The organism is Ornithinibacillus salinisoli, from assembly GCF_042684965.1.
GTDB lineage: Bacteria > Bacillota > Bacilli > Bacillales > Amphibacillaceae > Ornithinibacillus > Ornithinibacillus salinisoli.
Window position 1 is genome coordinate 1 of record NZ_JBHUMI010000021.1, and the last position, 165900, is coordinate 165900.

The 165900-nt window shown below is 35.4% G+C and carries 165 protein-coding genes, 3 tRNA genes, 1 other RNA gene and 1 other annotated feature; of the genes, 69 read left to right on the plus strand and 100 right to left on the minus strand.

What is annotated here, in order from left to right; genetic code table 11:
- Window positions 1-585: 585 nt before the first annotated feature.
- The 16 genes from lysS to spoIIE all read right to left on the minus strand — a co-directional run bounded on the left by lysS (window position 586) and on the right by spoIIE (window position 17991).
- Window positions 586-2067, minus strand: a complete 1482-nt coding sequence (gene lysS / locus ACFSTA_RS17825) for a lysine--tRNA ligase (protein WP_377558190.1) — start codon at window positions 2065-2067, stop codon at window positions 586-588.
- Between the two features lie 485 nt (window positions 2068-2552).
- Window positions 2553-3542 carry a tRNA dihydrouridine synthase DusB gene (gene dusB / locus ACFSTA_RS17830; protein ID WP_377558191.1) on the minus strand — a complete coding sequence of 330 codons (990 nt, stop codon included), beginning with the start codon at window positions 3540-3542 and terminating at the stop codon, window positions 2553-2555.
- A gap of 2 nt (window positions 3543-3544) precedes the next feature.
- On the minus strand, window positions 3545-3757 hold the full coding sequence (locus ACFSTA_RS17835) for a helix-turn-helix domain-containing protein (RefSeq protein ID WP_377558192.1): 213 nt from the start codon (window positions 3755-3757) through the stop codon (window positions 3545-3547).
- The gene (gene folK / locus ACFSTA_RS17840; RefSeq protein WP_377558193.1) at window positions 3727-4242 is read right to left on the minus strand and encodes a 2-amino-4-hydroxy-6-hydroxymethyldihydropteridine diphosphokinase; all 516 of its coding nucleotides are present in this window, start codon (window positions 4240-4242) and stop codon (window positions 3727-3729) included. The genes ACFSTA_RS17835 and folK overlap by 31 nt, the downstream gene beginning before the upstream one ends.
- Window positions 4232-4603, minus strand: coding sequence for a dihydroneopterin aldolase (gene folB / locus ACFSTA_RS17845; RefSeq protein ID WP_377558194.1), 372 nt, complete (start codon window positions 4601-4603; stop codon window positions 4232-4234). The genes folK and folB overlap by 11 nt, the downstream gene beginning before the upstream one ends.
- A gap of 1 nt (window position 4604) precedes the next feature.
- A complete protein-coding gene (gene folP / locus ACFSTA_RS17850; RefSeq protein WP_377558195.1) occupies window positions 4605-5426 on the minus strand; it encodes a dihydropteroate synthase in 822 nt (273 codons plus the stop codon).
- A gap of 285 nt (window positions 5427-5711) precedes the next feature.
- Window positions 5712-6641 (minus strand): cysteine synthase A, encoded by a 930-nt coding sequence (cysK, locus tag ACFSTA_RS17855; protein ID WP_377558196.1) that lies wholly within the window; start codon window positions 6639-6641, stop codon window positions 5712-5714.
- Between the two features lie 168 nt (window positions 6642-6809).
- Window positions 6810-7718, minus strand: a complete 909-nt coding sequence (locus tag ACFSTA_RS17860; protein ID WP_377558197.1) for a peptidylprolyl isomerase — start codon at window positions 7716-7718, stop codon at window positions 6810-6812.
- Window positions 7719-7755: 37 nt separating this feature from the next.
- Window positions 7756-8625 (minus strand): Hsp33 family molecular chaperone HslO, encoded by an 870-nt coding sequence (hslO, locus tag ACFSTA_RS17865; protein ID WP_377558198.1) that lies wholly within the window; start codon window positions 8623-8625, stop codon window positions 7756-7758.
- A gap of 16 nt (window positions 8626-8641) precedes the next feature.
- Window positions 8642-9418, minus strand: a complete 777-nt coding sequence (locus ACFSTA_RS17870; RefSeq protein WP_377558199.1) for a type III pantothenate kinase — start codon at window positions 9416-9418, stop codon at window positions 8642-8644.
- 138 nt (window positions 9419-9556) lie between these two features.
- A complete protein-coding gene (ftsH, locus tag ACFSTA_RS17875) occupies window positions 9557-11548 on the minus strand; it encodes an ATP-dependent zinc metalloprotease FtsH (protein ID WP_377558201.1) in 1992 nt (663 codons plus the stop codon).
- A 129-nt stretch (window positions 11549-11677) separates the two neighbouring features.
- Window positions 11678-12226, minus strand: a complete 549-nt coding sequence (gene hpt / locus ACFSTA_RS17880; protein ID WP_377558202.1) for a hypoxanthine phosphoribosyltransferase — start codon at window positions 12224-12226, stop codon at window positions 11678-11680.
- 18 nt (window positions 12227-12244) lie between these two features.
- On the minus strand, window positions 12245-13636 hold the full coding sequence (tilS, locus tag ACFSTA_RS17885; protein WP_377558203.1) for a tRNA lysidine(34) synthetase TilS: 1392 nt from the start codon (window positions 13634-13636) through the stop codon (window positions 12245-12247).
- Window positions 13637-13766: 130 nt separating this feature from the next.
- The gene (locus ACFSTA_RS17890; protein WP_377558204.1) at window positions 13767-14696 is read right to left on the minus strand and encodes a protein kinase domain-containing protein; all 930 of its coding nucleotides are present in this window, start codon (window positions 14694-14696) and stop codon (window positions 13767-13769) included.
- On the minus strand, window positions 14668-15402 hold the full coding sequence (locus ACFSTA_RS17895; RefSeq protein WP_377558205.1) for a VWA domain-containing protein: 735 nt from the start codon (window positions 15400-15402) through the stop codon (window positions 14668-14670). Before ACFSTA_RS17895 ends, ACFSTA_RS17890 begins: the two co-directional genes overlap by 29 nt.
- A 138-nt stretch (window positions 15403-15540) precedes the next feature.
- Window positions 15541-17991: a stage II sporulation protein E gene (spoIIE, locus tag ACFSTA_RS17900; protein ID WP_377558206.1), complete on the minus strand. Its 2451-nt coding sequence runs from the start codon at window positions 17989-17991 to the stop codon at window positions 15541-15543.
- Between the two features lie 309 nt (window positions 17992-18300).
- On the opposite strand from spoIIE, the gene ACFSTA_RS17905 reads away from it, so the two are divergent.
- A tRNA-Met gene (locus tag ACFSTA_RS17905) sits at window positions 18301-18374 on the plus strand.
- Between the two features lie 313 nt (window positions 18375-18687).
- On the opposite strand, the gene ACFSTA_RS17910 is transcribed toward ACFSTA_RS17905, so the two are convergent.
- The 26 genes from ACFSTA_RS17910 to metG form a co-directional block, all read right to left on the minus strand.
- A complete protein-coding gene (locus tag ACFSTA_RS17910) occupies window positions 18688-19071 on the minus strand; it encodes a S1 domain-containing RNA-binding protein (RefSeq protein WP_377558207.1) in 384 nt (127 codons plus the stop codon).
- Window positions 19072-19143: 72 nt separating this feature from the next.
- Window positions 19144-19524: an FtsB family cell division protein gene (locus ACFSTA_RS17915; protein ID WP_377558208.1), complete on the minus strand. Its 381-nt coding sequence runs from the start codon at window positions 19522-19524 to the stop codon at window positions 19144-19146.
- Between the two features lie 4 nt (window positions 19525-19528).
- Window positions 19529-20128, minus strand: coding sequence for a spore cortex biosynthesis protein YabQ (yabQ, locus tag ACFSTA_RS17920; protein ID WP_377558209.1), 600 nt, complete (start codon window positions 20126-20128; stop codon window positions 19529-19531).
- Window positions 20125-20433: a sporulation protein YabP gene (gene yabP, locus ACFSTA_RS17925; protein WP_377558210.1), complete on the minus strand. Its 309-nt coding sequence runs from the start codon at window positions 20431-20433 to the stop codon at window positions 20125-20127. The genes yabQ and yabP overlap by 4 nt, the downstream gene beginning before the upstream one ends.
- 56 nt (window positions 20434-20489) lie before the next feature.
- On the minus strand, window positions 20490-20750 hold the full coding sequence (locus ACFSTA_RS17930) for an RNA-binding S4 domain-containing protein (protein WP_377558211.1): 261 nt from the start codon (window positions 20748-20750) through the stop codon (window positions 20490-20492).
- A 4-nt stretch (window positions 20751-20754) separates the two neighbouring features.
- A complete protein-coding gene (locus tag ACFSTA_RS17935) occupies window positions 20755-22200 on the minus strand; it encodes a bifunctional methyltransferase/pyrophosphohydrolase YabN (protein WP_377558212.1) in 1446 nt (481 codons plus the stop codon).
- Between the two features lies 1 nt (window position 22201).
- Window positions 22202-23773, minus strand: coding sequence for a putative polysaccharide biosynthesis protein (locus ACFSTA_RS17940; RefSeq protein WP_377558213.1), 1572 nt, complete (start codon window positions 23771-23773; stop codon window positions 22202-22204).
- A gap of 176 nt (window positions 23774-23949) precedes the next feature.
- Window positions 23950-24483, minus strand: a complete 534-nt coding sequence (spoVT, locus tag ACFSTA_RS17945) for a stage V sporulation protein T (protein ID WP_377558214.1) — start codon at window positions 24481-24483, stop codon at window positions 23950-23952.
- A 234-nt stretch (window positions 24484-24717) separates the two neighbouring features.
- Window positions 24718-28236: a transcription-repair coupling factor gene (gene mfd, locus ACFSTA_RS17950; protein WP_377558215.1), complete on the minus strand. Its 3519-nt coding sequence runs from the start codon at window positions 28234-28236 to the stop codon at window positions 24718-24720.
- 123 nt (window positions 28237-28359) lie between these two features.
- Window positions 28360-28590 carry an anti-sigma-F factor Fin gene (locus tag ACFSTA_RS17955; RefSeq protein WP_377558216.1) on the minus strand — a complete coding sequence of 77 codons (231 nt, stop codon included), beginning with the start codon at window positions 28588-28590 and terminating at the stop codon, window positions 28360-28362.
- A gap of 110 nt (window positions 28591-28700) precedes the next feature.
- Complete coding sequence (pth, locus tag ACFSTA_RS17960) at window positions 28701-29264, minus strand: aminoacyl-tRNA hydrolase (protein WP_377558217.1); 564 nt, start codon at window positions 29262-29264, stop codon at window positions 28701-28703.
- 155 nt (window positions 29265-29419) lie between these two features.
- The gene (locus tag ACFSTA_RS17965) at window positions 29420-30055 is read right to left on the minus strand and encodes a 50S ribosomal protein L25/general stress protein Ctc (RefSeq protein ID WP_377558218.1); all 636 of its coding nucleotides are present in this window, start codon (window positions 30053-30055) and stop codon (window positions 29420-29422) included.
- Between the two features lie 134 nt (window positions 30056-30189).
- A complete protein-coding gene (locus tag ACFSTA_RS17970) occupies window positions 30190-31143 on the minus strand; it encodes a ribose-phosphate diphosphokinase (protein ID WP_377558219.1) in 954 nt (317 codons plus the stop codon).
- Window positions 31144-31157: 14 nt separating this feature from the next.
- Window positions 31158-32537 carry a bifunctional UDP-N-acetylglucosamine diphosphorylase/glucosamine-1-phosphate N-acetyltransferase GlmU gene (glmU, locus tag ACFSTA_RS17975; RefSeq protein WP_377558220.1) on the minus strand — a complete coding sequence of 460 codons (1380 nt, stop codon included), beginning with the start codon at window positions 32535-32537 and terminating at the stop codon, window positions 31158-31160.
- 170 nt (window positions 32538-32707) lie between these two features.
- A complete protein-coding gene (spoVG, locus tag ACFSTA_RS17980) occupies window positions 32708-32995 on the minus strand; it encodes a septation regulator SpoVG (protein ID WP_047980716.1) in 288 nt (95 codons plus the stop codon).
- Window positions 32996-33379: 384 nt separating this feature from the next.
- Window positions 33380-34201, minus strand: coding sequence for a pur operon repressor (gene purR / locus ACFSTA_RS17985; RefSeq protein ID WP_377558221.1), 822 nt, complete (start codon window positions 34199-34201; stop codon window positions 33380-33382).
- A gap of 65 nt (window positions 34202-34266) precedes the next feature.
- A complete protein-coding gene (ispE, locus tag ACFSTA_RS17990) occupies window positions 34267-35118 on the minus strand; it encodes a 4-(cytidine 5'-diphospho)-2-C-methyl-D-erythritol kinase (protein ID WP_377558347.1) in 852 nt (283 codons plus the stop codon).
- Window positions 35119-35516: 398 nt separating this feature from the next.
- A complete protein-coding gene (locus ACFSTA_RS17995) occupies window positions 35517-35696 on the minus strand; it encodes a small, acid-soluble spore protein, alpha/beta type (RefSeq protein WP_377558222.1) in 180 nt (59 codons plus the stop codon).
- A 113-nt stretch (window positions 35697-35809) separates the two neighbouring features.
- Window positions 35810-36166 (minus strand): SCP2 sterol-binding domain-containing protein, encoded by a 357-nt coding sequence (locus ACFSTA_RS18000; RefSeq protein WP_377558223.1) that lies wholly within the window; start codon window positions 36164-36166, stop codon window positions 35810-35812.
- Between the two features lie 69 nt (window positions 36167-36235).
- Window positions 36236-36502 carry a biofilm formation stimulator Veg gene (veg, locus tag ACFSTA_RS18005; RefSeq protein ID WP_377558224.1) on the minus strand — a complete coding sequence of 89 codons (267 nt, stop codon included), beginning with the start codon at window positions 36500-36502 and terminating at the stop codon, window positions 36236-36238.
- A 214-nt stretch (window positions 36503-36716) separates the two neighbouring features.
- Window positions 36717-37619, minus strand: coding sequence for a sporulation peptidase YabG (gene yabG, locus ACFSTA_RS18010; protein WP_377558225.1), 903 nt, complete (start codon window positions 37617-37619; stop codon window positions 36717-36719).
- Between the two features lie 322 nt (window positions 37620-37941).
- Window positions 37942-38823, minus strand: a complete 882-nt coding sequence (gene rsmA, locus ACFSTA_RS18015; RefSeq protein WP_377558226.1) for a 16S rRNA (adenine(1518)-N(6)/adenine(1519)-N(6))-dimethyltransferase RsmA — start codon at window positions 38821-38823, stop codon at window positions 37942-37944.
- On the minus strand, window positions 38810-39385 hold the full coding sequence (gene rnmV, locus ACFSTA_RS18020; protein ID WP_377558227.1) for a ribonuclease M5: 576 nt from the start codon (window positions 39383-39385) through the stop codon (window positions 38810-38812). The genes rsmA and rnmV overlap by 14 nt, the downstream gene beginning before the upstream one ends.
- Window positions 39386-39510: 125 nt before the next feature.
- Entirely contained in the window at window positions 39511-40707 is a 1197-nt protein-coding gene (locus tag ACFSTA_RS18025) for a ubiquitin-like domain-containing protein (RefSeq protein WP_377558228.1), read from the minus strand.
- A gap of 239 nt (window positions 40708-40946) precedes the next feature.
- A complete protein-coding gene (locus ACFSTA_RS18030; protein ID WP_377558229.1) occupies window positions 40947-41714 on the minus strand; it encodes a TatD family hydrolase in 768 nt (255 codons plus the stop codon).
- A gap of 62 nt (window positions 41715-41776) precedes the next feature.
- Entirely contained in the window at window positions 41777-43732 is a 1956-nt protein-coding gene (metG, locus tag ACFSTA_RS18035; RefSeq protein ID WP_377558230.1) for a methionine--tRNA ligase, read from the minus strand.
- A gap of 404 nt (window positions 43733-44136) precedes the next feature.
- Here metG and ACFSTA_RS18040 point away from each other — a divergent pair, with 404 nt between their 5' ends.
- A complete protein-coding gene (locus tag ACFSTA_RS18040; protein ID WP_377558231.1) occupies window positions 44137-44415 on the plus strand; it encodes an AbrB/MazE/SpoVT family DNA-binding domain-containing protein in 279 nt (92 codons plus the stop codon).
- A gap of 32 nt (window positions 44416-44447) precedes the next feature.
- Here ACFSTA_RS18040 and rsmI read toward each other — a convergent pair whose 3' ends face one another.
- From rsmI to dnaX, 16 genes are all read right to left on the minus strand, one after another.
- Window positions 44448-45332 carry a 16S rRNA (cytidine(1402)-2'-O)-methyltransferase gene (gene rsmI, locus ACFSTA_RS18045; protein ID WP_377558232.1) on the minus strand — a complete coding sequence of 295 codons (885 nt, stop codon included), beginning with the start codon at window positions 45330-45332 and terminating at the stop codon, window positions 44448-44450.
- The gene (locus ACFSTA_RS18050; RefSeq protein WP_377558234.1) at window positions 45310-45603 is read right to left on the minus strand and encodes a GIY-YIG nuclease family protein; all 294 of its coding nucleotides are present in this window, start codon (window positions 45601-45603) and stop codon (window positions 45310-45312) included. The genes rsmI and ACFSTA_RS18050 overlap by 23 nt, the downstream gene beginning before the upstream one ends.
- Window positions 45596-46336, minus strand: a complete 741-nt coding sequence (locus tag ACFSTA_RS18055) for a tRNA1(Val) (adenine(37)-N6)-methyltransferase (protein ID WP_377558235.1) — start codon at window positions 46334-46336, stop codon at window positions 45596-45598. The genes ACFSTA_RS18050 and ACFSTA_RS18055 overlap by 8 nt, the downstream gene beginning before the upstream one ends.
- A gap of 71 nt (window positions 46337-46407) precedes the next feature.
- Window positions 46408-46776: a DNA replication initiation control protein YabA gene (gene yabA / locus ACFSTA_RS18060; RefSeq protein WP_377558236.1), complete on the minus strand. Its 369-nt coding sequence runs from the start codon at window positions 46774-46776 to the stop codon at window positions 46408-46410.
- Window positions 46777-46788: 12 nt separating this feature from the next.
- Window positions 46789-47616, minus strand: coding sequence for a PSP1 domain-containing protein (locus tag ACFSTA_RS18065; protein WP_377558238.1), 828 nt, complete (start codon window positions 47614-47616; stop codon window positions 46789-46791).
- A gap of 7 nt (window positions 47617-47623) precedes the next feature.
- Window positions 47624-48613 (minus strand): DNA polymerase III subunit delta', encoded by a 990-nt coding sequence (gene holB / locus ACFSTA_RS18070; RefSeq protein WP_377558239.1) that lies wholly within the window; start codon window positions 48611-48613, stop codon window positions 47624-47626.
- A 68-nt stretch (window positions 48614-48681) separates the two neighbouring features.
- Window positions 48682-49116, minus strand: a complete 435-nt coding sequence (locus ACFSTA_RS18075) for a YaaR family protein (RefSeq protein WP_377558240.1) — start codon at window positions 49114-49116, stop codon at window positions 48682-48684.
- A gap of 26 nt (window positions 49117-49142) precedes the next feature.
- Window positions 49143-49472, minus strand: coding sequence for a cyclic-di-AMP receptor (locus ACFSTA_RS18080; protein WP_377558241.1), 330 nt, complete (start codon window positions 49470-49472; stop codon window positions 49143-49145).
- Between the two features lie 14 nt (window positions 49473-49486).
- The gene (gene tmk / locus ACFSTA_RS18085; RefSeq protein ID WP_377558243.1) at window positions 49487-50125 is read right to left on the minus strand and encodes a dTMP kinase; all 639 of its coding nucleotides are present in this window, start codon (window positions 50123-50125) and stop codon (window positions 49487-49489) included.
- A gap of 114 nt (window positions 50126-50239) precedes the next feature.
- Window positions 50240-51661 (minus strand): aminotransferase class I/II-fold pyridoxal phosphate-dependent enzyme, encoded by a 1422-nt coding sequence (locus tag ACFSTA_RS18090; protein ID WP_377558244.1) that lies wholly within the window; start codon window positions 51659-51661, stop codon window positions 50240-50242.
- A gap of 86 nt (window positions 51662-51747) precedes the next feature.
- On the minus strand, window positions 51748-51942 hold the full coding sequence (locus ACFSTA_RS18095; RefSeq protein WP_377558245.1) for a sigma factor G inhibitor Gin: 195 nt from the start codon (window positions 51940-51942) through the stop codon (window positions 51748-51750).
- 99 nt (window positions 51943-52041) lie between these two features.
- Window positions 52042-52308 (minus strand): pro-sigmaK processing inhibitor BofA family protein, encoded by a 267-nt coding sequence (locus tag ACFSTA_RS18100; protein WP_377558246.1) that lies wholly within the window; start codon window positions 52306-52308, stop codon window positions 52042-52044.
- Window positions 52309-52791: 483 nt separating this feature from the next.
- A complete protein-coding gene (locus ACFSTA_RS18105; protein ID WP_377558247.1) occupies window positions 52792-53016 on the minus strand; it encodes a YaaL family protein in 225 nt (74 codons plus the stop codon).
- A 17-nt stretch (window positions 53017-53033) separates the two neighbouring features.
- Window positions 53034-53630 carry a recombination mediator RecR gene (recR, locus tag ACFSTA_RS18110; protein WP_377558248.1) on the minus strand — a complete coding sequence of 199 codons (597 nt, stop codon included), beginning with the start codon at window positions 53628-53630 and terminating at the stop codon, window positions 53034-53036.
- Between the two features lie 17 nt (window positions 53631-53647).
- A complete protein-coding gene (locus ACFSTA_RS18115) occupies window positions 53648-53968 on the minus strand; it encodes a YbaB/EbfC family nucleoid-associated protein (RefSeq protein WP_377558249.1) in 321 nt (106 codons plus the stop codon).
- A 43-nt stretch (window positions 53969-54011) separates the two neighbouring features.
- Window positions 54012-55703 (minus strand): DNA polymerase III subunit gamma/tau, encoded by a 1692-nt coding sequence (gene dnaX / locus ACFSTA_RS18120; RefSeq protein WP_377558250.1) that lies wholly within the window; start codon window positions 55701-55703, stop codon window positions 54012-54014.
- 215 nt (window positions 55704-55918) lie between these two features.
- Here dnaX and ACFSTA_RS18125 point away from each other — a divergent pair, with 215 nt between their 5' ends.
- Both ACFSTA_RS18125 and ACFSTA_RS18130 read left to right on the plus strand, forming a co-directional pair.
- Window positions 55919-56143, plus strand: coding sequence for a helix-turn-helix transcriptional regulator (locus ACFSTA_RS18125; protein WP_377558348.1), 225 nt, complete (start codon window positions 55919-55921; stop codon window positions 56141-56143).
- Complete coding sequence (locus ACFSTA_RS18130) at window positions 56140-56421, plus strand: hypothetical protein (protein ID WP_377558251.1); 282 nt, start codon at window positions 56140-56142, stop codon at window positions 56419-56421. Before ACFSTA_RS18125 ends, ACFSTA_RS18130 begins: the two co-directional genes overlap by 4 nt.
- Before the next feature lie 56 nt (window positions 56422-56477).
- Here the strand turns inward: ACFSTA_RS18130 and ffs are convergent.
- Window positions 56478-56742: signal recognition particle sRNA large type (gene ffs, locus ACFSTA_RS18135), an RNA gene on the minus strand.
- A 96-nt stretch (window positions 56743-56838) separates the two neighbouring features.
- The gene (tadA, locus tag ACFSTA_RS18140; protein ID WP_377558252.1) at window positions 56839-57303 is read right to left on the minus strand and encodes a tRNA adenosine(34) deaminase TadA; all 465 of its coding nucleotides are present in this window, start codon (window positions 57301-57303) and stop codon (window positions 56839-56841) included.
- Between the two features lie 489 nt (window positions 57304-57792).
- On the opposite strand from tadA, the gene ACFSTA_RS18145 reads away from it, so the two are divergent.
- Entirely contained in the window at window positions 57793-59085 is a 1293-nt protein-coding gene (locus tag ACFSTA_RS18145) for a LysM peptidoglycan-binding domain-containing protein (protein ID WP_377558253.1), read from the plus strand.
- Between the two features lie 175 nt (window positions 59086-59260).
- On the opposite strand, the gene acsA is transcribed toward ACFSTA_RS18145, so the two are convergent.
- The 4 genes from acsA to ACFSTA_RS18165 form a co-directional block, all read right to left on the minus strand.
- On the minus strand, window positions 59261-60976 hold the full coding sequence (gene acsA, locus ACFSTA_RS18150) for an acetate--CoA ligase (RefSeq protein WP_377558254.1): 1716 nt from the start codon (window positions 60974-60976) through the stop codon (window positions 59261-59263).
- Between the two features lie 150 nt (window positions 60977-61126).
- On the minus strand, window positions 61127-61882 hold the full coding sequence (locus ACFSTA_RS18155) for a YqcI/YcgG family protein (protein WP_377558255.1): 756 nt from the start codon (window positions 61880-61882) through the stop codon (window positions 61127-61129).
- A 130-nt stretch (window positions 61883-62012) separates the two neighbouring features.
- Entirely contained in the window at window positions 62013-63239 is a 1227-nt protein-coding gene (locus ACFSTA_RS18160) for a dicarboxylate/amino acid:cation symporter (RefSeq protein WP_377558256.1), read from the minus strand.
- Between the two features lie 93 nt (window positions 63240-63332).
- Window positions 63333-63408: transfer RNA gene (locus ACFSTA_RS18165), tRNA-Arg, on the minus strand.
- 206 nt (window positions 63409-63614) lie between these two features.
- Here ACFSTA_RS18165 and ACFSTA_RS18170 point away from each other — a divergent pair.
- Window positions 63615-64259 (plus strand): deoxynucleoside kinase, encoded by a 645-nt coding sequence (locus tag ACFSTA_RS18170; protein WP_377558257.1) that lies wholly within the window; start codon window positions 63615-63617, stop codon window positions 64257-64259.
- Between the two features lie 16 nt (window positions 64260-64275).
- The gene (locus ACFSTA_RS18175) at window positions 64276-64959 is read left to right on the plus strand and encodes a deoxynucleoside kinase (RefSeq protein ID WP_377558258.1); all 684 of its coding nucleotides are present in this window, start codon (window positions 64276-64278) and stop codon (window positions 64957-64959) included.
- A gap of 225 nt (window positions 64960-65184) precedes the next feature.
- Here the strand turns inward: ACFSTA_RS18175 and ACFSTA_RS18180 are convergent.
- The 6 genes from ACFSTA_RS18180 to guaB all read right to left on the minus strand — a co-directional run bounded on the left by ACFSTA_RS18180 (window position 65185) and on the right by guaB (window position 71705).
- Window positions 65185-65277: transfer RNA gene (locus ACFSTA_RS18180), tRNA-Ser, on the minus strand.
- A gap of 219 nt (window positions 65278-65496) precedes the next feature.
- Window positions 65497-66771, minus strand: coding sequence for a serine--tRNA ligase (serS, locus tag ACFSTA_RS18185; RefSeq protein WP_377558259.1), 1275 nt, complete (start codon window positions 66769-66771; stop codon window positions 65497-65499).
- A 55-nt stretch (window positions 66772-66826) separates the two neighbouring features.
- Window positions 66827-67051: a binding site (T-box leader), on the minus strand.
- Window positions 67052-67107: 56 nt separating this feature from the next.
- Window positions 67108-67698, minus strand: coding sequence for a pyridoxal 5'-phosphate synthase glutaminase subunit PdxT (gene pdxT / locus ACFSTA_RS18190; protein WP_377558260.1), 591 nt, complete (start codon window positions 67696-67698; stop codon window positions 67108-67110).
- A 15-nt stretch (window positions 67699-67713) separates the two neighbouring features.
- Entirely contained in the window at window positions 67714-68598 is an 885-nt protein-coding gene (gene pdxS, locus ACFSTA_RS18195) for a pyridoxal 5'-phosphate synthase lyase subunit PdxS (protein WP_377558261.1), read from the minus strand.
- A 156-nt stretch (window positions 68599-68754) separates the two neighbouring features.
- Window positions 68755-70086: a serine hydrolase gene (locus ACFSTA_RS18200; protein ID WP_377558262.1), complete on the minus strand. Its 1332-nt coding sequence runs from the start codon at window positions 70084-70086 to the stop codon at window positions 68755-68757.
- Between the two features lie 149 nt (window positions 70087-70235).
- The gene (guaB, locus tag ACFSTA_RS18205; RefSeq protein WP_377558263.1) at window positions 70236-71705 is read right to left on the minus strand and encodes an IMP dehydrogenase; all 1470 of its coding nucleotides are present in this window, start codon (window positions 71703-71705) and stop codon (window positions 70236-70238) included.
- Window positions 71706-71878: 173 nt separating this feature from the next.
- On the opposite strand from guaB, the gene ACFSTA_RS18210 reads away from it, so the two are divergent.
- Complete coding sequence (locus ACFSTA_RS18210) at window positions 71879-72826, plus strand: YaaC family protein (protein WP_377558264.1); 948 nt, start codon at window positions 71879-71881, stop codon at window positions 72824-72826.
- Between the two features lie 657 nt (window positions 72827-73483).
- Here ACFSTA_RS18210 and ACFSTA_RS18215 read toward each other — a convergent pair.
- The 8 genes from ACFSTA_RS18215 to dnaA all read right to left on the minus strand — a co-directional run bounded on the left by ACFSTA_RS18215 (window position 73484) and on the right by dnaA (window position 83781).
- Complete coding sequence (locus ACFSTA_RS18215) at window positions 73484-74590, minus strand: HD-GYP domain-containing protein (RefSeq protein ID WP_377558265.1); 1107 nt, start codon at window positions 74588-74590, stop codon at window positions 73484-73486.
- Between the two features lie 102 nt (window positions 74591-74692).
- A complete protein-coding gene (gyrA, locus tag ACFSTA_RS18220) occupies window positions 74693-77203 on the minus strand; it encodes a DNA gyrase subunit A (RefSeq protein ID WP_377558266.1) in 2511 nt (836 codons plus the stop codon).
- A gap of 106 nt (window positions 77204-77309) precedes the next feature.
- Complete coding sequence (gene gyrB, locus ACFSTA_RS18225; RefSeq protein WP_377558267.1) at window positions 77310-79235, minus strand: DNA topoisomerase (ATP-hydrolyzing) subunit B; 1926 nt, start codon at window positions 79233-79235, stop codon at window positions 77310-77312.
- Between the two features lie 27 nt (window positions 79236-79262).
- Complete coding sequence (remB, locus tag ACFSTA_RS18230; protein ID WP_377558268.1) at window positions 79263-79541, minus strand: extracellular matrix regulator RemB; 279 nt, start codon at window positions 79539-79541, stop codon at window positions 79263-79265.
- 2 nt (window positions 79542-79543) lie between these two features.
- Complete coding sequence (recF, locus tag ACFSTA_RS18235; RefSeq protein WP_377558269.1) at window positions 79544-80665, minus strand: DNA replication/repair protein RecF; 1122 nt, start codon at window positions 80663-80665, stop codon at window positions 79544-79546.
- 35 nt (window positions 80666-80700) lie between these two features.
- Complete coding sequence (gene yaaA, locus ACFSTA_RS18240) at window positions 80701-80925, minus strand: S4 domain-containing protein YaaA (protein WP_377558270.1); 225 nt, start codon at window positions 80923-80925, stop codon at window positions 80701-80703.
- Window positions 80926-81112: 187 nt separating this feature from the next.
- A complete protein-coding gene (gene dnaN / locus ACFSTA_RS18245) occupies window positions 81113-82249 on the minus strand; it encodes a DNA polymerase III subunit beta (RefSeq protein ID WP_377558271.1) in 1137 nt (378 codons plus the stop codon).
- A gap of 185 nt (window positions 82250-82434) precedes the next feature.
- Window positions 82435-83781 carry a chromosomal replication initiator protein DnaA gene (gene dnaA, locus ACFSTA_RS18250; protein ID WP_377558272.1) on the minus strand — a complete coding sequence of 449 codons (1347 nt, stop codon included), beginning with the start codon at window positions 83779-83781 and terminating at the stop codon, window positions 82435-82437.
- Window positions 83782-84428: 647 nt separating this feature from the next.
- Between dnaA and rpmH the strand changes: the two genes are divergently transcribed.
- From rpmH to ACFSTA_RS18315, 13 genes are all read left to right on the plus strand, one after another.
- Complete coding sequence (gene rpmH / locus ACFSTA_RS18255; RefSeq protein ID WP_019377820.1) at window positions 84429-84563, plus strand: 50S ribosomal protein L34; 135 nt, start codon at window positions 84429-84431, stop codon at window positions 84561-84563.
- Window positions 84564-84696: 133 nt separating this feature from the next.
- Window positions 84697-85038 carry a ribonuclease P protein component gene (rnpA, locus tag ACFSTA_RS18260; RefSeq protein WP_377558273.1) on the plus strand — a complete coding sequence of 114 codons (342 nt, stop codon included), beginning with the start codon at window positions 84697-84699 and terminating at the stop codon, window positions 85036-85038.
- Window positions 85039-85180: 142 nt separating this feature from the next.
- Entirely contained in the window at window positions 85181-85954 is a 774-nt protein-coding gene (gene spoIIIJ / locus ACFSTA_RS18265; protein WP_377558274.1) for a YidC family membrane integrase SpoIIIJ, read from the plus strand.
- A complete protein-coding gene (jag, locus tag ACFSTA_RS18270) occupies window positions 85951-86565 on the plus strand; it encodes an RNA-binding cell elongation regulator Jag/EloR (protein WP_377558275.1) in 615 nt (204 codons plus the stop codon). The genes spoIIIJ and jag overlap by 4 nt, the downstream gene beginning before the upstream one ends.
- 110 nt (window positions 86566-86675) lie before the next feature.
- The gene (locus ACFSTA_RS18275) at window positions 86676-86945 is read left to right on the plus strand and encodes a hypothetical protein (protein ID WP_377558276.1); all 270 of its coding nucleotides are present in this window, start codon (window positions 86676-86678) and stop codon (window positions 86943-86945) included.
- A gap of 43 nt (window positions 86946-86988) precedes the next feature.
- The gene (locus ACFSTA_RS18280) at window positions 86989-87228 is read left to right on the plus strand and encodes a YozQ family protein (protein WP_377558277.1); all 240 of its coding nucleotides are present in this window, start codon (window positions 86989-86991) and stop codon (window positions 87226-87228) included.
- Between the two features lie 213 nt (window positions 87229-87441).
- Window positions 87442-88818, plus strand: a complete 1377-nt coding sequence (gene mnmE / locus ACFSTA_RS18285) for a tRNA uridine-5-carboxymethylaminomethyl(34) synthesis GTPase MnmE (RefSeq protein ID WP_377558349.1) — start codon at window positions 87442-87444, stop codon at window positions 88816-88818.
- Window positions 88819-88872: 54 nt separating this feature from the next.
- Window positions 88873-90762, plus strand: a complete 1890-nt coding sequence (gene mnmG, locus ACFSTA_RS18290; protein ID WP_377558278.1) for a tRNA uridine-5-carboxymethylaminomethyl(34) synthesis enzyme MnmG — start codon at window positions 88873-88875, stop codon at window positions 90760-90762.
- A 79-nt stretch (window positions 90763-90841) separates the two neighbouring features.
- A complete protein-coding gene (gene rsmG / locus ACFSTA_RS18295) occupies window positions 90842-91558 on the plus strand; it encodes a 16S rRNA (guanine(527)-N(7))-methyltransferase RsmG (protein WP_377558279.1) in 717 nt (238 codons plus the stop codon).
- Window positions 91559-92264: 706 nt separating this feature from the next.
- Window positions 92265-93125: a nucleoid occlusion protein gene (noc, locus tag ACFSTA_RS18300; protein ID WP_377558280.1), complete on the plus strand. Its 861-nt coding sequence runs from the start codon at window positions 92265-92267 to the stop codon at window positions 93123-93125.
- A 224-nt stretch (window positions 93126-93349) separates the two neighbouring features.
- Complete coding sequence (locus ACFSTA_RS18305) at window positions 93350-94123, plus strand: ParA family protein (protein ID WP_377558281.1); 774 nt, start codon at window positions 93350-93352, stop codon at window positions 94121-94123.
- Window positions 94104-94940 carry a ParB/RepB/Spo0J family partition protein gene (locus tag ACFSTA_RS18310; protein ID WP_377558282.1) on the plus strand — a complete coding sequence of 279 codons (837 nt, stop codon included), beginning with the start codon at window positions 94104-94106 and terminating at the stop codon, window positions 94938-94940. The genes ACFSTA_RS18305 and ACFSTA_RS18310 overlap by 20 nt, the downstream gene beginning before the upstream one ends.
- Before the next feature lie 122 nt (window positions 94941-95062).
- Window positions 95063-95770, plus strand: a complete 708-nt coding sequence (locus ACFSTA_RS18315) for a DUF554 domain-containing protein (RefSeq protein WP_377558283.1) — start codon at window positions 95063-95065, stop codon at window positions 95768-95770.
- Between the two features lie 79 nt (window positions 95771-95849).
- Here ACFSTA_RS18315 and yyaC read toward each other — a convergent pair whose 3' ends face one another.
- On the minus strand, window positions 95850-96467 hold the full coding sequence (yyaC, locus tag ACFSTA_RS18320) for a spore protease YyaC (RefSeq protein WP_377558284.1): 618 nt from the start codon (window positions 96465-96467) through the stop codon (window positions 95850-95852).
- 89 nt (window positions 96468-96556) lie between these two features.
- Here yyaC and ACFSTA_RS18325 point away from each other — a divergent pair, with 89 nt between their 5' ends.
- From ACFSTA_RS18325 to rpsR, 6 genes are all read left to right on the plus strand, one after another.
- Entirely contained in the window at window positions 96557-97582 is a 1026-nt protein-coding gene (locus ACFSTA_RS18325; RefSeq protein WP_377558285.1) for a YkvI family membrane protein, read from the plus strand.
- 127 nt (window positions 97583-97709) lie between these two features.
- On the plus strand, window positions 97710-97907 hold the full coding sequence (locus tag ACFSTA_RS18330) for a DUF951 domain-containing protein (protein WP_377558286.1): 198 nt from the start codon (window positions 97710-97712) through the stop codon (window positions 97905-97907).
- A gap of 202 nt (window positions 97908-98109) precedes the next feature.
- Window positions 98110-99210: a redox-regulated ATPase YchF gene (ychF, locus tag ACFSTA_RS18335; RefSeq protein WP_377558287.1), complete on the plus strand. Its 1101-nt coding sequence runs from the start codon at window positions 98110-98112 to the stop codon at window positions 99208-99210.
- Between the two features lie 175 nt (window positions 99211-99385).
- Complete coding sequence (rpsF, locus tag ACFSTA_RS18340; protein WP_377558288.1) at window positions 99386-99673, plus strand: 30S ribosomal protein S6; 288 nt, start codon at window positions 99386-99388, stop codon at window positions 99671-99673.
- Window positions 99674-99845: 172 nt separating this feature from the next.
- The gene (gene ssb / locus ACFSTA_RS18345; RefSeq protein ID WP_377558289.1) at window positions 99846-100340 is read left to right on the plus strand and encodes a single-stranded DNA-binding protein; all 495 of its coding nucleotides are present in this window, start codon (window positions 99846-99848) and stop codon (window positions 100338-100340) included.
- A 36-nt stretch (window positions 100341-100376) separates the two neighbouring features.
- The gene (rpsR, locus tag ACFSTA_RS18350) at window positions 100377-100607 is read left to right on the plus strand and encodes a 30S ribosomal protein S18 (protein ID WP_377558290.1); all 231 of its coding nucleotides are present in this window, start codon (window positions 100377-100379) and stop codon (window positions 100605-100607) included.
- A gap of 342 nt (window positions 100608-100949) precedes the next feature.
- On the opposite strand, the gene ACFSTA_RS18355 is transcribed toward rpsR, so the two are convergent.
- From ACFSTA_RS18355 to ACFSTA_RS18385, 7 genes are all read right to left on the minus strand, one after another.
- Window positions 100950-103511, minus strand: a complete 2562-nt coding sequence (locus ACFSTA_RS18355; protein WP_377558291.1) for an ABC transporter permease — start codon at window positions 103509-103511, stop codon at window positions 100950-100952.
- Window positions 103508-104203 carry an ABC transporter ATP-binding protein gene (locus ACFSTA_RS18360; RefSeq protein WP_377558292.1) on the minus strand — a complete coding sequence of 232 codons (696 nt, stop codon included), beginning with the start codon at window positions 104201-104203 and terminating at the stop codon, window positions 103508-103510. Before ACFSTA_RS18360 ends, ACFSTA_RS18355 begins: the two co-directional genes overlap by 4 nt.
- 380 nt (window positions 104204-104583) lie before the next feature.
- Window positions 104584-105429, minus strand: a complete 846-nt coding sequence (locus tag ACFSTA_RS18365; protein ID WP_377558293.1) for a hypothetical protein — start codon at window positions 105427-105429, stop codon at window positions 104584-104586.
- A gap of 363 nt (window positions 105430-105792) precedes the next feature.
- Complete coding sequence (locus ACFSTA_RS18370) at window positions 105793-106413, minus strand: ATP-binding cassette domain-containing protein (RefSeq protein ID WP_377558294.1); 621 nt, start codon at window positions 106411-106413, stop codon at window positions 105793-105795.
- A 14-nt stretch (window positions 106414-106427) separates the two neighbouring features.
- Window positions 106428-107105, minus strand: a complete 678-nt coding sequence (gene modB / locus ACFSTA_RS18375) for a molybdate ABC transporter permease subunit (RefSeq protein ID WP_377558295.1) — start codon at window positions 107103-107105, stop codon at window positions 106428-106430.
- A 17-nt stretch (window positions 107106-107122) separates the two neighbouring features.
- Window positions 107123-107902: a molybdate ABC transporter substrate-binding protein gene (gene modA / locus ACFSTA_RS18380; RefSeq protein WP_377558296.1), complete on the minus strand. Its 780-nt coding sequence runs from the start codon at window positions 107900-107902 to the stop codon at window positions 107123-107125.
- Window positions 107903-107913: 11 nt separating this feature from the next.
- Window positions 107914-108405, minus strand: coding sequence for a DUF1189 family protein (locus ACFSTA_RS18385; RefSeq protein WP_377558297.1), 492 nt, complete (start codon window positions 108403-108405; stop codon window positions 107914-107916).
- A 282-nt stretch (window positions 108406-108687) separates the two neighbouring features.
- Between ACFSTA_RS18385 and ACFSTA_RS18390 the strand changes: the two genes are divergently transcribed.
- The 12 genes from ACFSTA_RS18390 (at window position 108688) to ACFSTA_RS18445 (ending at window position 124833) form a co-directional block, all read left to right on the plus strand.
- Window positions 108688-109641 (plus strand): YybS family protein, encoded by a 954-nt coding sequence (locus ACFSTA_RS18390; protein ID WP_377558298.1) that lies wholly within the window; start codon window positions 108688-108690, stop codon window positions 109639-109641.
- 94 nt (window positions 109642-109735) lie between these two features.
- A complete protein-coding gene (locus ACFSTA_RS18395; protein ID WP_377558299.1) occupies window positions 109736-111709 on the plus strand; it encodes a DHH family phosphoesterase in 1974 nt (657 codons plus the stop codon).
- The gene (rplI, locus tag ACFSTA_RS18400; protein ID WP_377558300.1) at window positions 111706-112152 is read left to right on the plus strand and encodes a 50S ribosomal protein L9; all 447 of its coding nucleotides are present in this window, start codon (window positions 111706-111708) and stop codon (window positions 112150-112152) included. Before ACFSTA_RS18395 ends, rplI begins: the two co-directional genes overlap by 4 nt.
- 44 nt (window positions 112153-112196) lie before the next feature.
- A complete protein-coding gene (gene dnaB, locus ACFSTA_RS18405) occupies window positions 112197-113567 on the plus strand; it encodes a replicative DNA helicase (RefSeq protein WP_377558301.1) in 1371 nt (456 codons plus the stop codon).
- Between the two features lie 582 nt (window positions 113568-114149).
- Entirely contained in the window at window positions 114150-115439 is a 1290-nt protein-coding gene (locus ACFSTA_RS18410) for an adenylosuccinate synthase (protein WP_377558302.1), read from the plus strand.
- A gap of 717 nt (window positions 115440-116156) precedes the next feature.
- Window positions 116157-117629: a peptidoglycan DD-metalloendopeptidase family protein gene (locus ACFSTA_RS18415; protein WP_377558303.1), complete on the plus strand. Its 1473-nt coding sequence runs from the start codon at window positions 116157-116159 to the stop codon at window positions 117627-117629.
- Window positions 117630-117912: 283 nt separating this feature from the next.
- Complete coding sequence (gene yycF, locus ACFSTA_RS18420; protein ID WP_377558304.1) at window positions 117913-118617, plus strand: response regulator YycF; 705 nt, start codon at window positions 117913-117915, stop codon at window positions 118615-118617.
- A gap of 5 nt (window positions 118618-118622) precedes the next feature.
- Window positions 118623-120455, plus strand: coding sequence for a cell wall metabolism sensor histidine kinase WalK (gene walK / locus ACFSTA_RS18425; protein WP_377558305.1), 1833 nt, complete (start codon window positions 118623-118625; stop codon window positions 120453-120455).
- Window positions 120452-121759, plus strand: a complete 1308-nt coding sequence (locus ACFSTA_RS18430) for a YycH family regulatory protein (RefSeq protein WP_377558306.1) — start codon at window positions 120452-120454, stop codon at window positions 121757-121759. The genes walK and ACFSTA_RS18430 overlap by 4 nt, the downstream gene beginning before the upstream one ends.
- A gap of 2 nt (window positions 121760-121761) precedes the next feature.
- Window positions 121762-122688, plus strand: coding sequence for a two-component system regulatory protein YycI (locus tag ACFSTA_RS18435; protein ID WP_377558307.1), 927 nt, complete (start codon window positions 121762-121764; stop codon window positions 122686-122688).
- Window positions 122685-123470, plus strand: a complete 786-nt coding sequence (locus ACFSTA_RS18440) for an MBL fold metallo-hydrolase (RefSeq protein ID WP_377558308.1) — start codon at window positions 122685-122687, stop codon at window positions 123468-123470. The genes ACFSTA_RS18435 and ACFSTA_RS18440 overlap by 4 nt, the downstream gene beginning before the upstream one ends.
- A 157-nt stretch (window positions 123471-123627) precedes the next feature.
- The gene (locus ACFSTA_RS18445; RefSeq protein WP_377558350.1) at window positions 123628-124833 is read left to right on the plus strand and encodes a S1C family serine protease; all 1206 of its coding nucleotides are present in this window, start codon (window positions 123628-123630) and stop codon (window positions 124831-124833) included.
- Window positions 124834-125087: 254 nt separating this feature from the next.
- Here the strand turns inward: ACFSTA_RS18445 and ACFSTA_RS18450 are convergent, their stop codons facing one another.
- Window positions 125088-125450 carry a DoxX family protein gene (locus ACFSTA_RS18450; RefSeq protein WP_377558309.1) on the minus strand — a complete coding sequence of 121 codons (363 nt, stop codon included), beginning with the start codon at window positions 125448-125450 and terminating at the stop codon, window positions 125088-125090.
- A gap of 392 nt (window positions 125451-125842) precedes the next feature.
- On the opposite strand from ACFSTA_RS18450, the gene ACFSTA_RS18455 reads away from it, so the two are divergent.
- The 7 genes from ACFSTA_RS18455 to ACFSTA_RS18485 all read left to right on the plus strand — a co-directional run bounded on the left by ACFSTA_RS18455 (window position 125843) and on the right by ACFSTA_RS18485 (window position 134203).
- Window positions 125843-127120, plus strand: a complete 1278-nt coding sequence (locus tag ACFSTA_RS18455; protein ID WP_377558310.1) for an ABC transporter substrate-binding protein — start codon at window positions 125843-125845, stop codon at window positions 127118-127120.
- 93 nt (window positions 127121-127213) lie between these two features.
- Window positions 127214-128143: a carbohydrate ABC transporter permease gene (locus tag ACFSTA_RS18460; protein WP_377558311.1), complete on the plus strand. Its 930-nt coding sequence runs from the start codon at window positions 127214-127216 to the stop codon at window positions 128141-128143.
- Window positions 128140-128973, plus strand: coding sequence for a carbohydrate ABC transporter permease (locus ACFSTA_RS18465; RefSeq protein WP_377558312.1), 834 nt, complete (start codon window positions 128140-128142; stop codon window positions 128971-128973). Before ACFSTA_RS18460 ends, ACFSTA_RS18465 begins: the two co-directional genes overlap by 4 nt.
- A 27-nt stretch (window positions 128974-129000) precedes the next feature.
- Window positions 129001-130020, plus strand: coding sequence for a LacI family DNA-binding transcriptional regulator (locus ACFSTA_RS18470; RefSeq protein ID WP_377558313.1), 1020 nt, complete (start codon window positions 129001-129003; stop codon window positions 130018-130020).
- Between the two features lie 18 nt (window positions 130021-130038).
- Window positions 130039-131382, plus strand: a complete 1344-nt coding sequence (locus ACFSTA_RS18475; RefSeq protein ID WP_377558314.1) for a GH1 family beta-glucosidase — start codon at window positions 130039-130041, stop codon at window positions 131380-131382.
- Window positions 131383-131767: 385 nt separating this feature from the next.
- Complete coding sequence (locus ACFSTA_RS18480) at window positions 131768-133483, plus strand: ABC transporter ATP-binding protein (protein ID WP_377558315.1); 1716 nt, start codon at window positions 131768-131770, stop codon at window positions 133481-133483.
- Between the two features lie 339 nt (window positions 133484-133822).
- Window positions 133823-134203 (plus strand): hypothetical protein, encoded by a 381-nt coding sequence (locus ACFSTA_RS18485; RefSeq protein ID WP_377558316.1) that lies wholly within the window; start codon window positions 133823-133825, stop codon window positions 134201-134203.
- Window positions 134204-134370: 167 nt separating this feature from the next.
- Here ACFSTA_RS18485 and ACFSTA_RS18490 read toward each other — a convergent pair whose 3' ends face one another.
- Both ACFSTA_RS18490 and ACFSTA_RS18495 read right to left on the minus strand, forming a co-directional pair.
- Complete coding sequence (locus tag ACFSTA_RS18490) at window positions 134371-134973, minus strand: hypothetical protein (RefSeq protein ID WP_377558317.1); 603 nt, start codon at window positions 134971-134973, stop codon at window positions 134371-134373.
- Between the two features lie 483 nt (window positions 134974-135456).
- Entirely contained in the window at window positions 135457-135918 is a 462-nt protein-coding gene (locus ACFSTA_RS18495) for a DinB family protein (RefSeq protein WP_377558318.1), read from the minus strand.
- 336 nt (window positions 135919-136254) lie between these two features.
- On the opposite strand from ACFSTA_RS18495, the gene ACFSTA_RS18500 reads away from it, so the two are divergent.
- On the plus strand, window positions 136255-136779 hold the full coding sequence (locus ACFSTA_RS18500) for a hypothetical protein (RefSeq protein ID WP_377558319.1): 525 nt from the start codon (window positions 136255-136257) through the stop codon (window positions 136777-136779).
- Between the two features lie 220 nt (window positions 136780-136999).
- On the opposite strand, the gene ACFSTA_RS18505 is transcribed toward ACFSTA_RS18500, so the two are convergent.
- The 4 genes from ACFSTA_RS18505 to ACFSTA_RS18520 are packed head-to-tail and all read right to left on the minus strand — an operon-like array spanning window position 137000 to window position 139537.
- Complete coding sequence (locus ACFSTA_RS18505) at window positions 137000-137989, minus strand: phosphotransferase (RefSeq protein ID WP_377558320.1); 990 nt, start codon at window positions 137987-137989, stop codon at window positions 137000-137002.
- Between the two features lie 12 nt (window positions 137990-138001).
- Window positions 138002-138580 (minus strand): histidine phosphatase family protein, encoded by a 579-nt coding sequence (locus tag ACFSTA_RS18510; RefSeq protein WP_377558321.1) that lies wholly within the window; start codon window positions 138578-138580, stop codon window positions 138002-138004.
- On the minus strand, window positions 138577-138981 hold the full coding sequence (locus ACFSTA_RS18515; protein ID WP_377558322.1) for a nucleoside 2-deoxyribosyltransferase: 405 nt from the start codon (window positions 138979-138981) through the stop codon (window positions 138577-138579). Before ACFSTA_RS18515 ends, ACFSTA_RS18510 begins: the two co-directional genes overlap by 4 nt.
- A 4-nt stretch (window positions 138982-138985) precedes the next feature.
- Window positions 138986-139537: a GNAT family N-acetyltransferase gene (locus tag ACFSTA_RS18520; RefSeq protein ID WP_377558323.1), complete on the minus strand. Its 552-nt coding sequence runs from the start codon at window positions 139535-139537 to the stop codon at window positions 138986-138988.
- Between the two features lie 238 nt (window positions 139538-139775).
- Between ACFSTA_RS18520 and ACFSTA_RS18525 the strand changes: the two genes are divergently transcribed.
- Complete coding sequence (locus ACFSTA_RS18525) at window positions 139776-140423, plus strand: HD-GYP domain-containing protein (protein WP_377558324.1); 648 nt, start codon at window positions 139776-139778, stop codon at window positions 140421-140423.
- 220 nt (window positions 140424-140643) lie between these two features.
- Window positions 140644-140994 carry a DUF4181 domain-containing protein gene (locus tag ACFSTA_RS18530; RefSeq protein WP_377558325.1) on the plus strand — a complete coding sequence of 117 codons (351 nt, stop codon included), beginning with the start codon at window positions 140644-140646 and terminating at the stop codon, window positions 140992-140994.
- Window positions 140995-141315: 321 nt separating this feature from the next.
- Here ACFSTA_RS18530 and ACFSTA_RS18535 read toward each other — a convergent pair whose 3' ends face one another.
- A complete protein-coding gene (locus tag ACFSTA_RS18535) occupies window positions 141316-141489 on the minus strand; it encodes a hypothetical protein (RefSeq protein ID WP_377558326.1) in 174 nt (57 codons plus the stop codon).
- A 469-nt stretch (window positions 141490-141958) separates the two neighbouring features.
- Here ACFSTA_RS18535 and ACFSTA_RS18540 point away from each other — a divergent pair, with 469 nt between their 5' ends.
- The 3 genes from ACFSTA_RS18540 (at window position 141959) to ACFSTA_RS18550 (ending at window position 144403) form a co-directional block, all read left to right on the plus strand.
- Window positions 141959-142654 carry a DUF4386 domain-containing protein gene (locus ACFSTA_RS18540; protein ID WP_377558327.1) on the plus strand — a complete coding sequence of 232 codons (696 nt, stop codon included), beginning with the start codon at window positions 141959-141961 and terminating at the stop codon, window positions 142652-142654.
- A 358-nt stretch (window positions 142655-143012) separates the two neighbouring features.
- On the plus strand, window positions 143013-143672 hold the full coding sequence (locus ACFSTA_RS18545) for a DUF4386 domain-containing protein (RefSeq protein ID WP_377558351.1): 660 nt from the start codon (window positions 143013-143015) through the stop codon (window positions 143670-143672).
- Window positions 143669-144403, plus strand: a complete 735-nt coding sequence (locus ACFSTA_RS18550; RefSeq protein ID WP_377558328.1) for an NAD(P)H-binding protein — start codon at window positions 143669-143671, stop codon at window positions 144401-144403. Before ACFSTA_RS18545 ends, ACFSTA_RS18550 begins: the two co-directional genes overlap by 4 nt.
- Before the next feature lie 323 nt (window positions 144404-144726).
- On the opposite strand, the gene ACFSTA_RS18555 is transcribed toward ACFSTA_RS18550, so the two are convergent.
- The 5 genes from ACFSTA_RS18555 to ACFSTA_RS18575 all read right to left on the minus strand — a co-directional run bounded on the left by ACFSTA_RS18555 (window position 144727) and on the right by ACFSTA_RS18575 (window position 149151).
- Entirely contained in the window at window positions 144727-145134 is a 408-nt protein-coding gene (locus ACFSTA_RS18555; RefSeq protein WP_377558329.1) for a bactofilin family protein, read from the minus strand.
- A gap of 26 nt (window positions 145135-145160) precedes the next feature.
- Entirely contained in the window at window positions 145161-146075 is a 915-nt protein-coding gene (locus ACFSTA_RS18560; RefSeq protein ID WP_377558330.1) for a peptidoglycan DD-metalloendopeptidase family protein, read from the minus strand.
- A 34-nt stretch (window positions 146076-146109) separates the two neighbouring features.
- Window positions 146110-147351 carry a polysaccharide deacetylase family protein gene (locus ACFSTA_RS18565; RefSeq protein ID WP_377558331.1) on the minus strand — a complete coding sequence of 414 codons (1242 nt, stop codon included), beginning with the start codon at window positions 147349-147351 and terminating at the stop codon, window positions 146110-146112.
- 42 nt (window positions 147352-147393) lie between these two features.
- Entirely contained in the window at window positions 147394-148140 is a 747-nt protein-coding gene (locus tag ACFSTA_RS18570; RefSeq protein WP_377558332.1) for a hypothetical protein, read from the minus strand.
- A gap of 207 nt (window positions 148141-148347) precedes the next feature.
- Window positions 148348-149151 (minus strand): DUF2935 domain-containing protein, encoded by an 804-nt coding sequence (locus ACFSTA_RS18575; protein ID WP_377558333.1) that lies wholly within the window; start codon window positions 149149-149151, stop codon window positions 148348-148350.
- Between the two features lie 153 nt (window positions 149152-149304).
- Between ACFSTA_RS18575 and rlmH the strand changes: the two genes are divergently transcribed.
- The 17 genes from rlmH to ACFSTA_RS18660 all read left to right on the plus strand — a co-directional run bounded on the left by rlmH (window position 149305) and on the right by ACFSTA_RS18660 (window position 165198).
- On the plus strand, window positions 149305-149784 hold the full coding sequence (gene rlmH, locus ACFSTA_RS18580) for a 23S rRNA (pseudouridine(1915)-N(3))-methyltransferase RlmH (protein WP_377558334.1): 480 nt from the start codon (window positions 149305-149307) through the stop codon (window positions 149782-149784).
- A 195-nt stretch (window positions 149785-149979) separates the two neighbouring features.
- Window positions 149980-150096: a hypothetical protein gene (locus ACFSTA_RS18585; RefSeq protein WP_377558352.1), complete on the plus strand. Its 117-nt coding sequence runs from the start codon at window positions 149980-149982 to the stop codon at window positions 150094-150096.
- A gap of 78 nt (window positions 150097-150174) precedes the next feature.
- Window positions 150175-151104: a recombinase family protein gene (locus tag ACFSTA_RS18590; protein ID WP_377558335.1), complete on the plus strand. Its 930-nt coding sequence runs from the start codon at window positions 150175-150177 to the stop codon at window positions 151102-151104.
- A gap of 534 nt (window positions 151105-151638) precedes the next feature.
- On the plus strand, window positions 151639-151863 hold the full coding sequence (locus ACFSTA_RS18595; RefSeq protein WP_377558336.1) for a hypothetical protein: 225 nt from the start codon (window positions 151639-151641) through the stop codon (window positions 151861-151863).
- A gap of 153 nt (window positions 151864-152016) precedes the next feature.
- On the plus strand, window positions 152017-152583 hold the full coding sequence (locus tag ACFSTA_RS18600; RefSeq protein WP_377558337.1) for a hypothetical protein: 567 nt from the start codon (window positions 152017-152019) through the stop codon (window positions 152581-152583).
- Between the two features lie 190 nt (window positions 152584-152773).
- Window positions 152774-153577 carry a hypothetical protein gene (locus tag ACFSTA_RS18605; protein ID WP_377558338.1) on the plus strand — a complete coding sequence of 268 codons (804 nt, stop codon included), beginning with the start codon at window positions 152774-152776 and terminating at the stop codon, window positions 153575-153577.
- Between the two features lie 130 nt (window positions 153578-153707).
- On the plus strand, window positions 153708-155174 hold the full coding sequence (locus tag ACFSTA_RS18610) for a type I restriction-modification system subunit M (RefSeq protein WP_377558339.1): 1467 nt from the start codon (window positions 153708-153710) through the stop codon (window positions 155172-155174).
- 4 nt (window positions 155175-155178) lie between these two features.
- Window positions 155179-156333 carry a restriction endonuclease subunit S gene (locus ACFSTA_RS18615; RefSeq protein ID WP_377558340.1) on the plus strand — a complete coding sequence of 385 codons (1155 nt, stop codon included), beginning with the start codon at window positions 155179-155181 and terminating at the stop codon, window positions 156331-156333.
- Between the two features lie 18 nt (window positions 156334-156351).
- The gene (locus tag ACFSTA_RS18620) at window positions 156352-159690 is read left to right on the plus strand and encodes a DEAD/DEAH box helicase family protein (protein WP_377558341.1); all 3339 of its coding nucleotides are present in this window, start codon (window positions 156352-156354) and stop codon (window positions 159688-159690) included.
- 126 nt (window positions 159691-159816) lie between these two features.
- The gene (locus tag ACFSTA_RS18625; protein ID WP_377558353.1) at window positions 159817-159933 is read left to right on the plus strand and encodes a GIY-YIG nuclease family protein; all 117 of its coding nucleotides are present in this window, start codon (window positions 159817-159819) and stop codon (window positions 159931-159933) included.
- A 268-nt stretch (window positions 159934-160201) separates the two neighbouring features.
- Entirely contained in the window at window positions 160202-161368 is a 1167-nt protein-coding gene (locus ACFSTA_RS18630; protein WP_377558342.1) for a hypothetical protein, read from the plus strand.
- An 87-nt stretch (window positions 161369-161455) separates the two neighbouring features.
- Window positions 161456-161716 carry an AAA family ATPase gene (locus ACFSTA_RS18635; RefSeq protein WP_377558354.1) on the plus strand — a complete coding sequence of 87 codons (261 nt, stop codon included), beginning with the start codon at window positions 161456-161458 and terminating at the stop codon, window positions 161714-161716.
- Window positions 161717-162046: 330 nt separating this feature from the next.
- A complete protein-coding gene (locus tag ACFSTA_RS18640) occupies window positions 162047-162481 on the plus strand; it encodes a hypothetical protein (RefSeq protein WP_377558343.1) in 435 nt (144 codons plus the stop codon).
- On the plus strand, window positions 162441-162974 hold the full coding sequence (locus ACFSTA_RS18645; RefSeq protein WP_377558356.1) for a hypothetical protein: 534 nt from the start codon (window positions 162441-162443) through the stop codon (window positions 162972-162974). Before ACFSTA_RS18640 ends, ACFSTA_RS18645 begins: the two co-directional genes overlap by 41 nt.
- Complete coding sequence (locus ACFSTA_RS18650; RefSeq protein WP_377558355.1) at window positions 162944-163087, plus strand: hypothetical protein; 144 nt, start codon at window positions 162944-162946, stop codon at window positions 163085-163087. Before ACFSTA_RS18645 ends, ACFSTA_RS18650 begins: the two co-directional genes overlap by 31 nt.
- A 92-nt stretch (window positions 163088-163179) precedes the next feature.
- The gene (locus tag ACFSTA_RS18655) at window positions 163180-163818 is read left to right on the plus strand and encodes a DUF1643 domain-containing protein (RefSeq protein ID WP_377558344.1); all 639 of its coding nucleotides are present in this window, start codon (window positions 163180-163182) and stop codon (window positions 163816-163818) included.
- A gap of 135 nt (window positions 163819-163953) precedes the next feature.
- Complete coding sequence (locus tag ACFSTA_RS18660; protein WP_377558345.1) at window positions 163954-165198, plus strand: hypothetical protein; 1245 nt, start codon at window positions 163954-163956, stop codon at window positions 165196-165198.
- A 281-nt stretch (window positions 165199-165479) separates the two neighbouring features.
- Here ACFSTA_RS18660 and ACFSTA_RS18665 read toward each other — a convergent pair whose 3' ends face one another.
- Complete coding sequence (locus tag ACFSTA_RS18665) at window positions 165480-165824, minus strand: phage integrase SAM-like domain-containing protein (protein WP_377558346.1); 345 nt, start codon at window positions 165822-165824, stop codon at window positions 165480-165482.
- Between the last annotated feature and the right edge of the window lie 76 nt (window positions 165825-165900).

The window sequence follows — 165900 nt, forward strand, 5'->3', positions numbered from 1 at the left end:
ATCAATCATATGAAAGTTCTTAGCTACTAGAAACACTAGCTTCTAGATTTGTTGCTTTTTAGAAAAACAGGGTTGTTTTTCTGTCTTAACATACTGGTTGTTTTGTTCAGTTTTCAAAGAGCAATTTAAAACGTTGTTTTTTTAATGACAACTTTTATATTGTATCATTTTCACTCAATGATGTCAACAACTTTTTTCGTTAGTATCTGTTGAATAATTAAGTGGTTCGCAAATTAGCGACTTGATTAATATACCACGCTGGCAATTGGATGTCAACATGTTTTTAAAAATCAATATTGGTAGTTGCCTTCAAAAGCAACGAAATCTAATTTACCATGATTCTTCCCTGAAATCAATATAATATTACTTGGAAATTTTTTCATATCAATTGTCCTTATATTATATCCCTTCCCCATTCTTTCATATTAATAACGTCTTTTTTGTTTTTAACCTATCGTTTGAGAGTCTCTACTAATACTTCTATTATCTACTACTACTTACATAGGTATCTATTCTCATTAAAAAACCAAGTTAATCGCAAAATACTTTCACGAATAACTTGGTTTGAATCCACTCTATAATAAATTATCTGTTACGCATTTGAGGGAACAATAGAACATCACGAATCGATGCTGCATTCGTTAATAACATTACAAGTCGATCAATTCCAATTCCTAAACCACCAGTTGGAGGCATGCCGTATTCTAGCGACTCAAGAAAATCGTCATCCATTAAATGGGCTTCGTCATTTCCTGCTGCTCTTTCTTTTACTTGCGCTTCAAAACGTTCGCGTTGATCAATTGGGTCATTTAACTCACTAAATGCATTAGCATGCTCACGAGCAACAATGAATAATTCGAAACGATCTGTAAATCGCTCATCCTCTTTATTTTTCTTTGCCAACGGAGAAATTTCTACCGGATGACCATAGACAAAAGTAGGCTGTATTAATTTCTCTTCTACTTTCTGTTCAAAGAATTCATTTACAACGTGCCCAAATGTCATTGTATCCTTAATTTCAACACCATGTTCCTTTGCTAATGTTCTAGCATCTTCATCACTCATTTGGTTCCAGAAATCTACACCTGTATATTCTTTTACTGCATCTACCATATGGAGTCTTTCCCATTTTGGTTTTAGGTCAATCTCATAATCACCATACGTTACTGTAGTTGTTCCCAGCACTTCCTCAGCAATATGAGCAACCAAATTTTCCGTTAACTTCATAATATCATGATAATCTGCATAAGCTTCATACAACTCAATCATCGTGAATTCTGGATTATGGCGTGTTGAAACTCCCTCGTTACGGAATACTCGTCCAATTTCATATACTTTTTCCATACCACCAACAATTAGTCGTTTCAAATGTAATTCAATAGCAATACGCATATATAATGGAATATCTAACGCATTATGATGTGTTACAAACGGACGAGCTGATGCTCCACCAGGAATTCCATGCATCATAGGTGTTTCTACTTCTAAAAATCCTTGGTCATCTAAATACCTACGCATGGATTGAATAATCTTACTACGTAGGACAAACGTTTCTCTACTTTCCAAATTTGTAATTAAATCTAAGTAGCGCTGACGATAACGTTGCTCAACATCTTTTAGACCATGATATTTCTCTGGTAATGGGCGAAGCGACTTGGAAAGCAGTTGAAATTGTGTCGCTTTTACGGATAATTCGCCTACATTCGTTTTAAACATTACCCCAGTAATACCAACTATATCCCCAAGGTCCGTCGTTTTAAATATTTCATAAGCTTCTTCTCCAATTGCATCTTTGCGTACATATAGCTGAATTTGACCACTCACGTCCTGAATATGAGCAAATCCTGCTTTTCCTTTACCACGTTTCGTCATCATTCTACCAGCAATAGTAACTTCTATTTGTTTCTCTTCTAGATCTTCCTTAGATATGTCACTATACTGCTGATGTAATTCTTCTGCTACATTTGTACGAGTAAATTTACCTCCAAAGGGATCCAAACCTTGTTCACGATATGCATCCAATTTCTCTCTTCTCACTCGCATATGCTCGTTTAATTCTTCTGACACTACTATCACTCCGTTATATACAATTTATTTGAGACCAACTCATCGAGGTGGTAATTAAAAACATTCTTTATGTAAAAATAGCTTTCTATTCTAATACATTAAAACAAACTTTCATCATTATCTCAAGATACCGTATATTTTACACTTTAAACGCTTGAAATATCAACTATTCCTTTTTAAAGAATTAGAAAGAACAAAGGCGCAAGCGCCCGTTTAGCGAAGTACGAACTGGACTGAGCCGTAGGAGATAAAGGAAACACGGCGACCGTAGGAAGCCGATGTTGACTTATCGTACGGAGGTGAGGGAAGTTGCGCTAGTCGCTGGGCGCTGGTCGATGAAAACGCCACGTCCTGTGGCGTCATCGACACTAGGACGTCCTGTCCGTCGGAGCTGGACGTGGCTGTTCCTGCCAAGAAGTATCCACAGGTATAAAAATTTATATTTCCTAGACCTTAAAAAATCTGCTAGAATTCCAGCAGATTTTTTACGAAGCTTTCAATGCCGCTTCAAGCTCTTCTACATACGTACACAATATATCAACCAATTGTTCACGAGTCTCAGCATGATTGATTTGACTTCTTATTTTACCATTACCCTCTAATTCCTTGAGGTACCAAGCAGCATGTTTACGCATTTCCATGATAGCTACTTTTTCACCCTTAATTTTAATTAAACGTTCCATATGAAGCAAACAAACATCAATTTTCTCTCTAGGTGTTGGATCATTAATTAATTCACCAGTTTCCAAATACTTAACGGTTTGATAGATAATCCATGGATTCCCAAGCGCTGCACGACCAATCATGACTGCATCAACACCTGTTTCTTCTAGACGCTTCTTAGCGATTTGTGGACTATCTACATCACCATTTCCAATTACCGGTATAGAAACAGCTTGCTTTACTTGTTTAATAATGTCCCAATCCGCATAACCTTCATACATTTGCTTTCTTGTTCTTCCATGAAGGGCCAATGCGCTTGCACCTGCTGATTCAATTGCTTTTGCATTATTCACAGCATAAATTGTGTCTTCATCCCAACCCGTACGCATTTTTACCGTTACAGGTTTATCGACATTCCTAACAACAGCCGAAACCATTTGATAAATTTTCTCTGAGTCTAGCAACCAACGAGCTCCAGCATCTACTTTCGTTACCTTTGGCGCCGGGCATCCCATATTAATATCAATAATAGATGCATTGGTGTACTGATCTACATATTGTGCAGCCTCTACCAATGATTCTTTTTCGCCTCCAAAAATTTGTAAGCTCATTGGCATTTCTTCTTCATCTATATAAAGCATTTTCATTGTTTTTTCATTTTTATTTACGATCCCTTTTCCATTAACCATCTCTGCCGTAATTAAGCCTGCACCAAATTCTTTAACAGTTAATCGAAATGCATAGTTACTTATTCCCGCCATAGGAGCTAAGGCAACACGATTTGGAATAGTAATATTACCAATGTTAAACATATCTAATCCTCCTCTTTTGGAATAATTTCTTCTGTATCTATATTTAATGTCTCTGATACTTTTTGGATCAACACTTCTGAAGGCTCCCGTGTACCTCTTTCGACTCCACCAAGCACAGATATAGGTATTTCTAGTTCCTTCGCAAGCTCCAATTGTGTAAATCCTTTTAGCTTGCGAAAAGCTTTTATTCTTCTCCCAACCCTTGTTTTGTCCATATCATTACATCCTTCGTGTCATTCTTTGGTAGTTTATTTAATAGTTCTTTTATTGATTCATTCCTTGAAGGAAGTAATAAATGCGGGGCGATTTCCACGAAAGGGATTAACACAAATGCACGTTCATGCATTCTTGGGTGCGGAATTGTTAATCGCTCCGTTTTACTATTTTCTTCATTATAGACCAGAATGTCAAGATCAATTGTTCTCGGACCGAAACGAATCTCTCTTTTTCGCCCTAATTGTCTCTCTATTCCTTGGCATATATCCAATAATTGATTAGCTGTATAAGAGGTTTCAACTTCTAATACCATGTTCAAAAAATCTGCTTGATCTGCATATCCTACTGGAGCAGTTTGATAGATGGAAGATTGTTGGCGAACATTAATATCATCATTTGCTTCAAGCATTTCTATCGCTTGCTTTAAATAGCTATATCTTGGTTCAATATTTGTTCCTAATGCAAGGTACGCTTTATTTTCCATTTTCTTTCTCCCTAAATATTTTTACCGAAACAGATTGGATATGACCCGGAATTGGTGCATCAGGCTTGGTCACCTTGATGGAACAAGCATGTAAAAGTTCAAAGGATGAAAGTAAGTCTTCTGCAACATCTTCTGCTACTGCCTCAATAAGATTTCTTACTTCACCTTCCATAATACGTTTCACATGATCATATACTTGTGCATAGTTGATCGAGTGATCCATGTTATCACTTTTTCCCGCCTTTTTTAAATCGAGGAAAAGCTCTATATCTACAAAAAATCGTTGTCCTAATCGATTTTCTTCCGGTAATAATCCATGATACCCATAGAATTGCATCTGGTTTAATTCGATATTATCCATGTCATTCAACTCCTGCTCGCAGCATTGCATCCATCATTTTAGCTAATTCCACGTTCACCTTTACATTATGTACTCGCACCATCTGAACACCTTTGGTTATTCCCAAACATGTAGTTGCGCCGGTACCAAGATCTCTTTCTTTTGCCTGGGCATCCAAAACGTGACCAATAAACCTTTTACGAGAAGTACCAAGTAAAACCGGATAGCCCATTTCTACAATTTTTTCTAGATTATTCATGACAACAAGATTATCTTCCGCATTTTTTGCAAAGCCGACTCCTGGATCAAGCATTATGTTTTCCATTGGGACTCCTGCTTTTACAGCAATTTCGATACTTTCTTCTAAATCTCTTTTCATATCATCCATTAAAGAAGTATAATTTTGATTTGTTCGATTATGCATTAAGATAATCGGGACATTCATCTCTTTTGCAACGACAGCTATCTCAGGATCTTTTTTTGCACCCCAAACATCATTAATAATACTTGCCCCTGCTTCAACGGCATGCCTTGCAGTTTCCGCTTTATATGTATCAATAGATATTGGAACATGGACCTTGTTTGTTACTGCTTTAATCATGGGAACAACCCGAGAAATTTCTTCCTTAACTGATACTGGATCGTGATCAGGTCGTGTGGATTCTCCACCAATATCAATGATATCAGCCCCTTGTTGTTGCATTGCTAACGCTTGCTGTATCGCCTTATCTTCTGTTGTATAACTTCCACCATCAGAAAAAGAGTCCGGTGTAACATTTAATATTCCCATGATATGTGTTCTAGCTGATAAATCATATGTTTGTGTTGATGTATTGAGCTTCATTCTTAAACCCTCTTTCCATTTATCCCGTATGTAATAATCAGCGGAGATAGGGAACACAGACTAAAATCGCCATCCTGTGACAACATATGCTTGACCTACATCCTTGAAAAAGAAGACCACTTTTTCTGCGTCAGATGCCTATGCTGTCGCAGTACTCCCTATCCTGTAAGCATATCCCCTAACTGATAGAAGATTTACTTTATTGCTCCGAAATGGATTCTATCATTATACTAACATATAAAAAGAGCTAGCATCACATGTAGATGCCAGCTCTTGAAAATTTTACTATTTTTCTTCATCAAACTGATATAATGGTGTGGATAGATATCTTTCACCATTATCAGGGAATACAGCAAGTACTTTCTTGCCTTTACCTAACTCTTTAGCTACTTTTAATGCCGCTGCAACAGCTGCACCTGCAGAAATTCCACCTAATATTCCATTTGTTGTCGCTACCTTACGCGAAGTTTCAAATGCTTCTTCATTGGAAATTTGAATTACTTCATCGTACACCTTTGTATCAAGCACATCTGGAACAAACCCAGCACCAATACCTTGAATTTTATGTGGTCCTGGAGAGCCGCCAGACAATACTGGAGAGTCCGTTGGTTCAACAGCATATAATTTAACTCCGTCGAAATTCTCTTTTAGAACTTTACCAGCTCCTGTAATGGTTCCACCTGTTCCGATACCAGATACAAATGCATCTAGTCCATCCTTCATCTGTTCTACAATTTCTTTCCCTGTAGTACGTGCGTGAACCTCCGGATTTGCTTCATTACTAAATTGTTGTGGCATAAAATAACCTTTAGCAGCTTTTAATTCTTCCGCTTTTTTTATTGCACCTTTCATACCATCTGCACCTGGTGTTAACACCAGTTCAGCACCATAAGCACGTAATAAGTTACGTCGTTCTTGGCTCATTGTATCAGGCATAACCAGTACCGCTTTATATCCTTTAGCAGCGGCCACCATGGAAAGACCAATTCCTGTATTTCCACTCGTCGGCTCAATTATGGTATCGCCCTCTTTTAATGTGCCATCTTTCTCTGCTGCTTCAACCATCGCTAAAGCGATACGATCTTTAACTGAACTTCCCGGATTCATGAATTCTAGTTTCACATAAACATCGGCGCTATCTTCATCTGCTATACGGTTTAATTTTACAATAGGTGTTTCACCAATTAATCCAGTAATATTATCTGCAACTCTCATTGACCATACCTCCCGAATAATTCCTAGTAAATGCATAGGATTTATATATAATGTAAATGTCACTGTCGAAAAAGTCAAACAGTTTGCACCTGAAGATTAGGTAATTAAAAGCAGTGACAGTATCTCTTACTATTTTATACCGGATAACCCCTGACATATTCCTAGTTTTTATTCATTATATAACCAATCAATCTCAAATGTGTCCCATAGTGGATCTGCTTGTAAAGTCAATTCCGCTGATTCAAGAGCTAACTCATTCCTTATGTAGGGCTTTAATTCCTCATATGAAAAAGTTATTTCCGGCATACTTCTATGCAAATATAAAATGGCGTATCCTTGGTCTGTTAGAAATGGATCACTGTATGAGTATTCTTCCATCTCTGCTGCTTTTTCATCGTATCCATTAGGTAAGAATTGACTATTCGTCGTGTAGTAACCACCGAAATATCCACCTGCATTTTTAGTATCCTCATCAATCGAATACTCTTTAGCTAATAATGAAAAAGATGCACCATTATCCAATTCTTCCTTTACCTTTTCCGCAGTTTCCATATCATTTACTAGAATATGTGAAAACTGTAAGGACTCTGTGAAATCATATTGTTGGCCATAGGTATCATAATAAGCACGTATTTCATTTTCTGGTACTGAAATATCCTCTGCTAAAAGAGCCTCAAGTTGGTAACGATATTTGATCTCATTTCGCCACTTTTTCTCCATTTTTTCAGTCTCTTCTTGTGTCATAACCCCTTGCGCAGATGTTAATAACGCAATTTCTCTTTCAATGATTTTCTCATCTACAGTTATGTTTTTTTCCTCTGCAAGCTTTTCTACAATTGTCCGATCTATCATTGTTTTCAATTGCTTTTTACCATAATTTTCTCTAAGTTTACCCATCCACGCTTTATAAGTAATTTCCGTATTATTTATAGTCGCCACTGGTTTTTTTGTATCGATTTGAACATCTGTCTCATCATCTTCTACTAATTTTGATTTACTTGTAGACCAAAACAACAATGTAGCAATATTAGTAATTAGCAAAACTGCTATGATCGATAATAAAAATTTCCTAGACATGAATTACTTCCTCTCCCACTAGTTGTCAATTATTCCATTATCGTTTTAGGGCTTCCAATTCATTCTCTGTGAAATAATACTTTTCATTACAAAAATGACAACTTGCCTCTGCGCCATGATCCTCTTCAATCATTTTTTGTATTTCTTCATTTCCTAGACCCATAATTGCTTGCTCAAGCCTTTCTCTAGAACATTTACAACGAAATTCTATCGGCATTTGCTCATGAATTGTCAGCTTTTCATCACCAAATAATCGCTCTAATATCTCTTCTGGAGTTTTACCTTCCTTTACGAGTGACGATATAGGTGGAAATGCATGAATTCGTTCTTCTAATTTAGAAATTACTTCTTCATCTGCTCCCGGCATAACTTGGACAATAAAACCACCTGAAGCTAAAACGGAAAGGTCTGGATTTACCAAAACACCAGCACCAACAGCAGAAGGAACTTGTTCTGAATTAGCAAAGTAGTACGTGAAATCCTCACTAATCTCTCCTGATACAATGGGAACCTGCCCTGTAAAATAATCTTTCAATCCCAAATCTTTTACGACACTCAAACTCCCCGCAGCACCAACCGCACGTGCGACATCTAACTTCCCTTTCGCATTCAACTCAAAATCAACATGAGGATTTGTTACATACCCTCTAACCTCACCTTTCGCATTTGCATCGGCAACAATCGCACCAATCGGTCCGCCACCTTCGACTTTCGTTGTAAGAGAATCATCCCCTTTCAACAATGCGCCCATCATAACAGTTATTGTGATGGTACGACCTAATGCAGCTGTTGCTGTTGCCCATGTATCTTGACGCCTTCTTGCCTCTTCCACAGTATTCGTCGATCTTACTGCATAGGCACGGACCATACCGTTATATGTGGTTGCCTTAATTAAATAATCATTCATGATGTTCGTACTCCTTTTATTTTTTTAGCATATTATTTCGATAAATGACATTTAAGCCCTTCAATGTTAAATACGGATCAACGATATCAATGGTATCACTTGATTCTGCTATTAAAGGTGCAAGTCCTCCGGTTGCAATTACTATTGGATTTTGGTCGACAGATTGTTTTATTCTTTCGACAATCCCATCTACTTGACCAACATATCCATAGAAAACACCTGATTGCATCGCTTCTACAGTTGATTTACCCACGATATTAGTTGGTGCCTCAATTTCTATTTTAGGTAGTTTTGATGCTTTTTGGTACAATGCTTCCATCGAAATATTTATGCCCGGGGAAATAATTCCTCCACAATATTCTGCGTTTTCATTAATGTAACAGTAAGTTGTTGCCGTTCCAAAATCAATAATAACAAGTGGTGATCCATGTTCTCTTATTGCACCTACAGCATTTACTATTCGATCCGCCCCTATTTCTTTCGGATTAGGATAACACATTTTCAATGTAGACTGAACCGTTTCTTTCCCTACAATAAGCGCTTCTATATTGAAATAATCTTTACACATTTTTTCTAAAGCAAACATAATCGGTGGAACTACAGAAGAAATAATTATGCCATGGATATCCGTTAATTGTACTTGTTTATGTTCAAATAATGATTTAATTAATATCCCAAATTCATCTTCCGTTTTATATCGGTCTGTTTTGATTCGCCAATGATGTATTAATGTATCTTCTTTAAATACTCCTAAAACCGTATTCGTATTCCCAACATCCAGTACCAAAAGCATCTTGTACCAAACCTTCCTACTAATTATTAATTGTACACCTCTTAAATATACCAAAATCAAAAACGTTATGGAAATAACTAAAGCTACCAATGATAAAAAGCAGCCTCTTCTTATAGAGGCTGCTCAATCACATAAGCTTTATTCTTTTTTCGAATCATCTTCGGAAGCATCTTCATTGAACTTATTCTCTGCTTTTTCTTTTGCTTCTTCAAAAGATGGTCCTAATTTCTCATCTTCATCATGCTTCGAAATATTTACTTTTACATCTTTGTTTTCTGAGTCTTCCTTTTCTTCATCATCAACTACTGGTTCTGGAAGAACACCGTCTTCAAACAATGACTTAATTTGTTTTGCATCTAATGTTTCAACCTCTAGTAAGGTTTTTGCGATTAATTCAAGTTTATCTTTATTCTCTGTAAGGATCGTTTTGGCACGATCGTAACAGTGATTGATAAAGTTTTGCATTTCTTGGTCAATATCATGAGCTATCGCATCACTATAGTTTTGTTCGTTTTGGATATCTCTACCTAGGAAGACTTCTCCGCCACCACTCGTGAATTGCAATGGCCCAATTTTATCGCTCATTCCATATTCGGTAATCATTTTACGAGCAATGCCAGTAGCACGTTGGAAGTCATTTGAAGCTCCAGTACTTACTTCACCAAAGATAATTTCCTCTGCGACACGTCCACCTAATAATCCAGTAATCTTATCAAATAGCTCCGGTTTTGTCATAAAGTAACGATCTTCTTTTGGAAGCATTACCGCATATCCACCTGCTTGACCACGAGGCACGATCGTAACTTTATGAACGACATCCGCTTCATCTAAAACCATACCAATTACCGTATGCCCACTCTCGTGGTATGCAACGATATTTCTTTCTTTTTCAGAAATAACTCTCGTTTTCTTAGCAGGTCCTGCAATGACACGGTCGATCGCTTCATCTACATCAGTCATATCAACTGCTTTTTTATCATTCCGCGCTGCTACGAGTGCTGCTTCATTTAATAAGTTTTCTAAATCAGCACCAGAAAATCCTGGTGTACGCATTGCGATAGTTTTCAAATCAACTGAATCATCGAATGGTTTATTTTTCGCATGTACTTTCAATACTGCTTGACGACCTTTTACATCTGGGCGATCAACAGTAATTTGACGATCAAAACGTCCCGGACGTAATAATGCTGGGTCCAGTATATCTGGGCGGTTTGTTGCAGCAATGATAATGATACCTTCATTTGCTCCAAATCCGTCCATTTCAACTAACAATTGGTTTAATGTCTGTTCACGTTCATCATGGCCTCCACCAAGACCAGCACCACGTTGACGACCAACCGCATCTATCTCATCAATAAAAATAATACATGGTGCATTTTTCTTCGCATTTTCAAATAAATCACGAACACGGGAAGCACCGACACCGACAAACATCTCAACAAAGTCAGAACCACTTATAGAGAAGAATGGCGTACCTGCTTCACCTGCAACCGCACGTGCAAGCAATGTTTTACCCGTACCAGGAGGTCCCACTAAGAGAACACCTTTAGGTATACGTGCTCCAATTGCCGCGAATTTGCGCGGGTCTTTTAAGAATTCAACAACTTCTACAAGCTCTTGTTTCTCTTCATCCGCACCGGCTACATCTGTAAATCGTACTTTTTTCTTTTCCTCACTATACATCTTCGCCTTACTCTTACCAAAGTTCATAACGCGACCACCGCCGCCACCTTGAGCTTGGCTAAGTAGGAAGAAGAATAATAATCCAATAATTAAAAATGGAATCAACGTTGTAAAAAGCGTTACCCAAATACTTGGGGTTTCTTCCTCTTCGACAAATAATACACTCTGTTCAGCTGCTTGCTGGGTTATGTTTGCTATAATATCAGTGTTATCTGGAACTTGTGCAATAAAAGATTGATCATCTGCTAGTGTTCCAGTAAAGCGCATTATTCCATTAACTGGCTGCATCGTTAATTCTTCGATTTGGCCATTACTTAATGCATCTGTAAACTCTTTCACGTTAAATTCTTCTGCTTGATCATTTTGTCCATTAAGTACTCCTAAAACTCCGATAATAACTAGGAATAAGAGTAAATAAAAGAACGCATTCCGAAATATTCGGTTCATTGCCTACCTCCTCCCAAGCGGGAAAAACTATAAACAATAGTACCATAGGAAAAAGTTATTTTACAACTAATTGCTCCCTGCTTAGCACTATTATTTTTCATAGTTTTTTATTCATAACTAAAATTTGTATTATGCTTCTTCTCCACCATATATTTTCGGTTTTAATACCCCTATATAAGGAAGATTACGATATTTTTCCTCATAATCTAATCCATAACCTACTACGAATTCATTTGGTACTTCAAACCCAGCAATATCCGCTTTAATTTTGGCTGTTCTTCCAGATGGTTTGTCCAATAACGTGACAATTTTAATTGACTTGGCTTTACGATATTTAAACAAATCCACTAAATAGCTTAATGTTAAGCCACTGTCAATAATATCTTCAATAATTAATAGATCGCGTCCTTCTACTTGTGTGTTAAGATCTTTAACAATTTTAACTTCCCCCGATGAACGCATTTGTCCACCATAGCTAGATACATCCATGAAATCCATTTCAATATATGTCTCTACATGTCGCAAAATATCTGACATAAAAGGCATTGCACCCTTTAGGACCCCAATTGCTAACGGAAACTTACCATCATACTCTTCTGTTAGCTGTCTACCTAGTTCTTTACACTTTGCAGTAATTTCTTCTTCCGTAATAAGTATTTTTTCAATATCGTTATGCACGGTGACCCTCCTATTGTTTTACCTTTGATAGTGTAGTTGAATGAATGAAGTATTTTCTTTGCATATTTTAGGGTGTCCTTTTTTTAAACCAACAAGCCATAATATTTCCCCGTTATTATCGGTTATAATTGGCCAATTATCCCGATTCTTCAAAGGGATTTTAGCATCGATAAAAATATCCTTGATTTTTTTACTCCCCATTAACCCTTTCCATTTCATTCGATCGCCATTCTTTCGCGTTCTAATATGTAATGGTAAAACAACTTTTTCTGCAGAACAAACATATGTATTCACGTCTATACTAGTAACCTCTAAATTTTCAATATATGTAGCAGAAATACGTGAACCATTCGGTAAAATAACTTCCCCTGGAATATCCAGTAAGTGATGAAACGAAAGATCTTGGGGATTGGATTTTTCGAAGCTAAAACGTAATGTGTGATACGACTTTTCTACATATAATTGTCGTGGAAAATCAATTTGGACATTGCCTTGATCTTTTTTTATTAATGCAAAAAATTGTTCCTCATGGACGTATGATAAATTATCTGGCAATTCATCATATAGATAATTTAATATTAGATGATAGATTCGCCTTTGTAAAGCAGTTGGTTGCGATTTAAATGCTTCTATTTCAAGAGTAGCCCCTTTATTGCCTTCTAAAAAATGAACAACCCTTTCAAACACTTTTTTTGCTTGGTTTGTTAAATAATTTTCATCTTCATCTAATGTTTCACTTAAATGCTGTATTGTTGTATGTATATTATTATTTTTTTCTTTTAGTATTGGAAGTACAAATTTTCTATAATAATTTCTTGTATAATCTGTTTCCTCATTGGAAGGATCTAGTCTCGGAATAATGTGGTTCTCCTTACAATAACGTTGGATAGCATCTTTAGTCGTACCTAATAATGGTCGAATTAGCTCTCCTGAACCAAATTCTCGTTTCAATGGGATCCCTTTGAAACTGCTTGAGTTAGCAGAACGTGCAAAACGCATTAACATTGTTTCTACTTGATCATCCCCATGGTGACCAAGAGCCAAGTAATCAGCATGATGTTGTTCCATTTGTTCTTCAAAAAAAGCATATCGTCGTATACGTGCAGCCAATTGTGTACCAATTTGTTTCTCTTTTTTATATGTTGGTACATCAACAGAGGTACTAACATGTTCAATATTCCATTGTTGACATACCTCTGCAACATATTGTACGTCTTCTTTGCTTTCTTCTCCTCGAAGCTGGTGATCCACGGAAAGTGCTATAAGATGTAAGTCCCATTCCGATTGAATGGAATACAAATAATGTAGCAGCGCCATCGAGTCAGGACCACCTGATACACCTACTAATACAGTTGTATGCTTTTTAAGTAAAGCATGTCGCTTTATAAAAGCCGATACTTCATCCTTCATGTCAAACCTTCTCTCCATCACCATTAGATTACTCTTATAGATGTTGTTCAAAAAGCCCGGTAAAAATGACATATCGAATTTATAGGTCCTTTTCATCCTTCAATTGAACACGTACTTATATAGTATCATATTATGGAATAATCATAGAAGAAAGGTAATACCCAATTGCGATGATTATAATTCCTACTGACTCTACTACAAATGGTAGTTTATCGGTAGTTTTTTGTTGCTTTGCTCGCGATCGTTTCTGAACATGAAATAAAATTGTTGTAATTTCCTGTTTCATTTCAGCACTACTACGATATTTACCTAATATTGCTTTTTTCAATGAAGAACTATATACCTTCAGTTCTTTCACATCATTAATCTTTTTAAAAATAGTTGCTTGTGGATTGGATCCTTTTGGAAATCGTTTTGGATAATAAACACTTAAAAATACCATCACAAAAGCAAATAAATCATAGCTTGGTTCCGCACGCCTTGATCCTAATTCCCAATAGCCCCGATCATAAAACTCCGTATATTCTTTAATTGCTCGACCAATTTGAGTGGTACCACCTACATCAATCCAGCGCACTTTTGGTGGGGAAGATGCAACTAAAAGGTTCTCGGTTTTTAGATCCCCAAATACCCAGCCTGATTGATGTAAACGTTCAAGGTCTTCTAGTAGCTGCAGCATAAATGCACCAATCCATTCACTACCATAGCTCTTAATAAATTCAGCCATGGGAACACCTCGAACATATTCCATGACATAGAATGAATACTTACTACCTTGCGCTGTCACCCAATCATCCACATCCAATAAATAAGGCCCAAGACGATTTCCTTGGGCCTTTTCAAGCGACTTTAGAACATTAACTTCCATCGTCATTGATGAACTTTTATCACTGATTTTTAGTGCAGCTTGTTTGCCATTTACTTCACATAAATATACGGATCCGATCGCTCCATTACCAAGTTTTCGTTTAATCAAATAGGTTTTTTTATGCCATTTACCGGTCACTTTCATACCAGGCCTTAATTCAAAATCAAGCGTTTTCGATGTCTTGTTCATCATTCTTTCTAAAGCTCCTTAGTAAGCTTTTCTTACCAAACTGGTACATTGCTTCGCGTATTGCAGGTCCTGTTGGTGTTATCCCACCACTTGTTAGCTTAGGAAATACTGTAGATACAGCATCCAGCTTCGGTGACCAATCAAATACTTTTTCAATATCCTTTCGTTTGCCTGGGAAACTAAAAATACAGAAACGATTACGACCGATTCTAGCATTTAAGCTAATCGAAAGATCAATTAATGCTTCCTTTACAGTAGGAAGCTTGTCATGCATGCTTGCACTTGTATCAATTAATACGAGTACTTCTAAGTCACATGTTTCTCCTAAATCTTCTACAACTTCCATTATCTCTCCACGTTTTTCCGGTTCTAAATCTTCCATTGATTGCTCGGAACCGAGTATTTGCTTTAGTTCCGTATTTACAAACCCCTGTAACGTTTGTGTCATCGCCTGCTTGGTTACCATTTGTACGGTTTGAGATAAAGCTTGTTTATAAACGAGCTGGCTGACACCTCCACCAGATAAAGCAATTTCCTCTACTTCCTGCAAACCTTCAGGATCTTCTGTTTGGTCATCTTCTAAAATCCCGATGACATTAACGGTAATTCCTTGCTGATGGGCAAGGGCTGCTGTTGCTGCTGGATCTTCTCCTTTATTGGAGCAGCCATCTGTGATTAATAGAATTTGTTTCAAAGTCCCCTTTTTCAACGCTAACACCTCCAACTTTTTCCACTACCATCATCGCCAAAAGATAGAGGAATTATACATGGAAAAGCAGAACACTAAAGCCAGATATAAAAACTACCTCTCCAAGATTTTCTTACTCATAGAGAGGTAGTTTCAAAGTTACTGGGCTTTATCTTTGTATAATGGAACAGATGCCCATTCCGGTGTATTCTTTTTCACTTTTGCCACAAGTACTGTCATATCATCTTCTATCGCACCCGATCTAGTACGAACAACCTCTTCTAGTAACAAATCAGCAATTTCTTGTGGGTCATCTGTTTCCATGTCTCGAATTTTTCGCTTTACCCAAATATCCGTGTTTTCCACATGTTTTGGACCATCAAATATACCATCGCTCATCATGATTAATAGGTCCTCTGACAATAATTGTTCGCTGACAATATCTACATCAAATTCTTGAATAATTCCCATTGGTAAATTACTAGCTTCGATTTTCAGCATTTGGTCACCTCGTTTTACAAAGCTTGGTGTCGACCCTATTTTTAAGAAGCGCACAAATGCATTGTGTAAATTAATGACCGCGAGATCTAAGGTAGCAAACATTTCATCCGTCGTTCGAAGTGCTAAAATAGAATTAATAGATTTTATAGCTACTTTTTCAGGTATGCCCGTTTGTAAAATCTGCTGGAGTAATCGTAATGTTTCTCCACTCTCCTCATTTGCTCTAGCACCATTTCCCATTCCATCACTTATCGCCATAGCGTATTTACCTGCTCCGAGCTCTATCATTGTATAACTATCACCGGAAACAATGCCGCCTCCTTTGGCTGCATGTGCAACCCCTGTTTCAACTGCATATTCTTTCGCCGAACCAAATTGCAGGAATGAATAACCATTAGGAAAAGGTGATATTTCCTCATGTTTTAAAATAATATTCTCATTTAAAATATCTGATAAAACTGGGGCGATTAATTTTTCCCCTTCACCACGATAGTCGTAAAAGGATACCGCCATTTCTATATCAACATTTCCTTTTTCTAGTTGATAGACATCAAGTTTTTCTAATTCCATTCCCATTGACTTTAATGCATGAATAATTTGCATCTCCTGTTTTTCATGATGTTCCCGTTCTTTTAATATTTCTTTTGCGAAATCTTCCATGACATCAGATACACCTTGCAATTGTTCTGCAACAAGGCGTTTGCTCTCTAGTACTTGTTTTTTTAGTTTTCTGTTTGCATCAAAATATGACATTTCCTCTTTCATCGTATCCATTACTCTTTTCGATTTGATACAGTGATTTTCAAAATCTCGAATTAATTTCCTAGCAGGCTCTTTTCCTTCCATATAATCATCTTTCATTTCTTCCATTAAAGAATAGGTCGTATCAAATTGCTGTTGCCAACACCTTTCTTTCATAAAACAAGTTTGGCACGTCTTCTCCGTTACCTGACTCAAGAAATAGTCTGTCTCTCGCTGAGATTCTTCTTCATCTTGAGAATAGTTTTCCGCATTTATAAAGCTCTTCGATAAAGCAGCAAATACATCAGAAAACTGTTCCACGCGTTTAGCAGTTACATTTCTAACTTTTTGTAAATATTGCTCTTGTTCGTTCGTATGCTCTTCGGTTCCAGGAATATATCTAGAAATTTTATTAAACCAGCTTGCAGGTGTAATGAAAAAAAGAAAAATAGCTGTCAATGATTCAATAAATGAAGGAACTATAGCTCCCGAATCTCCATAAATCCCAACTAAAAAGGTTCCAACTAACAGCCCTGTTGCTACTCCTAATTTTTTTCCTTCTTTTAGTAAGCCTCCAAGTAACCCAGAGAATGCCAATAGGCTCATCTGATATAAATTCGCTACACTTGCTAGGGATAATATTAACCCTGCAACAACACCGACTGTAGAACCGATTGCCGCACCACCAACATACGCTAGGATTAATACAAAATACCGGGAAAATACTTGCTCCATGGATGCGCCATACATTTCCCAGCCTACCATTCCAGTTAAAATAGAGGCTATTAAGATAATCATACAAACAATCTCTTCGTTTTTTAACGATGGTTTGTATCTTTTTGGTGATAATAAGGGGACACTTTGCATAAAGATTAATACTAAGATCGTCCCTAACACTCCTTCAACAAGTAACATCATCCAATCATAGGATGATAGTTGTCCAGAAAGTGAAAATAAAAATAATCTTGGTGAAACAGTTGCAGCAAATACAAATAGTGGTACTTTTATTTGCTGATGATTGGTATTTTTAAAGATCCCTGCCAATAATATAAATAAAAACATGGCAATTCCAATAAAAATACTATGCTGCATAGAAAATGTAAGAGCTCCTATAAGCATGGCTAGCATTGCTTTGGGCGCATGACTTTTTTGCACAAACCAAAGGGTTGCTAAAAAGGCAACTGCAAACGGGGATACTACGGATAAAATAACAGCTCGTCCAAGCAAAAACCCAACAATTACAAATAGCCATCCGCGTTCAAGTAATAGGCTTTTAAAGCGTGTATAAATACCTCTCCGAAATTTCTCCAGGCTGGTTTGTTCTACATCTAAGGCTTTCGTTTCCATACTTGGAATTGATTCCATCATATTTAAACCACTCCCTCTTAGAAGCATATTAAACCATAAAAAGCTTTCTGAATTTGTCAAAACAAGAGAGCAAATCAAAAAAATCGTTCGACTTGATTCTAGGAGTACTTACAAAATAAAAGCTAAAATTATGCCCAAATGCCCAATTGAACAGTGGTTTATATTTATTAAATTATGGAATAAATTGTATCCCTGCTGTCTAAACCCCTTATCTTCCCTTCTATTAGCTCTTTTAAATGATGTCGAAACAAAAAAATCTATTGACACAATTCGAATCCTCATGTAATATATTTTTTGTTGGCTTTATACGGCGGTGTAGCTCAGCTGGCGAGAGCGTACGGTTCATACCCGTGAGGTCGGGGGTTCGATCCCCTCCGCCGCTATTCATATAAAAAAACCTGTACTGATTACAGTACAGGTTTTTTTGAATAGTCTCTATATTATATTGCACACGCAAAAACGCATGGATAAAATAAAATCCATGCGTTTGTTGAAGTTTACGGACATTAAATCTGTTTCTACCACATTGATAACGGGAACCAATGTCCGATCACAGGGCTGCTTCGTTCATTTGTTTCCTCAAGATATCGAAACGCTGCGCTTATTTTTTTCTACATCGGACAGCAACCGATGTTCCGTCATTGACAATATTATTATGATTAAAAGTTATAGAGCATTCTCTATAGACAGCAACTGCTATCCTCTTTTAGCACCTCGACCCCCGCGTCTGGATTCCGTGTGCTTCTTTAAAGAGGCCAAACGGTCTTCAGAATCTTTAAGAAAACGATTCATTTTCGCTTCAAATGATTCTGTACGTTCTCTTGTGTTCCTTTGGCGTACTGGTTTATCTTTTGCTTTCTTAATAGATAAACCAATCTTTCCATCCTTTTCAACATTAATAACCTTTACCTTCACTTCATCTCCAACAGATAAATGTTCATTAATGTCTTTGACATAGTTGTCGGCAACCTCACTAATATGGACAAGGCCAGTAGTTCCTTCTCCAAGTTCAACAAAAGCACCAAAATTAGTGATACCTGTTACCTTTCCCTGCAGCTTGCTGCCTACTTCGATTGACATAAAAAAAATGCTCCTCCTTAAGATTTAAAAATATACTTACTTATATATTATAGCTAAGCTTGTAAAAGTGTGTCAATATGACGGGTCTTCTTCAGGAATTTTAAAAATTAGTTCTCCCTTTTTGGATAAGAAGTAGTTTGTACGTGCAATATCCAATATATATTCTTCATCATTTAATAACTGAATTTCTTCTTTATATTCTTCTTCATTTTCTTTTAATTTGGCAAGCTGCTCTTCTAACGCTTTATATTCTTCTAATTTTTCTGCATGTAACGAACGTTGTTTGTAATGGTATGTTACCATCGTACCAATAGCAAGTGCTACTATGACTGAAAAAAGAACAAGACGACGAACTAGGCGTTGTTTCTTTCGTTTTTGTCTCTCTATGTATGCATCGTACTTCTGCATATAATTCGAATCTAATCTTGCTACTGATTTTTTCTTCTCAGGCATAGCATTACCTCCTCTTAAACGTGATATACTTTATCCACTTCCTACATATATTCTTTATTTTACTATAAAATCCTGCTAGATTGTGAAAAAATAAATGGATTTTTTTAGGAAGAAGACGGTATATCACGTTTAAGACCCATTTAAATGGGGTGATGAGGATAATCAAAATGTATTTACAAATAACCCATAAAGTGTTTAACAGAAAAATTATACATACAATGAGGCCTTGGATGAGAAGTCGGATTGGTTTAATAATCAAAACAGTAACTACTTTTACCATAAATCGATAGATGTCTGTAATAATGGCAATTAACCGTTCAAGTATTCGCTTATACATGTTTGCAGCCACTACTTGGTAAATAGCAAAACCAAGTAAGCAAGCTACAAACACATATACCCTTAACTCACCGGCGTTTACTCGAAACAAAATAAAATACAAAATAAATGTTTGTGATAGCCAAAAACTAATTTCCATAAAATAGACTAAGATTATATGATCTTTCCAATGTCTCGCAAATCGGCGAAAAGTTTCCTGTGCTATTCCTAAATAAAATCCACCAGACACCATCGCGATCATCGTCAAGAATTGTACGCTTAATGTCATTTAAATAGCTTGCTAAAGAACCCTTTAGCTTTCTCCTGATGGTTTTCATCTACATAGGAAAGCTCATATATTTTACCTTTAATCGATACAACACCTTCACTTACGTCTAAATTTTTTAATTGTAAATTTTGGCCACGAACAATTAAATAGCCCATCACTGTCTCTAATAGAAATTCTTCATTATCAAAACTATCAACTTCTTTGACACCAGTGATTTCTAACAATTTACGATTATTAATCTTTAATTGATGGTCTTGCTGCTGAACATTTCTAGTGCTATTTTCTTTATCATAATAATAGTTCATATACGATTCCTCCCTTATCATTAATACCTTATGATAGGAGGGACAAGTATAGAACTTTAAGCATTAATTTTTTCTTCTTTTATTATGTTATACAACATTTCTGCCTCATCTTTTCTCACCGTTTCTTTCAACGTGACTACTTCAATAGTTACTAGTTTCTGACCAAACTTAATGATTAGCTCGTCACCAACGGCTACATTAGTTGAAGCTTTAGCTTGATTACCATTAATCGTTATTCTTCCCTGATCTGCTACCTCTTTTGCTAAGGTACGACGTTTAATCAAACGGGAAATTTTTAAAAATTTATCTAAACGCATTTTCTCACTCTCTCTTCTTCGCTTGATTCCAATAATAATCCATTTCTTCTAAGTCTGTTTTTTGCATATCTTTTCCCTGTTCTTGTATTTGTCTCTCAATATAGGAAAAGCGAGAAATGAATTTTTGATTGGTAAGATTTAAAGCAACTTCAGGATTTATTTTATAATAGCGTGAAATATTTGCTAAGACAAATAGAACATCCCCTAGTTCCTTCTCTATTTCTTTTTCATTTCCTTCTTCTATAGCAACTTTTACTTCTTCTATTTCTTCCTCTAGCTTTTTCCAAATATCATTTACATCATCCCAATCAAATCCTACTTTTGCTGCTTTCTTTTGTAATTTAAATGCTTTAACTAAGGAAGGTAACTGCTTTGGTACTCCATCTAATATGGATGGACGCTGTTCTCCCTTTTCCTCTTTTTTCAAAGCATCCCAGTTTTTATATACATCATCCACAGAGTCTACTTTTGTCGTACTAAAAACATGGGGGTGACGATAGATCATCTTATCGGTAATCGAACGAATGACATCATCTATTGTAAAATAACCGTCATCCTCTCCAATCTGGCTATGGAGCATCACTTGTAGTAAATTATCACCTAATTCTTCTACAATTCCTTCGTCGTCTTGATCGTCGATAGCCTCAATCAATTCATAAACCTCTTCAATGGCATATTCCCGAAGTGATTCATGGGTTTGCTTCTGATCCCATGGACAACCATTTGGTCCTCTAAGTACGGCGATCACTTCCCTTAGGCGATTAAAGGTATGATTTAACAAATGTTCAGGAACAGGTGGAACATACACACTGGTCAAATTACTTACTTCCATGGAATGATCCAATTCCTCTAACGGTACCTTTTTCATTACTTGCTTAGTACTACCTGCCGCTTCAATAATTGTAACATCATAATCTGCTGGCAGATCCTCTAGTAGCGCTAATTTGACTTCAGAAGCAATAAATCGATCATATACTTGACAGAATACGATATGCTGTCTGTAAGTTAGTTCACTCCGTCTAAAAGATGTACCGTCCACAAATTGAAATCCTTCTATTGGATCAATTTGTAATGCAATGAACAGGTCATCTAAATAGCTCTGTCCTCCAAGGACAGTCGTCTTCACCTCCGATTGCTCTATTAAAAGCTGAACAGTCTTTTCTGCTAGCATAGGATGTCCAGGAACTGCATAAATGATATCTGTATTTCTTTTTGCATGCTGAATTAATAATTCGACAATTTGTTGATAGACTGATTCAAATTGGTCTTGTTGTTCATAAATTGTGTCGAAGGATTCAAATTTCATACCCTCTCGCTGTAGTGATTGTATGACAGGATGATCCAGTGTTCGTACAAAAATAGGATTTTCTGTATTGATTAATTTTTTATATACACCTAAAGGCAATTGATCGATATCGCCTGCTCCTAGGCCGATAATATCTATGTTCACGCTAGTTCCTCCTATGTAAACGAATTAATTTATCTGCAAATGGTAACATGGATAATTCTTCTTCTGTAAACGCTCTGCCACGTAGCAGGATGATTATATATAACGCCGCTCCAATACAAATGATAGTAAGGACATAGATAAGTAATGCGGTTCTAGAATGAAATTCACTATGTACCACTACCATATCCATTACTACTAAAAACAAAACCATCACACAGCTAGCCGTTAAGAATGTTCCCCATCGAATTTTTGTGAATAACAATAGACCCGGCAGCTTTCGTTTTAACTCAAATAACGAAATCACACATAATGCCCCTAAGCTTAATACCGTCGCAAGTGCACTTCCATTAATCCCAAAAAATGGTACAAGAATTTGATTCAAGACCCATTTCATAAAAAATGCTCCGAATATAAATCCTGCTGTCCTCTTCATATAACCGATACCTTGTAAAATAGATAATGCGGTAATCGCTAAAGAACTTAATAATATAGCTACCACTAATATTCTTAATGCATTGGTTCCTTTATCATTTTGGAATAACAGCATGTTCGCTTCTGGGAATATAACGATCAATCCAATCGTTGCCCCAGCTGCAATATAAAAGCTAAAAGTTAACGAGCTCTCTATATGTTTATAGAATGTCTTGGTATCCGATTCTATATTTCGCTTTGATATAGCAGGAATTAGTGCTAAAGCAAAAGAAGATCCAAGAACAGCACCAAGTTGAATTAACGGTAGACCACGGTCATATACCCCCTTCGCTTCCATTGCCTCTAGTTGGAATAGCCCGTACTCCATTAGACTAGGAACCAAAGTAAATGTATCCGCAAATTGGATAACGAGTAAAATCATGTGATTAAGCGAAGCAACAATACCAAAGATTAAGATCGTTCGTAAGTAATAGTTCCATGGAATAGCATAGGTATCTTTTTGCATCGGTTTATATTTTATAAAAAATAATCCTAAAATAATGATTGCTGTAATCATACCGATGATAGAAGCTATCCCACCTGCTAGTCCAATATCGTATAATTCTCCTCCATGGTAAGCAACAAAATATGCCACCAATATGATGAAGGCCACCCGAAATAATTGTTCCCCTATTTGAGAATATGCTGTCGGCTTCATGTGAAATCCAGATTGAAAAGCTCCACGAAGTAATGCGGATAGTGGTATGAATAGAAATACGAAAGCGGCAAGGTTATATGTATGGTTTAAATTTTCATCCCCTACCCACCGTGCTAATGCATCTGCATTTAAACTGATAAATAAAAATAATGCCATATTTATTCCGAGAAGAATTAAATATACTGGTACATAAAACCGAGTAAAGGAAAGTAATTTACCTTCTGATTTTAACTCTACAGCTATTTTGGATACGGCAGAGGGAAAACCATATAATGCTAACACAAATGCAATCCCTAAAATTGGATATACCTGTTGGTAAACATAAAATCCTATATCTCCGGTTAAATTTTGTAACGGAATCCGATAACCGGCACTAAGAATTTTACTAATTAATCCTGCTAGAGTAAGTAGTAGTGCCCCTTTTACTATTTTGTTTGATGCCATAATAGTTACGCCCTTTTGCAGCCCATCTACATGATGTGTTCATGGACTTATAATGTCATATTATAGCATAGTTAAGCTTGATGCCTAAACAACCTAAGAGATTTGCATCCTTAAATTACATACTAAAAAAGGGTAAAAATCAGTAGATAGTACTAATTTTCACCCATCAGTTCTCTTTATTCCATTTGTTTTGCAAGAAAACTTGCTGCAGTTTCTATTGATTTTTGCTCTACTTCACTAAGCTTTCCTTCTCTAGAAAATAACATCACACAACCAATTGGATCACCATTTGCTATTATAGGGCTAAGACAGTATGCGTTTAGTTCTTCTTCTTTTCCTTGAAGTACTTCTACAGTTTTTGGTTCAGTTTCTGTTATTACAGAACGGTTTTCAATCGCTTTTTCTAAATGTTGTCCTATGTTTTGGTTTAAATAATCTTTTTTCGATTCACCCGCTACAGCAATTATTTCGTCTCGATCACAGATTAATACGGGATGGTGTAGCGAATCAAAAAGCGCTTGAGCATATTCTGTTGCAAAATTTCCTAGTTCATTAATTGGGGAGTATTTTTTTAGAATAACCTCACCTTCACGATCAATAAAAATCTCTAATGGATCTCCTTCACGTATACGTAACGTTCTTCTAATTTCTTTCGGGATGACTACTCTACCTAAATCATCAATCCGTCTTACAATTCCAGTTGCCTTCATTAGGTTATGAAGCCTCGCTTTCTATGATGATTTTTTTAGGCGCACCTTAACTTAAGCCTATTATTGCACTAATGGTGAGAGCGTATGTTTTTGATGTTTATATCAAAAACTAAGAACTAAATGGATACAACAAGTCTTTCCTATTCCTCTCTGAATGGGAAAATAACACCAGTTGTGTTTGCTTAGTATGGATCATCTTTGAAAGAAGTATACATGAAATGCCAATTTCTGTTTTTATCGATTAACTTTTGCCAGTTTATCTATAAAATTTCCAAGAATGTCATATTGTTGATGCACGGTATCTCTAGATGGCTTATAAATAACCTTTAGTTTTTTATTCTCTGTTCCTAGCTGAATGCCTCTTCCGAACTCATTTGCAAGTTCAAATAGTTTCGCACCATCAATAAGCTGACTACGATTTTCGGTCAATAGCAATTCGATTTTTCGGTTACTTTCGGAAATTGTTTCTACTTCTTCTTTTTTTGCTAAGCGCTTTAAATTAGAAACAATAAATAAATTTTCTACTTCTACAGGGTAATCACCAAATCGATCCATTAACTCGTCTTTTAAATCGTTTATATCTTCCTCTGATGAAATGGTTTGAAATTGCTTATACATGTCAATTTTTTGCTTTTCGTCGTTAATATACGTATCTGGAATATACGCATCAATAGCGAGTGCTAGCTCTGGTTCAAATGGTTTAATCTCTTCCATATCTTTACCAGCTTTTCTAGCATCAATAGCATCTTTTAGCATTTGATTATACATATCAAATCCAACCGAATCAATAAACCCATGTTGTTGAGCACCTAAAAGATTTCCTGCCCCACGTATGGACAGATCTCGCATGGCTATTTTAAAACCAGACCCCAATTCGGTAAACTCCTTGATAGCTTGCAAACGTTTTTCTGCGACTTCTGTTAATACTTTGTCTTTTTGATACGTAAAGTAGGCATAGGCAACACGATTAGAACGTCCAACCCTACCTCTTAATTGATAAAGCTGACTAAGACCCATTCGGTCTGCATCATACACAATTAACGTATTTACATTGGGAATGTCTACACCCGTCTCAATTATGGTTGTACTAACTAAGACATCAAACTCTCCTTCAAGAAACCCAAACATAACATTTTCCAATTCTGTTTCATTCATTTGTCCATGTGCTACAGCAATTCTTGCATCTTCTACAAGCATACCAATGTCCCGAGCCATTTTATCAATACTTTCAACCCGGTTGTATAAGAAGAATACTTGCCCTCCACGAGCCATTTCCCTCTCGATGGACTCCCGAATTAAAATCGGATTGTACTCTGCTACATATGTTTGAATAGGAAATCGATTTTCGGGCGGTGTTTCTATTACCGATAAATCTCGAACTCCTAACATAGACATATGTAATGTACGAGGGATTGGTGTTGCAGTTAATGTTAGTACATCAATATTTGTTTTCAATTGTTTAATTTTCTCTTTATGTTTTACACCAAATCGTTGTTCCTCATCTACTATTAATAATCCCAAATCATGATACTCAATATCTTTGGACAATAAACGATGTGTACCAACGACCACATCAATAAGACCTCTTCTTAATCCTTGTATGGTTTCCTTTTGCTGTTTTGCTGTACGAAATCTACTTAAAATACCAATATTTATCGCATGATCTTGAAAACGTTCACGAATCGTTTCATAATGTTGCTGCGCTAGTATTGTAGTCGGTACGAGAATGGCAACCTGTTTTCCATCAGCAACAGCTTTAAACGCTGCACGAATGGCAACTTCTGTTTTTCCGTATCCTACATCACCACATAATAAACGATCCATCGGCCGTTCCTTTTCCATATCTTCTTTAATTTCCGCAATACATCGCAATTGATCTTCGGTTTCCTGGTATGGAAAGGATGTATCAAATTCTCGTTGTAAGTCTGTATCTTCCGAAAAAGCAAATCCTTTCCTAGCTTCTCTTTCTGCATATAACTTAATAAGATCATCTGCAATGTCTTCCACGGAGGATTGTACTTTTCGTTTAACCTTCGCCCACTCACTACCACCTAATTTATAAAGCTTTGGTTCTTTTCCTTCTGAACCAACAAACTTTTGAACAAGGTCAATTTGTTCAATCGGGACGAATAATTTGTCATCTCCCGAGTACTTTAACAGCAAGTAATCTTTATGTTTATCATTTACCTCTAATGTTTCAATACCTACATACCGACCAATACCATGGTTAGCATGGACAACATAATCACCAATTTTCAATTCCTGGTAGTTTTTTATACGTTCTGCATTTGAAATCTTTTGTTTTTTACGTGTCCGTTTACTTCTCTTTTTGAATAGTTCGTTTTCCGTAATTAAAACAAGACGATGCATAGGCATTTCTATCCCGCTACTAACATTACCCACCGCGATTGTCGGGCGCTCCACAGGAAGCTCTAGTTTATTCGTGACATTAGCCTCAATCTCATAATCAGCAAAAATAGAATGAATTTTTTCTGCTCTTTTTTCGCTCGGAGCTAATACAACGACAGAAAATCCTCCCTTTTCCCAACGAATCAACTCATTTTTAAATAAATGCATTTGTCCATGAAACTCCTGCATTGATCTAGATGAAAGATTAATAATATTTTGTGGTTGAGTATTTGGTATATGTCGCAAAAACACAGACATGTATAATCGTTGTGCATGCATATTCCCCCAGATCGTATACCAATCAAAGGAAAATTTGCTTCCTTTTACTGTCTTATTCGTTTCTAATAGGCTACTATACCATTCCGCTTCTTCCATATCTAAATTGGTAGCAGTTTCCTGAATTCTGCTCATTTCATCTAGTACAATTAATCCGTTGGATGGTAAATAATCTAACAAACTAGCAGGATTTTCATATAGAAAACCAATATATTTGTACATCTCCGGAAAATGCTCTAAATTTCGTAATCGTGATATGTCATGTTCAATCTCTTCTACTAATGCCTCTTTTGCTTCCGAAGATTTCATTTTTTTCAGTGTTTCAGCAAGTGCTATTTCTAATCGTTGCGCTCCGGATAGTATATCTTCTTGCTGTAATAACAATTCGGTAGCTGGTCCAATAATTATTTTCTCTTTTTTATTTAATGAACGTTGTGTTTCTGCATCAAAATAACGAATAGAATCTATTTCTTCATCAAATAATTCAATTCGAATTGGATTCGCTTCGGTTACAGGATATATATCTATTATTCCACCACGACGACTAAATTCACCAGGTGTTGTTACCATTGATGCCCGTTCATAACCCATATCAATTAAGGAAGACAAATAACTTTCCATTTCAATTTCTTCACCAATAGTAAAGTTTAATTGATATTTGTCCAGATAGTTTGTAGGGGGTAGGATTCTTTTTAGCGCTGCTACGGGTGCAATTAAAATACCCGACTTCTGTGTTGTCCATTCTGTTAAGGATTCAATACGTTGACTTCTCAACTCAGGGCTAGAGGTTGCTATTTCTGAAGCAATCAGTTCATTTACAGGATATAAATGAACCTTTTCCTCTCCCATAAATGCTACCAAATCATCATATAATGCTTGTGCCTGAACTAACTGAAATGTAATAAGAAGGACAGGCTTATTTGTCGATTCTTCAATCATGGATACTAAAAGGCTTCTAGCAGAACCTGATAATCCTGCAACTAGCTGTTCTTTCATGCCATTAGATATACCTGTTAGAATCGATTGGATGTCTTCTTTCGATTGTAAAAACTTATTAATACCTTTCACACAATAACCCCCATTAAACGGACTCCTGCCCGTAAACCTAGTACGATGTTTATCATGAAATGAACTGGGTAATGAAACGCAAAAATGCCTTGGTTGCCTGAACCAAAGCCTGTCCTATACGATCTACTGTATAAAATAGTCTAATTCATGATATTCTGGATGATGTCCCAAAGACTCTTCACAATTCTCACAGATTGATTGGATTTGAACATCTCCATTTGCTTGATATTCAATCATTTCTTTTTTTTCCTCATTCGATAATTTATCCCATCCTAGAATGGATGTATCTATTACTTGTTGTTCTAGCTGTCCAATTACATCTCCACAATGCCTACATTTATAGACAATAGACATGGAAATAACCTCCTCGAATAAACCATTCAATATTTTAAAGTTTGTCCGAAAAGGATTATTTTATACGATATGAAAAACAAATTTATACTTATTACATGCTTATGCATAGGTTAAGCATTAAATTCATTCATTACCTCAAGAAAAGGTTTTTCCAACCATTTTTCACAAGCATCAGCTGCCTTGTGAATACTATCAGATACTATTTCTTGCTCTGACTTTGGAAATGACCCTAGAACATAATCTACAACAGGAATAGGTGAAGTTGGTCTTCCAACTCCAATTCGTATTCGGTTAAATTCTTTTGTACCTAAATGGTCGATAATAGATCGAATACCGTTATGGCCACCATGACCACCTTTTTGTCGCAAACGAATTTTACCGGTTGGTAGATCTAATTCATCATAAATAACCAATACATCTTCTGGGGCAATTTCATAGAAGTCAATTAATGGGCGAATAGATTGACCAGAAAGATTCATATATGTTTGTGGTTGGAGAAGTACTACTTTTTCCCCTTGAAGATGCTCTATCGTATGTTTGCCATGAAATTTATCTTTTTTTAGCGGCCCCCAGCGATGACGATGAAGCAACTCATCAATAACCATAAAACCAATATTGTGACGTGTCTTTTTGTATTTTCTCCCTGGATTCCCTAATCCTACAATACATTTCATGCTTGTTTCCCTCGTTTTTTAGAAAAATTGATAGAATACAACAATCCCTCCTCATAAGAATGTATCTAATCATATCCTTTAAGGAGGGGAAGTTGTATCTAATAGATATTATCCTGCAGATGTCCGTTTCTTGGCTACAGGACGCAATTTATTTATTAATCTTCATTCCGTTCTGTTTGGGCTTCTCCAACTAATTCTGGTTCACCTTGCTCATTATCAATTCCTTCCACATCATCATTTGTAGTAGGTGTTAGGATAGTAACTACTGTTGATTCAGTATCATCTAGAATTTCATAATTTGCTGCTTTTGGTAAATCAGCAACTGTTAGAATATCACCAGTATCTAATGCCGATATATCTACGGTAATCTCTTCTGGAATTTGATTTGGTTTCGCACGAACTTGCACTTCATATAATGCTTGTTGCAAGACGCCACCATCTTTTACTCCAGTCGGCTCACCTTCTAATCGAACAGCTACAGCTACATCCATTTCTTCTGCCATATTAACAATATAGAAGTCTGCATGAACTAACTCATCTTTAACAGCGTCCAATTGATAGTCGTGAAGCATAACATCAACTGGCGTATCATTTGCAATATCTAAGGAAATAATTGCATTTCGCCCTTCATCACGTACTGTTTTAATAAGTTCAATACTATCTACAGCAATTGATTTCGATTCTTTTTCTTTTCCATATACAACAGCGGGAACTTGTCCGCCTTCTCTGAGTTTTCTAGTTGTCGATCTTGCATGATCTTCTCTTTTTACTGCTTTCAATGTAACTGACATGATTTCATCATCCTCCATTATTTGAAAACTAGATATTATCCATGCTGTTAGACAAAACTTTCTCAACCTATGAAATATTTACAATCAAAATGCTCCATATAGTAAAATTCCCCTATTTAACTTAAAATAAACCTTTAATCGAATAAAATACTTACAGACTGTTCTTCATGCACGCGTATGATTGCTTCACCAATTAAAGGAGCAACAGATAATTGGGTAACCTTTTCCGTCCTTTTTTCTGGAGGAAGTGGAATTGAATTTGTAATAACTAATTCTTTAATTTGTGAACTCTCAATTCGCTCCATTGCTGGTCCTGATAACACAGGATGTGTACAACAAGCATAAACCTCTTTTGCACCATTCTCAATTAATGCATTTGCTGCAAGCGTAATCGTTCCAGCAGTATCAATAATATCGTCGATAAGGATTGCTGTTTTTCCTTCAATATTTCCTACAATATTCATAACTTCGGCAACATTTGGTCGTGGACGTCTCTTGTCTATAATACCGATAGGTGCTTTTAATCGATCTGCCATTTTTCGAGCTCTTGTTACCCCACCATGATCTGGTGAAACAATAATAAGATCTTCAATGTTTTTTGCTTCAAAATAATCCGATAAAATTGGAACACCTTGTAAATGATCAATTGGAACATCAAAGAATCCTTGAATTTGTGGAGCGTGTAGGTCAAGTGTAATCACACGATTAGCTCCAGCAGTTTCTAATAAGTTTGCAACTAATTTAGCTGTAATAGGCTCTCTTGCACGTGATTTACGATCTTGTCTAGCGTATCCATAATATGGCATAACAATATTTATAGACCTTGCTGAAGCTCGTTTTAAAGCATCAATCATAATGAGCAGTTCCATAATATGTCGGTTTACTGGAGTACTTGTAGATTGAACTACATATACATCACACCCACGTACACTTTCTTCAATATTAATTTGAATTTCTCCATCACTAAAAGCAGATACCGTACACTTACCTAGAGTTGTACCAATATGTTCTGCAATCTCTCCTGCTAAAGCACGATTTGAGTTCAACGTAAATACTTTCAAAGATCTGTCTTTGTAAGTAGATGTCATGGAATTACCCTCCGTTAATCTTTTTTTCTGTTTTTTATTCTAGTTGCATAGCCTTCTTTGTTACTTTGTTTTGAACGCGCGATTGACAATGAGCCTTCTGGGACATCTTTTGTAATCGTGGATCCTGCTGCAATATAGGATCCTTTGCCTACAGTTACTGGAGCTACTAGGTTTGAATTACAGCCAATAAATGCATCATCTTCAATCGTCGTTAGATATTTATTTTTTCCATCATAGTTCACTGTTATTGTACCACATCCGACATTAACATTGCTTCCAACTTGCGCATCGCCAATATAACTTAAGTGGGAAACCTTGCTACCTTCTCCAAGAGTTGATTTTTTTATTTCAACAAAGTTACCAACCTTCGCTCCATTACCGATGGTTGCATCTGGTCGAATGTGAGCAAATGGACCAACGTTTACTCTGTCACCTATTTTACTATCAGTAGCAACACTTTGTTTAATAATCGTTGATTCACCAATTTCACAATTAGCGATCTCTGAGTGAGGTCCAATTTCAGCATTTTCTTTGATAACCGAACTTCCAGTAATGATCGAACCAGGATGTAGAACAACATCTTGTTCAATAATTACATCTGGATGAATATACGTATTCTCAGGGTCAATGATTGTTACGCCGTTTCGCATATGTTGCTCATTTATACGTTTTTTCATCGTTTTTTCAGCTTGTGCTAATGCAACTCGATCATTCACACCTAATGTTTCTTCAAATTCAGGAGTTACATAGGCACTAACTTTTTCGGATTTATTTTTCATAATCTCTATGACATCTGTTAAATAGTATTCACCTTGCACATTATCATTTGATACTTCTTTTAATGCTTCAAATAAAGCTTTATTATCAAAACAATATGTACCAGTATTTATTTCTTCTACTCGGAGTTCATTCTCATTGGCATCTTTATGTTCCACAATTCGTTCGACTTCATTCTTTTCATTCCGAATGACTCTACCATATCCTGATGGATTAGGAGCAATTGCAGTTAGAATGGTTGCCTTTGAACTTTCCTTTTCATGGTGCTCAAAAAGATCCAGATAAGTTTTGTTCGTAATTAATGGTGTATCCCCACACACTACAATGGTTGTCCCTTCTTTATCCTTTAATAGCTTCTCTGCTTGGATAACAGCGTGACCTGTGCCCAATTGCTCTGCTTGAAGTACGAACTTACTTTCTTCTCCTAAATGTTCTTTCACCAATTCCGCTCCGTGACCAACTATTGTTACTACTTCATCTAGGCTTACTGCTTTCACTTGATCTAGAACATGTTGCACCATCGGTCTTCCTAAAACCGGATGAAGTACTTTATATAACTTTGACTTCATTCTTGTACCTTGCCCGGCAGCAAGAATGACTGCATAACGATTCGCCATGAGGAAACCTCCAATTTAACTTTATCCATTTGAATATATCTTAAATAGAGGCTCATTTCAACAGTTACATTAGATATGGAAAAATTCACATGAAGGAAAGTATTATATACAAAAAAAGAAGGCCAATCCTGTGAAGATTAGACCTCTTGATGTTTAGTTTTTCTCATTTTTTAGGAAGCTCCAGCTTCCTCATATTCTACTTCTTCACCTGCACGGCGATATTCTTCTAATACTGCGTCTTGGATCTTCGAACGTGTATTTGAATTAATCGGATGCGCAATATCTCTGAACTCACCGTCAGGAGTGCGTTTAGATGGCATTGCAACAAACAATCCATTATTTCCGTCTATAACCCGGATATCATGGACAACAAATTCCTGATCCAACGTAATTGATGCTATTGCTCGCATTCTTCCCTCTGTATTAACGCGGCGTAATCTTACGTCAGTTACTTCCATGCTGTTTCACCACCTTTGCAAAATTAACTTAATAAAGATAATTCTACAAAGATTAAATAAATCCTGCTTAAAATTGAAAAAAGTTTAATTATTTACACAAAAAGGCAAAAATTTAATAAATTGCACGTTTAAAGAACAAAAGCGCAAGCGCTCTTACAGGCTAAAAACGCCATATCCTTGAAAAAGGAATGCACTTTTTCTGCGTGCGATGTTTTTCTCGGAAGCTTTTTCCTACTCCTATGGCATCATCGATACTAGGACGTCCTCCTGTCCGTCGGAGCTGGCGTGGTTGTTCCTGCCAAGAAGTATCCAAAAGCATTCCATTTTATAATTCCCAAGACCAAGAAAAAACCTTATTCGTTAGAAAAAGGTTTTTTACAAAAATTATTTTTTATTTGCTGCGAAATTTCCTGGTAGTACTTGTATTTTCTTCGTATTCAAATCTACATCTGAAATCTTTACTAACGATGTATACTTTTCTACCGTACGCTCTTCCTCTTCGTCGTCCGCCTCTGCTAAGACTCCAATTGCTGCCACATTTGCATTAAATTCTTCAAGTAAGCTTACCATTCCTGTTATCGTACCACCGGCCATCATAAAGTCATCTATAATACAAACATTAGCACCTTCTTGTAAACTGCGCTTAGGCAATACCATTGTTTGAATTTTTCTAGATGATCCGGAGACATAATTAATACTTACAGATGATCCTTCGGTAACTTTTGGATCTCTTCTTACGATTACAACAGGTACACTCAAAAATGATGCAACCGCATATGCTAGTGGTATTCCCTTTGTTGCAACGGTCATAACAACATCAATATCCATATCGGAAAATTTCGACGCAAAAACCCGTCCAATTTCTCGAACCATTTTTGGATCCCCTAGGATATCACTCATATAGAGATAACCACCTGGTAAAATACGAATTGGATCTTCTAACTCTTTGCATAATTCCTCAATAAACTCAAGCCCATTATCATGCGTTGATTCTGGTATAAACATAACCCCACCTGCTGATCCAGAAGTCCTTTTAAGATATCCTAATCCTTCTTCACGAAACATTTGATCAACAATATCTAAGTCTTCACTCATAGATGCTTTAGCAGCGTTATATTTCTGAGAAAAATACGGTAGGTTTCGATGTTGTCTCGGATTTTCCAGGAAAAAATTTGTTAGTGATACTAACCGACTACTTCTTTTCATATCTACACCTCAAAAACCGAATATATTCCTCTTAATATACCACTAATATACGTTTTTAAGCAAGTTTATCCTGTAATTCGTACAATATGCACGTCATGACAAAAGCCTTTCATGCTATTATAAATGCGCTGTGCCTTATTATGATGTTGTACAAGCCCATAGACAGTTGGGCCACTTCCACTCATAAGAACTCCATCTGCACCTGCTACAGCCATCTTTTGCTTAATCCGCTTTACATCTGGATATATGGACATCGTAACTGCTTCTAAAGAATTTCCAATATGATTGCAAATATTATGGAAATCCTTTTCATGTAATGCTTGTATGATTGCGTTTGTATGAGGGTGTGGTATAACATCCGTATTAACTCGATGAAAAATTGATTTTGTAGAAACTCCAATATCTGGCTTTGCTAATATAACCCAGCAGGATGGTGGAGAAGGCAGCCTTGTAATGATCTCACCTTGCCCCTTCGCGATTGCTGTTGAACCATACACACAGAATGGCACATCGGAATCAATTTTCAATCCTAGTAAAGCAAGTTCCTCTAAAGAAACCCCTACGTCCCAAAGCTTGTTCAAACCACGTAATACAGCCGCTGCATCTGTACTGCCACCACCTAAACCAGCTGATACAGGTATATTTTTTTCAATTTTTATATGGACACCCTGCTTAATCCCATATTGCACTTTAAATAATTTAGCTGCCTTATAAGCTAAATTTCTCTCATCGTTTGGAACATACCTACTCCAGAGTGATACTTCAATCCGGTCTTCCTGCAATTTATCTAATTCAATTCGATCTGCTAAATCGATAGTAGTCATAATCATTTCTACATCATGATGACCATCATTTCGCTTTCCTAAAACATCTAATGATAAATTTATTTTAGCCGGAGCCTTCTCAAAAAGAGTCATATCCGTCACCTACTTTTTTTCCTTCGCCCATTCGCAAAAACAGTTTTGAACAGTTTTCACTTTACGTAAGCAAATTGTATCATAATAAAAAAATCCAGGCGACTGGTAACTGAAAAACAACTGTTATCTCATAGGAAACCTAGCATATAGCAAGAACAAAAGCGCAAGCGCCCGTTTAGCGACGTACGAACTGGACTGAGCCGCAGGAGATAAAGGAAACACGGCAACCGAAGGAATTTAGGATGTTCGACTATGTCGAACTGTTATCGTACGGAGGTGAGGGAAGTTGCGCTAGTCGCTGGGCGCTGGAGCTGGACGTGGCTGTTCTTGCCAAGAAGTATCCACAGGTATTAAACTTTATAATTTCCTAGACAATAAGAAAAAACGGCAAATCCTTATTAGGATCTGCCGTTTTGCATATTTTGCTCGGCTATTTCAATTGCTCGTTTAACCATGTTCCCGGCATCCCTTGCCTTAATGCCGCCCCAACCTTCTCGTTGTACCGTGTCGTAAAAGCCTAACTCTTTTGCAATTTCTTCTTTCAATTGGTCGGACATCATTCCACCGCGTCGCGCCATGAAAGAACAACCCCTTTCCTGTTAAAACTTCCTACGACATCAATAGTATATGTAAATATATATATCCAAGCCATGTTATATGTATACAGAAAAGGAAATTTTTTCGTTCAACTTCAATTTGAAAAATCGTATTGCTTCAATAAGCCTTCTAATTTTAGTGCTAAACCAATATTACCGTCTACTTTTAATTTACCTGTCATGAAAGCAGTTGTACTGTTTAGTTCACCAAGCAAAAATTTCCTAAAATACTTTTCTTTCATTTTTAAAATACAACTAGGGTCTTTCTCCACGTAATCAAAAATAGCTGCGGAGCCATCTTCAAACACTAACTGATATTTCTTATCTTCTACATCAATTAATTGAAATTCATAGGTTGTGTTTAAATCGGCATAAGGACTCTTTTTTTCAAGTAGCTTCTCCTCAATTTGCTTCCATATTTCTTCCACCGTTCCAGTTTGTACCAAACTCATTCTCTATTTCCCCTTTTTTAAAATTTTCCAAAAAATATATATAAAAATATAGAACAGCAAACTCGTTGTTTACTGTTCCATCAAAAGTGCTTTTGTACGTTCATCTAGGAAGCTTAATTCTACTGTTTCAGTTAATACGTCTGCATAGCTGTATGAAACACGTTCGAATGCATTTTCTTCTTGGTCCAATTCAACAATGAAAACAGAAGGATAGGTTTCTGCTAAAATACCGGATCGCTCAATTGTTTTCCTTCTACCACCATTGGCTTTCAGTGTTAGACGTTTTCCGACTTGACCTTCAAGACCTTGCTTAATTTCGATTAATGTTTTAGCCAATACACTCCACCTCACTGTAGTTACATCATAACACAAGCTTGTTTTATAGTCAAATAAAATATTATATTATAACAAGATATGTTTTTTCCTGTCAACAACTAATTTAGCTATTACGTATATTATTTCAAAATGTTAACAAATTATGTATGAATTTTAATGTATATTTGAATAAAATTAAAACACGTACAGCTAGATTATTGGAAATTCCAATAATCTAGCTGTACGTAGTATGTTCTTCATCATCTTGACCCTGATCTTGATCTTCTTCTAAATAAGGCATACCTGTACGAAGTAGCCCTCTCGTTTCGATGCCGCCCATGCCTTTCTCACCAGTTAATGTATTGCGTAATGCATCCCATACACTTACTTTTTCCATAAAAGGTGTATATGCTATTTTGGCAGCAATATATACGGGGTCAAGTGCATGTATATTAATTCGCAAAGGTGAACTCGCAAAATTCGCTCCCGCTCGAATGAGTGATTCAAAATGTGATTGACAAGCTCCAGCAAATATTACGAGTTCATCTAAATTGGGAACAACTTTCCTTGCTTCGCGAACAGTTTCGGCAAAGAATTTTGAATGTCTATAAGCACGAAGGTCATTTTTTCTACCTTTATTCTTGGAAAAAGAATCATGACCCGTTATAACGATAATATTTGGCTGTATCTTCCGAATTAGATCTCCAATCTCAAACTGCATTTCCTTTTCGTTAATATGAACACCATGAACCTGTAATCCCAATCGTTGATAAAGTGTTATGCATTTTCGCAAATACATTTGATCTCCGTCCAAATGTAGAACACTTGCCGGTAATTGAAAATACTCTGTATATTGGTATCCATCTGTAGATTGGTACTCCCTTTTTTCCTTCATTAAATGAAAATCTTGTCGAAACAATCGATAAGAAAATTCCTCTTGTTCTTTTACTTTTAGTCTTCTTTTCTGTAAATCACGATCTTCCACTCGGATTAAGTCATCTATCGGAGCATCTGCCTCTAAGCGAATATCTTCTCCATGTAAAATAGCTCTTTTCTCTTTGAGTGAAACAATACGAAATAACAGATCGTTCTTATATGATAATCTTGTAACTAAATCACCAATTGATAAAGATACCATAAATCCACCTCACAGCCTTCACAGAAATTGAAAGCACATTGCTCCTATAGACTATGTAGATGAATCCAAACCTGTGCCTAGTACCTTTATAACGAAAATAGGGACAACGCACGATGACGTACGATATCCCTATTTTATGTCTACATGCGATGTATTGCTTCCGAAGCTTCCTTTGTCCAGCCGGAGAAAGCAAATTGCCAAGAAATAAGACCCTATCAATAGATGCATCTCCGTCCTCTTGTTTCGCTTCGTAGGCGCAAAGGAATAAAGAAGCATATTCAGAAGTACCTGACTCATCACAAGCCTGTGAAAAGCGCCTTATTTAAAGACTACGTTTATAAAAAGAATTTGCTAAAATAGCGAACTCTTCCATCGTCAATGATTCGCCACGTCTTGTTCCATCAATTCCAATCTCGTTTAGAATAGTTGTAATTTCCCCTTTATCATATACATCTTTAAAATGGCTAGTTAAATTATTCCGTAATGTTTTTCTACGCTGAGCAAAACACGCTTGTACGATTGGAAAGAAATAATCCTCATTATCGACATGAACAGGTGGTTTCTCTCTGGTTGTTAGCTTTAATATACTCGAATCAACGTTCGGTTGAGGCATAAATACACTTTTGGGCACATTCATTACAACTTCAGCATGTGTGTAATATTGTATGGCAATTGTTAAAGAGCCATAACTTTTACTATTTGGTTTCGCTGCCATACGATCTGCTACTTCTTTCTGTATCATCACAGTAAGACTAGAGACAGGTAGTTTTTCCCGCAATAATTTCATTAATATCGGCGTTGTGATGTAGTAAGGTAAGTTTGCTACAATATGTACCGGTTGTTCCGGTTCAAACTGTTCCTTTATCATCTCATGGACATTCGCTTTTAATATATCCTCATGGATGACTCGAACGTTTGAATACCCTTGAAGCGTATCATCCAAAATAGGTAATAATCGTTGATCTATTTCATAAGCCACTACGTTATCAGCATGTACTGCCAATTGCTCCGTAAGCGCACCAATACCTGGTCCAATTTCTATTGCACCTGTTTCTTTGTTTATTCCAGCATGTTTAATAATATTTTTTAATATATTTACATCAATTAAGAAATTTTGACCTAAGCTTTTTTTAAACGTAAATTTATATTTATTTAGGATCTCTTTTGTTCGGATTGGAGTCGCAATATATCTATTTGTATTCATGGCTACTATCCTCCTGTTGCAAAGTTTCCATCGCTTGGTCGAACTGACTTTTCGTTATTTGAAACATTGATAATCGCTTTAGCAATTGTTTTCCGTTAGTATGTCCAATTTGCAATAACTCACCAAGCCGTTCTCTCCTATCACTTGCTCCTGGTCCACCAATGAGTCGATTTACAATTAAGTCCTCTTTTGTAATCTCATTCTCTTCCCATTCTACTAATTCATATACATCAGCTAAAGCTTGTTGGATAGATTCAATCGATGCATGCTCTATTCCTAAGCTTTTATTATCTGGATGCTTCGCTCGTGCTTTATCCTGTGTTAAAAAGGCGTGTTTGCAACCTGGGACAGCTTGATTAATGATATGACGAATCCTCTCCCCAGGATAGTCTGGATCGGTAAAAATAATAACGCCACGTTTATCCTTTGCGTGTTGGATTTGTTTTAGTATTTTTTGATTGATAGCAGAGCCATTCGTTTCAATTGTGTCTGCATCAACAGCTAGTTTAATTTTCGTTGTATCGTCTCTTCCTTCAACTACAATTACTTCTTTTATTTTCAAAATCGTTTCCTCACTTTTATTTAAAAACTTCATAAACTCTTGTAGAGAGATAAGTCTTACTCCTTCTCTCTAGCAAAAAATAATGCTCTTACCATTATACATGGCAAGAGCATTCATTTCATAATTTAATCGATTATTTTCACTTTAACTGTTCTTACTCCCCAACTATACGCAGCTGATTTAGTTGGTACATGAACATCAATACGATTCCCCTGAATATGTCCACCAGTGTCACCAGCTATCGCTTCTCCATAGCCTTCAACCCATACTTTTGATCCTAATGGAATAACAGATGGATCGACAGCAATAACTTTCATATTAGGGTTATCATTTAAATTAATACCCGTAGTAGTATAGCCAGAACATCCGCTACAACTGGCGGTATACGCACTTGCAGTCATAGTAAACTCTTTTCCACCAGATGGTTTATTTCCTGATGATAATGTAGTCAGATTTTGGGCAGGTTTTTTCGTGCCCACTGCAACTACACGATTCTCACTATCTTGAGATACTTCTTCATCAATTAATTCACGGCTAACTTCTTTACCGTTTTCAAAGGTCACCTCGTATATTTTAACGATCTTACCATCTTGACCTTTAGCTAGAACTTTTTTCTTCCCTTTTTCAAGTGTATTGTCTTCTCGTGTTTCTGTTCTAAAAGCAATTGCTTCTTCAACTTCTTCTGTTTTTGTTTCAACACGAACAATATTAACCTTGATGTCATTTTTGACATCTTCTTTGACAGCAGGTTCGACTTTATCTTGGTCGGATAGTGAAATATTATTTGAATCTAATAATTCCTGAATCGTTCCACCTGTAGTCCAAACCTTTTCTTCATCCCCGCCATCATTAATGGTAACTTGAAATGCTTGATTAACAGCTAAATGTAAACCATCGGTAATTGCTTCATCTTTGTTATGTGAAATATCATCACGATCGGAAAATGAAAGATTATTTTCTGCTAAGAAAGCGCCGACGGTATCAGATACCGTATAATATTCTTTTTCTTCGCCATCAATCGTAACAATAATCTGTTTGGCAGTTTTGTATTCTATTTCCATACCGTTTTCGATTTCTGCATCTAGTGAATGGGATAATGCATCATGTTCGCCAACAGTAATAGCTACTTCTTCAAGCAGTTCTTTTACGGTATCAGCGTGTGTTTTAATGGTTTGAACTTCACCATTATCTGAAAGTGTCACATCTGCCTTTGTTGCTTCATAAAGTATCAAAGAAGAGAAAGCGACAAGAATCAGCACACCGATACTTGAAATAACCAGCTTCATTTTTGAGGCCGGCAATAGCTTTGAAAAATTTCGCATGCTACATGCCTCCTTAATCGTGTTTGATTATATAAACACTAGTATGCAAAGTCAAAGCATAAACGATTACGTTTGTTTTACAATTTCATTACAATCGGACATGTATATGCTGTAATCCGTTGGTATTACTGCGTTTAAGATTGTTGCTTTTGGCATAAAAAAAAGACTAGATTTTGCACTAGTCTTTACTTATTGTATAAATTACCCATGTAAATATACCCATTTATTCCAAATTATTTTCATTTTATCCCAAATAAAGTAAATGCATTATCAGTCGTATTTTTACTTATTTCATCGAATGACAAACCCCTTAATTCGGCAATTTTTTCAGCAACTAATTTTACATATGCGGGTTCATTTCGTTTTCCGCGATTTGGGTGTGGTGCGAGAAATGGTGCATCTGTCTCAACTAACAAGCGGTTTAATGGTACACTTGCTGCTACTTCTTTTGGTAAGGGGGCATTTTTAAATGTTACTGGCCCACCGAGAGAAATGTAGAAGTTCATTTCTAGACATGCTTGCACATAACTTATAGAGTCATTGTAGCAATGCATGATACCTCCAACTTCTTTCGCATCTTCCTCCTGTAAAATTTCAATAATGTCTTCTGTTGCTTCTCGATTGTGTATGATGATTGGCATATTTACTTTCTTCGCTAAACGAATTTGTTTGCGAAATACTTCCTTTTGTATTTCCTTTGGTGATTTATCCCAATGATAATCTAGACCCATTTCACCAATTGCTACTACTTTCGGATGTGACGATAGCTCCTCAATCCAGGCTAGGTCCTCATCTTTCATATCAATCGCATCCACTGGATGCCAGCCAACAGCAGCATAAATCGTATCATACTGTTCGGCAATCTCTATTGCTAGTGGAATCGTTTCTCGATCAAAACCTACCACAACCATATATTTAACACCTGTATCAAATGCACGTTGAATCACTTCATCTCGATCTTCGATAAATTGTCTTGCATTAACGTGTACATGCGTATCAAATAACATCCTATCAACCTCCAAAAGAAAAGGTCAGCTTCCACTATTGTAGAAGAAGACCTTGAATTCACTTATTTTACTACAGAACCATTTGGTAAATCACTTTCCACTGTTGCAAGGGATAACTTACCCTCTTCATCTTCACCAGAAAGGATCATACCTTCTGACATTTCTCCTCGCAATTTAACTGGCTTAAGATTTGTAACACAAATAACCTTTCTACCAATCAAATCGTCCGTTTGATAATGTTCCGCAATACCGGAGATAACTTGTCGTTTTTCTGCACCTAAATCTATTTGAAGCTTCAATAATTTATTTGCTTTTTTCATTTTTTCAGCTTTAACTATTTCAGCAACTCTTAGATCAAGCTTCATAAAATCATCATAGACAATTTGCTCTTTTGTCTCCGGTAGTTTTGTTTCCTCTTTCTTTTCTTCTACTGGCTTTTTCATCATCGCCTTAATCGCAGCTACTTCCTCATCGACATCTAAACGAGGAAAAATAGGATGCCCTTTTTCCACCTTGGTTCCCGCTTTTATTAATCCATGATTATATACAGTATCCCATTCTTTTAAGGAATCATCCGTTATACCCAGCTGTTTGAATATTTCAGTTGGGGATTTTGTTAAGAACGGCTGAAGCATAACAGCAACAATACGTAATGAATCTGCTAAGTGAGCCATAACATTTCCTAGTCGATCCTTCTTACTATCATCTTTAGCTAAAACCCATGGTTCTGTTTCATCAATATATTTATTTGTTCTACTAATTAATTGCCATAAGGAAGAAAGTGCTACCGAAAATTGCATATCTTCCAATGCCTTTTCCACTTTCTCAATCGTTTCTTTCGTAAACGCTTCTAAGGATTGATCAACCTCTGTTTCTGAGGCAACATATGCTGGGATCTCCCCATTAAAATATTTTTCAATCATTGCAACCGTACGATTTAATAAGTTTCCAAGGTCGTTTGCTAAATCAAAGTTTGTCCGTTCTACAAATCCTTCTGGCGTAAAGACACCATCTGAACCAAATGGTACTTCACGTAATAAATAATATCGTAAGGCATCTAATCCATAACGATCTATTAGACTCACAGGGTCAACGACATTACCTTTTGATTTCGACATCTTGCCATCTTTCATCAAAATCCAACCATGTGCAAATACTTTCTTTGGTAATGGTAAATCAAGCGCCATTAGCATGATTGGCCAATAAATAGTATGGAAACGAACAATTTCTTTACTCATTAAATGCACATCAGCTGGCCAATATTTTTGATATTTTTCATCATTATCTGTACCATATCCAAGGGCTGTAATATAATTACTTAATGCATCAACCCAAACATAAATAACATGCTTCGGATCACCAGGAACTTTAACTCCCCAGTCAAACGTTGTTCGAGAGACTGCCAAATCCTCTAATCCCGGATTAATAAAATTACTTAGCATTTCATTTTTACGACTTACTGGTTGAATGAATTCTGGATGCTCATCATAATATTGTACAAGTCGATCTACATACTTGCTCATTTTAAAGAAATAAGACTCTTCTTTTACCTTTTCAACTGAACCCCCACAATCTGGACAATGGCCATCTTCAAGTTGGCGCTCCGTAAAAAATGACTCATCAGAGGTACAATACCAGCCTTCGTACTCATCCAGATAAATATCACCTTGTTTTACTAGCTGGTCAAATATTTTTTCTACTACTTTTTTATGGCGTTCTTGTGTTGTTCGAATAAAATCATCATTCGTGATTTCAAGTTTTTTCCACAACTCTTGAATACTACTTACAATGTCATCAACATATTCCTGAGGTGATACACCTTTTTCTTCCGCTTTTCGTTGGATTTTTTGTCCATGCTCATCCGTTCCAGTTAAGTACATTACATCAAATCCGCGCATTCTTTTATATCGTGATATTGCATCTCCTGCAACAGTGGAGTATGCATGACCTATATGTAATTTCCCACTTGGGTAATAAATAGGAGTCGTTATATAAAAAGTTTTCTTTTCCGTAGACATTACCTTTCCTCCTCATTCACCTTTCAAATTATTCATGCTTCTATTGTAGCGATTTTAACACAAGTTTTCCATTATATTATCATGTTAATCGTAAAAGATGGCTTCCTATTCCGTTATTTACCAGTCATTAATTTGAAATCTGCTACAAATGTCGAATATTGTCGAATGGATTTTTTTCAATAAACTTCCTACCATTATGCACAAAAAAATTCAAATTTATATTAAAAAATAGGTTTAACAATAAAAAATTTCGGGTATATGAATATCAATATATCAAATTTTCCCATTATTTTTTGTTTTATATAAAAATTTATTGACACTATTGGGAATCGTTGGTATTATATTAAATAAGCAGATGTCGAAAAATGACGAAATATGATTTTTTATATTAAGGGGGACGTATAATGAAGTCTACTGGTATTGTAAGAAAGGTTGATGAACTTGGACGAGTTGTAATTCCAATTGAATTACGCCGCACACTTGATATTAATATCAAAGATCCTTTAGAAATCTATGTTGATAATGACAAAGTGGTTCTAAAGAAATATCAACCAAATATGTCATGCCACATAACAGGTGAAACATCTGATGATAACGTATCACTAGCAGATGGAAAACTAGTACTTAGTCCAGAAGGTGCAAAAGCATTAATAGATGAAATTCAATCAAGATTTAATGTGTAATAGAATTATACGTAAAAGAGCTGACTTTTTTGTCAGCTCTTTTCATTTTCTATATGATATGCTTGATATACGTCGCGTTTTGGTAATTGTCTTTCTTTTGCAACCCGTTTTATGGCCTCTTTATTCGACAAGCTTGCTTCACGTATATAATGTTCAACATGGTCAATGACAGATAAATGACTCCACCATATATCAATTATATCCGCTTCTTTTTCATCACTACCTTCGACTACTAAACAAAATTCACCTTTTAACTCTGTAGATTCCGCCCAGTTTAACAATTCTTCGGCATTCCCACGTACATATTCTTCGAAGCGTTTAGTTAATTCTCTTGCGATCGTTACTTGTCGATTACCTAGTTGTTCTTTTATAGCTTTTAAAGTTTCTTTGATTCGATATGGTGACTCATAAAATAATAGGGTTGCTTTTAAAGCTTTTAAACGTATAAGTTCCGCTTCTTTTTCTTTTTTCTTCCTCGGTAGAAATCCATAAAAATAAAATTCTGTTGAAGGTAACCCAGATCCTACTAGAGCACATAATGCTGCATTTGCACCAGGTAAAACAATAACAGGTAAATCATTCTCTAACACAGCTTGTACCAACTCATATCCAGGATCAGATATGGCAGGCATACCAGCATCGCTTACTATAGCAACTTGTTCTCCATTTTGTATCCTTGAAACCAGTTGGTTTTCTCGCTCCATTTTATTATGTTCATGATAACTAATAAGTGAAGTCGGAATGTCAAAGTGATTCAATAATTTAATAGTGTTCCGTGTATCCTCTGCCGCTATTACAGATACTTGTTGCAAAATTGTTAGTGCCCGGTATGTAATATCTTCGAGGTTACCAATTGGCGTTGGAACGACATATAACACACCTTCTGTAGTTTGATCAAAGCTCTTTTGTATCTGCATGTTGCATAACCTCTTTCAATTGATCACGAATTAGCTGGAACTTCCCTTTACGAGTAAGTTGTTTTATTTCATACTCCCGTTGCATTGCTTTTTCCTTAGAAGGATATTTTTCCACAAACAGGACTTGAAATGGTCCACGCCCACGGGTATATTTCGCTCCTTTACCACTTTCATGCATTTTTAATCGTTGCTCCAAGTCATTGGTATAACCTGTATATAACGTATTATCATTACATTTTAAAATATATACCGTATATGCGATCTCATCCATATATAATCTCCTTTGCTTCCGCTGTATATGTACCATCTTCTTGATATATATAAAGAGGGGGTAAAATAGTTAAGTCTGCCTTCCCATCACGAATTCCTTCTACAAGTAACATATTCGCTTCCTTACCTTTCTTCGGATAGACAAGCTGTATTCGTTTTGGTTCTAATTTATATGCCCTAAAGGTCGTTATAATATCAACAAGCCTACCAGGTCGATGCACCATGGCTACTTTTCCTCCTGGTCGAACATGTAACTTACACGCTTTTACAACATCTTCTAACGTACAATACACTTCATGTCTCGCAATCGTTAAATAATCATTTTGATTATATTCTGTCCGTGATGGTGTTTTAAAATAAGGAGGGTTACACGTAACAACATCAAAATTACTTTGCCCTAAGTATGGCTGCATTTCCTTTAAATCTCCGTGAATCATGTTTATTTGATTTGTTAAATCATTGCATTCCACACTACGTTTAGCCATGTCGATAATTCTGTCCTGGATTTCAACACCCGTAATCTTTGCTTGTGTTCGCCTAGATAATAAAAGGGGGATAGCTCCATTACCAGAACATAAGTCAAGTATTGATCCCTTTTTAATTGGTACATAGGCAAAATGTGAAAGTAAAACCGCATCAAGAGAAAAAGAAAAAGCAGTTGGGCTTTGAATGATTTGTAAACTCTCATCCGCTACTAAAAAATCCAAGCGTTCATCGTCAAATAATTGTACCATGGTATATTCCTTTCATCTCATCACAATATTAAAATGCTGCCTCGTATCTTATGATACGTAGACAGCATACATTATACTTTATTTTTTTTACTTAGAAAATCAAGACAAAACATACAATCATCATTTTGTCTCGGACTACCAAATTCTAAATTACAAATATGGAAGCCCTCTTCATAAATTCTAGCTAAATTATCATGACCCTCACTCGGAATGTCCTTAGCAGGTTGCCTTTGTTGATTCGTTGCTTCATTATTTGCTACACTATCTTGATCTTTATCCAAGCGATTTCGCAAATGATGATTCTCCATTTCCAGGCGATGGTTTTCTTCTAAAAGTTCGCCAAGCTTTCCTTTTAAATCACCAAGTTGTTCATATAACTCGCCTATTTGTTTTTCCATATCCGATACTTGGTCAAATATTTGTCTCTTATTCTTTTTCATGCTACCACTCCATTATTTTTGGCCCTGAGCTGTAACAATTCCTTCTTCGATGAGTTCATCTAACGTATATTCTATAACACGTTCTTTTTCTGGGATTTCAATTTGTATTAAACGCTCTAAAATATTTAATCCGACTACTTTTCCTCGACCATATGGCGTTTTAACATTCTGCCCTATATCTGGTAATTCTCGTTTTGCTTCTTCATAATCATCATTCTCATATTTCAAGCAACACATTAAACGACCACATAATCCAGATATTTTCGCAGGATTCAACGATAGATTCTGATCTTTTGCCATTTTAATAGATACCGGCTCAAAATCTCCTAAGAAAGTTGAACAGCAAAGCATCCTACCGCATGGACCGATTCCACCGAGCATTTTTGCTTCATCACGCACACCAATCTGACGAAGCTCAATTCTTGTCTTAAACATTGCTGCCAAGTCTTTTACTAAATTGCGAAAATCCACACGACCATCAGCGGTAAAGTAAAATATGATCTTATTGCGATCAAAGGTATATTCTACATCAACTAGATTCATATCCAGCTTATGCTCAATGATCTTTTCTGTACATGTATTAAAAGCTTTCTCTGCATATTCCTTATTTTCAACTATGGTAATCTTGTCCGTATCAGTCGCTGTACGAATGACTTTTTTCAATGGGAGTACAACATCCTCCTCATCTACATTTTTGTTCGTAATGACAACCTTACCAAACTCAATCCCTCGAACCGTCTCGACGATAACATAGCTATCTACCTCGATTTGATGGTCGTCCGGATCGAAATAATATATTTTACCCGCTTTTTTAAAGCGAACACCTATTACTTCTATCACGTTTTTATCACCTCTGAATTTGAAGTGTCAATTGCTCCATTACCAACGTTGGATGGACATTTTGCTTCAATTTTTGTTTAGCTTGTAATAGGTGATGTAAGATCGACACAAGCTTTTCTTGTGAGAAATACATCCCTAATCGCTCAAGCCGCTCTTCCCCAGGAGTGAAAACTACTAGCCTGTCTTCATTCCCAATATGAAAATATAATATATCCTTAAAAGCGAGCAATAATAGATCCAGTCCTTGCTCCTGCTCTTTACGTTCTTTAAAATTGGTTACCCAATGATTATGAATAAATAAGTATGCATCATCAGGCGCATCAGTAAATGCTTCTACTAATTGTACCATTAACTTTCTTGCAGTTGCAAACCACTCATCTTCGTTCAAAGCCATTGCTTCTTCCAAATTATTCGTTAACGCACTAATTAATTTTGCACTTCTATCTTGGACTTCAGCATCTATTAATTGTTGTTGAAAATTGGTTGGGTTCAGAGGCTGTAGATCAATCACCTGACACCTTGACCGAATTGTAGGGATAATAGATTGACTATTTTCCGTAAGCATGATTGCTGTCGTTTTTTTACTTGGTTCTTCTAAAAATTTTAGAATGCGATTTGCTGCATTTACTGTTAACGTGTCAGCACCGATAATAATGTATACTTTCTGATTTGATTCTACTCCAGAATACGTAAATTCTTTTTGTAAATTTCTTATCTGATCCATTTTAATAGATTGACCATCTGGTTCCACCCAGTGTACATCTGGGTGGTTTCTAGATTCAATTCGCTTACAGGCTGTACACGTATGACACGGTTCAACACCTTGCTTATGCTCACAAAACAGACCTTTGGCAAGTAACCGTGCAATAGCTTCTTTACCGGTTCCACGTTCTCCCTGTAGTAAGTATGCATGTGAAACGCGGTCTTTTTTTATACTATTGGTTATTATTTTACTTACTAGTGGTTGTACTTCAGCTACATCTGACCACGTTTTCATATTAACCCATCCTAGTCTATAAACTAACGTCCAGCTTTAGCACCAGCGACGGGCGCTTTCGCTTCTGCTCATGTATATAAATTAATCAGTAAACCTTTTATTTCTCCAATAAGTCCTAACAGGTCTACTGTCTTTTTTTCTTGGTTCATAATTTCCTCAGTTAATTCTATTAATTTCTCGTCTATTTCTTTAACAATTGTTAAATTACGGCTATTACCCGTAAAACTAAAGCTATGAGATTTTTGTAAATCTAGTCCACTTGAAACGGTTTCTTTCAAAAAGCCTTTTACTAATCGTTTAAATTTTACTAAATCCTTAAAAGAACGATAACGTGCTAACTTATTTCCTTGTAACGTTATATCTTGCATTAACTTTTGTAACCCAGACTGTTGCAATTTTTGAGTTTGGGACTGAACAATGGTTTGAAAGGATTGTTTCCCCTCTGTATTTGATTGGATATTCTTATTAGTGACTTGTGATCGCATTTCCTGACTGATTTTCATTGGTTCAGCCCCCCTTCATTTTATAATTAAAATTGTACAAATGATTCGATTGGAAGAATAAATACTGTAGCGCCACCAACTTCTACTTTTACTGGTTTTGGAATATAGGAATCAGCATTCCCTCCCATTGGTGAGATAGGTGCTACCATTTGCTCTCGTTTGGAACAATTATCACGAATAATATCTAATGCATCGTCCACATATTGGTCTTCACAACCAATCATTAACGTTGTATTTCCTTCTTTTAAAAATCCACCAGTTGTAGCAAGCTTTGTTGTCTTAAAATTATCTTTACCTAGTGCATCGGTTAATCGATTAGAATCCTTATCTTGAACAACAGCAATAATTAATTTCATGGATTATCCCTCCTTTACGAATTTGTTTTATTCAAAAATTGAAGAACCATTTCCAAGGTTTCTTGCTCTACTTCCTCTATCGTTTGATCAGCATCAATAACCCGAAAACGATCTGGGAATCGTTCAATTAACTGTTGATATGCTTCATACACATCTTCATGGAATTTCATTTTCTCCAAATCTAAACGATTTCTTTCTCTATCTTTATTCACCATAATGCGGTCTAATCCCTTTTTTGGTTCGATATTAAAAAATAAAGTTAAATTCGGCATGGAATCTTGAATCGCAAATTGATTAATAGCAAATACCTCATCCATCCCTAATCCTCTTGCGTACCCTTGATAAGCAAGGCTACTATCGATGAAACGGTCACATAATATAATTTTTCCTTCGTTTAAAGCTGGAAGAACCTTCTCAACTAAATGCTGTCTTCTTGCTGCAGCATATAATAAAGCTTCTGTTCTTCCATCCATTTCTTTATGTTCGGGATTTAAAATGATTTCTCTTATTTTTTCGGCAATATCAATACCACCTGGTTCTCTAGTAGATAAAACATCATACCCTAGTTCTTGAAGTTTTTTTTCTGTTGAACGAAGTACAGAAGTCTTTCCTGCTCCTTCGCCACCTTCGAATGTTATAAAATAGCCACTCACGTATTCCTACTCCTTTAGAGGATGTTCAAAAAGTCCAATGAAAATGACATATCGAATTTCTTTGCGAATTAAGCCGACGAGGTCTTCTTCATCCTCCGTTTGAACAAAATTTATTTACACCTGAAAAACTCGGATGCCTTGATCTATGTGTAAATGCTGAATCGTAGCACCTTGCTCGATTAGTTGGTTAATCTGACTTATATGTGTTTCTTGTATTTTTTCACCTTTTACAATCAGAGGAATCCCTGGTGGATAAGGGATAATGGATTCTGCAGCAATACATCCGACAGCTTCCGATAACGTTACCTTGTTTGTTTTCTGTTTGTTCATTTCTTGATAAGACAAAGCTAACTCTTGTAAAGGCTCTGAAAAAAGTATACTTACATCTATTGTAGCATGGTTTTGGTTATATTTTAATTGTTCATTCATGGTTTTTACTGCTTTTTCAAGTTTAATAATTGTTTTGAGTCGTTCTAAACCGTGAATGATTAGAACTTGATTTGATGTCGCGAGCTCGGTATAAATACCTTCACGTTCGAAGTAACTTGCTACCTCAAAACCAGTAAGGCCCTCATTTACGTGTAATATTAGCTTCAGAGGATCATCGCTAGTTAAGACCTTCCAATGAATTCCTTTCGTTAATGTTTCTCTAACCTGCTGTACACTATGTAGGATTTCACCGATATTTTTTTCGGATAAGGTAGCCAAGAAAGAACGAGTTACGTCTAACGATGCCATCAAAGGGTAAGAAGGACTGCTAGATTGCAACATTTGCAAATAGTGTGCAATTTGTCCTTTAGACATATACCGAGACCTGATATGTAAATAGGAAGTCATTGTCATAGCAGGAGCCATTTTATGAGCTGATTGAACCACAACATCGGCACCAAGTGTTAATGCAGGTGATGGGAATGGTTCTCCTAAAGAAAAATGGACACCATGTGCTTCATCGACAAGGACTGGAATATTCGCTTGATGTGCAATTTCGATCATATCTCTTATCGCATATGTTTCTCCAAAATAATCTGGGTATGTAAGAACAATTGCCTTTGCATCCGGATGTTTCCGAATCGCTTCATTAACTGTTTGGAGGCTTGGTGCTGTATAGCGATCAACTTCATGATCATATTCTGGACGAATAAAGATTGGTGTAGCGCCACTTAATTCTAATCCGTTCATAATTGATTTATGGCTATTTCGCTGAACGATAACCTTATCCCCGACTGAACATGCTGCTAGGATCATCGCTAAATTACCTACCGTACTCCCACCAACTAAGAAAAAAGAATGATCTGCTTGAAAATAATCTGCTGCTAATTGTTCCGCCTCTGCAATGATTCCTTGTGGAGCATGCAAATCATCTAAACCCTTTAATTCCGTTAAATCAATTGGCAGGATGGAATCAAAATATTTTTTCGCTTCTTGCGGAAACACAGTTCCGTTTTTATGCCCCGGAACATGAAAGGATTGTGGATTACGACTAGCGAAATTAGTTAATTCTCTAAATAATGGTGTGTTGTTATGGTTCATTTTCATCGTAGCTTCCCTTTCAAATGATGTTAATATAATCTTAACAACAAAAAAGACCTTTGCAAGTATTGTACAAAGGCCATACATATAATCTATGAAAACATTGTTGGTTGATTAATATTTTTTAATTTTTGTAAGTAATATTGATATTTTTCCTCTCGAGGTTCGGTGTGAATCATATTGTACTCACATTCCGTACAAATAAACATGTTATACAAATGTATGCCTTGGCGTTTCTTTTCCTCGCAAATTCCACAATGATGATTTTCAGCAATTCTTTCTTCCATCATTCCCACCTCCGTTAAACTAGTAAATAGTTTCTCCTAATCTAACGGAATTTATACGGAAATCTTTGAAATTTTTTTCATAGGATCATTAGATAATAGCTATGGAATAATAAATATATGAATTGCTACCAGTGAAGCTATTCCAAAAATCCCTAAGAATCCAGAAATAACAGCTGTAAATAAATTAATTGGAATATGCAATCCAATTGAACCACCAAGCACGTTCAAGAAAAATAAAAATAATACACCAATCCCTAATTTTACGGTTCCTTGTGCAATAAAACGCATCGGTTTCACAGGAGCACCAACAAATAACAAGATTACAATTAATGCAACCATGGTCGTAATAACTAATGTAGAGCTCATAGCGATAATCAACTCCTTTTTCCTTGTCCCATTACTAGTATTTATGATAGGAAACAGAAAAAAAGAACCGAGAAATAAGCAATATGATTATTTATATATGTTTGATATAGCTTAATTGAATACAGTATTTTTTTAAGAAATAATCCTACTTCTTTCTCTTAACTAAAATATGCCTTTTAAAAGGTTGTTACTCTTTTTTAGTATGAACATTAATGGATAGTTGATGTGAGGTGCGAAGTAACTGCAACGTGACCATCGGTTATTTTCTTTTCACCATTCGGGCTTTCATCACTGCTATGAACGACCGTTTAGCTCTTTTTTATTCTGAAGTGCGCCATCTTTTTAAGTTATTTCGCAGTCTATGTAAAAAGAGCAACAGACATGTGATAATAGCCTGAATACATAATATCCTGCAAAAATTTTAGGATCAACATCATCCAATTTTAAGAAAAAGGCAAGGGATAAATTCCCTTGCCTCTTCCTTTATTTACTATACCTTACTGCACTTATTTTACGTTCTCGAGCTTCTCTTAGTAAAAACATATATTTAGACTGTGCTAGTAACTCACTATTTTTACCATCCATTGTAGGCTCAATGCTTTTATTTACTAAAGATTTAATTTGTTTCCATTCACGCTCAATCGTAAAAAGTGCATCTAATAAGGTTTCGTCGACTTCTCGCTTGCGTTTCTTTCTCTTCCTTCCCACTTTTCGTCACCTTATTTCTACAAGTCTCTCCTACCCTCTAACGCTTTCGATAATGTGACTTCATCTGCATACTCCAAGTCGCCTCCAACTGGCAATCCATGTGCAATCCTTGTTGTGCGAATACCAGATGGCTTAACTAGGCGCGAAATATACATTGCGGTTGCTTCCCCCTCAATGTTAGGATTTGTAGCTAAGATTAATTCATTCACTTCTTCATCTTTTAATCGATTGATCAAATCCGGAACATTGATATCCTCTGGTCCAATACCATCCATTGGTGAAATAGCACCGTGTAACACATGGTATTTGCCACTATATTCCTTCATTTTTTCCATTGCGATCACATCTTTTGGATCTTGTACTACACAAATAATGGAACCATCTCTTGATGAATCTTGGCAAATAGAGCATGGATCCTGATCCGTAATATGACCACAAATGGAGCAATGGGATAGTTCCCGCTTCGCATTGACGAGTGAATTTGCAAATTCCAACACATCATCATCTTTCATATTTAACACAAAAAATGCCAGACGGACTGCTGTTTTTGGCCCAATTCCTGGCAATTTTGTAAAGCTATCGATTAGCTTTGAAATCGGTTCTGGATAATACATCCGATGTTCCTCCTAATTTAGAACATTCCAGGCATATTCATTCCTTTCGTGAATTGTCCCATTGTATCATTTGTTTTTTCATCAATTTGACTTAACACATCGTTCGTTGCCGCAAGAATAAGATCTTGTAGCATATCGACATCATCTGGATCTACCACTTCTTCTTTTATTTGAATATCTGTAATTTCTTTTTTTCCGTTAGCTACTACGGTAACCATGCCACCACCAGCAGATGCCTCAAATGACATTTCATGTAATTCATCTTGTGCTTTCATCATTTTCTTTTGCATTTTTTGCATTTGCTTCATCATGTTACCCATATTTCCCATACCTTTCATGGAAAACGCCTCCTTCAAATTTGTGTTTTAGTGTATCCTATTTTCAATCATGTATTTCAATCAAATCATCCCCAACTAATTTTCTAGCTTCCTCAATTAAAGGATCATCCTGATTCTCTTCTTTCGGGGTTGAGTTTTCTTGTTTCTTTACATATTCATTGCGTAATTCTTGCCAGTCATTGACTGGGATTGGAATGATCGTCAACTGCTTTTGAATGATACTAGCTAGTATCGATTCAACTAATTCTCTATTATCTAAGAATAACGCACAATGAATTTCATATTTAAAAGCTACGACAAGTGCCTTGTCCGATGCAGCAGCAGGTTTACTATCCTGTATTGTTGCATGTGCAGGAGCATTCGTTGTCTTTAGTTTATTTAAAAATGCCGCCCATTGTGACTGTACATCTTTCAATGAAGTTTTTTCTGCTTCTTGTAAAACCGTTCGAATCTTCTCGTATGGAATTTTATAACTGTTTTTAGATGCCCTTGCTTGTGGCTTTCTTTTGGGCTCTGATGGTGGTGCAGATCCTTGTGCTGCAACATTAGATTGCTTCAAATTCTCTATCTGCTTTTCTAATTGAGCCAACTTATTTGTTAGCTGCATAACCGCTTCAGAATCAACCGCTTGCCCTTGTTCCGTTTGTTCTTGGTATCTATTCGTAATCGTCAGTACTGCTATTTCTATAAATACTTTCGGATTATTCGTCCATTTCATTTCTTGCTGACATTGATTAAGTTGCATAATTGCATCTTGAATCCATGCTTCAGAAACAACGGTAGACAATTGTTTGAAATGTTCATCAATCAAGGCACGTTCTAAAATGCCGTCTAAACTGGGTGCGCTTTTATACAATAAGAGGTCACGCAAGAAGTAAATCAAATCATAAACAAATCTCCCGGGATCTTTCCCACGTTGAATGATATCATCTAGTAACTTCAACGCTTGTTGTACATCTTTATCGAGCATCGATTGTACGATGTCCGTTAATATTTGTTGGGAAACCGCTCCAGTTACTGCCAGAACATCTTCAAGCTCAACCGTATCTTCACTATATGAAATAGCTTGATCTAAAATACTTAACGCATCACGCATTCCACCTTCTGCAGCTAAAGCAACCGCATCTAGCGCTTCCTTGGATACCGTAATCCCTTCTGCATCGAGAATTGTCTGCATGCGTTCCACAATTGATTGATTAGTAATCGGCTTAAAGTCAAACCGTTGGCACCGAGAAATAATCGTTAAAGGTATTTTATGTGGTTCTGTTGTAGCTAAAATAAAGACAACATGTTTTGGTGGTTCTTCCAATGTCTTTAATAATGCATTAAACGCATTCACTGAAATCATATGTACCTCATCAATAATGTACACTTTATATGGGACAACGCTTGATGCATATTTTACTTTGTCTCTTATCTCCCGAATGTCATCTACACTTGTATTAGATGCAGCGTCAATCTCGATAACATCGGAAATGGAACCATCTTGAATCCCGCGGCATGCCGCACATTCATTACATGGCTCACTTACAGGTGCACGTTCACAGTTAATGGTTTTTGCAAAAATTTTCGCTGCACTCGTTTTCCCTGTTCCACGTGGACCCGAGAAAATATAGGCATGTGAAAACTTTTCTTGCATAATTGCATTTTGCAGTGTACGTGTGATATGGGTCTGACCGACAACGTCCCCGAAATTCCGTGGACGCCATACGCGATACAATGCTTGATAACTCATAATACACGTTCCCCTCTATGATTTCATTCTAATTATACCGATTTTAGTCTTGAATGTGAACCATTATAATGCATTTGACTTAGTAAGAGTTCTTTACAAAATAAACGTATACCATTTCAGTTACTGAAAGGGCTTGCATTTGCTACTTTTGTGATGTAATATATTTTATACAAAGTGTAAAAAATATATTACATCAATAAGATACCAGGTGATAAATAGTGAAAAAAGGAAAATTAGATAACCAGGTTTATTTACTAAGAACACAAGCAAGACTATCTCAACAAAAATTAGCAGAGAAAGTAGGCGTTACACGTCAAACAATTAACGCCCTTGAACATAATCGTTATAATCCATCGTTGATCCTTGCATTTGAAATTGCTAAAGTTTTCGAAAAGTCGCTTGAAGAAGTATTTTCTTATTCTAAGGAGGAGAGTTTATGATTTTCATCGTAAATATTTTATTTTTTACAGCCTTTATTTATTGGGTACATTTTAATTATACAGCTGGAAGAGATGAGCGGGGAAAAAAGATAGGTTACTATACAGCTGTTTTTGCTGCAACAGGCTTAGTTTTAGGAATTATAATATTAGACATATATTCGGAATATAATGAGATGACCCTCGAAAGCTTTAAATCATGGCTAATGTTTATATATCGCATTGTCATCATAGGGGTAGCAGCTATCACTTTTTATTTATCTAAATTTGCTAAAGTGTAAAACATAATAAAACCTCTTGTCTTCATACGACAAGAGGTTCTTATTATCTATGTAAGCCGTGCACCCATTTTCGATGAAACGACCCTATGCGTTACTTAAGTTCATGGCTCGGCCTAGGTAACCCCGCGGCACACAGAAATGACCACTTACTGCTGCTTCCTTCCGGACCTGACAGGATTCATGGGTTTCTGTTGCGCAGGACCTAAGCGTCAACACCAATCCGTTAAGGCAGACCATAAAGTCGCCCACCTGGAATGGGAATTCAGCCTCGCTATAGCGGATTGCGAGTACAGGGCACCGCTACCTCCCCGCCTAGCACGGTAATACCCATTATAACATTTTCAGGTAAAAAAGCAATGGAATATCACTGAGAGTATATGGAAATGCCGGATAAGAATGCTATTCTAAAAAGAACAACTATTTTTTACGATTTCTTAAGGAGCGAAAAAAATCTGTTAAGAGCTTTCCGCATTCTTGCTCTAAGGTACCACTTGTTACCTCAACCTGATGATTAAATCGATTATCATCTAGTAAATTCATTAACGATCCTGCACAGCCAGCTTTTGGATCAAACGCCCCGAATACCACTCGCTTCATACGTGATTGAACAATGGCACCTGCACACATTGGACATGGCTCAAGTGTTACATATAAAGTGCAATCTTCTAGTCGCCAGCTACCCATTTTTTTATTAGCTTCTTGAATAGCAATTAATTCAGCATGTGACAATGTTTCTTGAGAATTTTCTCGGATATTATGTCCCGTAGCAATAACTTTCCCTTGAAATACAATAACCGCACCTATAGGAACTTCCGCTACTTCACTCGCTTTTTCTGCTTCATCTATCGCTAATTGCATAAATTTTTCGTCCATTCGTATCATCCCATGTCTTCCTTTTAAACTGTGTATATTTCAACTTTCACTTAAAAGGAGTATAACATGGAGGTTACGCAATTAAAAATACTGCTTTACTGTTTGTAAATATTATATTTTTTTATGTTGATCCTTCTTTTCCAAACTCCATAGGAAAGATTTGTAGGAGTGGCAGAAGATAGACATATTTTAAAAATTGTATGGCAACAGAGAAATATTATTATGCATGCCCGAAATAGGAATTGATCTTATTTAAGACATATCACAAGCACTCCCTTCATAAAGTGTGAATAGGATGTGTAAAGTGGAGGCGCTCGGCTTAAGAACGGTATGACGACGTTAGGAACAATGCCTAGCTTTAGTTGGCCATCCTTAAAATAAATCTAACAAGTGGATGTTACCTTATCGTACGAAGGTAAGGGAATGTCCATGTCACTGAGCGCTGGAGCTGGAAATACAACTAGAATGTGTTTTTTACACAATGAAGGAGGGACCCTTTTGCAAATTCATGTAGTCAGTAGTGGAGACTCTTTGTATTCGATTGCCAATACATATGGCAGTTCGGTTAATGCAATAGTTGATTCTAATGAACTAGATCCAGCAGAGAGCCTTGTCGTAGGGCAATCTTTAGTAATACCTATAGTTGGGGAATTCTATTTTGTCCAACCGGGAGATAGTTTATATGCAATTGGACAGCGTTTTGGAATACCTTTTCAGGAGTTAGCACGGATCAATAACATTCCTACAGATGGCGTCTTACCTGTAGGATTACGGCTATACATTCCTCCACGAGAAAAACCGGAAATTATAGCTAATGCATACGTAGAACCAACCGGTGAGAGTGTAACATCAACTTTAGAAAATGCCGCTAGAAAAGCTGCGCCATTTTTATCTTATCTTGCACCATTTAGTTATGAAATTAATCGAGACGGAACATTAAATCCACCACCATTAAATAACTTTGCACAAATAGCCAGTGCTAATAACGCTTCTCTTATGCTAGTAGTTACCAATTTAGAGGAAGGGGAATTTAGTGCGGATCTTGGTCACATTATCGTCACTGTTCAGTCTGTGCAGAATACACTATTAGACAATATTGTAAATACAGCTCGACAAGTCGGTTTTACGGATGTACATTTTGATTTTGAATTTTTACCGACAGCTGATCGAGAAGCATACAATGCATTTTTACGGAAAGCAAAGGATCGACTATCACAAGAAGGATTATTAATGTCTACCGCACTAGCCCCAAAGGTAAGTGCCGAACAAGAAGGAGAATGGTATGAGGCACATGACTATGGTACGCATGGAGAAATAGTTGATTTTGTCGTATTGATGACGTATGAATGGGGGTATAGTGGTGGTCCTCCAATGGCTGTATCACCAATTGACCAAGTACGGAGAGTAGTTGATTTTGCTTTAACCGTAATGCCAGCTAATAAAATATTACTTGGGCAAAATTTATACGGATATGATTGGACTTTACCATACGAACCAGGTGGTGAATTTGCTCGTGCTATTAGCCCGCAGCAAGCTATTGCATTAGCACGAGAAAATAATGTAGCGATTCAATTTGATACAACGGCACAAGCTCCATTTTTCACCTATACCGATGCAGATGGAAATGAACATGAGGTTTGGTTTGAGGATGCTCGTTCCATTCAAGCCAAATTTGATATGATTAAGGAATTAGGTTTAAGGGGAATTAGTTATTGGAAGCTTGGGTTAGCATTTCCACAAAACTGGCAGTTACTCCGAGATAACTTTACAATTACGAAACCTGGTAGCTAGTGACAGGTCTACTATTTTGGTGATTCGCTCATAAAATGAATTATTCGCTCAGAAATTTAAATATTCGCGCACAACCAGCACAGATTCGCTCAGAAACTAAAATATTCGCTCACAACCAACAATTCCATCGTTAAAAAACCGTTGACTCCATCATTGGGTCAACGGTTCTTTTTACTTATTCTTCTAATGTTGATGTATCTCCAGTAGGTAATCCTAATTCCCATGATTTCAATAAGCGGCGCATAATTTTTCCGCTTCGGGTTTTTGGAATAGATTCTCTTACCTCTAACTCACGAGGTGCAGCATGTGCACTTAATCCAGTTTTTACAAACTGACGGATGTCTTCAAGAAGTTCAGATGACTCTTCATATCCATCATTTAACGTAATAAATGCTTTAATGATTTCTCCTCGTTCTGGATGCGGTTTTCCGATAACACCCGCTTCAGCTACAGCTGGATGTTCAATTAATTTACTCTCTACTTCAAACGGTCCCACTCGTTCACCAGCAGTATTAATGACGTCATCTAGCCGACCTTGGAACCAGAAATACCCATCTTCATCTCGGTAGGCACTATCACCAGATACATACCAACCGTTTACAAAATAGCTATCATATTTACTTGGATTTTTCCATATTGCTCGCATCATGGATGGCCAACCTGCTTTTATAGCCAAGTTCCCCATTTGATTTGGTGGTATTTCATTTCCTTCATTATCTACGATCGAGGCCTCAACACCTGGAATCGGTTTTCCCATTGAACCTGGTCGTATTTCTTCTGATGGAATATTTACGATGAGTTGGGCTCCTGTTTCGGTCATCCACCATGTGTCATGTATACGTAGATCAAATGCCTTTAATCCCCACGTAATAACTTCTGGATTCAAAGGTTCACCAACACTCATAATATGTCTTAATGAAGATAAGTCATGCTTTTTAACGATATCTTCTCCAGCACTAACTAACATGCGTAAAGCGGTAGGGGCTGTATACCATACGGTTACCTTTTCACGTTCTAATGTTCCGTACCAATCTTCTGGAGAAAAACGACCACCTCGAATGACATTTGTGACTCCGTGTAACCATGGTGCAAAAATTCCATAACTCGTTCCAGTTACCCAACCAGGGTCAGCTGTACACCAGTAAACGTCATCCTCCTTCAAATCAAGTACCCAATCACCTGTAGCATAATGTTGAATCATAGCATTATGAACATGATAAACTCCTTTTGGTTTACCAGTTGAACCAGAGGTGTAATGGAGCAGCATACCATCTTCTAAATCTACCCACTCCACATCAAATTCATTAGATGCTACTTCCATTTCTTTCAAATAATCAATGAACTTACCAGAAGTTTCCGTATTTTTACCGACAAGGACAATCTTTTCTAAATTTGGTAAGTCATCCTGTGGAACACGTTCTAATAAATCTGGAGTGGTAATGAGCATTTTTGCTTCACTATCCTGCAAGCGATCTCGTACAGCTTGTTCCATAAATGCCTCAAATAATGGACCAGCAATTGCTCCTGTTTTTAAGATACCAAAGAAAGCCGCATAAAATTCTGGGCTTCTCGGCATAAACAAGAAGACTCGATCACCTTTTTCTATATGATGTTTCTTTAATACGTTGGCAAACTGATTACTTTGTTTTCTAAGCTCAGCAAATGTTACTTTTTCTTCTCGATCAGGTGCCGAGTATAGTAGAGCAACCTTATCCTTTTTAGTCGGGTCTTGTGCATGGCGATCAACTGATTCATGAGCAATATTCACTTTACCCGTTTCATTCCAGCTAAAGTTCTTTTTCAAGTCATCCCATGAAAAAGTTTCACGAACTTTTTCATAGTTTTGTAGATTATGATCCCCTTCTCTTGCCGGTACTCGCTGCATATCCATCTTATCACCTCATCGAATATTTTTGGAACCGATTACATTTGGTATTTTAAGAAATAATTTAATTGTTAGTAATTTCTATTTTAGAACATTCTATGATTTTTTTAAAGTATTTAATACGAATTGAAAGAATTTTTTATTAAATATAGTACATTATTTCTCAACTTTATCAAACGACATGATGCTATGATAGGGACATGTTGATAATGATTTTTCTTCATCTCTCAAAAAGTATTGCTTCCATTCAAAATTATCTGCTGCTCCATACATATTTAAATCTGGATGAATAGGAACAGTGTCATAATACGATAATCGTTTCCTCACTTGTCCTTTTATTTTTTCAGCTTTAGCAAGTGATCTATTAAAATCCTGTAATACCCACCTAGGTGTTATTGCAAGCATCATCGTATCAAAATGCCTGCTCTTTCGCTGCTCATGTGCAGGTGTTGCACAATAAACAAAGTACCTTTCTCCCGCAAAGCAAAATTCCCACAACGGGTGATGTGGATCAGTTGGAATATCCCTTGGCCAGGCAATATCATCGACAGTAGCTAGATGATGTAACTGTTGCCAAAATAATTGCTCAAACTGTTCCACTGTCCACATTTCCTTCATTTCCATTGGGATGTGATAAAACACGATAAGTGAGGTATAATTTCCTAATTCTCTCGATACATGCGTGAAATTTCGTAATAAACCAGCAAGCTCCAAAATCGTAGAGTTATTTCGTGGATCACCAACAAACCCATATCGGATTTGGTTCAATGAAAAGCCTATTGTAGCAGGTATACATGGAAAAGGTTTTTCTTTATCGGCCATTTTTGCCTCAAATTGGTCAAGTATTTTCCTTTCCCATGGTACCAATTGTTTCCTGTTCGTGTCTGTATTTCTATATAAACCTTTGATCATAATCACCCCACAATAGCTTCTACACTATATTCATTCCAGCACTTATGGGTGAAAGTCTAACAGGTACTGTACAAATAAAACTAGAGAAGCAATTGGACTTCCAATTGCTTCTCTAGTAAAGGGGTATTGATTATTTGTTTTTTTCTTTTCGTTTCTCACTTTCAGAAATAATATAAGCACATGCAGCATCACCAGTTAGATTCAACGATGTACGAAGCATGTCTAATAGTCGATCCACCCCAATAATTAATGCAATTCCTTCTGCTGGTAAACCAACTTGCTTTAATACCATGGCTAGCATAATTAATCCCACTCCTGGTACTCCAGCTGTCCCGATACTTGCTAATGTAGCTGTTATAATTACCATTAAGATTTCATTTAACCCTAGTGGATCAGCAAACACTTGAGCAATAAATACAGTCGCAACAGCTTGCATGATGGCTGTACCATCCATATTGATTGTTGACCCTAATGGTTGAACAAAACTACTAACTGATTTTTTTACACCAAGTTTATCTTGAGCAACTTGCATAGCAATGGGTAATGTTGCACTAGAACTAGATGTACTAAATCCTACAGACATTGCTGGGAAAAATTCCTTATAAAAATGAATCGGATTCGCTCTACCTAGTACTTTAATGGCAAAACTATACGTAACCACTCCGTGTATAACCAATGCCAAAATAACAGCAACCATATACATCACCATAGACCCAAGCGCATCAAGTCCAGCACCACCAATAGCAGAAGCAATTAATGCAAATGCTCCATAGGGTGCTGTTCTCATAATTAGATTTACTAAAAACATTAAAATTTCATTTGCTTGTTCAAATAATCTTAAGATACCACTCGTTTTTTCGCCAAGTGCAGCAAGTGCAATTCCAATAAAAATAGCGAAGGCAATTATTTGTAACATATCCCCACTAGACATTGCATCAATAGGATTTCTAGGAATTATATTTATCAATGTTTCCATAATTGGAGGAGCTGTTTGCTCCTCATAACTTTCATCAATCTCACTTGTTTTAAAATTGCCACCTTCTCCTGGTTGAAGCAAGAAAGCTACACCCAATCCAATTACTAATGCTATTGCAGTTGTTACAAGATAGAAAGAGATCGTTTGAACACCTATTTTACCTAGCTTAGCTGGTTCCCCTAAACCTGCTGTACCTAAGACGATAGACACAAATACAATAGGAACAACAATCATCATAATTAAATTTATAAATAATTGACCAATGGGACTTAATACATAACTATCAATTGTAGAAAATACTTCAGAGGAAGAAAAACTTAATCCCATACCTACAAGAATACCTAAAATTAATGCGATAATAATTTTTTTCGTTAGATTCATATTATTACTCCCTTCGTGCTGTTATTCGAATATGTAGATGAGTGTGATAGATTGGATGTGGAATCGTATACGCATTGCATTAAGTGATGGGGATGGCGCCCCCGGCAGGATTCGAACCTGCGGCACACGGTTTAGGAAACCGATGCTCTATCCCCTGAGCTACGAGGGCATACATTTTTAGAAAGTGACATTTTCTATTATACAAAATCAATAGCATTATGAAAAGCTACAAGAATTGGATACAAATTTCGATCCATTTCCAATTATTTATATACTATCGAAGTGCATAACTTAGAATATGGTATAGAACGATAAGCCTTAATATGGTAAAATTAGTAGATATCTGTCGAATTGATTTTGATAGGGGGAGAAGTTATGGCAGAAGTCCCTTTTATTGCAATAGAAGGACCGATCGGTATTGGGAAAACATCCCTAGCAAAAAAACTTTCTAATCATTTTGATTTCCATTTACTTAAAGAAATTGTAGAAGAAAACCCGTTTCTTGGTAAATTTTATGATGATATTGATGAGTGGAGTTTTCAAACGGAAATGTTTTTTTTATGCAATCGATTTAAGCAATTAGAAGATATTGAAAAAAAATATCTCACTCAGCAAAAAGCAGTAGTTGCTGATTATCATATATCAAAAAACATGATTTTTGCAAAGCGTACCTTACAAGCTGATAAATTTGATAAATATGAGCAAATTTATCATATATTAACAAAGGATATGCCAGTACCAAATATGATGATTTATTTACATGCAAGTTTGGATACTATTCTAGAGCGAATACAAATGCGTGGAAGAGAAATTGAACAAAATATTAAAGCATCCTATTTAGCTCAACTAGCTGCAGATTATGAAGCATATATGAATGAATTCGAAGTATTACACCCAGAAATTCCTGTCATTCGAATTAATGGAGATGAATTTGATTTTGTTAAAAAGCAAGATGATCTTCAAACCATTATTGATCAAGTACAACAAAATTTAGCCAAACATATAGCTATTTCTAAATAAAAAGGGGAATATAGTAATGAATTTAAGAGAAAAGTATCATATTCCAAATGATAGTATCATTACAATTGCAGGTACGGTTGGAGTCGGAAAGTCAACTATGACAAATGCATTAGCAGATGCATTAAAATTTAAAACTTCTTTTGAAAAAGTCGATACGAATCCATATTTGGAAAAATTTTATGCTGATTTTGAACGTTGGAGTTTTCATTTACAAGTTTATTTTCTAGCAGAGCGTTTTAAGGAACAAAAGAAAATTTTTGAGTATGGTGGTGGATTCATCCAAGACCGCTCTATCTATGAGGACACTGGTATTTTCGCAAAAATGCATTATGAAAATGGCACTATGTCGAAAACAGATTATGAGACATATAAAAATTTGTTTGATGCGATGGTAATGACTCCATATTTCCCTCATCCAGATTTATTAATTTATTTAGAAGGATCCTTTGATGAAGTATTGAAACGTATTCAAGAGCGTGGACGAGAAATGGAAAGAAGTACACCAATATCTTATTGGGAAGAAATGTATAACCGCTATGAAAATTGGATTAATAATTTCAATGCGTGTCCGATCTTACGTATTAATATATCGGATTATGATTTAATGAAAGAAGAAAACTCAGTTGAACCAATCCTAGAAAAAATTGGTCATTTTATTCAACAATCAAGACGTTGGGAAGCAAGAGAACTAATTAAATAGTCAGCGTAAAAGGTATTATCAATGTAAATAAAAAAATTAGCATAAAAAAGCTCAGAATAAACTAATCTGAGCTTTTTTTAATGCAAATTTTTCTCGCCATTTCTCTTCACGAAAATATCAAGCGGACACGGAATCACTTATTTACTCTGATTTTGATAAATCAAAAAACCGTTACAAAAAGTAACGGTTTTTTATCTCCAAAATTTATGCGCTTTTTTAAATAAATGGAGGAGGTAGAGGGATTCGAACCCCCGCGCGGTTTGACCCGCCTGTCGGTTTTCAAGACCGATCCCTTCAGCCAGACTTGGGTATACCTCCGTAGCAACATCATTTAATATACAGGAATTTTTTTTCAATGTCAATGGATTTTCAGTGCAGGAAAAAATAAAAAACTTTCCGATAATACAAAAAACTAGACTCCCAAAATACAGGAATCTAGTTTAAGCATTATCTACTTGAGGTCAGTTTGCATTTTGTGTTTTTAATGCCATTCATAGTCAAATTCTTAGGTTAAGCAACAATTTTTATTACTTTACCTTACTTTATTAACTCTTTTCCACCCATATATGGACGCAATACTTCTGGTACGATAACAGAACCATCTTCTTGTTGATAGTTCTCCAAAATTGCTGCTACAGTACGACCGATTGCTAGGCCAGAACCATTTAATGTATGAACAAATTCAGGTTTTCCATTCACTTCTCTTCTAAATCGTATACCTGCACGTCTTGCTTGGAAATCTTCAAAGTTAGAACAAGAAGATATTTCGCGGTACGTATGTTGACTTGGAATCCATACCTCGATATCATACTTTTTCGCTGCTGTGAATCCTAAATCACCTGTACACATACTCATAACTCGATATGGTAGCTTTAATAATTGTAAAACCTTTTCTGCGTGACCAGTAAGTGTTTCTAAAGTCTCGTAAGAATCCTCTGGTTTTACGAAATGAACAAGTTCTACTTTATTAAATTGGTGCTGACGAATCAGTCCACGCGTATCGCGACCAGCTGATCCTGCTTCTGAGCGGAAGTTCGCACTAAATGCAGCATATTTTTTTGGTAACTCTTCGATACTTAGAATTTCATCACGGTGATAATTGGTTACTGGAACTTCGGCAGTCGGAATTAAGAAATAATCTGTATCTGTCAATTTAAAGACATCTTCTGCGAATTTTGGCAGCTGTCCCGTACCGGTCAAACTTGCACGATTTACGATTTGCGGTGGAAGCATTTCTATATAGCCATGTTCATCTGCATGCAAGTCCATCATAAAGCTTATTAGCGCTCGTTCTAAACGTGCACCGATTCCTTTATAAAAAACGAAGCGGCTTCCAGTAACTTTGCCAGCACGTTCAAAATCAATAATATTTAAGTTGGTAGCAATATCCCAGTGTGGTTGGGCTTCATAAGCAAATGCAGGTAATTCCCCCCATTTTCGTGCTTCCACATTATCTTCTTCATCTTCACCGACTGGTACACTCTCATGAGGTATATTTGGAATAGACATCATAATTGTTTCTAACGTTTCTTCAATTTCTCTTAATTCATTATCTAATGACTTAATTTGTTCTCCTACTTCACGCATTTCCTTTATTGCAGGTTCTGCATCTTTTTTTTCTTTCTTCAAAACAGAAATTTGTTTTGATGCTTCATTACGCTTTGCTTTTAAGGCTTCTGTTTCATTGATTAATGTTCTTCTTCTTTCGTCCAATTCACCAAAACGATCTAATTCGGATAATTCTTCTCCACGATGCTTTAGTTTGCCTTTTACTTCTTCAAAATTATTACGTAAATACTTCATGTCTAACATAACGGTTTCCTCCTACATTTTTGTAATCAAACACAAAAAACTCCCGTCCCAAAATTATAGGGACGAGAGTATATTTCCCGCGTTGCCACCCTTGTTGAAGAGATACCTCTTCCGGCTCATCGTTGTTAACGGTACGTTGCCGGGTTTATTTACTAGTAGAATATCTACGTTCCATAAACCAGTTCCAGGATGGATTCACAGCATTCTCCCATCGATTCACACCAACCATCGACTCTCTTTAGAAAGGTCTACTGTTACTTGTTCCTATCAATACTTTTATAGATGTTGTTCAATTAAAATGCATTTTTATTATTTTATATCATAGCCAAATTTCAATTAAGATGCAAGTGTTTGAATTGATTTTTTAACCATTTCTACAAAATACGCCACTACACGGTTATCATCTGTTAATTCTGGATGAAATGCTGTACATAGATAATGTCCTTGTTGTGCAGCTACAATCCGCTCATTATAAGTTGTTAATACATCTACTTCTGGTCCTACTTCTACAATATATGGTGCACGAATAAATACAGCATTAAAATCCTCAGCTATTTGGTTAATTGCTAATTCCGCTTCAAAACTTGCAACTTGTCTGCCAAATGCGTTACGAGCAACTTTCATATTCATTAACCCAAGATGAGCATTTTCCTGACCTTCAATAGCATCTGCCATTAAAATCAGACCTGCACACGTACCGAAGATTGGTTTTCCTTGTTTACCGAAATCTTGTAGATTCGAGAGAAATCCATAGCTATCAATGAGACGACGCATTGTTGTACTCTCTCCACCTGGTAGAATGATGCCATCAATATCTTCAAGTTGTTCAACACGTTTAATTTCAACAGCTTTTACCCCGCACTCTTCAATGGAACGGATATGTTCCCGGACTGCTCCTTGTAGGGCAAGAACGCCAATTGTAGTCATTATTATTCCTTCTTTCTATTCACTGCGATCTTGCATACGATCACTTGCTGATAGTGTACTCATTTCTATACCTTTCATTGCAGTACCTAAATCTTTCGAAAGCTCCGCAATAAGTTTATAGTCTTGGTAATGAGTAGTAGCTTCAACAATTGATTTTGCAAATTTCTCTGGGTTGTCAGATTTGAAAATTCCAGAACCAACAAATACGCCATCTGCACCTAATTCCATCATTAAAGCAGCATCAGAAGGTGTAGCGATTCCACCGGCAGCAAAGTTTACTACTGGTAAACGTCCTTCTTCACGAATTTGTAACAGCAATTCAAATGGAGCACCAATTTCTTTTGCATAAGTCATAACTTCATCTCTAGACATACCAGTTACTTTGCGAATTTCTGATTGAACCTGACGCAAGTGACGAACCGCTTCAACGATATTCCCTGTTCCTGGCTCCCCTTTTGTACGTAGCATAGAGGCACCTTCTCCAATACGACGTGCTGCTTCTCCGAGGTTACGACAACCACAAACAAATGGCACTGTAAAATCAGATTTATTTAAATGGTATACATCATCTGCAGGTGTTAATACTTCACTTTCATCAATATAATCTACACCCATTGCTTCTAATACACGAGCTTCTACAATATGACCAATACGTCCTTTTGCCATAACTGGAATAGATACAGCATTCATTACTTCTTCCGTAATCGTTGGATCTGCCATACGAGCTACCCCACCAGCAGCACGAATATCCGATGGTACACGTTCTAAAGCCATAACTGCTACTGCACCTGCTGCTTCTGCAATTTTTGCTTGCTCCGCATTAACAACGTCCATGATGACGCCGCCTTTTTGCATTTCTGCCATTCCTCGTTTAACTCGCTCTGTTCCTTTGTTTGTCATTTTTCTTTCCTCCTATGTATGATGTTAGTATATATAGCTTCACGTCATGCTTTTTATGAATGCATTCGATGTACGTACATATGCAGCATAGGAAAGTTTATCACTTTCCTATCTGCCAAAGAAAGCCGATATCGATCGGCTCCTAAAGATCATTAATTAAAACCAGCCTTTTACTGTATCTACTATGGATGAAAAAATATCACTAAAGAAGTTACCTATTGCACCAATCGATAACATGAACCAATTTGCTTTTTCTACTTCACTTTCTGTAACCAGATCAACGGTTTTATTACCTTGATTGAAGATATAACCGTATTCTTCATCACCAGTGTAAACAAGCTCAGCAGTTCCTATTTTTTCACCTTTTTTAATTGGGGCAATTAACTCACCGGATTTATTTACTTTTTCTTCATCAATATGATATTGCACGGTATATAAATCTTCATCTCCTGCTTTCACAGGCATTGTAAAACTTTCACTCAGTGATATCTCTACTGTATCTTCTTTCCCTTTTGCTACAGTAAGTATAGATTCATCTTCTACTTGATATCCAGCTGGGAAAAGTTCCTTTGATTGAAATTGATTATATCCATAATCCATTAAATCAGCAGTTTCCTCAAAACGTATTTCACTCGTTCCACTTGTTCCCATCACAACTGAAATTAAACGTTTATCATTACGTAAGGATGTTCCAGTAAACATCTTTCCTTTTTCATCACCGGTATTACCTGTTTTAAGTCCATCAATTCCTTCATAATAGTATTGTTCCAAACTAGTAGTATTATGAGGAAGCATATAGTTCCAATTTCGAATCTCTTGTCCATCAAATGTTTCAGTTGGGCGACTAGAAAATTCTAGTACATCCGGATAGTCCTTTATTAAGTGATATGCCAATAATGCAGCAGATTTTGCTGATAGAAGATTTACTTCGTCTGGTCCGGTTCCTTCTGGTGGAATCACACCGTCATTATTATTTTTCAATCCTGTTGAATTAACAAATTTATATTCTGGCAATCCCATTTCTTCTGCTTTTTGGTTCATCATCTTAACAAATTCGCCTTCAGAACCAGCTACTAATTCTGCTAAAGTAATCGTTGTAGCATTATCCGAATTAATAGCCATTGCTTCATATAATTCACGAACATTGTACTCGTAGTCCATTCGTAAACCGACACCAGAATAATTATTATTTGCTGAGATATTAAAAGCATATTGACTGATCTCTGTTGTTGTTTCCCAACTAATATCACCGTTGCTGATAGCTTCTAATACAAGATACTCCGTCATCATTTTTGCCATACTAGCAGGGTTAATAGGTTCATCAATATTTTTTCCGTATAAAATCTTTCCTGTATCAAAGTCAACTAAAATAGCAGCTTGGGCCTCTATTTCCATTTCAGCTGCATTTGTTGTTATTGGTTGTGTTATGAGTGATGCAACTAAAAGAAATGCAACAAGTATTATCGAGAAAAACTTGGTATTTTTCACTTTCTCTACCTCCACCTTAAACTATACGTAACTAGGGTTATTTTTTGTATATACCTATGATATTTTACCATAAAACTATCGAAAAAAATAGACAGGGAAATATCCCTATCTATCTCCAAAATTAGGAAAACATGCTTATTCTTTTCATGCTATACCGAATAATTCGGTGCTTCTTTTGTAATTTGTACATCATGTGGATGACTTTCTCGTAATCCAGCATTTGTAATGCGGACAAATTGTCCATCATTTCGCAATGCATCAATGGATTCCGTACCACAATATCCCATACCAGAACGCAATCCGCCCATTAATTGATGGAACGTATCAGATAGTGGCCCTTTATAAGGTACACGACCTTCAATCCCTTCTGGTACTAGTTTCTTTGTTTCCTCGGAATCTTGGAAATACCGGTCTTTTGATCCAGCTTTCATTGCACCAACTGACCCCATACCACGATATACTTTATAACGGCGACCTTGGTAGATTTCGGTTTCACCCGGACTTTCTGAAACACCAGCAAACATACTACCTAGCATTACAGCATGTGCACCAGCAGCAAGTGCTTTTACAATTTCACCAGAATATTTTATTCCGCCATCAGCAATGACCGGTACACCATATTCTGATGCTGCAACCGCACAGTCATGGACTGCTGTGATTTGTGGTACTCCAACACCAGCTACTACACGAGTTGTACAGATTGATCCTGGTCCAATACCAACTTTTACTATCGTTGCCCCCGCTTCAATTAATGCTTTTGTAGCTTCTGCGGTTGCCACATTTCCAGCGATAATATCTAGATTCGGATAAGCTTCTCGTACACGTCTAACCTGATCTATAACACCTTTTGAATGTCCGTGTGCCGTATCAATGACAATAACATCTACTCCTGATTCAACTAATTTTTCAATCCGTGTCATTGCATCACCGGTTATACCAACTGCTGCACCAACAAGTAAGCGACCTTGGGAATCCTTTGCTGCATGAGGAAATTCTATTACTTTTTCAATATCTTTTATTGTAATTAATCCTTTTAATACACCATCATGGTCAACGAGAGGAAGTTTTTCAATTTTATATTGCTGTAACAATTTTTCTGCTTCGTCTAACGTTGTTCCAACAGGAGCAGTTACTAAGTTTTCACTTGTCATTACTTCAGAGATAGTAATGGAATAATCTTGAATAAAACGTAAATCACGATTCGTAATAATACCTACTAGCTTTTGTTCTTCAACCGAATTAACAATGGGTACACCTGAAATACGGAATTTTCCCATTAGATGTTCTGCATCAAAGACCTGATGTTCCGGCGTTAGGAAAAATGGATTTGTAATAACGCCACTTTCTGAACGTTTTACTCGATCTACTTCTTCTGCTTGTTGTTCAATAGACATGTTTTTATGAATAATTCCTAGACCACCTTGACGTGCCATTGAAATTGCCATTGGTGCTTCGGTTACGGTATCCATTCCTGCACTAATAAGAGGAGCATTCAACTTCAAATTATCACTCAAAGTAGTATTCACCTGGACATCTCGAGGTAATACTTCCGACTCTGCTGGCATTAATAATACATCATCAAATGTTAATCCTTCTTTTACAAACTTATCCTCACGCATTTTTATCCTCCTCATTGATATTTTGTATATATTTTAAATCTTTGAACAAACTATATAGGTATATCTATTGTTATTTAGAATACGTGAACAACACTACTTTTTCAACTAGTGTTTTACGGAAAATAAAAGTAAATAGATTCTAAATCTTTTTAATAATCTTAAGGGGAAAATTTATGAATCATAAAGAGATTAATTCATTTTATACATACTTGCAGTCTCAACAAACTTCGCAACGATTTCTTTACCAATGCTACAAAAAAATAGATGGTATAGATGCAGAAGCAAAAAGCTATGAAAACTGTACTGTGTTTATGTATTACTTGGATCATGGTATAAAGTTTTATAATGCTGGAAAAAAACTAGATATCCTAATGCAGCCAATCTTATTTTTTTATGGCATGGTCCATCTCTTAAAAGCATGCCTATTAACGAAACGTCCAAACTATCCAGAATCAACTTCCGTATTAGCACACGGAGTTTCAGCACGAAAACGAAAAAAGAAAGACTATACATTTTTGGAAGATGAGGTAAAGGTACAGCATAATGGATTATTTCCATATGTTTCCCAGCATCTTTTTTTCATTCATAAAATGCCCTTTGAAAAAATAATGATGAAAAATCTATTAGGCCTCATTCCAGACTTATCTCATCTATTTCATTTTAATAATCAAGAAAGTATGATAAACGTGAGTAAAATTGGAAGTCATACAATTGATTTTACAAGCCGAGTACTGGATAATTACCATCTAACGGAACGTGCGTTTTTGGAAAGAATCAAGCCTTATTTACCTCCCATTGTGGAAGTAAAATCAAACCATACTATGTTTCAGATCGTTCTTACAAAACCAATCTTAGAACCGAGTGGCCCTTTTTTTGTTGATGATAATCAAAACATCTTTTTTCCAACCATAAGAGAGAATTTCTTAGTTGTTTCAGAAGTCATGGTACATTATCTTTTATTATATAATCTAAGTATGTTAAGTAGATATGAAGCAGAATGGTGGGGGGATTTACTCATTACGAAACCAGATGTAGATTACCCTTTCATTGCTGAGTTTTTACGTATTTCTGCTAAAAAAATGCCCCTTTTAATTGGAAAAGAACTATTGAAAATGAAATAGAAGCTGGGACAAAAGTGGTTTAATCAGAGAAAAATCTGAATGGGAAGTTTTCGTATACTTTGTTACTAATCATATATAAACTGCGAAGTAAATAGTATGAAAACGTGGTTAAACTTGAGATTAAATGTACTGCACCAAATCTCGCTCCAGAAATACACTTCGCTTTCCGCGGGCGGCTGGTGAGCCTCCTCGAACTCCGTTCTGCGGGGTCTCACCTATGCCTTTCCTCCGCAGGAGTCTACGTGTATTTCTTCCGCTAGAATAGTGGATTACAACTTCATTACATGTATTGGTTAGAAGAGCCTCACTGAATGTTGATAGCATGGGTTAGTACCACTCCATAACCAGATTACTACCCATCAGCGTAGGCAGAATACGTAGACTCCTGCGGGAACAGCACGTGTCCGAAGACCCCGCAAGAAGTGGTTTTCTTCTGAGGAGGCTGAGGCCGTGCCCGCGGAAAGCGAAGTATTCTGCCGGAGCGGTTGTATAGCAACCCCTTCGAAATGTTGTGAAAGAAAGTAAATCCAAGCGAAAGTTACTTCGCATATTCCATCAACTAAGAATGAAGCTCTAACCATTGAAAAAGTAACATTCTAAACTCCCTATCTTGTAATCTTCTTATTTAGAAATGAAATTTTATTTATATCCCAGACTTTACGTCTGAGATATGATTTCTTGAATAAAGAGGGTATGGTGATTACTTAAGGAAATAATTTCGTCACTTTTGTCTAACCGAATCATCGGCCTTGTAGGCTGGTTGGGTTCCATAAATACAATCTCGCCAATTTGGTTATTAGACAAACTTACTTTTGTACCAACAGAAAAATTAGATATTGCTTCAATGAATGTTTGTACAACTATGACATCAAGCTTCGTATATTGTTCTTTTTGTAACTCTTCAATCACGCGAAAAGGTGATTGTTTTTCTTTATACATACGTTCACTAGTCATTGCATGATACGTATCACAAACTGCTATAATTCTAGCATAATTGTGAATCTTCTCTTTGGATAATCCAAGTGGATAACCACTACCATCTATTCGCTCATGATGCTGTAAAACAGCTAGCTTAATTGCATAAGTCACCGAAGAAAGATGTTCTAACAATCGATAAGAATAAGTCGGATGCTTAATAACCTCCGCTCTTTCAGTCTGGTTTAAAGAACCTTCTTTTTGAAGTAATGATGGAGATAGTTTAGCCATCCCTGCATCACTTAATAAACCAGCTATTCCGATTTGAAGCCATTCTCCCTTTTCATATCCCATTTTCTTTCCTATAAATGCTGCGATAATAGAAACAGATACACTATGATGGTAGAAATAATCCTTTTTATTCGTAAAGTTATGTAAAGTATATATAGCAGAACCAATATCGTCCATACGATTAATTAAAGGGATTATTAAATTTCGTACGATTACCATATCAATTGGTGCATTATTACGCCATGTATCAAATAATTTCTGATAAGTTGCAACTACATATAGATAATGGTCTTCAAAAGAGAGCTTGTCCAATTGGATATCTTTTTTCTTGGTAGATTTTGTTTTTTCTTTCGGTTTTTCTTCAGGATTTGGTTTATAAAGCTTACCATCTTGTAATTTTTCAGAAACATCTACTGTCTCTATTAAAAACTTTTCTAGTATTTTAATATGCTCTTTTGTTAATACAGTCTTTTTTGGAATGATCGGCCGATTTGTTTTTCCTAATACATCCCTCAACAAAACACAACCTGGTACTAATTGAGATGGATTTACTCGCATGTTTATCCCCCTTCATCCATATGCCCCATACCTTATAAAAAAGGTGACTCAGGAAGAATAAATCATTTATTTCTTTTCCAAGTCACCTAACATTACTAGTTTCTATTCTTCTTCTGTTGTATTTTCTTCTGATTCTGTCGGTACTTCTGCAATTTCTTCTACTTCTTCTATTTCTTCTTCTTCATCTTTTTCTATTTTAGCTACAGTAGCTACTTCTTCCTCTTCTTGCAATCGGATGAGACGAACCCCTTGAGTATTTCTTCCTGTTTGTGAAATACCCTCTACTGGAATTCGAATTAATACCCCTGCAGCAGTAATAAGCATAATATCTTCTTCACCATTAACAGCCTTAACTGCAACAACATGTCCAGTATCATCATTTAATTTACAAGTGAAAATACCTTTTCCGCCGCGTTTCGTTATACGATACTGATCCTCTGGTGTACGTTTACCAATACCTTTATTTGTAACGTGTAATATCTGTAAGTCTTTTTCCAATATTTCCATGGAAACAACTTCATCTTCTTCACGTAGACTGATTCCTCTAACACCAGAAGCAGTTCGTCCCATTGATCTAACTTGTTCTTCTGGGAAACGAATGAGATAACCAAACTTCGTAGCAATCATGATATCTTTGGTTCCATCTGTTAGACGAACAGAAATTAATTCATCGTCATCACGTAGGCCCAATGCTATTAAACCACCTTTACGGATATTAGCAAAGTTAGAAAGCTGCGTACGTTTTGAAATACCTTGTTTCGTTGTAAAGAATAAATACCAATCATCACTAAACTCGTTAACAGATATGACGGCGTTTACCCATTCACCTTTTTCTATTTGTAAAAGGTTTATAATTGGAATTCCTTTAGCTGTACGGCTAAATTCTGGTATTTCATACCCTTTCACCTTATAAACTTTCCCTTTATTAGTAAAGAAAAGAACCGTGTCATGAGTAGTCGTAGAAACTAGATGCTCTACAAAATCGTCATCGTTCGTTCCCATTCCTTGAATTCCACGACCTCCACGTTTTTGTGTACGATACGTAGAAGATGGTAAACGTTTGATATATCCTTGGTGTGTCAAGGTAATGACAATGTTTTCTTCTGGGATCAAATCTTCATCCTCAAAGAAATCAGCTCCACCAACAGTAATTTCTGTACGTCTTGGATCATTATATTTCTCTTTAATTTCGGTTAACTCTTCACGAATAATTTCTAATACTTTTTCTTCACTTGCTAGAATTGCTTTTAATTCATCAATCAATTGAAGAAGATCTTTATATTCACTTTCAATTTTATCACGCTCTAAGCCTGTTAAACGTTGCAAGCGCATATCTAAAATTGCTTGTGCTTGTTTTTCGGATAAGTTAAAACGCTCCATTAGTCCATCTCTTGCAATATCAGCAGTTTTAGAGTTGCGGATTAATGTAATTACTTCATCTAGATGATCTAATGCAATTCGTAAACCTTCCAAAATGTGTGCTCTTGCTTCTGCTTTACGTAGTTCAAATGCAGTACGACGTTTTATAATTACCTTTTGATGTTCTAGATAATGATATAAACAATCTTTTATCGATAAAACCTTTGGTTCTCCATTAACTAGAGCTAATGTATTCACACCAAACGTGGTTTGAAGAGCCGTATATTTATAAAGATTATTTAACAAGACATTGGCATTCACATCACGACGTAACTCCATCACGATACGCATTCCGTTACGATCAGATTCATCACGTAAATCGGTAATACCATCAATTCGCTTATCACGTACTAGCTCAGCAATTTTCTCAATTAACTTTGCTTTATTTACCTGATACGGCAATTCCGTAACTAAAATAGTTGATTTTCCGTTTGCTTTTTCCTCTATATTTACTTTTGCTCGGACAGTGATGGATCCTTTTCCGGTTTCAAATGCCTTACGAATTCCACTTCTTCCAAGAATGATACCTGCAGTAGGGAAATCAGGTCCTGGTAAATGATTTTCCATAATTTCATCAATAGTTATATCTGGATTTTCACTTAGAGCAAGAACCGCATCAATCGTTTCTCCCAGGTTATGTGGTGGAATATTTGTTGCCATTCCAACCGCAATTCCTGATGCTCCATTCACTAAAAGATTTGGGAAACGAGAAGGGAAGACAACCGGTTCTCTTTCCGAACCGTCATAGTTATCCATATAGTCGATAGTATCTTTATTAATATCTCTTAATAATTCCATCGAGATTTTAGACATTTTTGCTTCCGTGTAACGCATTGCTGCTGCAGAATCTCCGTCTACAGAACCAAAGTTACCATGACCATTTACAAGCATGTAACGATAGCTGAAGTCCTGTGCCATACGAACCATCGCTTCATAAACAGCTGAGTCTCCATGTGGGTGATATTTACCTATAACTTCCCCTACAATACGAGCTGATTTTTTATATGCTTTATCTGCATGCATACCTAGGTCATTCATTGCATATAATATTCTTCGGTGTACAGGCTTCATCCCGTCTCTAACATCTGGCAATGCACGTGACACGATTACACTCATTGCATAGTCAAGAAACGAAGTTCTTACCTCTTGGCCTATATTGATTTCATGAACATTTCGACGCTCTTGATCCGCCATTTATTTTAACCTCCTAATATAAAGCACAATCCAACTGCCATAAGAAAAACGCTTCACGCGTTTTTCCGAATTTCTCTTTAATGGCAAAGTTCGTTAAAAGATAATTTTAAATATCTAAGTTTTTTACATAACGGGCATTTTCTTCAATAAAGTGACGACGTGGTTCAACTTTATCACCCATTAACATATCAAATATATTATCCGCTTCAATTGCATCTGTTAATTCTACTTGAAGTAATGTACGATTTTCAGGATCCATCGTGGTTTCCCATAATTGTGTCGCATTCATTTCTCCAAGACCTTTGTATCGTTGTAATCCAGGTTTCGGTGCTTTTGGTAATTCTTCTAATATACGATCAAGCTCTTTATCATCATATGCATAATGAACTGCTTTACCTTGTTGCACTTTATATAGTGGTGGTTGGGCAATATAAATATAGCCATTTTCGATTAACGGACGCATAAACCGATAGAAAAATGTTAATAGTAAGATACGTATATGAGCACCATCGACATCTGCATCTGTCATTATGACTATTTTATGGTAACGAGCTTTAGTAATATCAAAATCATCTGCTATACCTGCCCCTAATGCTGTGATCATAGAACGCACTTCATTATTTGATAGAATTCGATCTAGACGTGCCTTCTCTACATTAAGAATCTTCCCTCGTAATGGAAGGATTGCTTGGAAATGCCGATCTCTACCTTGTTTAGCAGAACCTCCTGCAGAGTCACCCTCTACAATATACAATTCGCTTATTTCAGCATCCTTTGAAGAACAATCGGCTAATTTACCAGGTAAATTAGAAACCTCTAGTGCACTTTTTCTACGAGTTAAATCACGTGCCTTTTTAGCTGCTGCACGTGCTCTTGAAGCCATTAATCCTTTTTCAACAATAATTTTTGCTACAGATGGATTTTCATATAGAAACTTAGAAAAAGTTTCACTAAATATGGAATCCGTTATTGTACGAACCTCACTATTACCTAGTTTGGTTTTTGTTTGCCCTTCAAACTGTGGATCCGGATGCTTAACAGAAATAATAGCTGTCATACCTTCACGCACATCATCGCCTGTTAGATTAGGATCGCTTTCTTTAAACAAGTTATTTTTACGTGCATAGTCATTAATGACCCGTGTTAAACCTGTTTTAAATCCAGACTCGTGAGTCCCACCTTCATACGTACTAATATTATTTGCAAAGGAGTAGATGTTACTAGCAAACCCATCATTGTACTGAATTGATACATCAACGGCTATGCCTTGTTCTTCACCTTCAGCAAAAAATGGTTCGTGCAGCACTTCTTTATTACGGTTAATGTATTCCACGTATTCAGCAATTCCACCTTCATAATGGAATGTTTGTGGTTCTTCTTCAATTCGTTTATCTTCAATCGTAATTTTAATTCCCTTATTTAAAAATGCTAATTCACGTAAACGATGAACTAATGTATCTAAATTATAGGTAGTAGTTTCAGTGAAAATTTCAGGATCTGGTTTAAAATGTGTCGTTGTACCAGTAACATCTGTTTCACCAATAACTTTTATTTCATTTTGAGGAACACCACGTTCGAAACCGATAAAGTGGATTTTACCATCAAGATGAACATATACTTCCAAATTAGTTGAAAGTGCATTAACAACGGACGCACCTACACCATGGAGACCACCCGAAACTTTATAGCCTCCACCGCCAAATTTACCACCAGCATGTAGTACAGTCATAATAACTTCTACTGCTGGTTTTCCAGTCTTTTTCTGAATACCAACAGGAATTCCACGGCCATTATCTTTTACAGTAATACTGTTATCTTTTTCAATAATTACTTGAATATGATCGCAATAGCCTGCTAAAGCCTCATCAATACTATTATCTACAATTTCCCATACTAGATGATGAAGACCTTTCTCACTTGTTGAACCAATATACATACCAGGTCTTTTTCGAACGGCTTCTAGACCTTCTAATACTTGTATCTGGTCGGCATTATATGCTTGTTCATTATTCACTACATCTTTCATTGACATGCTTCCACCTACATTTCTTTTTGCGAATTATTCAAGCTCAAGTTCGTCTGAATAATCATCAAGTTTACTTATTGTTGCTATCATGCTTGCTCGTTTCTTTAAAGTTGTAACAGATAACGTACTCAAGTAGATGACGTTATGCGTTATCACAACTGACTTTACATCTTCAGAAGGTCCAATAATATCTTTCGCTCTCTCCGTCATCATTTCTTCCATAATGGATGACGAAGTAACGACACTTTGATCAATTATTGTAATAATATCACTTGATCTAATTACATTATCGTTCCCAATATGAATAAACATTTTTATCCTTCCACCTTTCTTACATTTCCGTTAGACACATTAAATAGCTCAGCTTTATTTAATGTTTCATGGTTTATACCATCTACACTCGTGGTGGATACAAATGTTTGAACTTTACCTTGAATTGTATTTAATAAATGGGATTGTCTATAATCATCCAACTCACTTAAAACATCATCAAGAAGTAAAATGGGATATTCACCAACTTCATTATAAATTAATTCGATCTCTGCAAGTTTAACCGATAACGCAGTTGTCCGTTGTTGTCCCTGTGATCCGTATGTTTGAACATCCTTGCCATTCACATAGAAAATCAAATCATCTCGATGAGGTCCTACTAATGTTGTACCCCTATCAATTTCCTTCGTTTCCACTTCTTGGAATTTTTCTAGATAGATAGCTTCTATTTTCTCCCTATTTGCATCTTCTAATACTTCTATCGTAGGAGAATATTGTATATCTAGTCGTTCTAACTCACGACTTATACCATGGTGTATGGGACAAGCCCACTTTCGAAGTAGTTTTAAGAATACAAAGCGACGTTCTAAAATAGTAGCAGCATGTTCGATTAGTTGCTCTGTCATCACTCGTAGCATTGTTTTATCTTGATTTTTCTTATATTGCATTTGTTTTAATAAATGATTGCGTTGCTTTAATACTTTTTGATATTGCCCTAAATGATAAATATATTTGGGTTGAATTTGCCCAAGTTCCATATCGATAAACCGTCTACGAATCTGTGGGGAGCCTTTTACTAAAGACAAATCTTCTGGGGCAAACATAACGACATTTAACGAACCAATATAGTCACTCAATCGTTTTTGTTCTATTCGATTTAGTTTCGCCTTTTTCCCTTTTGTTGAAATAACAATTTCCAGGGGAAACGTTTGATTCCGTTTTGTCACACTACCTTCAATTTTAGCATATTCCTTTTCCCATTGTATCAACTCTTTTTCACGAGGGGTTCGATGAGATTTCGTAAATGCAATTAAATAAATAGCTTCCATCAAATTTGTTTTCCCTTGGGCATTTTCACCAATAATGACATTGACTTTATCATCAAATGTGATATCCAACTGATCATAGTTTCGGTAATTTCTTAATTTTAAATTGTTAATATGCATGCAAATTCCTCATTTACAATCGAACGAAATAAAAGCTATTCTTCCTTTTTTACTGCAATATAGGACCCAATTCCTTCCACTTCCACAATATCGCCAGGATAGATTTTCCTTCCACGTCGATGTTCTAGTTCTCCATTTACGGTCGCACCTTGATCTTGAAGAAAGGCTTTAACCATTCCACCTGAATCTAAAACATTGGCAAGTTTTACGAATTGCCCTAAAGGTATATACTCTGTTTTGATTTCAATTTTTTCATGCATTTTTATCACCAAATTTCTTTTCATCGTGTTCAGATGTTCCATATATCTATTTTACTAAAGTTTTCGGGTTTAGGAAAGGAAACACACTATAAATGTATAAAATGCCCTTAAAACCGCTTAAAATTAATTTTGTAAATAAAGAAAAGCTCTTATCAATACAAAAATAAGAGCTTTTTCTCATTATCATTTAATATGTTCTTACAGGAAGAATTAACTGTAAAATGGATTCATCATTCTCCGGTCGAATAATAAATGGTCGCATTGCTCCAGTAAAATCTATATTTACTTCGTCTACTTCCATCGCTTTTAATGCATCTAGCATATATTTTGAGCTAAATGAAATTTTTAATTCTTCTCCTTCAAAAGATTGAACAGATATTTCCTCTGTAACTTTTCCTACCTCAGGAGAATTACTTGAGATTTCTACTACGTTATTTTCCATAGTCGTTAATCGAACAACATTATTATGTTCTTCTTTTGCTAAAAGAGAAGCACGATCTATTGTATTAAGTAATTCTTTTGTATTCGCATGAATCGTTGTTTTACTTTGTTCTGGTATTAATCTAGATGTTTCCGGGTAATTGCCATCAAGAATACGAGATAAGAAAATTAAATGTTTTGTTCGAAATAATATTTGGTTATTAGTAACACTAATTTCTACTGTTTCTTCTGTATCATCTAAGATTTTATTTAATTCATTTAAACTTTTTCCTGGAATAACAACACTTAAATCATTCATGCCTTCTGCTTTAACTACAATTTCACGGGATGCGAGTCGATGGCTATCAGTCGCCGTAAAGCTTAATTTACCATCATGTAATTTTACATTAACACCCGTTAATATTGGTCTTGTTTCCATCGTAGAAACAGCGAAAACAGTTTGTTTAATTAAACTTTTTAAAATATCAATAGGCATTTCAAAACTTTCATCTGTTTGTAATTTAGGAAGATGTGGATATTCTTCTGCATCTTGACCATTTAAATTAAATTCCGCTTTCCCTGATCGAATGGTAACTTTTAGATTTTCATCTACTTCCAATTCAACAGTTTGTTCTGGTAGTTTACGAACGATATCTGGAAAATATTTTGCTTGAAGGACAATACTTCCTTCTTCGATATTCTCAACATGAACCATTCCATCCTCTTCAGCTGGAATATAGGATTCAATCGAAATATCAGAATTACTACCTGTTAATGTTATGCCATGTTCTTTAGCTTCAATTTTCATCCCCGTTAAGATAGGAATTGCTGTTCGACTGGATATTGCTTTCATTACATCTTGTACACTTGCAATTAATTGATTTCGTTGAATGATAAATTTCATTTTAAAATCCTCCTAAATGGAAGTATATATATTTATTTTATTTATAAAAATATAGTAATAATAGTAATAAGGCTTGTGATTATGTGGATAACTGTATTAACCATATATAAAATAAGGTTATCCACATGTGTATAAGATGTTCATAAGCATGCACTACTTATTCACGCTATTCACATGTGGATATGCTAGATTGATTTTATTTGTTCTTTGATTTCTTCGATTTCTCTACTTAGTAAAGTATCATTTTCCATCATTTTGGATATTTTTTCATGAGCATGTATAACAGTAGTATGGTCACGGCCACCAAATTCTTCTCCTATTTTAGGGAGAGAAAAATCGGTCATTTCTCGAGAAAGATACATAGCAATTTGTCTAGGAAAAGCAATAGACTTTGTTCGTTTCTTTGCTAGAAAATCGTCTAATTTTACACTATATTTCTCCCCAACAACTTCCATAATACCTTTTATTGTCACGACTCTTGGCTTACTACTAGGAATGATATCTTTTAAAGCATCTGCTGCTAGTGCTGCGTCAATATCTCTATTTACTAAAGATGAATAGGCAACAACACGGATTAATGCTCCCTCAAGCTCACGAATGTTTGTATCAATTTGATTAGCAATATAGAGCATGACTTCATTAGGAATATCTAGCCCTTCAGCTTTCGCTTTTTTTGTTAAAATAGCAATTCGTGTTTCTAAATCAGGTGGCGTAATATCAGTAATTAATCCCCATTCAAAACGTGATCTTAGTCGATCCTCTAGTGTTGGAATTTCTTTTGGCGGACGATCACTAGATATAATAATTTGTTTATTTGCTTCATGTAATGCATTAAACGTATGGAAGAATTCTTCCTGTGTAGACTCTTTACCAGCTATGAATTGAATATCATCAATCAAAAGAATATCAACATTACGGTACTTATTCCGAAAATTGATTGTTTTATTATCCATGATGGCATTAATAAATTCATTGGTAAATTTCTCTGACGATAAGTAAACAACCTTAGCATCTTTTTTATGTTCACGAACATAATGTCCAATTGCATGCATTAAGTGAGTTTTGCCTAGTCCAACTCCTCCATATATGAAAAGCGGATTGTATGCCTTTGCTGGTGCTTCGGCTACTGCTAAAGAAGCTGCATGTGCAAACCTGTTTCCAGATCCAATAACAAATGTATCAAAGGTATATTTCGGGTTAAGCATAGTTTTAGTAGTATCTTGTTGATCATCATTTGCCTGTGTAATCTTTTTGGGTTCTGGATTAACTTCTTCCTCATGTATTGATTCAGGAATAATAAATTTAATTGTTAAATTAGCACCTGTTATTTCAACTAATATTGTAGAAATTAATTGCGTATATTGTTCTTCTAACCAGTCTCTTGCAAATTCATTTGGAGCACTTATTGTTATAGTGTTTCCTTCAAGAGATTCTGCTTTTGTGTTTTTTAACCATGTCTCAAAGCTAGGTTTACTTATTTTTTCTTCTATTTTTTTAAGTGTTGCTTCCCATAATTCACCGATGTTTTCCAAGCTGGTTTCACCCCTCTCCAATCATTTTTTAAAAGGTAGTAATAAAAAAAAGTTTTTGAAATAATATAGAATAGACGTCTATATATAGAAAAAAAGACGAAAAAAGCCTATCTCCATACGATGTTCTTATGATCATAGGCCATGAAAGATAGAAAAGTATATCATTTTTTCTATTTTATTGTAGAAAACAGATGTGGATAATTTAAGTAGTGAAGGAGATAGCTTTATAAAAGTTATTATCACTATCCACATTTTTGTTGATAACCCTATAAACAGAGTGTGAATTAATATCCACAGGTTATCCACATTCTGTGCATAACTATAAACGCGTTATGAATTATTAACATGTTAAAACACAACTATAATATCAAAAAAAAGCTAAGACTGCAATGTTTTTTCGACACTTATCCACAAATTCCATCTGTTGTAGACAAAAACTATCCACACTACTATATTTTGTGATTATCTTGTCGATAAAGACTGTGGACAATATTGAAGCTGGAAATGTAAAAAACAGTGGATTGTGGATAAAAGTAGAAGTTGACAGATGCAGGGTGTTTTAAGTATAATTACAAAGACTGTCTACTGGATAGACATTTAAATTTGATATTGGATTTTAAGTGTTCCTTTTGGGAGGTGCAAGATAAATGAAAAGAACGTTTCAACCAAATAATCGTAAACGTAAAAAAGTGCATGGCTTTCGTACGCGTATGAGCACAAAAAACGGACGTAAAGTTCTAGCTCGTCGTCGTCGTAAAGGAAGAAAAGTATTGTCTGCATAGGCCGCTGAATCAATCAGTGGTCTTTTTTACGAATAGAATTGTAAGCAATGGTTCAAAATGGTTGATAGCCACTTTTGGATCCACTTGCTTACTGATTACATAAATGGTTTTAGAGCGATAAGGTGATTGATATATGAAAAAAGCGTTTCGTGTAAAAGATAATAAGGAATTTCAACAAATTTTTAAAAACGGTAGATCTTTTGCTAATCGCCAACTTGTTATATATTATAAGAAGATTCCGGATCAACAGCATTTTCGTGTTGGTCTATCGGTTGGGAAGAAAATTGGAAACGCCGTCACTAGAAATCGTATCAAAAGGTACTTGCGTGAAGCTTTTCGTGAGCTAGAACCACAAATTGAATCTACTTACGATATCGTGATTATAGCGAGACAACCAACGAAACAAATGGAGTATCGGGAATTTAAAAAGAGCTTAACGCACTTACTAATGAAAGAACGATTATTAAAAAAATAAATCATTATTAGTTTAATATAGAATCTAGTACGTAATTCATGTAAAATAAAATGGTACGAGAATTAAAAATTAAACTTTTAAAATAGATATATTTATTGTGATCTCAAAGGTTTTGTTTTTATTAGTTAGGAGGAAACATACATTGCGTAAAAAAATATTTTTGCTAGTAGTTTTAATAGGACTAGCAGCGTTACTCTCTGGTTGTATGGATATTGATGAACCGATAAATGCTGAGAGTACAGGGATTTGGAATAAATACTTTGTTCATCCATTGTCATTGCTACTTATCTTTTTTGCAGAGTTATTTTCACCTGAGAATTTTGGTATGGCAATTATACTTGTCACTGTTATTATTCGCTTAGTATTATTACCATTAAACGTAAAGCAACTTAAAAGTTCAAAAGCTATGCAGGATATTCAACCAGAATTAAAAGAGTTGCAAAAAAAATACAGTTCGAAAGATGCAAATACGCAACAAAAACTCCAGCAGGAAACAATGTCATTGTTCCAAAAGCATGGGGTTAACCCACTTGCTGGTTGTTTGCCTATATTTGTACAAATGCCGGTATTGATTGCAATTTACCATGCAATAATGCGAACAGATGCAATAGATGGTCATAGTTTCTTATGGTTTGCATTGGATAAAGCTGATCCATATTTCATCCTACCATTAATAGCTGGAGGAGCTACATTCCTGCAGCAGAAGTTAATGATGGCTGGAAGTCCAGCTGCTCAAAACCCACAAATGATGGTAATGCTTTATGTGATGCCGATCATGATTGGTGTCTTTGCCGTATTCTTCCCAGCAGCATTAGCATTGTACTGGGTAGTAGGTAATATATTTATGGTTGTACAAACTATTTTCATTCGTAAACCAATGATGAAAAATGTTAGTACTGGAGGAGACAAAAAGTGAGACAAATAACTGCTAGTGGACAAACGGTTGAAGAAGCGGTCCAAACAGCATTAGAGCAGTTAAACACAACAAAGGACCAAGTAGAAATTGATGTTATTGATGAAGGAAAAAAAGGTCTTCTTGGTATATTCGGATCAAAACGATCAATTGTAAAAGTAACTATTGTTAAAAATCAAGTGCAGGAAACAGAACTCTTTCTGAAAAACGTGGTACGTAACATGAATGTAGAGGCAGATATTACAACGACTATCGAAGAAAACCATGTTACATTTGATTTAACTGGAGAAAAAATTGCTTTATTAATTGGTAAACGTGGACAAACATTAAATGCATTACAATATTTAGTCCATCTTGTTTTAAATAAAGAAGGAAACCAATATTACACGGTAACATTAGATGCTGAAGGTTATCGTGGACGTAGAAAAGCAACATTGGAAACTTTAGCAGAACGAATGGCAGAAAAAGCAAAGCGAATCAATAAGAAGGTTGCCCTTGAGCCAATGCCAGCATACGAACGAAAAATTATTCATAGTATCTTGCAGGCAAGAGGAGATGTAACTACTTATTCTGATGGTGTAGAGCCACATCGTCATATCGTAATTAAACCATAATTAAAATATCGAAAGAAAAACCCCTGAAATTTTTCAGGGGTTTTTTGTATGATCAAAGCCTACTTACAAATACTATTGATGTAAAAATAGGCTTAAAGGGAGTTTAATTCGTGAATAACTTTGCTGGAAATATATTTTGTGGTGAGTTTGATCAAGTAAATAATAATTTTTATTTAAATCAAGTTAAAAATCTCCATACAGCCTCCACACTGTCCGAAAGTCAACTTATTAATTTAGTTAATTATTTAAATAAGCAAGTGGATACATGTACGATTACCGTTAATGACCAGATCCCCATTCTCCTACAGCAAGATGAAATTCAAATATTATTAAAAGAACTGGATCTGATCATGCATGAATTGGATATTCTCGATTCATAAGTATGAATTGATTGTAAACCATAAAAAGAAGGAGGTTTTTAAGATGGTTAAAAAAGAAAATCAAAATACCGTTGAAAGTGCGAAGGAAGTTGCTGATAAAACGTATGAAGCATCAGATTATAAAAGCCAAAAAACAGTAGATCAAGGTATGGCCGTTACCCATGAACAGGCGACAGATGCTTATACAGAGGGAACAGTTGATGGAAAGATTGATGCTGTTGATAAACAAACAAACTTGAAGAGTCATAATGGTGAAGATATTCCAAGAAAAGGTTTTAAGTAAATATTATGGTGTTGATAACTCAATAAATTTAAAAACGTTTATTCACATGTGGATAAACGTTTTTTTAGAAGTGAATAGTCATTGTGGATAACTTTCTTTTTAAATGAAAGTGTGATATTCTATTAAGTTAGTGACGATAAATATTTTCATGTTAATAATGTAGGTAAATGATGTGTTATAGATAAAATGTAATGGTTGGAGGTGAAGGAAATGATGGAGACAGATACAATTACTGCAATATCGACTCCAATAGGAGAAGGTGCAATTGCAATAGTAAGATTGACGGGTCCAGAAGCAATTGAGATAACTTCCAAGTTATTTGAAGGTAAGAATCTCATAAAGGTGGAGTCCCATACGATTAATTACGGGAAAATAATAGATCCGGAAACGAAAGAGGTTGCTGAAGAGGTAATGGTTTCCGTTATGCGTGGCCCGAAGACTTTTACACGTGAAGATGTTGTTGAAATTAATTGTCATGGTGGGATGGTTGCAGTTAATCGTGTGTTGGAAATCATTTTAAACCATGGTGCAAGGCTAGCAGAACCTGGTGAATTCACGAAGAGGGCCTTTTTAAATGGTAGAATTGATTTATCACAAGCAGAAGCTGTTATGGATTTAATCCGTGCTAAGACCGATAAAGCTATGTCAGTAGCATTAAAACAAATGGACGGACGTTTATCGAGTTTAATTCAAAAATATAGGCAGGATTTGTTAGAAACAGTTGCACATGTTGAAGTTAATATTGATTATCCAGAATATGATGACGTAGAAGAAATGTCACATGAAATGATGAGCCAAAAAACGAAAGAAGTACATGATGAAATTGAAGAATTGCTGCAAGTAGCTAAACAAGGGAAAATTTTGCGTGAAGGATTAGCTACGGCAATTATTGGTCGACCCAATGTAGGAAAATCATCTTTGATGAATACCCTTGTACAAGAAAATAAAGCAATTGTTACGGAAGTTCCAGGTACAACGAGAGATGTAATAGAAGAATATGTGAATGTTCGCGGTGTACCACTACGTTTAGTAGATACAGCTGGTATTCGAGAAACAGAAGATATAGTTGAAAAAATTGGTGTGGAACGTTCTAGAAAAGTATTAAAAGAGTCAGATCTTATTTTGTTTGTGTTAAATTATAATGAAGCACTTTCAGAAGAAGATAAGAAGTTATTTGAGGCAATCAAAGGATTAGAATATATTGTTATTGTGAACAAAACCGATTTGCCACAACAGTTAGATTTAGAACAAGTGAAGCAGTTTTCAGATGATAGGCCAATTGTTACTACCTCTTTAATAGAAGAAGAGGGGGTAGATGAGTTAGAATCTGCGATTGCAAAAACTTTCTTTGCTGGAGATATTGATACAGGAGATTTAACTTATGTATCGAATGTAAGGCATATCCAATTACTTAAACAAGCAAAACAAGCATTAGAAGATGCAATGTCGAGTTTAGAAATGGAAATGCCATTAGATATTGTTCAAATAGATGTAACGAGAACTTGGGAGTTTTTAGGTGAAATAATTGGGGATACTGCTAGTGACAGTCTTATTGATCAGTTATTTTCTCAGTTCTGTTTAGGGAAATAAAAATGGAGAAACATAGGTAATGTTTTTCTCCATAATAGAAAGGATTGAAAACGTATGGTATATAATGCAGGGCATTATGATACGATTGTCATTGGTGCTGGCCACGCTGGTGTTGAAGCAGGATTAGCAGCAGCAAGAATGGGTGCCAAGACGTTAATGCTAACATTAAACTTAGATATGATTGCTTTTATGCCATGTAATCCATCCATTGGTGGACCCGCAAAAGGAATCGTTGTTCGTGAAATCGATGCATTAGGCGGGGTAATGGGTAAAGTAATCGATAAAACGCATATACAAATGCGTATGTTAAATACAGGTAAAGGACCAGCTGTTCAAGCGCTTCGTGCACAGGCTGATAAACCTATGTATATTAAAGAAATGAAATATATCATAGAAAATGAACCTAATCTTACCATTCGACAAGGAATGGTGGATGAACTTATTGTTGAAGATGGCGTATGTAAGGGAGTATTAACAGAAACAAAAGCGGCTTATTATGCGGAATCGATTATTATTACAACAGGGACATTCATGCGCGGAAAAGTATTAATGGGTGATTTGGAATATGAAAGTGGTCCAAATAATCAACGACCATCCATTAAGCTATCTAAAAATCTGGAAGAACTGGGTTTTGAGATTACACGATTCAAAACCGGTACACCTCCACGTGTTAATAGTCACACGATTGATTATTCAAAAACAGAAATCCAACCAGGGGATGAAAAGCCACAAGGTTTTTCATATGAAACAACAGAATTTATAACTGATCAAATCCCTTGCTGGTTAACGTATACCAATGAGTTTACGCATAAGATTATTGATGATAATTTAGCACTTTCTGCAATGTATTCTGGGATGAAGCGTGGAACAGGTCCTCGTTATTGTCCTTCTATTGAAGATAAGATTGTACGTTTTAATGATAAACCACGTCATCAAATATTCCTAGAACCTGAAGGAAGAGATACTGAAGAGGTGTATGTACAAGGATTATCAACTTCCTTGCCGGAATCTATTCAACACGAAATGATTAAAACGGTTCCTGGGTTAGAAAATGCGCAAATTATGCGTCCTGGTTATGCAATAGAGTACGATGCAATTGTACCTACACAGCTATGGCCAACATTAGAGACGAAGAAAATTCCTGGGTTATTTACAGCTGGTCAAATTAATGGAACATCTGGATATGAAGAAGCGGCTGCACAAGGAATAATGGCAGGAATCAATGCCGCAGCAAAAGTACTTGGAAAAGACCCGGTTATTCTAGATCGTTCTCAAGCTTATATCGGGGTTCTCATTGATGATTTAGTTACAAAGGGTACAAAAGAACCATATCGCTTACTAACGTCACGAGCAGAATATCGCTTATTATTACGTCATGATAATGCTGACTTAAGATTGACAGAGATCGCTCAAAATCTAGGGTTGATTTCAGCAGAACGTTATCAAACATTTGAAGAGAAAAAACGTTTGGTAGAAGAAGAGAAAAAGCGCTTAAGAAAAATTACGATAAAGCCAACGGATGATGTGCAACAAATGTTAGAAGAAGCGAAGGCTACACCACTAAAGGAACCAACAAAAGCGTATGATCTATTAAAACGACCAGAATTGTCGTATCAATTGATCGAACGTGTCATTGAATCAAATCCTGAGGAATTATCTATGGAAGTGAAAGAGCAAGTAGAAATCCAAATTAAGTATGAGGGATATATCAAGAAAGCAAATGAACAAGTGGAGCGCATGCTTAAAATGGAAGACAAAAAAATTCCAGAACAAATTGATTATGATGATATTAGTGGTATTGCTACGGAAGCCAAGGAAAAATTAAAACAAGTTAGACCTTTATCTGTCGGTCAAGCTTCAAGGATCTCAGGTGTTAATCCATCTGATATTTCCATACTGCTTGTCTATATTGAACAAGGGAAAATAGCTAAAGTCGCTAATTAATATTTATTGCAAGAAGTCGACAAAAGTAGGAGTCGACTTCTTCTATACATACATATATGAATAAAGGAGATTGTCCTAAATGAATCCAGAACAATTTGCCGCAGAATTAATGAAACAAGGAATCGCTTTAAATAAACGACAATTAGAGCAATTTTCAATCTATTTCAAGACATTAGTTGAATGGAATGAAAAAATTAATTTGACTTCTTTGACATCACAGGAGGATGTTTATTTAAAGCATTTTTACGATTCTATTTCTGCTGCATTCTACCATGATTTCTCGAAAGAGTTACATATTTGCGATGTTGGAGCTGGTGCAGGATTCCCTAGTATCCCATTAAAAATATGTTTTCCTCATATAAAGGTAACGATTGTTGACTCATTACAAAAAAGAATTGGTTTTTTAAATCATTTAGCGACACAGCTTGAGTTAACGGAAGTTGCTTTTTATCACGATCGAGCAGAAACTTTCGGTAAGAATAGTAAATTTCGGGAGACGTTTGATCTAGTTACTGCCCGTGCTGTTGCAAGAATGTCGGTTTTAAGTGAACTATGCTTACCTTTGTGTAAGGTTAAGGGTGTTTTTATAGCCATGAAGGGCGCACAAGCTACGGATGAAATAAGTACTGCTACATCTGCAATAGAGGTATTAGGAGGAGAACTCGTTGATTCATACACGTTTACATTACCAAATGAAAATAGTGAAAGATCAATTATTGTTATAGATAAAAAACGAAAGACCCCTAAAAAATTTCCTAGAAAACCTGGCACACCAAATAAAGAACCAATTGAGTAGTTAGGAAGACTGGGACAAAAATGGTTTAGTTAAAAAATCCAAACTATGATTCAAAATTCAATGGATTTTTCTTTTGAGGTGTTTTTAAAACTTTGGTGCTAATCATAAATAAACTGTGAGCCTCCTCGAACTCCGATCTGCGGGGGCTCACCGATACCTTTCCTTCAGCAGGACAAAGGTTTTCGGTGGGGCGAGTAATCGCAGTCCCAAGGAATGCTACGTCAGCGACACATCGCACGCAGAAAAAGTGGTTTTCTTCTGAGGAGGCTGAGGCCGTGTCCAAGGAAAGCGAAGTATTAAGCTGGAGCGGTTTTATAACACTCTCGATTCAACAATTTTAAGAGAGAAAAAAGTTTCAAAGTTACTTCGCGTTTTGCATCAATTTCTATGTAAGTTCAATACTTGAAAAGGCAAGAATCTATTAGATACCAGTCTTTCATTTTTATACTTGAAGAAAGTTGTTTCATACCTTTCTTACTGTTAATATGGTAAAATAAGAAGATAAACGCTATAATATAAGTACGGTGGATGAATAGTTTAATAGTTACAAGTTTAATAGATTAATACTATTTAACACGCCTACAAGAGTACATACAACAATAATGTTTCACGTGAAACATTTTATATAAATTCTTTTCCGTACTATATTGAAAAAGAGAGTAGTCATTTTGTTTATGTTTATCTATTAGTAAAAAGGTGGTGTTTGATGGTGCATCCATTTAACCGTATATTTGGTTTAGGGGAAAAGGAAGATTCTGAGTTAGTAGAAGAATCTTATCATCACGATGAAGTTATTGAGATTCCTGTTCATATAATTGAACCGAATCGCTATCAACCAAGATCAATATTTAATGAAGAAAAAATTAAAGAACTAGCACAGACGATAAATACCCATGGAATGATCCAACCGATCGTTGTTAGAAGGATAGAAGGGGAAGATCGGTATGAAATCATTGCTGGTGAACGAAGATGGCGTGCTGTTCAATCATTAGGTTGGGAAAGCATCTCAGCAATTATTCGTGAGATGACAGATACACAAACAGCTTCCGTTGCATTAATTGAAAACCTTCAAAGAGAGGAATTAACTGTTATTGAGGAAGCCGTTGCATATGCTAAATTATTAGATATGCATCAATTGACACAGGAAGCTCTTGCACAGAGGTTAGGTAAAAATCAATCTACTATTGCAAATAAAATTCGTCTCTTAAAGCTTCCTGAAGTCGTACAGCAAGCATTATTAAATAAACAGATTACAGAAAGACATGCTAGAGCACTTATAAAATTAGATGAAGAAGAAAAACAGATTAGAATTCTTCAAGAAATTATAGAACATGAGTTAAATGTAAAACAAACAGAAGAACGAATTGCTACTATTAATCAATCAAAAGAGAAGCAGAAAAAGAAACGACCAAAGCTAAAGGGTGTTAATAAAGATATTCGTATTGCGATGAACACCATTAGACAGTCATTAAGTATGGTATCTGATACTGGAATCGAATTAGAATCAGATGAACAAGACCTAGATGATTATTATCAAATAACCATTAAGATACCGAAAAAGAAATAATCTATTTCCCTCATCTTTTTAAGGTGGGGGATTTATTTGTCACAAATAGATCGGATATAATGATTGATTTCATTGTAATTTATAAGTTGATAATGGAATTTATAGCAAAATCTATTACTTTATTAGAAAATAAATTACATATTTCTAACAAAAATTAAATTTAGTAGGATTTACACTACAAAAAGTGATAAAATAGAAAGTATATCGTTTGGGTAGGTGAAAGTATGGGGAAAATTTTATCCATCGCTAACCAGAAAGGTGGCGTAGGGAAAACAACTTCATCCGTTAACCTAAGTGCTTGTTTAGCACAATTAGGTAATAAAGTATTACTTGTGGACATTGACCCACAGGGGAATGCGACTAGTGGAGTTGGAGTAAATAAAGCAGATATGAGTCAGTGTATATATAATGTGTTAATTGAAGATTTACCGGCTAAAGAAGTGTGTGTGCCAACAAATGTGGCAAATCTAGATATAATTCCAGCAACTATTCAGCTAGCTGGAGCAGAAGTAGAGCTTGTTCCTACTATTTCACGTGAAATTAGATTGAAAAAATCATTGGAACCTTTAAAGGAAATTTATGATTATATTATCATAGATTGTCCACCATCTTTAGGACTATTAACGATTAATGCGTTAACTTCTTCAGATACGGTACTTATACCTGTACAGTGTGAGTATTATGCATTAGAGGGTCTAAGTCAATTGTTAAACACAATTCGATTAGTACAAAAACACTTGAATAAAGAGTTGATGATCGAAGGCGTACTTTTAACCATGTTTGATGCGAGAACTAACTTGGGTATTCAAGTGATTGAAGAAGTTAAAAAGTATTTCCAAGATAAAGTATATAACTCTATCATTCCTAGAAATGTAAGGTTGGGAGAAGCACCAAGTCACGGAGAACCGATTATTACGTATGACCCTAAATCAAAAGGTGCTGAAGTCTATTTAGAATTAGCGAAGGAAGTGATGCGTAATGGCGCGAGGGTTGGGTAAAGGTCTTGATGCATTTTTTCCAGAAATTGAAGAACAGTCAACAGATACTGTACAGCAAATTCCTATAAATGAATGTAGGCCAAATCCTTATCAACCTAGAAAAACGTTTGATACGGAAGCGATAGAAGAGTTAAAAGATTCCATTTTGGAATATGGCATTATTCAGCCAATAACGGTCCGAAAAAGTATTAAAGGGTTTGAAATTGTTGTAGGGGAAAGACGGTACAGAGCTGCTAAAGAAGCTGGTTTGAAAGAGATTCCAGTCATTATAAAAGACTTAACAGATGAGAAAATGATGGAATTTGCATTACTGGAAAACCTGCAGCGAGAGGACTTAACACCGATAGAAGAAGCGTATGCGTACTCTAATTTAATGAACGAATTAAAAATAACACAAGAAGAATTAGCTAAACGACTGGGGAAAAGCCGTTCTCATATCGCTAATATGGTTAGATTGTTAGGTTTGCCAGAGCAAGTAATTGCATATATTAACAATGGTGAGCTTTCGATGGGGCATGGTCGTGCACTTCTTGGAATTAAAAATAAAGAAGACATACTGCCTTTCGTTAATAAGATTCGTAATGAAAAACTAAATGTTCGTCAAGTAGAGAAACTAATTGTTTTACTAAATCAAAAGCCGAACACGAAAAAAGATAAACCGAAGAAGGATATTTTTCTAGTAGAAAGAGAATCGATATTACGAGATCGGTTAGGCACAGCGGTAACCATTCAAAAAGGGAAGCGCAAAGGCAAAATTGAAATTGAATTTTATACAGATGATGACTTAGAACGCATCATCGATGTACTGGAAAAATAAATAATAAGAAGCGTATAGGCTGGGTAGACATTATATCCCAGTCTTTATCTATACCAAAATGTTTCACGTGAAACATTTTGGTTCAATATTAATGGAATTTAATAGTTTTGGAGATGTTACATATGGCACTATACGGAACATTGGTTAATGGAGTATTAATAATTATAGGTACCTTTTTAGGATTGTTTTTCACAAAAATACCTGAAAAGTATAAGGAAACAGTAATGCATGGAATTGGGCTTGCTGTATTATTAATCGGATTACAAATGGCTTTCTCAACGGAGTCGATAATAGTCGTGTTATTAAGTTTACTTACGGGTGCCATCGTTGGCGAGTTTCTACACGTGGAAGAGGGGCTAAATCGATTAGGAAATTGGATTGGTAGTAAGTTTACAAGTGAAAACAAGAATTTCAGTGTTGCTGAAGGATTTGTTACGGCTTCCCTCATTTTTGTGATTGGTGCAATGTCAGTTATAGGTGCTTTAGATAGTGGATTACGTGGAGATCATGAAGTATTAATTACAAAGGGAGTCATTGATGGTTTTGTTGCACTTGTCTTAACAACAACTTTAGGAATCGGTATTGTTTTTTCTGTTATACCTGTTGTTTTATACCAAGGTGGAATTGCATTATTAGCAACACAGATAGAAAAATGGATTCCTGAAGCATTTTTGAATGGTTTAATTGTTGAGTTAACAGCAGTGGGTGGGTTACTAATAGTAGCTATAGGACTAAATCTATTAAAAATAGTACAAATACGTGTAGGAAATCTATTACCTTCCATTATAACGGTAGTTTTTATATATTATATCTATCAACTATTTATATAGATTACTAATTAATAAAAGTAGGCTGTTCCAATTCATATGGAACAGCCTATTTCTATAATAAAAGGGGGGGATTAATAAATTAAATAGAATTCTCTTTCAGTTGCTTCATAACAACTGCAGGTGATATTTGATTATACGTTAATTGCTGATCAATAGTGACTAATATCGAGGCAATTTTTTTAGCCATAGATATAACGATAGATAATCGGGTGTTTTGTAATACAGAATACTCCATAAACCCACTAATATTGACAACTCCAGTTACATGAATGTCTCCTACAGCTGGGAGTGGTTTATTAAGTGCTGCCCCAGGTTTCAATGCACCCTCACTTGCAATTATATGCCCGACAGAACTTGTTTTCCCTAAACATGCATCAACTGCTATGATGAATGGATTTTTATGGTTTTGATGTATGAGATTCATGTAATCATGTAAATTTGTAGCATGTACCGGGTCATATAAGGTGCCGTAAACAGATATATGTCTTGGCTTTTGTTCGTCTAAATAACTTCCTGTTAATGGACCTAGGGCATCTCCAGTTGAACGGTCTGTACCAATACAAACAACAACATACTCACGGGGGCTATTTGGTAGCCAGGAAACAATCTTCTCACTAATTTTTCCACACATGTCTGGTTCCGTATGTAGCATTCTTATGGTATCACTTTTTGAATTGAAATGACTCTTTAGATTCATAGGTTTTCCTCCGCTAACATATTGTTATTAGTATACGGATAATAATGATCTTTTATACATGGTTACTAAAAATTATTGGAGGATACGGAATGTTTAAATCAGGATTAAAATGGATGTTTTTAATCATTGGTACTACTATTGGAGCAGGATATGCTTCGGGAAGGGAGCTATGGGAATTTTTTGGTCATGGAAGTGGACTGGCTATTGTATTATTTATGATCTTTTTTACCAGTTCGTGTATCGTTATTATGACGATAAGCTATAAACGAAAATCAACGGAGTATCGACCAGTACTTCGGGATATTGTTGGGGAAAAATTAGCCAAGCTATACGATATTATGATTTTTATTTATTTATATACGACAACAGTTGTTATGCTTTCTGGTAGTGGTGCAACAGGACAAGCATTTAATTTACCGTACTGGTGGGGAATTGCATTTATAGTAATATCCTTAGTCATACTATTTAGTAAAGATATTAGTGGATTATTATCAATCAATCAAATCATACTACCCATTTTATTAACGGGATTACTTTTTGTACTAATTCTATTTACGATTGATCAAGAGCTAGCATTGTTTTCTCATTGGCATGAACAAACGAATTGGATTGCTGCTTTTCCCTTTACAGCACTAAATATATTACCATTAATTGCGGTATTAGGGGCCATTGGTGATAAAGTAGAATCAAAACAGGAGATATGGTTTGCATGTATTGGAAGTGGAGTGATACTAGGGTCTATTTCCTATATATATAATAATAGTCTCATTCAAATAGCTGACGAATTACTACTATATGAGATACCACTTTTTGCGATACTAAAGAATTATCCATTTCAGATGGTTATTTTTATGTCCATATTATTATGGTTCGCTATTTTCACTACAGCTGCAGCAGGGGTACTTGGGATTGTGACACGTATTAAGAGTTATATAGACAAGCCTCTATGGATATTAGTGTTGACAACGCTACTTACAATGATCCCGTTAACAAAAATAGGCTTTTCCAATTTAATCGGTCTCTTATATCCAATTTATGGGGTATTGAACTTATATGTGTTAACACGATTGCTTTTATATCCAATATGGAATAATATGGAAAAAAGAAAGATGTAATATGGTGATTATTTCTCCGGTTGTAATTGTATAAAAGATTATTGTAATATAAAGAGTGACATAAATGGAATACGTATATATTTATCACGTTAAAATAAATTTAGGCAAAATGTGAGGAGAAGGAAACATGGTGGATAAGGAATTTGGTCTAAATGATGTTGTACAAATGAAAAAACCCCATCCATGTGGAGAAAATCGCTGGAAGATTATTCGCATGGGCATGGATATTCGGGTTAGATGTCTAGGCTGTAATCATAGTGTCATGATACCACGCCGAGATTTTACAAAGAAATTAAAAAAAGTATTGGAAAAATTTTCAGAATAAAATAGTTAAAATAGACTAAATCCTATAAAAAATGGTAAAATAAAAGTAGAAAAAGAAAAAATAATAGGGTAAGAAACAAAAATAGGTGTCCTAATGATGCCTATTTTTGCTTTTTACTTGCTTGTCTTTTTATTTACTAGTATCTATAATTGGAATAACGAACGCGTTCATATGAATGGAACCCTTAAGGAGTGAAAGTTGAATGGCTTTGACAGCAGGAATTGTCGGATTACCCAACGTAGGAAAATCTACTTTATTTAATGCTATAACACAGGCCGGTGCAGAAGCAGCAAATTATCCATTTGCAACAATCGACCCGAATGTAGGAATCGTTGAGGTACCAGACGATCGCTTAAATAAATTAACAGAATTAGTAAAACCGAAAAAAACAATACCAACAGCATTTGAATTTACAGATATTGCAGGTATTGTGAAAGGAGCTAGTAAAGGAGAAGGGTTAGGAAACCAATTTTTATCCCATATTCGCCAAGTTGATGCAATCTGTCAAGTCGTCCGATGCTTTGTTGATGAAAATATTACACACGTATCAGGTAAAGTTGATCCAATAGATGATATTGAAATTATTAATTTGGAGCTCATTCTAGCAGACTTAGAAACAGTAACGAAACGTATCCAACGTGTGGAAAAGCTTGCAAGACAAAAGGATAAAGAAGCAGTGATTGAATACGATATCCTAGCAAAAGTAAAACAGGCTTTAGAAGATGAAAAGCCAGCACGTGCAGTTGAATTCTCTGAAGAACATCAAAAAGTGGTCAAAGGTCTTCATTTATTAACGAGTAAGCCTATGCTCTATGTAGCAAATGTGAGTGAAGATGAAGTTGCTGACCCGGATGGAAATGAAAATGTACAGAAAGTAAGAGAATATGCTTCTAAAGAAGGAGCAGAAGTTATTGTTATCTGTGCAAAAATTGAAGAAGAGATTTCTGAATTGGATCACGAAGAAAAGGAAATGTTTTTAGATGATTTAGGGATAACAGAATCAGGTTTAGATAAGTTAATTAAAGCTTCTTACAGCTTACTAGGATTAGCGACGTATTTTACTGCAGGAGAACAAGAAGTACGTGCATGGACATTCCGCAAAGGGATAAAAGCACCTCAAGCAGCTGGAATTATTCATACCGATTTTGAACGAGGATTTATCCGTGCAGAGACTGTTTCTTATGGTGATTTAGTAGATGCTGGTTCAATGGGGCAAGCACGTGAAAAAGGTAAAGTTCGCTTAGAAGGTAAAGATTATATTGTTAAAGATGGAGATGTCATTCATTTCCGCTTTAATGTCTAATCAATCACTAGGAAAGTAACGTAGAAAAGGATCTCTCGAAAACTTGTTATTTAATATAAGATTTGGTATAATACACTATTGTGAGTAATGAATTTAGATTACTCCTTGCTCTTATTGCGAAAAGCTATGCTTTTTTATAGATAAGAGCCGCTAAGACCAAAAGGAGGTGTACCGGATGAGAAAATATGAAATCATGTATATCATCCGCCCAGACATGGAAGAGGAAGCTCAAACAGCTTTAGTTGAGCGTTTCAACAACATTTTGACTGATAATGGGGCGGAGATTGAAAAAGTTGATGAAAAAGGTAAGAAACGCCTTGCATATGAAATCAACGACTATCGTGATGGATACTATGTATTAATTAACTTCTCTGGTGATGAAAATGCAGTTAATGAATTTGATCGCCTAGCTAAGTTCAGTGAAGACATTATTCGTCACATTGCAATTCGAGAAGATCAATAATTAATTGTTCAAAAGGAGGATAAAAAGGACCGAGAAGTTCAAGGCGGTGTAGCTTTGAGGAACGGAGCGTATTGGAATGAATACGTAAGTACCGGAAAAGCAAGCCAACGAAGAAATTCGATGTGTCATTTTTACCGGACTATTTGAACATCAATAATAAGGAGTGGTTCTGATGTTAAATCGTGTCGTACTTGTCGGCAGGTTAACGAAGGATCCTGATCTACGTTATACACCAAGTGGAGTAGCAGTAGCTAACTTTACCGTTGCAGTAAATCGACCTTTTTCTAATCAGCAAGGGAATAGAGAAGCTGATTTCATTAATTGCGTCATTTGGCGTAGACCAGCAGAAAATCTTGCCAACTTTATGAAAAAAGGTAGTATGATTGGTGTTGATGGCCGTATTCAAACACGTAGTTTTGAAGGCCAGGATGGAAAAATGGTATATATCACGGAAGTTGTAGCAGACAGTGTACAATTTCTAGAGTCGAAAGGTTCCTCACAAAATAGAGGGGGACAAGATAACTACTCATCAGGATACCAACAAAATCCTAATCAGAACCAAAACAATCCAAACCAGAATAGAAATAATCAAACGCAAAATGATGAGGACCCGTTTAAAAATAACGGTGAGCCGATCGATATATCAGATGATGATTTACCATTCTAATCGAGTGGTGTAAAACCTAAAAAAGGAGGGGTATCAATGGCAGCTCGTCGCGGTCGTGCTAAGCGTCGTAAGGTGTGTTACTTCACAGCGAATGGAATTACACACATCGACTATAAAGACGTTGATCTACTAAGACGTTTCATTTCTGAGCGTGGAAAAATTCTTCCTCGTCGTGTAACTGGAACTTCTGCTAAATATCAACGTAGACTTACAATTGCAATCAAACGTGCTCGTACAATGGCTTTATTGCCATATGTATCTGAGTAATTCAATAAAGCTTCTAATCCAGTTATATGGATTAGAAGCTTTTTTAATATGGTTGTATTCTAACAGATTATTGCATTTCAAGTTAATAAATTTAATGAAAAATTAATGTGAAATGTGAAGTATCAGCAACGTGATTTTCGCTCTAGACAGTCGCTTTGCGCGTGCCCGTCTTCAACATCCTCGTGTAAAACCGGTAACTGCTCCTTCGTCTTCTAGTAACGATATAAAATTAATTCTAAAACTAGAATAAGAACAATTAATTATATAAAATTTGTTAATACCACCTAAAAATTAAATGATAATGTTTGCCCAAGTTAAAAGACAATATTATAGAGTAATAAATCATTTTCTTTCTCGTATCCCTTGATATGGGTTAATTTTAATTGCAAATTTACTCGGCAAAATCGAACCCAAAAAACCGATCATAATTGGAATTGAAGCCGAAATTAAATAAATATAAATTTGACTGACAGCTATTGATCCATACATAAAAAATAGAATCAACGATGCTAAAATAGTTCCTAATATCGCTCCACTAATGCCTACAAGAAGCCCCTCTAATAGTATTAATGATTGTATAGCACTGTTTTTCCATCCAATAGCCTTTAGTAAGGATAGCTCTGCTTTTCTCTCGGAGACGTTTTGCCACATAATTTCAGCTGTCGTCAATAATGCGATCACCGAAGCAATCCCAACAGCTATATAGTGTGTCGATTCTACCTCAAGTGCTACATACTCACCTAACCACGATGTAAATAATACACCTTTTAAATAAACCGTGATAAACAAGAAGATGGTAACTAAAGTGGTGGGAATAGTTATGACAAATATGGAAAATAAATTCCGTTTTATTTTTCCATAAAAATTATTTAAGACTAGTGTTAAACGATTAAAAGATTTAAATATCCTTGTTGTTCTAGTTGAGAATTCACCAGAATGAATCGTTTCGTAAGGATTAATGTTACGTACACCTATAATCGGAATACTTGCCCCCGTAAGATAGATTAGTAGAATAACTAAGCTAGCAAATAGGGTTTTCAAAATAGAAACGGTATTACCTTGTTCAAACCACATAAATGAAATAATCCATAAAATCAAGATAGCTAAAAAGCTTAACAAGAATGACTCAGATAGAATAACTTTTCGCAAATCCCTGGTACGCCATCCCATCGATAATAAAATACCAAACTCATGTCGTCGTGATAAATAAGAGATGTAATTTGTAGCAATGACATAGATAACAGCGACTGCAATAATAGCAACAATAATACCAGTATAACCTAGCATCGTTTCCTCAAAGACTGTTATCGCTGCCCCCAAATGAATCCAAGGCTGTTCGATCCAATAATCTTCTCCATCTAGTTTGTTTATATGGATTAAAACAGGCTGTGGGGAAGACCCAATTGTGATGTCGGTCATCAAACCTGTTTGTTCTTCGATATCTTTTGCCACTTGTTCAACAATACCATGGCTTTGTAGTCCTATTTCCTCTACACCTTCTACTTTTATTCGGATTGCAGATATAGCTTCAATACCATTCAACGCCACTGCAGCATCAATCGTTGTTAATAGTGTTGGAGGTTCTGTTAATAACCCTACTGGATTTCCTGTCGACGGCACCTTTTTAGGCGGATTAACCGGCTGCCCACTTGCATCCAAAACCTTGTCGGCAGTTGCTGGACGGTATGTTTCCATTGGAAGCTGGGATAAAGGATCTCGTGAAATTTCTAATTTGTCTGGGTCAAAAAAACCAAGGACATCAAAGGGTATATTATATGTATCTTGTAAAGGAAGGACGTTTAAATCTCTGTATGTATTTTTCACGAAATTCTCCACACTTTTATCTTTAGAAGTGAGTTGTTTTTCGTTAATTTGATATGCATGTCCCCATCTCTTCGGATAGGGACTCATTGTTTTTTTGTAATCTAATGGGCTGGTTTTATAAAACATAATCATTCTAGGATAAAGTTCGCCCTTCGATTCGCCTATTTGCTTTCCAGTAAATGGATTTGCCCCAAATGTATTTTTAAAAAAAGTATTTTTTATTTGAGCCCCAGTTACTGAGAAGGAGAACACTTCCTTCCGTTTTTCTATCCCATCTAGGAAATGATCGATCTCCTTCTTCTCATTTTTTTCTTGAAGCTTTTGTATTGTTGTCTCGTCTATATCTAGTTTTTCAACTTTACTTATAAATTGAAGTTGGTCTAAAGGATTGGGGTTAATAAGTAAAGGTGCATGGATTATTCCTTCTCCTTTATCGTAAACCCTATCAGAACCTTGAAAATATCGATTTTGTTCATAATCTCCCAATGCATCATCAAGTCCCACCAATTCTGCTTCCGCTTGTGGGTCTATACCAACAAGCAATTGTTGAGAAGTACTAGATATCCCATTATCTAACGGGTTTCCTTTCATTCTTTCGTTTATGTAATAATCTTCACCAATAGTAAAATAGGTTCCTGTTTTATAATCTGCATCTTCCGTATAGGTATTCACGGTTCGATATATCCCTGGTTCTTCAACAAAATTAGATTTATCAACATTATAATTTATTGTTATACCCGTATAACCAATCATTGCTACAGGAGCAGCAACTTCAACGTGATCTAATACTTTTATCTTATTATACTGGTCAACACTAATCCCTCCCTGAATATTACTGAGGAAATTAGGTTCCAAAAGTTGGTTGTTTTGTTCTGGTAGGGATTGACTTTCTTTTGGCCGTACAACAATGTCATAAGAAGGTTGCCAATGTTTTTGAAGTGTATTCTCAATGGTTCCTTTATTAGTCTCCGTAATATTGAACAGGTAGCTTAATCCCACACTTATCGTCAATACCCCAATAATAAGCAAGATAAATCGTTCTTTGTGCTTAATCCAATTTTTAAAAATAAAACGAATCATGTAGGATCACCTTTCCTATAATCAGCTACTATTGACCCGTCTCGCAATTCAATTATACGATCAGATCGACTAGCGAATTCTGAATCATGAGTTACAAATACAACGCCAATTTGATATTCTTGATGAATAGATTTTAATAATGCAAAGATGTTCTCGCTGCTTTCAACGTCTAGATTCCCCGTTGGTTCATCAGCTAGAATCCATTTCGGTTTATGAACTAATGCACGAGCAATAGCAACTCGTTGTTGTTGTCCTCCAGACAACTGTGAGGGAAGCGAATTTAATTTATCTTTTAGCCCCACTAATTCTAACATTTCCTCGGCTTGTCCTTTCTTATCATATGAAACTTTTCTTGGTACCATTGGCGACATAACATTTTCTAGAGCTGTTAGAGAGGGTAATAAGTGATATTGTTGAAAAACAAATCCAATTTGTTCAAATCGAAAATCAGCGAGCTTATCTTTTTTTATGCTAGTAACATCTAATTCATTGAAATAGATTTGCCCACTTGTCGGGTCATCCAGTGTTCCTACTAAACTTAAAATAGTTGACTTTCCTGATCCAGAAGGTCCGATAATAGCAGTATATTCATTACCATAAATAGTTAGATTTATATTTTTTAAAACCTCGGTTGTAAATTCTTGGTTTGAAAAGTTCTTAGATATATTATGAAGCAAAATGTGATTTACCAAGTGAAGAACTCCTTTTTTAGGATATGTTTGAAACAATATTTTCAAATTGATCAATGACTTGCGGAAGTGCGATAACTTTTCCTGATTCCTATAGCAGAACAAAAGTTGGAAAAATCCTTATATTATGACTTTGTAAAAAGGTAATGTTAGCTATTAAAGTAACCGAAAAAGGGATATTTAGCAACTTTGGAAATGTATTTTGTCCCTATTTCTAATATGAAAGATCCCCCCCTTTCAATAAAAAAGCCCAAATAATTGCAGCTTTCGCTACACTATTTAGGTTTATGCCCTTAATATATTCTTGTTAATTTTATTTTTCTATTTTATAAACTACTAAATCAAGTTTTTTCTTTTTCTATACCACCAAATTCCCCCACCACTTAATCCAGTATTATTAATAAAGTTATTATAACTACTAGTGTAGTAGAAGATGAAGATGCTGACTCGGAGTAAACTTTAGTATCAGGTCTTGCTATTACCTCTAAATCAATTGTTGATTCTTTCTCACTTTCTTCAACATCCTTCTCTGGATTCTCCAATTCTTCTTGTGATCCCTTAACCTCTTTTTCTACAGTGTTTTCATCTTTATCTTTTTCATCGGAGTCTGAACTTTCTTGTTTTTTGGTAGAAGTTGAAGTACTTTGTGACTCTGATTCATTCTTCTTTTCTGTATTTTCAACTTTACTGCTTGATGGAGAAGATTCTACTGTTGATTTTTTCTTTGATGATTCTGTCTTCGGTGTGCTAGAAACCTTCTCGCTAGTTTCTTCTTTAGGTTTAGTCTTGGGTTCCTCTTTAGGTTCAGTCTTCGGTTGCTCTTTGGGAGGCTTAGATTCTTCTTTAGGCTCTTCTTTTGGTTTCTCTTTCGGAGGTTTTGTTTCTTCCTTTGGTTGTTCTTTAGGCTTTTCAATTTTTTCAATGTAAACAGTCACGATTGCATGAGAATAAGTTCCACCCATCCCCATTTCAAATTTTTGACCATTATATTCTACATAACCAAATAATCCACCTTGAAGAATAAATTCATCCAAATTAGGATCATAAAATCCCCATCCATAATCTTTTTCTGAGCATACACCGTCTGGTCGTGCTGGATTACTCTCTGTGTGTATATCCGACTTAATAGTCATTGTACATTCAGGTACCCCTGTTTCTTCAGCATGTACATTATTCGAGCTGAATAATACTCCTAGTACTAAAATCATTGTCATTATTAACTTTTTCATTTTAAATTCCCCCTCATTAGTGTAATCCCTATCATAGTTATCGGCAAAATAAAAAAACGTTCTGCAGAAGTAGATATATGGACACACTAAATAGTGCGCTAAAATCCACGTTCCACAAAACACTATGTTTTCTTTAACCCCTGCTAATACAAATGGATTGCAATAAAAAACTAGAATAGAAAATATTATTACAAATGATATAACTACTAATTTGTGAGAAAAAGTGGATTTAATATATAACACTATTGAAAGTACTCATATACGACTGCTTTACGGGCAGAAATATTATCACCCGTAATATACCTTGGACTTTTTGTAGAAACTACCGCGATAATACTGGACCATCATACAATAAGGAAGGAATTAATCCTCCATAATCCGACCATTGTTCAAATGTAAGATTCGATCGCCTAATTTCTCAGCTTCCTCATAATCATGCGTAACCATAATGACAGGAATCTTCCATAACTTATGGAGTCGTAATAACTCATCTTGGCAATCAATCCGTGTATCTTTATCTAACGCAGAAAATGGTTCATCCAGCAACAATGCCTTTGGTTGTGTAGCAAGAGCCCGAACTAACGCAACACGTTGTTTTTCTCCACCAGAAATTTGTTTAGGATAACTGTCCAATAAATGTCCAATTCCTACTGTTCTAATTAAATCGTCTGTGAATGTTTTATCGACCATCCCATACGTAACATTCTTACATACAGTCATGTGAGGAAATAAGGCATAATCTTGAAAAAGATAGCCTAAATTTCGTTTTTGAATTGGTAAAGGTTTCTTTCCAGTTTCATATAAAGTAGTATGATTTAATTGAATGATTCCACTGTCAGGCTTCGTTATTCCGGCAATACAATTTAATATAGTTGTCTTACCTGCACCCGATGGCCCGAAAAGGACAATGATTTCATTATCTACCTGAAAGCTTATTTCTAATGAATAGTTTTTAAGCTTTTTATGTATATTTATATTAAGCATGAGCATCCCACCAATTAATTGTCACTAGTAAATCGTAATATATTCCGTCCACTCCACCAATTGAGCCATAACATGGCTGTAAATCCAATAATAATTATACTTACTACCCAAAAAATAGCAGACTCCATATTGCCTGACTCAACAGCAAAGTAAATGGCTAACGGAATGGTTTCCGTTTGATTAGGAATATATCCTGCAATCATCAATGTAGCTCCAAATTCACCAAGTGCTCGTGCAAAAGTCAAAATAAGTCCTGCAAGTAAACCTGGCCATGCTAAAGGGAAAGAGATCGTCCAAAAAACTTTCAATCGTGAAGCTCCCATCGTATAAGCTGCCTGTTCCAAATTTCTATCGTATGTTTGAAATGCAGCAGATGCACTTTGATACATTAAAGGAAAAGAAACTACAATAGCAGCGATCACAGCGCCTACCCATGTAAAAACGATTTGATAGTCAAACCACCTCAGTAGCATACTTCCAATAGGACCATTCTTCCCAAACAAATACAGTAAACCAAAACCAACTACTGTTGGAGGTAGTACAATAGGGAGTAATAATATTGATTCTATGACCCGTTTACCAGGAAATCGATTTTTAGCGATCACACGGGCAAGAACCGTACCAAGAATGAGAACAAATACTGTGGCAATCCCAGCAATTTTTAATGATAAAAATAATGGCGTATAATTCATAGTTAAAAAGTCCACCTTTAATATGTAAACCCATGTTTTTTAAATATTTCCCTTGCTTGATCTTGTTGTAAATACAATAAAAACTGCTTGGCAACTTCCGGATGCTCACTAGTTGTAGTAACTGCTCCGGGGTAAATAATTGGTTCATGTAAATGTTCTTCTATAGCCAATAACTTTTGCACGTTATTTTCTTGAAGGATGTCAGAATAATAAACAAAACCTACTTCTGTGTTACCTGATGCAACATATGTAAGAACTTGCCGTACATCTTTTGCGAATACTAATTTTTCTTGAAGAGAGGAGTTGTTCCAAAGATTACGGCTTTGAAGAGCGTCTTTAGCATAGTTTCCTGCTGGAACACTTTCTGGATTACCGATGGCAATTTGGTTAATATCTTGATGAATCAAGTCCTCTAACGTAGCAAAATCTAATTTGGAGTCTGAATTTCCAATTAAAATAAGCTTGTTCTTTGCAAATGTAACTTTCGTATCAAGAAGTAGCAAATGATGTTTTTCAAGCAGATCCAATGACTTTTCATCAGCAGAAAGGAATACGTCTGCTGGTGCACCTTGTTGAATTTGCCTAGCGAGGGTACCAGATCCGCCTATGTTTATTGTGATACGAGTGTCTTTGTGTTCCGCTTCGTATATATCAACTATTTCATTTAAAGCATCTGTTAAGCTAGTTGCTGCTGAAATTAACAAAGTGGTTTCATCCGCTGCCTCTTGATTGGATTCATTGGTAGAACAAGCTGTCATTAACACAACTAAACTTAATAAAAGTATAAAATGTTTCACATGAAACACTCCTATTTGGTATGAATCTTTCGTTTGGGATAAACGGTAATAATTATGAGTAACATGAGTACAGTATAAACAATAGCAACCCATAAAAATATGTCTGATACAGAAAAGAATAATGCACTTACTGTATAAATTAGAAATGGAATCGTTGCAGAATAGGCACACATCTTCCATAATAATTGTAATCGTAATTTTCTCCCCATTACGCTAGCGACCAAAGTCATTACGTAAGCAACAACCGTCATGCTTAGAAAAACGATAATGGTTAAAGGGAGATAGTAAAATATAAAGAAATAGATAAGTAGAAAGACGATATTCATATCTGATGTGAAACCAGTATTCTCATATAAGCGGTCAATTAATGAAGGGATAGATACAAGTAACAAAAGCAGAAACATATATATTACCGTAATATCCATACCCTTTCGATTTAATTGGAAGACAATACGCTTACTAGGTAGTCTTAAGCTTTGAAGAAATGTTTGCCATAAAATCATATATTCCATCCTTTTAATTGAAATATGGAAAGTACTAGAAAGTCTTTTTTCCAGTACCTTATTATATTATAATAGAAATTGCGAAAAAAACGTAGGATCACTACGTTTTGTTATATCACTTATTAAATCGCTCCTTCAACAAATGCCTTCTCCATTCCTGTCAAAGTCGAGGAAACACTATTTCTCTCATTGTAATTCCAAAATCGTTGAAATCCATGTTATCATATACTAATGAGATTAATTAAACTATCTATAGTGTTTTAAAATGATGAGGTGCAAAATATGAATCAATCCAAAAGACTAAAAGATGGAGCATTATTAACTACAATATATATCATATTATTGCTAGTAACAATTTTATTTCCTTTAACATCCATGATATTGACCTTTGTTCTACCAGTACCGTTTATCATTTTTGCAGCTAGACATGATTGGAAACCGTCATTAATCATGCTAACAGCTACAATAATATTATCGGCGTTATTTGCAACTGTATTTTCCTTACCGCTATCCTTGTTATATGGAATTGGAGGAATCATGATCGGTGCCGCAATCAAACGAAAGTTGTCTGCCTATGAAACATGGGCTAGAGGTACCGTAGGATTTGTTGCAGGTTTACTATTTGCGCTACTATTCGCCCAAGTCTTATTTGATATTAGCTTTGTGGAGGAATTGAATGAAAGAATGAACGATACTATTCAGATAAGTCAGTCGATGATGAGCGAATTTGGCTTAGATGAAGAAATAATAGAACAGCAAATAAGCATCGTAGAGGAATCACTTTCTACATTTAATGATTTGCTACCAATGCTACTTGTTATGATGGGATTAATACAGGCCCTTATAAGTCAGTGGATTGGCTATAAGGTGAGTAACCGAATTGAAAAGAGTAATCTACGTTTTCCGGAATTTCGTAACCTACAGTTTCCTGTAGCAATTATATGGATATATTTTATCGCGTTAGTTGTATCCTTACTACAGCAAGATCCGGATAGTATATTGTTTATGGGATTACAAAATGTTTTAATACTAACGGGATTCTTCATGGCAATACAAGGATTTTCTTTCTTCTTCTTTTTTGCTTATTATAAAAAGATGTCGAAATCAATTCCAATAATTGTTACCATCATTTCCTTGGTTTTATTGCCGCTATTACTTCCATTGATTCGAATCTTAGGTATAATTGATATAGGATTCGGACTAAGAGATCGCATGATGAAAAACGAGAAAAAATAGTATCGTATGAGAAGGCTGAAGATACTGTGTTTAAAAGTATCCTCAGTTTGGGTTATTTTTAAATACAGTCTTTCTTAGTAGGAGCTGAATATGAATGCCGGATTTACTAAAAAAACCGACACTTAGTAAACATTTATGGATTATTTATATCATATCCGCTATTTTGCTAGGTGTTATTTGGTATTACCAGTGGATACTAGGTATTATTATGACTGTGTTATTAACTACGTCGTTTTATTATAGTATTCGTAACGAAAAAACAATCCTTGATGAAACGGAAAAATATATTTCCACTTTATCTTACCGGGTAAAAAAAGTTGGCGAAGAGGCACTCTTGGAAATGCCGATTGGAATCGTACTTTTCAGTGAGGATTATCATATCGAGTGGACGAATCCGTATATGAATCAATTTGCTGAAGAGGATTCACTTGTAGGTGATTCCTTAAATAGTATCTCTGAAAACTTAATTCCCATGATAAAAGAGAATAAGGATGAAGTTTGGGTTAAGTTAGGTAATTATGAATTTCAAACTATGATAAAAAAAGAAGAACGTTTATTATATTTATTTGACCGCACGAAACAGACGGAAATTCAGACATTATATCAAAATGAAAAAACGGTTATTTTTATCATCTATTTAGATAATTATGATGAGATTACACAAAACATGGAAGATACATTTAAAAGTCAATTAAATTCGAATGTAACATCATTTTTAAATAAATGGTCACAAAAAAATGGATTATATATAAAACGAACATCTCAAGATCGGTTTTTAGCTGTAGGAACGAGAGAAATACTGCAAAAGCTAGAAAAGACTAAATTTGATATTTTAGATGAAATGCGTGAATTAGATACGGAGTTAAATGTACCAATAACACTCAGTATCGGAATTGGGGTTGGTTTTACAACATTACCTTCTCTTGGTGAACTCGCTCAATCAAGTCTAGATTTAGCTTTAGGCAGAGGTGGGGACCAAGTAGCAATTAAGGATGACTCGGGAAAAGTACGATTTTATGGTGGAAAGACTAATCCAATGGAAAAACGTACGAGAGTAAGGGCACGAGTAATTTCTCATGCGCTCAAGGATCTTGTTAAAGCTAGTGATAATGTCATTATTATGGGACATCAATCACCAGATATGGATTCGATAGGAGCAGCAATTGGCATCTTAAATATTGCTCAGACTAATGGTGTTGAAGGCTATATCGTCTTCGATCCAAATGATGTAGATACAGGTGTATTACGTATGGTTGAAGCGATAGAAGAAGATGAAAGTATTTGGCAACACTTTATTGATCCGGATGATGCTGAAGATCTCGTGTCCAGCCGTAGTTTAATAGTTGTAGTGGATACGCACAAACCATCTATGGTAGTCGATAAACGTCTTCTAAACAAATCAGAATATAAAGTAGTAATCGATCACCATCGACGTGGGGAAGACTTTATTGAAAATCCAACACTTGTTTATATGGAGCCTTATGCGTCATCGACAGCTGAACTTGTTACGGAACTACTTGAATATCAGCCGAAGGGGAAAAAGCTTAAGATGTTAGAAGCCACCGCATTATTAGCGGGGATAACGGTAGACACGAAAAGCTTCACCTTACGAACAGGTTCACGTACCTTCGATGCTGCCTCCTATTTACGATCAAAGGGTGCGGATACGGTACTAGTTCAGCAGTTTTTAAAGGAAGATTTAGATCTATATATTCGAAGAAGTAAATTGATTGAACGAGCAAAAGTGTACCGTGATACCATTGCGATTGCTAAAGCTGAGCCGGACGATATCTATGGTCCAGTTTTAATTGCACAGACTGCAGATACACTACTGACGATGAGTGGTATAAATGCCTCATTTGTAATTTCAGAACGAAAAGACGGAAAAATTGGTATCAGCGCCCGCTCACTTGGTGACTTAAACGTTCAGGTAATTATGGAAAAAATGGACGGTGGCGGCCATTTGACGAATGCAGCTACACAAATTGAAGATACAACAATAGATGATGCAGAAGCACTATTAAAGGATATACTTGATGAATACTATGAGGGGAGAGAATCGGAATGAAAGTAATTTTCTTAAAGGATGTAAAAGGTAGCGGAAAAAAAGGGGAAGTAAAAAACGTTTCTGACGGATATGCTCGTAACTTTTTATTGAAAAATAATTTGGCAAAAGAAGCAACACAAGGAAATATGAAAGCTTTAGAAGCACAAAAAAAGAAGAATGAACAGCTAGAACAGCAAGAGAAAGACGAAGCAGTAAAGCTAAAGGAAACACTAGCAGAATTAACCGTGGAATTAAAAGCTAAATCTGGAGAAAGTGGTCGTTTATTCGGTTCGATCACGAGTAAACAAATTGCAGAAGAATTGAACAAAACACATGGCTATAAAATCGATAAACGGAAGATAGAACTAGATCAACCAATTCGCACACTAGGATTTACAAATGTTCCTGTAAAGCTTCATCCGGAAGTAACTGGAACAGTTAAAGTTCATGTCGTTGAAAAGTAGAAATCAAACTGGGAAAGGTCTCTCAAGTAAAGGAGGAACAATGAATGAGTGAATGGAATGATCGCACTCCACCACATAATATAGAAGCAGAACAAGCGGTAATTGGTGCAATCTTTCTTGAACCAGAGGCATTTTCAACAGCGTCTGAAATACTGGTGCCAGAGGATTTTTATCGAGCAAGTCACCAACGAATCTTTTCTACTATGTTAAGTCTTGCCGATAAAGGGGAACCAATTGACCTTGTAACTGTAACGACTTCATTATCAAATAACAGGCTTCTAGAGGAAGCTGGAGGGGTTTCTTATTTAACGGAAGTTGCTGAGAGTGTCCCAACAGCTGCTAATATAGGCTACTATACGAAAATCGTTGAGGAAAAATCTGTACTGAGGCGGTTAATTCGTACCGCTACAGATATTGTAACGACTACGTTTGATAAAGAAGATGAAGTAGAAGACGTATTAAATGAAGCAGAGAAAAATATATTAGAGGTTTCTGGGCGTAAAAACTCAGGTGCTTTTAAAGCAATAAAAGATGTACTTATCGAAGTATATGATAGTATTGAGCAACTGCACCATAATGATGCGGAGGTTACAGGTGTTCCTACGGGATACAGAGACCTAGACAAAATCACTTCTGGATTTCAGCGCAATGATTTAATCATTATAGCTGCACGTCCTTCTGTAGGTAAAACGGCATTTGCCTTAAACATTGCTCAAAATGTTGCTGTGAAAACAGATGAAAATGTCGCCATCTTTAGTTTAGAGATGGGCGCTGAACAGCTTGTTCAACGTATGCTTTGTGCGGAAGGTAATATTGATGCGCAACGCTTACGTACCGGAACATTGCAAGCAGATGACTGGAGTAAACTAACAATGGCAATGGGCTCGTTGTCTAATGCTGGTATTTATATTGATGATACACCAGGTATTCGCGTGAATGAGATTCGTTCGAAATGTCGTAGACTAAAGCAGGAACATGGATTAGGTATGATTCTAATAGACTACTTACAGCTCATCCAAGGTAGCGGAAAATCAGGTGAAAACAGACAACAAGAAGTTTCTGAGATTTCGAGATCCTTAAAAGGTCTAGCCCGTGAACTTAATGTTCCTTTAATTGCTTTATCACAGCTATCACGTGGTGTGGAACAACGACAGGACAAGCGTCCAATGATGTCTGATTTACGTGAATCTGGAAGTATTGAGCAGGATGCCGATATTGTAGGATTCTTATATCGTGATGACTATTATGATCAAGAGTCAGAGAAACAGAATATCATTGAAATCATTCTTGCTAAGCAACGTAATGGTCCAGTTGGTACTGTTGAGCTTGCCTTTGTGAAGGAATATAATAAATTCGTAGACTTGGATCACCGTTATCAAGAAAGCGATGTTCCACCAGAACCAATTCAAGTGTAATAGAATATGGTAGGACAAAAGAGAAATCCAATACAATTACATTAAAAAGGCTTAGAGAATTTTCTCTAAGCCTTTTTATAAAGTAAAGAAAGTATTTTTGTTCATATGCAGGAACAGCCATGTCTAGCACCAGCGCTCAGAGAATAAGAGTTACTGCGAACTTTCTATCAATTATTCATTAAAATTTATTACTTGGAAAAAGCAACAATTTTTTACAAAACAACCTTATTTAATTATTGGAGGACATTAGGTTCGTTATTTCCATTAGAATAGTGCTTTAAAGTAACTTTACGGACATATGATCCTTTATTTAGTACTTTTCATAGTAAAATAAGTGTTCGTTTGGCAAATAAGGAACCTGAAGTCCGTTTGCACCTAAAAATAGCTTTTATTCTATCAATAACGTATCTGTTGTCCGCAAAGTAGTCAATCCATTTTTCAACTTAGTACTAGCACCAATACCGAACAATAGAATCATATATTCATATATTATTCGTATTTGAATTGACTAGAGGAAAATATACTGATAAACTTACACTTGGTTATAATAAAAAAACAAACAATTTAAGTTGGAGGTGCACTATGTCCTCAGTAGTAGTTGTTGGAACCCAATGGGGCGATGAAGGAAAAGGTAAAATTACCGACTTTTTATCGCAAAATGCCGAGGTTGTATCACGTTACCAAGGTGGAAATAATGCAGGACACACAATTAAGTTTGACGGAATTACATATAAGTTGCACTTAATACCTTCGGGGATATTTTTTGAAGATAAGATATGTGTATTAGGAAATGGCATGGTAATTGATCCAAAAGCGTTTGTAGAAGAAATTGCTTATTTACATGAGCGCAATGTATCGACGGATAATTTAAGAATAAGTAATCGAGCACACGTTATTTTACCTTACCATTTAAGACTAGATATTTTACAAGAAGAAGAAAAAGGGATTCATAAAATAGGAACGACAAAAAAAGGAATCGGACCTGCTTATATGGACAAAGCAGCTCGAAGCGGTATTCGAATTGCTGATTTGCTTGATAAAGAAACATTCCGTAGCAAGCTGGAACAGAATTTGAAAGAGAAAAATCGCTTATTTGAAAAAGTGTATGAAGTAGATCCAATTAATATCGAGGATATTTTAGATGAGTACTATGAATATGGTCAGCAGTTAGCAAAATACGTATGTGACACATCCGTTGTGCTAAATGATGCGCTGGATGATGGACGCCGCGTGTTATTTGAAGGAGCACAGGGTGTTATGCTTGATATTGACCAGGGTACTTACCCATTTGTTACTTCATCCAACCCAATTGCTGGTGGAGTAACAATTGGTGCTGGAGTTGGACCAACTAAGATCAAACATGTTGTAGGTGTATCAAAAGCGTATACAACTCGAGTGGGAGATGGACCGTTCCCAACAGAGCTTCATGATGAGATAGGTGATCAAATTCGTGAGGTTGGTCGGGAATATGGCACAACAACTGGTAGACCACGTCGTGTAGGTTGGTTTGATAGCGTAGTCGTTCGTCATGCAAAACGCGTAAGTGGTATTACGGATTTATCGCTAAACTCGCTGGATGTATTAACGGGAATTGAAACATTAAAGATCTGTGTGGCGTACCGTTACAAAGGTGAATTGGTAAAAGAATTTCCGGCAAGTTTAGTTGCATTAGCAGAATGTGAGCCAGTATATGAAGAAATGCCAGGTTGGAGTGAAGATATAACAAATGTTAGGAATTTGCATGAACTTCCTGCAAATGCACGTCACTATCTGGAGCGAATTTCACAACTAACTGAAATTCCGTTATCAATCTTCTCTGTTGGACCAGATCGTTCGCAAACAAATGTCGTAAGAAGTGTATATAGCAACTAAACATATTAATTTGGATAGAGATAGTACTTGGTAAAACAGGTGCTATCCTTTTTTTATAGTCTAGGAAATTATAAAATTTAATACCTGTGGATACTTATTGGCAAGAACAGCCACGTCCAGCTCCAGCGCCCAGCGACTAGCGCAACTTCCCTCACCTCCGTACGATAACAGTTCGACATAGTCGAACATCCTTAAACTGTAAGATTAAAGGAAGGCCGACTAAAACCGGGCTTTGCGCCCAACGTCGGCATACCCCTATGAAGGGGCATGTTTCCTTTATCTCCTGCGGGGACTGTTCAATTAAAACCGCCACTTTGCGTGGCAACATTGAACCACCAGCGTTACGCTGGCGCAGTTCGTACGTCGCTAAACGGGCGCTTGCGCTTTTGTTCTTCTCAAAATCAAGTCAAAAGTAGATATATCATGAAATGATGTAGATAATTTGTATGACAATGTGTAACAGTCTTGTAAAATTAATGTCATAATTTGGTTTAAAATAGGTATAAAATACTCTATTTCTACTAATTTTTATGGTAATTAAGTACGATATAGTAAAAAAATGTAATTTATTATACAGTTTGTTTACATTGTAGGAAATACTGTTCCCTAAGATACGACATCTATGGTAGATTAATAGAGGTACAGAGAAAGTCTACTAAAGAAACTATTTGAAAATTTAAATATAATATTTTTTCATGGTAAGGGGGAATTACCATCGTGTTATTTCGAAAAAATAAAACAAAAACAACGAGTATGTTTAAACGGATAGCTCTTGCAACGAGTATTGGTCTACTCTTTACATACGGAACGGTTTTTGCGGAAGATAGTGACGGTGTTGAAATAGTTCACCATGTATATCTTGATGGTGAATATATCGGTAAAATTAGCGATCCGAATATTGTAGAAGATATTGTAGAGGATAAATTAACTACTGGGGATGAATCATATTCCGATGATATAACACTTACAATTGGAGAAGAAGTGTCTCTAGTTTCGGAAAAAGTGTTTAACCCAAATTTCAATAATACGGATGTAGCGAATGAATTAGAAGACCAGTTATCGATTAAAGCTGAATCCATTGAGCTTACTATCGGTGACAATGTTGTTGGATACTTTAATGACGAAGAAACTGCAAATCAAGTAATCCATAACTATAAAACGAAATATGTTGATGAAGATATACTAGAAAAAATTGAAGAATCTAAACAATCCGTTACGGAAAGTGATGAACCTGGTGTTGCAGATAAACCAAAAGAAATGAGCGATATTGCAATTGGTGAATCTATTATATTAGACGTAACATTATCAGAAGAAGTTTCACTTTCTAAGGAAAAAATAGACCCGGAAGAAATTTTATCTGTGAAGCAAGGTGTTAAGCTACTAGAAAAAGGTACGCTAGCAGAGAAAAAGCATGAAGTGCAAGAAGGCGAAGTATTAGGGAAAATTGCAAGTAACTATAATTTAACCACAAAGAAGCTACTTGAGCTTAACCCAGAGCTTGACGAAGATTCTGTCATACAAATTGGACAAGAGATTAATGTCACCGATCTAAAACCCTTTGTTGATGTAGTTGTTTTAAAGCAAGAAAAGAAAGAAGAGACAATGAAGCATGAGACAGAAATAGTAAAGTCGGATGAATTGTACAAAGGGGAAGAAACTGTACGTCAAAAAGGTTCTGATGGTAAAAAAGAAGTTCATTACGCATTAGAAATAAGAAATGGAAAAACATCCGATCGTGAAATTTTGGATGAAAAAGTAACCAAAGACCCTGTTAATAAGGTAATTGTAAAAGGTACGAAAGTTATTCCTTCAAGAGGTACGGGAGTATTAAGCTGGCCAACAGTAGGTGGATATGTATCTAGTCATGTTGGACAACGCTGGGGAAGAATGCATAAGGGTATTGATATAGCTAGACCGAGCAACCGATCTATTCTAGCCGCTGATAATGGCGTAGTTGTGGAAGCAGGTTATTCTAGTGGATTTGGAAATAAAATAGTAATCAATCACAACAACGGAATGAAAACAATTTATGCCCATCTATCTTCTATAGATGTTAATGTTGGACAAACTGTCGAAAAAGGAAAAAAAATAGGTGTAATGGGATCTACAGGTAATTCCACTGGAGTTCACTTACATTTTGAAGTTTACCAAGATGGTGTTTTACAAAATCCATTAGATCATTTAAATTAAATAGCTAACAGGCTAGCTCAAGTGAATGAGCTAGCCTGTTTTACTTCATAATATGTATCACAGAATAACAAAAATTAATCGATGTAGTTTAATCCTATTCACACGATGGAAGGAGACGTCGTAAGTATGCAGATGAATGGAATTACGACCAAAACATGATACTTCTTTGTCTGCAAGGAAAGACATTTAATCAAAAGTAAGTTAAAATAGGTAGTATACGACGATGCGAAACTAACGTTTTTTAAAATATATGATGTAAATTAAAATAAAGGGAAGTGGAACAATGCCACAGAAAATTTTAGTTGTTGATGATGAACAACCAATTGCGGACATTTTGAAATTTAATTTAGAAAAAGAAGGCTATGAAGTAGTATGTGCATATGAGGGTGATGAGGCAATAAGTCTAGCTGGAGCAGAATCACCGGATTTAGTATTATTGGACATCATGCTTCCAAATAAAGATGGATATGAGGTATGCCGTGAGATTCGAAAAACACAAACGATGCCGATTATCATGTTAACGGCCAAAGACTCAGAAATTGACAAAGTACTTGGGTTAGAACTTGGTGCAGATGATTATGTAACGAAACCGTTTAGCAACCGAGAATTGATTGCACGTGTAAAAGCTAACTTACGAAGACTGCAGCAAGTCCCAGAGGATTCGACAAGAGAGTCAAAAGATATTAGTATTGGATCCCTTGTAATACACCCAGATGCTTACACCGTAACAAGAGATGGTGCACAAATCGAATTAACACATCGTGAATTCGAATTGCTACATTATTTAGCTCGACATATTGGACAAGTGATGACACGAGAGCATTTGCTAGAAACCGTATGGGGTTATGATTACTTTGGTGATGTGAGAACAGTGGATGTGACTGTAAGAAGACTTCGTGAAAAAATAGAGGAGAGTCCAAGTAACCCGATGTGGATCGTCACCCGTCGAGGTGTTGGGTATTATTTACGTAATCCTGAGCAGGAGTAGTTACTATGCATAAAGTTGGTTTTTTTCGTTCCATACAATTAAAGTTTATTATTATTTACATTTTACTATTGCTTGTGGCTGTACAAGTGATCGGTTCTTATTTTGGGACAGAATTAGCTTCAAAATTGCGTAATAACCATATTGAAACCATCGATAACCGCATTGATGTATTAAGTATCTATTTAGGAGAAGTCTTTAACAAGGAACGTACGGGTGAAGAAGGTGAACCTACACTTCAAGAGGATGTACAAGGTACAATTAGGGATATTGAGACAGATAGTAATTGGAATGTTCTCGTTGTTAATAATCAAAGTAGCGTATTAGGGACAAATGACTACACCCAGGAAGACGATATCGGTAAAAAAACATTCAAAGAATTTATCCAGAAGACTTTAGTTGTTGAAGATGTGCAATCAGACAGCTTCATAGATCCAGAAACAGATAATAGAATGTATGTAAAAGCAGTGCCAATAATGAACGAATCTGAAGATGTGCTGGGTGTTATTTATGTAGAGTCTTCTTTAGAAAAAGTTTACGATCAACTGGAAAGTATAAACGTGATATTTCTAAGAGGATCAACTTTAGCCATTTTAATTTCTGCCTTTATCGGTATTTTAGTTGCAAGAACTATTACAAGACCAATTAAAGAAATGCGGGAACAAGCGCAAACAATGGCAAGAGGAGATTTCTCTCAAAAAGTTAATGTTTATGGACAAGATGAAATTGGACAGCTTGCAGTGACTTTTAACGATTTGAATGATCGGTTAAGACTATCCTATGCTAAAACAGAAGAAGAAACACGTAAGCTTAATTCGGTATTGGAAAATATGTCGGACGGTGTTATAGCTACCGATAAAACAGGTGCTGTCACCTTAATGAATGAAGCGGCAGGGAAGTTAATTGGACAAAACCCCGAGGATAGTCAAGGTAAGTTTCTACTTGATGTATTAAATTTGGATGAGAAAGTTGTAGATATAACAGATCTACAAGATAGTGGAACAATGATTATTGATTTTAGTGAAGATGATAGTATTTTTATGATTCGAGCTAATTTTTCAACGGTTACTGATGAAGAGGATGAGATTTCAGGTTTTATTACGGTTATTAGTGATGTAACCGAACAGGAAAAGCTAGAACAGGATCGTCGTGAATTTGTTTCAGATGTCTCCCATGAATTACGTACTCCACTAACAACGATGCGTAGTTATATTGAAGCCTTAACAGATGGCGCATGGGAAAATAAAGAAATTGCTCCTAAATTTTTAGAAGTAACACAAAACGAAACAGAACGAATGATACGAATGGTTAATGACTTATTACAGCTTTCCCGAATGGATACGAAAGATTATACATTACAAAGAGAGCGAACGGACTTCATAACGTATTTTCATCATATAATTGATCGTTTTGAAATGAACATACCAGAACGGATTACCCTTCAAAGAGAATTGCCAAAAGAAAGGCTGTATGTCTTAATTGATCAAGATAAAATAACACAAGTATTAGATAATATCATTTCCAATGCTATTAAATATTCACCTGAGGGTGGAAAAATTACATTGAAGGTTATTAGACAAAAATATCAAATTCTTGTAGCTATAGAAGATCAAGGGATGGGAATCGCATACGATAAGCTTGATAAAATATTTGAACGATTCTACAGAGCTGATAAAGCAAGAACGAGAAAATTTGGTGGAACGGGGTTAGGTTTAGCAATTTCCAAAGAGTTGGTAGAAGCACACCATGGTAGAATTTGGGCGAAAAGTAAAGAGGGTAAAGGTACCATGATTCTCTTTACACTCCCGCTGATAGGTAAGAAGCGGAGGGTTACTCGATGAATTTTGAAACTGTAAAAACCTATATATTGTATATTTTAGTTGGAATAAGCTTAATTCTAACGTTTAGTTTATGGAACTATCAACCAATAGATGATCCACTTGATAATAATGAGCCTTTATTAGATGAAAATGAATTTAGCTTGGGTGGAAAAGAACATTCCAAAAAGGAATTGATAACACCGAGTAACATTATATTTGAAAAAAATAATTATTACTACGGGTTTAAAGATCCATTAGATACACAATCACTTTACCGTGAAATGCAATCCTGGAATTTAAACGATATTAGAGAAACCGAAGCAAATGGCCGACCAAATGATAATAATCTAGTTGAAATAAAATATCCCTTACCACTACCTGTGAGTATCCTACCTAGTTTATTTTCAGTTGATATCGAAGAAGAAAGATTGCCCGAATGGTCCTTTCAGCAGGTTTATATCACATTTGAAAGTAATCAGATGTTAACGATTCAATTTATATCAATAGATGGTCGTGATCAAGTCAAATTCAATGTCACAAATGCTGAAAAGTATGATTTACTTTGGGACTATTTGGTGAATTTTAATGGACTTGTGGAATATATGGTATTTGAGGATTCTGAGAATCCGATTTATATACCATATAATGAAGTAACTTTAGCAAGACAAAAACTTGGATTTGATACGGTAGATCCACTATTATTAGTTAATGCCTTATTTACGAGTCCAGATGAAGTTGTAAAAAATCCGTCTAGAGATAATGGAGATTATTATCAAGATGGTGTACGGACAATGCGAGTTTCCCAGGATGAAATAAGTATGGAATATACAAATCCACAACAATCAAGCTATGATCCGGTAACGGCGGATCAATTAATTGATAAAAGTATTACTAGAATTAATGAATTTAAAGGCTGGATTAACAATTTTCAAGTGGATTCAATTGATACATTAGAGAACACCATACGTTATCAAATGTTTTTTAGGGGTTACCCAATATATGAAACGAGTATGTTAAATATTATTGAACAGCAATGGCGTAATAATTCGCTTTTTCAATATAGTAGTCCGTTATTTTACATTACCAGTTCCTTTGAGGAAGAAAATGTTCAGCTAGATTCAGGAAGAGATATTAGTTATGCGATTAAATCAGAATATGATCTGGAAAAAGTACAAGATATCCGGGTGGGCTACAGTATTGAGAATATAGATAGTTTTAGTTCTTTAAATTCTTTAAAGTTAGTGCCTTCATGGTATCTAAAATATAATGGATATTGGCAAAAAATTAGTGTGGAAGAAATAAACTTTAATAAAGGAGTGAGCTGAGGATGCAATGGGGCCAAATTAAAACATTATTTATCCTCTGCTTCTTACTTCTTGATATTTACTTATTAGTCCTATTTCTTGAAAAAGAACAAGAAGCGGATCGGCCATTTTTAAATAATCCAGATTTATCAATTGAGGAGACTTTGGAACAAGAAAAAATAGGCATACCTGATGAATTACCGGAAGAACTGCCTGATGAAGCATTTATTCAAGCTAATCAAAAGCATTTTACAGATGAAGAACTGGATCGTATTACGAGTTTAGAAAATCAGAAAGTTACCAACGTAAATAAGAATATGATTGTTTCTATATTTGAAGAACCAATTACATTACCAGAGAAATCATCAGAAGAAGCGATTGAGCAGCTGGTAAAAAGTAATATATTGTTTCCAGAGGAGTTCAGTTTTGAGTACTGGGATACAGATACGAATATACTCGTTTTTTTTCAACGAAAAAACGAACGAGCCATTTATTTTAATCAAAATGCACTACTACTTGTTTATCTAAATGATGACAATGAATTCGTTGCATATACACAATCCATGTTAGGTGAACCGGAATCAAATAATGACAAAAAGTCATTAATTAGTCCAATACTTGCTATTGATACATTATATGAAGAAAATCAATTGTTTTCGGGACAAGCCGTTACAGATATGGATATAGGTTATTACACGATGTTCCCATTAGATAATGGCACTCAAGTATTTGTACCTACGTGGAAATTGACTGTAGATGAAGAAAGAGATCTCTTTGTAAACGCAACAGAGCGATTGGTCTACCCGAACAATGAAGGCTTCATCGAAGAAGCAATTAATCGAAATCTAGAACGAGTCCGTTTAATAAAAGATCAACCAGACCTAAAAGAAGAAATGGTAAACATACTGCTCGAGAAGTATGAAGTAATAAATCGGAGTGAAGAGGAATGACATTACGTTTTAGTGTATTGGCATCAGGAAGTTCAGGAAATGCCTTTTATGTTGAATCGGATCAAGAGAAAATTTTAGTTGATGCGGGATTAAGTGGGAAGCAATTGGATCGACTCTTTCATGATGTTGATGTCGATCCATCCGCATTATCAGGAATATTAGTTACACATGAGCATAGTGACCATATAAAAGGACTAGGTATTATTGCAAGAAAATATAACCTTCCTATTTATGCAAATGAAAGAACATGGCGTGCAATGGATCGTTCCTTGGGCAAGCTAACGGTAGATCAGAAGTTTTACTTTGGAATGGAAGAAGTAAAAACCTTTGGTGACTTGGAAATTGAATCCTTTGGCGTGTCGCATGATGCTGCAGAACCAATGTTTTATGTGTTTCGCCATGATGGGAAAAAAGTGGCCCTCGTAACAGACTTAGGATATGTATCAGAACGAATCAAGAAGACGGTTGAAGACGCAGATGCCTATATTTTTGAAGCGAATCATGATGTGGAAATGCTCCGAATGGGACGTTATCCGTGGAATGTAAAACGACGTATATTAGGAGATTCTGGTCACGTATCCAATGAGGATTGTGGCTTGGCATTAGCTGATATAATCGGCAATCGGACAAAACGCATTTATTTAGCCCATTTAAGCCAAGACAATAACATGAAAGACTTAGCACGAATGTCTGTGGATAGTGTACTCCAAGAACGAGGCATAACATTAGACCTATATGACACAGACCCTAACTCACCCACACCAATGTATGAAGTTGGCTAGGTGGGTTGAGGGGTCAGACCCCTCGTCCCACAAGAACCAAACCTTTCCAATGTTTAATATATTTACGATAGCGGAATACTATTTATTATAGAAATGCTGATTTGAAAGTACGTACACCAGTTACGTGCTTTTTACTTAGCAAAAGGGGATGGTTAACATAGGATATTATGATAATCACTATCCACCTAATCCGCATCGAAAAAAAGGAAACCGTTGGTTAGTTCCGTTGCTATTAGGTGTAGTGATAGGTATTTTACTCGTGTCGGTTGCAATACCGGCTGTATTTAATTCTAATCTGGTAGATAATCAACAAGGAAATTATGATTCTGCCGAAATAACCCAAGGTAATAATAATGATAATCCGAGTTCAATGAGTGTTGATATAACAACACAAATAACGAATGTTGTGCAGCAAGTTGCTCCTACTGTTGTTGGAGTAACCAATATTCAACGACAAAATAGTTTCTTACAGCAACAAGAAGGTACGGAAGCAGGTACAGGCTCCGGAGTAATTTATAAAATAGATGGTCAAAATGCTTATATTGTTACAAACTACCACGTTGTAGAAGGTGCTGATGAGCTAGAGATCGTATTATATGATGACACGCACGTGGAAGCGGAATTGCTAGGGGGAGATTTGTTTTCTGACTTAGCAGTGTTACGTATGGACGGAGATGTGATTGAGCAAACCATTGAAATGGGATCTTCTGAAAATATTAAGGTTGGGGAACCTGCCATCGCGATTGGTAATCCTTTAGGGCATATGTTTGCAGGCTCTGTTACACAAGGAATCATAAGTGGTACCCAACGAACGATTCCCCAAGACTTTGATTATGATGGTCGAGCTGACTGGCAGGCAGAAGTAATTCAAACAGACGCTGCTATCAACCCTGGTAACAGTGGTGGTGCACTAATTAATATGGAAGGACTTCTTATCGGAATAAATTCGATGAAGGTCAACCAAGAGGCTGTAGAAGGTATTGGTTTTTCCATCCCTATTGATGTAGCCCGCCCAATTATAGAAGAATTAGAAAAAGAAGGTAGCGTGACTCGTCCATTTATTGGTGTAGAAATATATTCATTGGATGAAGTCCCACAATCAGAATGGAAAGAAACGCTAAATCTTCCTGGCGAGGTTGAAGGCGGAGTATATGTATGGAGTGTTGATCCATTATCTCCAGCAGATCAAGCAGGCTTAGAACGACTCGATGTCATAACCCATTTAGATGATGTACAAGTAATGAATATGATCGACCTAAGAAAAATTCTCTACCAAGAAAAAGAAGTAGGCGATGAAATCAACATCACATACTACCGTAACGGAGAAAAACAAGAAACAACACTGAAGCTAGGAGTTCAATAAGGGGGGGACTGACCCCTCGTCCCACTAAAACAGCTATCTCGATGGAAGGAGATAGCTGTTTTTATTCGTTTTGGTGGTAACTATCCACATTTTTAAGAAGTTATTCACATTATGTGGATTATTTTTTGAGATATTCAATATTTTGTGGTGTTCATTTGTTCAAACACAAAATAACTACGAACATTTGTGCATATGTGGATAATTTTGTGCATAACTTACGGAAAATCCACTGTTTTTAGAACTTATGCACACTACTATGAAATATATTTCCCTCGAATATGCTTCCAAATTAAAATTAATAAAATAACCATGACAATATCTAGTCTTGCTTGAAAGGCGAATGCTACAATTCCTTCATTGAAAAGAGTGGGTAATTTCGTCAAATATATGGCACCAGAAATAATAATAAGTAAGGTAATAGCAGCTTGTTTGACATACACTCCACCAACTATAAGTGCTCCGCTTGCAATTTCTAAGATTGCAATTAGAAATAAAGTAATTTCAGGAAATGGTAAATTTAGATTATAAAACGTTTCCTTGAAAGTTGGATTCATTAGTTTCATTATTCCGGACGTAATAAAGACATAACCTACCGCATAGCAAATCCAATTGGACATGTTCATATGGAATCGAATGAAAATCTCCCCCTGTTAGATAGAATAATTTCACTAATACATATGCAAAGATCAGGACAATCTTGACAAGCTTTTCGCAATTATTTAGGAAACCGATTTACATAAAATTGTTTTTATTGTTGATTTTTTGACTTTTTATACATATAATTAACATAGAAAGCGCTTTCTTTCATCTTTGAGTGGTGTTATTTTGTTCTTTTTACGAAATCGGTTTCCTAACTTGGCCACAATTTTATTCATTAGCAAAACAATTGGTGGTTATAGGGAGGATCAATTTGAAGTAGGGAGGGTATGGTTTATCGTTAGTAAGGTGAAGCAGCCAATGTCGATACTTAGTTATTATGAATTCCTAATTTACAGGGGGTAATTATCAAATGACAAAAAGTAAGTTTTTATGGACCTTAGGATTATTGTTAATGCTATCATTCTCACTTGTAGCTTGTGGTGATAATGATGAAGCCAGTGGAGATGGCGAAGTAACATTAGACTTCTGGGTATTTGGTGCGACAAATTATGAAGAGCTTGCAAAAGAATATGAAGATCAAAATCCTGGTGTAACAATTAAAGTACGTACAGCAGAAACAGACGAACATCATAATGGATTATTTACTTCGTTATCAGCTGGGAGTGGAGCACCTGATATTGCTATGTTAGAAGTTGATCAGTTAGATAGATTCAAAGATGCTCAAGATAGATTTTCTAATCTCTATGATCTGGGAGCAAAAGTTGTTCAAGATCAATACTTAGATTGGAAATGGAAGATTGGCGAAAACAGTGATGGCGACTTCCTCTTCGGATTACCAACAGATATCGGACCAAAAGCAATGTTTTACCGAGTGGATGTATTTGAGGAAGCTGGTTTGCCTACAGAGCCTAGTGAGGTTGAGGGGCTAATCCAAACAAAGGATGACTTCTTACAAGTAGGTACGCAAATCAAAGAAAAAACAGGTAAACCAATGGTGGATAGTATGGAAATGGCATATCGCGCTATCATTGACGGAGCGGAACAAAGCTTTTTTGACAATGAGGGTAATTTACTCATTGAAAATGCAGGTAACTCCGTAAAAGAAGCTTATGATCTTGCAGTAGAAATGGATGAAATAGGTCTTGTTGGTGAGTTTACCATGTGGACTCCAGAATGGGGTAACGCTGTAAACAACGGCGATTTTGCTGTAGAAATGGGAGCGGCATGGCTAAAAGGCTGGATGTTAGGTAATGCACCAGATGCATCTGGAAAATTCAGAGTCGCAACATTGCCGTCAGAATTTGCTGGAAACTGGGGAGGTTCCTATATCTCTATTCCAGAAGAAACGGATCATCCGGAAGAGGCTTATGCATTTGTTGAGTGGCTTGTATCACCCGAAAGTCAGTTGAAATCTTTCCAAAGTGAAGCAGGGTTATTCCCTTCATCTCCAGAAGTTTACGAAATGGAAGATTTTAAGAATACGACAGACGAGTTTTTTGGTGGACAAAGTACGGCACAATATTTTGCAAAAGCAACGGAAGATATCTCATATATTTATAAAGGACCAGACTATGTTAGCGTCCATAATGAAATATTAACTGCATTGGAAAATGTTCAACAAGGTGCTGACCCTGATTCGGAATGGGGTGACGCTGTTGAGCGCATTAAGGGTGTTATCAGTAGATAATCTCGTCATCAGGTAGCTTTCGTAAATTGTTATTGATGTGGTGGTGTCTAGCTACCACATCAATAAATATTTGTATGAAAGGAAGGGGAAACATTGGTTTTAAAGGGTAAAGGTAAGTATAGATCTGAAGAAACAAAAGATAAAATAAGTGCCTATTTATACATTTCACCTTTCTTTATTATTTTTGCCATCATTGGCCTTTATCCAGCCATTTTTAGTCTCTACTTAGCATTTCAGAAATGGAATGGATTAGGAGATATGACGTTTGTAGGTCTTCAAAATTTTTCTATTGTCTTAAATGATCCAATTTTTTGGAAGTCTGTTTATAATACGATCATTATTGGATTAATGGGGACAGCACCACAAATAATTATTGGTATCATTTTAGCTTTTATATTAAATCAAGCCTACCTAAAATTTAAAAATACATTCAGAGCTATGATTTTCATGCCCTATATCACTTCAATGGTAGCAGTAGCCCTAGTTTTTGGTGTGTTTTTTAGTAACAATGAGACGGCACTTGCTAACTATGTTCTTAACTTTTTTGGAATGGATTCTGTGGCATGGAAGACGAGTGAATGGGGAGCAAAAATTGCCATATCAATCATGGTGTTTTGGCGTTGGATTGGTTATAACACGATTATATACTTAGCTGGATTACAAAGCATACCGAAGGAACTATATGAAGCAGCCAAAATAGATGGGGCAAACATCACTCAGCAATTACGTTTTATAACTGTTCCTTTATTGAAACCATTTATCATCTTAACGGTATTTTTTTCGACAGTAGGAGCGCTTCAATTGTTTACCGAGCCAACGGTATTCCTTGGGGCACAAGCATTTACTAGGACAGAAGCAATGACAGTAGTCATGTACTTATACCGTGATGCCTTTAATTTACAATCGTTTGGAACAGGATCAGCCACAGCGATTATATTATTGTTAATTATCATTATATTTTCCGCAATAAACACATTCGTAACATCTGGAATTGGAAAAAAGCGAAGGGGGAGTAAGTCATGAATGAAAGAAAACGATTTTCACTTAGTAAACTATTCATGTATTTGTTTTTAATCGTTGCCTCTTTCATTTCTATATTTCCTTTTTACTGGATGTTTGTAATGGCAACAAGACCGAGCTCCGCTTATAATTCGATTCCACCCACGCTGACACCAGGTGATAGATTAGTAGAAAATTTCCAAGCGGTGTTAGATAAAATTCCTTTTTTCGGAGCGATGTGGAACACATTAATTCTTTGTGTGGTTGTTACGTTAGTTGTTTTATTTATTAGCTCCCTGGCTGGGTTTGCATTTGCGAAGTTTAAGTTTCCATTAAAAAATGTATTATTTGTTTCTATATTATTAACGATGATAATCCCACCTCAATTAGGATTAATCCCACAATACTATTTAGTGGCGAAGTTTGGGTTATTGGACACTTTGTTTGGTGCGATGATTATCTTTTTCTTGAATCCATTAGGAATATTTTTAATGCGACAATATATAAGTCAGTCTGTTTCCGATGAACTAGTGGAAGCTGCGAAATTGGATGGTTGTTCTAACTTCCGAATTTTTCGAAGTATTGTACTACCGATCGTTTTACCAGCCTTTGCAACACTAGGAATTATTGTGTTCACGGCGACTTGGGGCGAATTTTTATGGCAATTTACTGTGCTTCGTGATCCGGATTCATATACAATACAAGTAGCACTTTCTTCATTAAACACAACAAATAATGTTGATTTCGGGATGATGTTGTCCGGCGTTTTTTGGGCAACAATACCACTAGTAATTGTGTTTTTATTATTTAATAAATTATTTATCTCAAGTATTACCGAAGGATCGATCAAATAACAATACGTATGTCGGAAGGGAATACACATGAACTTAACCATAAAAGATATTGCAAAAATGGCAGGAGTATCACCAGCAACGGTTTCCAAGATCATAAATAATTATGGCGGAATTGGTGAGAGCACAAAGCAGAAGGTACAGAAAGTTATCCAAGAGACAGGATATCGACCAACCTTCTCGGCTAAATCTCTAGCTACTAAAAAATCCAACCTTATTGGATTAATCTATGCCGGAAAGATAAATGTAGACTTTACACATCCATTCTTCAATAAAGTAATGACATCGTTTAAGAAGATTATTGGAGAACTTGGGTATGACATATTGATGTTTTCCAATGAACAATTTCATCAGGACAATGGTAGTTACTTGGCGCGTTGTCGTCATTTCCAGGTAGATGGTTGTTTAATTATCGCCGGGGAAGAAATAGAAGATGCCGTTTTTGAGCTTGTCCAAAGTGAAATTCCTTGTGTTGGTGTGGATTTGGATTTATCTGGACCGAGGTATAGTTATGTGATGACGGACAATGAAAAAATTTCGAGTAAAGTAGTGGAACACTTATACTTACAAAACATTCGTGAAATAGGATTTATCAACGGGAAACAGGATTCTTCCATTGCTATGTTAAGAGAGCAAGGCTTTATGAATGCCATGCAACAGTTTGGTATTACCGTAAATAAGGATTGGATATACCATGGCGATTTCTTTGAGGATAGCGGTTATCGAGGTATGAAAAAGATTCTAGAAAATCGACCTTACCCGAAGGCGGTTTTTGCAGCATCTGACTTAATGGCCTTTGGTGCCAAAAAAGCCATAGCGGAACATGGATTAGAAATTCCAAATGATATTTGTTTAATAGGTTGTGATGATATTGATGCATGTCAATATAGTACCCCACAACTAACAACGGTAAAACAGGACAAGGAAAAACTAGGGAAATTAGCAGCTCATTTATTAAATGATTTAATTAATGGGGCAAAAGAAAAGAATCCGATTTTAGTAGATCCAGAACTTGTATTACGTGAATCGTGTACACCTGTTAAAAATTAATCAGTAAGGAGGTATAACATGGCGATTATACAATTACCGAAAGACTTGAAATTTGGCGTAGCTACTGCAGCATATCAAATAGAAGGTGCTGCAAATGAAGATGGACGTGGTGAGTCTATATGGGATACATTTGCTAAAACACCAGGGAAGGTCGTAAATGGAGACAATGGTGATATCGCGTGTGATAGTTATCACCGTTATAAAGAGGATGTGCAATTAATAAAAGAACTTGGCAGTGATATGTACCGATTTTCCGTTTCATGGCCACGAATTCTACCAAATGGAACCGGGGAAGTGAATCAAAAAGGGCTAGATTATTATCATCGTCTAGTGGATGAATTATTGGAGCAAGGTATTGAACCTGTGTGTACACTATATCACTGGGATCTTCCACAAGCTTTACAGGATAAAGGTGGTTGGGACAACCGAGAAACGATCGATGCATTTACCAACTATGCGGAGATTATGTTTAAAGAATTTGAAGGAAAAATTAACAAATGGATTACGATTAATGAACCTTGGTGTGTTTCCTTCTTATCTAATTATGTTGGTGCACATGCACCAGGAAACCAAGATCTTCAATTGGCAGCAAACATATCTCATCATCTTCTCGTAGCGCATGGACAAACGGTTAAGAGATTTCGAGATTTAGGAATAGATGGTGAAATTGGTTATGCTCCTAATACAACGTGGAAGGAACCTTTTAGTAATCAACAAAAAGATATTGATGCATGTCAACGGGAAGTTGGATATCTGATTGATTGGTTTTTTGAACCTGTATTCCATGGACAATATCCATCATATCTTGTCGATTGGTACAAGCAGAAAGGCGTAACACTGAAAATTGAAGATGGTGACATGGAAGTAATTCAACAAAGAATAGATTTTGTTGGGATCAATTATTATAATGGAAATGTTGCTAGATATAAAAAAGGTAGCGGCCTATTTGATTGTGAAGATATGGATATGGACTATAAGCGAACAGATATAAATTGGCCAATTTACCCTGAAGGTTTTTACAAAGTGTTAACATACATTCATAAAAAATATGGTGATACGCCGATATATATTACAGAAAACGGTGCATGTTTTAATGATGAAGTAAAAGATAATCAAGTGAATGATACTGGCAGAATTAACTACCTTAAAACACATTTAGCGGCGCTACAACAAAGTATCGACTCTGGAGTTCCTGTTAAGGGATATTTTTGCTGGTCTCTATTAGATAATTTTGAATGGGCAGAGGGTTATACGATGCGCTTTGGTTTAGTTCATATGAATTACCGTACGTTAGAACGTACCAAAAAGGAGAGCTATTATTGGTATCAACAAGTAATTCGTAATGGATGGTATGACCTTTAATCCGAGCGGAAATAATTTAGTTATAGATAGAGACTTTTCTTGCTGATCATATGATGAAGCAGGAAAAGTCTTTTTAAAAAGATAAGAGAGTATAAAATATGGCTTATTTCTGATCAATTGCAGGAACAGCCATGTCCAGCTCCAGCGCCCAGAGACTAGCGAGACTTCCCTCGCCTTCGTACGATAAGTCAACATCGGCTTCCTCTGGTCACCGTGTTTCCTTTATCTCCTACGGCTCAGTCCAGTCCGTACGTCTCTAAACGGGCGCTTGCGCTTTTCTTACTTGCCAAGCCTTTTAAATAAACTTATAATTTTCTTTATACTTTGCAAAGATGTATAGTATAGAAGGTACTTAGTTATTTGATACATAAAGGAAGTGCACGTCATGTTGAAACGATTTTTTTCCTATTACAAGCCACATAAGCGGCTATTTATTATTGATTTTACTTGTGCAGTATTTGTAGCTATTTTAGAATTAGCGTTCCCAATAGCTGTTCAGAAATTTATTGATAATTTAATTCCCAGCAATGACTGGAATATAATTATATCAGTAAGTGTGTTATTACTGTTCATATATTTATTAAGTACATCTTTACAATATATTGTAACGTACTGGGGACATAAATTGGGTGTAAATATAGAAACAGATATGCGTCAAGATCTATTTGGTCATGTGCAGAAACAGTCCTTCCGTTTTTTTGATAACACGAAAACGGGTCATGTTATGAGTCGGATCACGAATGACTTATTTGATATCGGTGAATTGGCTCACCACGGTCCGGAAGACTTTTTTATTGCGATTATGACATTTGTTGGAGCATTTTTCTTAATGTTTAATATCAATTTTCATTTGTCGGTAACCATTTTAATCATTGTTCCAATCTTAATTTGGTTAATTACGTATAGTAATATTAAAATGAACAAGGCATGGAAATCGATGTACGAAGAAATTGCCGAAGTAAATGGACGTGTAGAAGACGCTGTGTCGGGAGTTCGAGTTGTACAATCATTTACAAATGAAGATTATGAGATGAAGCGTTTTACGAAAGATAATTACAATTTCCGTAAAGCGAAGGTCGGCGCGTATCGTGTCATGGCCTTCATTCACTCCAATATATACATGATGATGCGGCTGATGGTTCTTATTGTTTTAGTCGTAGGATCATGGTTCGTTTTTAATGATCGTATGGAGATGGGGGAATTAGTAGCCTTTGTATTATTTACAAATGTACTAACAAGCCCAATCCAGAAAATAAGTGCACTACTTGAGTTATATCCAAAGGGTATGGCAGGATTCAAGCGATTTACAGAGATTTTAGATGTGGAGCCAGATATTAGAGACCGAAAAGGTGCTAAGCATGTTAAAAATTTGAAGGGCTTTATTTCCTTTCATAAGGTTACATTTGGCTATGAGAAAACTCAAGGGCCAATTTTGAAAGCAATGAGCTTTAATATCAATGCTGGTGAAACGGTTGCTTTAGTCGGGCCGTCCGGTGCCGGAAAGACAACAATATCTGCACTAATTCCACGCTTCTATGATGTGGATAGTGGAGAGATTACCATCGATGGAATGGATATCCGTGATATGACCAAGAAATCATTACGTGAGAATATCGGTATTGTGCAGCAGGATGTTTTTCTATTCACTGGAACGCTTCGTGAGAATATAGCTTACGGAAAGCTAGATGCAACCGAACAAGAAATTAGAGAGGCTGCTCGTCGGGCACATCTAGAGGAATTTATTAATGAATTGCCTCAAGGCTACGATACACAAGTTGGTGAACGTGGCTTGAAGTTATCTGGTGGCCAAAAACAACGGATCGCCATTGCGCGGATGTTCTTAAAAAATCCACCGGTACTTATTTTGGATGAAGCTACATCGGCTCTTGATACGGAAACAGAGACGATTATTCAACAAGCATTAACAGAACTTTCGAAGGATCGTACAACTATTGTTATCGCTCATCGACTTGCAACAATTAAAAATGCAGATCGGATCATGGTCGTGACAAAGAATGGTATTGAAGAAGAAGGAAGTCATGAGGATTTAATTAAGCGTGATGGATTATTTGCTCACTTGCATAGTGTGCAAATGCGGTAAATTATATAGATAAATAACAGAGCAGCGCTTAAACCATATACTCAATGGTTTGAGCGCTTTTCTTTTAAACACAAGTAAATCTTATCTGTATAACAAGTCTTGGAGGGTCAACTAGTGTATAATATGATTGATTCCAATACTATCTTTAACACCTAAAATTTTTGAAGTACGTATTTTAGCTGTATTTGAGATAGTAACTATTGAATAATAGGAAGTGTACTATATGAAGAAAAAGCTATTAGTTTCAATAATAATTCTTATAGCCATATCATAGTTTATTTTTACTGGATTACATTACCAAGACATTATTCAAATGTATTACAAGGTTTTTCATTTCAAATGGAAGATACAGAAGATATAAGAGAGGTATCTATTCATATTGATGGGGAAATAAAGAAAAACTTAACAGGAGAAAAAGAGTTTAAAGGCAAATTTGAAATAGAAGGAATCGAAATTCCCATACCGAAGGATAAGAGACATGTTGTTATTAACTTTAATAACAAAGGGATTGGGAGTTTAGTATACGCTGACTTTGATAGCAAAGCACCCTATACTTATGGATATGGCACTATTTTTACTAAAGATGACTTCAGTGAAGTTGGCATTATAAAGGGAATGTCTACAGAAGACCCCATTGTAATTGTTGCACCTGCAAAAAGTAAAAAAGATGCCTATAGGTTATCAAATGAGTTAATAGGTGAATATATTGATGTTAGATGAATACGATCGAAGATAATGAGCTTCTTAAATTAAATAAGACGGATAGTCCATGCCATTAAGGTGTGGTTCTTTAATAATTGTCATGTGATAATTAGATCACATACTTTCACTCCTAAATACTTGTATAGGTTAAATGAAAATATAGAAATTTGTTTATTTAATCTAAACTAATTTACTAAACTTCGAATTAGTTGATCTTGTATATCCTTACCTTCAAGTCGTAAAGGGTGATATTCTTCTCTTATAAATAAAATCTCATTACCTACTTCAAACAATTTAATCAGAGGAATTCGTTTGAGGTTTACTAAGTATTCCCATTCAATTTCTGTAAGTGTATTTGACTCATCAAGCAAATAAATAGGAACTTTGTCGGTGATAGTTCTAGACGACATTTCTCCATCAATTTTCACCAATTCATAACCATGTAGACAATTCCCACAAATATTTTTATTTACGTATGTTGTGTTTAACTTTAATAATGCTCCATCTACTTTTGCATCATTTAATAATGCTGTATAAATATTTGTGTCTGTGAGTGCATCCTGAAGTTCTTCATTTTTATTCTTTAATTCTAAAATTTGTTGTTTTATTTCTTCATTCTCTTTTTCAACACTTACTAAGTTTTCAATTTTGTTTTTTAATTTATCGTTTTCTTTTTCAACCTCTTTTGAAGCAGGAGTATCAATGTTCTTATCATCATCCAACACAATTATGCTTATTAAAGCAAACAAAAGAAATACAATAACGCTTATTAATGTTTTACTATTCAAGTGTCACACTCTTTTCTATAAAAATATTAATTGTCTTAACAAGATCTTTATTATTTATTAAATGGTAATTTCTTAATTTCTAATCAATTAGTATATCTTACATTTTTTAATGAATATTCTTCTGTTTTTGATTTTCTATTCTTCACTTAAAGCATAAAGAATGGAAAATTTAGTAATAAAAAAGTATCAAAGGCACTATTTTACTTGAACTTTTAACTTTCCGAATTTATTTTAGTTAATTCTATTATTATAATTCTACAATTAATTACAAATACCTTTTTTGAATTTGGGAAACATGAAGTAAATAACTTTTAATCACTAATTATTATGTACAACTTTCCTTATATAAAATTCTAATTTAATAATGTACCTTATATCAAAATAACCCGCCCGTTCATCACAAAGTAAAAGCATATTTAAGAGGAACTCAAAAAATGTGATCGGAAAGCTCTGTTGCTATTTAGGTAACAGAGCTTTTTAAAATTATTGATACAATCCCCGACCGATTAAATTTGCGGATATTGGCTTGAGATCTAATTCTCTTGCCCAAATAGAAAGTTGTCCAACATGATGTATTTCATGTGCGATGATATGTTTTAGTACTTCATCTTTCCTAAATGTGTTCGCAATCCATGATGGTGTTACAGGATGGTCGTCTGGCAAGTTATCGTGCTTTAAAAATGCTTCCACCTCATTACGCTTTGAATCTGAAAGTGATTTTACTTGATGTAAAGAAGTGAAATCGTTAAAGTTCAGCTCTTTATCATCTTTACCTTGTATTGCTTGTATCCAACTATGCTCTACATCAATAATATGAAGAAGAGTATGTAGGATGTTTCCCATTCCCCCTGTTCGCTGCTTTACTAGCTCTGCATCAGATAGTTGCTGACACCAGTCAAACCATTCATCTCGTACCTGCCAATTATATTGAAAAAATACGTTCATTGATATTACTCCCCTTTCATTACTAAGTACCACACAACCATTATAGAACAAACGTTCGATAAAATCAAACGATTTGTCGGTATTTTTACAGAATTTTAAAAACTAACTTAAAGTGAAGTATGAAAACTGAGTGTGAAATCAAATTGTGTAACGCTAGTTGTCTGTTTCTCTAAAAATACCACCTATGATAAACTTGTATTATCAGAATTCGCGAGATAGAAAGTCATTATAGTTATTCAACTAAGCTCTCGGTATTTTAATAAGATAATAGTTTTTCGTGGGTGTTTTGAAATTCAAGTAAAGGCAACAGTATAGTTGAGAGTATAGGAGGATAATATGCAAAAGAATAAGCTGCTTATAATTGTATTTTTTACTTTACTAGTAGTTATAAACTCGGCAGGCATATTTCCTGTTTCTATCGAAAAAGCAGTTCAGAAACAAGGATGGAAAAATGCATTTTTAACAGTCGGCTTAGAAAATGATTCTGCTCTGCTTTTTATGGAGGAAGAAAAAGGAGAAATTAGATTAGCAAGTGCCTATAAAGGAATATTTGGTTGGAAGATAGTTGATGATTCAGGACTTTTATCAGTTAGTGAAGATGTAGAAGGTTTTAGTGGTACTGAAGGAAGTATAAAGATCAAAAGCAATAAGAAATTACATTATTTTATGGGAATTATTGTTGATAAAAACATTGATAATATGACTTTTAAATTAGATGAAGAAACAAAGGAAAGAACACTATATAGAACTATCACCCAAAACGGAACAAGAATATATTATACAACCCTTGATAAAGAATTAGATGAAGTTACTTATATTGCATATAATCATTTGGATCAAATCATATATAGTAAACCATAAGGGGCTTTTTGATTTAAGGGGAACCATAGAATGTATGGCTCCCCTTAAATTTTGAAAGTAATTATTTCACATAGCTTATATTTAAGGACCTACATAGCTCATTGTCGTCATATTCAAATCTATTCGACAAGATTCCCCTAATTATTGTCGATATTTCCCGGGAAATTGAAAATTATTTGTGCGAAGTAATAAAAAAAGAAAGAGCTACTCCCTCTTTCTCTCATTTGCCATTGAGCAAATCCTGTAAACGGCTGACGTTTTCTGCAAGCCACTTCATTTCATCTACAAACCGTTTCGGTGGGCCACTCTTAAATTCTATTTTCGGATGAATCCACCAGGTGCTTTCCATATACCATAACAACAGTAATGCATTGGTCAGATACATATCTGAAACATTTTGCTGTGTGCGATACCCCTCTAAAAAGGAAAATGCAAGGGAGGTGTCGAGCTCGTGATTATGTAAAGCACCAGACATGATCACTCGTGCAACGTCCAATTGCGGGTAATCATATTTCATCCGATCAAAATCCAAAACGGCTGAGACGTGGTCGTTTGTAAATAAAAGATTATCAACCCAAAAATCACGGTGTGCCCAGCCTGTTGTATGTAAATCAAGGTCTTGTAGATCAATAAATTGAGTAGCTTCATATTGCTTCTTAATTTCATACAGCAAAGAAGTGTTATAGTTTTCTCTTGCAACATCACTTAGCTTCTTCCAATACGAAAGCCGATCTTCTGTAGATGGTACGATAAATTCTGGGCTAGACTTTTTCTTTAGAGTACCGTCATTTAATAATCTATGCATCCTTCCCGTTACGGTACCTAAATGATACATTTGCTCCAAGGAAATTTTTCCGGGCATAACTAAAGATCCTTCACAAAAATCCATTAAGATAAATCGTTCACCTTGTTCTGATTTCAGAAACAACTGATCATTATAAGAGTAGACTTTGGGACAGGGAAAACCTTCCTGATGCAATCGGTTTTGCTGTGCAAACACATTGGAGAGTTCTTCCTCATTATATTTTTTCAATCGATCTTGATTGTACTGCTTCAGTAGAAACTTACCAGAGTCAGTGGTAATGATCCATTTTAAATTCAACCATCCACGTTTAACCGGTGTTATATCCAATATACGAAAATGAAATGCTTGCTTACATGCTTCGAGTAAATCAGTTAAAATCTTTTCTTCTACTATATTCGTATTCATTGCTTTTTCTTCCTAAACGATTTTGGCTAAGTGATCAATTTGATTATAGTTTTTAATACACCACTGTTCTTCGTGGAAATGGATATTGCTTATACAAGTATTCATGAGCTTTGTTTTTCCAGATCCAATTTCCCCGTTAGATAATATGGATAAAATTTGATTAATGACAGCACCATGCGCTACGACTAATACACGTTTGTCGGGAAATCGTCTTTTAACTTCTTCTATTGCACCCATTACTCGCTGTGAAAATGCTTCTCTCTCTTCTTGGTTTGGATATTGGCCGTCAGGAAACCTTAATTTTCTTTCTTCTATTGTTAAGCCTTCTGCATCACCAAACGAGCGTTCTTGAAATTCTTTAATCTCTAAAATTGGTAGGTTGAGGTATTTGTTTATAATTTCCGCAGTGTTTTTTGCTCGTTTTAACGGACTTGATATTAATACATCATAGTCAGATGGATGCAACGATGCACCACAATTCTCCGCTTGTTCGATCCCCTTCTCGTTCAATGGTATGTCTGTTTTTCCTTGTATTCTACCAGCTGCATTCCAATTTGTTTCTCCATGTCTAATCAAACAGATGGATGTCATATCGTTTCCCCCTTGCGCTTAATTGATGAAATGATGATATGCTGTATGAAATCATCCACTTCACCGTGAAAACGATCTACTCCTTCTACAAAATAAAAGGTTGTCGTTGTACTTATATCTAATTCTTCCGAGGAATAAAGGTACACAGGCTTATTCAATGCTAAAGCTAAACCAAGCTCGGTATGTGTCCCTTTCCCACCAGGCAAAAGAACAATTAGCATATCACTTTCAGCAACAGCTTTTTTCTCTAGTTCTCCGATCTCTCGCAATGTTTCTTCATCTGTTGCACGGTTATTCTGCGTCCAATCATATGTGTGAATATATCCTTTCTCGATTAACTTTTCACTTACATATCTCACTAATTCCTTGTTCGATAGCCCTGATGCAATATAAAATTTCATATATCTAGTCCCTTTCTCTATTCCATTCGCTCGCTAGCATCCCATAGATGACATGGTCTACAAAATGGTTATACAACCATTCTGCCTGTCGAATGTGCCCTTCCATTCGAAACCCTAAACGTTCTGGTATTGCCCTACTTTTTTTGTTTTCATAAGCAGCTCGAATATCAACACGATTTAGCTGTAGGTGTTGAAATGCAAAATCAGTTAAAGCGCTAACCACTCGAGTCATAATCCCATTTCCTTGAAAATCCACGCCAAGCCAATATCCAATAAATCCGATCTGGTTTCGCCAATCGAAGCTATTGAAGCCAGCAACACCAACTAGCATTCCTTTGTAAAAAATACCGGCATTTAGCCCGATTCTTTTCTCATACAATTGATGCGAGTTAGCAATGAATTCTCGGGAGTCATTTATGTTTACCGTATCGTCTACCCATGGCAACCATTCCCGTAAATAATGACGAGACCGATCAGTTAGTTGAAATAATGCAATTGCGTCCTGCCCGACTAAGGACCTTAATGAAATCTCTTCATCAATGTCATAAACAAACATGGGGAAAACCTCCAGTTAAGTTTCGAATTATTTAGATAATATGATACCATATTTTTAAAGGGAAAAGTGGAAGAAAATTTTTAAGTTTAATGCCTCCTTTTATTATCATTTTTCGATTATAGAATATATAAAGGAATTACTTACCTAATAGATAACTAGGCGATTCTATTGTGAATAATATAAAATAATGGTACCTTATACAAAAGTTTAAAATTTTTAAACAAATGGGAGAGATTCGATGATTAATAAAAGAACTCCTGTGTCATTATTCGAAGCAATTGCTCAAGATAATGAGGTTCTAAAACAATTTAAGCATCACTCGTTTCGGGTTATGTATCTTTCAACCATGTTAGCGAAAAAAGTAGATTGCTATGATGAAGATTTAAAGATTGCTGCATTATTGCATGATATCGGAAAGATGGGATTATCAAAGGATATTTTATTAAAACCTGGTAAACTTACAACCTTGGAAAGAACTGTCGTCGAAAGTCACTCCCATTTAGGAAATATTATACTTAGAAAAGAGCTTGGAAAAACTCGTGCTGCTAGATTTGTTCGTGATCATCATGAAAATTGGGATGGTACAGGCTACCCAAGAGGATTAGTTGGTGAAGAAATATCGATACAAGGGAGAATAATCCGGGTATGTGATTCTTTTGATGCGATGACGTATGACATGCGAAATTATCAAATTACCAAAATGACTTATCAAGATGCATACAAGGAATTAAGAAGGTGCTCTTGGCGTGAGTTTGACGGAAATTTAGTGGAGGAGTTTATTACTTTGCTGCATGATATTGAATTACCTAATTCATGGTACAATAAGTTCGACTCAAAGTTTTTGGAGAATTTATTTATGAAGATGGATGTCCAGGATTTTTTATAATGTAATGGATATATATTTTATATAAGATTGGAGGTTTTGTTGTTGTATTTTTCGAAGTACTTGAAAGAGGGATTTTAATGGAGTTAATTGTAATGTTATTTATTTTTTTCATTATTTAATGCAGTATAAATATGCTGTTTTTGAGGTTAGTAGGGAAAATTCACTTTTGAAGGTCATAGTTGTCCAATAATATATTTTGAAGAAAGCAGGTGAATTAACAATGCCATTTGTCTTGATATTATTGGCAATGATTATATCGAATTACATTTTGAGTAATTTAATTGTTGGTACTACGAAAAAAGAGTTTCCCGAAAACGTAAAGAAGATTAACTTATTCGCCAGAATTATAATTGGTATCATAGCAATCATATCTTTTCTGTTAATCAATATGAATTATGGTGCTGAAAGTGAAGCTATGAAGTGGTTTTGGGTGATTTTTATAACAGTATTGTTTGGTTTCCAATCCTACATAGATTGGAAATATCTGAAGGACCGGAAACAAACCATTGTTTCAGTAATTTTATTATTTATTGGTATAGGTACAGCGAATTTACTCTATATTATTTATTGAATATTTATTGAGGGCCGAAAAAGTCGATCTTTTTTATTCTTTTTAACTTGCAATTTATCACCTTCTAGCTCTTGCCATTACGCCATTATATATCTTTACCTAATGCTGTAGCATAATAATATTCACCGTGATGTTTCTATGGTTGTGTATACCCAATATTGTTTATGTCCTCCATACCTTTTACGATTAACAAGGAGCTCACAAACACTTCCTGAAGTAAGATACTCACCACTACTAAGTTTCAAAAAATGAATTAGAGTCGGATTTATTTCATAATTAACCATTAGTTTCACTGAAATCATAGGATTCCAGTGACCATAACTAACTTGTCTCTTTTTTATTTCTTTTCTCGTAATAAAGTGAGAGAAAATATAAAATAAAAGCAGATAAGGAAGCAATCATAATCATCCAATCAGGGACTTCTTTTGCTCCAAATAATACATTTAATAAAAACACAAAAATTATTAAACTTACAATACGAGTTAATTTATCCACTATTTCCCCTCCTATCATTATCAATGATATCTATCTATATTAATAAAATCTATAAATAACTAATAAAGTTGAATATCCCCTTTTACCTAAATTTAGAGTAGCTATGAATATGCGAAATTATTAAATCAGCAAAACGTCTTAACATGGTGGATGTTCAGGAGGTGTTTTGAAATAATTGTAGATAAGATAAGTATGGAAGAATTGAAGGGACTAGAGGGAATTTATTAATGATACGCGAATATAATATGAAGATACAGAAATTATTAACAACTTGATCAATATTGTCAGCCTACAACCAACTGAAAGTGGCTGGTCTACACTCGCTACTTTCCATAAAAAGACAATTTTCTATTTTTATTCTATAGACTAGTCATTATGACGTAACCATTATATAGGCGAGATTTCGTACACGAGCGCTACTGATATGCTGAAACAACATAAAAAACAAAGGAGAAAGGAGAACAATTAAATGAAGCCTTACAGATTGACTGCAGTGATTGTAGGTGCACTCTACATCATCGGAACGATATCGGGGATTTTAAGCCTTGTTGTTACCAGGGATCTGCTTGTTGGAGAGGATTTTTTAACCCGAATCGCCTCCAATACTTCTCAGCTTAACCTTGGCGCATTTTTTATTCTCGTGATGGGGCTTTCGCTGGCGGCGATGCCTGTATTCTTGTACCCGCTCTTCAAAAAAAAGAATGAAGCACTGGCACTAGGGATGGTAGTTTTCCGAGGACCACTTGAGGGAAGCACATATATCTTAGTAGTAGTCAGTTGGTTATTGTTAGGCGTGCTCAGCAAAGAATTCACTGCCGTTGGGGCAGATTTGGCTTCTTTACATGCTGTTGGCAATGTCCTGCTTCATACCAAAGACATCATTACACCCGTTTTGACTATTGTTTTTATCATCGGTGCAATGTTGCTATACATACTTTTTTATCTCACCAAACTTATCCCTCGATGGTTGTCCATCTGGGGCTTGATCGGAGCGGTTATTTATGTGGCTGTCGACTTATTCATGTTATTTGGGCTCAACCTTCACTTGGATATGTTGTATATACCATTGGCCGTGCAGGAGATGACAATGGCACTCTGGCTGCTCATCAAGGGATTCAATCAAGCGGCGCTGGATGAGCTCCTGACTGATAAGCACAGCGTATAATCAACCCACCATCTATATTTTTAAACGAATAATGAATGGCTATAAATCTGTACTATAAGGAATACAAAAAACTTCACACAACAGCGAATGCCCGCATCCACCTAAATTGACCATCGGGTATTCGCTGAAGGTTAAGTGTAATGCCGGACTCAGGAAAAGATGCCTTGCTATCGGCTTTTAGATTGTTATAATGCTGGGTTTTCAGTGATAGTTAGGCAGTCTATGTGAACACAGTTGAAATCATACATCAATATGGAAAGGAACCTTGAAAATACATAGTTTGGCCATATATTGTTTTTTGAAAAAGGAGTGAATAATCATCAAATCAAACAGAAGAATAGCGATCTTTCTAGGGCTACTGTTAATATTCAGTTTTGTATTTGGAGTACTTAGTTCTGTTCCTACGTTAGAACATCCAAATTATCTTGGAAAATTAGCAGAGATCGAAATGCAAGTTTTAGTTGCAATATTTTTTCAAGCTGCAATGGCCATAGTATATGTACTGATAACGGTGTTGTTTTATCCTATAGTTAAAAAATACAACAAAAGTCTCGCGGTGGGATACTTCGCTTTCAGGATTATTGGAGCTGGATTTCTTTTTGTCGGTATTGGCTCTCTTCTTCTTTTATTAGGGTTGAGTCAAAGTTTTGTAGCTGCTAGCCAAGCCAATTCATTGTATTTTGAAATCATAGCGGAATTGCTTAGACAAGGCAGAGATATTCTGAATCACATAGGAATGATATTGCCATGGAGTATTGGCGGCTTAATACTTTATTTTTGCTTATATAAAATTAGACTTGTTCCAATGTGGTTATCGATATGGGGTATTATTGGTTACACACTTAGTCTCGTGTCTACGTTTCTATTGATGTTGAATATCATAGCACTAATGAATCCAGTCTACTTCATCTTAAATGCGCCAGTAGCCTTATGCGAACTGCTTTTAGCAATATATCTAATAGTCAGAGGGTTCAATCCTATAGAAATAACATGTAATGAAAACGGAGATAAAATATGAGAGTATTAGTTCTTGGAGCAAGCGGTGCTACCGGTAAACAAGTCGTTAGGCAATTAATCAAAAGACAAATCAATACTCGGATTCTCATCAGAAAAAGTGCAGTTCTTTCCAAAGACATACAAGAAAATCCATTAGTTGAAATCATGAAGGGGAATATCAATGAATTAAATGATTCTGAGATGAATAACCTTCTACGTGATTGTCATGTCATTATCTCCTGTCTTGGTCACAATGTTACGCCCAAAGGGTTGTTTGGTAAACCTCGTTATTTGGTATTTGATGCAATAAAACGAATCAGTGAGACAGCCAAAAAAAGGGCTGACAAAAGGGTGAAACTCATACTTATGAGTACAACAGGTTATACGAACACTTTATCCAGAGAGAAAAATTCTATGGGAGAAAAAGTCATTCTTTCATTACTAAAGCTTTTACTTCCTCCTCATCGTGATAATGTCAAGGCTGCAAATTATTTGATTACCGAAATTGGTAAAGAGGAAGAAAAGGTAGAATGGGTTGTAGTACGACCCGATACATTAGTCAACAATGATGAAGAAAGCCCATATGAAGTTTGCGAATCTCCGGTAAGAAGCCCAATATTCAATGCTGGTAAAACAAGCAGAATTAATGTAGGTCATTTTATGACTGAACTAGTGACAGATGATACAATATGGAAAAAATGGCAATTCAAAACTCCGGTGATTTATAATAAAATCGAAACAAAGAATACATAATCATGACGAGAGTGCCTTCGCTTTTAGGTATAGGTGTAAGTTTAAATTAAAGTCGTACCGTTTATAAAGGAGATGTATCGTTTTGCCCCTTTGGATATGGTCTAAAGGGGTGTTTTAATAGTAGAACATCTGAATTGAAAGATCGATTAAGGAACTGTCGAGTAAACAATAAGTTGTTCCTTTAAAGGAATATGACTTTCAGACAAATTTGGATTAATTTTAGGTGCGAAAAAAAGAAAAACAGGATTTTTAATAGGTAATAAATAAAAGAGCTGCACTAAACGTATTTTCATCTCGTTTAACAAAGCTCTTTAAGTATAAAACTAGCCATTCACAACTTCTTTCTTAGGCTCTTCGGTTTTATTTTTCTTCTGCTTGCTCTTTGATTCTACTTCTTCAATCGTACTATTTCCGTTAAATACACCACCATCTTCAATTATGATGCCTTTAGATGTGGCACTACCTGTTAATTTTCCGCTTGGCTGGACATGAATCTTCTCGGTAGTAATGACATCTCCTTTAACTTCACCAGCGATTACAATGTTCTTTGCTTTAACGACTGGTTCAACATAGCCATCTTTACCAATGAAGACATCACCACTACAATCCACTTCGCCATGGACCTTTCCGTCAATTCGTAAGCTTGTTGGGAGCTTAATCTTTCCTTCTATGACCGTTTCCGTACCAATAATTGTTTCAATAATTTTTTCATTCTTATTTCCTTTTAACATAAATACAAAATCCTTTCCAAAATGGACTATTTACTTATATCACTAATATTTAAGTAAGTATTGGGGTCAACTGGCTCCCCGTGTTTCACAATCTCATAGTGAAGGTGTGGTCCAGTACTTCTGCCAGTACTTCCTATTGAGCCAATTAATTCTCCTTTTTTTACTTTATCCCCTTGTTCCACCTTTATTTCTGAGAGGTGACCATAAATCGTTTGATAGGCATTGGAATGACGGATCATAATCGTGTTACCGTATCCTCCATAATATTCGGCCTTTATTACGGTACCACCTGCAGTGGCATAAACTGGTGTTCCAAAATTCCCTCTAATATCAATACCGGTGTGTAGTGAATCTGTTCGATTAATGGGATCACTACGCAGGCCGAAGTCGGAAGTAATTTTATCGGGGATTGTTGGCCAAATGGTTGGAATATATTTCAACTCTTCATTGACTTCATCCATTTTAGCAAGTGTATCTTTATATCTGCCAATTAGTTCGGATGATTGTGAATAAGTAAGAATAAGCTCATCCTGACCATCTTTTATGTCTGCTTTGGAAACTGGAACATCAATCCCCCCACTTGGTTCTTCATTTATGGGTAAATCTGTTATGTATTCTTGCAGCTGAGATTCTAATTCGTTTAACTCTGCCATTTTTTGTTCTACTTCTGTTGTTTTTTCTTCCATTTGATCGACTCTAATTTGTAAATCCTCTGCTTTAGACGTTTTTTGATTTAACGCTGTCGCTAGCCGCTCATTTTCTTGTTGTTGATCCATACTCGTCACCATGAAATATGCGAGAAATACAATAGGAATAATAGCCATTATACACATAATAAAAACAGCAATTCTTGGTATTTGAAACCGAGTAACAACCTTATTGGCATCATTTGATAAAATGGTAAAGGTTAGCACACCTAACTTGTGTTTCTTCCTCCTCAATTTGTTGCAAATCCTCCTTTCTTAACAAGACGCTTTATGATTGTAAGTTTACAATTTGTAGGTCTAGCCCCTGTAAGTATTCTATTATTTGTGGTAAAGCATGAATAACTGCTTGAGATTCATGTAATAGGATGATGTCCCCAGATACTTCGGAGTTACGAACACTATCAATTATTTTCTTGGGGTCATTGGATTCCCAATCCTTGGGATCGTTATTCCAAAGCACCATTTTATGGGAATTACGATGTACTACATTTTCGGTATGTTCATTTTTAGATCCATAAGGTGGTCTGAACATAGTAACGTTTTCTTGGGTGATATTTTGTATCAGCTCGCTTGAAAGCAAGAGTTCATTTTCCTGGTTCTCATATGAAAGTGTTGAAACATTCACATGATGCATGGAATGACTACCAATGGCGTATCCATTTGCATGAATTTGTTCAACATAGTCCGGGTGTTTTTTCACGTTACTACCAATAAGGAAAAATGTACCGCCAACATTGTATTCCTGTAAGATATTCATGATCTCAATGGAAAATTGTGATGGGCCATCATCGAAAGTAAGTGCAACATAGCCCTCTGGAAGACTATATGTCGTTTCCTCATGAAGTTCTATAAAAGGAATTTCAGGCTGAAGAGATACATCCTCATCTACTACACTAGTATCCTCTCGATCTGGTTCTTCTATTGGTGTAACTTCTATTTCATCTACTAACATGTGTTGGGCGAGTTCATCGTTGTTTGCTTCTGTCTTTTCCCAGTATGCATGACTTGAATAACCAAAAAGCAGTGCAGATATCATGGTGATTGCAATAGCGGTCACCCAAGTGAATCTGAGGTTTTCCTTCTTCGGTAAGTCGGCATCTGACTTCATTCTATCATACTGTTCTGGTGGTTTATCTAATAGACTCGTAGACAAAAACGATAGGTTGTCCACATCATTCACTTCTTGAATAGCTTTAATATGATTTAATTGATCTATGAAATCCTCTGAACAAGTAAACGTAACACGCTCGCTTGTATCTCTGTATGTGCGAGTTAATAGACTTGTATGGTGTTTTTGCAGTGGGTCCCATGAACATTGAAAGGATACCCTGTATTTTACATCCTTTGTAAAATTCGTAACCATTTGTACACTTTCAGCTGTAATTGCATCAACTTCCCAAAACATTTCAACGTGGTCTTGATCTAACAATAATTTAATATGTAAAATAGATTTGTCTACGTTATTTTCAACAGCTATTAGTTCAATAAGCTTTCCACGATAGATTGACATGTTTACCCCCTCTCAAGATGTCAGTAAATTTTACCCTATATATTATTCAGATTCTGATGTACTCGGATTGGTTGACTTTGTAAAAGAAAACGACATGCGTTCTGTAAAGTCATTAATGGTTTGCATTAATTCTGCTTTTTCATCAAGAACTTTTTGATTTTGGTCTGCATATTTTTGGTTCTCTATTTCTAAATTGCGGACTCTTTCTTCCAGTTCATTGATCTGTAACATACTCTGATACTGTGCATTCTTAGATTCTTCTTGAAGCTTTTTGTATTTACTAGTTTCTGTTTCTAACTGGGTTGATATTTTTTCGTATTCGATGTTGGATGTGTTCTGATATTCATTATAATCTTCCAGTAATTGATCATAGTTCATTTGCTTGTGTGTTAAATTATTTTCCAATGCATGGATTTCATTATTCTTTTCTTGTAAAAGTTGATCCTTTTTCACTAGTTCCTGCTTAAAGCGACTAATGTTCTCATTGGCTGTATGTAACTGTTCTTCCAGTCCATTGTTTTTGTATTGCATTAATTGTCGATCTTTGAGCATGTTTTCTAGAGAAACGATCAGATCCAAAGATACTTTATCTTGGTTCTCTTTTGAAAATAAGTCATTATGTCTATTGGAAGTCGTTTCATCCGATCCTTCTTTCGTGTTCATTACTTCTTCCTCAACAAATTCAGTTGCAGTTGTCTGTTCTTCTATATTGTCTTGTTCGATAGATGTTTGATTGGAACGGACATTTTTAAACCAACCAATTCCTTTTTTCTCCGTTTCCTTGGCCACAATATCATCTCCTAAAAGTGTGTTAGATATATTTTCCACTATATAACTTATCGGTACAAAGTCGAAGGATGTCAATAAAAGTCGGCAAATCATTTCTAAATAAAGGGTTTTATTTACCTAATGGGAGCCAAAACAGAATTTTTGTGGGACTATTTTACTAAAAAAATGAGATAATCTCGAAAGCGGAGATTATCTCTTATCATTAGATTATTCAATTGTTCTAGGTTTCGTAGGGTCACAGTCAGGTGGAGATGTATTCGTGGATTCCGCCAGCTTCATCAAGTAATAGCATTCTTCTCGATACATATGATCGGCCATCAATGTGGAAAATGTACTTAAAACCGTGTTAGAGAGTTCCATTTCCTCGACTTCATGGAGGAATGTCTGAAATAATTTCATTTCTACATCTACGTCATCATTAAAACGCTGTAGGGCAGGAAAAGAGGTTATATTCGCACGTAAATATCCGGTCAGTTCCACTGCTTTCAAATAAAATGCATCAAAGTGCTTCGCGAACTCATGACTTTTTTTCTTTAATCGTTGTTCCACCTTATCTAATTCATCATTTATTGCTCCCGCATGCCCAGCAGCATCTGCCAACCAAATTAAGTGGTGATGAAGTTCATGGAATATTGGTGGCGCCTTCCCTTCTTTTAAGTAACTGATTACAAGTTGATATTCCTCTAATTCATTGACCATATGATTAATAAAAGTTGGTGATAAATGAATACCTATATCCCCGTTTAGCTGTCGCTTAATAATCGAGAATTTGAATTTCTTTAAATGTTCCGTAGCAGCCTCCGCTCGTTTGGTAAAAGCAATGACATTATTATTTGATAACGACTTTGATTGTTCTAATAACATATCGAAATGCTCCACAAAATCCTTTGCTACGCTCACATCATTTTCTTCAGAAGGATAAAGTGAATCTCGAATAAATCGAGAGTGGTCTCCTAATACCTGCAACCAAAACTGATGTTCAAATGAAGCACTCGCTAATAAATCTGCCAATTGACATCATCCCCTTTGTTAGTCATCAAGGTAAATATATTCCATATATAAGGAAATTATTATCGTTTATGTAGATTGCGTTGTGGATAATCATTGCAAAGAAGGAGTAATTTGGTAAACTAAGTGTGACAAAATATAAAAAGGACGTTACATATGAATCTAACTATTATATCTGTAGGAAAATTAAAGGAAAAATATTTGAAACAAGGAATTCAAGAGTATTTGAAGCGGTTAAGTGCTTATGCGAAGGTAAATATTATTGAGGTTGCGGATGAAAAAGCTCCAGAAAATATGAGTGATGCAGAAATGCTGGAAGTAAAGAAAAAAGAAGGCGAACGAATTCTTTCTAACATTAACCAGGATACATTTGTTATTACCTTGGAGATCAACGGAAAAATGTTGAGCTCTGAACAGCTGGCTAAGAAAATGGACGAGTTAGCGACATATGGGAAAAGCAAAGTCGCTTTTGTAATTGGTGGATCACTTGGTATTAGCGAAGAAGTGCAGAAGCGGAGTGATTTGGCGTTATCCTTTTCGAAGATGACATTTCCCCATCAGGTAATGCGGTTGATTTTGTTGGAGCAGGTTTATCGGGGGTTTCGGATTATTAGAGGGGAACCTTACCATAAATAGAGGCAAAAAAGGTTGGAGATATGGTGGTATTTTATCATTCGATTCGTTATTTGGAATGATATTTTCATCAAGCCCATTTGATTCACGGTAAAGAGTGTGGATTAGCGTAAAAGTCTTTGATACATTTACTTCAGATAAATCGAAATCGAGTTCGATTTTATCAACAATGCGAGTACAGAGGATCCAAAGTCTGATATTTTTGTTCATGTTATGGCATTATTTGCTGAAATTGAAAGAGAGTTTTATTCATTTAGAACTAACGCTGGAATGGAAAAAAGGCAAAAGAGGGCCGCTTTTTGGGTGGGGAAGTAACTGGTTATGAAAGCAGTAATAAGGAACTAGTATTAATTCCCGAAGAGGTAAAATTAGTCAAATACATTTTTAAAAAGTATGCTAGAAAACTGGAGTTATAAAAGGATTGCTTCTAGCCTAAATACGCAAGGAATTAAAACTAAACGGGATAAAGAATGGACAGTTAATGCTGTTAGAACGATTTTAGAGAATCAGGTTTATATAGGGAATACTAAATGGCAGGGTAAGATAAGAAAAGGACAACACAAACCAATCATTGGGGAATTATTGTGGTATAAAAAGGAAGAAGTAATGAAAATTAGAAGTTACATTCCAGAAAAAATACATCCTGGATCCTATCCACTTAGTGAATTACTTAAGTGTCCCCAATGCGGGGGGCCGATGGTTCAAGGAAACAGTAATCCAATGTACAAATATTACCAATGCAGTAAAAACAAGAACAGTGGTAGTAGTGTGTGTTTATCAAATCTAGTTAAAAAGGAGTATGTTGAGGAATATGTACTTCAGGATTTCTTAAATCAACTTAAGAAAAAAGTATCTCCAAAGGCTATTTATTCTGTTACTCAGTCGATATTGGGCTACGAATTAAACCCACTAGAGTCGGAAGCTAGCAATCAAGAAAAACAGATAGAAAAGTTAAAGAATGAGATGTTTAAAGCAATGGATGATTCCGCTAACCCAGATTTAAATTTGGATGTTGAGATGATGAATTCATCTATAGCTTCTAAACAGGAAGCAATATATAAGAAGAAATCGAAACTTGCTAACATTAATAAGCAAATAGAGTTAAAGCAAAATGATAATCTTATGGATATCATAGAATACTCAATTAAAAACTTTGAAGATTTTTACCAGACACTTTCTGATGAAGAAAGGAAGATGTTTTTCCATTCTGTAATTAAAGAGGTTCATGTAACTAAAGGAAAAGGAACAAAAGATCGCCGCATTAATGATGTTATTTATCATTTTGACTTAGAGGACCTTAACTGTTTAGCTGAAGTGGAGTAATTGAGAATCTTATTTTATGCACCTGCTTTGGAAAACTGCCTTGATGAAACATAACAGTCATCTAAATAACTCTAGGCAATAATTTTTAACGGTAGAAATTGGTATATATCTTAACTTATTGTATAATAATGAAAACTACAGCGACTCAGATACGATTAGTACCAAGATGCTTATCATGATTTGTAGAAATTCGTAATCTGACATGAGAGGCTATTCCCTTCATAAAGGGAATAGCCTCTTTTCTTTAGAACAAGTAATTGCATCATGATAAACTTAAAATATTTTCTGTTATCCTGTTTTAAATGTTGAACAATAATTTAGATGTGTCTAAGAGAGTTTGATTAACTAGTGATATACCGGTGATAAATCTGTAAGATTCATCCCTTGTATAGACAATTAGCAAAAAATAAAGGAAGTAATATCCCAATTGTCTAATTTTGTAAAAGTATTTTATTAGTAGATTTAGCTTTTGCTAAAAGTATTTATTAATCTAATTCGGAATTTTAGATGAAAATATGAAGGAGAGTGTTATTAATGCTTAAAATTGGTGATCAAGTAATACATGAAGAGTATGGAGGTGGAGAAGTGGTCCATATTAATGGGGATTGGATTACGGTTGCTTTTGATAAGAAAGTTGATTCATCCTATGGTGCAGAAACGGACCAATTCTATTATCGAGAATCAGAGGAGACGCGCTTTAAAGAAGTGCTCTCAGCTGAGCTTAAGAGCGTCACAATGAGATTGATAGATAAGACTTAATGGTAAAACTCAATAATATTGACTGTATAGTTGATTGATTTTTAACGGAGGGGACTAAATGGATGATATAAATGAATATCTTGATTATAAAGTACAACATTCATATCTTGTTAGAAGAAAAATGGAAAATGATATAAGTAACACGTCACGTTTGTGAAAGAGTTACTTTATTCAAATGATAATAATACAAGGTTAAGGGATATTTATGAAGAAAATTTTTATGACTCAACAATTCTAGACTCATTTGATTATGGACTATATGGAAAAACAAAAAATGGTGATTATATAATAAGGTCGTTAATATACAAAGGCCTAAAACTGATTTTTGTTGTTAGTCCTTTTTCAATTATTCTAGTAAACTATGTTCCGGTACATGCGGAATTTACAACAACTGAGAGTGTTTTCTTCGCAGGTTTAAAAAAAGAATTGCTTAAAATTTTTATCTGTCCTTTATCTTTAGAGGGTCATAGCTTCAAATGCATAAACACTTATGAGCCTTTTTATAATTTTTGTAATGACTATTGTGATGGTAGGCTATCAATTGAGAATAACAGATTGTTTTGGAAGGATATTAACCAATATATAAAATATGGGCCAAATAAGGGTATATACGATGTTATTCAATCTGATTCTTTATCATTAATCTATAAATATGAACGTAAAAAATCAGATCCTTCTTTTAAGGTTTATAATCCAGGTATTAGAATTCCTAAGGATTGAGTTCTACGAGTTTTAAAGAAGGTAGATTGCATGGGCAATATTACCAGAGCGATTATGCTGTAATTGCTTAATTGGATGAATAGTTTTCGAAAATAAGTTTATACACATTTCTTCCAATAAAAGTGCTACGTTTTTATTAAAAGGCATTGAACCTATAGGTGTTTTATAGCCTTATTAAGGAGAGAAAAGAATGTCAACTTATAGATGTAGTCTTAATGTAGACTTAATAGAAAAAGTTAATGAAATGATAGTTGAAGAGCACAATTTATTTTCTAAATATAAAGAAGTAAATGGTGTGTTTATATGGAATAAAATCTCAGCTTTACTATCGAGATTAGTTGATTTAACAAGGTATTTAAATAGTGAAAAGATGATTATTGATACAGAAGATGATTTTTGTCAGTTTAGATTTATGGAATTAATAAATTATGCGGAACAAATAAACACATTTGTAACTGAACTCTGTAATATTTTTAATCTAGAAATTCACAAAATGAAAACTCCTAAGAGGATATTCCCCAATATAGGTAATGAGATATCTAATGATGATCGGTATATTAAATATTTGAGGTCTTTAGTCTCAATACATCCTACAAATACAAATAGACACACTAGATATGGGTATCAATCAGCAGCTGAATATTCACCTTATGTTAGAAAAGGTAGTTCTTTTAATCACATACTTATGCTAGGGAAATCAAAAGATAATGTAATAATTAATAGAGAACACAATTTGGAAGATCAATTTGTAGCTAGGGTTTATCATAGCGAAATTAAGGATGTTGAAAATGATGAGTTAGATGAATTAAATAATATGTTAGAGAACAATGTTATCTATAAGGAAGAATATGAAAGTTTAGAGATCTCATATAAGACTAAAAATGATACGTATATTTTCATACATCCGGAAGACATAATTGAATATATATCACAAAGATATAATATATTGAAAGATTTAGAGGTTCATATTCAGGGTTTATTATTAGTCAACTAACAATTTATCTGTAGTATGAAATATATAGAAATTATGATAAGAGCAAAGTACTAGTAATTCAACATTGGCCATTTATAATAATAGTTTATAACTGTATAATGAACGTAATAGTGCAATAGGAGGAAATTACATGATTACAGGTGAAATTAGAAATAGAGTAGATAAAATATGGGAAACGTTCTGGACAGGCGGGATTACAAACCCGTTAACTGTTATTGAGCAATTTACCTATTTACTTTTTATAAAAGGATTAGATGAAACGGAAACAACAAAGGAACAAGAAGTAGAGTTTCTTGGAATTGAGCATGAGGGAGTTTTTCCTAAAGATAAACAGCATTTACGTTGGAATAGATTTAAACAACTTGGTTCTGCAGAAGAGATGTATGATGTTGTCTCAAATGAAGTGTTCCCATTTATAAAAAATTTACATGGTAAAGAAGAATCAGCTTATTCGAAGTATATGGGAGATGCAACTTTCTTAATTCCAACACCCAATATGTTGGCTAAAATTGTAGATGGTATTGATAATCTACCACCAACAGAAGATCGAGATGCACAAGGGGATTTATATGAGTATCTTTTATCTAAAATTGCAACTTCTGGAACGAATGGTCAATTCCGTACACCAAGACATATTATTAAAATGATTGTGGAGTTAATGAAGCCAACACCTGAGGATATTATTATAGATCCAGCTATGGGTTCAGCTGGTTTCTTAGTTGCTGCAAGTGAATATTTACGTGACAATCATAGTGATATGTTTCTCGTACAGGGGTTAAAAGAGCATTATCATAACACAATGTTTTATGGTAATGACATGGACAGGTCTATGCTTAGAATTGGAGCTATGAATATGATGCTTCATGGAGTAGATAATCCAAATATTGATTATCGTGATTCTCTTGCTGAGATTAATAAGGATAAAGAGCAGTATACGTTAGTTTTAGCGAATCCACCATTTAAGGGATCATTGGATTATGAATCGGTATCTAATGGACTATTGAAAATTGCTATGACGAAGAAAACCGAATTATTATTCTTATCCTTGTTTATTCGTATATTAAAACCGGGTGGACGTGCGGCGGTTATTGTACCAGAGGGAGTTTTGTTTAGAGATCAGAAGGCTTATAATACTATTCGAAAAGAGATTATCGAGAATCATAAGTTAGAAGCTATTATTTCAATGCCTAGTGGAGTGTTTAAACCATATGCAGGGGTTTCTACTGCGATATTAATTTTCACAAAGACTGGAGCAGGTGGCACTGATAATGTATGGTTCTATGATATGAAAGCTGAGGGTTTTACTTTAGATGATCAACGAAGTCCTATTGAGCAGAATGACATTCCAGACATAATCCAAAAATTTAACAATCTGGAAAGAGAAAAAGAACGAACTCGCAATGACCAATCATTCTTTGTTCCACTTGAAGAACTTAGAGAAAATAACTATGATTTGTCTATAAATAAATATAAAGATATTGACTATGAGGAAATTGAATATGAAACTCCAGAAAGAATACTCAATAAAATAGATACTTATGAGCAAGAAATAATACAAGGATTAAAAAAACTTAAAGAATCAGTAAAAGGGTTGTGAGAATATGTCCATTACTTATAAAAAGTTAGGGGATATAGCAACATATATAAATGGTTATGCATTTAAACCAAAGGACTGGGATTCTAAAGGATTGCCAATTATAAGAATTCAAAATTTAACTAACACATCCGAAAAGGTCAATTATTTTAATGGTGAGATTGGTGAGAAGTATATTGTTAAAAAAGGGGACATTCTTATTGCTTGGTCCACAAGTCTAGGTGTTTATGAATGGAGTGGAAATAATGCATTATTGAATCAGCATATTTTTAAAGTGGTTTTTGATAAAGAAGAGATAAATAAACAGTACTTTAAATTTATGGTTAAAAGTACTTTAGATAGAGCCTTACATTTCCTACATGGTTCTACTATGAAACATATTACAAAAAAGTATTTTGATAACTTATTAATACCTTTTCCTCCATTAGATGTTCAACAGAAAATAGCTAATACTTTAATATTAGCTCAAGATTTAATAAACAAACGCAAAGCTCAGATCAAAGCTATAGACCAATTAATACAAAGTCTGTTTTTAGAGATGTTTGGAGACCCGGTTATTAATAATAAACATTGGGATGTAAAAAAGTTGTCTGAAACTGGTGAACTAAAAAGAGGGATGTCTAAACATAGACCTAGAAATGCCCCAGAACTTTTAGGTGGCCCATATCCTTTGATACAAACTGGAGATGTTTCGAATTCAGATATTTATATTAGAGAGTATCATCAAACGTATTCAGAACTCGGTTTAAAACAGAGTAAAATGTGGCCAGCTGGGACATTATGTATAACAATTGCAGCCAATATTGCTAAAACAGGTATATTAACTTTTGAAGCCTGTTTCCCTGATAGCGTTGTAGCGTACATTCCTAATAAAAATATGTCAAATTTATATGTTCATTTTTGGTTTAAATTTCTTCAAAGGATTATTGAAGCGAAGGCTCCGGAGTCTGCACAAAAGAATATTAACCTCAAAATATTAAATAATTTATATATTCCAGTTCCGCCAATTGAAAAGCAAAAACATTTTAAAATCCTGGTAGGAGAGATTGAACAACAAAAAGAAATCTTTAATAAGAGCTTAGTAGAGATGGAAAACAAACAAAATTCTATTATACAACGTGCCTTCAGGGGAGAATTATATAGAGAAGAATATGGTCAATAACCAAAGGGGGGGATATTCGTGTCAAACTTTAAATTTCTTAAGGAGAAAAAGCAATATAGAGATTTTACGAATGCTTGTTTAGAAGCAGAAAATGCTTTAGTAGTTAGTCCGGCAGTTAGCGCAATACAATCTCGCCGTGCTCTAGAGTTAGCTGTAAAGTGGGTATATAGTTTTGACAGTGCAATAAAAGTTCCCTATCAAGACAATCTTTCAAGTTTAATCCACGACCGGAACTTTATAGGGATTATTGATGAAGAGTTATTGCCACTTATAAAGTATATAGTGAAGTTAGGTAATGTGGCCGTTCATACGAATTCACCTATTAAACGTGACGAAGCGGTTCTTTCCCTTCATCACCTATTTCAATTTATTGCTTGGATTGATTATTGTTATTCGGATGAATATACTGCTGGAGAGTTTGATGAATTAATATTACCTATTGGTGAGGAAAAACGTGTTCGTCCAGAGGAATTAAAAGACCTCTATGAACAATTAAGTTCAAAGGATAGAAAGCTTGAAGAGATTATGAAAGAGAATGAATCTCTTCGTGTAAAAGCAACAGAAAAACGGAAACAGAATACAAAGGAATATAAATTCCAAGTAGACGAGCTAAAAGAGTTTGAAACGAGACTTAAATACATAGATATAGACTTGAAGTTAGCAGGTTGGGAGTTCAATAATAATATTGAAAGAGAATATCCTGTTGAGGGAATGCCAAACAATACAGGACAAGGTTTCGTGGACTATGTACTTTTTGGAGATAATGGTAAACCTCTTGCAGTCGTTGAAGCAAAAAGAACATCAAAGGATCCGAAAGTAGGAAGACAGCAAGCAAAACTATATGCCGATTGTCTAGAAAACATGACAGGTATTAGACCAATCATTTTCTACACAAATGGTTTTGAAACATATATCTGGCATGAACCATACCCACCTCGTAAAGTTTCTGGATTTTATGATAAAGATGATTTGAGTCTGCTTATGAACCGCGGAACGATGAAGCGGCATTTAACCGATATTCAAATCAATGATGATATCAGTAATCGTTATTATCAAAAAGAAGCTATTCTTTCAGTATGTGATGCTTTAACACGTAACCAAAGAAAAGCTTTGTTGGTTATGGCAACTGGGAGCGGAAAAACAAGAACAGCGATTTCCTTAGTGGATGTTTTAACTCGTCGCAACTGGGTGAAAAATGTTCTATTCCTAGCTGACCGAAAAACATTACTCTATCAAGCATATCGTAACTTTAATAACTTACTTCCAAGTTTGACGCTTTGTAACCTCCTAGATAATAAAGACAACCCAGAAGAAAGCCGAATGGTATTCTCTACATATCCAACGATGATGAATGCCATTGATGAAGCAAAAAGAAAAGATGGAAAGAAACTATTCACGGTTGGTCACTTTGATCTCATTATTATTGATGAATCTCACCGTAGTATTTACAAAAAGTACCGTAGTATTTTTGATTATTTTGATGGCATTTTACTTGGTCTGACTGCTACACCGAAAGACGAAATTGATAAAAACACATATGAAGTGTTTGACCTTGAGAATGGTGTTCCAACTTATGCCTATGAGTTAGATCAAGCGGTTGAAGATGGATACTTGGTAGACTACCGTACAATTGAAACGAAGACCAAGTTCTTAGAAGAGGGTATTCACTATGATGATTTATCAGAGGAAGAAAAAGAACTTTTTGAGGAAACTTTTGATGAAGAAGAGGACCTAAAGGATATTGATAGTTCTGCATTAAATGAATGGCTATTTAATGACAATACGATTGATAGGGTCTTAATAGATTTAATGGAAAAGGGCATAAAGGTAGAGGGTGGCGACAAAATCGGTAAAACGATAATCTTTGCCAAAAATCACGCTCATGCCGAAAGAATATCACATAGATTTGATACGCTCTTCCCTGAGTACGAAGGTAATTTTGCTAGGGTCATTGATTATAGTGTGAACTACTATCAAACACTTATTAATGATTTTTCGGAAGTAAATAGGCTGCCGCAGATTGCCATTTCTGTAGATATGCTTGATACAGGCGTAGATATTCCGGAAGTTGTTAACCTTGTATTCTTTAAGAAGGTTCGCTCAAAGTCTAAGTTCTGGCAAATGATTGGGCGAGGAACAAGATTATGTCCAGATTTGCTTGGAATAGGAGAAGACAAAACGCATTTCGTTATCTTTGACTACTGTGGAAATTTTGAGTTTTTCCGTGAAAATCCTAAAGGTATGGATAGAAAAGTAGGTAAGAGTCTCACAGAGAAACTATTTAATTCAAAAGTTGATATTATCCGTGAGGTACAAGGAACAGATTATCAGACAGATGAATACATTGGCCATCGTAATGAACTAGTGAATGAAGTAACCAGAGATATATTAGCGCTAGATAACGAAAATTTCCGTGTTAGACAACATCTTCAATATGTTGAAAAGTTTAAGAACCGCAGTAATTGGCAGGTACTTTCTGTTCTAGATACCAATGAAATAAAAGATCACATTTCACCAATCATTGTTCCATTTGCCGATGATGAATTTGCTAAACGTTTTGACTTGGTTATGTATACGATTGAATTAGCCAAACTACAATCGAACAACGCAACAAAGCCAATTCGTAGTGTTGTTCAAACAGCAGAAGCATTATCGAAGTTAGGTACTATTCCACAAGTATTAGAGCAAAAACCAGTAATTGACAAAGTATTAACAGAAGAATTCTGGGACAGTGCGGATATATTTGAATTAGATTCAGTCCGCGCGGCATTAAGGGACTTAATTAAATTCATTGAAAAAGAAACACAAAAGATTTACTATACAAATTTCGAAGACCAAGTTATTGAAGTAAAAGAAAATGGCCCGATGTTCCATGTGAATGACTTACAAAGTTATAAGAAAAAGGTTCATCATTACTTAAAAGAACATAAGGACCAAATGGCGATTTATAAACTGAATCATAATAAGCCATTAACCGCAAAAGATGTAGAAATGCTGGAAGAAATACTTTGGAAAGAACTTGGTACGAAGGAAGACTATGAAAAGGATTTTGGTGAAACACCAATTACAAAATTAGTTCGGCAAATTGTTGGACTAGACCCACAAGCAGCTAATGCAGCTTTCTCAGAATTTTTATCCGAAAACCGTTTAAATCTAAGTCAAACTCGGTTTGTAAAACTTATAGTAGATTACGTTGTCAAAAACGGTACCCTAGATAAAAAAGTGCTACAACAAGAGCCATTTAGAACGGTTGGTAGTATTGTGAGTTTGTTTAAAGATAATATGGGTGATGCGAGGGAAATACTTGGTATAATAGATGAAATTAATCGGAATGCGGAAGAGATAACGGCGACTTAGTAGAATAATAACAACTGGTAAAGACACCTTGATTACTGTAATTTGGGGTGTCTTTATTAAGTTGACAATCAAACAATAAAACTAGAAAATGGGTGGTTAGAAGATAAACTGGCTGTTGTATACATAATATTTAACAAAAATAATAGTCAAGCTCTTTACGTGGGAAGAACAAAAAATCTTAGGCAAAGGCTTTATTATAACCATCTACAGGGGAATAAACCTACTGCAAGACTTAAAAAGTAGCTTGTGGAGGACTTAGAATGATTCCCAGAAATTAATAGTTATCAACAGGCCCAAGGATTGGATGAAAGGTAACTGTTATTTTAAATATATCGACGTTAATGAACTAAGGGAAAGAGGACATGTTGAAGGTTATGAGAAGTATCGTTGCGTTTTTTGTCAAATAAAGTATTTTCTTCAGTTACAGTAATAGTTGCCTAAAAGAATAAAGTGTTAAAAACGTTTGTATAAATATTAATTGTTATTTATAGAAAAAGGAGGAGAAAAAACGATGATAGATATTCAATACGACATATCTTATGAAGTAAAATTAAAGGTTAATAAAATGATAGATGAGATAACAACTTTTTTTATTCAACTATGCGAGGGTAGTAGAGATTTTGAAGTTCATTTACAATATATTTTCCCTTCTTTTTTACTAAGGGATGATTTTAATAAGTGTAAAGATATTGTCTATGATATTCGTGATTATGCTAATGATGGATTCTTACATAACTTAAAACCAATATATGAATATGCATTATTTCACTTATTTCAATGGTTTATAGATGTAACGGATGAAGAGGAAAGGAATATAATTGATATCTCCAGTCTAAAAGCCAAGAGTGAAGATGATAAATTCATAATCCAAAATCTAAATAATTTAGAAGCTTACCAACACTTTTTATTTAGTGATCACGACTTTTTAGATGTTGATAACTTTTTAAACATATATTTTGTAGCGCCTAAAGCGATAAAACCATTTAATATTGATCTTAATGAATATATTGATTTAATGCCAGGTGATATAAAAAAGAGATATTTACAAACAATTGAAAAAGAAGATCTTAAAGAAGATATAAATATTGAAGAACTTATAGTTAGAATAATTCATACAGCAATTAAACAAAAGGAAAATGATTCTAGAAGATTAATGAAAACTACTGAGACCCAATTAAGTGATGATATTGCTCATATTTTACAGGCTATTTTAACTGATAAAGGGGTAATTACAGCCCGAGAGCAACCAAGTGGATATGCCCTAAAGAATATTGGTGAACTTGATTTTTTTATTTATTCTCAACAAAATTATACCTTTAATCCAATAGCTGTTGGAGAAAATAAAGAATGGGGTAATTTTCAAAAACAATTTAAGCAATTGATAGGATATATGAAAGAGGATATTGATTTTGGTTTCACTATTCTGTTTAATAAATCAACTAGACTAGAAACAATTCTAAAGAAGAGAGAAACTTTTTTACAAGATTTTCATGTTGAATTTAATGGTGAGAAACATTTTGAAACTATTGAAATAATAAAAGGCTACAATGATATTAATGAAATTCTGATAACAACACATAAGAATTCAGAAAATAATACTCGTTTTAAGATATATCATTTTATTGTAAATGCTTATAGACCTGAAAGAGAAGAGTCTGCTAAACAAGCAAGAATATGAGGGATAATGGATTAACACACCATAAATTTTGGAGGTTTAGAATGTATATAGAAAAAATATACATCAAAGGTTTCAAGAAATTTTCCAATTAACTTTAACAAAAATATAAATGTATTAATAGGTCAAAACGAATCAGGAAAAAGCACGGTCTTAGAAGCAATTGATATTGTGCTAAACCAAAAATATTTCATTAAATCAACAGGTGTTTTTGAGCAATTTTTCAATTTAGAAAATGTAAACAAATATAGACTTAATCCTAGAATCGAAAATCTACCTAAAATAGAAATTGAATTATTTTTAGGTGATAGTGATGATATTTCTAATGCATATTTTAATGGGTTGCATTAAATGGGTGGTAGTGGCTGGCCAAAAGAACCACCAAATTACATAGCATTCAGGTACGATGGAAAGCTCCAATCAATACACCATATAGAAGGATATGATGTTTCAACAAACCCGTACAATATTATACCTGAAATGCCGGATAGGGAATGGGAACCACACTTTATTTATACCCTAGGTCCTGTAATTAAGCGTCAAGACTGGAAAGATTTATCCAAGCGGTAGAGTGTGGTGTCATTTAGATACATTGCTGACATGCGATAGTATTTCAGAAGCCAGAGACCTTACGAAGAAAAGAATGGAGTAGATCGACGTCTATAATAGGAGTTGTGGAAAATGATTAAACTTACTATAGATCAAATAAAACTTGCAGAACAACTTTTAATAATGGTGATGAAAAAGGAACCAATAGTTGAATATAAAGAATTAGGTGATAGGATTTCACCACCAATGTTTCACCGACAGGTTCCTGGAAATATTGAGGTTATTTCAAAATTATGTTATCAGCTGGGATTGCCGTTTCTTTCAACAAAAGTTGTAACAAAAGGAATAAATGTGCCAGGAGAAGGGTTTTATAAACTTTACACACAGTATTTTCCTGAAGCAAAGAAGCTCACTCCTAATGAAGTATTTAGTGAGGAACTGAAAAAAATCAGAGAATGTACAAGATGCTTTCTTTTTAAGAGAACTAAAAGAACGAGACGGTATCTTTTATTTCAGAAAAGTTGGGATGAATGCACCAAATGGTTCTCTAGTACTCTTTCAATTTGATAATTTAATCATTGCCTCAGCAGGCCTTCAAAGTATTGAAAAATTTGAAATGCCAGAAGAACAACAATATTATGGTGCCTACAAATTCGATATAAATACGGTAAAAGTCTTTCAACCTATTACATTAGCAGAGATAAATAAAATTGATAGCAATATCACTCGTTTTTCACAATCGAAGCAAGAAATTAATTCCTCTCTGATGTCTGAAATTCAAGAACTTATTCATAAAAAGCAAAAGGGACTTATAGCAGAAGAATTACCTGTATATGAATCTCAGAAACTTAAAGAAGGAGCTAAGAAACAAGTTTTAGTTAATTCATATGAAAGAAACTATAAAGCAAGACAAATTTGCATTGATTATTATGGTTGTTCCTGTTCAGTTGCGGCTTTGATTTTGCAAAGTTTTATGGAGACGAATTCGAAGGTAGAATTCATGTTCATCATCTTAAAGCTCTATCTGAAATTAATGAGAAGTATGAAGTGGATCCAATAAATGATTTACGTCCGGTTTGTCCAAACTGTCATTTAGCTCTTCACTCAAAAGTAGGAGATAAGCCGTATGGTATTGAAGAGTTAAAAGATAAAATTAACCGAACAAAATCTTAAATGGACGAGAGAGTAGGGAATATTTATGGGCATTAACTATAACCGGTGTCCATGAATCAATTGATTGTGATTAAGTTATTAAAACTGGGGGGATGAATGTGTGGTTTGAACAGCTGGCTAATAGTAATAACTTATCTATTCAAACAGGTTCATATGAAAGTATATTAGGAAAAGCAATATTCAATACAAATGGTACACGTCGGTATTTTTTAGAAAAACGGTGGGAGCAAGGCGGAAATATCCTTACTGCTATTATGATGAACCCAAGTAATGCAGCTCATAATCAAACAGATGACACGGTTGATCAATTAATAAATGTGGCAAGAGTTCAGCTTGGTTATAATGCCTTATATGTTGTGAATGTTTCTAGTATTATTGATGGTTCAAGTAGCAAATTAACAAAGGAGCAATTTGCTTATGAGCCTATTAATTGGAATTTTATCTCTGGAGCGGTTTCACATGCGAATGTCATTTTTCTCGGATGGGGGATGAAAGGACAACAAGGTATGCTTAAACATCAAGAGAGTAATTCTGAATTAGTAAATGCTTTTAAAAATGTATCAAGTAAAATATATTGCTATGATGTGTTGAAATCAGGGGATAAAAAATTTGTTAACAAGCCTATATATTATGTACCTCACCCACGTCCGATCTTTGAAAAAGAAAAATATTGTGAGTCTCTTATACGGCCTATGAAAGACCATGAATTTATACAAATATTTGTTAGATGACATCTAGCCCTACATTCAAATCTTGGTCGGAAAACTTGTCCGAAGTAAGGAAGTATCACTTATTAGTACTTTTCAGAATGTTTATTGATTTCCGTGTATAATATATCTAATGAAAAGAACGAGGAGATAGTTTAAATGTCTGAAGATAGGATGTTAAATAACTCAAATGAAACTAATGAAATTGTTGTCACTAACAATATAGGCGATGAGCTTTCTTTGGAAAAATTAACTGATGATAAATTGAAAGCAAAGAAAAAATACTGGGAGGTCTTTGTATCTGACTTGTCATTGGTGACGGGGAATGTTTCACAGACGGCATTACAAGTTGCTAATCAAGGAATGACTTTAGGTCAAATTGCAAAACAAGCACCTAATGGCTTGTTTACTGCAACTGCAAATCCCACCAATTTGTCTAAATTTGCAAATGGAACTACATCAACAATGGTGCGAGATGCGTCGGGACGTTTAGTGAAGCACGCTGGTTTTGCTGACGTTGGTTTAAGGGCTTCAGTGAATCCGGCCATTTATCTATCGGCAGGAATGCAAGTGATGTCAGCTGTTTCAGGGACATATTATTTGCAGAAAATTAGTGCTCAAATTTCAGATATGGATGCGAAATTAGAAGAACTTCAAAAATTTCATCATGATACAAGCATTGGGCGTTTGATTGCAGCTAGAAAGAGTTTGTCTGAAATTGCAAATAGAGAATTTGTTGATACTACTGATTTATCTGCAATTAGGAACTATAAAAAAACTGCAGATGAAATTCATGAAGAATATATATATCGTTTAAAAAGACAAAAAAGTGAGGATAAGAAACTTTCGGATATTAATTTTACAATTTTGATTGCTTTTGAGGCTAATAAATTATCTTTGTTTGCAGAACTAATTGAGATTGGAACAAGAATGAAGATCGGTGGTCAAATAGAAATTATTAATGGATTAACAAGCCAATTGAAACAAAATTATACTAATAGTTTTTATCATAATAATGATTTAGAAGTTGAGAAGATTTATTCAAAGATACAGCAGCGGAGTAGTAACGAATTGGTTGAAAAAAATATAAAATTTGAAAAATCATTAGATAAATTAACTGATAATTATATTTCTACTGGTTGGGGCATTCTACCTGAAATTGGAATCAAGATGTTTGTTGCTGGAAAAGCTAATAGAGATGTTAATAAAGCAAAAGAAAAAGTTGAGTTAGAAAAGAAAAACTTGAGCACAGTAAAAAAAGGTATGAAACAAAACAAGGAGAGCGATGGAATTGATAATATTATTGATGAAGTCGTTAAACTACAATATAAAGAAACAGAAATTCTGTATATTCCTATCGAAAATAACAAACAACGAGTATTTGTGCCAATTGAAAATGAGTAAAATGTTTGAGTTCCCCTGAAATTAGGGGGTTCATCATTACGCAAAATTGAATTTATCCGTTTCAGTATCATTACTCTATCAAAACACACGTAGTGTATGAAATTGATGACGGGTTAGAGCAAAAAAGGCATCGGTAAGAGTAGTTTACCAATGCCTTCTTTGCCTCTTAAATAACCACGGTGAGCCGTACCATAAATAGAGGCAAAAAAAGTTGAAGATAAGTTGGTATTTTATCATTCGATTCGTTTTTTGGAATGATATTTTCCTCAAGTCCATTTGATTCACTGTAAAGCGTGTGGATTAGAGTAAGGGTCTTGGATATACTGTCCATGTTGGTTGAGTTTTTTTGTAAAATCAATTTGGATTAGTTGATCCTCCATAGCATCTTTTACACACGACTTTACATGTCCATGTACTTTAGCAACAGTTTCTTTCGCTTTATTACTCCCAAACCAATTCAGGAACTTCTGATAATCATGTCTTTTTATATTTTTAATTGGTGTATCCAAAAAATATTCATTAACTGCTCTAAGTGAGTATTCATAGTGCTTCAGTGTAGTTAAGCTTACTTGAGGTATAAATGTCAAGTTAATTATGTACAGTTTTGACTGTTTAAGAATGTACAATTTTAATCATTTTCTTTATCTAAATGATCTTTGATTCTGTAAGAATCACCTATGATATTTACCACTGTGGCGTGGT

Excerpts from the sequence above, each read along its gene's own strand:
- ACFSTA_RS17890 (WP_377558204.1), bottom strand. The coding sequence starts at position 14,696 with ATGATGAACAAGACATCGAAAACGCTTGATTTTGAATTAAGGCCTGGT.
- yycF (WP_377558304.1), top strand. The coding sequence starts at position 117,913 with ATGCCACAGAAAATTTTAGTTGTTGATGATGAACAACCAATTGCGGAC.
- ACFSTA_RS18095 (WP_377558245.1), bottom strand. The coding sequence starts at position 51,942 with ATGGAAGAAAGAATTGCTGAAAATCATCATTGTGGAATTTGCGAGGAA.
- ACFSTA_RS18210 (WP_377558264.1), top strand. The coding sequence starts at position 71,879 with ATGAATCATAAAGAGATTAATTCATTTTATACATACTTGCAGTCTCAA.
- ACFSTA_RS18485 (WP_377558316.1), top strand. The coding sequence starts at position 133,823 with ATGGAAGATACAGAAGATATAAGAGAGGTATCTATTCATATTGATGGG.
- ACFSTA_RS18550 (WP_377558328.1), top strand. The coding sequence starts at position 143,669 with ATGAGAGTATTAGTTCTTGGAGCAAGCGGTGCTACCGGTAAACAAGTC.
- ACFSTA_RS18310 (WP_377558282.1), top strand. The coding sequence starts at position 94,104 with ATGGCGCGAGGGTTGGGTAAAGGTCTTGATGCATTTTTTCCAGAAATT.
- ACFSTA_RS18315 (WP_377558283.1), top strand. The coding sequence starts at position 95,063 with ATGGCACTATACGGAACATTGGTTAATGGAGTATTAATAATTATAGGT.
- dnaN (WP_377558271.1), bottom strand. The coding sequence starts at position 82,249 with ATGAAATTTATCATTCAACGAAATCAATTAATTGCAAGTGTACAAGAT.
- yabA (WP_377558236.1), bottom strand. The coding sequence starts at position 46,776 with ATGAAAAAGAATAAGAGACAAATATTTGACCAAGTATCGGATATGGAA.
- ACFSTA_RS18610 (WP_377558339.1), top strand. The coding sequence starts at position 153,708 with ATGATTACAGGTGAAATTAGAAATAGAGTAGATAAAATATGGGAAACG.
- ispE (WP_377558347.1), bottom strand. The coding sequence starts at position 35,118 with ATGACTCTTTTTGAGAAGGCTCCGGCTAAAATAAATTTATCATTAGAT.
- ACFSTA_RS18515 (WP_377558322.1), bottom strand. The coding sequence starts at position 138,981 with ATGAAATTTTATATTGCATCAGGGCTATCGAACAAGGAATTAGTGAGA.
- ACFSTA_RS18215 (WP_377558265.1), bottom strand. The coding sequence starts at position 74,590 with ATGCGAGTAAATCCATCTCAATTAGTACCAGGTTGTGTTTTGTTGAGG.
- ACFSTA_RS18155 (WP_377558255.1), bottom strand. The coding sequence starts at position 61,882 with ATGATCAAAGGTTTATATAGAAATACAGACACGAACAGGAAACAATTG.
- gyrA (WP_377558266.1), bottom strand. The coding sequence starts at position 77,203 with ATGGCGGATCAAGAGCGTCGAAATGTTCATGAAATCAATATAGGCCAA.
- ACFSTA_RS18080 (WP_377558241.1), bottom strand. The coding sequence starts at position 49,472 with ATGAAATTAATTATTGCTGTTGTTCAAGATAAGGATTCTAATCGATTA.
- ychF (WP_377558287.1), top strand. The coding sequence starts at position 98,110 with ATGGCTTTGACAGCAGGAATTGTCGGATTACCCAACGTAGGAAAATCT.
- ACFSTA_RS18525 (WP_377558324.1), top strand. The coding sequence starts at position 139,776 with ATGATTAATAAAAGAACTCCTGTGTCATTATTCGAAGCAATTGCTCAA.
- ACFSTA_RS18075 (WP_377558240.1), bottom strand. The coding sequence starts at position 49,116 with ATGAAAATCAGTCAGGAAATGCGATCACAAGTCACTAATAAGAATATC.
- ACFSTA_RS18495 (WP_377558318.1), bottom strand. The coding sequence starts at position 135,918 with ATGAACGTATTTTTTCAATATAATTGGCAGGTACGAGATGAATGGTTT.
- rpmH (WP_019377820.1), top strand. The coding sequence starts at position 84,429 with ATGAAAAGAACGTTTCAACCAAATAATCGTAAACGTAAAAAAGTGCAT.
- ACFSTA_RS17940 (WP_377558213.1), bottom strand. The coding sequence starts at position 23,773 with ATGGCATCAAACAAAATAGTAAAAGGGGCACTACTACTTACTCTAGCA.
- ACFSTA_RS18660 (WP_377558345.1), top strand. The coding sequence starts at position 163,954 with ATGTCTGAAGATAGGATGTTAAATAACTCAAATGAAACTAATGAAATT.
- spoVG (WP_047980716.1), bottom strand. The coding sequence starts at position 32,995 with ATGGAAGTAACTGACGTAAGATTACGCCGCGTTAATACAGAGGGAAGA.
- ACFSTA_RS18025 (WP_377558228.1), bottom strand. The coding sequence starts at position 40,707 with ATGCGAAATTTTTCAAAGCTATTGCCGGCCTCAAAAATGAAGCTGGTT.
- dusB (WP_377558191.1), bottom strand. The coding sequence starts at position 3,542 with ATGTTTAACATTGGTAATATTACTATTCCAAATCGTGTTGCCTTAGCT.
- ACFSTA_RS18115 (WP_377558249.1), bottom strand. The coding sequence starts at position 53,968 with ATGAAAGGTATGGGAAATATGGGTAACATGATGAAGCAAATGCAAAAA.
- ACFSTA_RS17930 (WP_377558211.1), bottom strand. The coding sequence starts at position 20,750 with ATGCGTTTAGATAAATTTTTAAAAATTTCCCGTTTGATTAAACGTCGT.
- ACFSTA_RS18410 (WP_377558302.1), top strand. The coding sequence starts at position 114,150 with ATGTCCTCAGTAGTAGTTGTTGGAACCCAATGGGGCGATGAAGGAAAA.
- dnaX (WP_377558250.1), bottom strand. The coding sequence starts at position 55,703 with ATGAGTTATCAAGCATTGTATCGCGTATGGCGTCCACGGAATTTCGGG.
- ACFSTA_RS18470 (WP_377558313.1), top strand. The coding sequence starts at position 129,001 with ATGAACTTAACCATAAAAGATATTGCAAAAATGGCAGGAGTATCACCA.
- ACFSTA_RS18355 (WP_377558291.1), bottom strand. The coding sequence starts at position 103,511 with ATGATTCGTTTTATTTTTAAAAATTGGATTAAGCACAAAGAACGATTT.
- ACFSTA_RS18530 (WP_377558325.1), top strand. The coding sequence starts at position 140,644 with ATGCCATTTGTCTTGATATTATTGGCAATGATTATATCGAATTACATT.
- ACFSTA_RS18330 (WP_377558286.1), top strand. The coding sequence starts at position 97,710 with ATGGTGGATAAGGAATTTGGTCTAAATGATGTTGTACAAATGAAAAAA.
- ACFSTA_RS17910 (WP_377558207.1), bottom strand. The coding sequence starts at position 19,071 with ATGTCAATCGAAGTAGGCAGCAAGCTGCAGGGAAAGGTAACAGGTATC.
- ACFSTA_RS18640 (WP_377558343.1), top strand. The coding sequence starts at position 162,047 with ATGATTAAACTTACTATAGATCAAATAAAACTTGCAGAACAACTTTTA.
- ACFSTA_RS18430 (WP_377558306.1), top strand. The coding sequence starts at position 120,452 with ATGAATTTTGAAACTGTAAAAACCTATATATTGTATATTTTAGTTGGA.
- ACFSTA_RS17970 (WP_377558219.1), bottom strand. The coding sequence starts at position 31,143 with ATGACATCTACTTACAAAGACAGATCTTTGAAAGTATTTACGTTGAAC.
- ACFSTA_RS18465 (WP_377558312.1), top strand. The coding sequence starts at position 128,140 with ATGAATGAAAGAAAACGATTTTCACTTAGTAAACTATTCATGTATTTG.
- rplI (WP_377558300.1), top strand. The coding sequence starts at position 111,706 with ATGAAAGTAATTTTCTTAAAGGATGTAAAAGGTAGCGGAAAAAAAGGG.
- rpsF (WP_377558288.1), top strand. The coding sequence starts at position 99,386 with ATGAGAAAATATGAAATCATGTATATCATCCGCCCAGACATGGAAGAG.
- purR (WP_377558221.1), bottom strand. The coding sequence starts at position 34,201 with ATGAAAAGAAGTAGTCGGTTAGTATCACTAACAAATTTTTTCCTGGAA.
- mnmE (WP_377558349.1), top strand. The coding sequence starts at position 87,442 with ATGGAGACAGATACAATTACTGCAATATCGACTCCAATAGGAGAAGGT.
- rsmA (WP_377558226.1), bottom strand. The coding sequence starts at position 38,823 with ATGAATACAAATAGATATATTGCGACTCCAATCCGAACAAAAGAGATC.
- glmU (WP_377558220.1), bottom strand. The coding sequence starts at position 32,537 with ATGGCGAATCGTTATGCAGTCATTCTTGCTGCCGGGCAAGGTACAAGA.
- ACFSTA_RS18000 (WP_377558223.1), bottom strand. The coding sequence starts at position 36,166 with ATGAGTTTGGTACAAACTGGAACGGTGGAAGAAATATGGAAGCAAATT.
- ACFSTA_RS18385 (WP_377558297.1), bottom strand. The coding sequence starts at position 108,405 with ATGATTTTATGGCAAACATTTCTTCAAAGCTTAAGACTACCTAGTAAG.
- ACFSTA_RS18455 (WP_377558310.1), top strand. The coding sequence starts at position 125,843 with ATGACAAAAAGTAAGTTTTTATGGACCTTAGGATTATTGTTAATGCTA.
- ACFSTA_RS18170 (WP_377558257.1), top strand. The coding sequence starts at position 63,615 with ATGGCAGAAGTCCCTTTTATTGCAATAGAAGGACCGATCGGTATTGGG.
- ACFSTA_RS18160 (WP_377558256.1), bottom strand. The coding sequence starts at position 63,239 with ATGAATCTAACGAAAAAAATTATTATCGCATTAATTTTAGGTATTCTT.
- pdxS (WP_377558261.1), bottom strand. The coding sequence starts at position 68,598 with ATGACAAACAAAGGAACAGAGCGAGTTAAACGAGGAATGGCAGAAATG.
- ACFSTA_RS18055 (WP_377558235.1), bottom strand. The coding sequence starts at position 46,336 with ATGGTACAATTATTTGACGATGAACGCTTGGATTTTTTAGTAGCGGAT.
- ACFSTA_RS18555 (WP_377558329.1), bottom strand. The coding sequence starts at position 145,134 with ATGTTAAAAGGAAATAAGAATGAAAAAATTATTGAAACAATTATTGGT.
- ACFSTA_RS18175 (WP_377558258.1), top strand. The coding sequence starts at position 64,276 with ATGAATTTAAGAGAAAAGTATCATATTCCAAATGATAGTATCATTACA.
- ACFSTA_RS18050 (WP_377558234.1), bottom strand. The coding sequence starts at position 45,603 with ATGGATGAGATCGCATATACGGTATATATTTTAAAATGTAATGATAAT.
- mnmG (WP_377558278.1), top strand. The coding sequence starts at position 88,873 with ATGGTATATAATGCAGGGCATTATGATACGATTGTCATTGGTGCTGGC.
- ACFSTA_RS17955 (WP_377558216.1), bottom strand. The coding sequence starts at position 28,590 with ATGTCTATTGTCTATAAATGTAGGCATTGTGGAGATGTAATTGGACAG.
- ACFSTA_RS17915 (WP_377558208.1), bottom strand. The coding sequence starts at position 19,524 with ATGCCTGAGAAGAAAAAATCAGTAGCAAGATTAGATTCGAATTATATG.
- ftsH (WP_377558201.1), bottom strand. The coding sequence starts at position 11,548 with ATGAACCGAATATTTCGGAATGCGTTCTTTTATTTACTCTTATTCCTA.
- folB (WP_377558194.1), bottom strand. The coding sequence starts at position 4,603 with ATGGATAATATCGAATTAAACCAGATGCAATTCTATGGGTATCATGGA.
- serS (WP_377558259.1), bottom strand. The coding sequence starts at position 66,771 with ATGTTAGACATGAAGTATTTACGTAATAATTTTGAAGAAGTAAAAGGC.
- ACFSTA_RS18630 (WP_377558342.1), top strand. The coding sequence starts at position 160,202 with ATGATAGATATTCAATACGACATATCTTATGAAGTAAAATTAAAGGTT.
- ACFSTA_RS18655 (WP_377558344.1), top strand. The coding sequence starts at position 163,180 with ATGAATGTGTGGTTTGAACAGCTGGCTAATAGTAATAACTTATCTATT.
- guaB (WP_377558263.1), bottom strand. The coding sequence starts at position 71,705 with ATGCGTGAGGATAAGTTTGTAAAAGAAGGATTAACATTTGATGATGTA.
- modB (WP_377558295.1), bottom strand. The coding sequence starts at position 107,105 with ATGAATTATACGCCATTATTTTTATCATTAAAAATTGCTGGGATTGCC.
- yaaA (WP_377558270.1), bottom strand. The coding sequence starts at position 80,925 with ATGCATGAAAAAATTGAAATCAAAACAGAGTATATACCTTTAGGGCAA.
- ACFSTA_RS18040 (WP_377558231.1), top strand. The coding sequence starts at position 44,137 with ATGAAGTCTACTGGTATTGTAAGAAAGGTTGATGAACTTGGACGAGTT.
- ACFSTA_RS17995 (WP_377558222.1), bottom strand. The coding sequence starts at position 35,696 with ATGGCGCGACGCGGTGGAATGATGTCCGACCAATTGAAAGAAGAAATT.
- yabG (WP_377558225.1), bottom strand. The coding sequence starts at position 37,619 with ATGGTATCTTTATCAATTGGTGATTTAGTTACAAGATTATCATATAAG.
- dnaB (WP_377558301.1), top strand. The coding sequence starts at position 112,197 with ATGAGTGAATGGAATGATCGCACTCCACCACATAATATAGAAGCAGAA.
- ACFSTA_RS18440 (WP_377558308.1), top strand. The coding sequence starts at position 122,685 with ATGACATTACGTTTTAGTGTATTGGCATCAGGAAGTTCAGGAAATGCC.
- rsmI (WP_377558232.1), bottom strand. The coding sequence starts at position 45,332 with ATGCAGATACAAAAGAGCTTTGATCAAACTACAGAAGGTGTGTTATAT.
- rlmH (WP_377558334.1), top strand. The coding sequence starts at position 149,305 with ATGAATCTAACTATTATATCTGTAGGAAAATTAAAGGAAAAATATTTG.
- ACFSTA_RS18450 (WP_377558309.1), bottom strand. The coding sequence starts at position 125,450 with ATGTCCAATTGGATTTGCTATGCGGTAGGTTATGTCTTTATTACGTCC.
- ACFSTA_RS18540 (WP_377558327.1), top strand. The coding sequence starts at position 141,959 with ATGAAGCCTTACAGATTGACTGCAGTGATTGTAGGTGCACTCTACATC.
- ACFSTA_RS18475 (WP_377558314.1), top strand. The coding sequence starts at position 130,039 with ATGGCGATTATACAATTACCGAAAGACTTGAAATTTGGCGTAGCTACT.
- pth (WP_377558217.1), bottom strand. The coding sequence starts at position 29,264 with ATGAAATGTATTGTAGGATTAGGGAATCCAGGGAGAAAATACAAAAAG.
- ssb (WP_377558289.1), top strand. The coding sequence starts at position 99,846 with ATGTTAAATCGTGTCGTACTTGTCGGCAGGTTAACGAAGGATCCTGAT.
- ACFSTA_RS18100 (WP_377558246.1), bottom strand. The coding sequence starts at position 52,308 with ATGAGCTCTACATTAGTTATTACGACCATGGTTGCATTAATTGTAATC.
- ACFSTA_RS18395 (WP_377558299.1), top strand. The coding sequence starts at position 109,736 with ATGCCGGATTTACTAAAAAAACCGACACTTAGTAAACATTTATGGATT.
- metG (WP_377558230.1), bottom strand. The coding sequence starts at position 43,732 with ATGTCTACGGAAAAGAAAACTTTTTATATAACGACTCCTATTTATTAC.
- ACFSTA_RS18435 (WP_377558307.1), top strand. The coding sequence starts at position 121,762 with ATGCAATGGGGCCAAATTAAAACATTATTTATCCTCTGCTTCTTACTT.
- ACFSTA_RS18595 (WP_377558336.1), top strand. The coding sequence starts at position 151,639 with ATGCTTAAAATTGGTGATCAAGTAATACATGAAGAGTATGGAGGTGGA.
- ACFSTA_RS18365 (WP_377558293.1), bottom strand. The coding sequence starts at position 105,429 with ATGAAAAAGTTAATAATGACAATGATTTTAGTACTAGGAGTATTATTC.
- rsmG (WP_377558279.1), top strand. The coding sequence starts at position 90,842 with ATGAATCCAGAACAATTTGCCGCAGAATTAATGAAACAAGGAATCGCT.
- ACFSTA_RS18505 (WP_377558320.1), bottom strand. The coding sequence starts at position 137,989 with ATGAATACGAATATAGTAGAAGAAAAGATTTTAACTGATTTACTCGAA.
- ACFSTA_RS18565 (WP_377558331.1), bottom strand. The coding sequence starts at position 147,351 with ATGTCAATCTATCGTGGAAAGCTTATTGAACTAATAGCTGTTGAAAAT.
- ACFSTA_RS18520 (WP_377558323.1), bottom strand. The coding sequence starts at position 139,537 with ATGTTTGTTTATGACATTGATGAAGAGATTTCATTAAGGTCCTTAGTC.
- ACFSTA_RS17835 (WP_377558192.1), bottom strand. The coding sequence starts at position 3,757 with ATGGACAAAACAAGGGTTGGGAGAAGAATAAAAGCTTTTCGCAAGCTA.
- rpsR (WP_377558290.1), top strand. The coding sequence starts at position 100,377 with ATGGCAGCTCGTCGCGGTCGTGCTAAGCGTCGTAAGGTGTGTTACTTC.
- yabP (WP_377558210.1), bottom strand. The coding sequence starts at position 20,433 with ATGAACTATTATTATGATAAAGAAAATAGCACTAGAAATGTTCAGCAG.
- ACFSTA_RS18325 (WP_377558285.1), top strand. The coding sequence starts at position 96,557 with ATGTTTAAATCAGGATTAAAATGGATGTTTTTAATCATTGGTACTACT.
- ACFSTA_RS18510 (WP_377558321.1), bottom strand. The coding sequence starts at position 138,580 with ATGACATCCATCTGTTTGATTAGACATGGAGAAACAAATTGGAATGCA.
- ACFSTA_RS18590 (WP_377558335.1), top strand. The coding sequence starts at position 150,175 with ATGCTAGAAAACTGGAGTTATAAAAGGATTGCTTCTAGCCTAAATACG.
- ACFSTA_RS18615 (WP_377558340.1), top strand. The coding sequence starts at position 155,179 with ATGTCCATTACTTATAAAAAGTTAGGGGATATAGCAACATATATAAAT.
- ACFSTA_RS17965 (WP_377558218.1), bottom strand. The coding sequence starts at position 30,055 with ATGTCAGTTACATTGAAAGCAGTAAAAAGAGAAGATCATGCAAGATCG.
- hslO (WP_377558198.1), bottom strand. The coding sequence starts at position 8,625 with ATGAATGATTATTTAATTAAGGCAACCACATATAACGGTATGGTCCGT.
- folK (WP_377558193.1), bottom strand. The coding sequence starts at position 4,242 with ATGGAAAATAAAGCGTACCTTGCATTAGGAACAAATATTGAACCAAGA.
- yyaC (WP_377558284.1), bottom strand. The coding sequence starts at position 96,467 with ATGAATCTAAAGAGTCATTTCAATTCAAAAAGTGATACCATAAGAATG.
- spoIIE (WP_377558206.1), bottom strand. The coding sequence starts at position 17,991 with ATGATGGAATCAATTCCAAGTATGGAAACGAAAGCCTTAGATGTAGAA.
- pdxT (WP_377558260.1), bottom strand. The coding sequence starts at position 67,698 with ATGACTACAATTGGCGTTCTTGCCCTACAAGGAGCAGTCCGGGAACAT.
- gyrB (WP_377558267.1), bottom strand. The coding sequence starts at position 79,235 with ATGTCAATGAAAGATGTAGTGAATAATGAACAAGCATATAATGCCGAC.
- ACFSTA_RS18390 (WP_377558298.1), top strand. The coding sequence starts at position 108,688 with ATGAATCAATCCAAAAGACTAAAAGATGGAGCATTATTAACTACAATA.
- walK (WP_377558305.1), top strand. The coding sequence starts at position 118,623 with ATGCATAAAGTTGGTTTTTTTCGTTCCATACAATTAAAGTTTATTATT.
- rnpA (WP_377558273.1), top strand. The coding sequence starts at position 84,697 with ATGAAAAAAGCGTTTCGTGTAAAAGATAATAAGGAATTTCAACAAATT.
- ACFSTA_RS18645 (WP_377558356.1), top strand. The coding sequence starts at position 162,441 with ATGAATGCACCAAATGGTTCTCTAGTACTCTTTCAATTTGATAATTTA.
- cysK (WP_377558196.1), bottom strand. The coding sequence starts at position 6,641 with ATGAGAGTTGCAGATAATATTACTGGATTAATTGGTGAAACACCTATT.
- ACFSTA_RS18280 (WP_377558277.1), top strand. The coding sequence starts at position 86,989 with ATGGTTAAAAAAGAAAATCAAAATACCGTTGAAAGTGCGAAGGAAGTT.
- ACFSTA_RS17860 (WP_377558197.1), bottom strand. The coding sequence starts at position 7,718 with ATGTCTAGGAAATTTTTATTATCGATCATAGCAGTTTTGCTAATTACT.
- tilS (WP_377558203.1), bottom strand. The coding sequence starts at position 13,636 with ATGAAGGATGAAGTATCGGCTTTTATAAAGCGACATGCTTTACTTAAA.
- ACFSTA_RS17870 (WP_377558199.1), bottom strand. The coding sequence starts at position 9,418 with ATGCTTTTGGTACTGGATGTTGGGAATACGAATACGGTTTTAGGAGTA.
- remB (WP_377558268.1), bottom strand. The coding sequence starts at position 79,541 with ATGTTTATTCATATTGGGAACGATAATGTAATTAGATCAAGTGATATT.
- ACFSTA_RS18500 (WP_377558319.1), top strand. The coding sequence starts at position 136,255 with ATGCAAAAGAATAAGCTGCTTATAATTGTATTTTTTACTTTACTAGTA.
- ACFSTA_RS18030 (WP_377558229.1), bottom strand. The coding sequence starts at position 41,714 with ATGTTATTTGATACGCATGTACACGTTAATGCAAGACAATTTATCGAA.
- ACFSTA_RS18605 (WP_377558338.1), top strand. The coding sequence starts at position 152,774 with ATGTCAACTTATAGATGTAGTCTTAATGTAGACTTAATAGAAAAAGTT.
- folP (WP_377558195.1), bottom strand. The coding sequence starts at position 5,426 with ATGAAGCTCAATACATCAACACAAACATATGATTTATCAGCTAGAACA.
- tadA (WP_377558252.1), bottom strand. The coding sequence starts at position 57,303 with ATGATACGAATGGACGAAAAATTTATGCAATTAGCGATAGATGAAGCA.
- holB (WP_377558239.1), bottom strand. The coding sequence starts at position 48,613 with ATGAAAACGTGGTCAGATGTAGCTGAAGTACAACCACTAGTAAGTAAA.
- ACFSTA_RS18480 (WP_377558315.1), top strand. The coding sequence starts at position 131,768 with ATGTTGAAACGATTTTTTTCCTATTACAAGCCACATAAGCGGCTATTT.
- ACFSTA_RS18370 (WP_377558294.1), bottom strand. The coding sequence starts at position 106,413 with ATGCTTAATATAAATATACATAAAAAGCTTAAAAACTATTCATTAGAA.
- noc (WP_377558280.1), top strand. The coding sequence starts at position 92,265 with ATGGTGCATCCATTTAACCGTATATTTGGTTTAGGGGAAAAGGAAGAT.
- ACFSTA_RS18130 (WP_377558251.1), top strand. The coding sequence starts at position 56,140 with ATGATTTTCATCGTAAATATTTTATTTTTTACAGCCTTTATTTATTGG.
- yabQ (WP_377558209.1), bottom strand. The coding sequence starts at position 20,128 with ATGACATTAAGCGTACAATTCTTGACGATGATCGCGATGGTGTCTGGT.
- acsA (WP_377558254.1), bottom strand. The coding sequence starts at position 60,976 with ATGGATATGCAGCGAGTACCGGCAAGAGAAGGGGATCATAATCTACAA.
- recF (WP_377558269.1), bottom strand. The coding sequence starts at position 80,665 with ATGCATATTAACAATTTAAAATTAAGAAATTACCGAAACTATGATCAG.
- ACFSTA_RS18090 (WP_377558244.1), bottom strand. The coding sequence starts at position 51,661 with ATGAAAATGAACCATAACAACACACCATTATTTAGAGAATTAACTAAT.
- recR (WP_377558248.1), bottom strand. The coding sequence starts at position 53,630 with ATGTATTATCCAGAACCGATTTCAAAGCTAATCGATAGCTTTACAAAA.
- spoVT (WP_377558214.1), bottom strand. The coding sequence starts at position 24,483 with ATGAAGGCAACTGGAATTGTAAGACGGATTGATGATTTAGGTAGAGTA.
- ACFSTA_RS18305 (WP_377558281.1), top strand. The coding sequence starts at position 93,350 with ATGGGGAAAATTTTATCCATCGCTAACCAGAAAGGTGGCGTAGGGAAA.